General features: G+C 54.2%; 203 protein-coding genes, 1 tRNA gene, 1 other RNA gene and 36 pseudogenes (2 of these 241 only partly in view). 74 read left to right on the top strand and 167 right to left on the bottom strand.

The genetic code is table 11. The features are described from left to right. On the top strand, positions 1 to 428 hold the 3' portion of the coding sequence (locus JCM2850_RS05500; RefSeq protein WP_025870347.1) for an NAD(P)-dependent alcohol dehydrogenase. Its footprint begins 628 nt before the window's first position; only the last 428 of its 1056 coding nucleotides appear in the window; its start codon lies beyond the left edge, outside the window; the stop codon is at positions 426 to 428. Positions 429 to 563: 135 nt separating this feature from the next. Here the strand turns inward: JCM2850_RS05500 and JCM2850_RS05495 are convergent, their stop codons facing one another. After that, the gene (locus tag JCM2850_RS05495; protein ID WP_148301202.1) at positions 564 to 977 is read right to left on the bottom strand and encodes a hypothetical protein; all 414 of its coding nucleotides are present in this window, start codon (positions 975 to 977) and stop codon (positions 564 to 566) included. A 166-nt stretch (positions 978 to 1143) separates the two neighbouring features. On the opposite strand from JCM2850_RS05495, the pseudogene JCM2850_RS17360 reads away from it, so the two are divergent. Further along, positions 1144 to 2057 (top strand): annotated as a pseudogene (locus JCM2850_RS17360) (DUF808 domain-containing protein). Positions 2058 to 2099: 42 nt separating this feature from the next. Here the strand turns inward: JCM2850_RS17360 and lspA are convergent. The 4 genes and pseudogenes from lspA to murJ form a co-directional block, all read right to left on the bottom strand. After that, complete coding sequence (lspA, locus tag JCM2850_RS05485; RefSeq protein WP_088177737.1) at positions 2100 to 2555, bottom strand: signal peptidase II; 456 nt, start codon at positions 2553 to 2555, stop codon at positions 2100 to 2102. Between the two features lie 10 nt (positions 2556 to 2565). Beyond that, positions 2566 to 5369 (bottom strand): annotated as a pseudogene (ileS, locus tag JCM2850_RS17355) (isoleucine--tRNA ligase). Between the two features lie 62 nt (positions 5370 to 5431). After that, positions 5432 to 6363, bottom strand: a pseudogene (locus JCM2850_RS17350) (bifunctional riboflavin kinase/FAD synthetase). 17 nt (positions 6364 to 6380) lie between these two features. Then, on the bottom strand, positions 6381 to 7919 hold the full coding sequence (murJ, locus tag JCM2850_RS05470) for a murein biosynthesis integral membrane protein MurJ (RefSeq protein ID WP_025870341.1): 1539 nt from the start codon (positions 7917 to 7919) through the stop codon (positions 6381 to 6383). Positions 7920 to 8089: 170 nt separating this feature from the next. On the opposite strand from murJ, the pseudogene rpsT reads away from it, so the two are divergent. Next, positions 8090 to 8341: pseudogene (rpsT, locus tag JCM2850_RS23830) on the top strand (30S ribosomal protein S20); the annotation flags it as partial. Between the two features lie 123 nt (positions 8342 to 8464). Here the strand turns inward: rpsT and JCM2850_RS05465 are convergent. The 6 genes and pseudogenes from JCM2850_RS05465 to rplU all read right to left on the bottom strand — a co-directional run bounded on the left by JCM2850_RS05465 (position 8465) and on the right by rplU (position 13184). Next, complete coding sequence (locus JCM2850_RS05465; RefSeq protein ID WP_081774963.1) at positions 8465 to 9682, bottom strand: 5-(carboxyamino)imidazole ribonucleotide synthase; 1218 nt, start codon at positions 9680 to 9682, stop codon at positions 8465 to 8467. Between the two features lie 147 nt (positions 9683 to 9829). Further along, positions 9830 to 10324, bottom strand: coding sequence for a 5-(carboxyamino)imidazole ribonucleotide mutase (gene purE, locus JCM2850_RS05460; RefSeq protein WP_025870337.1), 495 nt, complete (start codon positions 10322 to 10324; stop codon positions 9830 to 9832). Between the two features lie 9 nt (positions 10325 to 10333). Then, on the bottom strand, positions 10334 to 11452 hold the full coding sequence (gene proB, locus JCM2850_RS05455) for a glutamate 5-kinase (RefSeq protein WP_025870335.1): 1119 nt from the start codon (positions 11450 to 11452) through the stop codon (positions 10334 to 10336). Between the two features lie 14 nt (positions 11453 to 11466). Beyond that, the gene (gene cgtA, locus JCM2850_RS05450; RefSeq protein ID WP_025870333.1) at positions 11467 to 12507 is read right to left on the bottom strand and encodes an Obg family GTPase CgtA; all 1041 of its coding nucleotides are present in this window, start codon (positions 12505 to 12507) and stop codon (positions 11467 to 11469) included. 94 nt (positions 12508 to 12601) lie between these two features. Continuing rightward, the gene (gene rpmA / locus JCM2850_RS05445; RefSeq protein WP_025870331.1) at positions 12602 to 12859 is read right to left on the bottom strand and encodes a 50S ribosomal protein L27; all 258 of its coding nucleotides are present in this window, start codon (positions 12857 to 12859) and stop codon (positions 12602 to 12604) included. 11 nt (positions 12860 to 12870) lie between these two features. Then, positions 12871 to 13184: pseudogene (rplU, locus tag JCM2850_RS17345) on the bottom strand (50S ribosomal protein L21). Between the two features lie 250 nt (positions 13185 to 13434). On the opposite strand from rplU, the pseudogene JCM2850_RS17340 reads away from it, so the two are divergent. Next, positions 13435 to 14363: pseudogene (locus JCM2850_RS17340) on the top strand (polyprenyl synthetase family protein). A 31-nt stretch (positions 14364 to 14394) separates the two neighbouring features. Here the strand turns inward: JCM2850_RS17340 and JCM2850_RS05430 are convergent. Further along, positions 14395 to 14715, bottom strand: a complete 321-nt coding sequence (locus tag JCM2850_RS05430; protein WP_025870328.1) for a hypothetical protein — start codon at positions 14713 to 14715, stop codon at positions 14395 to 14397. Positions 14716 to 14912: 197 nt separating this feature from the next. Here JCM2850_RS05430 and JCM2850_RS05425 point away from each other — a divergent pair, with 197 nt between their 5' ends. Genes JCM2850_RS05425 through JCM2850_RS05410 form a run of 4 tightly spaced genes read left to right on the top strand, consistent with a single transcriptional unit; the run spans position 14913 to position 17435 of the window. Then, positions 14913 to 15782: a prepilin peptidase gene (locus JCM2850_RS05425; protein WP_025870325.1), complete on the top strand. Its 870-nt coding sequence runs from the start codon at positions 14913 to 14915 to the stop codon at positions 15780 to 15782. 5 nt (positions 15783 to 15787) lie between these two features. Further along, positions 15788 to 16396, top strand: coding sequence for a dephospho-CoA kinase (coaE, locus tag JCM2850_RS05420; protein WP_025870324.1), 609 nt, complete (start codon positions 15788 to 15790; stop codon positions 16394 to 16396). Between the two features lie 53 nt (positions 16397 to 16449). Beyond that, positions 16450 to 17208: a cell division protein ZapD gene (zapD, locus tag JCM2850_RS05415; protein ID WP_025870321.1), complete on the top strand. Its 759-nt coding sequence runs from the start codon at positions 16450 to 16452 to the stop codon at positions 17206 to 17208. A 26-nt stretch (positions 17209 to 17234) separates the two neighbouring features. Continuing rightward, on the top strand, positions 17235 to 17435 hold the full coding sequence (locus tag JCM2850_RS05410; protein WP_051525285.1) for a DNA gyrase inhibitor YacG: 201 nt from the start codon (positions 17235 to 17237) through the stop codon (positions 17433 to 17435). A gap of 8 nt (positions 17436 to 17443) precedes the next feature. Here the strand turns inward: JCM2850_RS05410 and JCM2850_RS20365 are convergent, their stop codons facing one another. The 8 genes from JCM2850_RS20365 to JCM2850_RS23820 all read right to left on the bottom strand — a co-directional run bounded on the left by JCM2850_RS20365 (position 17444) and on the right by JCM2850_RS23820 (position 25058). Further along, positions 17444 to 17908 (bottom strand): hypothetical protein, encoded by a 465-nt coding sequence (locus JCM2850_RS20365; protein WP_025870317.1) that lies wholly within the window; start codon positions 17906 to 17908, stop codon positions 17444 to 17446. After that, positions 17905 to 18849, bottom strand: coding sequence for a Nudix family hydrolase (locus JCM2850_RS05400; protein WP_025870315.1), 945 nt, complete (start codon positions 18847 to 18849; stop codon positions 17905 to 17907). The genes JCM2850_RS20365 and JCM2850_RS05400 overlap by 4 nt, the downstream gene beginning before the upstream one ends. Then, positions 18846 to 19784 (bottom strand): ATP-binding protein, encoded by a 939-nt coding sequence (locus JCM2850_RS05395; RefSeq protein WP_025870313.1) that lies wholly within the window; start codon positions 19782 to 19784, stop codon positions 18846 to 18848. Before JCM2850_RS05395 ends, JCM2850_RS05400 begins: the two co-directional genes overlap by 4 nt. Before the next feature lie 8 nt (positions 19785 to 19792). Continuing rightward, positions 19793 to 21022 carry a bifunctional glutamate N-acetyltransferase/amino-acid acetyltransferase ArgJ gene (gene argJ, locus JCM2850_RS05390; RefSeq protein WP_025870311.1) on the bottom strand — a complete coding sequence of 410 codons (1230 nt, stop codon included), beginning with the start codon at positions 21020 to 21022 and terminating at the stop codon, positions 19793 to 19795. A gap of 122 nt (positions 21023 to 21144) precedes the next feature. Further along, positions 21145 to 21357, bottom strand: coding sequence for a DUF1289 domain-containing protein (locus JCM2850_RS05385; protein WP_081774962.1), 213 nt, complete (start codon positions 21355 to 21357; stop codon positions 21145 to 21147). Beyond that, entirely contained in the window at positions 21357 to 24080 is a 2724-nt protein-coding gene (secA, locus tag JCM2850_RS05380) for a preprotein translocase subunit SecA (protein ID WP_025870307.1), read from the bottom strand. The genes JCM2850_RS05385 and secA overlap by 1 nt, the downstream gene beginning before the upstream one ends. A 100-nt stretch (positions 24081 to 24180) precedes the next feature. After that, complete coding sequence (locus tag JCM2850_RS23825) at positions 24181 to 24738, bottom strand: M23 family metallopeptidase (RefSeq protein ID WP_369384834.1); 558 nt, start codon at positions 24736 to 24738, stop codon at positions 24181 to 24183. 5 nt (positions 24739 to 24743) lie between these two features. Further along, positions 24744 to 25058 carry a hypothetical protein gene (locus tag JCM2850_RS23820; protein WP_369384833.1) on the bottom strand — a complete coding sequence of 105 codons (315 nt, stop codon included), beginning with the start codon at positions 25056 to 25058 and terminating at the stop codon, positions 24744 to 24746. Between the two features lie 127 nt (positions 25059 to 25185). Here JCM2850_RS23820 and JCM2850_RS17325 point away from each other — a divergent pair, with 127 nt between their 5' ends. The 4 genes from JCM2850_RS17325 to JCM2850_RS05355 all read left to right on the top strand — a co-directional run bounded on the left by JCM2850_RS17325 (position 25186) and on the right by JCM2850_RS05355 (position 27958). Continuing rightward, a complete protein-coding gene (locus JCM2850_RS17325; RefSeq protein WP_234406105.1) occupies positions 25186 to 25512 on the top strand; it encodes a DciA family protein in 327 nt (108 codons plus the stop codon). A 96-nt stretch (positions 25513 to 25608) separates the two neighbouring features. After that, a complete protein-coding gene (locus tag JCM2850_RS05365; RefSeq protein WP_369384832.1) occupies positions 25609 to 26403 on the top strand; it encodes a sulfite exporter TauE/SafE family protein in 795 nt (264 codons plus the stop codon). After that, positions 26400 to 27152, top strand: a complete 753-nt coding sequence (locus tag JCM2850_RS05360; protein WP_088177736.1) for an ABC transporter ATP-binding protein — start codon at positions 26400 to 26402, stop codon at positions 27150 to 27152. Before JCM2850_RS05365 ends, JCM2850_RS05360 begins: the two co-directional genes overlap by 4 nt. Then, positions 27149 to 27958, top strand: a complete 810-nt coding sequence (locus JCM2850_RS05355; protein ID WP_025870301.1) for an ABC transporter permease — start codon at positions 27149 to 27151, stop codon at positions 27956 to 27958. The genes JCM2850_RS05360 and JCM2850_RS05355 overlap by 4 nt, the downstream gene beginning before the upstream one ends. A gap of 92 nt (positions 27959 to 28050) precedes the next feature. Here the strand turns inward: JCM2850_RS05355 and ppa are convergent, their stop codons facing one another. The 10 genes and pseudogenes from ppa to JCM2850_RS17310 all read right to left on the bottom strand — a co-directional run bounded on the left by ppa (position 28051) and on the right by JCM2850_RS17310 (position 38330). Beyond that, complete coding sequence (gene ppa / locus JCM2850_RS05350; protein ID WP_025870299.1) at positions 28051 to 28581, bottom strand: inorganic diphosphatase; 531 nt, start codon at positions 28579 to 28581, stop codon at positions 28051 to 28053. A 121-nt stretch (positions 28582 to 28702) separates the two neighbouring features. Next, positions 28703 to 28999, bottom strand: a complete 297-nt coding sequence (locus JCM2850_RS05345; protein WP_025870297.1) for a YkvA family protein — start codon at positions 28997 to 28999, stop codon at positions 28703 to 28705. 14 nt (positions 29000 to 29013) lie between these two features. Next, positions 29014 to 29910 (bottom strand): phosphoribosylaminoimidazolesuccinocarboxamide synthase, encoded by an 897-nt coding sequence (locus tag JCM2850_RS05340; RefSeq protein WP_025870295.1) that lies wholly within the window; start codon positions 29908 to 29910, stop codon positions 29014 to 29016. A 24-nt stretch (positions 29911 to 29934) separates the two neighbouring features. Further along, positions 29935 to 30372: a phosphate-starvation-inducible protein PsiE gene (locus JCM2850_RS05335; RefSeq protein WP_025870293.1), complete on the bottom strand. Its 438-nt coding sequence runs from the start codon at positions 30370 to 30372 to the stop codon at positions 29935 to 29937. Between the two features lie 79 nt (positions 30373 to 30451). Then, positions 30452 to 31503, bottom strand: a pseudogene (fba, locus tag JCM2850_RS17320) (class II fructose-bisphosphate aldolase). 16 nt (positions 31504 to 31519) lie between these two features. Next, on the bottom strand, positions 31520 to 32962 hold the full coding sequence (gene pyk, locus JCM2850_RS05325; RefSeq protein ID WP_025870291.1) for a pyruvate kinase: 1443 nt from the start codon (positions 32960 to 32962) through the stop codon (positions 31520 to 31522). A gap of 192 nt (positions 32963 to 33154) precedes the next feature. Next, positions 33155 to 34334 (bottom strand): annotated as a pseudogene (locus JCM2850_RS17315) (phosphoglycerate kinase). 15 nt (positions 34335 to 34349) lie between these two features. Continuing rightward, complete coding sequence (gap, locus tag JCM2850_RS05315) at positions 34350 to 35351, bottom strand: type I glyceraldehyde-3-phosphate dehydrogenase (protein WP_025870288.1); 1002 nt, start codon at positions 35349 to 35351, stop codon at positions 34350 to 34352. Positions 35352 to 35420: 69 nt separating this feature from the next. Beyond that, positions 35421 to 37412 (bottom strand): transketolase, encoded by a 1992-nt coding sequence (gene tkt, locus JCM2850_RS05310; RefSeq protein WP_025870286.1) that lies wholly within the window; start codon positions 37410 to 37412, stop codon positions 35421 to 35423. 355 nt (positions 37413 to 37767) lie between these two features. Continuing rightward, a pseudogene (locus JCM2850_RS17310) lies at positions 37768 to 38330 on the bottom strand (thioredoxin family protein). A gap of 56 nt (positions 38331 to 38386) precedes the next feature. Between JCM2850_RS17310 and JCM2850_RS23815 the strand changes: the two are divergent. The 3 genes and pseudogenes from JCM2850_RS23815 (at position 38387) to argA (ending at position 40816) form a co-directional block, all read left to right on the top strand. Beyond that, on the top strand, positions 38387 to 38584 hold the full coding sequence (locus JCM2850_RS23815) for an RNA methyltransferase PUA domain-containing protein (protein ID WP_369384830.1): 198 nt from the start codon (positions 38387 to 38389) through the stop codon (positions 38582 to 38584). Next, positions 38581 to 39123 (top strand): 16S rRNA (uracil(1498)-N(3))-methyltransferase, encoded by a 543-nt coding sequence (locus JCM2850_RS17305; RefSeq protein WP_369384841.1) that lies wholly within the window; start codon positions 38581 to 38583, stop codon positions 39121 to 39123. The genes JCM2850_RS23815 and JCM2850_RS17305 overlap by 4 nt, the downstream gene beginning before the upstream one ends. A gap of 125 nt (positions 39124 to 39248) precedes the next feature. Beyond that, positions 39249 to 40816 (top strand): annotated as a pseudogene (gene argA / locus JCM2850_RS17300) (amino-acid N-acetyltransferase). 38 nt (positions 40817 to 40854) lie between these two features. Here argA and JCM2850_RS05290 read toward each other — a convergent pair. Further along, positions 40855 to 42558, bottom strand: coding sequence for a formate--tetrahydrofolate ligase (locus tag JCM2850_RS05290; RefSeq protein WP_025870284.1), 1704 nt, complete (start codon positions 42556 to 42558; stop codon positions 40855 to 40857). A gap of 151 nt (positions 42559 to 42709) precedes the next feature. Here JCM2850_RS05290 and argB point away from each other — a divergent pair. The 4 genes and pseudogenes from argB (at position 42710) to slmA (ending at position 44943) form a co-directional block, all read left to right on the top strand. Then, a pseudogene (gene argB, locus JCM2850_RS17295) lies at positions 42710 to 43593 on the top strand (acetylglutamate kinase). Between the two features lie 92 nt (positions 43594 to 43685). Next, positions 43686 to 43871 (top strand): HAD family hydrolase, encoded by a 186-nt coding sequence (locus JCM2850_RS23810; RefSeq protein WP_369384829.1) that lies wholly within the window; start codon positions 43686 to 43688, stop codon positions 43869 to 43871. An 86-nt stretch (positions 43872 to 43957) separates the two neighbouring features. After that, complete coding sequence (locus tag JCM2850_RS23805; RefSeq protein ID WP_369384828.1) at positions 43958 to 44320, top strand: HAD-IA family hydrolase; 363 nt, start codon at positions 43958 to 43960, stop codon at positions 44318 to 44320. 44 nt (positions 44321 to 44364) lie between these two features. Continuing rightward, positions 44365 to 44943 (top strand): nucleoid occlusion factor SlmA, encoded by a 579-nt coding sequence (slmA, locus tag JCM2850_RS05275; protein ID WP_025870282.1) that lies wholly within the window; start codon positions 44365 to 44367, stop codon positions 44941 to 44943. An 81-nt stretch (positions 44944 to 45024) separates the two neighbouring features. Here slmA and JCM2850_RS22450 read toward each other — a convergent pair. The 6 genes and pseudogenes from JCM2850_RS22450 to JCM2850_RS05245 form a co-directional block, all read right to left on the bottom strand. Beyond that, positions 45025 to 47290 (bottom strand): annotated as a pseudogene (locus tag JCM2850_RS22450) (TonB-dependent siderophore receptor). 449 nt (positions 47291 to 47739) lie between these two features. After that, the gene (locus JCM2850_RS05265; RefSeq protein WP_148301200.1) at positions 47740 to 48825 is read right to left on the bottom strand and encodes a FecR domain-containing protein; all 1086 of its coding nucleotides are present in this window, start codon (positions 48823 to 48825) and stop codon (positions 47740 to 47742) included. A gap of 14 nt (positions 48826 to 48839) precedes the next feature. Further along, a complete protein-coding gene (locus JCM2850_RS05260; RefSeq protein ID WP_025870278.1) occupies positions 48840 to 49400 on the bottom strand; it encodes a sigma-70 family RNA polymerase sigma factor in 561 nt (186 codons plus the stop codon). 105 nt (positions 49401 to 49505) lie between these two features. Beyond that, on the bottom strand, positions 49506 to 50753 hold the full coding sequence (locus JCM2850_RS05255; RefSeq protein ID WP_025870276.1) for a multifunctional CCA addition/repair protein: 1248 nt from the start codon (positions 50751 to 50753) through the stop codon (positions 49506 to 49508). Positions 50754 to 50769: 16 nt separating this feature from the next. Further along, a pseudogene (locus tag JCM2850_RS17280) lies at positions 50770 to 51737 on the bottom strand (complex I NDUFA9 subunit family protein). A gap of 86 nt (positions 51738 to 51823) precedes the next feature. Then, a complete protein-coding gene (locus JCM2850_RS05245; RefSeq protein ID WP_234406104.1) occupies positions 51824 to 53818 on the bottom strand; it encodes a transglycosylase SLT domain-containing protein in 1995 nt (664 codons plus the stop codon). A gap of 64 nt (positions 53819 to 53882) precedes the next feature. Between JCM2850_RS05245 and JCM2850_RS21580 the strand changes: the two genes are divergently transcribed. Continuing rightward, on the top strand, positions 53883 to 54044 hold the full coding sequence (locus tag JCM2850_RS21580; RefSeq protein ID WP_159105128.1) for a hypothetical protein: 162 nt from the start codon (positions 53883 to 53885) through the stop codon (positions 54042 to 54044). A 42-nt stretch (positions 54045 to 54086) separates the two neighbouring features. Here the strand turns inward: JCM2850_RS21580 and lpxC are convergent, their stop codons facing one another. From lpxC to mraZ, 17 genes and pseudogenes are all read right to left on the bottom strand, one after another. Beyond that, positions 54087 to 55016, bottom strand: coding sequence for a UDP-3-O-acyl-N-acetylglucosamine deacetylase (lpxC, locus tag JCM2850_RS05235; protein WP_025870271.1), 930 nt, complete (start codon positions 55014 to 55016; stop codon positions 54087 to 54089). Positions 55017 to 55195: 179 nt separating this feature from the next. Next, positions 55196 to 56359, bottom strand: a complete 1164-nt coding sequence (gene ftsZ / locus JCM2850_RS05230) for a cell division protein FtsZ (RefSeq protein WP_025870269.1) — start codon at positions 56357 to 56359, stop codon at positions 55196 to 55198. Positions 56360 to 56465: 106 nt separating this feature from the next. Next, positions 56466 to 57703: pseudogene (ftsA, locus tag JCM2850_RS17275) on the bottom strand (cell division protein FtsA). A gap of 25 nt (positions 57704 to 57728) precedes the next feature. After that, positions 57729 to 58460 (bottom strand): cell division protein FtsQ/DivIB, encoded by a 732-nt coding sequence (locus JCM2850_RS05220; protein ID WP_025870267.1) that lies wholly within the window; start codon positions 58458 to 58460, stop codon positions 57729 to 57731. Further along, positions 58450 to 59358 carry a D-alanine--D-alanine ligase gene (locus tag JCM2850_RS05215; RefSeq protein ID WP_025870265.1) on the bottom strand — a complete coding sequence of 303 codons (909 nt, stop codon included), beginning with the start codon at positions 59356 to 59358 and terminating at the stop codon, positions 58450 to 58452. The genes JCM2850_RS05220 and JCM2850_RS05215 overlap by 11 nt, the downstream gene beginning before the upstream one ends. Then, positions 59355 to 60238, bottom strand: a pseudogene (murB, locus tag JCM2850_RS17270) (UDP-N-acetylmuramate dehydrogenase). The gene JCM2850_RS05215 and the pseudogene murB overlap by 4 nt, the downstream one beginning before the upstream one ends. Further along, positions 60238 to 61683, bottom strand: a complete 1446-nt coding sequence (gene murC, locus JCM2850_RS05205; protein ID WP_025870263.1) for a UDP-N-acetylmuramate--L-alanine ligase — start codon at positions 61681 to 61683, stop codon at positions 60238 to 60240. Before murC ends, murB begins: the two are co-directional and overlap by 1 nt. Further along, a pseudogene (murG, locus tag JCM2850_RS17265) lies at positions 61680 to 62746 on the bottom strand (undecaprenyldiphospho-muramoylpentapeptide beta-N-acetylglucosaminyltransferase). Before murG ends, murC begins: the two are co-directional and overlap by 4 nt. Beyond that, a pseudogene (gene ftsW / locus JCM2850_RS17260) lies at positions 62743 to 63905 on the bottom strand (putative lipid II flippase FtsW). The pseudogenes murG and ftsW overlap by 4 nt, the downstream one beginning before the upstream one ends. Beyond that, positions 63905 to 65309 (bottom strand): annotated as a pseudogene (murD, locus tag JCM2850_RS17255) (UDP-N-acetylmuramoyl-L-alanine--D-glutamate ligase). The pseudogenes ftsW and murD overlap by 1 nt, the downstream one beginning before the upstream one ends. Positions 65310 to 65327: 18 nt before the next feature. Beyond that, a complete protein-coding gene (gene mraY / locus JCM2850_RS05185; protein WP_025870261.1) occupies positions 65328 to 66413 on the bottom strand; it encodes a phospho-N-acetylmuramoyl-pentapeptide-transferase in 1086 nt (361 codons plus the stop codon). Further along, a complete protein-coding gene (locus JCM2850_RS05180) occupies positions 66403 to 67770 on the bottom strand; it encodes a UDP-N-acetylmuramoyl-tripeptide--D-alanyl-D-alanine ligase (RefSeq protein WP_025870260.1) in 1368 nt (455 codons plus the stop codon). Before JCM2850_RS05180 ends, mraY begins: the two co-directional genes overlap by 11 nt. Further along, a complete protein-coding gene (locus JCM2850_RS05175) occupies positions 67767 to 69203 on the bottom strand; it encodes a UDP-N-acetylmuramoyl-L-alanyl-D-glutamate--2,6-diaminopimelate ligase (protein WP_051525284.1) in 1437 nt (478 codons plus the stop codon). The genes JCM2850_RS05180 and JCM2850_RS05175 overlap by 4 nt, the downstream gene beginning before the upstream one ends. After that, on the bottom strand, positions 69200 to 70960 hold the full coding sequence (locus tag JCM2850_RS05170) for a peptidoglycan D,D-transpeptidase FtsI family protein (RefSeq protein WP_025870255.1): 1761 nt from the start codon (positions 70958 to 70960) through the stop codon (positions 69200 to 69202). Before JCM2850_RS05170 ends, JCM2850_RS05175 begins: the two co-directional genes overlap by 4 nt. Beyond that, entirely contained in the window at positions 70957 to 71217 is a 261-nt protein-coding gene (gene ftsL, locus JCM2850_RS05165) for a cell division protein FtsL (protein ID WP_025870253.1), read from the bottom strand. Before ftsL ends, JCM2850_RS05170 begins: the two co-directional genes overlap by 4 nt. Then, positions 71217 to 72182, bottom strand: a complete 966-nt coding sequence (gene rsmH, locus JCM2850_RS05160) for a 16S rRNA (cytosine(1402)-N(4))-methyltransferase RsmH (RefSeq protein WP_025870251.1) — start codon at positions 72180 to 72182, stop codon at positions 71217 to 71219. The genes ftsL and rsmH overlap by 1 nt, the downstream gene beginning before the upstream one ends. Continuing rightward, on the bottom strand, positions 72179 to 72625 hold the full coding sequence (gene mraZ, locus JCM2850_RS05155; RefSeq protein WP_025870250.1) for a division/cell wall cluster transcriptional repressor MraZ: 447 nt from the start codon (positions 72623 to 72625) through the stop codon (positions 72179 to 72181). The genes rsmH and mraZ overlap by 4 nt, the downstream gene beginning before the upstream one ends. A 53-nt stretch (positions 72626 to 72678) precedes the next feature. Here mraZ and JCM2850_RS21385 point away from each other — a divergent pair, with 53 nt between their 5' ends. Then, positions 72679 to 72930 (top strand): hypothetical protein, encoded by a 252-nt coding sequence (locus JCM2850_RS21385; protein WP_148301199.1) that lies wholly within the window; start codon positions 72679 to 72681, stop codon positions 72928 to 72930. A gap of 357 nt (positions 72931 to 73287) precedes the next feature. On the opposite strand, the gene rnpB is transcribed toward JCM2850_RS21385, so the two are convergent. After that, an RNA gene (gene rnpB / locus JCM2850_RS20385) (RNase P RNA component class A) lies at positions 73288 to 73594 on the bottom strand. A gap of 185 nt (positions 73595 to 73779) precedes the next feature. Here rnpB and JCM2850_RS05150 point away from each other — a divergent pair. Beyond that, positions 73780 to 74541 (top strand): PEP-CTERM sorting domain-containing protein, encoded by a 762-nt coding sequence (locus tag JCM2850_RS05150; RefSeq protein ID WP_081774961.1) that lies wholly within the window; start codon positions 73780 to 73782, stop codon positions 74539 to 74541. A 73-nt stretch (positions 74542 to 74614) separates the two neighbouring features. Here the strand turns inward: JCM2850_RS05150 and pyrC are convergent, their stop codons facing one another. Beyond that, positions 74615 to 75655: a dihydroorotase gene (gene pyrC / locus JCM2850_RS05145; RefSeq protein WP_025870247.1), complete on the bottom strand. Its 1041-nt coding sequence runs from the start codon at positions 75653 to 75655 to the stop codon at positions 74615 to 74617. A 63-nt stretch (positions 75656 to 75718) separates the two neighbouring features. Then, entirely contained in the window at positions 75719 to 76567 is an 849-nt protein-coding gene (gene rsmI, locus JCM2850_RS05140) for a 16S rRNA (cytidine(1402)-2'-O)-methyltransferase (protein ID WP_025870245.1), read from the bottom strand. On the opposite strand from rsmI, the pseudogene JCM2850_RS20895 reads away from it, so the two are divergent. From JCM2850_RS20895 to JCM2850_RS05105, 7 genes and pseudogenes are all read left to right on the top strand, one after another. After that, a pseudogene (locus JCM2850_RS20895) lies at positions 76559 to 78208 on the top strand (penicillin-binding protein activator); the annotation flags it as partial. The gene rsmI and the pseudogene JCM2850_RS20895 sit on opposite strands and share 9 nt — an antisense overlap. 18 nt (positions 78209 to 78226) lie before the next feature. After that, positions 78227 to 78591 (top strand): annotated as a pseudogene (locus JCM2850_RS17250) (YraN family protein). Between the two features lie 60 nt (positions 78592 to 78651). Continuing rightward, complete coding sequence (locus JCM2850_RS05125) at positions 78652 to 79245, top strand: SIS domain-containing protein (RefSeq protein WP_025870241.1); 594 nt, start codon at positions 78652 to 78654, stop codon at positions 79243 to 79245. 2 nt (positions 79246 to 79247) lie between these two features. Further along, positions 79248 to 79817 carry a BON domain-containing protein gene (locus JCM2850_RS05120; RefSeq protein WP_025870240.1) on the top strand — a complete coding sequence of 190 codons (570 nt, stop codon included), beginning with the start codon at positions 79248 to 79250 and terminating at the stop codon, positions 79815 to 79817. A 95-nt stretch (positions 79818 to 79912) separates the two neighbouring features. After that, a complete protein-coding gene (locus JCM2850_RS05115) occupies positions 79913 to 80227 on the top strand; it encodes a DUF3579 domain-containing protein (protein WP_025870238.1) in 315 nt (104 codons plus the stop codon). A 194-nt stretch (positions 80228 to 80421) separates the two neighbouring features. Next, a pseudogene (locus tag JCM2850_RS05110) lies at positions 80422 to 81014 on the top strand (cyclic-di-GMP receptor FimW-related protein); the annotation flags it as partial. 27 nt (positions 81015 to 81041) lie between these two features. Continuing rightward, positions 81042 to 81914 carry a cyclic-di-GMP receptor FimW-related protein gene (locus JCM2850_RS05105; protein ID WP_500778285.1) on the top strand — a complete coding sequence of 291 codons (873 nt, stop codon included), beginning with the start codon at positions 81042 to 81044 and terminating at the stop codon, positions 81912 to 81914. 104 nt (positions 81915 to 82018) lie between these two features. Here JCM2850_RS05105 and JCM2850_RS05100 read toward each other — a convergent pair whose 3' ends face one another. Then, on the bottom strand, positions 82019 to 83269 hold the full coding sequence (locus tag JCM2850_RS05100; RefSeq protein WP_234406103.1) for a sensor domain-containing phosphodiesterase: 1251 nt from the start codon (positions 83267 to 83269) through the stop codon (positions 82019 to 82021). 248 nt (positions 83270 to 83517) lie between these two features. On the opposite strand from JCM2850_RS05100, the gene trxA reads away from it, so the two are divergent. The 3 genes and pseudogenes from trxA to JCM2850_RS05085 all read left to right on the top strand — a co-directional run bounded on the left by trxA (position 83518) and on the right by JCM2850_RS05085 (position 85592). Beyond that, positions 83518 to 83844, top strand: a complete 327-nt coding sequence (gene trxA, locus JCM2850_RS05095) for a thioredoxin TrxA (protein ID WP_025870230.1) — start codon at positions 83518 to 83520, stop codon at positions 83842 to 83844. 124 nt (positions 83845 to 83968) lie between these two features. After that, positions 83969 to 85227, top strand: a pseudogene (gene rho, locus JCM2850_RS17245) (transcription termination factor Rho). A gap of 122 nt (positions 85228 to 85349) precedes the next feature. Beyond that, entirely contained in the window at positions 85350 to 85592 is a 243-nt protein-coding gene (locus JCM2850_RS05085; protein ID WP_025870228.1) for a type B 50S ribosomal protein L31, read from the top strand. Between the two features lie 21 nt (positions 85593 to 85613). Here the strand turns inward: JCM2850_RS05085 and JCM2850_RS21575 are convergent, their stop codons facing one another. After that, entirely contained in the window at positions 85614 to 85775 is a 162-nt protein-coding gene (locus tag JCM2850_RS21575) for a hypothetical protein (protein WP_159105127.1), read from the bottom strand. Between JCM2850_RS21575 and JCM2850_RS05080 the strand changes: the two genes are divergently transcribed. After that, positions 85755 to 87413 carry an ArnT family glycosyltransferase gene (locus JCM2850_RS05080; RefSeq protein WP_025870226.1) on the top strand — a complete coding sequence of 553 codons (1659 nt, stop codon included), beginning with the start codon at positions 85755 to 85757 and terminating at the stop codon, positions 87411 to 87413. The two genes, JCM2850_RS21575 and JCM2850_RS05080, sit on opposite strands and share 21 nt — an antisense overlap. Before the next feature lie 38 nt (positions 87414 to 87451). On the opposite strand, the gene JCM2850_RS05075 is transcribed toward JCM2850_RS05080, so the two are convergent. Next, a complete protein-coding gene (locus JCM2850_RS05075) occupies positions 87452 to 87799 on the bottom strand; it encodes a winged helix-turn-helix domain-containing protein (RefSeq protein WP_025870224.1) in 348 nt (115 codons plus the stop codon). A 242-nt stretch (positions 87800 to 88041) separates the two neighbouring features. Here JCM2850_RS05075 and moaA point away from each other — a divergent pair. The 8 genes and pseudogenes from moaA (at position 88042) to JCM2850_RS05035 (ending at position 96699) form a co-directional block, all read left to right on the top strand. Next, positions 88042 to 89021 (top strand): annotated as a pseudogene (moaA, locus tag JCM2850_RS17240) (GTP 3',8-cyclase MoaA). 138 nt (positions 89022 to 89159) lie between these two features. Then, a complete protein-coding gene (mobA, locus tag JCM2850_RS05065; protein WP_025870222.1) occupies positions 89160 to 89738 on the top strand; it encodes a molybdenum cofactor guanylyltransferase MobA in 579 nt (192 codons plus the stop codon). Then, the gene (gene mobB, locus JCM2850_RS05060; protein ID WP_025870220.1) at positions 89735 to 90295 is read left to right on the top strand and encodes a molybdopterin-guanine dinucleotide biosynthesis protein B; all 561 of its coding nucleotides are present in this window, start codon (positions 89735 to 89737) and stop codon (positions 90293 to 90295) included. The genes mobA and mobB overlap by 4 nt, the downstream gene beginning before the upstream one ends. Continuing rightward, a pseudogene (moeA, locus tag JCM2850_RS17235) lies at positions 90292 to 91553 on the top strand (molybdopterin molybdotransferase MoeA). The gene mobB and the pseudogene moeA overlap by 4 nt, the downstream one beginning before the upstream one ends. A 193-nt stretch (positions 91554 to 91746) precedes the next feature. After that, on the top strand, positions 91747 to 92532 hold the full coding sequence (locus JCM2850_RS05050) for a GntR family transcriptional regulator (protein ID WP_025870218.1): 786 nt from the start codon (positions 91747 to 91749) through the stop codon (positions 92530 to 92532). A 6-nt stretch (positions 92533 to 92538) separates the two neighbouring features. Continuing rightward, the gene (locus JCM2850_RS05045; protein ID WP_025870216.1) at positions 92539 to 93501 is read left to right on the top strand and encodes a PfkB family carbohydrate kinase; all 963 of its coding nucleotides are present in this window, start codon (positions 92539 to 92541) and stop codon (positions 93499 to 93501) included. A gap of 119 nt (positions 93502 to 93620) precedes the next feature. After that, complete coding sequence (locus JCM2850_RS05040) at positions 93621 to 95741, top strand: TonB-dependent receptor family protein (protein ID WP_025870214.1); 2121 nt, start codon at positions 93621 to 93623, stop codon at positions 95739 to 95741. Between the two features lie 157 nt (positions 95742 to 95898). Further along, entirely contained in the window at positions 95899 to 96699 is an 801-nt protein-coding gene (locus JCM2850_RS05035; protein WP_025870212.1) for a quinoprotein dehydrogenase-associated SoxYZ-like carrier, read from the top strand. 118 nt (positions 96700 to 96817) lie between these two features. Here the strand turns inward: JCM2850_RS05035 and JCM2850_RS05030 are convergent, their stop codons facing one another. Together JCM2850_RS05030 and JCM2850_RS05025 are read right to left on the bottom strand one after the other, a co-directional pair. Beyond that, on the bottom strand, positions 96818 to 97417 hold the full coding sequence (locus JCM2850_RS05030; RefSeq protein WP_025870210.1) for a cytochrome b: 600 nt from the start codon (positions 97415 to 97417) through the stop codon (positions 96818 to 96820). Positions 97418 to 97535: 118 nt separating this feature from the next. After that, a complete protein-coding gene (locus JCM2850_RS05025) occupies positions 97536 to 98483 on the bottom strand; it encodes a beta-propeller fold lactonase family protein (RefSeq protein ID WP_051525283.1) in 948 nt (315 codons plus the stop codon). A gap of 176 nt (positions 98484 to 98659) precedes the next feature. Here JCM2850_RS05025 and JCM2850_RS05020 point away from each other — a divergent pair, with 176 nt between their 5' ends. The 8 genes from JCM2850_RS05020 (at position 98660) to lplT (ending at position 105190) form a co-directional block, all read left to right on the top strand. After that, positions 98660 to 99595 (top strand): quinoprotein relay system zinc metallohydrolase 2, encoded by a 936-nt coding sequence (locus tag JCM2850_RS05020; RefSeq protein WP_025870206.1) that lies wholly within the window; start codon positions 98660 to 98662, stop codon positions 99593 to 99595. A 194-nt stretch (positions 99596 to 99789) separates the two neighbouring features. Continuing rightward, positions 99790 to 99999 (top strand): hypothetical protein, encoded by a 210-nt coding sequence (locus JCM2850_RS21570; protein WP_051525282.1) that lies wholly within the window; start codon positions 99790 to 99792, stop codon positions 99997 to 99999. A gap of 73 nt (positions 100000 to 100072) precedes the next feature. Beyond that, positions 100073 to 100513: an energy transducer TonB gene (locus tag JCM2850_RS17225; RefSeq protein WP_051525281.1), complete on the top strand. Its 441-nt coding sequence runs from the start codon at positions 100073 to 100075 to the stop codon at positions 100511 to 100513. Continuing rightward, complete coding sequence (locus JCM2850_RS23800) at positions 100510 to 101280, top strand: CHASE3 domain-containing protein (RefSeq protein ID WP_369384825.1); 771 nt, start codon at positions 100510 to 100512, stop codon at positions 101278 to 101280. Before JCM2850_RS17225 ends, JCM2850_RS23800 begins: the two co-directional genes overlap by 4 nt. Continuing rightward, the gene (locus JCM2850_RS23795; protein ID WP_369384840.1) at positions 101163 to 101882 is read left to right on the top strand and encodes a histidine kinase dimerization/phospho-acceptor domain-containing protein; all 720 of its coding nucleotides are present in this window, start codon (positions 101163 to 101165) and stop codon (positions 101880 to 101882) included. Before JCM2850_RS23800 ends, JCM2850_RS23795 begins: the two co-directional genes overlap by 118 nt. 182 nt (positions 101883 to 102064) lie before the next feature. Then, a complete protein-coding gene (locus JCM2850_RS05005; RefSeq protein ID WP_025870204.1) occupies positions 102065 to 102520 on the top strand; it encodes a peroxiredoxin in 456 nt (151 codons plus the stop codon). A 16-nt stretch (positions 102521 to 102536) separates the two neighbouring features. Beyond that, positions 102537 to 103934 carry a PhoH family protein gene (locus tag JCM2850_RS05000; protein ID WP_025870203.1) on the top strand — a complete coding sequence of 466 codons (1398 nt, stop codon included), beginning with the start codon at positions 102537 to 102539 and terminating at the stop codon, positions 103932 to 103934. A gap of 89 nt (positions 103935 to 104023) precedes the next feature. Continuing rightward, complete coding sequence (gene lplT / locus JCM2850_RS04995; RefSeq protein WP_025870201.1) at positions 104024 to 105190, top strand: lysophospholipid transporter LplT; 1167 nt, start codon at positions 104024 to 104026, stop codon at positions 105188 to 105190. A 138-nt stretch (positions 105191 to 105328) separates the two neighbouring features. On the opposite strand, the pseudogene JCM2850_RS17215 reads toward lplT, so the two are convergent. The 4 genes and pseudogenes from JCM2850_RS17215 to JCM2850_RS17210 form a co-directional block, all read right to left on the bottom strand. Beyond that, a pseudogene (locus tag JCM2850_RS17215) lies at positions 105329 to 106665 on the bottom strand (NAD(P)/FAD-dependent oxidoreductase). A 261-nt stretch (positions 106666 to 106926) separates the two neighbouring features. Continuing rightward, complete coding sequence (locus JCM2850_RS04985) at positions 106927 to 107388, bottom strand: c-type cytochrome (protein ID WP_234406102.1); 462 nt, start codon at positions 107386 to 107388, stop codon at positions 106927 to 106929. A gap of 183 nt (positions 107389 to 107571) precedes the next feature. Continuing rightward, the gene (locus JCM2850_RS04980) at positions 107572 to 108486 is read right to left on the bottom strand and encodes a substrate-binding domain-containing protein (RefSeq protein ID WP_025870198.1); all 915 of its coding nucleotides are present in this window, start codon (positions 108484 to 108486) and stop codon (positions 107572 to 107574) included. Positions 108487 to 108622: 136 nt separating this feature from the next. Next, a pseudogene (locus JCM2850_RS17210) lies at positions 108623 to 110498 on the bottom strand (methanol/ethanol family PQQ-dependent dehydrogenase). A 270-nt stretch (positions 110499 to 110768) separates the two neighbouring features. Between JCM2850_RS17210 and pip the strand changes: the two are divergent. Next, positions 110769 to 111725: a prolyl aminopeptidase gene (gene pip, locus JCM2850_RS04970; protein WP_025870196.1), complete on the top strand. Its 957-nt coding sequence runs from the start codon at positions 110769 to 110771 to the stop codon at positions 111723 to 111725. A gap of 14 nt (positions 111726 to 111739) precedes the next feature. Continuing rightward, positions 111740 to 113032, top strand: a complete 1293-nt coding sequence (locus tag JCM2850_RS04965; RefSeq protein ID WP_025870194.1) for a YhjD/YihY/BrkB family envelope integrity protein — start codon at positions 111740 to 111742, stop codon at positions 113030 to 113032. 157 nt (positions 113033 to 113189) lie between these two features. On the opposite strand, the gene JCM2850_RS04960 is transcribed toward JCM2850_RS04965, so the two are convergent. The 7 genes from JCM2850_RS04960 to JCM2850_RS04935 all read right to left on the bottom strand — a co-directional run bounded on the left by JCM2850_RS04960 (position 113190) and on the right by JCM2850_RS04935 (position 121765). Next, complete coding sequence (locus tag JCM2850_RS04960) at positions 113190 to 114338, bottom strand: sugar ABC transporter permease (RefSeq protein WP_025870192.1); 1149 nt, start codon at positions 114336 to 114338, stop codon at positions 113190 to 113192. Between the two features lie 16 nt (positions 114339 to 114354). Then, positions 114355 to 114480 carry a hypothetical protein gene (locus tag JCM2850_RS23350; protein ID WP_267879243.1) on the bottom strand — a complete coding sequence of 42 codons (126 nt, stop codon included), beginning with the start codon at positions 114478 to 114480 and terminating at the stop codon, positions 114355 to 114357. Then, positions 114477 to 115901 carry a xylose ABC transporter ATP-binding protein gene (locus tag JCM2850_RS17205; protein WP_199898252.1) on the bottom strand — a complete coding sequence of 475 codons (1425 nt, stop codon included), beginning with the start codon at positions 115899 to 115901 and terminating at the stop codon, positions 114477 to 114479. The genes JCM2850_RS23350 and JCM2850_RS17205 overlap by 4 nt, the downstream gene beginning before the upstream one ends. A gap of 14 nt (positions 115902 to 115915) precedes the next feature. After that, positions 115916 to 116932 carry a D-xylose ABC transporter substrate-binding protein gene (xylF, locus tag JCM2850_RS04950; RefSeq protein ID WP_025870189.1) on the bottom strand — a complete coding sequence of 339 codons (1017 nt, stop codon included), beginning with the start codon at positions 116930 to 116932 and terminating at the stop codon, positions 115916 to 115918. 51 nt (positions 116933 to 116983) lie between these two features. Further along, complete coding sequence (locus JCM2850_RS17200) at positions 116984 to 118219, bottom strand: carbohydrate porin (RefSeq protein WP_199898251.1); 1236 nt, start codon at positions 118217 to 118219, stop codon at positions 116984 to 116986. 569 nt (positions 118220 to 118788) lie between these two features. Next, a complete protein-coding gene (locus JCM2850_RS04940; RefSeq protein ID WP_025870187.1) occupies positions 118789 to 119472 on the bottom strand; it encodes a Fe2+-dependent dioxygenase in 684 nt (227 codons plus the stop codon). Between the two features lie 109 nt (positions 119473 to 119581). After that, positions 119582 to 121765, bottom strand: coding sequence for a TonB-dependent receptor (locus JCM2850_RS04935; RefSeq protein ID WP_025870186.1), 2184 nt, complete (start codon positions 121763 to 121765; stop codon positions 119582 to 119584). 207 nt (positions 121766 to 121972) lie between these two features. Here JCM2850_RS04935 and trhO point away from each other — a divergent pair, with 207 nt between their 5' ends. Continuing rightward, complete coding sequence (trhO, locus tag JCM2850_RS04930) at positions 121973 to 122902, top strand: oxygen-dependent tRNA uridine(34) hydroxylase TrhO (RefSeq protein ID WP_025870184.1); 930 nt, start codon at positions 121973 to 121975, stop codon at positions 122900 to 122902. Between the two features lie 145 nt (positions 122903 to 123047). Here the strand turns inward: trhO and JCM2850_RS04925 are convergent, their stop codons facing one another. After that, positions 123048 to 123392, bottom strand: a complete 345-nt coding sequence (locus JCM2850_RS04925; RefSeq protein ID WP_025870182.1) for a hypothetical protein — start codon at positions 123390 to 123392, stop codon at positions 123048 to 123050. 158 nt (positions 123393 to 123550) lie between these two features. Between JCM2850_RS04925 and nhaR the strand changes: the two genes are divergently transcribed. Continuing rightward, positions 123551 to 124468: a transcriptional activator NhaR gene (gene nhaR / locus JCM2850_RS04920; protein ID WP_025870180.1), complete on the top strand. Its 918-nt coding sequence runs from the start codon at positions 123551 to 123553 to the stop codon at positions 124466 to 124468. A gap of 53 nt (positions 124469 to 124521) precedes the next feature. On the opposite strand, the gene JCM2850_RS04915 is transcribed toward nhaR, so the two are convergent. Next, on the bottom strand, positions 124522 to 124785 hold the full coding sequence (locus JCM2850_RS04915) for a helix-turn-helix domain-containing protein (RefSeq protein ID WP_025870178.1): 264 nt from the start codon (positions 124783 to 124785) through the stop codon (positions 124522 to 124524). A gap of 67 nt (positions 124786 to 124852) precedes the next feature. On the opposite strand from JCM2850_RS04915, the gene JCM2850_RS20885 reads away from it, so the two are divergent. The 3 genes from JCM2850_RS20885 to JCM2850_RS04905 all read left to right on the top strand — a co-directional run bounded on the left by JCM2850_RS20885 (position 124853) and on the right by JCM2850_RS04905 (position 126326). Further along, positions 124853 to 125110 carry a helix-turn-helix domain-containing protein gene (locus tag JCM2850_RS20885; RefSeq protein WP_234406101.1) on the top strand — a complete coding sequence of 86 codons (258 nt, stop codon included), beginning with the start codon at positions 124853 to 124855 and terminating at the stop codon, positions 125108 to 125110. Between the two features lie 632 nt (positions 125111 to 125742). Further along, entirely contained in the window at positions 125743 to 126003 is a 261-nt protein-coding gene (locus JCM2850_RS04910; RefSeq protein WP_025870175.1) for a type II toxin-antitoxin system RelE family toxin, read from the top strand. Beyond that, positions 126000 to 126326: a helix-turn-helix domain-containing protein gene (locus JCM2850_RS04905; RefSeq protein WP_025870173.1), complete on the top strand. Its 327-nt coding sequence runs from the start codon at positions 126000 to 126002 to the stop codon at positions 126324 to 126326. Before JCM2850_RS04910 ends, JCM2850_RS04905 begins: the two co-directional genes overlap by 4 nt. A gap of 319 nt (positions 126327 to 126645) precedes the next feature. Here JCM2850_RS04905 and JCM2850_RS04900 read toward each other — a convergent pair whose 3' ends face one another. The 6 genes and pseudogenes from JCM2850_RS04900 to rpsU all read right to left on the bottom strand — a co-directional run bounded on the left by JCM2850_RS04900 (position 126646) and on the right by rpsU (position 131927). After that, complete coding sequence (locus JCM2850_RS04900) at positions 126646 to 127053, bottom strand: hypothetical protein (RefSeq protein WP_148301198.1); 408 nt, start codon at positions 127051 to 127053, stop codon at positions 126646 to 126648. A 274-nt stretch (positions 127054 to 127327) separates the two neighbouring features. After that, positions 127328 to 127406 (bottom strand) — tRNA-Ile (locus JCM2850_RS04895). Positions 127407 to 127420: 14 nt separating this feature from the next. Continuing rightward, positions 127421 to 129341: pseudogene (gene rpoD, locus JCM2850_RS17195) on the bottom strand (RNA polymerase sigma factor RpoD). Positions 129342 to 129446: 105 nt separating this feature from the next. Next, complete coding sequence (gene dnaG, locus JCM2850_RS04885; protein WP_025870170.1) at positions 129447 to 131177, bottom strand: DNA primase; 1731 nt, start codon at positions 131175 to 131177, stop codon at positions 129447 to 129449. Positions 131178 to 131252: 75 nt separating this feature from the next. Beyond that, complete coding sequence (locus JCM2850_RS04880) at positions 131253 to 131699, bottom strand: GatB/YqeY domain-containing protein (protein ID WP_025870168.1); 447 nt, start codon at positions 131697 to 131699, stop codon at positions 131253 to 131255. 15 nt (positions 131700 to 131714) lie between these two features. Beyond that, positions 131715 to 131927 (bottom strand): 30S ribosomal protein S21, encoded by a 213-nt coding sequence (gene rpsU / locus JCM2850_RS04875; RefSeq protein ID WP_025870166.1) that lies wholly within the window; start codon positions 131925 to 131927, stop codon positions 131715 to 131717. 87 nt (positions 131928 to 132014) lie between these two features. On the opposite strand from rpsU, the gene tsaD reads away from it, so the two are divergent. Beyond that, on the top strand, positions 132015 to 133034 hold the full coding sequence (tsaD, locus tag JCM2850_RS04870) for a tRNA (adenosine(37)-N6)-threonylcarbamoyltransferase complex transferase subunit TsaD (RefSeq protein WP_025870164.1): 1020 nt from the start codon (positions 132015 to 132017) through the stop codon (positions 133032 to 133034). 70 nt (positions 133035 to 133104) lie between these two features. On the opposite strand, the gene plsY is transcribed toward tsaD, so the two are convergent. Continuing rightward, entirely contained in the window at positions 133105 to 133695 is a 591-nt protein-coding gene (plsY, locus tag JCM2850_RS04865; protein WP_025870162.1) for a glycerol-3-phosphate 1-O-acyltransferase PlsY, read from the bottom strand. Positions 133696 to 133765: 70 nt separating this feature from the next. Between plsY and JCM2850_RS04860 the strand changes: the two genes are divergently transcribed. Then, complete coding sequence (locus tag JCM2850_RS04860; RefSeq protein ID WP_025870160.1) at positions 133766 to 134125, top strand: dihydroneopterin aldolase; 360 nt, start codon at positions 133766 to 133768, stop codon at positions 134123 to 134125. 46 nt (positions 134126 to 134171) lie between these two features. Here JCM2850_RS04860 and xerD read toward each other — a convergent pair whose 3' ends face one another. The 25 genes and pseudogenes from xerD to JCM2850_RS04725 all read right to left on the bottom strand — a co-directional run bounded on the left by xerD (position 134172) and on the right by JCM2850_RS04725 (position 150177). Continuing rightward, the gene (gene xerD / locus JCM2850_RS04855; RefSeq protein WP_025870159.1) at positions 134172 to 135071 is read right to left on the bottom strand and encodes a site-specific tyrosine recombinase XerD; all 900 of its coding nucleotides are present in this window, start codon (positions 135069 to 135071) and stop codon (positions 134172 to 134174) included. After that, complete coding sequence (locus JCM2850_RS20880; protein ID WP_369384839.1) at positions 135058 to 135390, bottom strand: methylated-DNA--[protein]-cysteine S-methyltransferase; 333 nt, start codon at positions 135388 to 135390, stop codon at positions 135058 to 135060. Before JCM2850_RS20880 ends, xerD begins: the two co-directional genes overlap by 14 nt. Then, positions 135372 to 135518 carry a hypothetical protein gene (locus JCM2850_RS21565; protein ID WP_159105125.1) on the bottom strand — a complete coding sequence of 49 codons (147 nt, stop codon included), beginning with the start codon at positions 135516 to 135518 and terminating at the stop codon, positions 135372 to 135374. The genes JCM2850_RS20880 and JCM2850_RS21565 overlap by 19 nt, the downstream gene beginning before the upstream one ends. A gap of 130 nt (positions 135519 to 135648) precedes the next feature. Next, positions 135649 to 136038, bottom strand: a complete 390-nt coding sequence (gene rplS / locus JCM2850_RS04845) for a 50S ribosomal protein L19 (protein WP_025870157.1) — start codon at positions 136036 to 136038, stop codon at positions 135649 to 135651. An 11-nt stretch (positions 136039 to 136049) separates the two neighbouring features. Then, positions 136050 to 136804 (bottom strand): annotated as a pseudogene (gene trmD, locus JCM2850_RS17185) (tRNA (guanosine(37)-N1)-methyltransferase TrmD). A 38-nt stretch (positions 136805 to 136842) separates the two neighbouring features. After that, positions 136843 to 137337 carry a ribosome maturation factor RimM gene (rimM, locus tag JCM2850_RS04835; RefSeq protein ID WP_025870156.1) on the bottom strand — a complete coding sequence of 165 codons (495 nt, stop codon included), beginning with the start codon at positions 137335 to 137337 and terminating at the stop codon, positions 136843 to 136845. Positions 137338 to 137388: 51 nt separating this feature from the next. Then, positions 137389 to 137637 (bottom strand): 30S ribosomal protein S16, encoded by a 249-nt coding sequence (rpsP, locus tag JCM2850_RS04830; protein ID WP_025870154.1) that lies wholly within the window; start codon positions 137635 to 137637, stop codon positions 137389 to 137391. 68 nt (positions 137638 to 137705) lie between these two features. Then, the gene (gene queC, locus JCM2850_RS04825) at positions 137706 to 138398 is read right to left on the bottom strand and encodes a 7-cyano-7-deazaguanine synthase QueC (protein ID WP_025870152.1); all 693 of its coding nucleotides are present in this window, start codon (positions 138396 to 138398) and stop codon (positions 137706 to 137708) included. Between the two features lie 48 nt (positions 138399 to 138446). After that, on the bottom strand, positions 138447 to 139085 hold the full coding sequence (gene queE / locus JCM2850_RS04820; RefSeq protein WP_025870150.1) for a 7-carboxy-7-deazaguanine synthase QueE: 639 nt from the start codon (positions 139083 to 139085) through the stop codon (positions 138447 to 138449). A 4-nt stretch (positions 139086 to 139089) separates the two neighbouring features. Beyond that, positions 139090 to 139908: a YbgF trimerization domain-containing protein gene (locus tag JCM2850_RS04815; protein WP_025870148.1), complete on the bottom strand. Its 819-nt coding sequence runs from the start codon at positions 139906 to 139908 to the stop codon at positions 139090 to 139092. Positions 139909 to 139911: 3 nt separating this feature from the next. Continuing rightward, a complete protein-coding gene (gene pal, locus JCM2850_RS04810; protein ID WP_025870146.1) occupies positions 139912 to 140451 on the bottom strand; it encodes a peptidoglycan-associated lipoprotein Pal in 540 nt (179 codons plus the stop codon). A gap of 154 nt (positions 140452 to 140605) precedes the next feature. After that, positions 140606 to 141891 (bottom strand): annotated as a pseudogene (gene tolB, locus JCM2850_RS17180) (Tol-Pal system beta propeller repeat protein TolB). A gap of 133 nt (positions 141892 to 142024) precedes the next feature. Continuing rightward, positions 142025 to 142852, bottom strand: coding sequence for a cell envelope integrity protein TolA (tolA, locus tag JCM2850_RS04800; protein WP_025870144.1), 828 nt, complete (start codon positions 142850 to 142852; stop codon positions 142025 to 142027). A gap of 4 nt (positions 142853 to 142856) precedes the next feature. Beyond that, positions 142857 to 143243, bottom strand: coding sequence for a biopolymer transporter ExbD (locus JCM2850_RS04795; RefSeq protein WP_025870142.1), 387 nt, complete (start codon positions 143241 to 143243; stop codon positions 142857 to 142859). Between the two features lie 9 nt (positions 143244 to 143252). After that, positions 143253 to 143927: a protein TolQ gene (gene tolQ, locus JCM2850_RS04790; protein WP_025870140.1), complete on the bottom strand. Its 675-nt coding sequence runs from the start codon at positions 143925 to 143927 to the stop codon at positions 143253 to 143255. Continuing rightward, positions 143924 to 144343, bottom strand: a complete 420-nt coding sequence (gene ybgC, locus JCM2850_RS04785; protein ID WP_025870138.1) for a tol-pal system-associated acyl-CoA thioesterase — start codon at positions 144341 to 144343, stop codon at positions 143924 to 143926. The genes tolQ and ybgC overlap by 4 nt, the downstream gene beginning before the upstream one ends. Continuing rightward, positions 144340 to 145373, bottom strand: a pseudogene (gene ruvB, locus JCM2850_RS17175) (Holliday junction branch migration DNA helicase RuvB). Before ruvB ends, ybgC begins: the two are co-directional and overlap by 4 nt. 228 nt (positions 145374 to 145601) lie before the next feature. Next, entirely contained in the window at positions 145602 to 146186 is a 585-nt protein-coding gene (gene ruvA / locus JCM2850_RS04755; protein WP_025870131.1) for a Holliday junction branch migration protein RuvA, read from the bottom strand. Continuing rightward, a complete protein-coding gene (ruvC, locus tag JCM2850_RS04750) occupies positions 146183 to 146725 on the bottom strand; it encodes a crossover junction endodeoxyribonuclease RuvC (protein WP_025870130.1) in 543 nt (180 codons plus the stop codon). Before ruvC ends, ruvA begins: the two co-directional genes overlap by 4 nt. 10 nt (positions 146726 to 146735) lie before the next feature. Beyond that, positions 146736 to 147461, bottom strand: coding sequence for a YebC/PmpR family DNA-binding transcriptional regulator (locus JCM2850_RS04745; protein ID WP_025870127.1), 726 nt, complete (start codon positions 147459 to 147461; stop codon positions 146736 to 146738). Between the two features lie 190 nt (positions 147462 to 147651). Then, a pseudogene (locus tag JCM2850_RS17170) lies at positions 147652 to 148577 on the bottom strand (DMT family transporter). A gap of 96 nt (positions 148578 to 148673) precedes the next feature. Continuing rightward, positions 148674 to 149054: a YybH family protein gene (locus JCM2850_RS04735; protein ID WP_025870125.1), complete on the bottom strand. Its 381-nt coding sequence runs from the start codon at positions 149052 to 149054 to the stop codon at positions 148674 to 148676. 47 nt (positions 149055 to 149101) lie between these two features. Next, positions 149102 to 149290, bottom strand: coding sequence for a Cif family virulence factor (locus JCM2850_RS20355; RefSeq protein WP_051525279.1), 189 nt, complete (start codon positions 149288 to 149290; stop codon positions 149102 to 149104). Next, positions 149287 to 149568, bottom strand: a complete 282-nt coding sequence (locus JCM2850_RS20350; RefSeq protein ID WP_051525278.1) for a Cif family virulence factor — start codon at positions 149566 to 149568, stop codon at positions 149287 to 149289. Before JCM2850_RS20350 ends, JCM2850_RS20355 begins: the two co-directional genes overlap by 4 nt. Positions 149569 to 149652: 84 nt before the next feature. Then, a complete protein-coding gene (locus tag JCM2850_RS04725; RefSeq protein WP_025870123.1) occupies positions 149653 to 150177 on the bottom strand; it encodes a MarR family winged helix-turn-helix transcriptional regulator in 525 nt (174 codons plus the stop codon). A 316-nt stretch (positions 150178 to 150493) separates the two neighbouring features. Between JCM2850_RS04725 and JCM2850_RS04720 the strand changes: the two genes are divergently transcribed. Beyond that, positions 150494 to 150922 (top strand): CBS domain-containing protein, encoded by a 429-nt coding sequence (locus tag JCM2850_RS04720; protein ID WP_025870121.1) that lies wholly within the window; start codon positions 150494 to 150496, stop codon positions 150920 to 150922. 87 nt (positions 150923 to 151009) lie between these two features. Here JCM2850_RS04720 and JCM2850_RS04715 read toward each other — a convergent pair whose 3' ends face one another. From JCM2850_RS04715 to JCM2850_RS04705, 3 genes are read right to left on the bottom strand one after another with little or no spacing between them, the layout of a single operon-like run. Next, positions 151010 to 152854, bottom strand: a complete 1845-nt coding sequence (locus tag JCM2850_RS04715) for a monovalent cation:proton antiporter-2 (CPA2) family protein (protein WP_025870119.1) — start codon at positions 152852 to 152854, stop codon at positions 151010 to 151012. 2 nt (positions 152855 to 152856) lie between these two features. Further along, positions 152857 to 153465 carry an NAD(P)H-dependent oxidoreductase gene (locus JCM2850_RS04710; RefSeq protein ID WP_025870117.1) on the bottom strand — a complete coding sequence of 203 codons (609 nt, stop codon included), beginning with the start codon at positions 153463 to 153465 and terminating at the stop codon, positions 152857 to 152859. A gap of 3 nt (positions 153466 to 153468) precedes the next feature. Beyond that, positions 153469 to 153888 carry a secondary thiamine-phosphate synthase enzyme YjbQ gene (locus tag JCM2850_RS04705; protein ID WP_025870116.1) on the bottom strand — a complete coding sequence of 140 codons (420 nt, stop codon included), beginning with the start codon at positions 153886 to 153888 and terminating at the stop codon, positions 153469 to 153471. A gap of 235 nt (positions 153889 to 154123) precedes the next feature. On the opposite strand from JCM2850_RS04705, the pseudogene fae reads away from it, so the two are divergent. The 7 genes and pseudogenes from fae to JCM2850_RS04670 all read left to right on the top strand — a co-directional run bounded on the left by fae (position 154124) and on the right by JCM2850_RS04670 (position 159114). Then, positions 154124 to 154671: pseudogene (gene fae / locus JCM2850_RS17160) on the top strand (formaldehyde-activating enzyme). 102 nt (positions 154672 to 154773) lie between these two features. Then, positions 154774 to 155895 (top strand): ABC transporter permease, encoded by a 1122-nt coding sequence (locus tag JCM2850_RS04695; RefSeq protein WP_025870115.1) that lies wholly within the window; start codon positions 154774 to 154776, stop codon positions 155893 to 155895. A gap of 3 nt (positions 155896 to 155898) precedes the next feature. Then, positions 155899 to 156660 (top strand): ABC transporter ATP-binding protein, encoded by a 762-nt coding sequence (locus tag JCM2850_RS04690; RefSeq protein WP_025870114.1) that lies wholly within the window; start codon positions 155899 to 155901, stop codon positions 156658 to 156660. 3 nt (positions 156661 to 156663) lie between these two features. After that, complete coding sequence (locus tag JCM2850_RS20345; RefSeq protein WP_025870113.1) at positions 156664 to 157140, top strand: MlaD family protein; 477 nt, start codon at positions 156664 to 156666, stop codon at positions 157138 to 157140. 17 nt (positions 157141 to 157157) lie between these two features. Beyond that, positions 157158 to 157613: an MlaD family protein gene (locus JCM2850_RS20340; RefSeq protein ID WP_025870112.1), complete on the top strand. Its 456-nt coding sequence runs from the start codon at positions 157158 to 157160 to the stop codon at positions 157611 to 157613. Between the two features lie 8 nt (positions 157614 to 157621). Further along, a complete protein-coding gene (locus JCM2850_RS04675; protein ID WP_159105124.1) occupies positions 157622 to 158221 on the top strand; it encodes an ABC-type transport auxiliary lipoprotein family protein in 600 nt (199 codons plus the stop codon). 56 nt (positions 158222 to 158277) lie between these two features. Further along, positions 158278 to 159114, top strand: a complete 837-nt coding sequence (locus tag JCM2850_RS04670; RefSeq protein WP_025870102.1) for an AraC family transcriptional regulator — start codon at positions 158278 to 158280, stop codon at positions 159112 to 159114. A 27-nt stretch (positions 159115 to 159141) separates the two neighbouring features. Here JCM2850_RS04670 and JCM2850_RS04665 read toward each other — a convergent pair whose 3' ends face one another. The 4 genes and pseudogenes from JCM2850_RS04665 to JCM2850_RS17145 all read right to left on the bottom strand — a co-directional run bounded on the left by JCM2850_RS04665 (position 159142) and on the right by JCM2850_RS17145 (position 164953). Then, positions 159142 to 160620, bottom strand: a complete 1479-nt coding sequence (locus JCM2850_RS04665; protein ID WP_025870100.1) for an efflux transporter outer membrane subunit — start codon at positions 160618 to 160620, stop codon at positions 159142 to 159144. Then, complete coding sequence (locus JCM2850_RS23345) at positions 160617 to 161102, bottom strand: efflux RND transporter periplasmic adaptor subunit (RefSeq protein WP_267879241.1); 486 nt, start codon at positions 161100 to 161102, stop codon at positions 160617 to 160619. The genes JCM2850_RS04665 and JCM2850_RS23345 overlap by 4 nt, the downstream gene beginning before the upstream one ends. Further along, positions 161036 to 161758, bottom strand: coding sequence for an efflux RND transporter periplasmic adaptor subunit (locus JCM2850_RS23340; RefSeq protein WP_267879240.1), 723 nt, complete (start codon positions 161756 to 161758; stop codon positions 161036 to 161038). The genes JCM2850_RS23345 and JCM2850_RS23340 overlap by 67 nt, the downstream gene beginning before the upstream one ends. Further along, positions 161748 to 164953 (bottom strand): annotated as a pseudogene (locus JCM2850_RS17145) (efflux RND transporter permease subunit). Before JCM2850_RS17145 ends, JCM2850_RS23340 begins: the two are co-directional and overlap by 11 nt. Positions 164954 to 165265: 312 nt before the next feature. Between JCM2850_RS17145 and JCM2850_RS04650 the strand changes: the two are divergent. Beyond that, positions 165266 to 166156, top strand: coding sequence for a LysR family transcriptional regulator (locus JCM2850_RS04650; protein ID WP_159105123.1), 891 nt, complete (start codon positions 165266 to 165268; stop codon positions 166154 to 166156). Positions 166157 to 166216: 60 nt separating this feature from the next. Here the strand turns inward: JCM2850_RS04650 and JCM2850_RS20335 are convergent, their stop codons facing one another. From JCM2850_RS20335 to JCM2850_RS22445, 12 genes and pseudogenes are all read right to left on the bottom strand, one after another. Beyond that, positions 166217 to 166594 (bottom strand): hypothetical protein, encoded by a 378-nt coding sequence (locus JCM2850_RS20335; RefSeq protein ID WP_148301197.1) that lies wholly within the window; start codon positions 166592 to 166594, stop codon positions 166217 to 166219. 224 nt (positions 166595 to 166818) lie between these two features. After that, a complete protein-coding gene (locus JCM2850_RS21780) occupies positions 166819 to 167490 on the bottom strand; it encodes a putative bifunctional diguanylate cyclase/phosphodiesterase (RefSeq protein WP_199898250.1) in 672 nt (223 codons plus the stop codon). A gap of 14 nt (positions 167491 to 167504) precedes the next feature. Next, entirely contained in the window at positions 167505 to 168896 is a 1392-nt protein-coding gene (locus JCM2850_RS17135; RefSeq protein ID WP_199898249.1) for a diguanylate cyclase domain-containing protein, read from the bottom strand. 298 nt (positions 168897 to 169194) lie between these two features. Then, positions 169195 to 170346, bottom strand: coding sequence for a cardiolipin synthase ClsB (gene clsB, locus JCM2850_RS04635; RefSeq protein ID WP_081774972.1), 1152 nt, complete (start codon positions 170344 to 170346; stop codon positions 169195 to 169197). Then, positions 170346 to 171097: pseudogene (locus JCM2850_RS17130) on the bottom strand (endonuclease/exonuclease/phosphatase family protein). Before JCM2850_RS17130 ends, clsB begins: the two are co-directional and overlap by 1 nt. Before the next feature lie 13 nt (positions 171098 to 171110). Then, on the bottom strand, positions 171111 to 172208 hold the full coding sequence (nadA, locus tag JCM2850_RS04625) for a quinolinate synthase NadA (RefSeq protein WP_025870089.1): 1098 nt from the start codon (positions 172206 to 172208) through the stop codon (positions 171111 to 171113). A 50-nt stretch (positions 172209 to 172258) separates the two neighbouring features. Next, a complete protein-coding gene (gene nudB, locus JCM2850_RS04620; RefSeq protein WP_025870086.1) occupies positions 172259 to 172750 on the bottom strand; it encodes a dihydroneopterin triphosphate diphosphatase in 492 nt (163 codons plus the stop codon). Continuing rightward, on the bottom strand, positions 172750 to 173277 hold the full coding sequence (locus tag JCM2850_RS04615) for an adenine phosphoribosyltransferase (RefSeq protein ID WP_025870084.1): 528 nt from the start codon (positions 173275 to 173277) through the stop codon (positions 172750 to 172752). The genes nudB and JCM2850_RS04615 overlap by 1 nt, the downstream gene beginning before the upstream one ends. 149 nt (positions 173278 to 173426) lie before the next feature. Next, positions 173427 to 175211: an aspartate--tRNA ligase gene (gene aspS / locus JCM2850_RS04610; protein WP_025870082.1), complete on the bottom strand. Its 1785-nt coding sequence runs from the start codon at positions 175209 to 175211 to the stop codon at positions 173427 to 173429. A 32-nt stretch (positions 175212 to 175243) separates the two neighbouring features. Next, positions 175244 to 175846, bottom strand: a complete 603-nt coding sequence (locus JCM2850_RS04605) for a DUF502 domain-containing protein (protein ID WP_025870081.1) — start codon at positions 175844 to 175846, stop codon at positions 175244 to 175246. Positions 175847 to 175916: 70 nt separating this feature from the next. Then, the gene (locus JCM2850_RS20870; protein ID WP_025870079.1) at positions 175917 to 176165 is read right to left on the bottom strand and encodes an FmdB family zinc ribbon protein; all 249 of its coding nucleotides are present in this window, start codon (positions 176163 to 176165) and stop codon (positions 175917 to 175919) included. Between the two features lie 930 nt (positions 176166 to 177095). Next, positions 177096 to 177713, bottom strand: coding sequence for a discoidin domain-containing protein (locus JCM2850_RS22445; protein WP_025870077.1), 618 nt, complete (start codon positions 177711 to 177713; stop codon positions 177096 to 177098). 445 nt (positions 177714 to 178158) lie between these two features. Between JCM2850_RS22445 and JCM2850_RS04585 the strand changes: the two genes are divergently transcribed. Next, the gene (locus JCM2850_RS04585) at positions 178159 to 180420 is read left to right on the top strand and encodes a TonB-dependent siderophore receptor (protein WP_234406099.1); all 2262 of its coding nucleotides are present in this window, start codon (positions 178159 to 178161) and stop codon (positions 180418 to 180420) included. A gap of 433 nt (positions 180421 to 180853) precedes the next feature. Here JCM2850_RS04585 and JCM2850_RS20325 read toward each other — a convergent pair whose 3' ends face one another. The 21 genes and pseudogenes from JCM2850_RS20325 to epsA all read right to left on the bottom strand — a co-directional run bounded on the left by JCM2850_RS20325 (position 180854) and on the right by epsA (position 205924). Continuing rightward, positions 180854 to 181354, bottom strand: a complete 501-nt coding sequence (locus tag JCM2850_RS20325; protein WP_025870074.1) for an FxDxF family PEP-CTERM protein — start codon at positions 181352 to 181354, stop codon at positions 180854 to 180856. Positions 181355 to 181543: 189 nt separating this feature from the next. Then, positions 181544 to 182059, bottom strand: a complete 516-nt coding sequence (locus JCM2850_RS04575) for an FxDxF family PEP-CTERM protein (protein WP_081774958.1) — start codon at positions 182057 to 182059, stop codon at positions 181544 to 181546. Between the two features lie 378 nt (positions 182060 to 182437). Continuing rightward, positions 182438 to 183109: a lamin tail domain-containing protein gene (locus JCM2850_RS04570; protein WP_025870070.1), complete on the bottom strand. Its 672-nt coding sequence runs from the start codon at positions 183107 to 183109 to the stop codon at positions 182438 to 182440. Positions 183110 to 183180: 71 nt separating this feature from the next. Then, positions 183181 to 184650, bottom strand: a complete 1470-nt coding sequence (locus JCM2850_RS04565) for a choice-of-anchor I family protein (protein ID WP_025870068.1) — start codon at positions 184648 to 184650, stop codon at positions 183181 to 183183. A 312-nt stretch (positions 184651 to 184962) separates the two neighbouring features. Further along, on the bottom strand, positions 184963 to 185643 hold the full coding sequence (locus JCM2850_RS04560; RefSeq protein WP_025870067.1) for a hypothetical protein: 681 nt from the start codon (positions 185641 to 185643) through the stop codon (positions 184963 to 184965). Between the two features lie 14 nt (positions 185644 to 185657). After that, positions 185658 to 187304 (bottom strand): putative porin, encoded by a 1647-nt coding sequence (locus tag JCM2850_RS04555; protein WP_088177733.1) that lies wholly within the window; start codon positions 187302 to 187304, stop codon positions 185658 to 185660. 51 nt (positions 187305 to 187355) lie between these two features. After that, positions 187356 to 187697 carry a TonB family protein gene (locus JCM2850_RS21280; protein WP_088177732.1) on the bottom strand — a complete coding sequence of 114 codons (342 nt, stop codon included), beginning with the start codon at positions 187695 to 187697 and terminating at the stop codon, positions 187356 to 187358. After that, positions 187694 to 188029, bottom strand: a complete 336-nt coding sequence (locus JCM2850_RS21275; RefSeq protein ID WP_088177731.1) for a hypothetical protein — start codon at positions 188027 to 188029, stop codon at positions 187694 to 187696. Before JCM2850_RS21275 ends, JCM2850_RS21280 begins: the two co-directional genes overlap by 4 nt. Further along, positions 188029 to 188432 (bottom strand): annotated as a pseudogene (locus JCM2850_RS17115) (ExbD/TolR family protein). The gene JCM2850_RS21275 and the pseudogene JCM2850_RS17115 overlap by 1 nt, the downstream one beginning before the upstream one ends. Positions 188433 to 188434: 2 nt before the next feature. Beyond that, positions 188435 to 188842 carry an ExbD/TolR family protein gene (locus JCM2850_RS04540; RefSeq protein WP_025870063.1) on the bottom strand — a complete coding sequence of 136 codons (408 nt, stop codon included), beginning with the start codon at positions 188840 to 188842 and terminating at the stop codon, positions 188435 to 188437. Positions 188843 to 188853: 11 nt separating this feature from the next. Continuing rightward, positions 188854 to 189228, bottom strand: coding sequence for a MotA/TolQ/ExbB proton channel family protein (locus tag JCM2850_RS22440; RefSeq protein ID WP_234406098.1), 375 nt, complete (start codon positions 189226 to 189228; stop codon positions 188854 to 188856). Beyond that, positions 189225 to 190529 (bottom strand): DUF2341 domain-containing protein, encoded by a 1305-nt coding sequence (locus JCM2850_RS17110; RefSeq protein ID WP_234406097.1) that lies wholly within the window; start codon positions 190527 to 190529, stop codon positions 189225 to 189227. Before JCM2850_RS17110 ends, JCM2850_RS22440 begins: the two co-directional genes overlap by 4 nt. A gap of 146 nt (positions 190530 to 190675) precedes the next feature. Further along, positions 190676 to 191662 carry a filamentous hemagglutinin family protein gene (locus JCM2850_RS20320; RefSeq protein ID WP_081774957.1) on the bottom strand — a complete coding sequence of 329 codons (987 nt, stop codon included), beginning with the start codon at positions 191660 to 191662 and terminating at the stop codon, positions 190676 to 190678. Continuing rightward, positions 191587 to 192336, bottom strand: coding sequence for a hypothetical protein (locus tag JCM2850_RS20315; RefSeq protein ID WP_148301196.1), 750 nt, complete (start codon positions 192334 to 192336; stop codon positions 191587 to 191589). The genes JCM2850_RS20320 and JCM2850_RS20315 overlap by 76 nt, the downstream gene beginning before the upstream one ends. Continuing rightward, on the bottom strand, positions 192300 to 199865 hold the full coding sequence (locus JCM2850_RS17105; RefSeq protein ID WP_025870059.1) for a hypothetical protein: 7566 nt from the start codon (positions 199863 to 199865) through the stop codon (positions 192300 to 192302). The genes JCM2850_RS20315 and JCM2850_RS17105 overlap by 37 nt, the downstream gene beginning before the upstream one ends. Beyond that, a complete protein-coding gene (locus JCM2850_RS20310; RefSeq protein ID WP_025870057.1) occupies positions 199862 to 200551 on the bottom strand; it encodes a two-partner secretion domain-containing protein in 690 nt (229 codons plus the stop codon). Before JCM2850_RS20310 ends, JCM2850_RS17105 begins: the two co-directional genes overlap by 4 nt. Before the next feature lie 15 nt (positions 200552 to 200566). Further along, positions 200567 to 200911, bottom strand: coding sequence for a ShlB/FhaC/HecB family protein (locus JCM2850_RS22435; RefSeq protein WP_234406096.1), 345 nt, complete (start codon positions 200909 to 200911; stop codon positions 200567 to 200569). Positions 200912 to 201101: 190 nt separating this feature from the next. Next, the gene (locus JCM2850_RS20300) at positions 201102 to 202196 is read right to left on the bottom strand and encodes a ShlB/FhaC/HecB family hemolysin secretion/activation protein (protein ID WP_234406095.1); all 1095 of its coding nucleotides are present in this window, start codon (positions 202194 to 202196) and stop codon (positions 201102 to 201104) included. Positions 202197 to 202469: 273 nt separating this feature from the next. Beyond that, entirely contained in the window at positions 202470 to 203906 is a 1437-nt protein-coding gene (locus tag JCM2850_RS04505) for a hypothetical protein (RefSeq protein ID WP_025870056.1), read from the bottom strand. Positions 203907 to 203986: 80 nt separating this feature from the next. After that, positions 203987 to 204787 (bottom strand): PEP-CTERM sorting domain-containing protein, encoded by an 801-nt coding sequence (locus tag JCM2850_RS04500; protein ID WP_025870054.1) that lies wholly within the window; start codon positions 204785 to 204787, stop codon positions 203987 to 203989. Between the two features lie 318 nt (positions 204788 to 205105). Beyond that, entirely contained in the window at positions 205106 to 205924 is an 819-nt protein-coding gene (epsA, locus tag JCM2850_RS04495) for an XrtB/PEP-CTERM-associated transcriptional regulator EpsA (protein WP_025870053.1), read from the bottom strand. Positions 205925 to 206107: 183 nt separating this feature from the next. Here epsA and JCM2850_RS04490 point away from each other — a divergent pair, with 183 nt between their 5' ends. After that, a complete protein-coding gene (locus JCM2850_RS04490; protein WP_051525272.1) occupies positions 206108 to 206746 on the top strand; it encodes a lytic transglycosylase domain-containing protein in 639 nt (212 codons plus the stop codon). A 100-nt stretch (positions 206747 to 206846) separates the two neighbouring features. Here the strand turns inward: JCM2850_RS04490 and JCM2850_RS21775 are convergent, their stop codons facing one another. The 12 genes from JCM2850_RS21775 to gspG all read right to left on the bottom strand — a co-directional run bounded on the left by JCM2850_RS21775 (position 206847) and on the right by gspG (position 216553). Next, positions 206847 to 207515, bottom strand: a complete 669-nt coding sequence (locus JCM2850_RS21775; protein ID WP_234406094.1) for a type II secretion system protein — start codon at positions 207513 to 207515, stop codon at positions 206847 to 206849. 259 nt (positions 207516 to 207774) lie between these two features. Beyond that, the gene (locus JCM2850_RS04480; RefSeq protein ID WP_025870047.1) at positions 207775 to 208161 is read right to left on the bottom strand and encodes a type II secretion system protein; all 387 of its coding nucleotides are present in this window, start codon (positions 208159 to 208161) and stop codon (positions 207775 to 207777) included. Beyond that, positions 208161 to 208634 carry a type II secretion system protein gene (locus tag JCM2850_RS04475; protein ID WP_025870046.1) on the bottom strand — a complete coding sequence of 158 codons (474 nt, stop codon included), beginning with the start codon at positions 208632 to 208634 and terminating at the stop codon, positions 208161 to 208163. Before JCM2850_RS04475 ends, JCM2850_RS04480 begins: the two co-directional genes overlap by 1 nt. Next, positions 208631 to 210586 carry a secretin GspD/PilQ domain-containing protein gene (locus JCM2850_RS17090; RefSeq protein WP_051525271.1) on the bottom strand — a complete coding sequence of 652 codons (1956 nt, stop codon included), beginning with the start codon at positions 210584 to 210586 and terminating at the stop codon, positions 208631 to 208633. Before JCM2850_RS17090 ends, JCM2850_RS04475 begins: the two co-directional genes overlap by 4 nt. 21 nt (positions 210587 to 210607) lie before the next feature. After that, entirely contained in the window at positions 210608 to 211276 is a 669-nt protein-coding gene (locus tag JCM2850_RS20295; protein ID WP_051525270.1) for a hypothetical protein, read from the bottom strand. 2 nt (positions 211277 to 211278) lie between these two features. Next, entirely contained in the window at positions 211279 to 211842 is a 564-nt protein-coding gene (locus JCM2850_RS04460) for a hypothetical protein (RefSeq protein ID WP_148301195.1), read from the bottom strand. Then, positions 211839 to 212321, bottom strand: a complete 483-nt coding sequence (locus tag JCM2850_RS20290) for a PilN domain-containing protein (RefSeq protein ID WP_025870040.1) — start codon at positions 212319 to 212321, stop codon at positions 211839 to 211841. The genes JCM2850_RS04460 and JCM2850_RS20290 overlap by 4 nt, the downstream gene beginning before the upstream one ends. A gap of 52 nt (positions 212322 to 212373) precedes the next feature. Further along, complete coding sequence (locus JCM2850_RS04450; protein ID WP_148301194.1) at positions 212374 to 213177, bottom strand: hypothetical protein; 804 nt, start codon at positions 213175 to 213177, stop codon at positions 212374 to 212376. Then, the gene (locus tag JCM2850_RS17075) at positions 213158 to 214603 is read right to left on the bottom strand and encodes a GspE/PulE family protein (protein WP_439645848.1); all 1446 of its coding nucleotides are present in this window, start codon (positions 214601 to 214603) and stop codon (positions 213158 to 213160) included. The genes JCM2850_RS04450 and JCM2850_RS17075 overlap by 20 nt, the downstream gene beginning before the upstream one ends. Beyond that, on the bottom strand, positions 214564 to 214926 hold the full coding sequence (locus JCM2850_RS24240; RefSeq protein ID WP_439645846.1) for a hypothetical protein: 363 nt from the start codon (positions 214924 to 214926) through the stop codon (positions 214564 to 214566). The genes JCM2850_RS17075 and JCM2850_RS24240 overlap by 40 nt, the downstream gene beginning before the upstream one ends. After that, the gene (locus JCM2850_RS04440; protein WP_025870036.1) at positions 214923 to 216104 is read right to left on the bottom strand and encodes a type II secretion system F family protein; all 1182 of its coding nucleotides are present in this window, start codon (positions 216102 to 216104) and stop codon (positions 214923 to 214925) included. Before JCM2850_RS04440 ends, JCM2850_RS24240 begins: the two co-directional genes overlap by 4 nt. Before the next feature lie 2 nt (positions 216105 to 216106). Then, positions 216107 to 216553, bottom strand: a complete 447-nt coding sequence (gspG, locus tag JCM2850_RS04435; RefSeq protein WP_025870035.1) for a type II secretion system major pseudopilin GspG — start codon at positions 216551 to 216553, stop codon at positions 216107 to 216109. A 224-nt stretch (positions 216554 to 216777) separates the two neighbouring features. Here gspG and JCM2850_RS20285 point away from each other — a divergent pair, with 224 nt between their 5' ends. Genes JCM2850_RS20285 through JCM2850_RS23335 form a run of 3 tightly spaced genes read left to right on the top strand, consistent with a single transcriptional unit; the run spans position 216778 to position 218553 of the window. Beyond that, positions 216778 to 217920, top strand: coding sequence for a GGDEF domain-containing protein (locus tag JCM2850_RS20285; protein WP_051525268.1), 1143 nt, complete (start codon positions 216778 to 216780; stop codon positions 217918 to 217920). Continuing rightward, positions 217856 to 218335 carry an EAL domain-containing protein gene (locus tag JCM2850_RS20280; protein ID WP_081774956.1) on the top strand — a complete coding sequence of 160 codons (480 nt, stop codon included), beginning with the start codon at positions 217856 to 217858 and terminating at the stop codon, positions 218333 to 218335. Before JCM2850_RS20285 ends, JCM2850_RS20280 begins: the two co-directional genes overlap by 65 nt. A 35-nt stretch (positions 218336 to 218370) precedes the next feature. Then, positions 218371 to 218553 carry an EAL domain-containing protein gene (locus JCM2850_RS23335; protein WP_051525266.1) on the top strand — a complete coding sequence of 61 codons (183 nt, stop codon included), beginning with the start codon at positions 218371 to 218373 and terminating at the stop codon, positions 218551 to 218553. Positions 218554 to 218592: 39 nt separating this feature from the next. On the opposite strand, the gene JCM2850_RS22430 is transcribed toward JCM2850_RS23335, so the two are convergent. Then, complete coding sequence (locus JCM2850_RS22430) at positions 218593 to 218772, bottom strand: PEP-CTERM sorting domain-containing protein (protein WP_234406093.1); 180 nt, start codon at positions 218770 to 218772, stop codon at positions 218593 to 218595. Between the two features lie 220 nt (positions 218773 to 218992). Further along, complete coding sequence (locus JCM2850_RS22425; protein WP_051525264.1) at positions 218993 to 219508, bottom strand: hypothetical protein; 516 nt, start codon at positions 219506 to 219508, stop codon at positions 218993 to 218995. 248 nt (positions 219509 to 219756) lie between these two features. Here JCM2850_RS22425 and JCM2850_RS04420 point away from each other — a divergent pair, with 248 nt between their 5' ends. Continuing rightward, positions 219757 to 220641 carry a DUF817 domain-containing protein gene (locus tag JCM2850_RS04420; RefSeq protein ID WP_234406092.1) on the top strand — a complete coding sequence of 295 codons (885 nt, stop codon included), beginning with the start codon at positions 219757 to 219759 and terminating at the stop codon, positions 220639 to 220641. Positions 220642 to 220748: 107 nt separating this feature from the next. Here the strand turns inward: JCM2850_RS04420 and JCM2850_RS04415 are convergent, their stop codons facing one another. The 5 genes and pseudogenes from JCM2850_RS04415 to JCM2850_RS17055 all read right to left on the bottom strand — a co-directional run bounded on the left by JCM2850_RS04415 (position 220749) and on the right by JCM2850_RS17055 (position 227282). Further along, positions 220749 to 221900 (bottom strand): response regulator, encoded by a 1152-nt coding sequence (locus tag JCM2850_RS04415; RefSeq protein ID WP_025870031.1) that lies wholly within the window; start codon positions 221898 to 221900, stop codon positions 220749 to 220751. Between the two features lie 102 nt (positions 221901 to 222002). Continuing rightward, complete coding sequence (locus JCM2850_RS20260) at positions 222003 to 222656, bottom strand: Hpt domain-containing protein (protein ID WP_051525263.1); 654 nt, start codon at positions 222654 to 222656, stop codon at positions 222003 to 222005. Then, positions 222605 to 225241, bottom strand: coding sequence for a response regulator (locus JCM2850_RS17060; protein ID WP_051525262.1), 2637 nt, complete (start codon positions 225239 to 225241; stop codon positions 222605 to 222607). The genes JCM2850_RS20260 and JCM2850_RS17060 overlap by 52 nt, the downstream gene beginning before the upstream one ends. Before the next feature lie 150 nt (positions 225242 to 225391). Then, complete coding sequence (locus tag JCM2850_RS04405) at positions 225392 to 225904, bottom strand: single-stranded DNA-binding protein (protein WP_025870030.1); 513 nt, start codon at positions 225902 to 225904, stop codon at positions 225392 to 225394. 2 nt (positions 225905 to 225906) lie between these two features. Next, positions 225907 to 227282: pseudogene (locus JCM2850_RS17055) on the bottom strand (MFS transporter). A 95-nt stretch (positions 227283 to 227377) separates the two neighbouring features. On the opposite strand from JCM2850_RS17055, the gene uvrA reads away from it, so the two are divergent. Beyond that, positions 227378 to 230191, top strand: coding sequence for an excinuclease ABC subunit UvrA (gene uvrA, locus JCM2850_RS04395; protein ID WP_025870028.1), 2814 nt, complete (start codon positions 227378 to 227380; stop codon positions 230189 to 230191). Between the two features lie 90 nt (positions 230192 to 230281). Here uvrA and mtgA read toward each other — a convergent pair whose 3' ends face one another. After that, positions 230282 to 230686: the 3' portion of a monofunctional biosynthetic peptidoglycan transglycosylase gene (gene mtgA, locus JCM2850_RS04390; RefSeq protein WP_025870026.1), read on the bottom strand. Its footprint extends 288 nt past the window's final position; the window shows 405 of its 693 coding nt (coding positions 289-693); its start codon lies beyond the right edge, outside the window — the gene reads right to left on this strand; it ends in the stop codon at positions 230282 to 230284.

The raw sequence follows: 230686 nt of genomic DNA, 5'->3' as shown, positions 1-230686 counted from the left end.
AGGCAGAAGATGCCAAGCGCCTGGGCGCTGACGAAGTGGTGATTTCCAAGGATGCAGCGCAAATGGCGGAGCATCTGCAAAGCTTTGATTTCATCCTCAACACCGTGGCTGCGCCACATGACCTGGATCAGTTCATGTCCCTGCTCAAGCGTGACGGTTCCATGTGTCTGGTAGGCGTGCCTGATAGTCCGCACCCTTCCCCCAGTGTAGGCAATCTGATCTTCAAGCGCCGCACGCTGGCAGGTTCTTTGATTGGTGGTATACAAGAAACCCAGGAAATGCTGGATTTCTGCGCCGAGCACAATATCACTTCAGATATTGAGTTGATCCCTATCCAGGAAATCAACGAGGCATTTGAACGTATGCTCAAGAGCGATATCAAGTACCGCTTTGTGATCGATATTGCCAGCCTCAAGCAAGCAGCTTAAGGAATGCATGAGGGGGAAAGCTGATTCAGCGCAGCCTTTCCCCATAGTGCACACAACATGACAGGCTAATGTTCAACAGCCTGTCATGCAGATTAAAAAGGCGACCTTACAGGTCGCCTTTGTTTTAAAAAATCATTAATAACAATATACGTCTACTGTTGCGCTAGGGTGCGTGTACTTCAGTGTTTCTGTAAACGTACTCACATGCCATGTAAATACGCTACCCTTGGGGCCACCTTGATCACAAGGGATGGAATCCTCAATTTGAGGGTCCACTTTTGCTTGAGTTGAGGTTTGCGTGTTTTTCTTGTTGATAGCGACATTACTTCCTTTCTTCGTGAACCATGAAGTCCAGGCGGCAATAGGTTTACCATCCTCATCAGTGCCACTGGCCTGGCAAACTTGCTTGGCAGTATTACAACTCAAAGTGATAGCTTCCTGGCTACTTGCTTGCGCCGGGGTGCCATAGGCCACCAGCGTGACGCCCAAGGCAGCGCCAGCGATCAAGGCGTTCAACGACTTTGCAGAAAATTTAAACGCGGTCGACATAAGTGTAGGCTCCATAAAATGATCAAGGTAAAAACAATATACATTCACAAATAGCAAATTTAAAGCAAATTATTGTCAATATTAACCCTTGTCATTCTCTAGGCTTTTAAACTGCCTATGTACTTCATGCTATGCTGCTCGCACCTAAATTTCCTTTGAGTTCCGCATGGCCGCCAGCAATCTGCTCACCCTGATAGACGACATCGCCAGCTTGCTGGATGACGTTTCTGCCATGACCAAAGTCGCTGCCAAGAAAACCGCTGGGGTACTGGGCGATGACCTGGCGCTGAATGCGCAGCAAGTCAGCGGCATACGCGCTGACCGCGAATTGTCTGTAGTGTGGGCAGTCGCCAAAGGCTCACTGCTCAACAAAGCCATACTGCTGCCTGCCGCCTTATTGATCAGCAGCTTTATCCCCTGGGCGGTCTTGCCCTTGCTGATGCTGGGGGGAGCTTTTCTTTGCTACGAGGGCTTCGAGAAACTCGCGCATAAATGGTTACCACACGAGGACGGCAAGCCTGAAGCCAGCCCAGCGCTGAGCGAAGCATCCTCCGCCAGTGACATCAGCGCTTACGAACAAGACAAGATCAAGGGCGCAGTACGCACAGACTTCATTCTCTCTGCCGAAATTATCGTTATCACTCTGGGTACAGTTGCCACGGCGACCTTAAGCGAGCAAATCATGGTGCTGGCGGGTATAGCGCTGCTCATGACCGTGGGCGTTTATGGTTTGGTGGCAGGCATAGTGAAACTTGATGATGCGGGCATAGTGCTCAACCGCTCCAGCAACAGCGCGTTGCGCTTGTTGGGCCGTGGCCTGCTGGCAGGCGCGCCTTGCTGATGAAGGGGTTATCGATTGCAGGGACAGCGGCCATGTTTCTGGTGGGGGGTGGCATACTCAGCCATGGCTTACCGCCCTTGCATCACTTGGCTGAACAGTTGAGCTTGGCGCTGGGAGTGACAGGTCAAGGAACAGGCTTGCTGTTGTCCTTGCTGTTTGATGCCTTGGTTGGCATAGTCGCAGGCGCTTTGGTGCTGCTGGGTGTGACGCTGGTCAGCAAGTTGTTCGCCAAAAAATAAAGGGGAGCGCTAGCTCCCCCTTGCGAATCACGTCTATCAACCTCAAGCCTTGCGCTTGAAGCTATCCCACACCAGCAATACCACGCCTACACAAATCGCCGAGTCGGCGACGTTAAACGCTGGCCAGTAGTATTCCTGATAGTGGAAAAACAAAAAATCCACCACATAACCCAGCGTCAAGCGGTCATAAAGATTACCCAGCGCACCACCTAGCACCAGGGACAAGCCCAGGCAGAACTGGGTTTGTCCGGGATGCTTGCGCAGTAGGCGGATGATGACAATAGACGCCCCCAGCGCAATCACGCTGAAGAAGATACGCTGCCAGCCGCCTGCCCCTGCGAGGAAGCTGAAGGCTGCACCTTCATTGTGGTAGCGCACCAGATCAAAGAAGGATGTCAGGCTTAAATGCTCTCCATACTCAAAAGCCTGCACCACCAGATGCTTGCTATAGAGGTCGAGGGCAATCACCACGGCGCTGAGTACCAGCCACGCCCGCATGGTCCAAGGCTTACGCATAATGCCTGGACTCACCCTTGCCAAACAGATTGGAAACGCAACGCGCGCAGATATCGCCATGCTCGGCATGGCTGCCTACATCGGCACGGTAATGCCAGCAGCGTGCGCATTTGACATGGGTACTGGCGTTAACCACCACATCCAACTCACCTTCGCGCTCATGCACGGTTGCGCGTGAGCTCATTAGCACAAAGCGCAAGTCGTCCTGCAAGCGCGTCAGCGCTGCCAGCTCTGCGCCATGGGCGTAGATATCCAGCTCGGATTGCAGGGAGGCGCCTATATGGCCCTGGGCACGCTCATTCTCTATGGCCTTGTTGGAGATATTGCGTACCTCAATCACAGTCTTCCAGGCTTGCAGCGTGGCATCATCCAAGCCATGCTCAGGCAGGGTATACCAGGTTTCTTCAAACACGGTGCTGTTGGCGTCCAGGCCCAGGGTCTGCCAGATTTCATCGGCGGTAAAGCTGAGGATAGGCGTCATCAAACGCATGAGCGCATGGGTGATGTGGTAGAGCGCGCTTTGCGCAGAACGTCTTGCGTGTGACTCGGTGCCCGAGGTGTAGAGCCTGTCTTTGAGGATATCGAGGTAGAAGCCACCCAGTTCTTCAGAGCAAAAGCCCACCAGCTTTTGTACCGCCAGGTGGAATTCATAGCGGTCAAAATCGGCAACAACCTGGGTTTGCAACTGGCTGGTCAGCGCCAGGCCATAGCGATCCAGCTCCAGCCATTCATGCACAGGCAACAAATCCTTGCTCGCATCAAAATCAGCCAGGTTGGCCAGCAGGAAGCGCAAGGTGTTACGGATACGTCTATAGCTATCGGTCACGCGCTTGAGAATTTCTTCAGACAGCGACATTTCACCGGAATAGTCGGTGGAGGCTATCCACAAACGCAGCATGTCAGCTCCCAGGCGGTTGCAGATATCCTGCGGCTCTATGCCGTTGCCACGTGATTTGGACATTTTGTAGCCCTTCTCATCCACGGTGAAACCATGGGTGAGCAAGGCGTGGTAAGGCGCATGACCATCAATCGCACAACCCGTCAGCAGTGAAGACTGGAACCAGCCTCGGTGCTGATCTGAACCCTCTAGATAGAGATCAGCCGGGCTTTGCAGGTCTGGCCTGCGTTTGAGTACGGCAGCATGGGTTGCACCGGAATCAAACCACACATCCAAAGTGTCGCTGATCTTGCGGTATTGCGCGGCATTGCTTGGCGCGTGCTGGGCAAGGAAAGCATCGCCATCAAGTGAGAACCAGGCTTCTATGCCTTGCTGTTCCACTTGCAGCGCCACAATTTCCAGCAGCTTCAAGGTGTCTGGATGCGGCTCACCCGTTTCTTTATGCACAAAGAAAGGCATGGGCACGCCCCAGTTACGCTGGCGTGATACGCACCAGTCCGGGCGATTCTTGATCATGGCTTCCAGACGTGCTCTGCCCCAGGCGGGGAAGAAGGCGGTGTCGTCCACGGCTTTATTCGACAACTCGCGCAAGGTCTTGCCTTGTTCTCCAGCCTGGTTCATGCCGATAAACCATTGGTGTGTCGCTAGCTGCATCAGCGGTGTCTTGTGACGCCAGCAATGCGGGAAGCTATGGTTGAGACGCGCGCTGGCCATCAGCACGCCCTGCTCTTGCAGCACGGTGAGTATGACCTTGTTGGCTTCTTGGCGGTTAAGACCGCGTATCGCTGCCAGCTCCACCAGCTCGCTAGTGAAGAAGCGGCCATCGCCGCCCAGCAGTATGCGTGGCTTTTCGTCTGGATAATTGGCGCGCATGGCCAACCAGTCATCGTTACCGTGCGCGGCAGCGGTGTGTACCAAGCCAGTACCGGCATCGGTGGTGACATGCTCACCGGTGATGATGGGAACTTGTCTTTGATCGAAAGGATGCTGCAACAGCAGACCCTTGAGTTGAGCCCCTGTGGCAGAGCCCAGCAGCTGGGTATCGGTTTCGCCATAGCGCGCCAGTGTGGCTTCAGCCAGGGCATGCGCCAGCACCAGCACCCCACGTGAGGTCTGGATCAAGTCATATTCAAGCTCTGGATGCACACTGACGGCCTGGTTGGCGGGCAACGTCCAGGGTGTGGTGGTCCAGATCACGGCATAAGCGTCAGCAGCCAGCGTGACATTGAAAGCAGCTTGCAGCGCGGCACTGTCAGCAAACTTGAAACCTACATCAATCGCAGGCGAGTTGACATCTTCATACTCAACTTCAGCCTCGGCCAGGGCAGAGCCACAGTCCACGCACCAGTGCACGGGCTTGGAGCTTGATAGAGGTAACCGTTACTATAGATATCCCCCAGGGCACGCATGATGTCGGCCTCGGTGGTGAAATCCATGGTCAGATAGGGATTATCCCAATCACCCAGTACACCTAGGCGTATGAAATCCTGCTTTTGCTTGGCCACTTGCTCAGCGGCATAGGCACGGCACAGCTCGCGGAACTTGGCGGCGGGGATATCCTTGCCATGCTGTTTTTCCACCGCCAGCTCTATAGGCAGGCCATGGCAATCCCAGCCTGGCACATAAGGCGCATCAAAACCCGACAGGGTTTTGGATTTGACGATGATGTCCTTGAGGATTTTATTCACCGCGTGGCCCAGGTGGATAGCACCGTTAGCGTAGGGAGGGCCATCGTGCAAAATGAATTTCTTCGCACCCTTGCGTGCGTTGCGTATGCGCTGATAAACCTGCTGTTCTTGCCAGCGCTTTAGCCAGGCGGGCTCGCGCTTGGCCAGATCGCCACGCATAGGGAAGCTGGTTTCAGGCAAATTCAATTTGTACTTGGTGTTTTCGCTCATCAGTATCGTTTCAAAACAATGTTCAAAAAGTATTTAAATCTAGCATTCAACTCTTGCAGTGCTTAATTCTGCGGGGATAACTGGAAGTATGCCCTGGCCTGCTCTGCATCCTTGGCAATCCAGTACTTGAGGGTTTCCAGACTATCGAACTTCATCTCGTCGCGTATCTTGTGCAGGAATTTCACGCGCACATGCCGCCCATAGAGATTGCCGTTGAAGTCGAACACATGCACTTCCAGTGTGGGTCTGCCATTCTGCTTGACGGTGGGGCGCACGCCCAGGCTGGCAACGCCGGGCAAGTCGCTTGCTGCCCCCTCGCCCAAGCCTGCCAATTTTACCGCATAGATGCCCATCAGCGGTGGGCGCTCATGCAACATATGGATATTGGCGGTGGGGTAACCCAGCTCACGCGCCAGCTTATCACCATGCACCACCTTGCCACTGATGCTATAGGGCCTGCCCAGCAGTCGTGCGGCCTCATCCAGCCTACCCTGTGCCAAAGCCTCGCGCACTACAGTACTGGATACACGCTGGCCATCCAGATCTACCTGAGGCTGGCTCTGCAGGCTAAAACCCGCGTTGACAAAATCTTCCTTGCTGCCCTGGCGGCCTGCGCCAAAACGGAAATCATCGCCGACTAATATCGCGCGCGCGTCCATGGCATTGCGCAGAATATTTTGCATAAAATCCTGCACTGTCATAGCGGCAAAGCGGCGGTTGAAATGGCAGACATAGACATAGTCCACCCCGGCTTCGGCAAACAACTCCAGCTTTTCGCGCAGCGAGGTCAAGCGTGTAGGCGCACGCTCAGGGGTGAAAAATTCGCGCGGGTGCGGCTCAAACGTCATCACGGCGGATTTCAGGCCTTGCGCAGCGGCCACTTCTATCAGGCGTTGCAACAGGCTTGATGCCCCAGGTGCACGCCATCGAAATTGCCTATGGCCACTGCCAGCGGAAAATTGGCTGCCTGATGAAAATGTCTGAATATCTGCATGGTCGTGGTTTCAGCCTTTAAGCAGCACGTTTGATGAAATCGTGGATACGCAAACCCAATACCCACAGACTACCAAAATAGACCAGCACGCCCAACGCCACCAAACCGGACAGCTTCAACAATTTATGCCAGAGATCAGCATGCAACCAGCTGGCGCTAGTGCCTGCGGCAAACCAAAGGGCCAGGCCCATCAATATCAGTGCCAACAGCACGCGCAGCAGGAAAGCCGCCCAGCCCGGCAAAGGTTGGTAAGTGCCTGCACGGCGCAGGTAGTAATACAGCAGGCTGGCATTGATGCAAGCGCCTAAGCCTATCGCCAGCGCCAACCCGGCGTGATGCAGCCAACCAACGAATAGCAGATTCATGAGCTGGGTTGCCAACAAGGTGAACAGCGCAATCTTGACCGGAGTCTTGACGTTTTGCCGCGCATAAAAAGCCGGGGCCAGCACTTTAACCAGAATCAGGCCCAGCAAACCCAGGCTATACGCCATCAAGGCTTGACGTGTCATCCAGACATCATGCTCGGCAAAGGCGCCGTAATGGAATAGCGAAGTCACCAGGGGCACAGACAATACCGCCAAAGCCACGGCCGCTGGCAAGGCCAACATCAATGTCAGACGCAAGCCCCAATCCAAGAGGGAGGAATACTCATGCTCGGCTTTATCTGCCACGCTCTTGGAGAGGCTGGGCAAGAGTATGGTGCCCAGCGCCACACCCAACAGCCCAGTGGGGAATTCCATCAACCTGTCGGCGTAATATAGCCAGGACACGCTGCCACTCTCAAGGAAAGAGGCAAAAATAGTGTTGATGAGCAAAGACAGCTGGGCGATCGACACACCGAATACCGCAGGCCCCATCAAACGCAGAATGCGCCAGACACCTTCATCATGCAGATCCAGACGCAGACGTGGCAACATGCCTATCTTGCAGAGGAAAGGCAGTTGAAACCCCAATTGCAGCAGCCCGCCAGCAAATACCGCCCAGGCCAGCACCATGATGGGGGGATCAAAATAAGGCGCGAAGAACAAGGCGGCGATGATAAACGCCAGATTGAGCCACACCGGGGTGAAGGCTGGCACAGAGAAGCGGCTATAGGTGTTGAGCACACCGCCTGCCAGCGAAACCAGGGAAATCAGCAGGATATAAGGGAAAATCACGCGCAGCATGTCTATGGTCAAGGCCAATGACTCTGGCTCGCTATGGGCCCAGCCTGGCGCGCTGATATAGGCAATCAGCGGGGCGGCCAGCATACCTAGCGCGGTGACCAACATGAGCACCAGTCCGAGCAAGGTGGCAACCTTGCTTACTAAATCCTGGGTGGCTTCATGCCCCCGTCTATTTTTGTATTCAGCCAGCACAGGCACAAAAGCCTGAGAGAATGCGCCTTCAGCAAACAGGCGGCGCAAGAGATTGGGGATTTTGAAGGCAACAAAGAAAGCGTCGGTGTAAACACCAGCGCCAAACACACGGGCAATCAACGTATCCCTGACAAACCCCAGAATGCGGGAAACAAAAGTCATGCTCCCGACAGCAGCCAACGCTTTCAACAGATTCATTGCACACGCATCATGAGATAATTGAGGTCTTTACAGGGACATTGCCAGCGGCGATTTTAACATGTCCGTGCAAGAGCTTACGGAACAAATTGACTTGATTCTTGCATTCATTCCAAATATTAGTTAATATGCTTGGCTTCGTATTTTGTTAACTTATTTAGGGAATATCCATGGCTAATAGCGCACAGGCGAGAAAGCGTGCACGTCAGGCAGTCAAGCAACGCGCCCACAATGCAAGTTTGCGCTCGGCTCTGCGTACCGCGATCAAGAAGATCATCAAAGCGGTTGAAGCCGGCGACAAAGCTGCAGCACAAATCGTGTTCAACGAAAACGTGAGCGTGATCGATCGCATTGCAGACAAGCAAATTATCCACAAGAACAAGGCAGCTCGCCATAAGAGCCGTCTTAGCGCTTCGATCAAGCTCTGGCCTAATCAGTACTGCGTTACTTGTGTAAAAAAGCCGGGTTATCCCGGCTTTTTTATTGCGCTAAATAATCGCGCATCAATATATGCGGCGAATTCATATCCACTGAGCCAGTCCCAATCAGAACCAGTCCCAATCAGGGCCAACCCCAATCAAGAAAAGGGCCAGTGTGTACACCGCCCTTGCCCAGACTTTTCTACTTACCGACGCTAGATCAGCCCGCACCTGCAGCGCAGTCGCCAATACTGCCTCTGCGGACTCGCCAACCACGGTGTAGTGACCCATCTTGCGGCCTGGTCGCGCCTCATGCTTACCGTAGAGATGCATTTTCAGCCCTGACTCAGCATAGGCCTTGTTCCAGGCTGGCTCACCAGCGCCCCAGATATCACCCAGCAGGTTTACCATCACTGCCGGACTGTGCAGCCTAGCATCACCCAAGGGCAAGCCTGCGAGCACCCGCACCTGCTGCTCAAATTGATCGGTCACGCAGGCATCCAAAGTGTAATGACCCGAGTTATGCGGACGTGGCGCCATTTCATTCACCAGCAGACGGCCTTCGCTCACGAAGAACTCCACACCTATCACACCCACATAATTCAGCTTGATGGCAATCTCGGTAGCCACTTGCTCGGCCTGTTGGCGTATGGCGGCATCAGCGCGCGCAGGTACTATGCTGACATCCAGGATACCGTTGAGATGCTGATTTTCCGCCAGCGGGAAAGCTGCCACATTACCCGCCGCATCACGCGCCAGCACCAGTGACACTTCATAATCCAGCTTGAGCATGCGCTCGAGTACGCAAGTCTCCGCCTTGAAAGTGGCAAAAGCTTCACGCGCCTGCGCCGGGGTAGCAACCCTGGCCTGGCCCTTGCCATCGTAGCCAAAGCGTGCCACTTTCAGAATGGCAGGGTAGAGACTGCTGGATTCATCAGGTATGTCATCCGCGCTATTGATTACCGCATAAGGCGCTACAGGCAAGCCTGCATCGCGTATAAAGTTTTTCTCGGCCACACGATTCTGCGCAATGGCTACAGCCGCTGCTGCGGGCCGCACCGTGCGATGCTGCGCAAGGAACTCCAGCGTAGCCGCTGGCACGTTTTCAAATTCAGTAGTAATCGCAGCACACGCTTGCGCCAGCTTGGTCAAAGCTTCTTGGTCATCAAACGCTGCGCAGATATGCAGATCGGCAATTTTGCCCGCCGGGCTGTTTTTGTCCGGGTCCAGCACCACTACCTTGTAGCCCATTTCATGGGCGGCAATGACGAAGAAGCGGCCCAGTTGGCCGCCACCCAGCATACCCAGCGTGGCTGGAGGCAAAATAGCTTGGCTTGAATTCACACTACTCACACTTACTCCTTCAATTCAATATTAAGCGCGGCCTATGCAGGACTGGTAACAACACAGTCACTGGCAGGCTAAGGCTACAACGCTGGCTAAGTCTAATTGGCTAAGGCTGATTTTCTAAGCCAGCCCAGGATTAGTTGCTTAGGGCTGGTCTGGCAAGCTCATCTCCAGCACGCGCCCCGTTTGCGCGGCACGGAAATCAGCCAGCTTTTGTGCCAAAGCAGGCTCAGTGGTAGCCAGAATGGCGATAGCAAATAAACCTGCATTGGCAGCCCCAGCTTCACCGATCGCAAACGTAGCAACGGGTATACCTTTAGGCATTTGCACAATGGATAGCAGCGAATCCTGACCTTGCAGATGGCGCGATGGCACAGGCACACCCAGCACTGGCAAAGTGGTTTTCGCAGCGACCATGCCGGGCAAGTGGGCAGCGCCCCCTGCTCCAGCAATAATGACTTGAATACCGCGATCGGCTGCGGTTTCGGCAAACTCAAACATCAGGTCTGGTGTTCTGTGCGCGGAAACCACGCGTGCTTCATATTCCAGGCCAAAATCCGCCAGCATTTGTGCCGCCAGGCGCATTACTGGCCAATCGCTATCCGAGCCCATGATAATGGCTACTTTTGGTGTGGACATATTTTCCCCTTAAACCAGAATCAGGTTATCTCGATGAATCAGCTCCGCCTCATCGACATATCCAAGTATGTGTTCTATTTCGCTGCTAGGCTTACGCAAAATGCGTGCCGTCTCTAGCGCACTATAATTGACCAGACCACGGGCGATTTCCTTGCCGGAAATATCGACACAGGCCACAACTTCGCCGCGCTCAAAATTACCCTCAACCTTAACCACACCTATAGGCAATAAACTACGCCCGCCCTGCAGCAAGGCATGGGCAGCGCCATCATCCAGCACCACCCGGCCTGCAAGGCGCAGATGATCGGCCAGCCATTGCTTGCGCGCCAGGGTTTTGACCTGGCCTGCGCTAAGATGCGTACCTATCAGCTCGCCCTGAGCCAAGCGCGTCAAGACATCGGTCTCCCGACCTGAGGCAATAATGGTATGCGCGCCACTGCGCGCTGCGCGCTTGGCTGCCAGAATCTTGGTCAGCATGCCACCACTGCCTATCAGCGTGCCTGCACCGCCCGCCATTTTTTCCAGCTCAGGGTTACCTGCTTGCTCTTGCTGAATAAACACGGCATCAGGATTTTTGCGTGGGTCGGCAGAATAAAGCCCGGATTGATCGGTAAGTATCACCAGGGCGTCGGCTTCGATTAGGTTAGCGACCAAAGCCCCCAGGGTGTCGTTATCACCAAAGCGAATTTCATCGGTAACGACGGTATCGTTTTCATTGATGATGGGAATCACGCCCAGATCGAGCAAGGTGCGCAGCGTAGTGCGCGCATTGAGGTAGCGTTTGCGGTCTGCCAAATCAGCATGGGTCAGCAGTATTTGCGCAGTATGCAGGCCATAACCAGCAAAGCAGGATTCATACATCTGCACCAAGCCCATCTGACCTACGGCGGCAGCAGCTTGCAGCTCATTGATTGCCACCGGGCGTTTTTTCCAGCCCAGGCGCTGCATGCCTTCGGCCACTGCACCACTGGAGACCAGCACCACTTGTTTGCCACTTTTGACCAAGCGGGCAATTTGATCAGCCCAGGCGGCTATCGCAGCTTGATCCAGACCTGCCCCATTATTGGTCACCAGGCTGGAACCGACCTTGACCACCAGACACTTCGCATTCAACAGCAAGGATGTCATCACGCCCGCCCTGCTTACACTACTGGGCCAGTATCGGCCAGCGCGGCGGCCTGATTGGCCTCCACATGTTCCATGATGGCATAGGTCAATTCGCGGCAACCTGTACCAGTCAATGCTGAGATGGAGAAACAACGCCCCTCCCAGCCAAATTCCTTGACGAATTTAGCCACCAGTTCAGCGCTGTCAGGCAGCATATCCACCTTGTTCAGCACCAGCCAGCGTGGCTTGTTGTATAGCTCTTCGTCGTATTTTTTCAGCTCTTCAACGATGGCCCGCGCTTCGCGCACAGGGTCTACCGCATCATCAAATGGCGCCAGATCTACCAAGTGCAGCAACAAATGCGTGCGTGCCAGATGGCGCAGGAATTGATGGCCCAGACCTGCACCTTCAGCAGCACCTTCAATCAAACCAGGCACATCGGCAATCACAAAGCTGCGATTGGCATCAACACGCACCACACCCAGATTGGGGTGCAGGGTAGTAAAGGGATAATCTGCCACCTTGGGTTTGGCCGCCGAGACCGAACGTATAAAAGTGGATTTCCCGGCATTGGGCATACCCAGCAAGCCCACATCGGCCAGCACCTTCAACTCTAGGTAAAGCTCAAACTCCTCACCCTCTTCACCTTTGGTACATTGCCGTGGCGCACGATTGGTACTTGACTTGAAGTGAATATTGCCCAAGCCACCCTTGCCACCGCTGGCCACCATGACTTTTTGATCATGCTCGGCCAGATCAACCAGAACCTGACCCGTGGCCTTGTCGCTAATCACCGTGCCCACAGGCACACGCAACACCATGTCGTCACCGCCAGCACCATATTGATCCGAGCCACGACCATTACCGCCACGCTGGGCGCGGAATAAACGCGTGTAGCGGTAATCCACCAGGGTGTTGATATTGCGATCGGCAATCATATAGATGGAGCCACCACGACCACCATCGCCACCATTGGGGCCGCCCATGGCTTCGTACTTTTCACGCCTGAAAGTGGCAACACCGTTGCCGCCATCTCCGGCGTAAACCTTGATCGTGGCTTCGTCAATAAACTTCATGTGTGTGCTATCTGCTAAGGACAGATATCCATAATAACGCTTGAAATAAAAAAGCCCTATCGAACCGATAGGCTTTTCCTGAATCACGCCAGACTTAAGCTGGAATGATGCTGACCAGCTTGCGACGCAGTGCGCCCTTCACAGAGAAGGCCACTTTGCCATCAACCTTGGCGAACAAGGTGTGATCCTTGCCGATGCCCACGTTTTCACCTGGGTGCATCTTGGTACCACGCTGACGCACGATGATGCTGCCAGCTGAAACTACTTGCTCACCGAAAGCCTTAACGCCCAGTCGCTGTGCATTTGAGTCGCGACCGTTACGGGAACTACCGCCTGCTTTTTTATGTGCCATTTATATACTCCTTACTTAGCCGCGATCTTTTCGATCTGGATTTCAGTAAAACTCTGGCGATGGCTTGAGTCTTACGGTAGTGCTTACGACGGCGCATCTTGAAGATCAGCACCTTGTCGGCGCGGCCGTGAGCCACAACCTTAGCTTGTACGCTAGCACCCTTAACCAATGGAGCACCGATAGTTGTGTTTTCACCATCGGATACCAACAATACCTTGTCGATAGTGATTTCACTGCCGACATCACCAACCAACTTCTCTACTTTAAGCTTGTCTCCAGCGGCTACGCGATATTGTTTGCCACCAGTTTTGATCACTGCATACATGGTTATGCCTCGTTTGCTACGCATTCAAATGAATCGGGCATTATACGGAAATAAATCCGGAAAGCAAATGCTATTCACAGACTTGTACCCATAGCTAAATCTTGAGCTCAATTCAGGCTAATATATCGCGCTTGCAAGCAGCCGGGGCTATACATCCTATAGATGTAGCGCCCTATGTTAGAATCGGCAGAATTATTTTTGGCAGCCACACGTGTCCCTAGCTTTTATTCAATCCTGTATCGCCGAAGACATGCAGAAAGTCGATGCTGTCATCCGCCAATCCCTGCATTCTGATGTTGTCCTGATCAACCAGGTTGCCGATTATATCGTCAACAGTGGTGGCAAGCGCCTGAGGCCTGCCCTGGTGTTGCTTTCAGCTGGCACCCTGGGGCAGATAGCCCCGCACCATCACCAGCTTGCAGCCGTGATTGAACTGATACATACCTCCACCCTGCTGCATGATGACGTGGTCGATGAATCCGCCATGCGCAGAGGTAAGGCCACCGCCAATACTTTGTTTGGCAATGCCGCCAGCGTGCTGGTTGGGGATTTTGTTTATTCCCGCACTTTCCAGATGATGGTAGGCGTCAAGAATATGCGCGTGATGGAAGTGCTATCAGATGCCACCAACACCATCGCCGAAGGTGAAGTGCTGCAATTGCTCAATGTCAATGATGCAGACATCACTGACGATGCCTATCTTAAAGTCATCCACTTCAAAACCGCCAAATTGTTTGAAGCTGCTACGCGCCTGGGTGCCATCATCTGCCAGGCCAGCCCTGAGGATGAAGCCGCCATGGCCGAATATGGCATGCGCTAGGCACTGCTTTCCAATTAATTGACGATGTGCTTGACCTCAGCGGCAATAGTGACGAAATCGGCAAAAACCTGGGCGATGACCTTGCAGAAGGCAAACCCACCCTACCCTTGCTATATGCCATGCGCCATGGCTCAGCTACCCAGCATCAGGTCATCAGAAATGCCATTGAAGGTGGTGGCTTGGAAGAGCTTCCTGCGGTGATTGCTGCGGTGAACAGCACAGGGGCGCTGGAACATGTACGTGAGCTGGCGCGAAAAGAATCGCAGCTAGGATGTGACGCAATAGCGCATTTACCAGATTCAAACTACCACCAGGCATTGCTGCAGTTGGCGGAGTTTGCCGTCAACCGCAGCTTCTAGCGCCCATATATGGCGCTAGACCTGGATTAATTTAATTCAGCGTAATCAAATCGCCGCTGTCCGCATGGTAATAGCTCAGGTGAGCACATTCACTGGTGGCAGGGGTTAAAGCCCCGTCAAACAGCGACTCGCCATCAACATCCACCATGGCGTAACCATTGTGATACAGCGTCACCTCTGCCTTCTGACGCCCCTGACGCATGGCAAAGCTCATATAAGTCTCATCCTCAGACTCATCATAGACTTCCCAATTTGAACGCCCGGTCAACTGTTGCAACCACCCCGACAAATCCACCTCAACGCGGCAAACAACTGGGGCATCCCATCCGGCTTGTGCTCCTGTTTCTAACATGTGCGTTCCTTTCAGGTTATATTGCTTGTCAATGATTGCAAGTACTACATTCACATCTACACACTCAACAATAAACTGGCGACGACAACGCTTAATTTCAAGCCCTGCACTCTGGATGACTGCCTTGCCAGCAATAAGTGCGTTGCCATACTTATATAACGGTGAGATGATGCGAAAAGTTTACCTACAAGCCGCTTATGCCTGATTTTATTTTCGCGTTCTTGGCCGAACTGCAAGCAAGCCCGGCCTTGTTTATTAGCACCTCGGTACTGCTGGGCCTGATGACGGGCAGCTTTCTCAACGTGGTTATCCATAGACTGCCGCGCATGATGGAACTGGCCTGGGCACAAGAGCGGCTGGAAGCAGAGGGCCAAGCCCCCGTCGAACAAGCACGCTACAACCTGGTAACCCCACGCTCCGCCTGTCCCAAATGTCAGCACGCCATAGGCGCGCTGGAAAACATTCCCGTAATCAGCTATCTGGTACTTGGTGGCAAATGCAGGCACTGCCGCACCCCCATTAGCCCGCGCTACCCCTTGGTAGAAGCCCTGACCGGACTGCTGTTCGGCCTTGCCAGTTGGCACTTCGGCTATTCCAGCATGGCTATCGCCTCCTGGGTCATCATTCTGGCTTTGGTCGCGCTGACCTTTATAGATCTTGATACCTATTTACTGCCTGACGACATCACCCTGCCATTGCTATGGCTAGGGCTGCTCTACAATCTCAACAACGGCTTTACCGATCTCAATTCCGCCGTGATAGGCGCAGCCTTGGGCTATCTGATTCTGTGGGCAGTGTATTGGCTGTTCAAGCTGGTCACTGGCAAAGAAGGCATGGGCTATGGCGACTTCAAACTATTGGCAGCACTTGGGGCCTGGTTTGGCTGGCAACTGCTTCCCGCCGTCATTTTGCTGTCTTCAATTGCAGGCTCCATCATAGGCATACTGCTTATCGTCTTAAGCAAACATGGGCGCGAAAAACCCATTCCATTCGGGCCGTATCTGGCCTTGGGGGGAATTGCTGCCTTGTTTTTTGGTCAACAACTCTCACAACTCTATCTAGGATAAGCCATATGTACGTGATTGGACTGACAGGGGGTATAGGGGCAGGCAAGAGCGAGGCAGCAAGAATATTCGCCGAGCTAGGTGTGCCTGTGGTGGATGTAGACGTCATCTCACGCCGACTGACGGCAGCAGGCCAGCCCTTGGTCGCACGCATAGGTGAAGCTTTTGGCCGTGAGTATGTCACCGCCGATGGCGCCATGGACAGGGGCAAGATACGCGACCGTATTTTCTCCAGTGATGCAGATCGCAGATTGCTAGAATCTATTCTGCATCCGGCAATTCACACCGAGGCGATCAAGGAGCTGGAGAGCTATAACCAGGCACCTTACCAAATACTTGCCATTCCTTTGTTCTTCGAATCCAATCGCTATGAAGGCATCGTCAATCGTACCTTGCTGATTGATTGTGTTGAAGAAAATCAGATTAGCCGCGTGGTGAACCGGAATGGCTTCACCGAGAAAATGGTACGTTCCATTATTGCCGCCCAGGCCTCACGCAGTTTCCGTCGCGCATTGGCCAATGACATTATTGATAACAATGGCAGCATTGAGGAACTAGAGCAGAAGGTGCAGCAAATACATGAAAAATTCATTCAGGCTTGCGCAGTTAGCGAATAAATCTGATAATCTACAATAACTCACTATAACAACGGATTAGTCTCGAGCAAGCCGTGCCAAGTTACGATTATCCCTTTAACGAACGCATTCGTACCCTGCTGCGTTTGGAAGACTTGTTTCTAAAAGTCTTGCATAACCTCGATGGTGAGCACGAGTTCCTGCATCATTGCACGCTGTTATCGATTTTCCAGATTCTGGACATCATAGACAGAGCCGAACTCAAAGTAGATTTGTTGCAAGAGCTGGACCGTCAGAAGATGGTCATGAACAATCTGCGCGGCAACCCTTCCATAGAAGAACAAGTCCTCAACGATCTGGTCACCGATATCGAAGATGCCGCACGCCCTTTGCGCAACACCACAGGCAAGCTGGGCCAAACCCTGCGCGATAACGAATGGCTGATGAGCATCAAGCAGCGCTCGGTCATTCCTGGCGGCGTCTGTGAATTCGATCTGCCCTCTTATCATTATTGGCTAGGCCTCAGCAGCGAGCGCCGCAAGCATGATTTGCTGACCTGGATGAGCCCCTTGATGCCCTTGTATGATGCAATACGCATCATTCTGCATATCCTGCGCGGCAGCGGCGCTACCACCAGCATGGTGGCAAGCAACGGTGCATTCCAGCAAATGCTGGGCGGTGCCAAGCCAGCGCAAATGCTCAGGGTGGAGATTGCCGATGACATGCCCTGCTTCCCCGAAGTTAGTGCCAACAAGTACGCCATCAATATTCGCTTCAACAGCCTAGACAATGCTCAGCGACCGCGTCCCTGTGATCAGGACATCAGCTTCTCTCTGACCCTGTGTAATCTCTAAGTATTGAGTTTATAAATATTGAATCTATGAGTACGCAGCCTGTAACTAGTAAGAAACGCCTGGTGCCATGTCCACAATGTGGAGAGTTGGCAGAATACGGCAGCAACAACCCCTCACGCCCCTTCTGCTCTGAACGCTGCCGCCTGATAGATTTAGGGCAATGGGCCAGCGAAAACTACCGCATCCCCGATAACAATCCTAAAGCTGACGATCTAGAAGACTACTAGATCAGGCTCTAATGCGCATGATGGTGCTCATGACCAGCACCCGATTGCTCGGCAGGTGCAGCAAACGCCACCTGATATCTTTGCAGCTTGCCTGCTTTTGAAGTGACATCCAGCAGCATCAACCAATCGCTACGCCCGTCCACGCAGACAGGCAAGGTGACATTGGCCAGCCAGCGCCCTGCTCCCTGATCAAGAAAGCGGTACTGGTTCAACCCCATGCTCATATCACGCATTTCAAAACGCGCCGTTATGGTCGCAGCATCTGCGGTGGCTACTTCCACAGCAAACGCCTTCATGGCACTGGGCGTTTGTAGCGCCTGCACCTTGATGCCAGGCAGGCTACAGCCCTGCGTTAACTCAGCGCAGGGTATGACCTGGGCTGCAATCTCACGCTCTGCCTTAGCCGCAAACAGCCAATAAGCCAGGATAACGGCCAACACCAGCCCAGCCAAGACAATAGCAGCCCGCTTCAAGCCTGATCTCCCAGCCACACCGCTCTTTGCATGGCAATGCCATGCGCGCCATGCTGACGCGCGGTGTTCAAGTCTTGCGGCTGCATGCCACCCAAGGCATAGACCGGAAGGCTATTGCCTGCCAGCACTTCAGCAAAACCCTGCCAGCCCAAGGTGCTAGCACCAGGATGACTGAGGGTAGGCAGCACCGGGGAAAGTACGGCGAAATCCAGCGCTAGCTTTTCCGCCTGGCGCAATTGCGCGGCATCATGGCAAGATGCCGCACACAACAAAGCTTCAGGCCGCTGCTGCATCGCCATTAAGGCTTTAGAAGAAAGATGCACGCCATGCAGACCCCAGGCACGGGCAGTTTCTACCTCACCGTTCAGGAGTATGCGCGCAGCATATGGTTGCGCCAGTGTGAGCACCTGCTCAGCCAGCGCTTGCAAGACCGGAGCCGCATACCCAGGCTCGCGTAGCTGTAGCAGTTGCAGGCCATTATCCAGCGCTACTTGCAGCGCGCTGATAAACGCAGCCTCGCCCATCTCCGTGGCATTGCTGATGGCATAGACCGCAGGCAGGCTTAATGCCGCCAATATGGGCTCGTTGGCAGGTAGCATAGGGCCTACGGATAACTTGGAAACCTGCTGCCAGCTCAGACGCTGGCCTTCGCACCCCTGGGGCTCGTTTTGCCAGCCGCGCACCATAAAGAAGTGCAGTTGCACCTGGCGTTCCGGATATTCAAAGTGCCGGGTCAGCCAGGGGGTTGCTTGGGTGACCACTATGCCCAGCTCCTCTTGCAGCTCGCGCACCAGGGCATCCAGCGCCTGCTCCCCGGCTTCTATCTTGCCGCCAGGAAACTCCCACCAGCCAGCCCAGGGCTTGCCTTCTGGACGCTCGGCGAGCAATACCATGCCATCTGCACGTTCCAACACGGCCACTGCGGCGTGGACTACATTCATGCTGTTTTATGCCCCGGCAACGCACCTTGTAAACCCAGTCGCCCGATATAATCACGCGCAAACTGATAGGCGATGCGGCCACTGCGAGCACCACGGGTATGAGAGAACAGCAGGGCCGCAGCACGGATGTCTTCAGCCATATGATCCACACCCGGGTCCATACCCTTATCCGCACCACTGTCAACGCCATAATGCTTGAGCCACTGGACGACTACCGTCAGATACTCATCCTGACTGAAGGAGTAGAAGGATAGCCAAAGACCAAAGCGCTCGGAGAGCGAGACTTTTTCTTCAGTGGTATCGCCAGGGCGGATTTCATCACCATGGCGCTGATACTCCAGATTCTCCGACATATATTCCGGCATCAAATGCCGACGATTAGAGGTGGCATACACCACCACGTTATCTGAGGTAGCAGAGATAGAACCATCCAGCACCACTTTGAGCGCTTTATAGCCTGGATCGCTAGACTCAAAGGAAAGGTCATCGCAAAAAATGATGAAGCGTTCTGGGCGCTCCCGCAGCAAGGCAACGATATCAGGCAAGGCCACCAGGTCTTGCTTGTCCACCTCAACCAGCCGCAAACCTTGCGCTGCATAAGCACCCAGCACAGCCTTGACCAGGGAAGACTTGCCAGTGCCACGAGCACCAGTCAGCAACACATTATTGGCAGGCAGGCCACGCACAAACTGCTCGGTGTTACGCACAATTTCGGCTTTTTGTTCATCCACGTTGCGGATGTCTGCTAGACTAATAAAGTGCGGATGCTCAACCGCGACCAATTGGCCACGGCCATGCTGCACTTGCCAGCGCCAGGCTTTGGCATTCCAGTCCGGGGCCGCTGCTGGCGCAGGCAAAAACTGCTCCAGGCGCGCCAGCACGGCTTCTGCGCGTGCCAGCAGCTTTTCAAAACCTACTGCTTCAAAATCTGCCACAACTCACCTTAGCTGCGATAGTCCGCATTAATGCGTACATAATCATAGGAAAAATCACAAGTCCAGACAGTAGCCTCAGCGCTACCGCGATTCAGCACCACACGCACAGTAATCTCGGCTTGTTGCATCACGGCTGCGCCCTGCTCTTCCTTGTAGCTAACCGCACGGCCACCATGCTCAGCCACCAGCACATCACCCAAATAAAGCGACATGGCATTCACATCTAGGTCGGCTACGCCTGCATAGCCAATGGCTGCCAGAATACGGCCCAGATTAGGGTCTGAGGCAAAGAAAGCGGTTTTGATCAAAGGTGAATGCGCAATGGCATAAGCCACCTTGCGGCACTCTTCCACATCGCGGCCAGCTTCAACATTAATGGTCATGAACTTGGTCGCACCTTCGCCATCGCGCACGATAGCTTGTGCCAACTCAACCGCCACTTCGGTCATAACATCACGCAGCGTCAGGTAATCGGCATGGCTGATATCGCTGATCTCGGCATTGCCTGCCTTGCCAGTGGCAATCAGGATCAAGGAGTCATTGGTAGAAGTATCCCCATCAACCGTAATACAGTTGAAGGATTTGTTGACCGCATGATCTATCAAGGCCTCCAGCGCAGACTGGCTGATGGCGGCATCGGTGGCAATATAGCCCAGCATGGTCGCCATGTTGGGATGGATCATGCCCGAGCCCTTGGAGATACCAGTAATGGTCACGGTTTTGCCCGCCAAGGTGATTTGGCGCGATGTGCCTTTGGAGACAATATCCGTGGTCATGATGGCTTCTGCTGCATCAAACCAGTGATCTTCCGCCAGATTGGCCACACACTGCGGCAAGCCTGCCAGCAAGGGGGCCATGGGCAATTGTTCTAGAATTACACCCGTGGAGAATGGCAAAACCTGATTGCTGGCAACACCCAGCAGCTTAGCCAGAGACTCGCAGGTAGCCAGAGCATTCTGCATACCCTGCTCACCCGTGCCAGCATTGGCATTGCCTGTATTCACCACCAAGGCACGTATGCCTGCAGCATCAGCCAAATGCTTTTTGCTCAGCGTGACGGGCGCTGCACAGAAACGGTTTTTGGTGAAAACACCAGCCACGCTGCTACCTTCAGCCAAGCGCATGACCAACATGTCTTTACGATCAGGTTTACGGATATGGGCTTTGGCAATCCCGAGTTCTACACCCGGAACTGCCTGCAGGGATTGCGCTTCGGGCGCGACTAGATTGACTGGCATGGCTTGCTCGACTGAAATGGCAAAGGTCTGATTCTACCGCATTCAGCAGTGCTATGCCGCTAGTGCGCCTGCACTAGACTTGAAAGCATAGAAACAAAAAACGCCGGGAATACCGGCGTTTTTTATAGTGCGGGCTTGGCCTCAGCGCCAAGTTTTCGCTCAGCAATTGCTTGCAAAACCTCTAACTTCTCATCCTCACTCATGCCGCGCCAGGCCCGAATTTCATTCAGATGGCGCTGACATCCCAAGCAATATTGCCGCTGATCATCCAGCGCGCACAAGCCAACACAGGGCGAGGCAACAGGCTCGTCGCGCTGCATCAGCTCGGTTTGCATTAGCTCAATTTGCCATGGCACTGCTTGTACTTCTTGCCAGAACCGCAAGGGCAAGCGTCATTGCGACCAATCTTGATGCCGTCACGTTCAAATGGCAGTACACCCTGAGGAGCTTCGCTATCTGCGTCGGTATTGGCAAGCGCCTCATCGTAATCAGCATGCTGATATTGAATATTTTCCAGCTCAGCAGGCTTTTCCACGGCTTCAACGTCCGCCTCGCTCTGCACTTTGACCAGCATGGTGACCTGAGTCACTTCACGCTTGACGGTTTCCAGCAGGCTGGAGAACAGGGCAAAAGCTTCACGCTTGTATTCCTGCTTGGGGTTTTTCTGTGCATAAGAACGCAGATGTATGCCCTGACGCAGATGATCCAGCGCAGCCAAGTGTTCACGCCAATGGTTATCCAGGCTTTGCAGCATGACCGCACGCTCAAACTGGCGCATGACGCTGGCTGATGCCTGCGCTTCCTTGGCTTGATAAGCGCTGCTGGCGGCATCCAGAATATGCTCGCGCAGGGTTTCTTCGTGCAGGTTGGGGTTGTCTGCCAGCATTTTCTGCAAAGGAATTTCCAAGCCCACATCGGCCTGCAAGGCTTTTTCCAGACCGGGGATATCCCACTGCTCTTCCAGACTTTCTGGGGGAATATACGTAGCGACCAAGTCATGAATCACATCGCTGCGCATTACGGCGATGGTTTCACCTACATCGGCGGCTTCAAGCAATTCATTACGCTGCTGGTAAATCACCTTGCGCTGGTCATTGGACACATCGTCATATTCAAGCAATTGCTTGCGGATATCGAAGTTGCGGCCTTCCACCTTACGCTGGGCGTTTTCAATCGCGCGTGTGACCCAGGGATGCTCAATGGCTTCGCCCTCAGGCATTTTCAGACGTTCCATGATCGCGGAAACGCGGTCAGAGGCAAAGATGCGCAGCAGCTGATCTTCCAGCGAGAGGTAGAAGCGGCTGGAGCCAGGGTCACCCTGACGGCCGGAACGACCACGTAACTGGTTATCTACACGGCGTGATTCATGGCGCTCGGTACCTATGATGTGCAAGCCACCTGCAGCCAGCACGGCATCATGCTGCACTTGCCACTCCGCCTTGAGCTTGGCGATTTTCTCGGCCTTGTCGCTTTCGGACAAAGCTTCATCTTGTTCCACAGCGGTGATTTCCGGCTCTGGGTTACCACCCAGCACGATGTCGGTACCACGACCCGCCATATTGGTGGCGATGGTGATCACACCAGGACGGCCCGCCTGCACGATAATATGAGCTTCGCGCTCGTGCTGCTTGGCGTTCAACACCTGGTGCTCAAGCTTGGCTTCGCTCAGCAGCTTGGAAATCAATTCAGAGTTTTCAATCGAGGTAGTGCCAACCAGGACGGGTTGACCGCGCTTCTGGCATTCCTTGATATCTTCGATTACCGCATTGTATTTTTCCTTGGAGGTGCGGTAGACCTTGTCCATCTGGTCTTTACGTTGCAACACGCGGTGTGGCGGAATCACTACGGTTTCCAGGCCATAAATCTGGCTGAACTCAAATGCTTCGGTATCGGCAGTTCCGGTCATGCCGGAAAGCTTGCCGTACATGCGGAAGTAGTTCTGGAAGGTGATGGAGGCCAGGGTCTGGTTCTCCTTCTGGATGGCCACGCCTTCCTTGGCTTCCACCGCCTGATGCAGACCATCAGACCAGCGGCGGCCTGCCATCATACGGCCAGTGAATTCATCAACAATGACAATCTCGTCATCGCGCACCACATAGTGCTGATCGCGGTGATACAGGGATTGCGCACGCAGCGAGGCGTACATATGGTGCACCAGGCTAATATTGGCTGCGTCATAAAGGCTGCTGCCTTCGCTCAGCAGACCTGCTTCTGCCAACAGAGCTTCTGCGTGCTCATGGCCTTGCTCGGAAAGCAGTACCTGATGGGATTTTTCATCTACCCAGAAATCGCCTTCGCCATCTTCCGCCTCTTGGCGTACCAGCTTGGCGGCAATGCCATTCATCTGTTTATAGAGATCAACGCTATCATCAGCCTGGCCGGAAATGATCAACGGGGTACGTGCCTCATCGATAAGAATGGAATCCACTTCATCGACCAGGGCGTAGTTCAGGCCGCGTTGCACACGCTCTTCAGAGGTGAAGACCATGTTGTCGCGTAGGTAATCGAAACCGAATTCGTTATTGGTGCCGTAGGTGATATCGGCAGCGTAAGCCTTTTGCTTATCGTCGTGCGGCAGTTGCGAGAGGTTGATACCCACGCTCAAGCCCAGGAAGTTGTACAGGCGCGACATCCATTCCGCATCACGTTTGGCGAGGTAATCATTGACCGTCACCACGTGCACACCCTTGCCAGTCAGCGCATTGAGGTAGGCTGGCAATGTCGCGACCAAGGTTTTACCTTCCCCGGTACGCATTTCAGAAATCTTGCCCGCATTCAGCACCATGCCGCCTATCAGCTGCACATCAAAATGGCGCATGTTCAGCACACGGCGACCACCTTCACGCACAACGGCAAAAGCTTCCGGCAACAACTGCTCCAGTGTTTCACCCTTTTGGTAACGCTGCTTGAACTCCTCAGTCTTGGCTTGCAGCTCGGCATCGCTCAAGGCCTGCATACTGGGTTCCAGCGCATTGATGGCACGGACGTTCTGTGCGTATTGTTTTACCAGCCGGTCATTACGGCTACCGAAGATTTTTTTGAACAACGCGGATAACATGAAGTGACACCAATTTTCCGACTACACGGAACCTCTTAGGTTAGCTTGGACTATAGATTAGGTTCAAGGACATCAATTTCAATACAGCAAATTCAACAACTCATTTCAAACTTAGCAGGTATTTGCGCGGATCAAGCGCCGCGCCATTCAAGCGCACCTCAAAATGCAGATGCGCCCCGGTAGAGCGACCGCTACTGCCTACTCGGGCAATCAGTTGACCACGTTCCACCCTATCCCCGGCTTTCACCAGCAACTCGGAGGCATGGGCATAACGGGTTTCAATCCCCGCCCCATGGTCAATCTTGACGATTCTACCATAGTCGGCAGTCTGCTCTGCAGCCGTTACGATACCGCCGGCAGAAGCATACACAGGCGTGCCAGTCTCTGCCACAAAATCCAGGCCTTCATGAAACGCCATCTGTCCGGAAAAAGGATCAACCCGCCAACCATAGCTGGAGGAGTTATAAGCCACATCGGTAGGCATGGCACTGGGCAGGGTGCTGGCTTGCAACCTATGCTGTAGCATCAGGGCCTCCAGCAGACTGAGCTTGTCACTGCGCACATCGATAGATTGCGTCAGCTCATCCAGTTTTTGTTTCAACTCGCTCTCGGACATCTTGCGCGCGCTGATTTCCGGCCCGCCGCGCCCGGGTGGCAAGGCATCTACTTCACCTTCATTAACGCCAGCGAGGTAGATAATCTGCTGCCCAATGCATCCAGGCGCACCAGCTTGGCCTCAACCTCGCCCAGTTGCTGCGCCAGGGCATCGATATGCGCCTGCTCACTGGCGAACACCAGGTTGAACGTCGTGGGCAGTCGCTTGATTACTCCTTGGTGCTCATGTTGCGCCTGTGGCAAAATAAGTGCGCAGACCAAGGCCACGGGCAACAGACTGGCCAGCCCAAATACCAATAGCACCAGCTTGAGTGACACACTTCTTGTCTTGGCACTGCTGCTGGATACCAAAATTATGTTCATAGCTTCCCTTCTAGCTTACCTTTGGGAGAAATGCCGGCATGTTGCGGATTAGTGCTTTATTTACTGGAAACGCCGAACTAGCCGCACTGTCTGTGCAGGCGGAAAAACTGACGCTTTCACAGCAAAAATGGAATGCTATCGTACCCGCTGCGCTCAAACCCTATACCAGGCCGGGAGCATTACGCACAAGCGCTTGACGGTCTATGCCGACAACGGCGCCGTGGCTGCCAAAATCAAAATAATGCTGCCAAGCTTGATACTTTGGCTGCAAAAACAAGGGCTTGAAGTTACTTCAATTCGGGTGGAAGTGCAAGTCAAATCTACCCACAACAAGCCAGCCAAACCGCCACGCACGCTCAGCCCTGCGGCGGCCGCCAGCCTAGAAAAACTCGCGGCTGAATTGCATGGCTCGGCCTTGGGTGATGCCATTGCCCGGCTATCTTCGCGCCGCTAAAAACTTAGCGCCGCGCAGGCAATTGCCAGGCGGTTTGCTCTCAGCCAGCACATCAACAAACACCCGCACTTAACCAAGAGGATGCTGCATTAAACCATGATGGAATTTGTATTGTATTTTGCCGCAGGGGCGGTTTCTGGCGTTCTCTCCGGCCTGCTGGGCGTAGGAGGCGGCACGGTGATTGTGCCCATCCTGGTGTTTATTTTTTCCAGCCTGAGTTTTCCCCAGCATCACATCATGCACATGGCGCTGGGTACTTCGCTGGCCACCATCATTCTGACGTCCATTTCCTCGGCCCGCGCCCATCACGCCAAACAAAATGTGAATTGGCAGGTGGTACGCCAGATTGCACCTGGCATCATCATAGGCACCTTGCTGGGCGCGGTGCTGGCAGGCCAGATGAATACATTCTTACTCAAGAGCATCTTCGCCGTGTTTGTGTTGCTAATTGCCACGCAGATGATCATGAATTTCACCCCTGCCGCGCATAGACAACTTCCGGGTAAGACAGGTATCGCCTTGATGGGTGGCTTTATCGGTGTGATTTCAAGCTTGGTCGGCATAGGGGGTGGCTCGGTGACTGTGCCTTTCCTCATCTATTGCAACTTCAATGCGCGCTATGCCATAGGCACTTCCGCTGCGGTTGGCCTGCCTATTGCAATCGCGGGCACAGCAGGTTTTATCATCACAGGCCTCGCGGTGGGCAACCTACCCCCTTATAGCGTGGGCTATCTTTACTTGCCAGCCCTGGCGGGCATCGCCATAGCCAGCATGCTCACAGCGCCGCTAGGGGCAAAATTGGCGCATAGCTTGCCAGTGCCCGTATTGAAAAGATTGTTTGCGCTGCTGCTCTACATCGTCGGCTTGAAGATGCTATGGAGCCTGATATGAGCGGGGATTTTGTCATTGAGGTCAGCGGCCTGTATAAATATTTCGATCAGGTGCAAGCGGTCAATAACCTGAGCTTCCGCGCCAGACGCGGCGTCACCACAGCCTTGCTGGGTGGCAATGGCGCGGGCAAAACCACCACTATTGCCATGCTGCTGGGCTTGCTGGTGCCAAGTCAGGGGCAGATACGCATTCTGGGGGAGGACATGCTGCAGCACCGCTATCGATTGCTGCACCGCATGAATTTTTCTTCCCCCTATGTGGATCTGCCACAGCGTCTGACCATACGCCAGAACCTCACTGTCTATGGTCACCTCTACCGTCTGCCCAAACTCAGGCAGCGCATAGAAGAACTGGCTGATGCGCTTAACCTCTCGTCGCTACTGGATCGCAAATATGGGCAATTGTCCGCAGGGCAGAAAACCCGAGTCTCACTCGCCAAGGCCTTGCTTAATGAACCCGAACTATTGCTGATGGATGAACCCACAGCCTCGCTGGACCCGGATACGGCGGACTCTATACGCAGTTATCTGGAGCAGTATCAGGCCAGGACAGGCGCCAGCATACTGCTGGCCTCACACAATATGTCGGAAGTGGAACGCATGGCCAGCGATGTCATCATGATGCGCCAGGGACAAGTGGTGCACACTGGCACACCCGCAGCGCTGATCAGCGCCTATGGCCGCAGCAGCCTGGAAGAAGTGTTTATCGATATCGCCCGCCACAATAGTCATAACCAGGAGCAAGCATGAGCCAGGATGTTGCTTTCTCTTTGCGCCGCATCGGCGGCGTGGCATTGCGTCATCTTTACCTGATGCGCTCCTCCTGGCCTCGCGTGCTGGAAATGGTCTACTGGCCTACGGTGCAGATGGTCCTGTGGGGGTTTATCACCCTGTTTCTGCAAAACAACAGCAGCTATATTGCCCAGGCCAGCGGCATTCTGTTATCCGCAGTATTGCTATGGGATGTGCTGTTCCGCGGCCAGATGGGCATAGCCTTGGTATTCATGGAGGAGATGTGGTCGCGCAATCTGGGCCATCTCTTTGTTAGCCCTTTACGGCCTTATGAAATGGTGGCTTCACTGTTGTTCATGAGCTTGCTGCGCACGCTGATAGGCATAGGTGGTGCCACGCTGATTGCCATTCCGTTGTTCCATTACAACATCTACGATATTGGCCTGCCGCTGATTGCTTTCTTCCTCAACCTCATCATCATGGGCTGGGCCATAGGGCTGATTGTCTCTGGCATTGTGCTGCGCTATGGCATGGGGGCGGAGAGTGTGGCCTGGGTCAGCGTATTTGCCATACAGCCGCTATGTGCAATTTTCTACCCGGTGTCCGTGCTGCCCACTTGGCTACAACCTATCGCCTGGGCCTTGCCTGCCAGCCATGTGTTTGAAGGCATGCGCGCGCTATTGACCGAACATAGATTCATCGCCGAGCACATGCTATGGGCGGCGGGGCTGAATGTGATTTACCTGTCGGGCGGCATTGCCATCTTTTTAGGCTATTTCCATATCGCCAGACGCAAAGGCTTGCTGCTACAGGTTGGCGAATAGCTGCACAACGATAAGAATCCAGCTTTACTAAAAGCAAAAGAGGAGCGACAGCTCCTCTTTTTTATTACTTCAATAGCGCCAGCCTGGAATGATTATTCCTTGCCGTGGCGCTCCACGCCAGCAACGATTTCTTGCTTGGCAGCGTCTGCATCTTTCCACTCACCAACCTTGACCCACTTGCCCTTTTCCAGATCCTTGTAGTGCTCGAAGAAGTGCGCAATGGGTGCCAGCTGAAACTCAGGGATATCCTTGTAGCTCTTGATGTCCTTGTATTGTGGGCAGATTTTGTCCACAGGCACGGCCAATACTTTGGCATCCACACCACCATCATCTTCCATGGTCAGCACGCCAATTGCACGGCAACGAATCACCACACCGGGTTGCAGTGGGATAGGGGTGATGACCAGCACATCAACCGGGTCACCATCTTCAGACAGGGTTTGCGGGATGTAACCATAGTTACATGGGTAATGCATGGAAGTACCCATAAAGCGATCAACAAACACCGCGCCGCTATCCTTGTCCACTTCAAACTTGATGGGTTCGCCGCGCATCGAGATTTCGATGATGACGTTAAAATCGTTAGGGATATCTTTGCCTGCCGGCACATTACAGAGGGACATCGCGTGATCCTTAATCTGGTTCTATAGTTTAAAAAAATATTGCAGCGAAATCGTTAAACACGCGTGGGGACGCATGAAATCGCAGGGATTTTAGCGCAGCCTGACTATCCTGACTATGGCTTCAAGTGCCTGCCGCACTAGCCTGTGCAACTTCTTGGCGGCATTGCTGCACGATATGCTCGGGCACACAGCGCAGTCCCAGATAAAACAGCAGCGGCACAATGACCAGGTCATCTAACTGCCCCAGCACCGGAATAAAATCTGGTATCAGGTCAAACGGCATGAGCAAATAGCCTACCGCCAGGCCCAGAAACACCTTGGCTAGCCAAGGTGTCTGCGGATGGCGCAACACCTGGCGGTACACCGCCAGCTCGCGCTTGAGTTGCTGGGCCAGGGCTTTAAGCCGCTGGCCTAGCACTTTGAGTGTTTGTTTCAGGAGAAAGGCCTGCCAGTGAGGCGCTCAAATGCCTCACGATATTTCTCGCCAGTCTTGGCCGCCACATCGTCTGGCAAGGCCGGGCCGGGCGCTGTTTTGTTCCAGCCTGTGGATTCCAGCCAGTCGCGCACGTATTGTTTGTCAAAGCTGGGCGGGTTGCTGCCCAACTGGTATTGATCCTGCGGCCAGAAGCGTGAGGAGTCCGGGGTCAGCACTTCGTCTATCAGATAAAGCTCGCCCGCCTCGTCCAAACCAAATTCAAACTTGGTGTCGGCAATGATAATGCCACGGCTCAAGGCATAGGCGGCGGCTTCCTTGTACAACTGCACGCTGACCTTGGCTACTTTGTCCGCCAGTTCCTGGCCTAGCAATTGTGCGCACTTTTCCAGCGTGATGTTTTCGTCATGGTCACCCACTTCGGCCTTGCTCGAAGGCGTGAACAGCGGCTCGGGCAATTGTGAGGCCTCTTGCAGGCCAGCAGGCAGCGGAATGCCGCACACGCTTTGGCTGGCCTTGTATTCCTTCCAGCCAGAACCCGCCAGGTAACCACGCACGATAGCTTCAATCGGCAACGGTTTGAGCTTTTTCACTACCAGCGCGCGTGGGCCCAGTTGCGCCTTTTCGGCAGGGTCACTCACTACGGTGTCAGGATCAATGCCAGTCAGGTGGTTACGCACTACATGCTGCAACTTGTCGAACCAGAAATTGGCGATCTGGGTCAGCACCGCGCCCTTGTCCTTGATGGGGGTGGGCAGAATGACATCAAACGCCGACAGGCGGTCACTCGCCACCAGCAACATGTGCTGGTCATCAAGATCATAAATATCACGCACCTTGCCTTGGTTGATGAGCTTGAGGCTCTTGATGCTAGATTGCATTAAAGGTGTAGTCAAAACAGTGTCCTTCTATCACTAAGACTATTTGGAGTGATGGTCAGGGCCATGATTGTGTTCAGGCTCATGACCATCGGAATAGGGGAATTTCACATGCCCATAGCGCACCACCAGGATGGCCACGGCAATCAGCAGTATGGAGGCGGAAACCGCGAATATGCGCCAGGCTTCAAGCTCCTTGATATCCAGCACCAGATAGCGCGCCAGGGCGATGATGCCGATATACAGCGGATAGCGCACTGGCAGATTGCCCGAACCCAGGTAGTGGTTGAGCATGGTGAGGATTTCGAGGTACAGGAACAGCAGCAACAAATCTGCCACCGTCACTGCCCCTGCCACCCAGATATGCGCGACGGCCTGACCTGTGGCAACGATAGTGGCAATGGTGATGAAGATCAGCATGGCCTGCTCGACAAAGCCTATGCCATGTTGACCTATTTTGCTGAATTTATTGGGCTGCATATGGGGCAAACCTCGCTGTAGATGCCCGCATTATACGCTGTAATCACAGCATGTCGTGCAGCAGCTCAGCCTTGCACCCCTAGCTTGATTGGCGATAACGCATGGCCATCTGCGTCAGAGATAAGGGCTTGATTTTGCCCGCATGCCCGGCCGAGCCAAACGCCTCATATCTGGCCTGACATAAATCCTGCATGGCAGCCGTGGCCGCACTCAATATCTTGCGAGGATCAAACTCGGCCTGATGCTGAGGCTGTGCCAGAAAACGCCGCAAGGCACCAGTAAAGGCAATGCGCAGATCGGTATCAATATTGACCTTGCGCACCCCGCTCCGGATGCCCTGCACAATTTCTTCGACCGGCACCCCATAGGTTTCTGGAATCTCACCGCCATACTGGTTAATGACCTGCAACCACTCCTGCGGCACCGAAGATGAACCGTGCATGACTAAATGCGTATTCGGCAGCCGGGCGTGAATTTCACCTATGCGCTGTATGGACAGCGTCTCCCCTGTAGGCGGGCGCGTGAATTTATAGGCACCATGCGAAGTCCCAATCGCAATCGCCAGCGCATCCACCTCGGTGCGTGCAACAAAATCCACGGCCTCGTCGGGGCTGGTGAGCATCTGGGCATGATCCAGCTTGCCTGCGGCACCCACACCATCTTCTTCCCCGGCCAAGCCTGTTTCCAGAGAACCCAGCACGCCCAGTTCCCCTTCCACCGACACACCCACGGCATGTGCAGCCTCCACCACGCTGCGCGTGACGTTGATGTTGTAGTCATAGCTGGAAGGTGTCTTGGCATCCTCCAGCAAGGAGCCATCCATCATCACGCTGCTGAAGCCGCTGTCTATGGCTTGCTGGCAGACCTGGGGCGAGGCGCCATGATCCTGGTGCAACACCACGGGTAAATGGGGATAACTGGCCAGGGCAGCCTCCACCAGCTTGAGCAGAAACGCCTCCCCGGTGTAACGCCTGGCCCCGGCTGAGGCTTGCAGGATGACCGGGCTGTCGCAGGCATGGGCTGCCTGCATGATGGCGTGCAACTGCTCGAGGTTATTGAAATTGAAGCTGGGACGCCGTAATCATGCTCGGCAGCATGGTCCAGCAATTGTCGCAGACTGATCAATGCCATGGTAGTGCCTCCGGCTTCAACGCTGCTCGCGTCGGTGTTCACCCACGCGCACGATCTGCAGGGTGTTGGTGCCACCGGCCTTGCCTATAGGCTCCCCAAACGTCAGCATCATCAAGTCCCCTTTGTTCACCGCCCCCAGCCTCAGCAGGGTTTCCTCAGCATCATAAAGAATCTTACCCAGATCCTTGCTCGGCTGTTCAATATGATAGGGATAAACACCACGATACAGCGATAGTTTGCGCCGCGTGTTACGTTCGGTAGTGAGCGCGTAGATGGGTACATTGGTGTTGGAGCGTGAGAGCCAGGTGACAGAGGAGCCTGATTTGGTCAGCGCCGCAATCGCCTTGACGTTGAGATGCTCCGCCACATACACCGAGGCCATGGAGATGGCTTCATCGATGAATTCAAACTCGTCATTGATCGGGGCTTGCAGGTGATGGCTGTCGTATTCGCGCTCGGCCTCCATGCAGACTCTATGCATGGCTTGAATTGCCTCTAGCGGATATTGCCCGGCGGCGGTTTCCGCCGAGAGCATGACGGCATCAGTACCATCGATGACGGCATTGGCCACATCAGACACCTCGGCACGAGTGGGAATCGGGCTGGAAATCATGGATTCCATCATCTGGGTGGCCGTGATTACGAGTTTATTCTTCAGTCTGGCGCTGCGTATCATGCGCTTTTGCAGCCCAGGCACGGCAGCATCACCCACCTCAACACCGAGATCACCGCGCGCCACCATGATCACATCCGAGGCCTCAATAATTTCATCCAGCGCTTCTATTGCCTCTGCGCGCTCAATCTTGGCGACGATGGCGGCATGACCGCCTGCCTCTTCCACAAGTTGCCGTGCCAGCTCGATATCCTCGCCGCTGCGCGGGAATGAGACGGCGATATAGTCAGCCTCCAGCGCCACCGCGGTCACAATGTCGTCTCGGTCTTTTTGCGTCAGGGCTTCGGCTGACAGGCCGCCACCCTGGCGGTTGATGCCTTTGTTGTTTGATAGCACCCCACCAGCAGTCACGGTGCAGATGACCTGCCTACCCTCCACGGCCTCCACGTGCAGCACGATGCGACCATCATCCAGCAACAGCACGGCCCCTGGCTCCACTTCATCGGGCAGGGTTTTGTAATCCAGGCCCACGCGCTCCTGATTGCCCAAGGGGCAACTGGCATCCAGAATAAACCGCTCGCCAACCTTGAGCAGAATACGATTATTCTCAAATTTGCCGATGCGGATTTTAGGGCCTTGCAGATCGCACAAGATACCGACAGGGCGGCCGCTGCGACGGCAGATATCGCGTATCAGCTCAGCGCGCGCAATGTGATCGGCAGCAGTGCCATGGGAAAAATTCAGCCTGACTACATCCACTCCGGCGTCCACCATACTTTCGAGTATGGCTTCATCACTGGAAGCTGGCCCTAGCGTGGCCACGATCTTGGTTTTGCGCAATGTCATCTGCAACTCCTGTTGTCCGCAATCAATGGAATGACACATCAATGCTCAAATGGTGCTGATTGTCTGCTTTTTATGTGACACAAAATCCAGTTGGGCAATTCAAGATCAAGTATAGACAAATCAATAGCAAAAAAACTAAATAGCAAAAAAAAGGAGCCACTAGGGCTCTTTTTTTAACTTACAGGGCTGTGATTAGCCTTGTGCGCGTTGCTCCAGAATGTCCACCGCAGGCAATTTCTTGCCTTCGAGGAACTCCAGGAAAGCGCCACCCGCGGTCGAGATATACGAAACCTGATCATAGATATCGTATTTCTGAATCGCAGCGATGGTGTCACCACCACCCGCCAGGGTGAACGCCTTGGTCTTGGCAATTGCCTCGGCAATTGTCTTGGTGCCCGCACCAAACTGGTCAAACTCGAATACACCTACCGGGCCATTCCACACCACAGTGCCAGCCTTGAGAATGATGTCAGCCAGTTGCTGTGCCGAATCCGGGCCTATATCGAAAATCATGTCATCGGCGGCCACGTCTTCTGCTGCCTTCAATACGGCAGGCTCATTGGCATCAAACTGTTTGCCGCACACCACATCGGTAGCGATAGGTACGCTGCGCCACGCTGAGCCATGGTCTTGGTCAGGCTTTGTGCCGTCGGCACCAGATCATCCTCGCACAACGATTTGCCCACGGGCTTGCCCGCTGCCTTGAGGAAGGTGTTGGCAATACCACCGCCAACCACCATCTGGTCTACCTTTTCTGCCAGGCTTTCCAGCACGGTCAGTTTAGTGGAAACCTTGGAACCACCCACAATGGCCACCAGCGGACGTGCAGGCTCCAGCAGGGCTTTGCCCAGGGCATCCAGCTCGTTCACCAGCAAGATGCCAGCTGCGGCTACAGGCGCATATTGCGCCACACCATAGGTAGAGGCTTCGGCCGGTGTGCAGTACCAAACGCATCCATGACAAACACATCGCATAGCGCGGCATACTTGCGAGCGGTGGCTTCGAGATTTTTCTTCTCGCCAGTGTTGAAGCGGCAATTTTCCAGCAGTACTACTTCGCCTTCTGCCACATCAAAACCACCTTCCACCCAATCCTTGATCAGGCGTACAGGCTTACCCAGTTTGGCAGATAGCACGTCAGCCACTGGCTTGAGCGAGTTTTCCTTGGAATACACACCTTCTTCAGGACGGCCCAGATGCGAGGTCACCATCACTCGTGCCCCAGCATTGACGGCATGCTGTATGGTCGCCAGTGAGGCTGTGATGCGCGCATCAGAGGTAACCTTGCCATCACTCACTGGCACGTTAAGGTCAGCACGAATAAATACGCGCTTACCCTTAAGGTCTAGGTCTGTCATTTTGATTACGGACATGGCAGCTCCTTGCAATTAAGCCGCGACATGGCGCACCAGGCGCATCATGTTGCAGGTGTAGCCATATTCGTTGTCATACCAGGCGACAATTTTGACGAAGGTAGGATCAAGCTGTATGCCCGCATCTGCATCGAAGATGGAGGGATAGGCATTGCCACGGAAATCGGTGGACACCACTTTTTCATCGGTAAAGCCCAGCACGCCCTTGAGTGGGCCGTTCTCGGAAGCCGCCTTCATCGCCGCGATGATTTCATCGTAAGTCGCTGGCTTTTCCAGTTCACAGGTCAGATCAACCACGGATACGTCAGAAGTTGGAATACGGAACGCCATGCCAGTGAGCTTTTTGTTGAGCGCTGGAATTACCTTGCCCACGGCCTTGGCAGCCCCAGTGGAGGAAGGAATGATGTTTTCCAGAATGCCACGACCGCCACGCCAATCCTTGTTGGAAGGGCCGTCTACAGTCTTCTGGGTAGCAGTCGCCGCGTGCACGGTAGTCATCAGGCCACGCTTGATACCAAACTTGTCGTTCAGTACTTTAGCCACGGGGGCGAGACCATTGGTGGTGCAAGACGCTGCCGAGACGATGGCTTGGCCCTGATAGGTGTCGTGATTGACGCCATAAACAAACATAGGCGTGTCATCCTTGGAAGGTGCAGATTGCACCACCTTCTTGGCACCTGCTTCAATGTGCTTTTGGCAGGTTTCTTCGGTGAGGAAGAAGCCTGTGCATTCCACCACCACATCCACGCCGACTTCATCCCACTTGAGGTTGGCAGGGTCACGCTCTGCCGTCAGGCGTATGGGCTTGCCATTGACGATCAGTTGATTGCCCTTGACCTCGACTTCGCCATTGAAACGGCCATGCACTGAGTCATGCTTGAGCATGTAGGCCAGATAGTCAGGCTCCAACAAATCGTTGATCGCCACAATTTCAATATCAGTAAAATCCTTGATCGCCGCACGGAATGCCATGCGTCCGATACGGCCAAAGCCGTTGATGCCAACCTTGATAGTCATGGGGGTTTTCCTCTTTTTAAAAACAAAAAGGGAGCCAACAGGGCCCCCTTTTTTAGTTACGTCATTGCATTACAGCACGGACTTGACGGTCTTCACAACATTTTCAACTGTGAAGCCGAAGTGCTTGAACAATACGCCGCCTGGAGCAGATTCGCCGAAGGTATCGATACCAACGACTGCACCTTCCAGACCAACGTACTTGCGCCAGAAGTCGGTCACGCCAGCTTCAACAGCTACGCGCTTCACGCCTGGAGTCAATACGCTGTCCTTGTATGCTTGATCTTGACGATCGAACACATTGGTAGATGGCATGGAAACCACACGCACCTTGGTGCCAGCAGCATTCAGTTCGGCCGCAGCCTTGATCGCCAGATCAAGTTCGGAACCGTTACTGATGATGATGACATCAGCCTTGCCTTCAACGTCGGAGAATACATAACCACCCTTGCGGATCAGGTCGAAGTGCTTCTCGTCATGCTTGATGCCAGGAACGTTCTGACGGCTCAGCACCAGGCTGCTTGGGCCATTCTTGCGCTCAACAGCAGCTACCCAGGAGATAGCAGTTTCAACGGAATCAGCAGGACGCCATACATCCATGTTAGGAATGTAACGCAGACCAGCGGTGTTCTCGATAGGCTGGTGAGTAGGACCATCTTCACCCTGACCGATGGAATCGTGTGTCAGAACAGCGATAGTGCGCTGCTTCATCAACGCTGCCATACGCAGAGCGCTCTTGGCGTAGTCGGAGAACATGTGGAAAGTACCGCCGAATGGCAATACGCCACCGTGCAGTGCCATACCGTTCATGATCGCGAACATACCGAATTCACGCACACCGTAGGAGATGTAGTTGCCTGGCTTCTTGCCATCAACGTGCTTGAAGCCGGAGTAGCTGGTCAGGTTGGAACCTGTCAAGTCAGCAGAACCGCCGATGAATTCTGGCAGTACTGGAGCCAGCGCAGCAATCGCGTTTTGCGAAGCCTTACGAGTAGCAACAGCTTCAGCCTTTTCATTGGTTGCCTTGATGAAAGCGTCAGTCGCTTCCTTCCAGTTAGCTGGCAGTTCACCCGCAGTGCGGCGCTTGAATTCTGCAGCTTCAGCTGGGTAGATCTTGGCATAAGCTTCGAACTTGGCGTTCCATTCGCTTTCCAGCTTGGCACCCTTGGCCTTGCCGTCCCAACCTGCATAAACTTCTTCAGGAATAACGAATGGCTCGTGTGTCCAGCCGATAGCTTCGCGAGTTGCGGCAACTTCTTCCAGACCCAGAGCAGAGCCGTGGCAATCGTGGGAACCGGACTTGTTAGGGGAACCCTTACCGATGATGGTCTTGGCAGCAATGAAGGTAGGCTTGTCAGTTACCTTCTTGGCTTCTTGGATAGCCGCTTCAACAGCAGCAGCATCGTGACCGTCAACGTTAGGAATCACGTGCCAGCCGTAAGCTTCAAAGCGCTTAGCGGTGTCATCTGTGTACCAACCTTCGATGTGACCATCGATGGAGATGCCGTTGTCATCCCAGATAGCGATCAGCTTGCCCAGGCCCCAAGTACCGGCCAAAGCAGCAGCTTCGTGGGAAACACCTTCCATCAGGCAACCATCGCCGAGGAAGCAGTATGTGTAGTGGTCAACGATTTCGTGACCTGGCTTGTTGAACTGGTCAGCCAGCAACTTTTCAGCCATCGCAAAACCAACAGCATTGGTGATACCTTGACCCAGAGGACCAGTGGTAGTTTCAACGCCAGGGGCATAGCCGTACTCAGGGTGGCCAGCACACTTGGAGTGCAGTTGACGGAAAGTCTTGAGTTCATCAATAGGCAGTGCGTAGCCAGTAAGATGCAACAAGGAGTAAATCAACATGGAGCCGTGGCCGTTGGACAGAATGAAACGGTCGCGGTCAGCCCATTCAGGGTTGCTTGGGTTGTGACGCAGATGGTGGTTCCAGAGAACCTCTGCGATGTCTGCCATGCCCATCGGTGCGCCTGGGTGTCCAGAATTTGCCTTCTGAACTGCGTCCATGGATAGCGCACGGATGGCGTTTGCTAAATCTTGACGAGTTGCTGCCATACTTATCTCCCTACGGTTGAAGAGAAAAAGGCCCCGCCAGCGCAACATGGCTGGAGGAAGCCTAGCCTCAAATTCTTGAAAACCCCTTGAAATATCCCCGAATGGGGAAGCGATGCTGAAACTGCCGCAAACAACAGACTAGCTACAGTTTCGCAGAGGTATTTAGCCCGTAATTATTCCTGAGATGGAAGGATTCAGCAATACCAGTATTAAGATTAATGTTACTGAAGTGGCCTAGGCAAAGCGCTAGTTCGGACTGATAACTTGACATATAAAGTTAACATTCCGGTCTAAGCGCTTAATCTAGCCTGCGTCATGCCTGGGTAGCTTAACTGGGGCATGCCTGAGTGATAGTTCAAAGATCAGCGCGCCACTTGATGGAGCAACCGATGGAGGCAATCTGCTCCAGCGGGCCACGCCCGGTCTCAGCCACGTGCTTCATCGCCAGATATAAATCCCGTGTAGGGTTTTCCAGCGGCGTCATATTGCGGCCTGATCATCAAAGCGTCCGCGGTACTGCAACTCAAGATGCGCATTAAAGCCAAAGAAATCTGGTGTGCACACCGCACCGTAGGCCTTTGCCACCTCCTGGCTTTCATCCAGCAGGTAGGGGAAAGCAAAATGATATTCCCGCGCTACTTCTGCCATGCGCTCAAAATTATCATCCGGGTAATTGATCACATCATTGGAGGAAATGGCGATGGTATTGATGCCCAGTTCACGCAAGGCCCGCACATCCTGCACCAGCCGCTCACGTATTGCCTGCACATAGGGGCAGTGATTGCAGATAAACATCACCAGCGTGCCATTGACACCTTTTGCCTCCGCCAGCGACCAATCCCGCCCATCAACACCGGGCAATTTGAAATCGGGTGCCTTCCAGCCAAAATCGCACACCGGCGGGTTAAGACTTGCCATAATGCCTGCTCCTTACATTAGAATTTCCTGATTCCTCAATAGTATCACTCCAAGCCATGAGCACCCCACGCTTTTACTGCCCCAATCCCCTGCCAGCAGGCCACACCATTCAGTTGCCAGAGAATGCCGCCGTGCATGCCACGCGCGCCTTGCGCTTGCAGGTGGGCGACCAGGTTATTCTATTCAATGGTGATGGCTACGATTACACCGGCATATTGACTAGCGTGCGCAAGCAGGAAGTCAGCGCCGCATAGAGCAGCAGATACCCAAGGAGAATGAATCGCCGCTGCGCATCACGCTGGCGCAAGCGATCTCCTCGGGAGACCGCATGGATTTCACCATACAGAAAGCGGTAGAAATGGGCGTGCACAGCATTCAGCCTATTTCCAGCCAGCGCAGCATTGTCAAACTCAGTGGTGAGCGCGCCGATAAACGCCGCGAACACTGGCAAAACGTGGCCATTTCCGCCTGCGAGCAGTCTGGCCGCGCCTATGTACCATCAGTGGCCGCGCCCTTGAGCCTGCCGCAATGGCTAGCCTCGGCAGATGAATTTGCGCTCAAGCTGACCCTGGACCCAATGGCGCAACCCAGTCTGGCCCAGCTCACAGCCCCCACAGGCAACATCTGCCTGCTGATAGGGCCAGAAGGTGGGCTGAGCGAAGCTGAGATTCGCCTGGCGCATGACCATGGCTACCAAGGCGTCAGGCTGGGGCCACGCATCCTGCGTACCGAAACCGCAGCCCTGGCCACCATCGCCGCCATGCAAGCGCTATGGGGTGATCTCGCCAGCTAGCAGCCCGGCTGCGGCTAGCTTCACCCAATAAAAGCCTGCGCCTGAAAACTGCGCGCAACATAGATTTGCCTGCAAATATGCTTTTAAAGCAAAATAGCAGCTCACCCGATCTGGAGTAGCTGCCCATGTCCATAGGCAACGCGATTAGAAAGCGCCGCAAATCCCTCAATATGACGCTGCAAGAGCTGGCGCGCCGCGTCAATGCCAATAGCGGGAATCTTTCGCGCATTGAACGTGGCACCCAGGGCGTTTCCGAAGGCATGCTGCGCAAGCTCTGCACCGCACTCGACTGCACGGCGGCGCATCTTTATGCGCAAAGTGAATCTGAAAGCGGCAACAGCACCAACACCTCGCGCCTGACCCTGCATCAACCGCAGGAGTTTGTACGCTGGTTCCGTTCTGCTGCGCCTTATATTCATGCCTTTGGTGGCCGCACCTTTGTGATTGCCTTTGGTGGCGAGGTGGTGGATGACGGGCAGTTTGTCGCGCTCTCGCACGACCTCAACCTGCTGGCCAGCCTGGAAGTGCGGCTGGTGCTGGTGCACGGCTCACGCCCGCAGATTGATAGCCGCCTCAAGCGCGCAAGAATACAGACGCGGCTGGTGAACGGCCTGCGCGTCACTGACGATGAAACCATGGAGCTGTGAAAGAAGCCAATGGCGCAGTGCGCGTGGAAATTGAATCGCTGCTATCCATGGGCTTGATCAACTCCCCCATGGCCGGGGCTGATATTCGTGTGGCGAGTGGCAATTTTGTCACCGCCAAACCGCTAGGCGTACGCGAAGGTGTGGATTTGCAGCACACAGGCGAGGTACGCAAGGTAGACGCGGTTGGCATACAAAAACGTCTGGATGATGGTGAGCTGGTGTTGCTGTCGCCACTGGGCTATTCCCCCACGGGCGAGGTGTTCAACCTGACACTGGAAGATGTCGCATCCAGCGCCGCCATTGCGCTGGATGCGGACAAGCTCATCTTCCTCATGGACTCGTCCGGCGTGCACAACGTCCGTGGCGAACTGCTGCGCGAGATGACCACGGACAAGGCCAACAATCTGCTGCGCCATATAGACCAGAAAGGCGCGCAGCAGATTACCGAGGATGAGCTGTATTACCTGCCTGCCGCGGTACGCGCCTGCGGCCAGGGCGTGGCACGCACGCACCTGATCAGCCGCCATGTAGACGGTGCTATTTTGCAGGAATTGTTCACCCATGACGGTATAGGCACCATGGTGACCGAAGACCCGCTGGAATCACTACGCCCGGCTGACATCAGCGATGTGGGCGGCATTCTGCAATTGATAGAACCACTGGAAAACGAAGGCATACTGGTGAGGCGCGGTCGTGAGCGTCTGGAAATGGAAATCCATCATTTCTACGTCATGGAACATGACGGCAAGATCATAGGCTGCGCGGCACTCTACCCCTTCAAGCAGGAGCGCACTGCCGAGCTGGCTTGCATGGCAATTCACGCTTCATTCCGCCGTGGCGGCCGGGGTGACCGCCTGCTCGCCTACTGTGAACAACAGGCCAAGGAACTGGGCATGCGCTCGGTGTTCGTGCTGACTACCCGTACCGAACACTGGTTCCTGGAGCGTGGCTTCCTGGAAACGGATGTCGCCACCCTGCCCGGTGAAAAGCAGCAGCTTTACAACCTGCAACGCCGCTCTAAGGTATTTAGCAAGCTATTGGCCTAGTATCCCGCCGCCGTATCACCGGGCTTTATCAGAACGTACTAATAAAGCCCGGTGATACGACCATCATCGTCTATATCAATCTGCGTGGCACAAGGGGTTTTCGGCAAGCCTGGCATGGTCATGATGTCATCGCAAATCATGACCACAAACTCCGCCCCTGCGCACAGCCGCACTGCGCGCACCGTCAACACATGCTCATGCGGGATGCCACGTCTGGAAGCGTCGGTAGAAAATGAATATTGGGTTTTGGCAATGCAGATAGGGTAATGGCCGTAACCCTCCTCTTGCAGCTTATCTATAATCGCGCGCACCCGTCTGGGGGCATGGATATCCGTGGCACCATAAATATCCCGCGCCACCTTGCCCAGCTTATCCCACAGACTATCCTGGTCTTCATAAACAAAGCGCATTGAAGAAGCACCTGCGCTGCCAGCTTCAGCCAGCCGTATCACCTCATGCGCCAGCGCTTCTGCCCCTGCCCCACCGTGTGCCCAATGTTCGGCCAGCACGACTTTCACCCCCAGCTTATCCATATACTGTTGCAGCAAGGCCAGTTCTGCCGCCGTATCATGGTTAAAGCGATTCAGCGCCACTACACAGGGCAAGCCATAGCGCTGGGTCACATTGGCAACATGGCGCTCCAGATTGCTTAGGCCACGCTCCAGCGCAAGCAGGTCTTCCTGCTGCAAGGCTTGCAGTTCGGCGCCGCCGTGGTATTTCAGCGCCCGCACTGTTGCCACCACCACGCAGGCATCTGGCCGCAAGCCAGATTTGCGGCACTTGATATCAATAAACTTTTCCGCGCCCAGGTCAGCCCCAAACCCGGCCTCGGTGACTACGTATTCCCCCAGCTGCATCGCAAGCCGTGTCGCAATCACGGAATTGCAGCCATGGGCAATATTGGCGAAAGGCCCGCCATGCAGCAGCGCCGGGGTATGCTCCAGCGTCTGTACCAGATTGGGCTTGATCGCATCTTTCAGCAAAGCCGTCATGGCGCCATGCGCCTGCAAGTCACGCGCCGTGACCGCAGCGCCATTAAAGCTATAGCCTATGACGATATTACCCAGCCGCTCGCGCAAATCCTTGAGCGATTCTGCCAGGCAGAACACGGCCATGACTTCGGAAGCGACCACGATATCAAAGCCATCCTCACGCGGCTGGCCATTCACCTTGCCACCCAGGCCTATCACCATCTGGCGCAAAGCTCTGTCGTTCATGTCAATCACGCGCTTCCAGCTGATCTGGCGTGGATCGATCTGCAACTGGTTACCGTGGTGTATATGGTTGTCTATCATGGCCGCCAGCAGGTTATGCGCCAGCGCTATCGCAGCAAAATCCCCGGTGAAATGCAGATTGATATCTTCCATGGGCACCACCTGGGCATGACCGCCCCCAGCCGCACCACCCTTCATACCGAAGACAGGCCCCATCGAAGGCTCACGCAAGCAAATCACCGCGCGCTTGCCCAGACGTTGCAGTGCATCACCCAAACCCACTGTGGTGGTGGTCTTACCCTCGCCAGCAGGGCTGGGGCTGATGGCAGTCACTAGTATTAGCTTGGCAGGCGCAGGCTTGAGCAAGGCGGCATTTTGCCGGGCGGCAGTTGCCATGGCGGGCCAGTTGATCTTGGCTTTGTAGTGTCCATAGAGCGCAATATCGTCTTCTTGCAGCCCCAGCCCTCTGGCCACTTCGCTGATTTTTCTGAGTTTGGCTTGCTGTGCAATCTCAATATCACTGGACATGCGGATTCCTCAATAGGTTGGGGGCGGCCTGGCTTGCGACATCACGCATTAAGTCTACCGTTTTACGCTTGAGTTTGCGCCTGCCACATGATTTTCACAGGTTTGCGGTTAAAATAGTCCCATATCCAACTTGTTATCCAGAATCCGCCTTATGCTCAACGAAACCACTGCTGCCCAGAAAGCCCAGACCCTTGCCGAAGCCTTGCCCTATATCAAGCGCTTTTTCGACAAGACCATCGTCATCAAATACGGCGGCAACGCCATGACCGACCCCCACCTCAAGGAATGTTTTGCCAGCGATGTTGTGCTGCTCAAACTGGTCGGCATGAACCCTGTGGTCGTGCACGGCGGCGGCCCACAGATCAATGAGCTGCTGGACAAGCTGGGCAAGAAAGGTGAATTTATCCAGGGCATGCGCGTCACCGACGAAGAAACCATGGATATTGTTGAAATGGTGCTGGGCGGCCAAGTCAACAAGGAAATCGTGCACCTGATCAACCGCAATGGCGGCAAGGCCGTGGGCCTGACTGGTCAGGATGGCAACTTTATCCATGCGCGCAAACTGCTGGTGCAGGATAAAGAACATCCAGAAAACTATATCGACATCGGTCAGGTCGGTGATATCAGTGGCATAGACCCCAGCCTGATCCAGTTCCTCGACAGCGGTGATTTCATTCCTGTGATCGCGCCCATAGGCGTAGGTGCCGACGGCCAAACCTACAACATCAATGCCGATGTGGTAGCAGGCAAGCTGGCTGAAGTGCTGGGCGCAGAAAAACTGATTCTGCTGACCAACACGCCTGGCGTACTCGACAAGGCAGGCAATCTGCTGACCGGACTTACTCCCAAGCAGATTGACGACCTAGTGGCCGATGGTACCTGTCGGGCGGTATGCTGCCCAAGATTAGTTCTGCCTTGGATGCCGCACGTAGTGGTGTTAAATCCGTGCACATCATTGATGGTCGCGTTGAACATGCCCTGCTGCTGGAAGTGTTGACTGATGCAGGGGTGGGTACGCTGATTACTGCCAAGTAATCACGACAGATACACAGGCTTTGCAAAGTCCCACAGAGTGGCATCAAGTAAGCCCCTACTCTCAGGCTTTGCCTGTGCCGCAAGATTTTGGCATGAATAACAAGATTTGGCTTTTTGACCTCGACAATACGCTGCATGATGCGGATGCCGAGGTCTTTCCACGTCTGCATGTGGAGATGACGCGCTACATCATGTCTGAACTGGACATGGCGGAAGAAGCCGCCACACTGCTCAGGCAGCATTACTGGCGCATCTATGGCGCCACGCTCAAGGGCTGATACGGCATCATAGGGTGCACCCGCATCATTTTCTGCAAACCACACACCAACTCGACGATTTACATCTCCTGGTACGCAAGGTAAAAATGCTCAGACACACCTTGCAGCAACTCCCTGGGCGTAAGGTAGTATTCACTAACGCGCCGATGACATATGCCAAAAGAGTGTTAAAATTGCTCGCGATTGATGATGTGTTTGATCAGGTATTCAGCGTGGAATCCTCAGGTTTCCACCCCAAACCTGCCCTGCGTGGTTTCCAGCATTTGCTGCAGACCCTGAATGTGAGGCCGGGGCGCTGCATACTGGTAGAAGATACTTTGTCTGCACTGATGACTGCCAAGCGCCTGGGCATGAAAACCATCTGGGTATCGCCCAAGCCCAAGCGCCCCAGCTATGTAGATATCCGCATTTCCAGCGTACTGGAATTACGGCAGCAAGGGCTGGCATAAGCATCAAGTAGAACCATAAATAATTAGCATGAATGAGGTGAGAAATGGCTTTGAAACCTGGAGAACGCAAACAGCAAATCCTGGAAACCCTGGCAAAAATGCTGGAATCCCCCAAGCGCGAAAAGATCACCACGGCCTCGCTGGCGGCCAGGCTGGAAGTCAGTGAAGCGGCACTTTACCGCCACTTCCCAAGCAAGGCCCGCATGTTTGATGGGCTGATTGAATTCATAGAGCAAACCCTGTTTGGCCTGATCAACAAGATCACCACCGAAGAAACCGAAGGCCTGCGCCAGGCACGCCGTATTGTCACCATCCTGTTGTTGTTCGCGGAGAAAAACCACGGCATGACGCGCGTGCTGATTGGCGATGCATTGGTGAACGAAGATGCCAGCCTACAAAACCGTATCAACCAGTTGTTTGACCGCATAGAGTCCACCCTCAAGCAAAGCCTGCGCATCGCCGAGACGCAGACTGGCCGCAAGTTTGACCCGGAATCCCAGGCCAATCTGCTGATCTGTTTTGTGATTGGTCGCTGGCACCAGTTTGGCAAGAGCGGCTTCAAGCGCAAACCTATGGAATATGTGCAGCAGCAATTGACCTTGCTGTACGGGCTGGAAGAGTAATCTGCTCTTGTACTGCACCTAGCCAGTGTTTGAATAAAAAGCCCCGCACTGCGGGGCTTTTTGCTGCTTGCGTCCTGGTGCTTACTTCAAGCGCGGACTATAACGCAGCGTCAGCATCACACTGCTGGGCTCGCCGTAATAGTTGTTACTGCCTGTACTATTGTAGGAAGGCACAAAATAGCGTTTATCGAACAGGTTATTGGCATTGAGTGACAACAACAGCTCCGGGTTAAGCTGGTAAGCCACCCTGGCATTCCATACCGCAAAGCCGGGAATCTCAAAAACATTGTCATAGCTTACGACATGGCTCTGCATATTGACGCCAGCTGCCAGCGTCAGCTTGTTGAATTGCCCAGGTAGTTGATAGCTGGCCCAGACCTTCAATAGATGTTTAGGCGTCCAGGTGCTGAAAATGCTGCCCTGATTGACCGGATCACTGAGGAACTTGGTGGTGTTATAGGTATAGCCAGTGAACACTTGCAATCTAGCAACAACTCGCCATTGATTTCAGCCTCTACCCCCTGGCTACGCACCTCACCTGCCGCCTTGGAGCAATAGCCCGTGCCGCAGACCATGCCTGCGGCATAATCCAGCACGGCACGGTTTTCATGATCGTAGCGGAACACCGCCAGCGAGCTGGTCAGCCTGCCATCGGCAAACTCACCCTTGATCCCTGCCTCGTAATTGCTGCCTATCACTGGCTCCAGCACAGAGCCGCTAACAGTACGTGCACTTTGGGTTTCAAAAACATCGGTATAACTGCCATACACCGACCAGGCATCATTGAGGCATATACCAGACCCAGATAAGGCGTAAAGCGGCCGTTGCCTTGTTCCACGCTTGGCGTGGAGCCAGGTTGAGCATAACTTTGTTTGTACCAGCTATTGCGTCCGCCTATGGTGGAGGTCAGATTGTCGCTCCACTTGGTACGCAGCGTGGTATAGACCCCGGTTTGGCGCGTGTTGTATTCACTCTCTACGCGCACGCCACCCGCGGCGATGCTGTCAAAGTTTTCCCAAGCTCGGTGATTGTTCAGATTGAAGATATTGGCCCCTGATGTCCATCGGCGCGCATAGGCATCCTCAGTTTGATAGTTGGCATAATTGGCACCCAATACCAGCTCATGCTGCAAGCCAGCCGCGGCAAAATTGCCTTGCACAAACATATCCAGGCCACGACTGCGGCCGTGGAAATCCACTGCAAAATCGCCATAGCGCACACCAGAACCATCATTGGCGACTGCCCCGGCAGCGCGCTGATGCACATTTTCATTATCTTCGGTCATGCTGGTCGCACTCAGCTTATAACGCCACTGCGCATTAAACTGATGCGTCAGGTCGGCATAAAGCGTGGTTTGCGTATTGCTGGCGCGGTTCCAGGTGGCGCCCGTAAAAGTCGAGCGCGACAAACCAATATCATTGCCATTGGCATAACGCGGGAAACCCACAAAACTGGGGCGCGACTGATTATCCAGATGGCTGATGCCTACACCCAGCACCGTATTGGCACCCAGATCAAAATCCAGGGCGGCATAGGCAGTCTGGTTTCTATGCCAGACATAATTGATATAAGAGCCAGCCCTGTCCTCATCCAGCACCAGACGGCCGCGTACCGAGCCATCGGCATTCAGCGGGCCGCCTACATCCAGCTGCACACCGTACTGATCCCAGGAACCTGCCTTGGCCTGCAGGCTGAGCGTATGTTCGGCCTGACCGCGCTTGCGCACGAAATTGATCGCACCACCCGGGCTGCCTGTGCCTTGCAACAGACCCGCAGCCCCACGCAACACTTCAACGCGGTCATACATGGCCAGGGTGTCCTGGCTCCAGTTGCCCAGTGAATACATATTGCGCACCAGCGGCACACCGTCATATTGCATGGTGTTGATCTGGAAGCCGCGTGAACTGATGACAGTACCAGCACCCACACCACGCGTCGCTACCAGCCCGGTGATATTGTCGACGGCGTCAGTGAGATCCACCAGGCCTTGGTCATTCATGCGCTGGCGTGTCAGCACGCTGACCGACTGCGGAATATCCTTGAGCGCCTGCTCGCCCTTGCCTATGGTGACTACTGGCGAGGCATAAGAAGCCGTACCATCGGTAGTGGCACTGCGACGTTCGCTCTTGGCCACCACCGCCACCTCGGGCAAGCTACCTTGCTGTGGCGCATGGTTGGCGGCAGGCGTGTTACCCGCCTGTTCCACCCGCTTCAAGCCATAGCTGCCTGGCTCGTTTTCTACCAGGCTCAAGCCTGTGCCCAGCAGCGCCTGTTCCAGCGCCTGACGTGGCGTGTAGTTGCCACTGACCGGGCTGGAAGTTTTGCCTGCTACCAGGCTGGCCTCCACACTCAAGGTGATCTTGGCCGCATGGGAAATCTGATTCAGAGTGCTGGACAGTGACGCTGCTGGCAGCGCATAAGGCTGCACCGCAGATGTGGCAACAGTACTTGCTGCATAGGCATTAAAGCTTGGGCTGGCGGCAGTTGCCAGCAACAAGGCGGCAACGATAGGCCTCAGCCTGGCAATGCCAGGCTGAGAGTTTGCTGGTGCAATGGATGGTAATACAGTATTTCGCAATGGATTCCCCTTGGTTCAATCTGAGCATCTAGAAGCAGCGCTCTTTTCTGCTTGCCGAACCAGATAAAAAAAGTGAGAGGGGGTGCAAATAATATTTATTGCGATCTACTGTGGTGAGAACACCAGCCAGCGAAGACTCAATTGGCTAATGAGCTAAGCCATGAGACTAATGCATGAGGCTAAGGCATGAACTTAAGACTGCGCGCTGAGACATGAGGCTAAGGCTTGATATTGGTAGCCGCTGGCTCGCGCTTTTGCGCAAAGCCTATGTCTTTAAGCGGGGCAAAGCTGATCCAGAACTGACCTAGTTTCTGTACACGCACAGGCAGGGCCGCACCCAGTGCATGCACGGCAAAATCAATATCATCCACAGGGAAAGTGCCGCTGATGCGCAGGTCTGCCACTTCCGGGCTGACCTTGAGGTAGCCCAGGTGATAGCGTCCCAGTTCTGCCACTACATCGCCCAGGGTAGCGTTTTCTACCACCAGCATGCCATCCTTCCAGGCGTCTATGAATGGCGGGCTGGGCAATGCCGGGGTCAGACTGCGCGCCCCCATGATCATGGATTGACCTTCCTCCAGCAATTGCTGCCCTTCGCAGGGATCTGCGGGCACCGCCGTGCAATAGGCAGGCCTGACCAGCACGGCTGACTCGGTAACACTGACCAGGCTGGACTCGCCCGCCAGCGTTCGCACCACAAAGCGCGTACCCAGCGCCTGCATGCTGCCCGCAGGCGTTACAACCACCAAGGGTCGGCTTTCCTGCGCACTGTGTCCGGTTTCAACTTCTATTTCACCCTCGCGCAAGATAATGGTGCGCTGCTGCTCATCGTAGGCCAGGTCAACCGCACTGCGGGTATTGAGACGGATGACAGTATTGTCTTCCAGCACCACCAGCTTGCGCTCACCCTGCACCGTCTGGAAATCCGCCAATATATGCGCCAGAGGGAGGTATTGATCGAGCAGGGCCAAGCCCGCGCACAACATGGCCAGCATACCTAGCGAGCCTGCCATGCGCTTCAGCCGCTGCGATTTGATTGGGCGCGTCAATATGCTGCGCACAGCACCAGCCTCGGCAGGCAACAGCGCCGCATCCAGGCTGGCCAATTGCTGCCAGGCGCGCACATGATCAGGATGGGCAGACAGCCAGAACTCCAGCGCCAACGTATCGCGCTCCGTGGCCTCACCTGAACTCATGCGTACCTGCCAATCAATGGCTTGATCCAGTACGCGTCTAGAGACTGGCTGGTTGGAAACTGCCTGGCTGGAAACAGAAGAGTCAGGCTGATTGGAAACGGTGGTCACTGGCAACAATAGCTTTAAAGGGATTCACTAGGCACCGCAGGCAGCGCCTGACTGACCTCACCAGGCTCAGCTGTGCCGAAACGTAGAATATAAGCCTGGCGTGCGGCACGGGCGAGATATTGCCGCACCCGGGGTACAGACACGTCCATCAACTCGGCAATGTCGGCATGCTTGAGACCATCCAGTCGGCTATAAAGCCAGGCTTGCCTGACTCTGGGGCTTAGGCCATCCAGCATCTGGTCCATTTCCTGCAACAATTGCAAGGCTTGCAGTCTTTGCTCGGGAGAAGGTTGCAAGGCTTCGGGCAGCGCGGCCAACTCCGCCAGATAGGCACGCTCTAGATCGGCACGGCGGAAGAAATCCACCATCAGACGCTTGGCGATAGTGGTGAGATAGGCTCTGGGTTCCAGAATCTGTTGCAGAGGGCGCTCATTTTCAGCGGCCAGCACCCGGACGAAAGTGTCCTGGGCAATATCAGCGGCCTGCTCCGGGCAGCCCAGCTTTTTGCGCAACCAGCTTTGCAACCAATGATGGTGCCCACGATACAGGGTTTGAAAATGGCCAGGCTGAGTCATGGAGCGCAGTTTGATATGGGCAAGGGCATGCCTCAAGGCACGCACAAAATTGAGAATGGTTCTCATTTTATCACCTCCCTTTATTCCTGACCAGCCTGTAGACCATCAGCCGCTTCCACCAGTCACACTCTGGCTCAGCGGAAACTGATAGTGTTGTTCCATGGTGTGCACCCTGGCGGCAAACACGGCGTCCTTGATGCGACTGGGGTCAGTTTGCGCCTGGGCAATCGCCCCGGCATCCACAGATTGCACTAGCTTGAGTATATCCAACAACAACTGAAAATAGGGCAGTTCCTGTTGCTCAAAGCCCGTGCGCCCGCGCGCATCGGCCTCACAGGCACTGAGAAAATCCTTGAAACGCTGCGGCTGGCGCAAGGCATCGGTTTCCTGTAAAAACGTCAGCACAGTGGCGGCGCGCATTTCACACACCTGATGCACTTTGCCATGAAAACGCGCCACCACCAGGCCCAAATCCTTGCAATCATTGGGCACGCGCATGCGTTTGACTACTTGCTGCAACAGCTTGACGCTGCGCTCCTCATGGCCGATATGGCGTGGCAATACATCTTTGGGGGTGGTGCCCTTGCCCAGATCATGCGTCAATGCGGCAAAACGGATAGGCAGGCTGAAGCCTTGTGCCGCAGCATAATCAATCACCAGCATGATATGCAGACCAGTATCGACTTCAGGGTGATATTTGGCGGTTTGCGGTACGCCAAACAGCTGATCCAGTTCTGGCAGTATGCGCTGCAAGGCACCGCAGGCACGCAGCACCTCAAACATGCGGCTGGGCTTGGCTTCCATCAGCCCACGGGCCAACTCCTGCCAGACACGCTCAGGCACTAGGGCATCTACCTCGCCCTCCTCCACCATCTGCCGCATCAACGTCAAGGTTTCATCGGCCAGGGTAAAGTCGGTAAATCGGGCGGCAAAACGTGCTACGCGCAGTATACGTACCGGGTCTTCGCTGAAGGCGGGGCTGACATGGCGGAATACTCTGGCCTCGATATCCGCCAGGCCATGATAAGGGTCTATCAGTTGGCCATTCTCAGCTTCAGCAATGGCATTGATGGTGAGATCGCGGCGCGCAAGATCCTGCTCCAGCGTCACCTCCGGGTCAGCGTGGATAACAAAGCCTTTGTAGCCCTTGGCGGTTTTGCGCTCGGTACGGGCCAGCGCATATTCCTCATGGCTTTCGGGGTGCAAAAATACCGGAAAGTCCTTGCCCACAGGCCGATAGCCCAGCGCCACCATGGCTTCAGGCGTGCTGCCCACCACCACATGGTCTCTGTCCTTGACGGACAGGCCCAATAATCTATCCCTGACTGCGCCGCCTACCGTGTAGATCTGCATGCCGTATGGCTTTGCATTATGAGCGCCGCGTGAAACCGCGTCCGGCCAGGCTACGGAATCGGTCATAAGCACTGCGCGGGGTATCGCCAGCGAGGTACTCTGGTGCCTCGGCTTCCAGTGCAGTCAGGCTGTGACCATACAATTCGGTCATAGGCGCATTGCAGACGCTGTCGACTTCCATGCTGAGCAGGTTATCGCGCGTCATCAGCTTCAAGGGTAGCAGCTCCAGCGCATATGCCTGATAGTAGGAAAGCTTGTCGTTAAGGCCTATGATGCGGCGCTTTTTGCCCAGCAGGAAAGCCACAAAGGTAATCAGTTCACGCAGTGTATACACCTTGGGGCCACCCAGATCTATGCTGCGGCCATAGGTGCTGGTGTTTTCCAGCACACTCACCAGTGCCTGCGCCACATCCTCCACCCAGATAGGCTGGAACTTGGCATCAGGCTTGGCTACCGCAACCACGGGCAAGAGTTTGACCACATTGGCAAACAGGCTGAGGAAGTGATCGCCACGGCCAAAAATGACGGAAGGACGGAACACGGTAACATCCAGTTCATCACGTCTGGCCAGTACTTCTGCTTCACCTGCGGCCTTGGAGCGCAGATAGGCGCTGCTGGAATTCAGCTCGGCCTTGAGCGCGCCCAAATGTAGCAGGCGACGCACGCCCTGCTTGCAGCAGATATCCGCTACGCGGCGTGGCAGCTCTACATGCAGGCGCTCAAAACTGGCTTCTGCTGAATCATGCAGAATACCTACCAGATTAATCACGCGTCCTGGCCATGAATCTGGCCAGACAAGGCCGTATCACTAAAGATATCGCACTCTACAACCTGTACATTGGGCAGCAGGATCAAGTGCTTGCTGCTCTCGCGCCTGCGCGTCAGCACCTTGACGTCATAGCCAGCATTGCTGAGCCTGTGCACCACCGCACTGCCGACAAAACCGGAGCCACCCAGTACACATATTTGTCTGATACGTTGCATCGCTTTCCCTTCTCCTGCCAGTTTGTACCGGCTTCATCTTATTGACTCTGGCAACAAGTGCTGACTGACCATGCCTTGTTCCGAGTTTAGTCTTCTTCTGCACTCACCGCACTGCCTATGCCAGGCACAGTGCCCAAACGTTCTTTCAGACTCTGTTTCTTGGTGCCCAATTGCTGGGAATAATAGTAAGAATTCCCCAGCACCTTCTTCACATAATCCCGCGTCTCGCTGAACGGAATGGTCTCGGCATAAATTGCGCCTTCCAGTGGTTTGTCAGAAGCCCAGCGTCTGGGGCGTCCTGGCCCGGCGTTATAGGCCGCAGTGGCCATCAGCGCCTGGTTGTTCATCTGGTCCATGGTATAGCGCAGATAATGCGTACCAAAACGCAGATTGGTATCCAGCTGGTTAATCATGGCAGGTTTGTAATCGCCCATGCCTAGGCGCTTGGCTATCCACTGCGCCGTGGCAGGCATCACCTGCATCAGGCCGGAAGCCCCTGCCACCGATTTAGCCCAACTGACAAAACGGCTTTCCTGGCGTATCAGGCCATAGACCCAGGCTTCATCCAGGCTATTCTCAGCCGCATAACCCTGCATGATGTCGCGATAGGGCGTGGGGTAGCGCAGGCCAAAATCATGCAGCAACTTGGTGCGGTCTGAAGTACTGATGGCAACATCGTACCAACCTTCCTTGAAGGCCAGCTCGGCAACAGCAATCAACTGCTTGTCATCAAAATTACTGGTGGCTAGCTGCCATTCTGCGCGTGACTCGGTACGCATTTCAAGCCTGCGCAAGGCCAGTGCTCGCTGTATACCTGGCACTTCCAGCGCCAGGCGCAAGTCCTCGGCGCTGGCTTTATACACCGCCACCGGGGCTTCAAGCACATCGCCCATTTCCTCTTCGGCCAACAGACCGTAATAACTGTTTTCGCGCGCCAGTTTCACCAGGATTAAATTGGCCGCCACCAGCTGTTTCTGTTCCTTGAGCGCGCGCGCTTTCCAGTATTGCCACACCAGCTCATCACGCTGGCTTTCCGGCATTTGCGCTATCGCAGTTTGCAGAGCCTTCCAGTCTGTGGCACGCATGGCGGCACGTGCGCGCCATTCGAGTTGTTCCTTGTCCAGACTGGCATTGCCCGCACGCTCAAAATAGCTCAGCGCCATGGGGTCATGCTTGCGCGCCGCATGCAGCGCAAAGCGGCCCCAGAAGTAATCGCGATCTGCAACTTCAAAACTTTTGTGCAGCTTTTCCCAATGATCCAGCGCTAGCGCTGGCTGGGTGCGGCTCAAGCGCTCCAGTGCAAACAGGTTAAGCTCTTTGCCTAATTTGCTATTGAGGCTGATCTGGCGCTTTTCCAGCACCTGTTGTGGGTTCTGGTAAACCTTGTCCAGGAGTTTCTGGTTGGCCTTGTCAAAACCAGGCAGGCGTTGCAGCACGGTTTTGGCCACGGTGATCTTGGCCCCCTGCAGCAAAAGCCGAGTACGCGCCCAGATATCTTCCTCACGCAACACACCGCCCTTTTGCAAGCGATCAAATACCGCCTCACAGTTGGCGGGTAATTCATTGGCACTCAGCCACAAGGCTTTGCCATCCAGCACCGCGGATTCCAGCCCTTGCTGTATGCCACCATCGGCGGCATAGCAGCTTACGGCTAGGTCTTCGCGCTTGAACTTGGGATACTCTTCAAAGAAAGTCTCCCAATCCCCGCGTCTGGCCAGCGATTTCAGCCATTCGCCACGCACGCGGTCGGCAAAAGGCAGATCCTGATAGCGGTTGAGGAAATCACGCACGCTGGTTTTGTCAGCCTGGCTCAGATTGAGCAGCATCAACCAATAATCGGCATAGGGGGCAAGGATGTATTGCTGCGACTGCAGGCTTTGCAGTGCCGAGGCCAGCGCCGCCTGGTTACGCGTGTTATAGGCAGTGCGGGCATTGAGGAATTGATCGTCGGGGCTGGCAGCCAAGGCCAGGCTGGCACTGAAGGTAGAACCTACTAGCACAGACACCACGCCAGCCTGCACGCGCGCACGTATTGACGCAGCCTTCAACTGTTGTGGCATTGATTCGAGTACGGATGCCAAGACGCGATTGCCAAGCTTAGTTAACCACATTGCAAAATACCCACACAAAACCCTTGGAGCCAGCATGCAGCAGAACCGCTTGCTAGAAGAGAATGATACGCCCCATGGCGATCACGAGAGCGACTACCAACAACAAGACAAGACTAAACTTGGTAAGTTGCCAGGTGAATTTAAGATAACGCTTGTCACCAGAGATTACATAAACCCCAAACGAGACGGCCACTGAGATTAAACCCAGCACCAGGAGTATGCGCAGAACTAGCATGGGCTAGACGTATTGCAGTGCAGGCGGCAGGCCTATCGGGTTCTGGAAGGCATGGGGAGCTTCTTCGAACTTGTCGAAGGTGGCGTATTCCCAGGCCTCAGCATCTGCCAGCAAGGTCCGCAGCAATTGATTGTTCATGTAGTGACCCGCCTTGAAGGCGCTGAAGGCAGCAATCAAGGGGTGTCCAAGTACGTAGAGGTCGCCTATGGCGTCCAGCATCTTGTGTTTGACGAATTCATCGTCATAGCGCAAGCCATCGCTATTCAGTACACGGTATTCATCAAGCACGATGGCGTTATCCAGGCTACCACCACGGGCCAGCCCCATGGAGCGCAAGGCCTCAACTTCATGCATAAAGCCAAAGGTACGCGCACGACTGATCTCTTTGATATAGGAGTTGTCGGCAAAATCTATGCTCACACGCTGCCCGGTGTGTTCCACGGCAGGGTGATCGAATTCTATGGTGAAATCCAGTTTGAAGCCGAAATAGGGGTCGAAACGCACCCATTTATCGCCTTCGCGGTATTCCACGGGTTTTTTGATGCGGATGAATTTCTTCATCGCAGATTGTTCGACAATGCCAGCCTGTTGCAGAAGGAAAACAAAAGGCCCGGCACTGCCGTCCATGATAGGCACCTCGCCCGCATTGAGCTCGATGACTATATTATCTATGCCCAGCCCAGCCAGGGCAGACATCAGGTGTTCTATCGTGGCAACCCGCGCACCATTGCACTCCAGCGCAGAGCACAGCTTGGTGTCGGTGACGAGGTGAGGTTGCACCCGGAATTCCGCAGTCTCGGGCAGATCGACCCTGCGGAAGACGATGCCAGTGTCAGGCTGCGCCGGGCGCAAGGTCAGGGTAACCTTGTCGCCGGAATGCAAGCCCACACCAGTGGCGCTAATTGTCGTTTTCAGTGTTCTTTGCTTAAGCACTGTCGCCTCTCTTGCGAGAGCCCTCACTCATCAATAATTGCCAGATTATAACACGCGACGTCTGCACAGCCTGGCTTAAGCCAGCCCGCATAGAGGCCAGCATCAAGCCCGGTAAACTGGGCTGTGCCTGGGTCTTACTTGGGGTCAGATACAAGCCCGCACAAGACCCTACGCCACATTTAGTCTGCCTGCTTGCGCAGGAATGCAGGAATATCGTATTCCTCCACGCCAGACATCTTCATTGCTTCAACCTGTGCACGACGACCGTTGGAGCTGAAAACCGCAGGGCTTTCATCTTCCATGCCGCCTACATAGATAGGCTGGTTGGTCGTACCGTCACGCACCTGAGTCATCACACGCAGCTCTGGTTTTTGCTGACGGCGCGCTACCGCACCATTAAGGCCAGTGGCCACCATGGTCACACGCAAGCCATCACCAATCGACTCGTCAAAGACGTTACCGACGATCACAGTCGCATCTTCAGCGGTGAACTCCTTGATGGTGTTCATCACGTCGTAGTATTCCTTCATCTTGAAGGAAGTGCTGGCGGTAATGTTCACCAGTACGCCACGTGCATTCGCCAGATTCACATCTTCCAGCAATGGGCTGGCAACAGCCTGTTCAGCCGCGATACGGGCACGCTCACTGCCAGTGGCAGTCGCAGAACCCATCATGGCCATGCCCATTTCCGACATCACAGTGCGTACGTCGGCAAAGTCGACGTTGACCATGCCTGGGCAATTGATGATTTCGGCAATGCCGGACACTGCGTTATGCAACACATCATTGGCCGCGCGGAAGGCTTCGAGGAAGGGAACATCTTCACCCAGCACCTGCATCAATTTCTCATTAGGAATAATGATCAGAGAATCAACGTGCTTGGAAAGTTCTTCCAGACCTTCTTGCGCTACCTTGGTACGCTTGCCTTCAAACGAGAAAGGCTTGGTGACCACAGCCACGGTGAGGATACCCATTTCCTTGGCTACTTCGGCAATGATAGGTGCAGCGCCTGTACCAGTACCACCACCCATACCTGCAGTGATGAACAGCATGTCAGCGCCATCGATAATCTCAGCGATACGATCGCGATCTTCCAGTGCGGCTTCCCGGCCAATTTCTGGCTTGGCTCCTGCACCCAGACCCTTGGTGATATCTGTACCGATTTGCAGCACAGTTTTGGCGTTGCTCTTCTTCAGTGCTTGCATATCAGTATTGGCGCAAATGAATTCCACGCCGCCAACTTCCTTGGCAATCATGTGAGCCACGGCGTTACCACCGCAACCACCCACACCGATCACCTTGATCACAGCCTCTTGAGAGTCCCTGTCCATAATCTCAAACATTTTGAATCCTCCTAAAGTTACGTCTGCCTAAACTCGAAAAAACTTGCTCTATAACTACCTGTTCACGCTGTTACTACTTGTTCACGCTGGTTACTGCTAGATACCACTAAAAATTCCCCTGGAACCAGCTCTTCATCCGGCTAAATACCTGACTCAAAGAGTTGGATTCCATCTGGCCCTGGAACTGACGTTCCACCTGCTGCTTGCCCATCAGGACCAGACCCACTCCGGTGGCGTATCTTGGATTTCCCACCACCTCGGACAAACCTCCCACATTGCGCGGCATGCTAGGCGCACCGGCATATGGAATATTTCTTCACCCAGCTCCACCATGCCTTTCATCATGGAGGAACCGCCTGTAATGACGATGCCGGAAGCAATCATTTCTTCCATGCCGCTGCGACGCAGCTCGCCCAGGACAAATTCGTATAACTCAACCACGCGCGGCTCTATCACCTCGGCCAGGGTCTGCACCGAAAGCTGGCGTGGGTCGCGGCCATCTACACCAGGCACTTCTACCACTTCACGCGCATCTGCCAGCTGACGCAGCGCGCAGCCATGCTTGATCTTGATTTCTTCAGCCGATTGCGTAGGCGTGCGGAATGCCACCGCCACATCATTGGTGATCTGGTCACCCGCAATTGGCACCACAGCGGTATGGCGTATCGCGCCTTGTTTGAACACGGCGATATCGGTAGTACCACCACCTATATCCACCAGGCACACGCCCAATTCTTTTTCATCTTCAGTCAACACCGCCAGGCTGGAAGCCAGCGGTTGCAGAATCAGGTCACTGACTTCCAGGCCGCAGCGCTTGATGCACTTGACGATGTTCTGGGCCGCAGACACCGCGCCAGTGACGATATGCACCTTCACCTCCAGCTTCATGCCGCTCATACCCAGGGGTTCGCGCACATCTTCCTGGCCGTCGATAATGAATTCCTGGGTCAGGATATGCAGAATCTGCTGATCGGAAGGCAGGGCGATGGCTCTGGCAGTCTCAATCACGCGATCCACATCCATCTGCGTGACTTCGGCGTCCTTGATCTTGACCATGCCGTGCGAGTTCAGGCTCTTGATATGGCTGCCCGCGATGCCTGTGAACACCGTGCTGATCTTGCAATCAGCCATCAGCTCGGCTTCTTCCAGCGCACGCTGTATGGCCTGCACCGTGGAATCGATATTCACCACCACGCCTTTTTTCAAGCCGCGCGAGGTGTTCTGGCCCAGGCCTATGACCTTGAGGCTGCCCTCGGGCTGCAATTCGGCGACGATGGCCACTATCTTGGATGTACCAATATCCAGCCCGACAATGAGATTTTTATCTTCCCTGACCCTGCTCATTTATCTCTCCAATTTTCCATATTACTCAGGCTGCTCCTGTCTTGCGTTTGGGCGCTACCAGCTCAGGCTTGCGTACGGCAAAACCATTGGGGTAACGTAAATCTGCGTAACTAATCCCTACTCTCAGCCCACCCAGGGTGTGCTGATAAACGCTGGCAAATTTCTGCAGGCGTTGTTCCATCTGTTCCCTACCCAGTTCTATCACCAGGCCTTTATCTGTGGTGATCTGCCAGGCTCGGCGTGGTGTCAGTGCCAGTTGCGAAATCTTCATGCCCGCACCACCCGCCAGAATCTGGCTGAACTTGCCATAAAACTGCGCTACCTCTGCCACCCCATCACCCGGGCCGTAAAACACGGGTAAATCACTATCCGAAGCCGCATGGAACAATTCGCCATAGGTATTCACCAGCGCGATATTGCCCCAGCGTGCCAACTCATGTTGTTCCTCTATCACCACTTCCAGCTGGTCTGGCCAGCGCTTGCGCACACTGACTTTGCGGGCCCAGGGTAGCTTCTGGAAGGCATCGCGCGCCTGCACCACATCCACCGTGAAGAAATTGCCACGCAAGTGTCTGTCCACTATCCACTTGATCTGCTCGCGCGTAACGTGGCCTAGCTGCCCTTCCACGCGCACTTCCTTCAGCGGAAAAATAGGCAGATGCACCACCAGATACACCAGGCCGTACAAAAACATCACCGCTGCCAGCGCATTAAGAAAATTCGCGATCCAGTTAAGGACGCGCGGCTTATCCCACATGCGCCAACTCCAGCACTTGCAATACCAGTTGCTCAAAACTCAGGCCACGCGCTCTCGCCCCCATGGGCACCAGGCTGTGATCTGTCATGCCAGGCGAGGTATTCACCTCCAGGAAATAATGCTGCCCGGCTTCATCCATCAAAAAGTCCACCCGGCCCCAGCCCTGCGCGCCCAGCACACGGAAGGCCTGCAAGGCTTCTGCCTGTATCTTGGCTTCCTGCTCTGCATTCAAACCGCAAGGGCAGAGATATTGCGTGTCATCACGCAGATACTTGGCCTCATAGTCGTAAAACTCGTTGGCAGGCACTATGCGTATGATGGGCAAGGCCTCATCACCGAGTATGCCCACGGTATATTCGCCACCACCGACAAACTGCTCGGCGATGACTAAGGGGTCAGACTTGGCCGCCAACTCGTAAGCCGCCTTGAGTCCACCCGCGGTCTTGACCTTGCTGATGCCTATGCTGGAGCCTTCGTTGGCAGGCTTGACGAACAAGGGCAGACCCAGCCTGAGCTCTATGGCGTCAAAATCACTCTCTGCCGTGACCAGCTCGAACTCCGGCGTTGCCACGCCAGCCGCACGCCACAACAACTTGGTACGCCATTTATCCATACCCACGCTGGAGGCCATAACACCGCTACCGGTGTAAGGGATTCCCATCAGTTCCAGCGCACCTTGCAGTGTGCCGTCTTCACCGTAGCGGCCATGCAGGGCAATGAAAACGCGATCAAAGGCTTGCAGTTCATGCAAGGGGCGGTCGGCAGGGTCGAAGGCATGGGCGTCTACACCGCCTTTTTGCAGTGCAGCCAGTACGGCAGCGCCACTCTTCAGCGATACTTCGCGCTCGGCGGATTTGCCGCCCAACAACACCGCTACCTTGCCAAACCCACTACTCATGCTGCCTCTCCAATAATCCTGACTTCTTGTTGCAATCTAATACCGTGTTGCGCTTCTACCGTGTCACGCACATGCGCAATCAGGGCTTCTATCTCTGCTGCCTTGGCTTCACCCGTATTGACGATGAAGTTGGCATGTTTTTCCGACACTTGCGCACCGCCTATGCGGTAACCCTTGAGGCCGCTGGCCTCGATCAGGCGCGCCGCATGATCACCCTCAGGGTTACGGAACACCGAACCTGCATTGGGCAGGTTCAGGGGCTGGGTTGCCAGGCGCTTGGCCAGCAACTGCTTAATCTTGAATTCCGCCTCACTGGCCTCGCCTGTCACCAGGCTGAACCACGCGCCTACAAACCATTCATCCGCCACTGGCATGCCTACATGACGGTAAGCAGTTTCAAACTCCGCACGCTCACGCACATGCACTCGCCCTGCCTGTCCAAAGTCAGCACCTGCTGCACCACATCCCAGGTCTCGCCGCCATGGCAGCCTGCATTCATGGCTAGCGCCCCGCCCACTGTGCCAGGAATCCCGGCCATAAATTCTGCGCCATGCAGGTGCTGGCGCGCTGCAAACTTGGCGAGCTTGGCGCAGGTCACACCAGCTTCGGCAAACACTTGCTTATCGTCCATGCGCAAGCCTGTCAGCGCTGCATGCATCAGCACTACCGTGCCACGCACCCCAGCATCCCGCACCAGCAGGTTGGAGCCCAAGCCTATGAACACCAGCGGCTCCTGCTTATCCAGGCTGGAGAGAAAGCCACGCAGGTCTTCCAACCCGGCCGGAATATACAGACGCTCTGCCGGGCCACCGACACGCCAACTGGTGTAGCGTGCCAGCGGTTCATTCAGCAGCAGGCTGCCTGTGCTGGTCTGAACCATCACAGCTTTACCTCCTTAAGCGCAAACTGCGGTGCCTGGCTTGATGCCAATTCTTTGGCAAGTTCTTTGGTATGCGCCGCCACCTGGCCTATGGAACCCGCGCCCATGACGATGACCACATCACCATCCAGCGCCATATCGTGTATCGCCTGTGGCAATTCCTGCGGTGTTTCTACAAACAGAGGCTCCACCTTCCCCGCCACGCGTATCGCGCGCACCAGCGAGCGGCCATCGGCGGCCACTATGGGGGATTCACCTGCGGAATAGACTTCGGTCAGCAATACCACATCGGCACCCGATAGCACTTTGACGAAATCTTCAAAGCAATCACGCGTGCGGGTGTAGCGATGCGGTTGGAAGGCCAGCACTAATCGGCGTGCAGGGAAGGCATCGCGCGCAGCGGCGATCACTGCCTGCATTTCCACCGGATGGTGACCATAGTCATCTATCAGCGTGAAATGACCGCCAGTACGTGCAGGTACTTCGCCATAGCGCTCGAAGCGGCGACCCACCCCCTTGAACTCAGCCAGTGCCTTGATAATGGCCTGATCCGGCACGTTCAACTCACTTGCCACCGCAATCGCCGCCAGGGCATTGAGCACATAGTGGCGGCCAGGCAGATTGAGCGTGACATCAAAGGTAGTGGTCACGCCGTTGATGCGGCTCACGGTGAAGTGCATACGGCCAGCTTCGGCGCGCACATTGCTCGCGCGTATGCGCGCTTCCTCAGAGAAGCCGTAGGGCATCACCTGCTTGGATATCTGCGGCAGAATCGCACGTATATTGGGGTCATCGATACACACCACTGCCATGCCATAGAAAGGCAGGCGCTGCAGAAACTCGACAAACGCGCCTTTGAGGCGCTCGAAGTCATGACCATAGGTATCCATATGGTCAGCATCGATATTGGTGACCACGGAGATAATCGGCGTCAGGTGCAGGAAGGAAGCATCAGACTCATCCGCCTCGGCGACGATGTATTCACCACCGCCCAGGCGCGCATTGCTATTGGAAGCTTCTAAGCGGCCACCAATCACAAAGGTTGGGTCCATGCCTGCTTCTGCCAGTATGCTGGCGATCAGGCTGGTAGTCGTGGTCTTGCCGTGCGTCCCGGCCACGGCGATGCCCTGGCGGAAGCGCATCAGCTCGGCCAGCATCAGCGCACGCGGCACGATGGGGATGTTGCGCTCACGTGCAGCCACCACTTCAGGGTTATCTTCCTTGACCGCGCTGGATACCACCACCACATCGGCATCACCCAGATGTTCTGCGGCATGACCTTGCGACAATCTCGCGCCAAAGCCCGCCAGCCTGCGCGTGGTGGCATTATCGGCGAGATCAGAGCCGCTGACGCTAAAGCCCAGATTGAGCAGCACCTCGGCAATGCCGCTCATGCCTGAGCCGCCTATACCGACGAAGTGCACCTGTTTGACCTTATGCTTCATCGCGCTACCTCCTCGCAGATGTTGGCTACGGTTGCTGTCGCCTTAGGCAGGCCCAGCGCTCTTGCCTTGATCGCCATGTCTAGCAGGCGCTCACGTGTCATGTCTTGCACTATGTTCACTACCACTTCTGTTGTGAGGTCACGCTGCTGCACCAGGAGGGCGGCACCGCCCTGCACCAGATAAGCAGCGTTATGGGTTTGATGATCGTCCACCGCGTGTGGGAATGGCACCAGCACGCTGCTACGCCAACGGCAGACAATTCGGCGATGGTCAGGGCACCCGCACGGCAGATCACCAGATCGGCCCAGGTGTACATCTCGGCCATATCATTGATAAAGGCGCGGGTATCAGCCACTACGCCAGCTTGGGCGTAATGCTGTTGCAGGGCTTCAATATGCTTAACCCCGGCTTGGTGAATAATCTGCGGGCGTGCGGCCTCTGGCAGACGCGCTATCGCTAGCGGCACCACTTCATTGAGTGCCTGTGCACCCAGGCTGCCGCCCAGCACCAACAGGCGCAACGGGCCTGAGCGTCCCGCAAGCCTGATCTCAGGCGCTGGCACACTGGCAATATCTTCACGCACAGGGTTACCTACCAGTGCGGCCTTGTTACCAAACGCACTGGGGAAAGCTGCCAGCACACGGCGGGCAAAATTAGCCAGGCTGCGATTGGTCAAACCAGCCACGGAATTCTGTTCATGTATTACTAGCGGCCTGCGCAGCAGCCAGGCCACCACACCACCAGGGAAAGCGGCAAAGCCGCCCATGCCCAGCACCACGGCAGGCTTGTATTCACGCATGGCGCCATAGCTTTGCGAAATCGCCACTGCCAGTTGCACAGGCAGCATCAGCCAGCGCTTGATGCCATTGCCGCGCACGCCACGCATGCGAATCACGGAAACCTCGTAAGGCTTGTCGGCGATCAAGCGGTTTTCCATGCCGCCTTCGGTTGCCAACCACACTACGCGCCAGCCCTTGGCGCGCAGATAATCTGCCACCGCCATCGCCGGGTAGACATGACCGCCAGTGCCGCCTGCCATCACCATCAGGGTTTTGTCGCTCATGCTGGCAACCCTTTCTGCACGCGGCGGTTTTCCCAATCTATGCGCAGCAAGATAGCCAGGGCGATGCAGTTGGCGAGAATGCCGCTACCACCAAAGGACAGCAGCGGCAGGGTCAGGCCCTTGGTGGGCAGCACACCCATGTTCACGCCCATATTGATAATACTTTGCACGCCTATCCACACACCTATGCCCTGCGCCAGCAGTGCCTGAAAGTAGCGTTCGTTATTGACGGCTTCCTTGCCTATGCGGAAGGCACGAATAATCAGCCAGGCAAACAGGCCTATCACCACTGCCACACCAAGGAAGCCCAGTTCTTCAGCAATCACCGCCATCAGAAAGTCGGTATGCGCTTCTGGCAGATAAAGCAGTTTTTCCACGCTGGCACCCAGCCCCACACCCAGCCATTCGCCACGGCCAAAGGCAATCAAGGCATGCGAAAGCTGGTAGCCCTTGCCGAAGGGGTCAGCCCAAGGGTCCATAAAGCCGATCACGCGCTGCATACGGTAAGGCGAGCTCCAGATCAGGCCAACGATGGCGACAGGCAGCAGCGCCAGCAAGCCGCCGAAGATGCGCCCATTGATGCCGCCCAGCCAGAGTATGGCCATGGAGATAGAGGCAATCACGCTGAATGCGCCAAAGTCAGGCTCGCGCAGCAACAGCCAGCCCACGACCACCATGACCATCACCATGGGCAGGAAGCCGCGCTTGATGCTATCCATCACCTCGGCCTTGCGTATGGTGTAATCGGCCACATAAATGGCGGCGAATAACTTCATGAATTCCGAAGGCTGCAAATTGATCACAAACAGCGACAGCCAGCGCTGACTGCCGTTAACGTTGCGGCCCACACCAGGTATCAACACCAGCACCAGCAGCAATAGCCCGGTAATAAACAGATAAGGCGCCATCTTCTGCCAGACCCGTGTGGGTATCTGGAAGGTAACAAAAGCCGCCGCCAGACTGATCACCAGGAAAATCGCATGGCGGAACAGGAAGTAGGTAGCTGATGCCCGGTCATTTTGTCGGCTTCTGCCAGCGCGATGGAGGCGGAATACACCATCACCAGACCTATGCCCAGCAGGATCAGCGTGACCCAGACCAAAGCCTGATCATAGGTGGAGGAAGACACCAGGCGTTCACGACCACTCAGCATATACATTATGCGTGGCCCTCCGCTGGTGACTGAGTCTTAGCCAAGGCCAGACTCGCCTGCACAAACACCTCGGCCCTGTGCACATAGTTGCGGAACATATCCAGGCTGGCGCAGGCAGGCGAGAGCAATACCGCATCACCAGTCTCAGCCAATTCATACGCCTGTTGCACAGCCTGCTCCAGACTCTCGGCATGCAGTGTGGGCACCTTGCTGCTTGCCAGCGCTTCTGCAATCAGCTTGGCATCGCGGCCTATCAGCACCAACGCACGCGCGTGAGCAATCACAGGCCCCAGCATGGGCGAGAAATCCTGGCCCTTGCCATCGCCACCTGCAATCAATACCAGCTTGCGCGCAAGACCACTAATGGCAGCGCAGGTTGCACCTACATTGGTGCCCTTGGAATCATCATAGAAATCCACACCTGCTACTTTGGTGACCCACTGCACACGGTGCGGCAGGCCCGTGAAATCGCGCAGCACTTGCAGCACGGCGGCCTCAGAGGCTGGCTCCTGCAACAAGCCCAGCACGCTGCATAGCGCCAAAGCTGCCAGTGCGTTGGCAGCATTGTGCAGCCCGGCAATTTTCAATTCAGCTACGGGCAACAATTTGCGCGAGCCTTGAGCGAGCCAAGTCTGGCCTGCATCTGTAAGCAGACCGAAATCCTGGGCATGCTCGCCCACTTGTGCGCCATCATTTGGCTCAGTGCCAAAAGTAATCGGGGTATGACCAGGCCGCGCCATGGCCAGGCTCCAGTCATCCTGCGATTCAGCACCTGCACCTCGGCCTGGCTGAAAATCCTGGCCTTGGCTGCGGCATAGGCTTTCATGCCAGGATATCTATCCATATGGTCTTCGCTGATATTCAGCACAGTGGCGGCATCCGCATGCAGGCTGGAAGTGGTTTCCAGCTGGAAGCTGGAGAGTTCCAGCACATAGACTTCAGCGCTGCCATCCAAAGCCTCAAGTACAGGCAGGCCGATATTGCCTGCCACCACGGTGCGCTTGCCTGCGGCCTTGCACATCTCACCCACCAGGGTAGTCACCGTGCTCTTGCCATTGGCACCTGTGATCGCAATCAGCTTGGCCGTGGGCGACCTATGCTGGGCAAACAATTCCACATCCCCCACCACGGGCACACCGCGCGCGATGGCAGCCTGGATTTGCGGCTCAGCCAGCGCTACACCTGGGCTAGCCACGATAATCTCGGCATCCGCGAAGCTCTCCTGCTGAATGCGCCCAGGTAAATGGCAACGCCGGGGAACTCGCGCTGCACGGCTTCCAGACCTGGCGGCAGTTGGCGGCTATCGGCAACGGACAGCAGGGCACCCTGGCGCTTGAGCCAGCGCAATGCCGAAAGCCCGGTATCACCGAGCCCCAGCACCAACACCTTTTTGTCCTTGAGTTGCAGCATAGTGTCTTCTGTTGTCTCTTATCTCAGTTTCAATGTGGAGAGGCCCACCAGCACCAGCATCATGGTGATGATCCAGAACCTGACCACAACTTGTGTTTCTTTCCAGCCCTTGAGTTCGTAGTGATGGTGCAGCGGCGCCATACGGAAGATACGTTTGCCAGTGAGCTTGAAGGAGCCGACTTGCAGCATCACGGAAATGGTTTCCATCACAAACACACCCCCCATAATGAAGAGCACGATTTCCTGACGCACGATCACGGCCACGGTACCCAGTGCGGCACCCAGAGCCAGTGCCCCTACATCGCCCATAAATACTTCAGCCGGGTAAGCGTTGAACCAGAGGAAGCCCAGCCCAGCGCCCCCTATGGCGGCACAGAACACGGTCAACTCACCCGCGCCCGGCACATAGGGCACGCCCAGATATTTGGAGAAATACAGATGGCCTGCGACATAGGCAAACACCGCCAGGGCACTCGCCACCATGACTGTCGGCATAATGGCCAGACCATCCAGGCCATCGGTCAGATTGACGGCATTGCTGGTGCCTACAATCACAAAATAGGTCAGCACGATAAAACTCACAGCCCCCAGCGGGAACGCTACTGTCTTGAAGAAAGGCAGGATTAGCGTGGTTTCTGCTGGCACGGTGGCGGTGAAAAACAGGTATACAGCCACGCTGATGCCTATCAGCGACTGCCAGAAATACTTGGCCTTGGCCGACAAACCCTTGGGGTTGCGGTAAACCACCTTGCGCCAGTCATCCACCCAGCCTATGACGCCAAAGCCCAGCGTGGTCAGCAAGACTACCCAAACAAAGCGGTTGGTAAGATCAGCCCAGAGCAATGTAGAAACCGCAATCGCCACCAGAATCAGCGAGCCGCCCATGGTGGGCGTACCCGCCTTCACCAGATGTGTCTGTGGGCCATCATCACGCACGGATTGGCCGACCTTGTATTCGGTCAGCTTGCGGATCAGCGAAGGGCCGATCAGGAAGGAGATGGCCAGCGATGTCAGCACCGCCAACACCGCACGTAGCGTCAGGTAATTGAAAACGTTGAAACCGCGAATGTCCTGGGCCAGCCAGCGAGCGAGTTCAAGTAGCATGTTGTTTCTCCTTTTCTTGCTGCAGCAGGGCTACAACGCTTTCCATACGCATAAAACGTGAGCCTTTGACCAACACGGTAACGCCGGGCTGCAACTGCGGTAGCAAGGCTGCCGCCAATTGCTCGGCACTTTCTGCGTGCTGCGCACCCGCGCCAAAGGCAGCCACGGTGTGCTGACTCAATTTACCCAGTGCATACAAACCATCTATGCCTGCGGACTTTGCATAAGCCCCCAGTTCCGCATGCAGGCTTTGTTCGTCTGCACCCAGCTCGCCCATGTCCCCTACCACCAGCAGGCGCTTGCCGGGCTGGCTGGCCAGCACATCAACAGCGGCGCGCATGGAGGCGGGGTTGGCGTTATAGGTGTCATCTATCAGGCCAGCGCCTGCGTGGCCAGGCTTGCGCTGCAAGCGGCCTTGCACGCCTGAGAATGTGGCTAGCCCTTGCACGATATCGCTCAGCGTCACACCCATGGATAAGGCTACGGCGGTGGCAGCGAGTGCATTGCTGACATTGTGCAAACCCGCTACTGGCAGTTGCAGGCTGGCTGCACCAGCCGGGGTATTCAATTCAACCTGGCTGCCGTCGGCGGCCAGGGTGTAGCGCGCGCTGACTTCGGCCTCGTTTTCCAGACCGAAGCGCACGATGCGATGCTGGGCCGCGAGGGATAACCAAAGCGACGCATGGGCATCATCGGCATTGATAATGGCGACACCCGTATTGACCAAACCTTCAAAAATCTCACCCTTGGCTTGGGCTACTCCGGCCACGGAGCCCAGGCCGCCAAGGTGGGCGGAAGTGGCGTTGTTGACCAGGGCCACATCTGGGCGGCCTATGTGTGTGAGGTAGCTGATTTCGCCAAAGTGGTTCATGCCCATTTCGACCACGGCATACTGGTGCTCGGCACGCAGACGCAGCAGCGTCAGCGGCAGGCCTATGTCGTTATTGAGGTTGCCCCGTGTAGCCAACACCGCCTGCTCATCGCCAGCCGCCACCGCCAATATGCTGGCGAGCATTTCCTTGACTGTGGTTTTGCCATTGCTACCTGTGACCGCAGCCACAGGAATAGTGAACTGGCTGCGCCAGTAAGCGGCAAGTTGGCCCAGCGCCAGCCTGGTATCACTGACCAGCACAGCAGGGCTGGCCTGGCAGGCAGCATCCGAGATCAGCACGGCGCTGGCGCCTTGCTGCAATACCTGGGCGGCATAATCGTGCCCATCAAACTTGTCACCACGCAGCGCAACAAATAGCTGCCCGGCTTCAAGCTTGCGGCTGTCGGTGCCTACGCTGCTCACCAGCACGTCTTCACCTATTAGTTGGCCATTGGTGGCGCGGGCGATGTCAGATAAGCGCATCATGCTGCGTGCTCCAAGGCCAGAGTGGCCACTGCCAGATCGCTGAACGCATGGCGTACACCCGCAATCTCTTGATAATCTTCATGGCCTTTGCCAGCGATCAGCACCACATCGCCAGCCTGGGCATTCTGTACTGCGGTTTGAATTGCCACGGCTCTATCCAGCTCAATTTGGCTAGGGCGCTGCAAGCCTGCGCTAATCTCTGCCACTATGCTGGCGGGCTCTTCACTACGTGGGTTATCCGAAGTCACCACCACCTTATCTGCCAGGCGTGAAGCCACCTCACCCATTAGCGGGCGCTTACCTTTATCTCTATCGCCACCGCAACCGAATACACATACCAAGCGACCGTTAGTTTGTTCACGCAGCGTCAGCAAGACTTTTTCCAGTGCATCGGGGGTATGGGCGTAATCAATCACCACCAGCGGCTGTGTGCCACCGCCGATCTGCTGCATGCGACCGGGTGCAGCGCGCAAGCCGGACAAGGCTTTGACAGCATCTGCCAACGCCACGCCAGACACCAGCAACACGCTAAGCACGGCCAGCAAATTGCTGGCATTGAAGCGGCCCAACAGCGCGGCACGCACTTCCGCCTCGCCTTGCGGGGTGCTGACTTGCATTTTCAGTCCCTGCTCATCAAAACTCAGGCTGGTGCCGTAAACATCACCGCCAGATAAACCGTAACTCAGCACAGCCTTGCCTTCAGCCCGCAATTCATTCGCCAGCACACGGCCATACGCATCATCGTGGTTAATGATGGCGTGAGCCAGACCGGGGAAGCTGAACAGGCGACGCTTGGCAGCCGCGTAGTGCGCCATATCACCGTGATAATCCAGATGATCGCGCGTGAGATTGGTCAGCACCGCCACATCAAAGGCAATGCCATCCACCCTATGTTGATCCAGGCCATGCGATGAGACTTCCATGGCGGCAACCTCCGCATGCTGCGCCACATAGTCGGCCAGCATGGCTTGCAACAATATGGGGTCTGGCGTGGTATTCACAGCAGGGCTGAGAGACTCGGCAAAACCATTGCCCAAGGTGCCTATCACCACACTGCGCTTACCCAGCGCGGTATAAGCCTGCACCAGCCAGTGGCTGCATGAGGTTTTTCCATTGGTGCCAGTCACGCCTATCATCCACAGCTTGTGCGAAGGCTGGCCGTAATAGCTGCCAGCGATGGCGCTGGCTTGTTCGCGCAGTTTGGCAACGGGCTGATTATCCAACTGCCAGTTGGCGTTCCAGGTAAAACCTTCGCTCTCCCAAACCACGGCACTGGCGCCTTTGTCTATGGCCTGGGTAATGTATTGGCGGCCATCGGCATGCTCACCGGGATAAGCCAGGAACACATTGCCTGCGAGCACTTTGCGGCTATCTGCGGTGATGCCTGTGTAATGCTGCTGCGTCAGTTTCAAGGTGGTTATGGTTATGCTCATACCACCTCCTTGATTTCCGGCAGTTCATCCACGGGGATCACGACATTGTTATTAGGTGCGTCCTGCGGAATCGCCAGCATGCGCAATGCACCCGCCATGACTTTGCTAAACACCGGAGCCGCCACAGTACCGCCGTAGTATTTGCCCGCACTGGGGTCATCTATCATCACGGCGATGATGAACTTGGGATTGGAGACGGGCGCAAATCCGACGAAGGAAGATACGTAGTGATTGGCTTGATAGCCACCGACACCAGGCTTGTGCGCAGTGCCAGTCTTGCCAGCCACGCGATAGCCCAGCACCTGCGCACGCGGTGCGGTGCCGCCAGGCTGGATCACGGTTTCCATCATGTCCTTGAGGTGGTTGGCGGTGGCGGGCTTGTAGACCTGATGTCCCACTGGGGCTTCCTTGAGCTTGAGCAGTGAGACTGGCAGCAAGGCACCGTCATTGGTAAAGACGGTATAAGCGCGCGCCAATTGCAGCAATGTCAGGCTGATGCCGTGACCATAGGACATAGTGGCCTGTTCAATAGGCCGCCAGGACTTGTAATTACGCAGCTTGCCTGAGGCTTCACCGGGGAAGCCTATGCGCGTGATGCTGCCAAAGCCAACCTGATTGAACACACTCCACAGATATTGCGGCTCCAGGCTCAAGGCCATTTTGGCTGAGCCTACGTTGGAGGATTTCTGGATCACCTGAGCAACCGTCAACAAGCCCTGTGGGTGCGCATCACGTATGGTGGCCGTGCCTATGCGCATGGCACCGGGCGAAGTTTCAATCAGGGTTTCCGGCTTGTAGCGGCCGCTATCCAGCGCTGCCGCTGCGGTAAATGGCTTGAGGGTGGAGCCTGGCTCAAAGATATCAACAATGGCGCGATTACGTGAACGTCCAGCCATGTTGACGGGGTTATTCGGGTTGTAAGTTGGCATATTGGCCATGGCCAGCACTTCGCCAGTCTTGGCATCCAGCACCACAACCGAACCTGCCTTGGCCTTATGTTCTTCAACCGCGGCAGCAAGCTCACGATACGCCAGATATTGAATCTTGCGATCTATGGACAGAGTGAGGTCGTGCCCATCCTGTGGCACTTTGACGGCTTCCAAATCCTCGACAATATGGCCCTGCCTATCCTTGATGACGCGCCTGCTACCCGCCTTGCCGGACAGCCAGGATTGGGAATGCAGTTCAAAGCCTTCCTGGCCATTGTCATCAATGCCAGTAAAGCCTACAAGGTGGGCAGTTACTTCGCCTGCAGGATAGTAACGGCGATATTCGCGCTGCATAAATACACCGGGGATACCAATGCGCATGACCTGTGCTGCCAATTCAGGCGGCAGTCTGCGCTTGATATAGACGAATTCGCGCTGGGTATTGAGTAGCTTGCTCTTGACCACCTCAGGCTTGAGCTTGAGCACTGTCGCCAGCTTGGCTAATTGTTCTGGACCCGCCTTGACATCAGGAGGGCTGGCCCAGATGGATTCAACCGGGGTACTAATGGCCAGCGGCTCGCCGTAGCGGTCGGTGATCTTGCCTCTATGCGCAGGCAAGGTCATCACACGGCTGTAGCGTGCATCGCCTTTTTGCTGCAAAAAGGCCTTGTGCACGCTCTGCAGGTAGACACCACGCCCCAGCAGCACGACAAAACCACCCAGCACCATGGCCAGCAGAATACGTCTGCGCCAGGTAGGGATCTTGACCACTACCTTATGCTTGGAGCCTATGCCTGCCCCCATGCCTACACGTGCGGAGCGCATCATGGTGACACCACCTGTATGCGCGCACCGTCCGGCACCTGCATGTTAAGGCGCTTCTCGGCAATTTGTTCTATGCGGGAATGCATGGCCCAGGTGCTTTGCTCAAGCTGCAACTGCCCCCATTCAATCTCGTATTGCTTGGCCGCGTCTTCTTGCTGCTGCAACTCAATATAGAGTTTGCGCGCTTTGTGCTGGGCCGTAATCACGCCCAGCGCTGCCAGAATCAGCAAAACAAAGAGAATAAGATTGAGCTTGGTCATCACGCGACCGCAGTCCTTTCCGCCACCCGCAGCACCGCACTGCGTGAGCGTGGATTACGCTTCACTTCAGCCGCTGAGGGGCGAATCGCACGGCCAACGGCCAGCATGCGTGGCTGCGGCAAATCCTTGGCACGCACCGGGAAATTGGCAGGCAGATCATCCCTGTCCTGCTCGGCACGCACAAAGCGTTTTACTTGCCTGTCTTCCAGAGAGTGGAAGCTGATCACCGCCAGACGCCCTTGCGGCGCAAGCGCTGCCAGGCATTGCGGTAAAACTAGCGACAACTCCTCAAGCTCCTGATTGATGAAAATCCGTAGAGCTTGAAAGGTGCGCGTCGCCGGGTCTTGCCCAGGCTCGATTTTGGGGACCGCGCTTGCCACGATCTTGGCAAGTTGTCCGGTAGTGGTGATGCCCACCCCTCCTGTGCGCTGCGCAATAATCGCCCTTGCAATCTGTTTAGCAAACCGTTCTTCACCATATTCTTTTATTACCCCCGTAAGTTCTTGTTCTGTCGCAGCTGCAATAAAATCGGCCGCGGTCTGGCCACGGCTCTGATCCATACGCATATCGAGCGGACCATTGAAACGGAAACTAAAGCCACGCTCGCCTTCATCTATTTGTGGCGATGAAATACCCAAATCCAGCAGCACGCCATGGACTTGATGAATCTGCAAATCGGCCAATACCTGACCCAATGCAGCAAAGTGATGATGCACGATGGAAAAACGGGCATCCTGAATGGCAGAAGCCGCGGATACCGCGGCCAGGTCTCTATCCAGTGCTATCAGGCGCCCATTGGGCCCTAGCTGCTGTAGAATCCGCCGACTGTGGCCACCTCGACCAAAGGTGCCATCGATATAGATTCCGTCTGGCTTTATGTTCAAGGCCTCTACCGCCTCGTCCAGCAGCACGGTGACATGCTGGAATTCTGTGGCAGCAGGTGGCTGGCTCAGGCCTGCACTCATAGTGAGAAGCCCTCAAGCTCGGCGGGCAAGCTCATGGCATCGGCATCCATCACCTGTTGCAACTGCGCGCGCCAGGCATCCATGCTCCAAAGCTCGAAGTGGCTGCCTTGACCGACCAGCATGACTTGCTTTTCCAGTTGGGCAAACTCGCGCAGCACAGGTGAGACCAGCAGACGACCAGCGCTATCAAGCTCTATGTCTTCGGCAAAACCCACCAGCAGGCGCTGCAAGGCACTGGATTGTTTATCAAAACTGGAAAGACCCATCATCTTGGCCTGGATAGGCTCCCAAGCGGGCTGTGGGTACAGCAACAGACAGCGATGAGGATGGGCGGTCAGGACGAGGTTACCCTCACTTTGCGCGTGCAGGGCGTCACGGTGCTTGGCTGGCACAGCCAGCCTACCTTTGGCATCCATATTCAAAGATGTCGCACCGCGAAACATGAGGCCCCTTTATCGGACAACGACTGCGCACAAGGTGTGCAGGTATTACATAGATGAAACAAGTGCTGCTTGATTTATTACTGGATCAGCCGCCAGTGGACCAACTGCCAGATCCGATTTTGAGTGGAGGGAGAATCACCAGCCTGCAGGAGATGAGCGATCAACTTTCTGACTGGCGATGTCTCGAGAAATTTTACAAAACTCCCACAAAACTCCACTTTTCTCCACTGGCACCCACTATAGATAAAAAAAAAGCGCCATGCAAGCGCTTTTTGAGGTTTTTCCTTTACGGGACAATCACTTAGCGGATTTTGCTAGAAAATCTTTATCCTTAAAAAATAAAGAGATATCAAATGTAGTGAAAGTAACTTGTGAGAAGACGTCGCAAACACGCCTATGGCTTGTCATACTGAAGCTCAACCATGGACAAACTTGTTCTATAGCCGTCTTTATTCAGCATTGAAGTCATACATCACCCACTCAGGTCTTGAAGTGAAGCGCAACGGCAAAAAATTGGCACCCAAAACTACTGTGTCAGACAGACGTTTTAAATTCCGTCAGCCATCAATCCGTAAATCAGACAAGCGCACCTTGCCGCAGGGCAAAAACATCATGCGGCCGGGTCATTGCAGATATCGTGGGATTTGTTTTGAGTGTAAAAATGAAGAAGCTGGCCGATAAGCCGGGTTTTGTCTCCCCGCAAGCGGGGCGGCAGTCATTCATCTAGGCCCAGCGTTACCACTGGGCTCAAGCAACCTACCCGGTAGCAGCGCGAGCCACGCCATTGCTACCCTATTTGGTCTTGCTCCGGATGGAGGTTACCGCGTTTCACGTCCGCCTTACGGCATACTCGTCTCTGTGGCCCTATTCCTCGCCTCACGGCGTACGGCTGTTAGCCGTCATCCTGCTCTGCGGAGCCCGGACTTTCCTCCCCCCACCAAGGTGGGCGGCGACTGCCTGGCCAGCTTCCCGCGCAGTTTAACACAGGGAATCTGGAACCAAGGCAGCAGCGGCGCAGGCCACAGCAAACCCAGCTCCGCAACACCTTTCAAACCCTCAGCATTAGTCCTAATGGACTAATGTCCAAAATGCAGTTTTGGATATATTGTTAAACGGCTTTTAGGATATATTTTTTATCAATTGGGGAGTTAACAATGAAGAACATGCTTTACATGTCGCTGCTAGCCTTGGCCGCGATTTATCCGGCCAGCAGCCAGGCAGCTATCAAGGGCACCGTCAGCTTTGTCGAACAACATGCTACCGTGTCTGCCACAGACAGCATCACCGTCAACCTCAGGCTGACACTGGATGCAGATTCAGATGCGCTGGTGTTTGATCAATCCCAACCACAGGCATGGTTGAATTTTGCCAATGAAGCTGCCACACAAAATGGCAATTTCCCAGAGGGCGAGCTAGCTCAAGTGGTCAGCCTCAATATCAATACCTGGTTTCTATGCTCAGGCAGCTTCACCAGCGGATGTAGTGACGGCCCCCCTTACAACTTCACCTTCAGCAATAAGCTGACAGACGGCAGAGGCTTCTTTGACGTAGACACCTTGTCTCTCGGCGCTGGTGAAAGCCTGGATTATGAATTTGGTGTGTTCACTCCCAGCGCTGGCCCGGTAGCTGCTGGCACTTATGTGTTTTACAACACTGGATTCACCGTGAACTTCAAAGGCTACCTGCTCACAGACTACGATGACCAAGGCAACCTCAAGCTGGACGATGAAGGTAACCCTATAGAGCCTAGGTGGTTTGACTACGATATAGGCAGCACCTGCAGCTCCCAGGAACTCTCCTGCGCCTTCACCCGCACTGTGGTCGCCGTGCCTGAGCCAGAAAGTTATGCTTTGCTGGGTTTAGGTCTGGGCCTTATAGGCTGGCAGCGTCGCAGAATGCTGATAGCACGCGTTTAAGTCTGACTTATCAGCAATAAAAGAGCCCGCATCAGCGGGCTCTTTTATGATGTGTATCACTACTTATGAATACTCAGTCCAGCAAGCGCCAGGCAATCTGGCCACCAGCGCGTAGCGGCACCAAAACATCGCCATCGGCAAACGGCAGGCTCTCGGGCACATCCCAGCTTTGCTTCTCTAGCGTGATTTGCTCTTGATTGCGCGGTAGACGGTAGAAATCTGGGCCATGATGACTGGCAAAGCCTTCCAGCTTATCCAAAGCACCAGCTTCATCAAAAGCCTCAGCGTACAGCTCTATACCGGCATGCGCGGTATACATGCCCGCACAACCACAGCTTGCCTCCTTGGCCGACTTGGCATGCGGGGCGCTATCGGTCCCCAGGAAAAACTTGGCACTGCCTGAAGTCGCCGCTGCCACCAGCGCCAGCCTGTGTTCTTCACGCTTGAGTACAGGCAGGCAGTAGTGATGCGGGCGTATGCCACCACTGAACATGGCATTGCGGTTCATGAGTAAATGATGCGCGGTGACGGTGGCTGCTACATGATCAGGTGCCGCAGCCACAAACTCTGCCGCTTCACGCGTGGTGATGTGCTCGAACACCACACGCAAGCCCTGGAAGCGTTGCAGCAGCGGCACCATATTGCGCTCTATAAACACTTTCTCGCGATCAAACACATCAATATGTGCATCTGTCACTTCAGCATGCACCAGCAAAGGAATACCGTGCTTTTCCATGGCTTCCAGCGCGGCAACACAGTGACCCAGATTGGTGACGCCGGAATCGGAGTTGGTAGTGGCCCCTGCCGGATAGAGCTTAACCCCATGCACCACCCCACTTTGCTTGGCGGCTTCAATATCCGCAGCCGTGGTCTTGTCTGTCAGATATAAAGTCATCAAGGGCTCAAACTTCTGCTCTTGAGGTAATGCCTGCAGAATGCGCTCACGGTAAGCCTGCGCCAATGCCGTGGTGGTGACTGGCGGGCGCAAATTGGGCATGACAATGGCGCGTGCGAAGCGCTGGGCACTATCGGGCAGCACAGCTGCCAGAGCTGCGCCATCGCGCAGATGCAGATGCCAATCGTCTGGTTTGGTAATGGTGATTTTGGTGCTCATTGCATGTCTGCCTATTCAATGACTGAAAGTACTTAATAAAAACTTGTGCTGGCGTATTGAAACTTAATCCGTGTTTTTCAGGGTCAGCGCCAATTCATAGAGTGCGTTTTTCTTGGCGTCGGTAATATCGGCTGCCAGCTTGACCGCCTGCTTCAAGGGCAAAGCCTCTAGCAGTAAGCGCAGCACACGCTCAGCCTCGGCGCTCACGGCCTGCTCCTCAACCGGAGGGGCTGCCTCCACCAGCAAGACAAATTCGCCACGCTGCTGATTGCTATCCGCCTCTAGCCAGGCCACCGCCTCGCCTAGCGTTAATTGGTGAATAGTCTCAAAGGTCTTGGTTAACTCGCGGGCGATGGTGAGCTTGCGGTCATGGCCGAGTATGGCCGCCATATCGGTGACGCTATCCACCACTCTATGCGGTGCTTCATAAAACACCAGGGTGCTTTCCAGGCTAGCCAGCGCCTGCAGCGTAGAGCGGCGCTGCCCACCGCTGGCAGGCAAAAAGCCATGAAAATAAAAACCAGAGGCAGCAATACCCGCCACTGACATGGCCGCAATCACCGCAGCGGGGCCGGGCACTGGCACCACCTTAATGCCAGCAGCACGCACTGCTGCTACCACCACAGCACCCGGGTCACTAATGCCCGGCGTACCAGCATCGCTCACCAGCGCTACCGATTCGCCAGCTTGCAGTCTTTGCAGCAATTGTTCTGCCGCCTTGCGTTCATTGTGCTCGTGCACAGGCAACAGCTTTTTCTGGATAGCAAAATGCGCCAGCAAACCTGATGTATGTCGGGTATCTTCCGCAGCAATCACATCTACGTGCTTCAATACCTCCAATGCCCGTAGTGTAATGTCCTGCAGGTTTCCAATTGGCGTGGCTACCACATATAATGAGCCGCTATGATTCAAGCCATGTCCCAATCCGTGATTCAACGTGCGCTAGTCCTTCTAACTCTGGTGTGGCTGTTGGCCCCTGCTGCCGCCCATGCCGCCACAGGCCAGGACGCTGCGCAGAACCAACAGCAGCAATTCCGCAATGGTCTGCATTGCCTGCAAAGCGGCGATACCGATTGTGCCAATCTGGCACTCAACAAGATTCCCAGCCAGTCTGTCTACGCCAAGATACTGTCCGGCCAGATTGCCGCCAGCACTGGCGATGTAGACAGCGCATTCCGCCTGTTGCTGCCACTGAAATCCAACAGCAGTCTGGATGACGAAACAGCCGCAAGTTTACACGCAAGCCTGGCGCTCGCCTACGACAAGCAGGGCGACCCCCTGCGTGCCTTGGAGGAACGCACTACCGTGGACAGGCTGTTGGCGCAAGGCAGCACCAGCGCGCAGCAACGCGAGCAATTGCACGCCAGCCTTTGGCAAAGCCTTAGTGCGCAGGATAGAGCCACGCTGGTGACCATGCGTGGTGAAAGCCGCGATACCGATATTCAAGGCTGGATAGACTTAGCCTTGGCCAAGCTGGATCAAGACCGCAATGCGCTCAAGCAATGGCCCAGCTACTACCCTGGCCACCCAGCGGCGGCAGGTTTTAGTGCTGCACTGCTGGCAGAGCTACCCGACACTGCACCAGCAGCTAGCGAAGCCAACACGGTGACAACGGCAGAGACGCAACAATCAGGCAGTCTGGCATTGATACTGCCATTATCGGTGCAAGCCTATTACCCGGCTGCTGATGCGATTGCCCAGGGCATAGCGGCAGCGCAAGCCCAGGCCAAAGATACCCGTGAGTTGCGCCTGTATGCTACTGACGGCAGCGCGGAGAATATCGCGGCCGTGTATCAACGTGCCGTAGAAGATGGCGTAGAGGCCGTGATCGGGCCATTAACACGTGATGAAATCAGCGTACTTGTCCAACAACAAGCTGCCTTACCTGTACCCACCCTGACCCTGAACGTCGTACAAGCCGGCACGACAGACGCAAAACTCTTGCAGTTTGGCTTGCCACTAGATGCCGAGGTCGATCAAATCGTCAGCACTGCGCAGCGCCTGGGGATGCAGACCGCCAATATTATAGGCAGCGGCAGCCCGCTGGCCGGACGTTTGGCCCAGGCTTTCCGCGCTGCCTGGGAAGCAGGTGGTGGCCGTATCAATCTTGAATTGCAGCTTACCGAAGCAGCGTTACCGCCAGATGTACAAGCGCGCATTGAAGCCAGGCCTGCCGATATGGTATTCCTGGCTGCCAATAGCGACGAAGCGCGCAGCATACGCCCGGCACTAAGCAAGGCCACACCGACTTTTGCAACTTCTCACGCTTTCTCCGGCATTTTGCAGGACCCCAGTGATGACAGCCTCAATGCCGTACGCTTTTTCGACCTGCCTTGGTTACTCAAACCCGAGCGCGAAGATTTTGCCAGCCTCAAGCCTGCGGCGTCTGACCTGCCGCCAGGTGAGATGCAACGCTGGTTTGCGCTGGGGGTAGACGCCTATCGCTTGCTGGGTCTGTGGCAATCAAGCAAAAGCGGACATGAAGTCACTTTATCTGGCCTAACTGGCAAGATACAGGTCACGACACAAGGCGAGGTAGAACGTGCACTGGCCAGCGCGCATTTCAGCCTGATGGCGTTGTACTGGAAGCGATGCTTGAAGGCTGAGGGTGACCTGGCCGAGCAAATTGCCACCGAGTATTTGCTGGCGCAGGGCCTGCACTTGATTGCCCGCAATTATCATTGCCGCTTTGGCGAGATAGACCTGATCATGCGCGATGAGAAAACCCTGGTGCTTGTTGAGGTCAGGCTACGTAGCATGGAGCATTTGGCGGTGCCGCTTACAGCATCACCAGCGCCAAGCAACAAAAGCTGATCTTGACCGCCCAGCATTTTTTGCAGCAATACGGCAACTACCCATGCAGGTTTGACGCCCTGCTGCTGGATCAACTATCCCAGACCGATATGCACTGGCTCAAGGATGCCTTCAGTGCATAAGCGCACATGCATACCCTGTTTCGAACATCCAAGCACTAGATATACCTATGAGACACACCCATGACTGATTTACATACGCGCATCAGCGCGCAATTCGAAGAAAGCGGCAGACTGAAAATTGAACTGGCCGAACTGCTGGCCGGGCCTATTGCCCGCTCTGCCGAAATGATAGTTCAAGCCTTGCTCAGCGAAAAAAAGGTGTTGGCCTGTGGCAACGGTGGCTCAGCCTCCAGCGCACAATATTTTGCCTCACGCATGCTCAACCGCTATTACCTGGAAAGGCCAGGTTTAGCTGCAATTGCGCTACCTGCGGATATTTCCACGCTGACTTCGATTGCCAATGACAACCACTTTGAGCAAGTGTTTGCACGACAAGTCACGGCACTGGGTCATCATGGCGATATTCTGCTGGCCATGAGCACTAGTGGCAATTCTGGCAATATTCTGCAGGCCATTACTGCCGCCCGCGAAAACGGCATGCATGTGATTGCCTTCAGCGGTGGCGATGGCGGCGGCCTGGTGGAACTTCTCGGTGAAGATGATATTCATATCGGGGTACCACACGAACACCCGGCCAGAATCCAGGAAGTGTATATTCTCACCCTGCATTGCATCTGCGATGCCATAGACTGTCTTTTGTTAGGAGTAAATTAAACATGCGCATCATAAGCCCCTTGATACTGGCCCTGATTCTGAGTAGTCAGCTGACAGCCTGTTTCCCCGTTGTTGTTGGCGGTGCCGCTGCTGGCGGTGCAATGGCTGCTGACCGCAGAACATCCGGCAACTATATTGAAGACCAGAATATTGAGCTTAAGGCCAGCAAGGCCATCTCCCAGGAGTTGGGCGAAAAGAACCATATCAATGTCACCAGCTACAACCGCAACCTGCTGCTGACAGGCGAGGCCGTAGATCAGGCCAGCAAGGATATTGCCGAGAAAGCCGCTCGTAATGTTGAAAGCGTGCGCAACGTCACCAACGAGATTGTCATTGATACCAAGAGCACGCTGAGCGAGCGCAACAATGACACTTACATCACCTCCAAGGTGAAGGCGCGCATGATCAAGGAAAATCGCTTCCCCTCCAACTATGTCAAGGTCGTGACTGAAGCTACCACCGTGTTCCTGCTGGGCGTTGTTACCCACCAGGAAGCCGAAGACGCGGTAGATCTAGCCCGTAGCACCAGCGGCGTGGGCAAGGTTGTCAAAGTGTTTGAATATATAGACTAAAACTAGCTCCCGGGCCTGCGGCAATTTCAACACAGGCCCGGACATGCTGGAGATGCTACAATTCCAGCCTTAATCAGCGCTTATATGGTTATCCCATGAGTACGACAGACAAATCCGGCATCAACGAAATCATCATCCAGGGCATTACCCGCGCGGGTAAGCCATTTCGCCCCAGTGATTGGGTAGATCGTATGTGCAGCACCTACGCCAGCTTTGGTGCCGATCGCAAGCTGCGCTATTCGCCTTACCTGAAACCGCGGGTGATTGAGGGTGTGCGCTGCCTGGCGGTAGATCTTAAGCTCAGGGACACCAACCCCGAATTTAATCAGCTCATGCACTTTGCCGACGAAAACCAGTTGAGTGTACTTGATGCTGAAGGCAACAGCATCCCGGTTCCCGATCACCACTAAGCACATTGCCGCCCTCGCCCCAGCGGCCAATCGCGCTCTATCCCAATACTGGAGCCAGTTTCAATCCTATCGTCAATTACTGCGCAAAACGGTGACAAATCACTAAAGAGTAATTACCATCCTCTTATTAACTAGGGGATAAGGGGAAGATCTTGAATCTGAATGTACCGGTACTTTCGGAGCAGCCGCTGATTGTGGCCGAGACCAGACCCGCCAAGATTACCAAGTTTCTCAGCGCCCTTCCGGTCACCAATGCCCTGGAAACATCTCTAGCCCTGCAAGATGAGCTGGAGATTCTCAACCGCCAGAAAGTAGCCCCCGATACGCGGATCAAGGCACTTGAGACTTACAGACCCGCAGTCATCTCCGCCACCGAGTCCCTGGCTTCACACTACTGCACCACCGCCCTGCCTTTACCCGAGCAAGAAAAACAATACGCGGTGATCGCCAACACGCTGTGGGCAGAAATTGCTTTTGGCTATAAATTGGCCGTGATTGATCTTGAAGCCAAGCTATTCAAGTTTGGCAGCAACAAGTTATTGGCGTTAAGCTGCAGCGTGCGCTGGATGCGCTACGCATGCAAATCGTGATCTATTACGAAACCTATCGCGCCCTGCCAAGATCCTTATGGGCAGAGCTGCACCAGATTTTCAGCCTGGCACGCGCGCGCGACCTGGCAGATCAGGAAATCGATAGCGGCAGCCAAGAGCGCGAAGTTTCTATCAGCCATGTCTACAAACAAGCCCTGTTATTGAGCCTGACCGATCCGCAGCATCTTTCGCCACGCGAAATCAAACTGGTATGTGATTACATCATGCGCTTTGCGCACCTGGCGCAATTGCAGCCAGCCAACAATCTCGAAAACACTGCGGCCATTTTCCTGGTGTCTACTGGCCGCGATAAGCCACCTGTGCCCTTGAGCAAGCGCTTGCGCAATATTGATGGCGAGAATGACTTGCTGTTATTGACCATGGATGTGGCACGCCAGGTGCATCTGCATATCAAGCAGGGCCAAAGCGGACCATTCCCGCCAGGCGCAGGATTACCCGACAGTGCCAACCAGCCCAGATACCTGGACTTGCTCAATTACCTGCTCAGACATTGGGGGGCCGCACCCAAGCGAATTTACAGCCGCACGCCAAAAAATGACGGCATTGAACTGGTGATTGGCCTGCCCGCAATACATCGGGTGTTGAGCAACCAACCCGCAACGCCTAACGAGGACAATATTCCCGTCATTTCCCGCCCCTTGAGCTCGCGCTGGCAAGTGCTCAACATCAGTGCAGGGGGCATGGCCTTACGCAAATTGCCTGCGGCAGAAGTGCAAGTCCATGTTGGTGATCTGGTGTGCATCAAGATCAACCCAACTTCGCATTGGGCCCTGGGAGTACTACGCTGGGCCAACCATACCGAAAATCGTCATTTGGATATTGGCTTGCAGATGCTGGCACCCGATGCAAGCGCGATCAATGTGCACTCTGCGACGCTGACATCCGGGATTCCCATGCTCTTGCTACCAGAAATCCCCGTGATCAAGCAGACTGCTTCCCTGATTGGCAACCCTGGCAGTTATGGGCCAGCCAAGATACTGGATATTGAGCAGGAAGAGGGCATGCAGCGGATTATGATTACCCGGCTGATAGAACGCACCAACCACTTCGACCACTTCCAATTCAGCCCACTTTAAACTCAGCCACTTTAAATACTGCAAAAAATTAAACGCTAAGCAGCGAGCGCTCGAAAAAACTCATGCATGTGCACCATTAAAGTGCGCATGCATGAAGTCACGCCCTATTTTGCAACAAATCGATCTTCCACCCAGTGGATGTCAAAACACAGCACATTGACCTGGCCATTCAGCACTATGGCCATGGATAAAGTCACGCACAAAGTGCCTGTCGCAATGGAAAGATAAGGTCGCGTCATTTGTAGCGAGCCGGGGTTTTGCAGTGCTCTACGCAAATAAGGCCTTCTGGACCAGATGGCCCCTTCTGCCTCAGCCAGTGGCTGGTAGCGTAGATCTGCCACCTGCCCCTGCCTATCCACAACCGCCATGCAACTGGCACCCACCTGCACCCCTTGCTGATCCAGCATATAGCAACGGTCTGCGCCATGCAGTGTGAGTAATTTGTTATAGGCAATCTCCGGTACCACCCCAGCCTGTAGCTTGTGTACCGCATCCATAAAGGCGCCGCGATAATAAGCCTGGCATTTCTGGCTGGCATCAAGCGAGGAGGCCATTTGATATTGCTGGAACAGATTGGTGATTCTGGCGGCACCATGCTCTTCTCCCAGCAGGTTGGAAGGCATGCCAAAATAATGCCCTTGCACCAGATCAACATCAGTCTCCATCGCCACCAGCGCTTCGTCTATGGTTTCCACGCCTTCGATCAGCACCAGGCTGCCAGCCTCGTGAATCAGGGAAACAATACCGGGCAGCAGCCTTCTTGCCATGGGCTTTTGCATGGCCTGCACTATCATGGAGCGATCGAGCTTGACGATATCTGGGGCTAGCCGCCAGATGCGTTCAAAATTGGATTGCCCCGCACCAAAGTCATCAATCGCCACCAGACAGCCCAGATCCTTGTAGAAGCCCACGGATTCAGACAACTGCATTTCATCATCAATGGCACCCTCCATGATTTCCACCACCACACGCTCTGGCGGCATCTGGTTGTGTTCCAGTAATTGCTGGAAGAAAGAACCATAGTGCTTGCCCTGCACGATCACGCGCGGATCTACATTGAGAAACAGCCAACCCGCATCTTCAGTGCTCATGCTGCAATAGTTTTTCAGATGCAGCGCACGTGAAAGTCTATCCAGATGCACAATGCTGGCTTCGTCTCTCGCCAGTGAAAATATCTGGTAGGGAGAAAGTTGCCTGCGGCCTTCTGAAGCGCGCAGCAAGCCCTCGTAGCCGACAATGCGGCAGTGCGACAAGCTGTAAATAGGCTGAAAGGCGCTATGTAATTTGAAACCCTCATAATGGGAAAACACCTTGCCATTAGCACCGGGTTCAGCCTTGAACTGGAATGCGTCCAAAATTTTCTCCATCATCCTGCATTCGCATAGAACTGGTCATCACGCATCATATCCAGCCATCGTTTCATCAAAAATCAATGCTGCTCTGCAATATCCATGCCTGCATACAAGACTTCACTTGAGAGATTTTTTTCGCTAGGATAACGGAATTGCCTGTCTGCCGCCCTGGCTAACCCAGGCTCTTTGCTGGCAATGCCACAGCAGCACGGCGTAAATATCCATTTTCTAGCCATTTTCTAGAGGTTCACATGAGCGAACATATTACCCATATCAGCGACGACAATTTCGACCAGGAAGTCCTGCAATCACAGGTTCCCGTACTGGTAGATTACTGGGCGGAGTGGTGTGGCCCTTGCAAAATGATCGCTCCCATTCTGGACGAGATTTCCAAAGAGTACGCTGGTCGCCTCAAGATTGCGAAGCTCAACATTGACGACAACCAGAACACACCACCCAAGTATGGCATTCGCGGTATTCCTACCCTGATGCTGTTCAAGAACGGTAATGTCGAAGCCACCAAGGTAGGCGCACTGTCCAAATCGCAACTGACCGCTTTCATTGACAGCAATATTTAATAACGCTACCCTGACGCCAGGTTCCTTCCCGGATCATTCCTGATTCCAGTTCCGGGGCCCTGGCGCCCACACCTTCAAATCAATCCCCGTTTTCCGCTTTGCTTCGACCCAACGAGCCCTCCCTATGCACTTATCCGACCTAAAGCACCTTCCTGTCACTGAACTAGTCGAGATGGCCATTGCCAACGAGATTGAGGGTGCCAGCCGCATACGCAAGCAAGACCTGATCTTTGCCATTCTCAAGAACAAGGCCAAGAAGGGTGACAGCATCTACGGTGACGGTACTCTGGAAGTGCTGCAGGATGGTTTTGGTTTCCTGCGTTCACCAGATACTTCCTATCTGGCCGGGCCGGATGACATTTATGTCTCCCCTTCCCAGATTCGCCGCTTCAATCTGCATACTGGCGACACCATACAAGGCGAGATTCGCACACCCAAGGATGGCGAGCGTTATTTCGCACTGGTCAAGGTAGATAGCGTCAACGGCGAAGCCCCGGAAAACAGCAAGCACAAGATACTGTTTGAAAACCTCACCCCATTGTTCCCGACCAAGCCACTAGTGCTTGAACGTGACATCCGTGGTGAAGAAAACATCACAGGCCGCGTCATCGACATGATTGCGCCTATAGCAAGGGCCAGCGCGCACTGCTGGTAGCCCCGCCCAAATCCGGTAAAACCGTGATGATGCAGCATATCGCCCATGCGATTACCGCCAACCATCCCGATGTTGTACTCATCGTTTTGATGATAGACGAGCGCCCGGAAGAAGTAACAGAAATGACGCGCTCTGTGCGTGGCGAAGTAGTGGCATCGACTTTCGATGAACCTGCCACCCGTCACGTACAAGTCGCAGAAATGGTGCTGGAAAAAGCCAAGCGTCTGGTTGAGCACAAAAAAGACGTGGTTATCCTGCTGGACTCCATTACCCGACTGGCCCGCGCCTACAACACCGTAGTTCCTGCTTCTGGCAAGGTGCTGACGGGTGGTGTGGATGCCAATGCCCTGCAACGCCCCAAGCGCTTCTTTGGCGCGGCGCGTAATATTGAAGAAGGTGGCTCACTCACCATCATAGGTACGGCCCTGGTCGATACTGGCTCACGCATGGATGATGTGATCTACGAAGAATTCAAGGGTACTGGTAATTCCGAGCTACATCTGGATAGACGCATGACTGAAAAGCGCATCTACCCTGCCATCAACGTCAACAAGTCTGGCACCCGCCGTGAAGAACTGCTGATAGAAAAAGACGTGCTGCAAAAAATCTGGGTGCTGCGTAAACTGCTGTACCCCATGGACGACCTTGAGGCGATGGAATTCCTGCTCGACAAGCTCAAGGCCACCAAGAACAACGCCGACTTCTTCGACTCCATGCGCAGAGGCTAAGCCATTCAACAGTCTTGCAATTTATTGACAGGCTTACTATAATCCCGGTCTTTCCGCAATTGGCGGAACCCGTACACATCTATACACCCGCCGCACAAACCGGCAAAACTGAGGCAAACACTATGAAACCCGGCATTCATCCAGAATATCGTGAAGTTGTATTCCAAGACATCGGTGCTGATTTCAGCTTCGTAACCCGCTCCACTATTGCAGCTAAAGAAACCATCAAGTGGACAGACGGTAAGGAATACCCACTGATCAAGATCGAAGTTTCTTCCCAGTCCCATCCTTTCTACACTGGTAAGCAGAAGATTCTTGATACTGCTGGTCGTGTTGAGAAGTTCCGTCAAAAATACGGCATGTAAGCTATCAACGCTTATTTTTGATCAAAAGGCAGCCTGGGCTGCCTTTTTTGTTTTTTCTGGGATTTGTTTTATACAATATCCCCAGGCTGCACCAGCCACCCTGATATTGCCAGTAATAAACGGGATTGGCGTTTGAACAAAACCGAATAAAAAAGGATTTCCATGGCATTTGAGCTTGAGCATGATTGGCAGGCACACCTGGCCACCCCGCGTGCGCGCGTTGGTGAAAGGGCCAAGACACACCTGCTGCTGCTGCTCTGCATTGCCTGGATTTTCGTTGGCCTGATTGGCCATGAACCCTGGAAACCAGACGAGGCGCAAACCATCAGCATCGTCAAGCATATGACCCAGGGTGAGCACCTATTGACGCCAATTGCCGCTGGTCAACATGGCATAGAGTATCCACCACTGTACTACTGGAGTGCGGCCGCCAGTGCCAAGCTATTCTCCGCCATTCTGCCCATGCACGATGGCGCTAGGCTGATCAATAGCCTATGGATGGCTATCACCCTGCTGATGGTGGGTATGCTGGGGCGTGAGCTTTGGGGCGTGGGCATAGGCAGGCAGATTACCTTTATTTTCATTGCCTCCATTGGCCTGGTAGCTTCTGCGCACTTATTGATGCCCCAGGTCGCTGGCCTGGCCGGGCTGGCCATGGCGCTGTATGCCCTGGCACTCGCCAAGCGCCGCCCCTTCCGTGCCGCGGCTTTGCTTGGCAGTGGCATAGGTCTGAGTTTTCTCGCAACCGGGCCTGCTAGTGCTTTAATCGTCATCCTGACCATGGCTTTATTGCCTGCACTATTCAGCCAATGGCGCAGCAAGAGCTTTGCCATCGTGAGTGGCCTGAGCCTGTTAGTGGCCAGCCCCTGGCTAGTGATCTGGCCCTTGCTGATGTCTTATTACGAGCCTGCGCAGCTAAGCCTGTGGTGGCAAACGCTGCTGGCCGGGCCTGCCACCATTAATCACCTCTATATCAGCCGCACCTTGCTATGGTTCTCCTGGCCTGCCTTGCCCATAGCAGCCTGGGGTGCCTGGCGCTACCGCGCTGTGCTGCTGCAAAAACCCAAGCTGCAACTGCTGTTGGTGTTCTTTTTTGTCAGCCTGTTGCTCATAGGCTTTGCCTTCGAGCGCCGTGAAATTCAAATCCTGCCCTTGTTATTGCCACTTGCGGCCCTGGCTGGCGGCAGCGTAGAAACGCTCAAGCGCGGAGCAGCGGGTGCACTGGACTGGTTTGGCATGTTGCTGTTTGGCCTCATGGGCTCCTTGATTTGGTTGGGATGGTTTGCCATGTTGACTGGCAAGCCAGCCAAAATTGCAGAGCGTATGCAGTTCCTCGCCGCCACGCAGGAAGCTCATCTGAACTTCCCGGCTCTGGCTGCCGGGCTGACGGTCACCATTATCTGGTTATTTGTCATTGCCAACAGCAAACGCTCCAACCGTGGTGCCATTACCAACTGGGCCGTGGGCATGACCATGGCATGGGGTTTGTTGATGAGTCTGTGGTTACCCTGGATAGACAATGCACGTGGCTACAAACATGTGATGAAGCCGCTGCAGCAAGCCATGCCAGCCGGGCAGCACTGCATCAACAGCTATGGCGTGGGTCTGGCGCAGACGGCACTGCTAGACTATTACACTGGCTTACGTCTACAGCCGCAGGCCAGCCTCAACGCCGCCAAACCGCAGTGTAAGTTGTATTTGATTCAGGAAGACCGCAGCCACCCCAGCATGACGCCGGGGCCAGAATGGCAGTTACTATGGTCTGGCAGTCGGGCGATGGATAGACGAGAAAGCTTCCGCCTATTTATCAGGCAAGAATAAGCTTTAGGGTGATGGATGGCTGCGCACGCAGCTAGGCACTAAACAGGCTGAAGCAATGCTGAGAGCGCCTGAGCCTCAGACGCTATGCTTTGACTGGCGATCTGCTCCAGCTGCCGATAGCGTTCAAGCACTTCCTGGCCAAATTCAGTTACCTTGGCACCCCCGCCATGGCTACCTCCCGTTGCGGTAGACACCAGGGGCTGACGGAAGCTTTTGTTCATGGCATCTACCAGATCCCAGGCGCGCTTATATGACATGCCCATTTCACGCGCACCTGCGGAGATTGATCCGCTACGGCCTATCGCTTCCAGCAGATCGGCCTTGCCTGGGCCTATGGCCACAAGATGTTGATGCGGCAAACGAATTTTGATGCTGATAGTACTCATAGTGGAATTTCCAGATAGCAAGTCAGTCAGAACAGGTATGGCAGTTCAAAAGCATGGTTCAGGCATTGTTTATACTAGAAGCTAGACTTACAATCCAGTTTCTTTGAGCAATCCAGCCTCTTTGCAATCCAGCTTCTTTAAAGCATTGCGGCTTGTATCATAGGCAATCACCCCCATATTTACCTAACACCCTGAGGCGTTATTTCTAACCATACCATGCTTACACCGAGCAAGCTCATCAACTGATAGACCAGTTTGGTCGACGGGTTGATTACATCCGGCTTTCCATTACGGATCGCTGCGATTTCCGCTGCGTGTATTGCATGAGTGAAGACATGAGCTTTTTGCCCAGGGAAGAAGTATTAACGCTGGAAGAATGTGCGCGCCTGGTCAAAGTATTTGTGGCACTGGGCGTCAGCAAGGTACGTATTACCGGGGGTGAGCCCTTGGTGCGTAAGAATGCTTTGTCCCTGTTTGAAGAGATTGGGCATTTACCGGGTTTGAAAGAACTGGTGATGACCACCAACGGCTCGCAACTTGAGCATTTTGCCCAGCCACTGAAACAGGCCGGACTCAGCCGCATCAATATCAGCGTCGATAGTCTGGACCCAGAACGCTTTCGCAAGATTACCCGCGTCGGTGACTTGAGCAAGGTCTTGCGCGGCATAGAGGCGGCTCAGGCCGCAGGCTTTGCCAATATCAAGCTGAATACGGTATTGATGCGTGGCATCAATGATGATGAAGCGATTCCGCTGGTTGACTTTGCCATCGCCCAGGGGCTGGATATCGCCTTTATTGAGGAAATGCCGCTGGGTGCAGTCGATCATCAGCGTGATTCGACCTATGTCAGCAACCAGGCCACACTCAAGCTGTTGCAAGGCCATTTCCCCTTGATCAGCAGTGCTGAGAGCACAGGCGGCCCGGCCAAGTACTGGCGGGTAGCGCATGCCAACACCCGCATAGGTTTATTTCTCCGCATAGCCATAATTTCTGTGAGGCCTGCAACCGCGTGCGTATCACCTGCAAAGGTGAGCTTTATCTATGCCTGGGACAGGAAGATCGCGTAGACCTCATGCCTTTGCTGCGCGCTTATCCTAACGACGATACGCCTTTGATAGAGGCCATTTTGGCTTCCATGCGAGTCAAGCCCAAGGGTCACGATTTTGATTTGCAGCGCCAGGCCCCAGCGGTGATACGCTTTATGTCGCAAACTGGTGGCTAGCTATTTGCGCACAATGCGCACCACCCGACAATTACCATTGTCCCGCTATAGCCCCTCACTGAATTCAAGTAAAATTTAGCTTTTCAATTTCTGGTGGCAAGCGCTAGCTGACATTCCACCGATAAAGTGACCAAATTTATGAGCATCACTGGCATCGTCCTGGCAGGTGGCCAGGGCAAACGCATGGGCGGACAAGATAAAGGCTGGGTGAATTTCCAGGGCCAAGCCATGATTTCCCACGTGCTGCAACGCCTGAGCCCGCAAGTGGATGAAATCCTCATCAGCGCCAATCGTGAGCTGGCGCAATATCAGCAACTAGGTTACCCGGTGATAGAAGATGCCATCAGCGGCTTTGCCGGGCCACTGGCTGGCCTGCATGCAGGCTTGCAGCAGGCTAGCCACCCTTATGTATTGACCGTGCCCTGTGATTCCCCGCTGTTGCCGCCGCAATTGGCCAAGAGGCTGATGAATGGCTTGATTGAGCGGGATGCCGATCTGGCGTTTGCCAAAACCGGGCAGCAAAATCACCCGGTATTCTGTCTGTGCCGCCGTTCATTGCTGCCCGGGCTTGAACAATACCTGCAAGCAGGTGGGCGCAAAGTGGGTGACTGGATGGCAACGCTGGATACGGTGGCCGTCTCATTCACCGACCAGGCCCTGGCTTTTGCCAACATCAACACCCCGGAAGAACTGCAGTGGCTGGAACAGGCCGCGTGACCTCGGCATCCGCAACCCTGCCGTATCCCCGCCCAGTGCTGGGCATATGCGCTTATGGCAGCGGCTCAGGCAAGACCACTTTATTGACCCAACTGATTCCAGCGCTACAGCAGCGTGGCATCAGGCTTTCCATGATCAAGCATGCCCATCACCAGTTTGATGTGGACAAGCCGGGCAAGGATAGTTATCGCCTGCGTGAAGCAGGCGCAGTGCAAACCCTGGTAGGCTCGGATATACGCTGGGCCTTGATGACAGAACGCCAGCGCCTGCCCAACCCTGCCGCCGAGGTCAGCCTGGCTGAGCTGCTGCCACAGCTGGATGCTTCGGCAATAGACCTGGTGCTGGTAGAAGGTTTCAAGCAGGCAGATATTGCCAAGATCGAGGTGCACCGCCCTAGCTTGGGCTATCCGCTACTGGCCAGCACCGACAGCAGCATCATGGCCATCGCCAGCGACGTAGCGCTCGCTGAAACCAGCGCCATACCCCGGCTAGACCTCAACGACCCAGCGGCAATCGCTGACTATATTTTGCAATGGATGCAAGGCCAAACATCATGACACGCGCCACATTAAACCAGCTTATTAGCTGCCAGGACGATTACGACCCTAACTCTTTGCCTGTGCTACAGGCCAGAAAGTTGATCCGCGATTACCTGCAGCCCATACAACGCACGGAAAAACTGGCTCTGAAGAGCGCGCTAGGCCGTGTGCTTGCCAGCGATATTCTTTCGCCGCACAACGTGCCCAGCCACGACAACTCGGCCATGGATGGTTTTGCCCTGCACAGCCGCGATATAGGCAACGCCAGCCTGACTATTGTCGGCACTGCTTATGCTGGCCGACCTTACACAGGCACCCTGCAAGCCGGGCAATGCATCCGCATCATGACGGGGGCGGTAATTCCCGAGGGGGCAGACACCGTCATCATGCAGGAGCGTACCGAAGTGACAGGCGACACGCTCAGCATCGTTGAGCAGCCCAAACCCCAAGCCAATGTGCGCTACGCAGGTGAAGACATAGGCGCAGGACAAGCGGTGTTTGCACCTGGCCGCATGCTGCGCGCCGCTGATCTGGGGTTGATAGCCTCGCTAGGTATAGGCGAGGTGGAGGTATACCGCAAACTGCGTGTGGCATTCTTTTCCACGGGCGATGAGCTGGTCAGCATAGGGCAAACCCTGCAACAGGGTCAGATTTACGACAGCAATCGCTACACCCTGCATGGCATGCTGGAACGCCTGGGTGTGGACGTGATAGACCTGGGCGTGGTCGGTGACGACCCCGCGCAGTTGGAAGCTACCTTGCTGCATGCCTCTACCGTGGCGGATGTGGTGCTGACCAGTGGTGGCGTATCGGTAGGTGAAGCCGATTTCATGAAACAGATTCTGGAAAAACTAGGCCAGGTGGTGTTCTGGAAAATCGCCATGAAGCCAGGTCGACCACTGGCTACGGCAAAGTGGGTAATGCGCATTACTTTGGCTTGCCTGGCAACCCGGTGGCGGTGATGGTGACTTTCTATCAGTTTGTGCGCGAGGCATTGCTGCATCTTATGGGCCAAACACCCCTGCCCAGCCAGCCATTGTTCAAGGCCATCTGTGTAGAACCGATACGCAAGCTGGCTGGCCGTACAGAGTTTCAGCGCGGCATCTTGTTTGCCGATGAAGACGGTCACTGGCAAGTACGCCCCACTGGCAATCAAGGCTCAGGCATTCTGCGCTCAATGTCTGAGGCCAATTGCTTTATTGTGCTGGAAGATGCAGTAGGCAATTTACCTGCTGGCACTGAAGTCCAGGTGCAAGTGCTGGAAGGGATTATTTAAACCGCATTCAGGCCAGGCGCTATGCAGATTTTTAATCCCACCTGCATAGCCACTCTTGATCGCCGCCAATACAGGGCTTGGTCTGGTTGCGCAGTGCTGCAAGACAAAAAATAAGTACGCTCATGTCACTAGTGCCTCCACATTCCTGTTGGACACATGGGAGTCAGGACGTTACTATGCATTGGAATTTTAGTTGCCACGTCTGTCACCATTGAAAAACGCCAAAGCTCACGCCAGCACCATCCCCAGCCTGATCACCCTGAACAAAGACGCTCCTGAGCCTCTGTACGCGCAGCTGTTCCAGCAACTTGAAACCCTGATTCTTCAGGGCGATATCAAACCGGGCACACAGCTACCGACAGAAACCGTATTCTCTGAAACCCTAGGTGTCAGCAAGATCACCATCAAGCGCGGCTATATGGAGCTACGCAACCGCAAGCTGATTACCAGCAATCGCAAGGGCGGCACCACGGTACTGACGCCAGGGCGGCTAGACACCCATATGTTCAAGCTGCGGGGCTTTACCCAGGAAATGCAGGAGCTGGGAATGAAGCCTTCCACCCGCATTCTTGACCAAGCCATTATCAATGACAGAGGCATGGCCTCCATGTTTGGCCTTAACTCCAACTCATCGCTGCTAAAGCTGGAGCGTATACGCTGTGGTGACGATAAGCCCTTATCGCACGAGGTTGCCTGGTACAACCTGCATCACCTGCCAGAGCTGGCCACGGCTGATTTACAAGGCTCGGTGTATCAGGTCATCAATCAAAAGTGTCAGCACCCGTTGGACTGGTGTGAACAAACCGTAGAGGCCGTGCTTTCCAATGATATTGAAAACCAGGCCTTTGGCTTCACCAGCCCTCAGCCCTGCCTGCTGATCAAGCGCCGTAGCTATTCGCCAGATGGCATATTGCTGGAATATGTCGAAGGTACTTTCCGTGGTGACGCCTACGCCTATCGCGTCAAAATGAAGGGATAACACCCAATGCTATCAAGCTTCAAGCCCAACCCTGCCCCGGCATTTGTGCTTGCCAGCTTGATGATGGCGCAAATTTACTTTGTCAGGCGCTTCCCCCAGCCCGGCGAATCGTTACAGGCCCTGGACTTGTACTGCGAAACTGGCGGCAAAGGTTTAAATGTGTTGCTGGGCCTGCACAAGCTGGGCATACCGCTCCATGGCTTGATCCCTTGTGGCACTACCCCACTCTCGCAACATCAGTGCCAGGATATTCTCAGCCTGCATCAATTGACGCATATCAACCGTGTGACCGTGGGGGAATATAACGGCCACGGCGTAGCACTCATCGATGAGGCAGGCCAAAACCAGATTACCGTGCATGCAGGCGCCAATGCCCTGCTGACGGCTGAGCATATTCAACCCCAGACTAGCGCCATACAACAGGCCAGCCTGGTGTATGCCAGCTTTGAATCATCAGAGACAGCGATTTGCGCGGCCTTTACCCTGGCACAAGCCGCAGGCCGCCTGACCGTACTCAACCCTTCCCCATTCAAACCCCTCACACCCAGCATGCTTGCGCTCAGCGATGTGCTGATCATGAACCAGAGCGAAGCCGCAGCCTGGCTGCAAGTCGATCAATCTGCCTTGGCTACGCGCCAAGCTGCCCAACATGTGCTGCATGAACTGCAATTCACCCAGCGCTACCCAGGCAAATCTCTGATTCTGACCCTGGGTGACCAGGGTGCCATCGCCTTGCTGGATGACGGCAGCTGGCATGAGCATGCGGCTTATAGCACCACAGTGGTAGACAGCCTGGGCGCAGGTGACGCCTTTGCCAGCGCCCTGCTGGCCAGCCTGCTGCAATCTTCTGACCTCACACGCGCCCTAGAGCATGGCTGTGCCAGCGCCAGCCTGTTGATACGCCAGCGCGGCGTGATAGACAACCTGCCCACGCCCACCTCGCTGCAAACCTTTATCTCAGCGCAGTAGCGCTTTAGTGACAAGCTAACAGCGCAAATTAATGATTATCCTGATGGTCAGCCGCCGCTGATTCGCTTATGCTCGGCGCCTTTACCAATAAGTGTCTAAGAAAGTAGCGGGGAGCCAGCATGAACACATTCCACCTCAAACTCATTCCACTGGCTGTGCTCAGTGTCTGGCCTTATGCCAGCGCCATGGCAGAAGAAGGCGCTGCAGATAATAAAGAATCCCTGCAAGTTGTCTCCCCGGTGGTGGTCACCGCCACGCGCGCAGCGCAAAAAAGCTTTGATCTGCCTGTGGCAATTGATGTGGTGACCAAGGAAAACATTCAGGATGGCCAGGCACAAATGACGCTTTCAGAAAGCCTGATTCGTGTGCCCGGCATTACGGCGCAAAACCGTACCCAGATGTCACAAGACCCACAAATTTCTACACGCGGCTTTGGTGCACGTTCATCATTTGGCGTGCGGGGTATCAGGCTGTATGTTGATGGGATTCCCCTCACCTATCCTGATGGTAGTGGTCAGCCAGGAAGTGTAGATCTCGGTTCCATGCAAAGCATTGAAGTCATGCGTGGTCCTTTCTCCGCACTCTATGGCAACTCATCTGGCGGCGTGGTGCAGCTATTTACAGAAAATGCTCCACAAGGCCATGAACTGTCGGCAGGAGTTCTGTTCGGCAGCTATGACACAAGACGTGAAAACGTGCGTGCTGCTGGTAATGCCGATGGTCTGGAATACTTGATCAACTACTCCAACTATTCCTCCGATGGCTATCGTGATCACAGCAGTAACAAAAAAGAGCAAGGTACAGCCAAGTTCCGCTTCAATCTCAATGAAGATACCAAACTTACTACCTTAATCAATTGGTTCGACCAAGAAGCCGATGATCCCTTGGGACTACAACTAGCTGAAGTACGTGCTGATCGCAAACAGGCTGCAGCAAGTGCACTGCGCGCCAATACGCGTGTATCGCGCAGTCAAACTCAGGTTGGATTTAACCTTGAGCATAAAATCAACGAGAACAATTCGATCAACCTGATTTCCTATGTAGGTAATCGCAAGAATGAGCAATACCTTTCCATCAGCCAAACCACAGGCGCAGGCCGTGCCAGCTCGATTGATAGAGAATTCTGGGGTACAGATTTGCGCTGGAATAATCAAGGCCAGCTACTCAATCGTCCATATACACTGAGCTTGGGTTTGACCTATGCCAAGATGACTGATGACCGCATGGACATTGGTGCTAGCAATGGCATTAAGACAACTGCGCTGAATCGCGACGAAGAAAACATCGCCACCAATTCCGATAAATATGTGCAAGGACAATGGTCGGTATTGGATAACCTTGATTTGCACCTGGGTGCACGGAGAACCAAGGTCAAACTGGAAGTGAATGATAACTTTGTTACTGGCACTGGCTCAAACGGAGACAATGGCGGCAGCGTGACATATGAGAAAACCACTCCAGTAGTGGGTGCGGTGTGGAAGGTAACGCCTACCTGGAATATTTATGCCAACTACGGCAAAGGCTTTGAAACACCGACCTTCATTGAAGCAGCTTATGCTACCGTATCACCGATTACCGGCCCCAATTTGCGCCTCAAGCCAAGTGAAAGCCGTAATCTTGAAGTCGGCACCAAGGTCTTCCTGGGGAGCAATAGCATTGCCAACCTAACCCTGTTCCATGTGCGCACCGATGATGAAATTGTGGTTCAGCAGAATCTGAACAACAACGTCACTTATATGAACGCCAGCAAGACCAGACGTAATGGTGCCGAATTCTCGATTGAGTCCAAATTCGAGAACAACATTTCCTTATTTGGCTCCTACACATTGTTGGATGCCAAGTTTGATGACAGTTACAGCTATACAGTCAATGGCGCTTCTCGCACAGTGGCTTCTGGCAACTATATCCCGGGCACATATCGTTCACAGATTTATGGTGAAGTTGCTTGGAGGCACCAAGCCAGTGGCTTTAACACAGCTTTCGAAGGCCGTCGCAATAGTCAGGTGTATACCGACGATCTGAACTCAGCGTCTGCCAATTCCTATACCATCTTCAATATTCGCGCTGGCTTCCAGCAGAAACTAGAGCACTGGCGCTTTAGCGAATATGTGCGTGTAGAGAATATCTTCGACAAGGAATACATAGGTTCAGTACGAGTTAATGATAACAATGGCCGCTACTATGAACCTTCTGCTGGTCGTAACTGGCTGATGGGTCTGAACGCGACTTATATGTTCTAAACTGCAGCGTTTTTAGGCGTTCAAATTCAGGGGTCGACTGTCTGTGCAGTCGGCCCCTGCTGTTGTATGCTAGTCGACAAGACAGCATCATTATTCGACTTGTCATCAACAGCCATCACCCGAACGGGCTGCTTGAATAAAGCGTGAGGAGAGCATCATGAAATGTATCCAGGCCGTTGTTGTAACCACTTTACTCAGCGTGACCATGCTGACCACAGCCAGCCACGCCCATGCCGAAGCTTCTGCCGAAATCTGGCCCGTGATCAAGGAAGGTTTCTTCCCCAAGCGCCAGATTGAAGAGGTGGATTTCATCAAGCTTTCAGCACCCAAGCGCGCGGAGAGTGGCGCCCAGGTGCCAATTACGCTCACCATAGACAAGCCGCAGAATGCGCCTGATGCCATCAAGTCTGTTTATATCATTGTTGATGCCAACCCCATACAGCTGGCGGCCACTTACCATTTGTCTGAATTACTAGGGCAGTTGCAGCTTTCTACACGTATCCGTCTGGAAACCGATTCCTTTGTACATGCCATAGGCGAAACCGCTGACGGCAAGCTCTATATGACCGCCATACAAATTCGCGCCTCTGGTGGCTGTGGCGGCACGCTGGGGGCGGAGGAAAAAGAACTGCTGGCCCATGCTGGCAAAATCAAGCTCAATGTCGAAACGCCAGTGCAGTTTAATCAGGCAACAGTGACCACCTTCAATATCAAGCACCCCATGTTTACTGGTTTGCAGCGCGATTTGGTTTCGCAGGGCTTCCGCCCCGCGCTTTATATCAACAAAGCCAGTTTCAGCTATGACGGCAAACCAGTGTTAGAGGCTGATTTTGGCGTGGGCACCAGTGAAGACCCCTACCTGCGTTTCAGCTTTATCCCGCCCAAGCCCGGCAAACTGGAAATTCAGGCCACGGATAATGAAGGTGCTCACTTTGAACATGCTCTTGCCGTAAATTGAATAGCTGTAAATTAAAAGACTGTGAATTGATAGGCAGGGCATTGCGCTAATCGCCCAGACTACAGGCAATAAAAAAGGACGCGGATGCGTCCTTTTGCTTGAGCGGCGGCAGCGATGTTTAGCGGAATATAGACATACGCTTCATGGTGTCATCGCGGTCTATCAGGCTGTGCTTCAGGGCAGCCGCGATATGCAAGCCTATCAGAATCACCAGCAGCGTTGCCGTAAGCTCATGCGCTGCCACAAAGAAATCCCGCAAAGCAGGGTCATCCAGCCCCGGCAGCACCGGGATGGAAAACCAGTTTAGGCCATATTTGCTATAAAGCGTGGTGAGCATACCTGTCACTGGCATCAGCACCATCAGCACATACAGCAGGTGATGCGTGCCATGGGCCACAACCTGCTCCCAACGTTTGAGGCTGGCTGCCAAGGCAGGCGGCTGATGCATCAAGCGCCAATACACGCGCAGACCTATGATGAAGAACACGGTCAGGCCTATGGATTTATGCAGGTTGAAGTAGAAGGTACGAGGTGAGGCAGCTTCCGACAGCTGCACGGTGTACAAGCCCAGATCAAACAGATCAAAACTGCTGACCTTGGGGCCGCCCTTGGGCAGCTCATTCATATACCACCCTAGCCCCAGCAGGGCGATGATGCCAAGGGCAACGAGCCAATGCAGCAGGATAGCTACTTTGGTATAGCGGGTGGTTTGATTCATTTGGGTTCCAACATGCAAACGGCTCAGGTCTTGCGTCCATCAAGACCTGAGGCCAGGGTCATACAAAACAACGCATAAAACTCATGCCAGCGCCTCAAGCGCTGGCTATGCCAACATATTACCGAACAAACACACCCCAAGGTGTATCACCTACGGTAATTTCCTTGAGCGCCTTGTCATGCTCAGTATCAATCACCGAAACCGAGTTGGACTTGCCGTTGGCAACATAGAGCTTTTTGCCATCAGGCGTTACATCCATATTCCAGGGGCGCTTGCCTACTGGAATAGTCGCGGTCACCTTGTTGCTGGCAGTATCAATCACAGACAGAGTGCCGTCACCGCCATTGGAGATATACACCTTTTTGCCATTAGGCAGGACTTTCACGCCGTTGGAGCGCTTGCCTACAGGGATAGTGGCAATCACTTCGTGCTTGCTGGTATCAAACACCGACACCGTGCCTGCAGCCTCATTGGCCACATAAGCGCGTGAACTATCAGGCAGGAAGCCTATGCCACGGGGCCTGTCGCCCACTTCCACCAGCTTGATGGAGGTGCGCTTGGCAATATCCACCACATCGACATACTTGGCTTCTTCTGCGCTGACATACAACCATTTGCCATCAGGGCTGAACTCGGCATGCTCAGGGTTTTTGCCCTGCATTTTTACCTTGTAGCTCACTTTGTGCGTAGCGGTGTCAATAATAGAAACGGTGTTGTCTTCTTCATTGGCAGCAGAAATCCACTTGCCGTCATGGGAAATGCCTACACCTTCAGGGGATTCTTCCAGCTTGATTTTGTCACTGATGGACTTCTTGGCAAGGTCTATCACCAGCAAAGAGTTCTGCTTTTGGTCACTGACAAAAATATATTTGCCGTCATTGGTAATTGCAGCGCCACGAGGCTTTTTACCCGCCTCAAAGCTGCCTACCACTTCATCGGTTTGCGTGTCGATGATGGACACAGTGCCAGACTTTTCATTGGTGGAATAAGCGAAAGGGGCAGCAAAAGCAGCACTGGAAAACACCAGCGCAGAAGCGATGGCCGCGAGCTTGAGTTCAAATTGCATATACATTCTCCAATAGTATTTTTACGACTTGTAGTTATAGACTTCTTATAGAAACCCTCTTTTAATGCATTGTTTCAGACGCTGCAATACTTCTCAAGTTCAATCTCAGGTTTACAGATTTGTATATGGGCATTTAACATGCAGGCTTGCGTCTTCCGCCACTTAAAGATTGCCACATGCATTTCAAGCCCGCTTATTATTACAAGCTATTAGTCAGCCTGGTTTTTCTGCTGGCTGCAGCCTCCGTTGTTGCGGCTGATTTCAGCTTGGAGCAGGTGGCCAATGGTGTCTATGTACACTATGGCGTGCACGAGGATTTGGATGATGGCTACCATGGCGATATCAGCAATATTGGCTTCATCATCGGCAGCAAGGGCGTGGCCGTCATTGACTCCGGTGGCAGCCTCAAGACAGGTCAGCGTTTACGTGCAGCCCTGCGTGAAATTACTGCGCTGCCCATACTGTATGTCATCAACACCCATATTCACCCTGACCATATTTTTGGCAACGCCGCTTTTCTTGCAGACCAGCCGCAATTCATCGGCCATGAAAAGCTGGCCAATGCCATGGAGTTACGCAAGCCCGCCTATCTGAAACAAGGCCAGCAGTTGCTGCATGATGACTTTGTGGGCAGCGATATCATCAAGCCCACCGTCAGCGTAGCGCAGTCTTTGGTGCTGGACCTGGGCCAGCGCAAATTGCTGCTACAGGCTTACCCCAATGCCCATACCAATACCGACCTGACCGTCTTCGATGAAACCTCCGCCACCTTATGGACGGGCGATTTGCTGTTTATAGAACGCACGCCCTCGCTGGATGGGGATATCAAAGGCTGGCTGAAGGCGCTAGATCAACTACAGCAACTCAAGAACATCAAGCAGGCAGTGCCTGGGCATGGGCCAGTGACCCGTGATTTTTCCAGCGCCCTGAATCATGAAGCGCGCTATTTGAACCTGTTGCTGGAAGATATACGTGCCGCCATCAAGCAAGGCAAAACCATGGAACAAACCATGGACAGTGCAGCCCAGGCCGAATCCGGCAATTGGCAACTGTTTAACGCGGTGAATCGACGTAATATCAATCTGCTTTATCCTGCGCTTGAGTGGGAATAATTCCCGACATTTCCCGGATTGCGCAAAATAGCATTAATGAAACATTCCCATCCCGCATAATAAGTATTCAAAAGCCACTAAGCCCTCAATAACTTTAAAAGAATGATCGTGCTTGCCCTGCCTGCTTCCACTGCCTTGCCAAATCACGACCGCACATTGCTGTGGGCAGTGCTTGCCTCGCTTGCACTTCATGCTTGATAGGCCTGTTGCTGCCCATATTGAAGATGGAACTGCCTGAGCCTACACCACAGACCTTGCAGGTAGAGCTGGCCCCGCCGCCCAAGGCTGCGCCTGTCACGGCCGCCCATGAGCCTGAGGCCATCCCCGAGCCAGTCAAACCACCAGAGCCACCGCCTCCGCCGCTGCCCAAGCCTACCCCCGATTCCGCTGCCAGCCAAGCCTGAACCACCCAGGCCGGAGCCGCCAAAACCTGCACCCAAGGTTGCCGAACCCGTAGCCAAACCTCAAGAACAAGCAGTGGCTACGCCCAGCCCTGAAGTCATCAGCGTGGCACCCAAGGAAAGTGTAGCGCCGCCCGTGCCTGCACCAGCCCCTGTAGCACCGCCAGCGCCCGCTCCCACGCCAGCACCCCCGCCTGGCCCCAGCCAGCAGGATATAGATGCCGCACGTAGCCAATACAGCAGCCTATTGGCCAGAACCATAGGCAAATACAAGCAATACCCCAAAATCGCGCAGATGCGCGGCTGGCAAGGTGAAGTGCTGCTGGAAGTGCACTGTGATGCTCAGGGCAATGTGGTGCAAACGCTGGTAAAGCAATCCAGTGGTCACAATGTGCTGGATGAGCAGGCAATGACCATGGTGAAAAAGGCCTCGCCCCTGCCACCCGCGCCAGAAGTACTCAAGAACAGAACCCTGATCTTGCTGGTACCAGTACCGTTTACGCTGGAAGAATCTTGAGCTCCACCATCAAAGCCAAATCGCTCAAGGATGTACTGCTCATCCATGAACTGACCTTTATCCTGCTAGTTATCTTGGCAGGTACGGCGGGCGTGATTGGCATGCGCATCTGGGATCAATCCTCGCAAGAGTCCCAGCGCATCAACCTTATGGTGCAGGAAATCCAGCAGACCCGTGGCGATCTCTATCGCCAGATGAAAGAATTGTTCGATATGTACTTCCTCAAGGACCCGCAAGCCCAGGAGGAATACAACGTCTATACCCACTCCATAGACGCGCACTTCCAGAAACTCTTGGAATTGACCGTGGATGAGGAAGAGAAAACCGCGATTACCGAGTTGCATGCCAGTTACCAGGCCTTTGTGGTGGAAACGCAGGATATCTTCAGCCGCCCACAGGATTTCAATAATGAAAGCTTGGAAAAAGCCCTGAACACGCATCTGGAGTCAGGCATTTTCCATAGATACGAAATCATTTCCGCGCGGGCTGAGCGCCTGTTGCTGCTCAAGCAAAATGAATTGTCTTCCAGGCTGGAGGACGTCAAGCATACCTCCATCACCCTGCTGATGATCCGATTGGCCTGGCCATTCTGCTGTTGCTGTTTTCGCGGATTTTCCTTAAACGCGCCATCGTCCGCCCTATCCATAACGTGCTGCACGCCACGCGTGAAATCAGTGCGGGCAATCTGGGACATAAGGCTCCGGAAGAAGGTGTGGCTGAACTGGCTGCACTGTCCCTGGCCATTAATGCCATGGCAGAGGAGTTGAACCACAGCCAGGAAGCCCTAGTGCGCTCAGAGAAACAAGCAGCGCTGGGCTTGCTGGTGCCCATGCTGGCCCACAACATACGCAACCCCCTGGCCAGCATCCGTGCGACGGCCCAGGTGGCAGACAGTGATGCCCTGGATCAAGAAACGCGTGACTCTCTGGTGGCAATTATCAGCACTGTGGACAGGCTGGATCGCTGGACACGGGCCTTGCTCGCCTATTTGCATCCGCTCAAACCCCAGCCTACCCCTACCAGCTTGAGTCACATTCTCAAGGGTGCCTTGATCCCGCTGGAACCAAAAATACGTGAGAAGCAACTGACTATAGAACTGCCGGAATGGCTGGAGCTGGACGACAGTATGTTTACCGACGAAAACCTGCTTGAACAGGCACTCTACAACGTCTTGCTCAATGCAGCAGAGGCATCGCCTGCTGGTAGCGCGCTGGTCATCCGTTGCCACGCATTCACCGACAGCCTGGAGCTTGCCATTCTGGATGAAGGCCCAGGCATGCCTTTCACCCCAGATCCGCATGCCATCAGCCAGGGCCTACGACCAAACGCTTTGGTACTGGCCTGGGCATTCCCTTTGCATTCAAGGTGATGGAAGCCCTATCCGGCAATATCCGCTTCAACCCCAGGCTCAAGGGTGGCACTTCCACTGAAATCCAGCTGCCACGCCACCATTTGCAGGACTAAGGACGAATTACTGCAAGTCGCCAGAAGCTGCTTGCCTTCTCCCGGGTTTTTAACAACAATGGGAGTGTCTAAAGTCCACTAGCCATTATGTTGAACCAAGTTATTGCTGATTTTGAACTCCCTTCCACAAGCGGAAAAACTTTCAAGCTTTCCGATTACATTGGCAAAACTTTGGTGATTTACTTCTATCCCAAAGACAACACTCCCGGCTGTACCAATCAAGGCAAGGATTTGCGCGATTTATATGCGCAGTTCCAGGCTGCCAATGCCGAGATCGTTGGCATCTCGCGCGATGGCCTCAAGTCTCATGAAAACTTCAAAGCCAAGTTCACCTTCCCCTTTGAATTACTGGCCGATACCGAGGAAAAAGCCTGTACGTTATTCGACGTAATCAAGCAGAAGAAAATGTATGGTAAAGATGTACGTGGCATAGAGCGCAGCACCTTTGTCATCAACAAGGACGGCGTTCTAGTACAAGAGTGGCGTAAAGTGAAAGTGGATGGCCACGCCCAGCAAGTGCTCGATTTCATTCAATCTCTTTAGACAAGAAGGCTGCCAGATGATCAGAAAGAGTACCGCAAACACCAAACTGTTCGTTCTTGATACCAATGTGCTGATGCACGACCCTTCCAGTCTGTTCCGTTTTGAAGAGCATGATATCTACCTTCCCATGGTGACCCTGGAAGAGTTGGATAACAACAAGAAAGGCATGACCGAAGTCGCGCGCAATGCGCGCCAGGCCAGCCGTAATCTTGAAGAAATTGTCGGCACCAATCTCAGCCATCTGGAACAAGGCTGTCCCCTCTCCATCAATGGCAACAAGCATGTGAGCGGCAAATTGTTCCTGCAAACGGCTGCTGTCACTGCCGAGCTGCCCATGCTGGCAGGCAGCAAAGCTGATAATCAAATCCTCAGCGTGGTACTGGAGCTGCACAAATCCCAGCCCGAGCGCCAGGTTGTACTGGTCAGCAAGGACATCAACATCCGCATCAAGGCCAGAGCCATAGGCGTTGCGGCAGAAGATTACTTCAACGACAAAGTACTGGAAGACACCGACCTGCTCTACAGCGGCATGAAAGAATTGCCTGCCGATTTCTGGGAAAAGCATAGCAAGGCCATGGAGTCCTGGCAGGATGCCGGGCGCATGTTCTACCGCATCAACGGGCCGCTGTGCAAAAGCTTCCTGGTCAATGAGTTTGTCTACTACGAATTTGAAAAGCCCTTCCATGCCATCGTCCGCTCTATTGAGGGCAATAGCGCAGTGCTGGAAGTGGTGAAAGATTACACCCAGCCCAAGCATAATATCTGGGGCATTACCGCGCGTAACCGTGAGCAAAACTTTGCGCTTAACCTGCTGATGGACCCTGAGGTCGACTTTGTTTCACTCCTGGGCCAGGCTGGCACCGGCAAGACCTTGCTCACCCTGGCTTCTGCCCTGACCCAGACTCTGGACAAGAAAATCTACAGCGAAATTATCATGACCCGTGTCACGGTGCCTGTGGGTGAGGATATTGGTTTCCTCCCCGGCACTGAAGAAGAAAAGATGGCGCCGTGGATGGGGGCGCTAGAAGATAATCTCGATGTGCTGAACAAGTCTGACGAAGAGGCCGGGGACTGGGGCCGTGCTGCAACGCAGGACCTGATACGTACCCGCATCAAGATCAAGTCATTGAACTTCATGCGTGGCCGGACTTTCCTACACAAGTTCCTCATCATCGACGAAGCTCAGAACCTGACGCCCAAGCAGATGAAAACATTGATCACACGTGCAGGACCCGGGACTAAAGTCGTTTGTTTAGGTAATATTGCGCAAATTGATACGCCCTACCTCACTGAAGGTAGCTCCGGCCTGACGTATGTGGTGGATAGATTCAAGGGTTGGGGCCATAACGGCCATGTCACACTAGTGAGGGGCGAACGTTCCAGGCTAGCAGACTTTGCTGCGGACATTTTGTAATAAACCATCAATACAATGACGCAATCTGGCGCGGCCAGTAATTATGACAGGATCAAGGCACCCGCTCTATAAGGTGCGATAATACAGCGATGAATCCGGGTTTTTATATCATTTTGCTAGCGCAGTTCCTTTCTGCGCTAGCGGATAACGCATTGCTATTTACCGCGATTGCCTTATTACGGGACATGGAAGCACCCAGCTGGCATGACCCGCTGCTGCAGTGGTTCTTTGTTATCTCCTACATCATTCTGGCCCCCTTTGTCGGCTCGTTTGCCGACGCCTTCCCCAAGGGCAGGGTCATGTTTGTTTCCAATGCCATCAAGTTCATTGGCAGCACCTCCATGATCTTTGGCATGCCACCTTTATTTGCTTACGGCATTGTCGGTATTGGCGCTGCCGCTTATTCCCCAGCCAAATATGGCATCCTGACTGAATATCTACCGCCCGAAATGCTGGTGAAAGCCAATGGCTGGATGGAAGGCTCCACCGTCATGGCCATCGTCTTGGGCACGGTCATAGGCGCGATTCTGCCTGGCAAAGATATACAGCTGGCCATGATAGTCATCACAGTGCTTTATCTTTCTGCGGCGATATTCAACATTTATATCCCCAAAGTGCCTATAGACCACAAGCTATCTAAGAAGAACCCGATATTCCTCATCAAAGACTTCTGGCTTGCCACCAAAGCTTTGTGGAAGGACACCCAAGGGCAGGTATCGCTGGCAGTGACAACCTTGTTCTGGGGGGTAGCTGCTACGCTGCGGTTTGTCGTGCTGGCCTGGGCGGCTTTTGCCTTGAATTTCACCCCGGAGCAATCCACTTATATGATGGTGGTAGTGGCCATAGGCATCGCCATAGGCTCCATCGTCGCCGCCAAGATGATCAAGCTGGAAAACTCGGTGAAGGTATTACCTGTAGGCATAGTGGTCGGCATCTTGGTGATCAGCATGATCTTTATCACCAATTGGATAGTGGCTTGCATACTGCTGCTGTTCATAGGTGCGCTGAGTGGCTATTTGGTTGTGCCTCTCAATGCTTTGCTACAGCACCGAGGCCATCATTTAATTGGCGCTGGCCATTCGATTGCGGTACAAAACTTCAATGAGAACCTGGGCATTGCTGCACTGATTAGCCTGTATACCTTGATGCTCAAGGCTGAGATTCATATTGACCTCATCATCATCGCCTTTGGCCTGTTTGTCAGCCTGAGCATGGCGGGCATTTATAAGCTGTATCAAGCGCAGATCAAGGCCTGATTATCATCAGCGCACTGCAAGCTCAGCGCCACTAACTACGCACTCATTTGCCAGGCCTGTGCTTTACGGCAGGCTTATACAATAAAAAACCCGGGATATCCCGGGTTTTTTCTTAGTGTGCCATAAGCCGCTGGGTATTTAGTGCAACTTAACCCTGGCTTCTGTTCTACGCGTGATCATGCGTGCCAATATCTGCAGCATCACCGCAAAGAAGCCATGTAGCGCCATCAAATGCATCTGATATAGCGATTGATACATCAGGCGTGCAAACAAGCCTCAATGTACATGCTACCGCCTGCAAGTGAGCCCATCAGGCTGCCTACCGTGGAGTAGCGGCCCAGATTCACCAGAGAGCCGTAATCGCGGTACACATATTCTGGCAGCTTATCCTTGCCTGCCACGCGCGCTTTGACCGTCTTCACCAGCATGGATGCCTGTTGGTGCGCAGACTGTGCACGCGGCGGCACGTTTTCATCATGACCAGGCCATGGGCAAGCAGCACAATCACCAAAGGCGAAGACATTTTCGTCCAGGCTGGTTTGCAAAGTACGCTTCACCACCAGCTGATTGATGCGATTCACTTCCAGCCCATCAAGGCCACGCAGGAAATCAGGCGCCTTGATACCAGCCGCCCACACCACCAACGCAGAAGGAATAAAGCGGCCGCTATGCGTATACACACCCTTGCCCGTAACCTCAGTTACACGCTCACCAGCATAGACGTGCACGCGCAGCTTGCGCAGCTCTACATCGACAGCCATCGATAGCTTGGCAGGCAAAGCTGGCAGCACGCGATCACTGGCTTCAATCAACGAGATCTTGATGTCTTTGTCAGGGTCAATCTTGTCCAGACCATAGGCGGCAACTTCACGAGTGGTGTTGTGTAACTCAGCAGCCAATTCAACACCCGTAGCGCCAGCACCCACAATCACCACTTCCAGCTGCCCAGCCTGGATAGGCTCAGCCTGGGTCTGGGCACGAATCAAGGCGTTATGCAGGCGCTTGTGGAAGCGCTCAGCCTGGCCTTGGGTATCCAGCGCAATTGAATGTTCACGCGCACCAGCAATACCGAAATCATTGGTGGTACTACCCACGGCAATAATCAAGGTATCGTATTTGAATGTACGCCTGGGGATAACCTCCACACCATCTTCATCATGGTAGGGAGCGACATAAACTTCCTTCTTGCCCCTGTCCAGGCCATCCATACTGCCCAGGCGGAAATGGAAGTGATGCCAATGAGCCTGGGCAATATACTCCAGCTCATGCTTGTCAGGATTCATGCTGCCTGCCGCAATTTCATGCAGCAAAGGCTTCCAGACGTGGGTTCTGGTACGGTCAATTAAGGTGATATGTGCTTTTTTCTGACGCCCCAGACTATCGCCGAGCCGGGTAGCCAGTTCCAGACCACCTGCACCGCCCCCGACAATCACCACATGATGCAAATCTGAATTGTTTTGCGTTTCCAATTGCATAACTTCACTTTCCAGGACTAAACAAAATAAATCAGTACAGCCATCAAACTCTATGTCTCGCCAAGACCTTAGTCTTTGTAGATTGGCGTGAATAGACGATTTGCGCTAAAACCACTTGCCTGATTTTACCCCTAAAGCCACGCTGACGCGCATAAAAAAACGGCCATTGAAAAACAATGGCCGTCTTTGCAACAAGGGATTAACAGTGATGCAGGCAACTAGTGCTGCAAACTCCTGCCATAAGCTCCCAGAGCTGCTAACTTATTGTGGCTTTTCATCCAACCATGGCTTGTCACCGCCGCCCTTGTATTGGCTACGCAGGAAGCCAATGATCTTCAGGATTTCGTCGGTGGAAACCAGATCTGGGTTACCAGATACTTGCTTGTGCCAAGTAGCCATACCGCCGTTGGAACCACCAGCGATGGTTTCGAACATACCCTTGTCGGTGATGTGCTTAGCATATTGCCAACGGTCATCGGTAATAGGCACAGCAACTTGACCATCACCGTTAGGGCCGTGGCAGGTGGTGCAGGAATACAGACCGAACTTGGCCTTACCTTGCTTAGCCTTGGCTGGGTCAGTGGCGTACAGCTTTGTGTAAGGGTTTACACAAGTAGCCAGGAATTGCTTGGCTTCTGGGGTGTCATCATCAGCAACCGTGATCTTCAAAGGACTGTTGTCCTTAGTCGATACCAGATTGCAGGCTGCGTTGGCTTGAGACATTGCCAAACCAGCCAGGGCCAGAACTGAGGCCGCCAAGGTTGCTTTTATCACTCCATGATTCAACATACTTTCTCCTTGCTTTTATAAACATTTAACTTCGACTGATTCAATTGCAAATGCACCAGCCTGCATTTCAATTAACGGTTAAGACACCGGGCCGTTGACCCGGTTCATGAAAAATTCCTATTCAAACTTAGGAATCACATCGCCCTTTTTCTCTCTCTTTTTCTCTACGCTATCACCTTCAACCACAGGTACATGCGGGATACCGTATTCATCGAGAATCTTGAGGATGTCATCTTTCCTACGGTCCAGCACTTCTTGCAGCATGGCGAGACGTTCTTTATCACGCTTGCGTACACCCAAGGAAATATTCCAGTATTCCTTGCCGTGAATATTTTCCTTTTCATACTCTGGCGCAGGCACCACTACCAGAGGGATGCTGGCATGCTTGGCATAGTAACCTGCAATTGGGCCCCAAAGGATAGCTACATCAATATCACCCTTGACCAGATCATCAATCACAAAGCTAGGTGGCAGGTTGAGATCGCGCTGAATGCGATACGGGCGCGAATTGCCCAGCAGGCCCTTGTCATTCAAGGGGCGTGAAGGCGGGGTTTGACCGACTACACCGATGATACCCTTGCGCAGGTCAGGGGAATCCCAATCAGTGATGTTATAACCGCTATCCTTGCGGTAAACGAATACATAACCAGAGCGGTAATAGGGCTTGGAGGTCGCCATCATGTCGTTGCCTGCCACAGTCCCAATAATGACGTCACATCGACGTGCATTCAAAGTGTTCCTGATGAAACCCATACGGTCGTACCAGAACTGGTAGGACAGGGTCTTGCCGAGATCTTTGGCGATCAATTCGGCGATTTTATTTTCAAAACCTTCTTGCTTGCCATTCGAATAGGGCAAGTTATCGTAATCTGCACAGACTTTAAGTTCATCCGGGTTATCTTCCCGAACAGGTAAACCACCACGTCCAACATCACCATCTACATCCAGCGTATTTGCGGCACCAGCCATGGCCAAATGACTTACACCAGCTAGGGCTACTACGAGTGAAATCTTTTTCAGTGTCTTAAGCATTACCATTCCTTCCTCATTGATAAACAATCGCATTACTGTTTGCCTACCAAAGATAAAAGCACCCCGCCTTACGGCGGGGTGCTTGAGAGCAACTAACCTATGGTCAGTTCTGAATCTTCTGCATTAAATCAGTCGATTACAGGCTGAACACGTTCAGTGCACCGCCGCCAGGAGCAGCGTTGTACTTGGTCAGTTCTTTGTAACCACCAGCAGCGCCAAGCGCGTCAGTGGAGTTTTCCAGACCCAGGTTCATCGCAACGCCAGCCCAACCGCCGATACCGGACAGTACGCCAACGTATTGCTTACCCTTGTGGCTGTATGTGAATGCATTACCAATCACACCGGAACCAACTTGGAACTTCCAGAGTTCCTTACCGGATTGAGCGTCAACAGCCTTGAACCAACGGTCCAGAGTGCCGTAGAACACCAGATCAGAAGCAGTAGTCAGAACACCCCCCCAAGCGGAGAACTTCTCCTTGTTGTACCACTTGCTCTTGTTGGTCATTGGGTCATAAGCAGCGAAGCCACCCATTACACCGTCAGGACCAGCAAACATGGTCAGAGTAGCGCCAACCCATGGTTGACCAGCAATGTACTTGGACTCAACTGGCTCGTATGTCATGCACACGTGGTTCAGTGGGGAGTAGATCAGACCAGTACGTGGGGAGTAAGCAGCAGGCTGCTGATCCTTGGTACCCAGCGCTGCAGGGCAGATACCCTTGGCGTTGTAGTCTTGGTGAGTCGAGTACTTGCCATCCTTCTGAGGAACGCCGCTCTTCAAGTCAATACCAGTTGCCCAGTTGACGAAGGGGTGTACCTTTTGTGCAGCAATGATGGAACCGTTAGCTGCGTCGAAGGTGTAAGCGAAACCGTTACGGTCATGGTGCCAAGCGTATGTCTTGCCACCCTTGTCGAACAGAATCACTTCGTTAATGCCGTCATAATCCCACTCATCGTGAGGAGTCATTTGATAACCCCACTTGGCGATACCAGTGTCCAGGTCACGGGCGAAGATGGTCATGGACACTTGTTGTCGCCAGGACGTACATCTGGGTTCCAAACGGATGGGTTACCAGTGCCGTAGTAGACCAGGTTGCTCTTCTGGTCATATGGCCACCAACCCCAGGTGGAGCCACCGCCGTGTTGCCAGCCGTCTTTAACAGCTTGTGGCTTCAGCCATGTCTTAACACCCAGATCCTTTTCAGGGAACTTCAGCTTTTCCTTAGGCAGAGCTTGAAGGAACCGCCTTCTTTGTTACCGCCGTTTACGTCTTCGTAAACAGACAGGGAGCTGTAGTGTGGGTTTTCTTTGTTGAAATCAGCGCCGATCAGAACTTCGGAGTCAGGACCTGTGCTGTATGCCTTCCATGCCAGGGAGCCGTCCTTCAGGTTGAACGCAGCCAGGAAGCAGCGAACACCGAATTCAGCACCGGAGCAACCAGTCAGAACCTTGTCCTTGATTACGTGAGGAGCGTTGGTGTTGGTAGCGCCAACCTTAGGATCGTTAACCTTAACGTCCCAAACCTTAGCACCAGTCTTCGCATCAAGAGCGACCAAAACGCCGTCGTTCTGTTGCAGGAAGATCTTGCCATCGCCATAACCCAGACCGCGGCTTACGTTATCGCAGCAGAGAACAGCTTGTACGGATGGATCTTGCTTAGGGAAGTAAGCCCAAACAATCTTTTGATTGTCGTTCAGGTCCAGAGCGTAAACGTTGTTAGGGAAAGCAGTGTGAACGTACAGAATGTTACCAACTACAACTGGGGAACCTTCGTGACCGCGGTTAACACCAGTTGCGAACTGCCAAGCAGCCTTAACGTTCTTAACATTGCCCTTGTTGATCTGGTTCAGCGCGCTGTAGCCTTGGTTGTTATGCTGGCCGCGTGGGTGTACCCAGTTGTTGGAATCCTTCAATGCAGCTTCTTGGTCAGCAGCAGCAGAAGCAACCATAGGCAGTGCCATGGTCATGCCGAATGCGACGCCAAGAGCCAACTTGACTTTGCTCATCTCCATTTTTATAAATCTCCATAGTGATACTACTAAGGGTTTAACAAGACCAAGCCCCTCATTTACCGCCACCCATTTATAATTACAGGCTCTTGCAGTTATCCGGAACTTTGCCTCTTACTCACTGTGGAAGCGAGTAGACTGCATCTTAGTTCACAACAAAACGTTTTGCAATACTCTAGTTACATTTCACTTACAATTAAATAACTCCCTTTTTTGGTGAGATAAATTCCCAGTCACCCTACAAGAACTTCCCGAAACCAGGATCGAATTCTCATGACCGCTACCTTATTCCCTGATATCAAGCCTTATATGGATGATCTGCTGCCGGTCTCTGCACTGCACAGCATCTATTTTGAGCAATCCGGCAATCCTGATGGTGAGCCTGTTGTTTTCCTGCATGGCGGCCCTGGTAGCGGCTGTAATCCCGGTCAGCGTCGCTTTTTTGATCCCGCGCATTACCGCATCATTCTTCTAGATCAACGCGGCTGCGGTAGAAGCCAGCCGCAAGGCGAAATCCGTGAAAACACAACACAAGACTTGGTGGCAGACCTGGAAAAACTGCGCCATCACCTCGGCATTGAGCGTTGGCTGGTATTTGGCGGCTCCTGGGGTAGCACTCTGGCACTGAGCTACGCACTGGCTCACCCGCAAGTGGTGACCGGGCTTATCCTGCGCGGCATCTTCTTAAGCCGTAAATTGGAATTGAACTGGTTCCTGAGTGACATTGAACTGTTCTTCCCCGAGCAATGGGCAACCCTGGTCAACTACCTTCCCGCTGAAGAGCAGAGCGAACCTTTGCTGGCGTTTGCCAGACGCGTGTTTTCCAGCGATAGCAGCATCAATGAAGCTGCCGCCATTCATTGGAACGCCTTTGAATCCAGCATTATGACTTTGCTGCCTGGCGCCCCTGGCACCCAGCCAGCCAATGGCCCACTGGAATTATCTAGAGCACGCGTACAAATTCACTATATTCAAAATCAGTGTTTTGTTGCTGATCTCGATTTTCTGCAAAAAGCCAAAACCCTGGCCCATATCCCCACTGTCATTGTTCAGGGCCGTTACGATATGGTGTGCCCACCGATTACCGCCTACCAACTGGCAGCCGCCATGCCTCATGCTGAGTTACATATGATTGCGGATGCTGGGCACTCAGGCATGGAAGCGGGCACTGTTGCGGCCTTGGTTGCTGCAACTGAGAAATTTAAGCGACAATCGCCCATCACAGCATAAAGCCGCAGGAGGGCTTGAATTTGGGTTTCAATCTATTCAGGGGCAAGCCCCTTGCTGATCACCCTGCCATCAGCAAGCCCAGGCGGGTGTATGCAAGGCAGCGCTACAGCACGCCCTTCTTTGTGCTGCGTGAAACCTTAAATAGCTTCCAGCTGCACAATGGCTTCGGTTTATCAGCCTCGCTGTCGTTCTATGCGATGTTTGCGCTGATTCCTCTTATCCTGCTGATGTTCTTTGTGCTGAGCCACCTGGTGGTCTCATCCAACTATGCCATCGTCAAGCTGGCGATTCTGGTCAGCAATCTGGTGCCCAAGCTCAGCAATCGCATCATGGTGGAGGTTTACAATGCCTCGCAGCACAAAGCCGCCTGGGGCTTGTTTGGTACCATTGCCATGTTCTGGATTGCGATTCCCCTCGCAGGTGCATTGCGTTCGGCCTTCTACACCATTGCCAGCGTAATGGAAGCGCCGTCTTTCATGCGCCGCCAGGTGAAGGACATCCTCGGGGTAGTGGGTATCCTGTTACTGTTTTGCCTGTTCACCATCTTGGGCCTGGGGATTGAGAAGGTAATAAATGTCCTGGAGCCTCATGCCGCGCACTCAAAATACATTAACTCTGTCACCTCTGTTGGATTGACCACTTTATTGATTGCGCTGTTCTTCCGGGTGTCGTTCCCCGTCAAGGTCAGGCTCACACATATATTGATAGGTTCCTTAATCACCGCGCTGTTATGGCTGGCCATGCGTCCCGCTTTCAGCCTGGTGCTGTCTGCCAACCCGGCTTATGGCGCGGTGTTTGGCGGCATGAAGAATCTGTTTATTTCCATTGCCTGGCTGTATTACACCTTTGTTGTATTTATGTTTGGCACGGTGCTGATCTCAACTATGCGCAAAAAAGATGTACTGCTGCTGCGCGGCTTGTTTGATCAGATGCCTGCAGATAAGGAGACCTATCTGGCCGAACTGATGGAACGCTATGGCAAAGTGTATCAACGTGGCGAACATATCTTCAGGGTGAATGACGCCAGCCATGACCTGTACTTTTTAGTGTCAGGCCGCATACGCCTCATGCTGGGCAGCCATTTACTGCGTGAACTCAACCCCGGGGATTATTTTGGTGAAATGGCTTTCCTGACCCAGACGCCACGGGTTGCAGACGCTATTGTGCTTTCCAACGAGGCCAAGGTGGTGGTGGTAAGCGCAGCTAACATTGAAACCTTGCTGCTGGGTGAGCCACGCATTGCCATGAATTTCTTACGGCAGATGGCAGAGCGCCTGCAGCAAAACCATTTGCAGGGTAGCGCTTAGACAGTCCTGCTCCGCTGGCTGGTGCTGTTCGCTGGCTTGGCTGGCCTGGCTACTTGCTTAGCCTGACCATCTGCTGCCCTTCATCCACCGAAAGTGGTGACACACCCTGCAGGCGCTTAACAGGCTGCGCAATAACAGGCTTGGAAAAACGGCAGCATCAAGTGCGTTCGGATCTCGTTGCCACGTCAATCCACACTGCCAGCACCAGCACGGCACCCTTGACTATCATCTGCCAGGAAGTGTCTACATTCATCTGCTGCATGCCGTTGTCTAGGCTAGCCATAACCAATGCGCCAATCAGCGCACCATATACCGTACCTGATCCGCCGCGCATGGAAGTGCCACCGATAAAACAAGCGGCAATAGCATCCAGCTCGCCGCCTATGCCTGCGGAGGGCGACCCTGCAGCCGCACGCGCTGTAGTCACAATCCCGGCAAAAGCGCACATCAGCCCCATCAGCATGAACACCAGCAGTTTGACGCGCATGACGTTAACGCCAGACAATCGACTGGCTTCTACGTTACCACCCACCGCATAGATGTGCCGACCAAACACCGTCTGATTGGTGATCCAAGAAAACACACCCAGCAGAGCCAATAGTATCAACACGGGTAGCGGCACACCGTAAGCCTGGTTCAGCACCATCACAAAGCCGATGGCCGTCGCACCGATGGCACCAACCTTCAATGCATCCATCCAGCGCGGTGGTACTTTCAGACCCAGCCTATGATGGCGACGGCGGCGTGCCAGTGTCAAACAGCAAGTCAGTACAATGATCAGTACGGCGATGCCCCAAGATAGGCCAGGCGGCACAAATGCCTGGGCAATGGCACCCAAATCGTCTGGCACCGGGGCAATGGTCACGCTATCGGTACTCAATTGCAAAAGACCTCGATAGGCCAGCATGCCACCCAAGCCGACAATAAACGACGGCACGCGCAGCCGTGTTGTCAGTGCACCATTGATCAAGCCCAGTGCGGCACCTGCGGCCAGCACTACCGCCACTGACAGCCATGTATTCCAGCCCAGATTCACGGTGAGGATGGCCACCAGCCCGCCTAGCAAGCCGAGTAGCGACCCTACTGATAAATCTATCTCGCCTGCGATGATGATCAGCACCATGCCGCAAGCCAGCATGCCGGTTACGGACATTTGTAGTAACAAATTGGAAATACTATTGGGGCGCAAGAAACCGCCATTGGTCTGATGCCAGAAAAACAGCCAGATCAAAGCCAGGGCCAGCAACATCGCCAACAGCTTGTGCCGCGCAAACAATAGGCGCAGTTCGGAGGAGGAAATCTTCATATTAGTCATATAGCACTCAGGAGAAATGTTGCATTGGTTCAGAGTGAAGGGCAGCGGCAAGCACACGTTCCTGTGTCAGGCCCTGAATAGGGAAATCGCCCGTGATACGGCCAGCATTCATCACCAGCACACGATCGCTCATACCGAGAATCTCAGGCAGTTCTGAAGACACCATGATGATGCTACGCCACGATCAGCCAGGTCGAAGATCATTTTGTAGATGTCGTATTTGGCACCAATGTCCACGCCACGCGTTGGCTCATCAAGAATCAATACCTTGGGGGTTTTCAATGCCATCTTAGAAAGCACCACTTTCTGCTGATTGCCGCCAGATAAGCTGGCGACGGGCAAGCCAGGGCTGGCTGTCTTGATGCGCAGACGCGCAATCTCGCGCTCTACCGTTGCCAGTTCTGAATCGCTATCCACGCGCACGATGCGTGCGTAGTCAGACAGACTGGCCAGCGTGATGTTTTCGGCCACGCTCATCTGCGGCACAATGCCATGGCGCTTGCGATCCTCAGGCACCAGACACAAGCCATGTGCAATGGCATCGGCAGGAAAAGCAATGTGCACCACCTGCCCCGCCACCCACACTTCGCCAACGCTGCGGCCAGCATAAGCCCCATAGATGGCTGACATAAACTCGGTGCGTCCGGCGCCGACCAAACCTGCTATGCCAAGAATCTCCCCCGCCCGCACCTGCAAGGAAGCATTGTCCACACGTTTACGCTGTGGGTTAGTGACATCCCAGCAGCTGACATCCCGCGCTTCCAGCACCACGGCACCGACTTGGCGCTCGGTGCGGGGGAAACGCGCTTCCAGCGCGCGCCCCACCATCAAGCCTATGATTCCATTTTCATCCAAGGTCGCTACCGGGTGGGTGGCGATATGCTTGCCATCGCGGATTACGGTAATGGTGTCGCAGACACGCATCACCTCGTCAAGCTTGTGCGAGATGTAGATACAGGCGACGCCAGCACGTTTGAGGTCATCGATAATGGACAGCAAGACCTCGATTTCCTTGGCGCTGAGCGATGAAGTCGGCTCATCAAAAATCAGCAGCCGTGCTTCCTTCGCCAAGGCCCTGGCGATTTCGAACAGCTGCTGATGGCCGTTGCCGTAGTTCATCACTGGCGCTGCCACATTAACGTCGGTGAGTTTCAGCCGTGCCAGCAATTCGGCTGCACGCTGGTGCATGGCCGGATAATTCATGCGGCCACAGGAGAGCCGCATTTCATTACCGAGAAAAATATTCTCGGTAACGCTCAACTGCTGCACCAGCATAAGCTCCTGATGCAGGATGACAATGCCAGCGCGCTCGCTGTCACTGGTCGAGCGCGACCTGAGCTCCTCACCTTCCCAAAGAATCTGTCCACAGTAACTGTCATAGGGATAAACCCCTGACAGCACTTTCATCAAGGTCGACTTTCCGGCACCGTTCTCGCCGCATAGCCCCAGGCATTCGCCAGGGCGCACACTGAGGTTAATACCCGAAAGTGCAGGCACGCCGGAGAATTCCTTGACGATATCGCGCATCTCAAACAAAGGCTGCTGCGAGAACATGGTGTGCCTTCCGCTTATTTACCAGCGATCTGATCGGCCGTATAAAAACCGTCCTTGACCAGGATATCCAGATTATCGCGGGTCACCATCACGGGCTTCAGCAACAGCGTGTTGACCTGACCTTTGCCGTTATCGAGTTTGGTATTGAAGGCGGGTGTCTTGCCTTGCACCAGCGCAACGGCCATTTCAGCAGCAGACTTGGCGATCACCTTGATGGGTTTGTATACGGTCATTGTCTGCGTGCCAGCAGCAACGCGGCGTACACCAGCCAAATCTGCGTCTTGCCCTGATACGGCAACCTTGCCAGCCAGCTTCTGGCTGGTCAGCGCCTGAATGGCACCGCCCGCCGTGCTGTCGTTAGAGGCAACAATGGCCTGGATATTATTGTTGTTGGCGTTAAGGGCATTTTCAATAATGGTCTGAGCCTTGGACTGATCCCACTCTGGTGTCCACTGATCGCCGACAATGGTGATATCCCCCTTGGCAGCCAAGGGTTTGAGCACATTCAATTGCCCTTCACGCAGAATGCGTGAATTGTTATCGGTGGCGGCTCCTCCCAGCAGGTAATAGCGGCCCTTGGGCACGGCGTTGACCACGCCCTGAGCCTGCATCTCGCCCACTTTATAATTATCGAAGGACACATAGCCATCAAGTGCCGTCCCCAGAATCAGACGGTCATAGGAAATGACCTTGATACCGTTGCGGCGGGCCTTGGCAATGGCATTGCCCAACACCTTGGAATTGAACGGCACAATCACCAGCGCGTCCACGCCGTCGGCGATCAGGTTCTCGATTTGCGCTATCTGGCGCGACTCATTGGCATTGGCGGATTGCACGTTGACCTTGGCCCCCAGCGCTGTGGCCGCCTGGACAAAATAATCACGGTCACGGGTCCAGCGCTCAACGCGCAAATCGTCAATAGAAAAACCAATCACGGGGGCATCCTTGCTGGCATGGGCGGTTGAGGCCGTGATCAGCACAGCAGATAAGGTCAGCACGCAGAGCAGCAAGCGGCGGAATAATGGAATCATGTCAATCTCCTATAGTGGTAGCGCAGTGCGCTCAAAAGGTGATGCCGGATTTTAAGCCAAGGACAAAGGCATTGTCGTTGCACGCGCGCCGCCCGGATTTTTAATGTATTGCAGGTTGGGCCGCAGATAAATTGAGGGGATAGGTGCCCAGCTGTAATAGGTTTCCACCACGTATTCATAGCCATCCCCGACGATGCTAGCGGGGTTACCCAAGCGCTCGTCCTGCTGGCGCATAAAGGCGGCGTAACGCCCATTGTTGTGAGTGGCACCTACAGCGACACCAATGACATCAAGCTCGCGTCCAAATGGCCCTTTGTTTTGCAAGCCCAGCGCCAATTGATGGTCTTGTGCAGCAGTCGCGCGATCCGCCTGAGATATGTTCAGGAACACCGAGGTGCCACTACCGCCTGCCGTACCACTGATCTGCTGTTGAAAGTTAATATACAGCCCATACTGACCATTACGCTCGCGCGGTGCCTGCCCAGTCAAACCGCGCGGCTCACGGTCTTTGTCCTGATACAAGTCCTTGCCGTCAGAGGTGTTGTACCAGCCTCCGAACTTGTAGGACCCAGCCAGGCCGTTCCAGGTCGGCAGCCAGCCATACTCCACCGGGATCAAGACACCCGTGGTGCCGTTGGGATTATCCAAGGATAAGCCGTGGTGCCGCGCATAACGGTCATCCACATATATAGGGTTAACCTGATACACACCCACTTGCACATAGCTTTCCTCAGCGGCATTGACTTTCAGGCGGGTGGCCCATTGGCTAGTCGGCCAGTTGACCCAGTAGCTACCCACCAGATTGCCAGGCTGTGCGCCGCAGAAGGTCAGGTTCTGAAAGTCACAGGAGAAACTGGCAAAGTCCTCGCCCACCGTCATACGACCAATTTTCCACTGCACCTGGTTATTCAAGAAGGCCTGATTCAGCCAGAATTGCGTCATGTGCGTAGTCTGGCCGCGTCCATAGACTTCCTGAATCAGCATATTATTGCCAATTCCGGCATCCGCACCCAGGTTGCTGCCATTACGGTCAGTAATGGTCATTTGAAATGTGGCACCGCTCCACCCTAGCAACTTGTCCATATCGACAGTGGTACCAAGCGCCCATTGATCGGTATAACTGGTCAGCTCTTTTTTGCCGCCGCTGTAATTGTGCGCTGCCTCACTCACATAGCTCAGACTGAGCGCAACACCGTGTTCACCGAGACTAGTGCGTAGCCCGCCCATGTTTCCCAAAAGTGTTGGGCTGGTTTGCAGATCGTAGGCCTGTGCTGCGCTTGTGGCCAAGAGCATGCCTGTCGTTAATATGGGAATCAGAAAACTGCGAGATGTTGCGTACTTATTCACTACTGCCGCTGCCGTAAGGCAAGGGGATAGTGTCATCACTCTCCTTATCATCACCATTCTCCTCAATGTATCGCCCGCATCTAGAACCTAGTGGGGCGTATTTTTTTCATGTTGATTTTGCGACGTGTCAATTTTCGACAAAATTAGTTTCCTCAAAATTGACTATATTGTCAATTTATGTTGTCAATTAAATTGATTTAATTTGACATATCAGGATTGATGGGGCGTTACCGCAAATCAAATGAGGCTGATCAATGAGGGTTAATGAGATTGTGCTTAGGCGTTCAAGACCGCTTGGCGCGGCGCTAACTGGCTGAGAGGCCTTGCTTGTGAGATGTTGACAATTACAGACGCGCAACTGTCTCGAGCGCGGATTACAGCGGGCAGAGGGATAGTCAGGGATGAAACAGGGCGCCAGAACGGCTTAAGGAAAGTCAGTGACAGATGACGAACATCATCTGTCACGAAAGCATGGTAAGGGCAAGCCTGCAACAGGCGTGCAGGGTGGCCTAGCTATCAGCCCACATGCGCAGCAGGTTGTGATACACCCCGGTCAGGCGTATCACTTCGGCATCCTTGCCACCACGCTCTGCGGTCAAGGCCTGGATGCTGTTATCCAGCTGAAACAACAGGGTTCGCTGCCCATCATCCCTGATCATGCTTTGCAACCAGAAGAATGAAGATACGCGCGCGCCACGGGTCACCGGGGTGACGTGATGCAAACTGCTGGAGGGGTATAACACCATATGACCTGCTGGTAATTTGACTTCCTGCTTGCCAAAGGTGTCTTCTATGGTCAGCACACCACCGTCATAATCTTCCGGCTCAGAGAAAAACAGCGTAGCCGATAAGTCACTACGAATGCGGAAACTGGTACCGCGCAGTTGGCGAATGGCGTTATCGACATGGGTGCCAAAGGCCTGCCCGCCCTCATAACGATTGAACAAAGGTGGAAACACTTTGTAAGGCAAGGCTGCAGATATAAAGAGAGGCAAAGCTCCTAGCGCATCCTGAATCAAATCCCCGACCTGGCGTGCCACAGGCGAGCCTTCAGGCAGCTGCATATTGTTTTTGGCCAATGCCGATTGCGCACCGGAAGTAACGTTGCCGTCCACCCATTCCGCCTGATCCATGGCGGCACGGCACTGCTGCACTTGTGCCTTGCTCAATACATTAGGTATTTCAATTAACATTTTATTTCTCCTGCCATCCAGCAAAAAAACCCTATAGAGGGTAAACCTCTATAGGGTCAATACGCGAGATATATTGCACTAAAACTGTAGCAGTTGCGCTTTTAGATCATTAGAACTTGAAGTTCAGCGACACAAATGCCAAGCGGCCTGGGGCTACTGTTGCAAAGTGACGCGTGTAAGTCTGATTGAAGTAGCGCTTGTCGGTCAGGTTTTGCAGATTAAGCTGAATGCTGACGCGCTCATCAATCTTATAGGAAGCCATACCGTCCCAACGTACATAGGATGGTACGTACAAGGAGTTACCTGGATCGGCATACACCTTGTCTACATAGAACGCCCCACCACCCACAGTCAGCTTAGGCAGCACATTATAGGTAGTCCAGACACTGGCGCTGTTCTTGGCAATCCCTGGCAAATCGTTACCCTTGTTGGCTGCACTACCCAAGTCGGTCATTCCACCTGCGAACTGGCCAGTCTTGGATTGCTCGGTATCCAGATAGGTATAACCTGCAAACACATTCCACTGGCTGGTGATCTTACCCGCAGCGCCCAACTCAATACCCTTGACCTTGACTTCACCCGCATTGGCGTAGACGTTATTAGCCACCAGCACACGTGCGTCGTACTTCTCGGTGTAGAAGGCAGCAGCCGTCAGCGATAAGCCATCAAGCACGTCCCACTTGGTACCCACTTCAAAGCTCTTGGTACGTTCTGGGCGCAAATCTGCGGTTGTGCTTGTGATGAGGTAGCCATTTTCTTGGTTGCCGTCACCATTGTTCAAGCCCACAGGTGTGCTGGAAGTGCCATAGGAGACGTAAACATTGCCACGCTCGTTAACCTTATATACCGCACCCAACTGGTAGTTCCAGATAGTGTGGTCTGCCGAGGCATTGTCAGCCGCGGTAGTAGAGTCACGACCAATCTTGAACTTGTCGTAACGTACGCCCGCATTGACCAGCCACTTCTCATTCAGCTCTATCGTATCAAATGCATACAGCGAGTGATTTCTGCTGGTTGTTGTATTGGATGGTGTACCAGCAAAGCTCACATCCAGATTGGATGGCCTGCTGGGGTCTGGATCAAACATATTGACCGGGGAAGACAATGTTCCGCTGGTCAGCGCAGTGAATTGATCGGTTTCTACCTTGGACCACTCAAAACCAACGTTCACTGTGTGCTTGATGCTACCAGTGGCAAAGGCAACGGAAAGATCTGTCAGGTTAGCCAAAGACTCAGTCTTGGTATAACGCGCCTGGTTGTTGAGGTTAAGCAAGCCAGAAGCACCACCAGCCGCCTGTACCAGCGCACGGGTAGTAACGTACTTGTTCTTGCTGATGCCGTACCTGGATGTATTGCGCAGCACCACATCATCATTGAAGGCATGCTTGAGTTCCAAAGTGCCGATATCAGTATCAGTCTTCTGGTAATCCTTATCCTTGAAGCCGTAGAAGTTATCCTTGCTCACACTCAGAGGACGGTGGTGCAGCACACCACTGTTGTCAGCATAAGGCAGGCCGCGATCAGCCATGTCATCGGTCTCAAAGTGGTACCAATTGACGCTGGCAGAAGTGGGGCCATTCAAACCCAAGGTAATGGAAGGCATAAAGCCCCAGCGCTTGACATCCACCGAGTCACGGCCCGGGGTATCGGCATCATGCACCATACCTACCAAACGGATAGCCGCATCATCACCCAACATATAGTTGCCATCGAAAGTCGCACGGCGATAGCTATCTGTGCCTACCCCAATAGAACCGGAGGTGAAATTATCAGCCTTGGCACGCTTGGTCACGATATTGATGCTGCCACCAGCAGAGCCACGGCCATCAAATGCGCCACTGGGGCCCTTAAGCACTTCCATCTGCTCAATGGCAAACACTTCACGCGTTTGCGCACCTAGATCCCGCAGCCCATCTACAAAAATCGCGCTCTGGGAATCGAAACCGCGAATGAAAGGACGATCCGTCATGGCCGAACCACCGCCTTCACCAGAACCAAAAGTGATGCCAGGTACAGTACGCAATGCGTCCTGGAAGGTATTGGAACCTGTATCACGGATCACATCTTCCGTTACCACGGTGATGGATTTGGGGGTGTCTTTCAGTGTGGCTGTGAATTTCTGGTTGGCAGACTTTTCAACCTTATATGGATTTTCCTTTTTGGACTGTACCTGGGTTTCAGGCAAGGTCACAATATCTTCGGCGGCCACGCTGGCACCAGAAAACACCAAGGCCATGGCGGTTACCACGGGCTTGAATGCCAGCCCTGGCTTATTTTGCAGAATTTTTTTCACGATTTCTCCTTTACACAACTTTAAAAATTCTTAAAAGCCGCGAATATAAATAAGAATTCTTCTTGTTACAAGTAATATTTAGCCTTTGTTGCACATAAACAACACAAATATCCCTCTGTTAATTATGGGAATTTGGATTAAAATATTGTGCTTTCTGGCTGGTGAAACATCCTTTCCAGCCTTGATTACCATTGCGAGAAAAACACCGTGACCCAGATTGTCGTTGCCGCTTTATACAAATTTGCCAGCCTCCCTGATTACGCCCAGCTTCAACCGGGTTTATTGGCGCTGTGTAATGCTCAAGGCATTAAAGGCACTTTGCTGCTGGCGGAAGAAGGCATCAATGGCACGGTGGCTGGCACCCGCACAGGCATAGACACCCTGCTGGAATACTTAAGGCGTGACCCACGCCTGGCTGACCTGGAACATAAAGAGTCTTACACCGACGAATTGCCCTTCTACCGCATGAAAGTGCGCCTGAAAAAGGAAATCGTGACCTTGGGCGTGCCTGGCATAGACCCCAATAAAACCGTGGGCACCTACGTCAAGCCTGAAGACTGGAATGCGGTAATTTCAGACCCGGATGTCGTGGTGATTGATACCCGCAATGACTACGAATTTGAAATCGGCACATTCAAAGGTGCCATAGACCCCAAGACCACTACCTTCCGTGAGTTTCCTGAATATGTACGCAACAACCTCAACCCTGCGCGCAATAAAAAAGTGGCCATGTTCTGCACTGGCGGCATACGCTGCGAAAAAGCCAGCGCCTATATGCTGGAGCAAGGCTTTGAAGAGGTATATCACCTGCAGGGTGGCATACTGAAATATCTGGAAACCGTGCCTCAGGAAGAAAGCCTGTGGGAGGGTGAGTGCTTTGTGTTTGATCAACGTGTGGCAGTCAAACATGGCCTGGAAGTGGGTGACTATGATCAATGCTATGCATGCCGCCACCCTGTGTCAGTAGAAGATATGGCCTCGGACAAATATGTTAAAGGCATCTCCTGCCCGCGTTGCTATGACTCTTTATCTGCAGAAAAGCGCGCCAGCATTACTGAGCGGCAGAAACAAATCAATTTGGCCCGCCAGCGTGGTGAAACACACATTGGTGACAATGCGCACAAGCATCACTCCTGAAGCCGCTCCAACCCCGGCATCACCCTAGCTAAATCTTCACGGCAATAAAAAAACCCCAAACATATATTTATGTTTGGGGTTTGCAGTTTTGTAGCCAGCTGCAACCGGCCACAAACCTTGTTTGTAATGTTAGGCTGACGTCAGCTTAGTTAACACCAACGTAGCGCTTTACCTTGAAGTGGTGCTTAGGGTGCGTTACGTATACAAACTTCTTGCCTGCGTTACGGTCAGCACTCACACCGCTGGTATCAATACGGTTAGTATTGAAGTGGTGCTTGAAGTGAGGACGGTTGTTACGGGACTTCACCACATCTTCGTGAGATGCTACCGCCTCAACTTCTGACACACGGCCTTCAGCAGTAGTGTTAGGGTTGATGTTGGCAGCCGCCAGGACTTGGTTGTTCAACAAGGCTTCATTTTCGTCAGCGTGTGTCAGAGGTGCCCAAGCTGCAATCAGAGCCAGAGCTGCAATAGATAGTGTCTTTTTCATGATTATCTCCAGGTAGTTATATTTGTTAGCGAAACCTTACAATTCCGCAATAGTTGACATGTTACTAAACTAAGACCTAGAGAAAAACATAACATTCCCTGATAAACACTTCGATAAATCCGAAGTATCATGGCATAACGCGGCACTAGGGTACTCATATGAACTATAAACAGCTAAGTTATTTCTGGGCGGTGGCAAAGGCTGGCAGCCTGGTCAAGGCCAGCGAGCAACTGGGCGTCACCCCGCAAACCTTGAGTGGGCAGATATCTCTGCTGGAGGCAGAACTCAACGTTACCTTATTTAAGCGCGTTGGCAGAGGCCTGGAGCTTACCGATTCAGGCCGCATTGCCCTGCCCTATGCCGAAAGTATTTTTGAGACTGGCAGCATGCTGGAGGAAACCCTGCGTCACCAGCCCAAGAAGCGGCCACGGGTATTTAATGTAGGCATTGCAGAGTTTGTACCCAAATCGATTGCCTATCATTTACTCTCCGCAGCCATGTCGCTGGAAAACCCCATACGTATTGTTTGCCGCGAAGATAATTTTGAAACCTTGCTGGCCCAGCTTGCCATTCATAAGCTAGATATCGTGCTGGCTGATAGACCCATGCCTAGCGAAGTGAACATCACAGGCATTAGCTATAAGCTAGGTGAAAGCGGCACCAGCTTTTTTGCCAAGGCAGAGCTGGCATTGAAATATCCGGGGCAGTTTCCTGAACGTTTGCACAGAGCACCCATGCTAGTAATGGGAGAAGACAGCCTGATTCAGCGGCAGCTCATGCGCTGGCTTAATGAGCAGCACATCACACCTAATATTGTCGGGGAGTTTGATGACAGCGCACTGATGAAAGCATTTGGTATGGCAGGCATAGGCTTTTTCACGGCCTCATCCGTTATCGCGCACGAAATTGAACAAGAATACGGTGTGATCAAGATTGCGGAGACCGACGAATTTACCCAACAATTTTATGCAATCTCAGTGCCAAAACGCGCCAACCACCCTGCGGTAGTTGCGGTTAATGAATCTGCAGACAAACTATTTCTATTTAATAAAACACCCGCTTCAACTTCGCTATAACAAAAGTATCGTTACGGGTGTTATTACCGCACAGCGTATCACTAACTTAAAGCTCAGCTTTCAGCATCAGGTACATCATCTTTATAAGGAGGTATCTCTTGCTGCACTACTACCCCTTCGTCCATCAACAAAAATGCAGCGTACTGTGGCCACTGCTTAGCAATAGCAATGAGGATTCCAGCCCTGGGTTCTCTTCTACCTAATTCCGTCCCGATCAGAGTGTCTTTAGGTATCCCTGTACGGCGACTGAATTCAGTGCGACCGAAACCAAGACTTTCACGGATTTTTCTAACTTTCTCACCAATGGGCATTGACATATGTATATGGATAAATTATTGTCTCGTTGACTATTGTTCACACAACCAATAGTCAATAGAATATGTTATGATTCCCAATGATATTCAATTGAGGCCTTCCGCGATTATGGACAACGCACTTGATACTCGTCAATTACCTTCAATACCTGTTATCTCCAGAAAACGCTTCGCAGATCTGGTTGGCGTGAGTGAAGAAACCGTAAGCGGTTGGATTAACAGAGGTTATCTCCCAGCCTTCAAAATGGGAAAATATCGACTAGTTAATTTGGCCGTGCTCAATAAACTTGCCCTTGAACGCCCCTATTATGGTTCCAGCGTCAGATAGGGGGCAAAGCGCTTTAAAGCAAGGGATTACTATTGACCAACACTCATTGTCATATTGAACAAGAAATATCAGTTGTGTCACATAACATTAGCGCAACACCATTTACCCCGCCATGTCATTTCTCTTAAGCCAGCTTTATTTTAGAAAAATAATGCTAGTGATTTTTAGGCTTTTGCATCATTTACACATAAAGGTTAAGAGCTCCTGCGCTGCAAAATTTATCCATTTTTGCAGCAGCATTTCAACTATGACAGCAGCCCAATCTTTCAGGTTAATGCGAATGAACTTCAGTCAAAAATTCTAGTTGGTATCAAATGGCACACTGGCTAATCGCGATTAACCCACGTACTACTCGCCGTTGTGTAAAAGGCCGTTAATCGAGTCAAATCTCCTGAGCGCACAAACTGCAACTGCATACATGAATAACTGCTTATACACCCATTTACAGCCTGGTGCAGATAAGAAACGCTCGGCAGCTATATATAGTATGTTGAAGCAAAGGCGGGATAACGGTTTAACCAACCCGCTAGGTGTATTGGTACTGCACATGAATGATTTCTTACCTAAGCAAACAGATATAACTCAGATATGTGAAATATAATCAAATATAACCTATAATGAGTGGTCAGCCCATGAGCTATACCCTATTCATCAAACGCCAGGCGGCAAAAAAGCTTAATAGCCTGCAACGGCCTGACAGATTCAGGATTATTGAAAAAATTGAGCTGCTGGCCATCAACCCAGACAATCCAGACCTAGATATAAAAAAATTAGCGGGGGAACCCTATTACAGACTTAGGGTTGGAGACTGGCGCATCATTTACGAGCGCCGGGATGACGTCAGAATTATTGCGATAGAGAAAATCAAGCCGCGTGGAGATGCTTACAAATGACCCTGCAAACCATAAAGTCACTGGATGGCAAAGACGAATATGTTTTGCTGCCCATCGCTATATATGAAGCCCTTAAGGACAAAATCCAAGATCAGCTCGCGGCAAAGCATGCGCCAGCAAATGACGATGATGAGTTTATTCCCTTTGTGCTAGAAGATTATATTGATAATCCTCTGGCCCTGGCTCGCATCAAAGCAGGCTTCACCCAACAAGAACTCGCCGCCAAGCTCAACGTAACTCAAGCTTATATCAGCAAAGTCGAACGGCAAGACAAGGTAACAGCGAAACTACTTGAACGTGTTCATGCTGCATTAGCAAAATGAAGCTCATTGTTCTTTTGAAAGACCGTGATTACGAAAACATCTGAGCTGTTATTCAGAAGTAAGTGGATAATCCCTGCAGAAACCGCCAGAAGGGATAATTACCTAGGCATTTGAAGCTGTAGTAACTACGACAGCAACCCCTTAAGAAAGTGTGCCGCTCTTAAACGGCGCGGATGTGCGATATTTCGCGCACCATACCAAGTTCAGCGGGCGTCTATACCCTGTCCCTTCAACAAACTTTGGCCATAGCTTTATCACCACACCATGAGCCTGAAACATGCCTACATTGCGCTAGAGCATTTGCAGGAAGCAAAAAATTTTAACCTGCTAATGTCTTCTGCTCCTTCATCAAATCTCTACTAGCACGAATAGAAGCGACATCAAAAAGCTGTTCTACCCCAACTGCTCCAGCCACGAAACCGGATATAAGTATCTGAATTAATGTTGTTGAACCATAATGATCGATTATCAGCGGTGCATACACTATTGGAAGTACTGCAATCATTATCAAAATGAAATATGCCACACACTTAACAATGAAGAGTTTCTGTAAAGTTGACTCACTCTTTGTTGTTGCAATCCACCCATTTTCTATATGGACAAATTCTCCAGCCAAGTTAAAAAGCCTAAATGCTTTCGTTGGATTCGGAAATCGAATCAATAGCTCAATAGCTTCAAAACTGTATCTCTTACGGAAAAATACATAAAAGGCTTGTTCGACAATCAAAGGCTGTCTGGCCCTAATGTCTATACTCAGAAATGATGATATGAATTTGTAATCCTCTTGTAGTTTTAAATGACTCCTTGAGCTTTGTCTGATCAGATTGATTAGAAACTTGAGAGCCAGTGGGGTCAGAACGGTTATTAATACCTTTGCTATCTCCAGGAGCATATTTTTGTTCTTACGGATGAAGAAGATTTGATTATGTATGAAAAATCACAACGTGTTGACAGCAGAAATGACAAAGGGGTTACGTTTTCACGTAACCCCTTTGTTTATATGGTGGGCCCCCCCGGAGTCGAACCGGGCACCAACGGATTATGAGTCCGCTGCTCTAACCAAGCATGAGCTAGAGGCCCAAAAGCTTTACCGCTTAATCGTTGCCAGTCTCGAGGAAACTGCGCAGGCGCTCAGAGCGGGTTGGGTGACGCAGCTTGCGCAGCGCCTTGGCCTCAATTTGACGAATACGCTCACGCGTTACATCGAATTGCTTACCGACTTCTTCCAGTGTGTGATCGGTATTCATTTCAATACCGAAGCGCATACGCAACACCTTGGCTTCTCGTGCGGTCAGCGATTCTAACACTTCTTTGGTCGCTTCGCGCAAGCTTGCGTATACAGCCGCATCAACAGGTGCCAATGTTGCCATATCTTCGATGAAATCACCCAGGTGAGAGTCGTCGTCGTCACCGATAGGCGTTTCCATGGAGATAGGCTCCTTGGATATCTTCAGGATTTTGCGGATTTTGTCTTCCGGCATTTCCATTTTTTCCGCCAGGGTGGCTGGATCTGGCTCTAAACCAGTCTCTTGCAGTATCTGGCGACTAATACGGTTCATCTTGTTGATGGTTTCTATCATATGCACCGGAATACGGATGGTACGCGCCTGATCCGCGATAGATCGCGTAATGGCCTGACGTATCCACCAGGTGGCATAGGTAGAGAATTTGTAGCCGCGACGGTATTCAAACTTATCTACCGCCTTCATCAAGCCGATGTTGCCTCCTGGATCAAATCCAGGAACTGCAGGCCACGGTTGGTGTATTTCTTGGCGATAGAGATCACCAGACGCAGGTTGGCCTCAATCATTTCACGCTTGGCACGACGTGCACGGGCTTCGCCTGTGGACATCTGCTTGTTGATTTCCTTGAGTTCCTTGATAGGAATACCCACACGGTCCTGGATATCCAGCAATTGTTGCTGCTGGTCATCAATAGAGTGCTTGAAGCGCTCAAGACGTTCAACGTAAGGCTTGTTCACAGCCAACTCAGGGCCTAACCATTCCAGGTTGCCTTCATTGCCAGGGAAGCTCTTGATGAAGTGCGGGCGTGGCATGCCAGCCTTCTCAACACAGAAGTCCATGATCTTGCGTTCATGCGAGCGAATTTCGTCCACCATGCTGCGCACGCGCTCACAGAGGGCTTCAACTTGCTTGGCAGAGAAGCGGAAGGCCATCAGTTCTTCAATGATGACGCCTTGCAGCTTGAGGTATTCTTTATCTTGCGAGCCTTTGCTTACCAGAATGGCGCTCATTTTCTGATGCGCGTCACGGATAACAGCAAAGCGTACTAGTACTTCTTCGCGCAGTTTGGCGAGGGCTTCGGCGGAGATGGCAGCTGCCTTGGCGCCGTCATCATCTTCATCGTCCTCATCCTCGTCACTTTCTTCATCTTCATTGGCTTCAGCCGCTTCTTCGGCTGCCATTTCAGAGCCCAGGCCGTCATCGGCATCAATCAAGCCATCCACCAGGTCATCAACGCTGATTTCATTGCTTTCAACCTGATCCACCATGGCCAGCAATTCGATAATGGTGCTGGGGCAAGCGGCAATCGCTTGCACCATGTGCTTGAGGCCATCTTCAATGCGTTTGGCAATTTCAATTTCGCCTTCACGGGTCAACAGGTCAACCGTGCCCATTTCGCGCATATACATACGCACAGGGTCTGTAGTACGGCCAAACTCGGAATCCACAGTCGAGAGGCTTGCTCTGCCTCTTCAACCGCGTCTTCATCCGCTACCGGGGCTGGTGCATCTGACATCAGCAGGGCTTCGGCATCCGGGGCTTCTTCATACACCTGAATGCCCATGTCATTGATCATGCCGATGATGCCGTCGATCTGTTCTGAATCCTGAACGTCGTCTGGCAGGTGATCGTTGATTTCAGCGTAGGTAAGGTAGCCACGCTCCTTGCCAAGCACGATGAGCGATTTCAAGCGCGTGCGACGGATATCCGCGTCATTCAGCGAGCTGTCATTTTTCTCATTTACATTGTCGTTTTGTTGCTCTTTAGCCATGCTTGACCTCAATCTGACATACCGCAAAGTTGATTTACGGAAAACCCTAGATTATATCTCAAAAACACCTACAATTTTTAGCAGTTTTTCTGCCCTGCAATAAACTTAGCGCTGACTGATAGACTTTAAAAGCTCGCGCTCTTCAGGTGTTAACTGGCTCAATGGCTTCTCTTTCAGCCTATCAACCACTGAGCTTTGCTGCCTTTGCACCACCAGTTCACGCAGCTGTTTGCGCAAACCTTCCAGCTCCAATGCAAAATCCAGGCTTTCATCCAGCAAATGCAGCTCGCGCTGCAATTCGCGCAACACTACACCATCCACACTGGCTTCAAGCTGATGCAACATCACCACAGGCTTGGCGGCCGGATTGGCCAGCGCCAGTTGCAACACCTGGGTTAACAACACCTCATCCGGATTGATCTGCGATAACCCTTGCAGATCACTCGGCTGCACCAACTGCGGCTGCATAATGGCCATCAAGGCATAACGCCGCTGCAAGCTCATGGTGGTGCGCGTTTGCCTGGGAGCAGACCGGGCCGGGCTGCGTTTAGTTTCCGGCAATTTGATCATGCTGCGCATTTCATCCGCGGAAATATCCGCCAATTCCGCCACGCGTTTACGTAACAGCAAACCCAATCTTGGCGCTTGAATCTGCTTGAGTATGGGTTCAGCCTCATTGAGAAAACGCACCCTGTCCTCTTGCGATTGCAAGCCATTGCTGGCGCTTAGCTCCTGCACCAGGTACTGCGACAAAGGCACGGCCTGGCCGATAAAACTCTCAAACGCTTCTTTGCCGAATTCGCGCACATAGCTATCCGGGTCATGCTCGGTCGGCAAAAACAAAAAGCTCAGGCGCAAACTATCCGTCAACGCAGGCAAGGCATTCATCGCCGCACGCCAGGCGGCTGCCCGGCCCGCATTATCACCATCAAAGCAAAATACAATTTCGTCGGTCTGGCGCATCAGCTTGGTGATATGCGTAGGCGTAGTTGCAGTCCCCAACGCGGCCACGGCATATTCAATACCGTATTGCGCCAGCGCCACTACATCCATATAGCCTTCCACCACCAGCACCCGACCCGCATCACGAATCGCCCGCCGCGCTAGAAACAAGCCGTAAAGCTCTTGGCCTTTCTGAAATAGGGGCGTTTCAGGCGAATTCAAGTACTTGGCACCCGCATCAGCCGCTTCCAGCACACGGCCACCAAAGCCTATCACCTGACCCTTCTGGTCATGAATAGGGAACATGATGCGATCACGGAAGCGATCATAGCGCCGCCCCTGCTCGTTTTCTATCACCAGCCCAGCGGTTTTCAGCGTTTCCTGGCGGTAATCGGCAAAAATCTGTTCCAGGTTTTGCCAGCCCGCTGGGGCATAGCCCATTTGAAAGCGCGCTGCCACCTGACCACTCAAGCCACGGCCCTTTAGATACTCAATCGCCCGCTCAGATTGCTTGAGCTGCGCCTTGTAGTAGTTGGCCGCTTGCTGCATGACCTCATGCAAACCAGGCAGTGCCTTAACACGCATTTCATCCTCGGGCCGCGTTTCTTGCGGCACTATCATGCCTACGGTCTTGGCCAGCTCGTGCACAGCCTCAACAAAGCTGATGCCCTGATATTCCATAATAAAACCCAGCGCCGAGCCATGTGCACCACAACCAAAGCAGTGGTAAAACTGCTTGGTGGGGCTGACAGTAAACGACGGGGATTTTTCGTTATGGAAAGGGCAGCAGGCAGAGTAATTGGCCCCGGCCTTTTTTAAAGGCACGCTGCGGTCTATCACATCGACAATATCGACGCGATTGAGCAAATCCTGAATAAAGGAATCGGGAATCATGCGGCCAACTCAGCGCGGAAAAAAACAAAAAAGGAGCCCGAAGCTCCTTTTTCAAATGCTGCGTTGTGCACGATATCAGGCAGCAAGTCTGGCCTTTATTAATCCAGAGATTTTACCCATGTCAGCACGTCCCACCACTTGTGGCTTGACCGCCGCCATGACCTTGCTCATATCCTTGATGCTGGTAGCGCCAACTTCGGCTACTACAGCTTCGAGTATTGCCTTGACTTCATCTTCGGTCAGCGGAGTAGGCAAGTAATCTTGCAGTACAGTCACCTCAAACTCTTCAACCTCAACCAGATCCTGGCGATTAGCCGCCTGATATTGCGAGATTGAATCGCGGCGCTGCTTGAGCATTTTTTCTATCGCCTCGATGACTTGTGTGTCATCCAATTCGATACGCTCATCCACTTCGCGTTGCTTGATCGCTGCCTGCAACAAACGAATAGCGCCAAGACGTGCACTATCCTTGGCACGCATGGCAGCTTTCATATCTTCAGTAATGCGGGCCTTGATCGACACGACAACCACCCAGGCTTAGTAGAGCTTGGTAGGCAGAGTCTGGCTGCGAATACGGCGATAGTGACGCTTAACAGCAGCAGCAGCCTTACGCTTGCGCTCCCATGTAGGCTTCTCGTAGAACTCACGCGCGCGCAAGTCGGTCAACAGACCAGTCTTTTCAATCATGCGCTTGAAGCGGCGCAGAGCCACGTCAAACGGCTCGTTTTCTTTTACACGTACGCTAGACATTTAAATCACTTTACCTTTGAGAAAGGGTGAAAAAGTTTGCTATTCTAGCGGCTCATTATTGTTTTATCAATCATTATCCGCATTCTTATGTTAATTCTTGGCATCGAATCCTCCTGCGACGAAACCGGGCTTGCCCTTTACGACACCGAGCACGGCCTGCTCAGCCACGCCCTACACTCACAAGTTGAGATGCATGCGGAATATGGTGGCGTGGTGCCAGAACTTGCCTCGCGTGATCATATTCGCCGCGCACTGCCACTCACGCGTCATGTGCTGGAACAGGCCAACAAAACACTCGCAGATATTGATGGCATTGCCTACACCCAAGGTCCTGGCCTTTCTGGCGCATTGCTGGTTGGCACCAGCGTGGCCGAGGCATTGGCTTTCAGCCTGAGCCTGCCCACCATAGGCGTGCACCATCTGGAAGGCCACTTGCTGGCACCACTGCTGGAAGCCAACCCGCCTGATTTTCCTTTTGTTGCCCTGCTGGTCTCGGGCGGGCATACCCAGCTTATGCGCGTGAGCGCCATAGGCGATTACGAATTACTGGGTGATACCCTGGATGATGCAGCAGGTGAAGCCTTCGACAAAACCGCCAAGCTGCTGGGGCTGAGCTATCCCGGTGGCCCGGCCATTTCACGCCTGGCTAGCCAAGGGCAAGATGGCGTTCACAAGCTACCACGCCCGATGTTGAATAGCGGCGACCTTAACTTCAGTTTTAGCGGCCTGAAAACCGCAGTGCTGACTTTGGTGAATCAATATGGCGATGCACTGGATGATGTGGCGCGTGCCAATATTGCCTATGAATTTCAGGAAGCGGTGACAGAAGTATTAACCAAGAAGTGCATGGCCGCCCTCAAGCAAACCGGGCTGAAGCAATTGATAGTGTCAGGTGGCGTAGGGGCCAATACGCGCTTGCGCGAGCGCCTCACTACCGCCGCCCAGCGCAGGCATTATCAAGTGCATTACCCCAGGCTGGAATTCTGCACCGACAACGGCGCCATGATTGCCTTTGCCGGCGCCATGCGCATGCGCCATGCAGAAGAAAGCAATCACAGCTTTACCGTCAGGCCGCGTTGGGATTTGGCTGAATTAAGCCAGCCCTGATAAGCCAGCCTTAACAGACCCAGGCTAATCCTGCTTTTGCAGCCTGCTGCAAAAGCCAGCGACTTAAACCTCAGGGTTTTTTGCCAAAGCCTGCTTCAGTACCATCCAGCAGCTTGCGGATATTGCTGCGGTGACGCCAGATCAGCAGCAGCGACAACACAAACACCACAATGATGTAACCCACTTGCGGCAATAATAGCCAGGCAAAACCTGGCGCCAGCGCTGCTGCAGTTAACGCGGCCAGTGAGGAAAAGCGAGTCAGCGCAAACACTGCCAGCCAGCTCAGCAAGGCCAAACCTGCCAATGCGGGTGAAAACGCCAGCAAAATACCCACCGCAGTGGCCACACCCTTACCCCCCTTGAAGCGGTAAAACACCGGATATAGGTGGCCCAGGAATACTGCCAGCGCAATCCAGCACACCACTTCAGGGGCCAGGCCATACACTTGCGCCAGCCAGACTGGCAACCAGCCCTTGGCCGCATCACCCAGCAGGGTCAGCACAGCTGCCAGTTTTTTGCCACTACGTAGCACATTGGTAGCCCCAGGGTTGCCAGAGCCTACGGTGCGGGGATCAGGCAAGCCGAAAGCGCGGCTGACGATGATGCCAAAAGCGATAGAACCGAGAAGATAAGCAAGAAGAATGAAAACTGCGGTATTCATGAATGTCGTTTGAATTTAAAATGTGGCCGTATTCTAACAGCCTCAAGCACCTACGCAGAACTCGCACACCATGGATATTATTTTTCTTAATGAGGTCAAGGTGCAAACCAAGCTGGGTGTGCCCGACTGGGAGCGCCTGACGGCTCAGACCATAGTGCTAGATATCGAAATTGCGATGCCGCACAGCCACTCCTGCCAGACCGATGAAATAGACGACACCATAGATTATGGCCTGGTGGTCAATCGCATCCGTGAGACGCTGAGCCAGCGCAGTTTCAAGCTTGTGGAAGCGCTGGCCGAGCATATTTGCCAATTGATATTGCAGGAATTTGGCGCACCCTGGGTCAAGCTACGCGTTGCCAAGCCCGGCATTCTGCCTGGCCTCAAAGCGCTGGGTGTACAGATTGAACGCGGCCAGCGCCCGGCTTAATTCCACTCATTCCCCAACACTACGTCTTACCCCACTCTAGGTTAGCTTAGCCACGCGGGTGATGATGGGCATGCAGGGTTTTTAGCCGCTCACGCGCCACATAGGTATAAATCTGTGTGGTGGAGATATCGGCGTGCCCCAACAGCATCTGTACCACGCGCAAATCCGCGCCATGATTCAACAAATGCGTGGCAAAGGCATGGCGCAGCACATGGGGCGACATGGTGGTTTTGATGCCTGCCAGCAAGGCATAGCGCTTGATCAAATGCCAAAACGCTTGCCGCGTCATGCCTTGCCCACGCTGGGTCACAAACAAGGCATCGCTGAGCCGCTGCTGCATGATGGCTGGCCGCGCCTCTTGCAGATAGCGCCCCAACCAATCCAGCGCCACTTCACCCAAGGGCACCAGCCGCGTCTTGCTGCCTTTGCCCGTCACACGCAGCACCCCATCACTGAGGCTCACTTCTGTGGTCTGCAAGCCCACCAGCTCAGAAACGCGCAGCCCGGTGGCGTATAGCGTTTCCAGCATGGCTTTATCGCGCAGGCCCAGCTCAGTGCCTATATCAGGCGCGTCCACCAGCCGCTCAACATCTTCTTCACTCAGGCTTTTGGGTAGTGAGCGTGGCAACTTTGGCGATTCCAGATGTAGGCTGGGGTCATGCGTAATCATGGATTCGCGCAAGAAATAGCGGTAACAGCGGCGCAAGCTCGCAATCAAGCGGCCAATACTGCGCGGCTTGCTCTGGGGAAATTTGAAAGCGATATAGGCTTGCAGATCTTCTGCCTCGGCCTGCAACAGGTTCTTGGCTTTCACCGCTTGCAACCAGTCGGCCCACGCCTGCAAATCCGTGCGGTAGCTTGTCAGCGTGTTGCGAGCCAGGCCATCTTCCAGCCAGAGATGATCAATAAAGCCATCGAGGATGGCATTGCCCTCAGCGCTGCTCATGCTGCAATAACCAGCGCTTGATATCCAAGCCTTGCTCTACGCCTTTCATAAAGCCACCCAGGCCCTGTTTGGCAACAATACGGTGGCAAGGGATCAGCAAGGGCAGCAGATTGGCACCACAGACATTGGCCACCGCACGCGGGCCGGAGTGCACACGCTCAGCCAAGGCGCCATAAGACCAAACCTCACCCAATGGAATTTGCTGCATCATGCGCCAGACACGTTGCTGGAATGGCGTGCCCTGCAAGATAAAAGGGATATCCAGCGGCACACTAGCATCTGCCAGATAACGCTTTATGGTCAGCGCCGCATGCTGCACCAAGGCTGATCGGCACAATACTCGGCCTGCGCCTGCGGCATGAGCCGCAATCCGCTGAGGTAATCATGCTCAACCTTGATGCCAACCGCGCCAAATGGGGCTGCCACCACTGCATCAAAATCATTCAATTCAAGCTTCTCATGCCAGCATTCTAGACCAAAGCACAGCAAAAGCGCCAAGCGTATACAGCCAGCGCCAGGCAATAAAAAACCCCGCATCGCGGGGTTTTCTCTGCTACGGGATAAACCAGTACCTGGTTTATTCTGCTGCGCTGTTGGTATCCTTGGTGCGCAGTTGCAGCTTTTCCTTGATACGTGCGGACTTACCGGAACGCTCACGCAGGTAGTACAGCTTGCTGCGACGTACGTCACCGCGACGCTTCACTTCTATGCTGGCGATCAGCGGGGAGTAAGTTTGGAAAGTACGTTCCACACCTTCACCGGAAGAGATCTTGCGCACGATGAAAGAAGAGTTCAGGCCACGGTTACGGATGGCAATCACCACACCTTCGTATGCCTGTACACGCTTACGTGTACCTTCAACCACGTTTACACCAACCACTACGGTGTCACCTGGGGCGAAATCAGGGATAGTCTTGCCAAGACGGGCAATTTCTTCCTGTTCTAGTTGCTTGATAATATCAGCCATGTTGCTTCCTTTTAGTTATGAGAATCTTGTTCCTGCTCTATTTCCATGAGCAGCCGAGATTCCTCTTTCGTCAATGACCTCGCGGCCAACAAGTCCGGGCGTCTTGCCCGGGTCCGCGCCAGAGACTGTTTCAGTCGCCAGCGCTTGATCTTGGCATGGTTACCGGAAAGCAATACTTCCGGCACCTTTTGCCCCGCATACTCCTCGGGACGAGTGTAATGCGGACAATCCAGTAATCCATTAACAAAGGAATCTTCCTCTGCCGATCCGGCATCGCCAAGAGCACCTGGCAATTGCCTGATGATGCGTCCATAAGCACCATGCGGGAATTTCACCGCCTGATAGCACATAGTCGCCTATCGAAATTTCTTCATCTACCACCGTGGCGAGCAATCGCTCATCCACACCTTCATAGCGGCTTGCCAGCAATATCAGCCCTGGCTCCTCACACAAGCGCATCACATGCGCATGGGTCAAGGGTTTACCTTGTGGCGAAAGGTGTATCACCTTGCTGCCTACCACCAGCCGCCTGCTGTCTCAGCTTGGCCGCCTGTATGGCGCTGGCTAGCGGCTCTGCCAACATCACCATGCCTGGGCCGCCACCATAAGGCCTGTCATCCACTGTCCTGTAGTTATCTACAGTGAAATCACGCGGATTCCATAACCCCAGCTGGTAGATGCCACGCTCCAAGGCTCTGGAGCTAATGCCAAAACCACTGAGTGCAGCAAACATATCCGGAAACAGGCTGATGACATCAAACTGCATGACACGCTTTTGGCTGTCAGCTGCGGTTTCTTGCTCGCTCAAAATTCGGCGTCCCAATCCACCAGCATGGTCTTGCCCGCGATATCTACCTCGATAATCACCTGGGCAATAAAGGGTAGCAATCGTTCACGCTCACCCTTCACCACAATGACGTCATTGGCACCTGTGGCGAATACATCATTGACCACACCCAATGCCACACCCTGCTGATTGCTGACATTGAGGCCAATCAAATCTGACCAGTAGTACTCGTCTTCTTCAGGCGCTGGCAAGGCATCTCGCGGCACTGCAATGCGCATGCCTTTGCAGGCAAAAGCAGCATCTCGGTCATTCACACCATCCAGCTTGACCACTAAGAGATCATTGTGGATTTTGGCATGTTCGACTTCATATGAGCGCCATTGCTCGGGTTGCAGCGGATCGCCGCGCCCCAGCCACCAGTGATCATAATCAAACAAGCCGTCCAGCGTTTCGGTTTCAGGCTGCACTTTCAGCCAACCATAAACGCCATAAGGGGCGACTACGCGCCCCATAATGACTAATTCACTCACGACTTTTACCAGCCGTTTCGCAACGGCTTAGAATTAAGCAGACTTTTGAGCCAGCTTAACCAGGCGTGCAACGCTGTCAGACAGCTGCGCGCCATTGCTGCGCCAGTGAGCAATACGCTCGCTATCAAGACGCAGGCCTTCTTGGCCTTCTTTAGCCAACGGGTTGTAGAAACCTACGCGCTCAATAAAACGGCCGTCACGGCGACTACGGGAATCAGCCACGACTACACTGTAAAAAGGAGCTTTCTTCGCGCCACCACGGGCGAGACGAATGATCACCATAATCTTGTTCTCTTTAGACTAGACAGAAAGGCGCGGATTTTACGTTATTTTTTATGGTCTTGGCAAGACTATTCTGCAAGACTTGTCCCGGGGACATAGCGCGTGGCATCGGCAATTCCGGCCACAATGAAGCCCTGCCTGCGCAAACGGCAGGAATCACAAACGCCACAGGCCTCGCCATGAGCATTGGCCTGATAGCAAGACACGGTCAGGCCGTAATCCACACCCAGCTCAGTACCGCGGGTAATGATCTCGGCCTTGGTCATATCAATCAGTGGCGCATGTATGCTGATAGTGCGGCCTTCTATGGCGCTCTTGGTGGCAAGATTGGCCATGTTCTGGAAGGCGCTGATATATTCGCCACGGCAATCCGGGTAACCGGAGTAATCCAGTGCATTGACCCCGATAAAGATATCCCGCGCATCGAGTATCTCGGCCCAGGCCAGAGCGAGTGACAGCATGATGGTGTTGCGTGCAGGCACATAGGTAACGGGGATGCCCTCACTTGGCGTTTCGGGCACCGCAATACTGCTATCGGTAAGTGCTGAACCGCCGAACATGGCAAGGTCCAGTTGCGCGGTCTTGTGCAATGCCGCACCCAATGCCTGGGAGACCTCATCGGCAGCATGCAGCTCGGCCCTGTGGCGTTGCTGATAGTCCAGGCTCAGGCAATAGCATTCATAGCCTTGAGCGCGCGCAATTGCCAATACCGTGGCGGAGTCTAATCCACCCGATAACAACACCACCGCTTTCTTACTCATGAGTTGACTTCCTAGATTCGGTCTAGCTTGATATGGCTAGCCATTGAATTACTTGCCTGGGGTTTCACCCCAGAGGATCTTATGCAGTTGTACCTGCATGCGCACAGGCAGTTTGTCTGCCAGCACCCAGTCGGCTAGGTCGGTAGGCGAGACTTGGCTGAATACCGGTGAGAAGATCACTTGGCATTTATCGTTGAGCGCATGCTCGGCCAGCAGTTGTTTGGCCCAGTCGTAATCTTCACGACTGCACAAGACAAACTTGATTTCATCCTTGGACTTGAGGCGGCTAAGGTTTTCCCAGTGATTATTGGCCAACTCACCTGAGCCTGGCGTCTTGATATCAAGAATCACCGCCACACGCTCATCAACGCCATCCGTGGCGACTGCACCACCTGTTTCCAGCGAGACTTCATAGCCTGCATCGCACAGGCGCTGCAAGAGATTGAGGCATTCTTTTTTCTGCGCCAGCGGCTCACCGCCAGTCACGCAGACATAGCGCGCGCCATAGCTCTCCACCTGCGCCATGATCTCGTCCAGCGACATATTGCTGCCACCCTTGAAGGCATAGGCAGTGTCGCAATAAACGCAGCGCATGGGGCAGCCTGTGAGGCGCACAAATACGGTAGGCAGGCCTACACGCGATGACTCCCCTTGCAGGGAGTGGAATATTTCGTGGATACGTAACACGGGATTATTTGGACTTGATAGAGTCCAGCACACCTAGGCGGCGCTTGGCACTGGGTGCCAATTCATGGCTGGGATATTTATCCAGCAGGCTGCGCAAGGTTTTCTTGGCACCATCGACATCAGACAGCTGTATCTGGCTATTGGCGATGCTGAACATGGCATCTGGCACTTTGTCGCTATCTGGATGCAAGGTGATCAGCTTTTGCTGTGTACTGATGGAAGCCTTGTAGTTTTTCAGAGAAAACTGCGCACTACCCAAGCCGATTAAAGCCTCAGGTGCCTGACGTGAGCCAGGATGGGCTTGCAGGAACTTGCTATAGGCGTCAAACGCCTCTTTGAACTTGCTTGAAGCCAGCAATGCCTTGGCGGCATCCAGCTCTGCGGCTTCCGGGCTGGCGGCCTGGCCAGCTTCTGTAGCACCCTGGCCTTCTTGACCAGGCTGGCTAGCAGCAGCCACACCGCTTGCTTCCAGCTTGCGCAGACGGCCATCAGTATCAGCGTACAAGTCACGCTGACGTTGCTGCACATTATCTACATTGTGATTGACGACCTCGAGATCGCCCTTCAAACGGCTAATTTCTTGATTGAGGCGATCAATCTGCCCCAATAAATCCAGCATGCCCTGGCTTTTGAGTTCCAGAGCTTGCTGGCTTTTCTTCAGTTCAGCCAATGTTGCCTGCGTTTCCTGTTGCTGGCTTTGCACCTGTTGCTGCAGATCGGCAATCTTCTTTCTCGCTTCATCATCACCGAACAATGCGGCTTGGGCAATATAAGGCAGCGAGAGAACGGCTGCAGTAGCCAGTACCAGTAAACGCGGCATCATTGATTACTCGCCTTGGTAAACGATGTCTACGCGACGATCTTGCTTGTAGCAAGAGTCATCAGCGCAAGTGGCGTTAGCCTTTTCCTTACCGAAGCTCACGGTTTCGATTTGGCTGTCTTGCACGCCCAATACGTTCAATACCTTCTTCACAGCTACGGCACGACGCTGACCCAGGGACAGGTTGTACTCGCGAGTGCCGCGATCATCGGTGTTACCCAGCAGGGAAACCTTGGCATCGCTGTGTGCGGTCAGGTACTTAGCATGCGCTTCGATCAGTGGGCGGAACTCAGCCTTGACTGCATCGCTATCGTAGTCGAAGTAGATGTTACGCTTGGACAGGATGTTGTTAGGGTCCTTCAACGGGTTGCTAGCCAGTGAGGAGTCAGAAACACCACTGGTTGCAGAATCGTTGCTGCTGGAAGACTGAGTCGTTGCCGGGCTCTTGTCTACAACTGCAGCTTGAGGGGTATCCTTAACAGCCTTGCTCGAGCAAGCTGCCAACATGGCAGCAAGCAGTACGCTCATCAATAGACGCTTGTTCACTTTGTTCTCTCCTTTAATTATTAAGACCAACACAATCAACTGTTACATCACTACAAACTTGCCTGTTCACATAAACCCGCGCCAGTAGCAGACGCCAGCCCTTACAAGAACTTGCTTGTTATTCATTTATTACTGTCCTGCATTAAACCTAGCACTACTGATTAACGAACGGGCCCCAGGCTGGCTCACGCACATCACCACCAGCTTCACTAAGACGTTGCTTAACCTTGCCATCAGCAGATACCGCAGCCAGCGCACCACGTCCGCCTATCTTGGTAGCATGCAATATCATGCGGCCATTAGGCGCAAAGCTAGGCGCTTCATCCTTAGCACCATCACTAAGTATCTGCACCTGACCACTGAGGATATCTTGTATCGCTACACGGAACTTGCCTTCATCACGACGGATATAAGCCAGTGACTTGCCATCGGCGAAATGCGCGGGCTGACGATATAACCACCTTCAAATGTCACACGGCTGGCATCACCGCCACTGGTAGACATACGGTAGATCTGCGGGCTGCCGCCACGGTCAGAGGTGAAGTAGATGTAGCGACCATCCGGCGACCAGGTTGGCTCGGTATCAATCGCAGTGGTGCGGGTCAGCTGCTGCAGGCCAGTGCCATCAGCATTGATGCTGTAAATCTGCGAGTTGGCAGCGTAGGTCAACACCAGTGCCAGACGTTTGCCATCAGGCGACCAGGAAGGTGCGCTGTTGTTACCCTTGAAGTTTGCCAACACCGTGCGTTGACCAGACACCAGGGACTGCACATACACAATAGGCTTCTTCTTCTCGAAGGACACATACGCCAGTCTGGTGCCATCAGGTGACCACACTGGGGAAATGATAGGCTCTACAGAAGAAACTACGGTTTGCGGATTGAAGCCATCGGAATCTGCCACTTGCAGCGAGTAACGGCCGTTGGCCTTGCTGACGTAGGAAATACGTGTGGCAAACACGCCCTGCTCACCCGTCAATTTCTGGTAAATCACATCGGCTATCTTGTGCGCCGTCATGCGCAGCTGGGCTGGCGTAATGTTGTATTCCATACCCACCAGCTGGTTTTGCTTGTAGACATCCAGCAAGCGGAAAGAAACTTTGAGCCTATTGCCAGGCAGGTTTTCTATGGTGCCTATGGTCAAGGCCTGCGCCTGTATCGCTGACCAGTCGCTATAGTTCACCTCATTCAACTCATGCGGTTGACTCGCCACTCCACGCGTTTCCAGCACGCGGAACATGCCACTGCGACGCAAATCGGCACTGATGACGTTGGCGATGGTATCTTGCTGCCCGGCGATGGCGCCTTGCTGGGCGAAGGGCACCACGGCGATAGGAATCTGCTGGGCCGCACCACCCACAATCTCAATGGTGAGTGCCGCCTGGGCGCCAAATGGCAGGAAGAAAACTAAGAGACTGAGTAATAAGCGTAATTTATTCATTTGTGTTTAGGGCTTTAAAAAATTACAAAGTTCCCCGATGGTTTAGGCGCCATTCTATCAAATTCGCCCTTGACCGCACTATGCGGCTGGGTCTGAGCCAGGCTTTATTTTGTTAATAGAACGTAATTTTTGCTTAAAAATCCTCATTTGGACGGAATTTAAGCTGTAAATCACGAAAACGCGCGATCAGTTCAGGCTGCGAGGGTAGCGGCAAAGGTTGAGATTGCAGTACCGCACGCTCGACTGCCTCATCGCACGCAGGGATGCCGCTGCTCTTGAGCAACCTCGGTGTTCCTATGACCTCACCAGTAGGCATCAAGGTGATGCCCAGCTCCAGCTCTGGCTTGCCAGAACCACACAGCTGACGATTCACATTGCGCTGAATCTTGGCGCGGATCAGCCCCACATATTTATCCATCTCGCTCTGATTGGCGACATTGGCACCCGCCTGCGTTGGCCCTTGTTTTTGCGCAGGGGCTGGGCGTGCGTCCTCATTGAGCAATTCCTGCTGTAGCTTCTTCAGCTCTTCCAGGCGCTTGCTGTCGTCCTTTTTCGGCTCGGGCTTTTTTTCTGGCTTGGGCTCAGGTTTTTTAGGCTCTGGCTTCTTTTCAGGTTTAGGCTCAACCTTTTTTTCCGGCTTGGGCTTTTCCGGCTCTTTTTTCTTCACCTGAATTTCCGCTTGCGGCTCGGGTTCAGGCGCAGGGTCTGGCTTGGGCTCAGGCTTGGGTTCCGGTTTCGGCTCGGGCTTTACAGGCTCTGGTTCTGGCGGCTTGGGTGCAGGCGGCTTGGCGATTGGTTTATCCGCAGGCAGGTTTTCCCATAGCTCAACCTGTGCCACCACCACCGGGTGGCTGGTGTTCCAGTTAAAGGACACCAGCAACACCACCAGCAGCACAATGTGCACCAGCAGCGAAAGCGCGCCTGCCTTGACCAGATAGGGATTGGGTTTACGTGGCTTCATCAAATCAATTAGCTGGCTTGAGCAAGAGTCCGACTTTGTATTGCTTAAGGCTATCCATCAAGGTGATGACCTTGTCGTATTGCACGTTTTTATCGGCGGCGATGACGATGGCGCGATCTGGGGTTTTTTCCAGCTGGGTTTTAACTTCAAACAGCAGTTGGTCACGCTCCATGACCTTGCTTTCGATTTCCGCCTTGCCATCACTCTTGACGGTAATGACAATGGGCGCAGCCGTTTGCTTCAGGGTCTGGCCGACCTGGGGCAATTCAACCACCCCAGGGTTGGTCATGGGGGCGGTCACCATAAAGATCACCAGCAATACCAGGGTCACGTCGATATACGGCACGACGTTAATCTGGTTCATCAGGCGACGGGATTTGCGACGACTCATCAAATCTCCTTAGGCTTTGCGCTGCAGGATGTTGGTAAATTCTTCGATAAAGCTTTCATAGCGCACGGCCAGACGGTCTACCGAGGCAGTGAAGCGGTTGTAGGCAATCACGGCCGGAATCGCGGCAAACAAACCGATGGCAGTAGCCACCAGCGCTTCGGCAATACCAGGGGCCACATGGGCCAGGGTAGCCTGGGCCATATTGGCCAGACCACGGAAGGCATTCATGATGCCCCATACCGTGCCAAACAAACCGATATACGGACTGACCGAACCAACAGACGCAAGGAATGGCAGATGTGAATCCAGCTCATCCATTTCGCGGTTGTATGAAGCCCGCATGGCGCGACGCGCACCTTCGGTGACATCACTGACTTCCAGGCCGGATTGGCGCTTCAGCCTGGCGTATTCCTTGAAACCAGCTTCAAAGATGCTGGCCATGCCCTGCACATTGCGGCGGCCCGAGGTTACGCTCTCATAGAGCTGATTGAGATCGCCGCCCTTCCAGAATACGCGTTCAAATTCCTCGGCCTCTTTATCCGCGCTGCGGATGGAAAATACCTTGAGGAAGATATACCACCAGGATATCAGCGAGGTCAGCAGCAACAGCGCCATCACAATCTGCACTGGCACACTGGCGCCAGTGATCAGCGTTAAAAATGACATATCTTCGGTAAGGTTCATTCAAGCTCCGTTGGTTTGATCAGATTGCGCAGGACTGCCGGGAGCTGCGCTGGCCGGAATTTTTCAGCCTCTACACAGACAACTTCTACCGTGGCCTGAACCAAAAGTTCATCGCCACGCACTATTTTCTGTTTGAATTTGATGAGGCTATGCCCCATTTTTTCTACTTCGGTCACCACTTCCAGCGCATCATCAATGCTGGCTGGGCGGCGGTATTGTAGCGCAAGGGCACGCACCACGAACAAGACCCCGAGATCGCGCCTTAGTTCAGACTGGTCTATGCCCAGGCTGCGCACCCACTCGGTACGGCCACGCTCCATAAACTTGACGTAATTGGCGTGATACACCACACCACCACTATCGGTATCTTCGTAATACACCCTCACTGGCCAGCGAAACTCTTGCACACCACTCATTGCTGCCATAGCTCCCCTGTGCCCAGCTTGCCAGGCACGGCTAGGCCAAAATGCTGGTAAGCCTGCTGCGTGGCGATACGCCCTCTGGGCGTACGCATCAGGTAGCCTTGCTGTATCAAATACGGCTCCAACACATCTTCTATGGTGTCGCGCTCTTCGCCTATGGCGGCGGCCAGATTATCGAGCCTACCGGGCCACCATCAAACTTCTCCAGCACGGCCAGTAGTAATTTTCTATCCATGACATCAAAGCCCAGTTTGTCTACATCCAACATCTGCAAGGCCGCATCGGCAATCTCTGAGCTCACCACGCCATTGAATTTCACTTGCGCATAGTCGCGCACTCTACGTAGCAAGCGGTTGGCAATCCGCGGTGTGCCGCGAGAGCGACGCGCAATTTCCAGTGCGCCATCGGCTTCCATGCTGACTTCCAGCAGGCCAGCCGAGCGGTGCACAATGCGCGCCAGTTCTTCGGCGGTATAAAACTCCAATCTGGAGACAATGCCAAAACGGTCACGCAAAGGTTGGTCAGCATGCCTGCGCGCGTAGTGGCACCAACCAGGGTAAATGGCGGCAAATCCAGCGCACAGAACGTGCCGCCGGGCCTTCACCTATCATGATATCCAGACGGTAATCTTCCATCGCCGGGTAAAGAATTTCTTCCACCACAGGTGACAATCTGTGGATTTCATCAATAAACAGCACATCGTTAGGCTCAAGATTGGTCAGCAGCGCAGCAAGGTCGCCTGCGCGTTCCAATACCGGGCCTGAGGTTTGGCGCATATTGACGCCCATTTCCTTGGCGATAATGTGCGCAAGGTGGTTTTACCCAGACCAGGCGGGCCAAACAACAACACATGATCCAGCGCCTCGGAACGACCACGCGCCGCATTGATAAAAATCTCCAGCTGCGCGCGCGCCTTTTCCTGCCCGACATATTCGTCAAGCACCTTGGGGCGTAGTGCGCGTTCCAGCGCTTCTTCTTGCGTGCCTTGAGGAGAGGGAGCGATTAAACGGTCAGTTTCTATCATGGGCTGGCTTGTCAGTTGCGGCTTGCGCCAGGGATACACTCAGGAGCTGGATTTTACTAAGGCTTAATATTTTTTTGGCTCAAGCCTGAATGCTCTATGTGCATGATACAGAAAAGTTTGCGCCAGTTCTGCACATCTCACAGCAAAATCTGCGCACTAGCGCAGCTTATGTCAGGTGATGCGCTTGGGGTGCATGCCATTCCCCCCGTGCAAACGCTGAACCAAACACTAAGTCTTGGAAAGTGCTTTCAGCGCCAGCTTGATGCCATCGGTGACGGAGACATCAGCAGGCAATTGCTTCACTGCCGCCAGGGTTTCGCGCTCGTTGTAACCCAAGGCCAGCAAGGCATTGAGTACATCACTGCTAGCCGATTTGGCATGCGCTGCACCGCCCGCTGTGGTCAACCCTTCGATGGAGAATTTATCCTTAAGCTCCAGCAGCAAACGCTCAGCGGTTTTCTTGCCTACGCCTGGCACTTTGGTCAGCAAGCCTGGCTCCTGCAAGGCCACTGCCTGCGCAAGATCATCCACCGACAAGCCACTCAAAATCGATAAAGCCGACTTGGCACCAATGCCATTGACCTTGAGTAATTGCCTGAAGGTGGCACGCTCTTGCTCACTGCCAAAGCCATAGAGCAATTGCGCGTCTTCACGCACGATAAACTGGGTGAGCAACACCACTTTTTCACCCGTGGCGGGCAGGTTGTAAAAGGTGCTCATGGGCACTTCGCACTCATAGCCCACACCGTGGCAATCGATCACCACCTGTGGTGGAGTTTTGTCTATGAGGATACCGCTCAATCTTGCAATCATATCAATCTGCCGCCTTTCACCCTGAAACCTGCTGTTGCCAGCTTACCCAACCCTTGCCCACCATGTGCATGACAGATGGCGCAAGCCAATGCATCCGCCGAATCTGGCCTGGGCAGGCCGGGCAGGTTTAGCAGGCGCTTGACCATTTCCTGCACCTGATCCTTGGCGGCATGGCCATTACCCACCACCGCCTGCTTGACCTGCAGCGCGGTATATTCCGCCACGGGCAAATCACGCAAGACCAGGGCGCTGATGGCGGCACCGCGTGCCTGACCCAGCAACAGGGTAGATTGGGGATTGACGTTGACGAAGACTTTTTCTATCGCCGCTTGTTGTGGCTGGTAAGTGCTGATGACTTCCGCCAGACTGTCGAGAATGATCTTGAGACGGGTGGGCAGATCTTCTATTTCACTGCCCTTGCCCGTGGTGGTCTTGATGGTACCGCTGGCGATATAGCTGAGTTTTTCGCCGATTTTCTCAATCACGCCAAAACCAGTGAGCCGCAAGCCAGGGTCAATACCAAGAATTCGTAAGGTCATTCCTCGGTGTTTACTCTTCTATCACAGCCGTGGTGTAAACATCCTGCACATCATCAAGATCTTCCAGCGCATCCAGCAGCTTTTGCATCTTGGCACCGTCTTCACCACTGAATATGGTTTCATTGTCTGGCTTCATGGTCACTTCAGCTAACACAGGCTTAAGGCCAGCGGCCTCTAGTGCTTCCTTGACCACGGTGAAATCATTGGGCGCAGTAATCACTTCTATGCTGCCGTCTTCATCGGTCACCACATCTTCAGCCCCGGCTTCGAGTGCGGCTTCCATCACCTGGTCTTCACTGGTGCCAGGCTCAAACAGCAACACACCACAGTGCTTGAACATAAACGATACCGAACCATCGGTGCCCAGATTGCCGCCATTCTTGCTCAGCGCATGGCGCACATCGGCCACCGCGCGTTGCTTGTTATCGGTCAGGCAGTCGATGATGATGGCCGCACCACCTATGCCATAACCTTCATAGCGAATTTCTTCGTAGCTCACGCCTTCAAGTTCGCCCGTACCACGCTTGATCGCGCGCGTAATGTTGTCTGCGGGCATGTTCTGCTCTTTGGCTTCTGCCACAGCCGCACGCAAACGCGGGTTAAAGTTGAGATCGCCGCCCGAGAGACGTGCGGAAACGGTGATTTCCTTGATCAGCTTGGTGAATATCTTGCCGCGCTTAGCATCCTGACGCCCTTTACGGTGCTGGATGTTAGCCCATTTGGAATGCCCTGCCATGAGTAGAATCCTTTGATTGCGATTGAAGCAAAAAACTTGGCGGATTTTACCATACAGGCTTACAAGAAATATCAGCGCTAAAAGTGAAAAATGCAGCCACCGCTAACTTGCCAGTTAGCAGGTGCTGCATGATTTCAGATACGTGAATGGCGATAGCCGGGTTAAATCGGGATTACGTTGAAGCTCGCCATCAATCCTGCCCCATGGCTGGGTCTACCACCTCTTTGGCGCGCATGCTGTGCAGGGAAATGATCAGCAGCGCCAGGCCTATCAGCAACATGCCTAGGATTTCCCCAGGAGTGGGTGTCTCACCCAATTGCAGCCAGGCCGCCAGCACCCCTATCACCGGAGCCAGCAAGGAAGTCATGCTGGCAATCCCCGCAGGCAGATGCTGCAAGGCATATAACCAGAGCAGCCAGGCCAGCGCATTGCACAGCACAGCATTGAACAGCACCGCGCCTATGAAGTTGGGCGTCCAGTTGATCGGCCCAGCAGGCACCATAAAGGCCACCACCACCAGCGGCAATGAGCCAAATAGCATTTGCCAGGCAGTCAGTGACATCAGGTCCATATCCGGCACACGCTGATGCAGCTTCTTGGCAACAATCACCGAAATGGCCCAGAACACACCACCCAGAATCGCCAGCAGCATGCTGAACCAGCCTGTGCCCAGATGCAGCGGGTCCAGAATAATCACCAAACCCATCACTGAGCTCAGCACCGCAAACCACTGTGCACCGCGGATTTTTTCACCAAGCAAAGGCCAGGCCAGCACCATCACCCAGAACGGCATGGTGTAGGTCAGCACGGCGGTCTTACCCGCACCCCCTTCCACCAGCGCCCAGATAATCATGCCGGTAAAGCCACAGGTTTGCAGCACGCCCAGCAATATCAGGTAGGCAGCTCGCGCGGCTTCAGCGGCTTGCGCATAATCAACAGCAGCGCAAACAAACACAGCGCACCATAGAAAGTACGCATGGCGGCAAACTGGAAAGCCCCGGCAAACTCCAGCGCGTGCTTCATCACCACCCAGTTATAGCCCCAGAGCAAGGCCAGCACAATCAGCGCGGCGAAGGCACGTAAGGTGTTTTGCCCGTGTGGGCTTGCTGCGTTCATGGTGAGTCCTGACTTTCCTGCCACATTCATACCGCCATCATGCCATTTTCTGGCCTGGCAGCTTTCTTGTATTGCTGTTATTGCTATGTTTAACGCTTAGTTCCAGATATGGCTCAGCACTTTCCAGCTGCCATCGGCTTGCTTGCGGTAGAGCAAGTGCACATTGCCACTGAAGTTCTGACGTTCACCCTGCGCATCTACCACCGCAGCGCTCCAATGACCACGTTGATGCGCAAGATTGCCATCAACACCTGCCTCCAGCAGCTCCAGCTTATGGTCGATAATGCCTTGACCTATGGAGGTTTTCCAGAAGGAAACCAGCGCGGCCTTGCCAGTGATCTGGGCAGCACCTGCGGGCAATACAGTGCCTGCGTCGTCATAGTAGGAAGCCACCAGTTCGTGATCCTTGGCATTGAAGGCATTGTCCCAGGCTTGGTTCAGGCTGAGGGCGGTGGCTTTGAAGTCTGCTGCGGTCATATTGCTTCCTTTGAGGGTTTATATAGAGGGGATGCTAAAAACTAAAATCAATTCCAGGTATGGGTAAGAATCTTCCAGCTACCATCCTGCTGCTGCTTGTAGAGCAAATGCAGATTGCCGCTGAATTCCTTAGGCTCTGCGTCCGGGGCCTTGAGTACTGCACTCCACTTGGCGCGCTGATAGATAGTGCCGCCGACAATGCCGGTTTCCACAGTGGTGATCTTGTGCTCGCTCAAACCCTTGGCAAACAGGCCAGACCAGAAATCGGCAATGCCTGGCTGCCCACTACTTGCTCGCCACCTGCGGGTAACAAGCTGCCATGTTCATCATAGTAAGAGGCGATAGTGCCTGCGGAGGCCTGGGCAAAGGCTTCGTCCCAGGCTGCATTCAGCTTGCCCACCAGGGCACGCGCTTCTTCTTCGTCAGGCTTGCTATGGCATTGATACCAAAGCGCCCCGCCTATACCGAGCACGACCAACAGGATAATGACGATAATGCTTTTGCTGTTATTCATGGTGTATCCCTTTATCTTAAGTTTTAGATCTTGGTTTTAGATTCTGAGCTTGCTGCAAACCATTTTGAAACGACTGCAAGTCGCCTAAAGGCCAGCACCATCCGGCGCGTCAAAGGCCACTATGCCTGCATCCAGCTTGTGTAGGATGCCATTCAGCAGACTACGTTCATCTTCACTCACCGCGGCCATGCACAAACGCAGCCTGGAGTAATAATCTGGCATCACCTGATCGAGCTTGGCCTGGCCTTGTTCGGTGAGTTTGATAGACACTTTGCGCCTGTCATCCTTATCGAATACGCGTTCTACCAGCTGCTCACGCTCCAGGCCATCTATCAGGCCCGTCATGGTGGGGCGGCTAACCCCGGCTTTCTCTGCCAATACCGAAGGCAATGACATATGATTGTCTTCGCGCATCAGCAGTATCAACACCCACCAGCGCCCTTGCAGCAAGCCATGCTGACTGAGGCAGGCATCCAGCGCCATGGAGAGATCGCTTGCCACGCGCAAAAGCTGCAGGAAAGAAGTGATGGCACTGGTATCTGCCTCGGGATAGCGGGCGGAGAATTTTTCCAGTACTACCTGGCTGGGGAGGTCACGGAGTTGTAACATAATTAGTTAAATTATAGTTAGCCGACTAATCATGTCAAGTAGCACTGTTAAGATTTTTATCCTTCAGTTGTGCAAATCTGGCTAAGTGGTGTGCAAGGACAGGGGTGATACATTTGTGCTTGGCGCATCTTTGATAGTGGGAGTGCTAATTGCCTTGTCCCTTGCTGCCGCGAGCGAGAGCAGGGGTCAAGACCACCAAACCTCCAGACATAACCACCCTCACCCCAAGCTTTTCCCCTATCCCCTCAAATATTTAACCCTCCTCCATTAAGGTGTATATTGGAATCACCCCCAATAAAAACAGCAGGAGGAGACCATGAAAACTGTAAGCCAGATTCTGGAAACCAAGGGCAGCACCATCTATTCCGTCGCACCGGAAAGCCTGGTTTATGATGCCTTGCTCATAATGGCGGAACACCATATCGGCGCCCTGGTGGTCATGCACAGGGACAAGATGGTGGGTATTTTCTCAGAGCGGGATTACGCGCGTGAGGTGGTGATCAAGGGCAAGACTTCCAAGACCACAACTGTGGGAGACGTTATGTCGGTGCAACTGATTACCGTCACCCCGGATGACAGCATAGATCACTGTATGAACTTGATGTCAGGCAAGCGCATACGCCACTTGCCAGTGCTAGATGGCGAAAAGCTGGTAGGCCTGCTTTCCATAGGTGATCTGGTCAAGGAAACGATTGCCTATCAGGAGTTTCTGATCAAGCAGCTGGAAAGTTATATCCAGAGCTAGGTTTTATCCCCACAACCAGCCAGCACAAAGGCAAAAGAGCTAGCAAGCGCTAGCTCTTTTGTTATTTGCCAAGCTCAATTTTAAGCGTTAAGCCTTGGTTTCAGCGCTGCCACCTTCCCAGGCATTATGGTTAAAGCTCGCCACAGCCTCATCCATTTCCTGACGCAAGGTATTCTGCAAATCCTGACGTGAGCGCACGCTATGCGAAACGATTTTCTGCATGTCGGTATGAATAGGATGAATATCGCGCATCATTTTTTCATCATGCTGACGGAAGCGCCAAGCGGTTCTATGTGCCTGGAACGGGGTGTAACCCGTTTCACGCAAAGCCAGCTCGCCCAGGTTCACCGCATCAAGGAAGGTTTCGCGCACGCTGTCTATCCCTAAGTCCATATAGTCGAAGACATAGGTACGGTTGCGCGCCCGCGCGAGTATTTTCACTTCTGGATAATGCTGACGCACATAGCGTGCGGTTTCCAGCGCTTCCTCGGCGTTATCGATGGCCAGGATCAGAATCTTGGCCTGGGCAATACCCGCCGCTCTCAGCACATCCGGGCGGGTGATATCGCCGTAATAGGCGCGATAGCCGAAATTACGCATCAGCTCTATCTGGTTGGGGTCATGCTCAATCACTGTGGGCGCTATGCCTGCACTGGTCAGCAAGCGCGTGATGATCTGACCTACGCGGCCAAAGCCTGCAACGATAATAGGCCTGGCCTCTTCAAACTCGTCATGGCCTTTATCACGCCCGCGCTGATTAAGCCTGCGCCTATACAGCATGTTGTAACCCAGCAACAGCAAGGGCGTGGTGACCATGGAAAGCGCGACCACGGAGTTGAGCAAGGCACTTTGTTCAAAACCTATGACCTTGGCATCCAGCGCCGCACCAAAAATCACAAAGGCAAATTCACCCACCTGCGACAAGGTGACGGCAAACATCAGGCCGCCTGCATTGCCCAACTTGAATATCTTGGCCAGGCCAAATAGCAGGGCCAGCTTGATGGCGACAAAGCCCAAGGCCAGCCCAACGATCAGCCAGGGCTGTTGCATGACGATATCCAGGTTGACCGACATGCCTACCGAGATAAAGAACAGCCCCAGCAGCAAGCCCTTGAATGGTTCTATATCCAGCTCCAGCTCCTGCCTGTATTCAGAATCGGCCAGCATTACCCCGGCGATAAATGCACCCAGCGCCATGGACAGGCCCACCAGTGTCATAAGGATGGAAACCCCTATGATCAGCAGCAAAGCAAAGGCAATAAAGATCTCGCGCAAGCCAGTATTGGCGATATAGCGCAATACCGGGCGCAGCAGATATTTGCCGCTCAGCACCAGCAACACCACCAGGGATACCGCCTTGAGTATGGCCAGCCAATCCATATGCACGCCTTGCGAGGTTTGCTCGCCGGGCGCAATCACCAGCAACAGGATCATCAAGGGAATCACCGCCAAGTCCTGGAACAGCAATACCGAGAAGGCCGAGCGACCATCAGGGCGGTTCAGCGCGCCCTGCTCTCCCAGTATCTGCATGGCAATTGCCGTGGATGACATTGCCACACCCATGCCTGCCACCAGTGCCAGACGCCAATCCAGCCCCAGCCCCGCACCCAGACCAAACACCACCCCGCCAGTGAGCAGCACTTGCAGGCCGCCCATGCCGAAGATAGGCAGTTTTAGTTCCATCAGCTTATCCGGCTCTATCTCCAGACCGATGAGGAACAGCATCATCACCACACCAAATTCCGAGAAGTGCATTACGGTCTCGGTATCGGCCACCAGCCCCAGAACCCAGGGACCTATGATAATGCCCGCGAATAGATAACCCAGCACCGAGCCCAGGCCTATGCGCCGGAACACAGGTACTGCCAGCACGGCTGCGCCCAGATAGATGGCGCTCTCTAGTAGCAAGGAAGGGATATGCGCTTCAGCCATGCTCAGCCCTCCTCGGCCAAAGGTGCAAGATATTGTGCAGATTCCGCCTGCAGGCTATCTACTACTGGCGGCAGCTCGCCCGCCACAAGACGGCTTAGCCAGACGGCATAGGTTTCTGCCTGTTGCTGTAGGTATTCATCGCTCAGTGTATCTGCGGCTTGCGTCAGAAACGGTTGCAGATAGGGCATCTGGCACAAGCGGGCCGCCTGCTCGAAAGGCCGTAGCAATTCCGCCAGCGTGAACTGGTTGTAGCCACGGCGCTGATAAACACTATCGGAACCGCCAGTGGAAATGGCATGCACCCAGGGTTTACCCGTGAGCACATTCTCGCCTTCGCCATAGGCCCAGCCATAGCTCAGCACGGTATCCAGCCAGTTCTTCAGCAAGGGCGGGCAGGAGTACCAATAGAGCGGATGCTGAAACACCACTAGTTCATGCTGCTCCACCAGTGCTTGTTCGGCTCGCATATCTATCATCTGCTCTGGATATCGCGCATAGAGATCATGCACGGTCACACCTGCACAGCCTTGTGCGGCTTGCAGCAGTTTTTTATTGACGCGGGAAGTCTCCAGGGTGGGATGTGCCAGCAGCAGTAATACCTGATTGGTCATGAATTACTCGCCGATGATCTTGACCAGCACACGCTTGTTGCGGCGGCCATCAAACTCGCCGTAGAAAATCTGTTCCCAGGGGCCGAAATCAAGCTGGCCATTGGTTACCGCCACCACCACCTCGCGGCCCATGACCTGACGCTTCATATGCGCATCGGCATTATCTTCCCCGGTATCGTTGTGCCTGTAATTGCGTATGGGTTCATGCGGTGCCAGGCGCTCCAGCCAGTCTTTGTAATCGTGATGCAGACCGGATTCGTCATCGTTGATAAAGACGCTAGCGGTGATATGCATGGCATTCACCAGCACCAGGCCCTCACGTATGCCACTCTCGCGCAAACAGGCCTGGATTTCCTGGGTGATATTGGTGAAATGCATGCGGGCAGGCGCGTTGAACCACAATTCTTTACGAAAACTTTTCATGCTGGAAACCCCTAAAAATGACTATGCAGGAAATTATAGCGTGCGACTGTTGTCATTGAGTCTAGCGCGTAGGCAAATTTGCAGATGCTGGAAGTTTTAGTGACTAGCTTTGATATTGCGCTGTGCTACTCTGCTTAAGCACTCAGCCTAGTCACCCGGCTTTGCAATTAGCAGTTAATTAGGTTACAAAGAATCTCATCCGTATCTACATTTCCACCAATCTAAGGAGAAACAAGTGAGTGACAAGATTTTCATGCGCGTCGGTGAAGCCTGGTAGCAGGCGGCCCTCCGGGTACGGCTGCAGAGCCAGAAGTCATCATCGGCGAAATGGATGGGCCTATGGGCACTGCCTTTGGCACCCTGCTGGGCGACCAGGTCAAAGGCCATTCACGCGTGCTGGCAATTCTCAACACCGACATCATGGTACGTCCGGCCACCATTATGGTGAGCAAGGTAACGGTCAAGAATGAGCGTTACACCAACATCCTCATGGGCACGGTGCAAGCCGCGATTGCCAATGGCGTACTGGATGCGGTGCGTAATGGTGATATTCCCAAGGAAAAAGCCAATGACCTCGGCATTATCGTTTCCGTCTGGCTCAACCCTATTGTCGTTGAGCAAGACAATCTTGATCACAAGATACTGTTCGACATCCACCGTAAAGCCACAGCCAATGCCATTCACAAGGCCATGAGCAACAAGCCCGATATCGACTGGCTGCTGGAAAACCAGGAAAAGATTGTGCACAAATACTTCCAGATGGGCCTGGATGGCAAGATCTAAGCTTGGAAAGATCTAAAGCACGCAAGATTCAAACTCTGCTATAAAGCAATCAGGCGCTAGGCTGATGTTTCAGCTTAGCGCCTCTCAACAATAAGGACACGCATGGCGATAGCGAGTTTTCAGTTAGCACAGGACAGTGAGGGAAAGAAGCGCATCTCTCTGCACGGCCAATGGTCGTTGCGGGAGATGGATAACGACTTTGCCCAGCTGCGCCAGGCACTGAAACCGCATTTTGCCAATCAAGACCTGCACTGGGACTTAAGCGAAGTTGAACAGCTAGACACCGCAGGGGCCGCCGTACTGTGGAATGGCTGGCAAGGCAAGCTGGATAATAAGACTGGCCTTAGCGAAGAGCAGAACCACTTATTCCAGACACTGGGCGAAATCAATGCCCAGGCCACGGAAAAACCTAAATCTGGTTTTGACCCGCTGACCCTGATCGCGGCCTGGGGCAAGCTCACCATCTTCCTCAGCAGCCATATCACCGATTTTGTGCGCCTGACTGGTTTGCTGGTGATAGAGCTGGCGTATTTAATCCGCAGGCCACAAGATTTCCCCTGGCGCGAATTCAGCGCCAATATCTATAAGAGTGGCGTCACCGCCCTGCCTGTCACCGCCCTGCTCGGCATGATGATAGGCATAGCCATGAGTTATCTGATGGCAACCCAATTACGTACTTTTGGTGCCGATATCTTTATCGTCAACATTCTGGGGCTGGCCGTGATACGCGAATTAGGCCCTATTCTTATGGCAGTGCTGGTTGCCGGGCGCTCGGGCTCTGCCATGACCGCACAGATAGGTGTGATGCGCGTGACTGAAGAAATTGATGCGCTGGCCGTCATGGGTATCTCGCGCATACTGCGCGTGGTGTTGCCCAAGGTGCTGGGCCTGACCTTTATTGCCCCCATGCTGGTGATCTGGACCTCAGTATGGGCGCTGCTGGGCGGCGCATTCTCCGCCAATATGGAGCTGGGCCTGGGCTTCCGCTTCTTCTTTGATTACCTTGCCACCGTGGTACAGCCTGTCAACCTGACCTTAAGCCTGATCAAAGGCGTTATGTTTGGTTTTGTGGTGGCCGTGGTGGCCTGTCATTTCGGTCTGCGCATCAAGCCCAATACCGAGAGCCTGAGCCGCAGCACCACCAGCTCTGTGGTCACTGCCATCACCTGCGTCATCTTGATTGATGCCGTGTTTGCCATCCTCACCAGCGGCATAGGGGTATAGCCCATGAGCCGAGCCATTTGCGATATCCGCAAGGTCTGGACTGTGTTTGGCAGCAATGTCGTGCATGAGAATCTGGACCTCACCATCAATGCCGGGGAAGTGGTTTCGCTGGTTGGTGGCTCGGGCAGCGGCAAGACCACGCTGCTGCGGCATATTGTCGGCCTGACCCGGCCCAGCAAGGGCGAGGTGCTGCTGTTTGGCAAGAATCTGCACGAGATGCCGCGCATCCCGCAACAACGCCTGATGAATCGGCTGGGCATGTTGTTCCAGCAGGGGGCTTTGTTTTCTGCGCTCAGTGTGTTTGACAATATTGCCTTCCCGCTGCGCGAGCTACGCCAATTCGATGAAGCCACCATACGCCAGCTGGTGCTGCACAAACTCTCACTGGTTGAGATGGAGCCAGACACTGGCTCGCGCCTGCCTTCACAGCTTTCCGGCGGCATGATCAAACGCGTGGCGCTGGCGCGCGCCCTGGCGCTGGAACCAGAACTGCTGTTGCTGGATGAACCTACCGCCGGGCTGGACCCAGAGCGTAGCGAGAAATTTGTGGAGCTGATCAAAGACATCAAGCAGGCGCTGGGGCTGACCGTGATTTTCGTCACCCACGATCTGGATACCCTGGTTTCTCTTTCAGACCGCGTGGCCGTGCTCGCCGATAAACGCATCGTTGCCAATTGCACGCTGCAGGAACTTGAGCATATAGACCACCCCTTTGTGCAAAACTTTTTCCAGGGCATCCGTGTCCGATTGGAAAGAACAGGATAATTTATGGAAAATCGCGCGCATGCCATCGCCGTTGGCATCATCACCCTGATCCTGATCACCATCCTGGTATTTGCCTTCTGGTGGCTCAGTGGCAGTCGGCAGGCACTCACCGAGTACAAGATTATCTCCAAGCAACCCGTGACTGGCCTCAGTGCCGAGGCCTCGGTCAAGTTCCGAGGCGTCAATGTCGGCAAGGTTAACAACATTGCATTGGACCCAGACTCGCAATCTTCCATCGAAATCAGCATACGCGTGGATGACAAGCTGCATCTGACCAAGGAAACCTACGCCGAACTGCGCGCCCAAGGCGTGACTGGCCTTGCTTATATAGACCTCAACGACCCTGATGGTAGCGGGCCACAACTGCCTGCGGGTTCGCTCATCACCATGCGCCCCTCCCTGATAGACCGCATTTCCGAGCGCGTGCCGCGCATGGTGGACAAAATAGAATCCTTTATCAACCACGCACCGCCACCATAGAACATGCCAACAGCGTCATGCACACCATAGACGTTGAATCACTGAACAAGACCCTGGGCAACCTGGAACAGGCCTCGGCAAGGCTGGGCCCCACCCTGGACTCTGCCAACAAGGCATTCAGCAAGGCCAGCCAACTCATGTCTGAGGAAAACCAGCAGCAATTCACCCAGACCTTGAGCAATCTGCAACAGGCCACGCAATCCGCCACGCCGCTATTGAATGAATTATCTGCGGCGGTGCAGGATGTACGCGGCATGACCGGAGAAATCCGCAACAGCACCAGTTTGATAGGCGAAACGCTGAATAACGAGACGCTGCCGCGCCTGAATGAATTGACTGCCACTGCCAGCGATGATGCACGCCGTTTCAGCCGCATTCTCAATCTGCTGGAAGAAAACCCGCAAAGCCTGATCTTCGGCAAGCCTGAACAACGTCCAGGCCCCGGTGAACCAGGTTTCAAACCCGCTCAATGAGGCCACCCATGCGATCCTTGACTGTCCAAATGCCAAACTTCATTGCCCTGCTTGTGTTGGCAAGCAGCCTGACTGCCTGCGTCAGCTCCATTAAGCCGGAAACCAAGCAATCCGACTTTTACGATTTTGGCCTGCAAAAGCCAGAGCAACAGGTGGATTTTGGCTTGCCGCTAGAGAGCCTGAGCGCGGTGGAAGCCGTACAGCATGGCAATATCCGTTATCGCCTGGCTTATAAAAACCCAACCCAGGTGTTTACCTATGCTGGTAGCCGCTGGTCCAGCCTGCCTGTGGAGTTATTGCGTCAGCAGATAGGCAACAACCCCAAGCCAGAAGCACGTTGCAGCCTCAAACTGCAACTGGTGGCTTTTGATCAGGTATTTGACAGCGCAAGCAGCAGCCATGGCGTAGTGCAGTTGCAAGCCAGCATTGTGGAACGTCGCACGCGCACTATCGTGGGCCAGACCTTGCTCTCAGCCCAGGCCCCGGCCAGCAGTGCAGATGCCAAAGGTGGCGTGGCTGCGCTGAACCAGGCCTCAGCCAGCGTACTGAATCAGGCGGCAGACTGGGTCAAGGCGACGGCGGCGACTCAGTCATGCCAGGCTCAGTAGTTTGACCTGCCCAGCAGCCTGACTTGTCTAGCACTCACACTCATCAGTAAGCCATCATGACGCAAGCCCGCCCGGTATTCACCGACCTCAATGGCACCATGCCTGACCCGGATAACTCCCTGCTGCCCGTGGCACCGCGGGTGGCAACCTACTCCAAAGGCTGGCAGGTGGAGCCGCACGCCCACAAGCGCGGCCAACTGATGTTTGTGACCTCGGGCAGCATGCGGGTGGAAACCGAGGATGGCTCCTGGATCACACCGCCCGGCCGTGCCTGCTGGATACCGGGCTCGGCAAGGCACAGCGTTTACTATATTCAGGCGGCGGAAATGAAGACGGTGCTGATCAGCCCGGATTTACTCGCCACCCTGCCCAAGCGCTGCTGCGTGATCAAGTTAAGCCCACTATTGCGGGAACTGGTATTGGAGGTGGTGCAGATCAGCCATGATGCCAGCTTGCAGGATCATCAATGGCGTTTGATGCAGGTGTTGATAGATCAAATCAGTCTGGCGCAGGAAGCACCGCTGTTTTTGCCTGAAGGCCGCGATCAGCGCTTGCGTCGTGTCACCGCCAGCCTGCACAGCAATCCTGGTGATGACCGCAATATCGATGATTGGTCGCATATTGCCGGGGCCAGCTCACGCACCCTGGCGCGCTTGTTCCAGAAAGAAACTGGGATGAGTTTCTCTGCCTGGCGTCAGCAACTATGCTTGATACGCGCGGTGGAAATGCTGATTGAAGGCCATAGCGTCACCAATATCGCCCTGGCGCTGGGCTATGGCAGCACAGGCAGTTTCACCAGCATGTTCTCACGGGTAATGGGGGAATCCCCCAGCAATTACCTCACGCGCTGGTCGCAAGATAAAGTTACCACTCCGCAGCAAGCCTACAACTGAGGCTGCTGGCAGCCTCAGGCAAACTCATTAGCCAGGAGTTTGCGCACTCTCTTGCTTACCCAACTGCGGGTTGCTTGTGGCATGGCCTGCTTCAGGCTGCTGCCAGCCACCACCCAGTGCACGTACCAAATCCACACTGGCACGTAGCTGGCTCACGGTGAGCGTTAACAAGGCACGCTGGGTATCTAGCGCCTGCGCCTGCGCGGTGGTGACTTCCAGATAATTGGCTGCCCCTTCGCGGTAACGGTTCATGGCAAAGTCCATGGTCTTCTGCGCGGCTTCCGCAGCGGCACGCTCGGACCTGGCCGCGGTCTGGTAGTAATTCAAACGCGCGAGATTATCTTCCACCTGCTGGAAAGCCTCCAGCACCACGCCTCTATACTTGGCACCATTTTCGTTCAGTACGGCTTCAGCCTGCTTCACCTGCGCCTTGCGCCTGCCGCCGTCAAACAGCTGGAACACCATGCTAGGCCCTATGGACCAGAAATTGCTCGGCGCGGTAAACCAGTTGCCTGTGGAGACACTCTGGTAACCAAAGGCCGCACCCAGACTCAAGGCTGGGAAGTATGCGGTCTTGGCTACCCCTATGCTGGCATTGGCCGAAGCAACACGACGCTGGGCAGCGGCAATATCCGGCCTGCGTTGCAACAGAGTAGACGGCACGCCCAAAGGAATCTCAGGCAAGGCAATCACATCCTGACGGCTGGCAATGCTGAAGCTGGAGGGTGACTCTCCCACCAGGGCCGCAATTGCATGCTCGCTTACCGCACGTTGCGCCTTGACCTGTTCCAGTTGCGAGCGTGTGGTCTCAAGCTGGGTTTCAGCCCGCGTGACATCCAGACCGGGGGCAATGCCTGCATCATGACGTGTGCGTATCAATGACAATGCTCTATCGTTGGCTTTGACGGTTTCAGCGAGGATATGCAGTTGCTGATCCAGCCCGCGCAGCACAATAAATTGATCCGCCAGCTGCGCTTGCAGGCTCAAGCGTGCGGATTCCAGATCTGCCTCGGCCGCCGCAGCCTCGGCTTCACCCGCCTTGACGGTATTGCGCACGCGGCCCCACAAATCCAGTTCATAACTGGCCTGTAAACCCAGGCTATAGGCTGAGTAAGTTGGCGCTATATTGGCATTGGGCGGCACCAAGGGACGGTGTTCAGAGACACGGTTGCGGCCCGCCTGACCATTGCTGGAAAGGCTGGGGAACAGCGCAGCCCTGGCTTGATCGGTATAGGCCTGGGCTTGCTGGTAATGCGCCAGCGCTGCCGCGAGGTTGGGATTATTCTCTATCAACCTGGTTTGCAGTTGATTCAGCTCATCATCACCAAACAAGGCCCACCAATCGCCGCGCGACAATTGGTCTGCAGGTTGCGCCTGCACCCAAGGCGCGGTTTCCTTGTAGCTGGCAGCCACTGGCACCTCGGGGATTTTCAGTTCAGGCGCAAAAGAGCAAGCGCTTACCATAGCCAGCAGGCTCAGGCCTGCCACCTGCTTGAGTGCACTCATGGCTGTGCCACCTTAACCTGCAAGCCGTTGCTGATGTCATCGGGCGGGCTGTCCACCAGCTTATCTTCCGCGCTGATGCCTGAGCTTAGCTCTATGGTGCGGCCCAAATCACGGGCGATGGTGACATCCTTGAGCACAATCTTGTTATCCGCACCCAAGGTGGCCACGCGCAAACCATCCTGACGCACAATCAGGGCGCTGGCAGGAATACTCAGGCTATTGCCTTGCACTGGCAGCTCCAGAGATACGCGGGCAAAGCCGCCTGGCATCAAATCGCCTTCAGCATTGGGCACCATAAACTGGAACAAGGTAGTGCCAGAAGCGGCATCGACAGACTGCGCCGAAGCAACCAAAGTGCCTTGATAGGTTTTGCCGGGCTGGCCAGGAATACTTACCTTGGCAATCGTGCCCTTGCCTATGGCCGGGGCGTAGTTTTGTGGCACGTTAACGTAGAGGCGTAGCTTGCGGGTATCGGACACCACAAACAGCGGCAATCCGGCTGAGCTGCAACGTTGATCAGGGCACCGACATCGGTGGAACGCGCGGTGACCACGCCATCAAATGGCGCCACCAGCTTGGTGAAGCCCTTGTTGGCCTGAATCCGATCCAGATTGGCTTGCGCTGCCTGCAGAATGGCCTGCTTGGCGGCATAGTCACCTGTGCGCTCGTCGACTTCCTGCCGGGAGACAGAATCACTGCCCAGCATGGACTGCCAGCGCTTGGCCGTCGTGCCTGCCAGTTCGGCATTGACCCGCGCACTGGCGACATCGGCCTTGGCTTGCAGGATTTGTTGATCCAGATCCGGTGTCTCGATTTCACCCAGCACCTGACCCGCCTTAACCTGACTGCCGATATCTGCACTCCAGCTTTTCAGATAACCACTGGCACGTGCATACAAAGGCGCACGCGCAAAGGCTTCCAGCCGCGCGGGCAATTCCAGATTGCGGGCATTGCTGTCGCTGCTTGGGCTGATCAGGGTCACCGAAGGAATGGCCTGTTCATCGGTCCACTGTTCCAGCTCCCTATGCTCCTTGGCACGGCTGGTAATTCCATACACCAGAATGGCACCGGCCAGCAGGACCAATACCAGGCCTCCCTTGCGCACCAGGCGGCGCGATGCTGAACGATCAGATGACATTGACTTCTCCATGACTAGCACTCTCTAAAGAACTTTTACGATATTTTGCATGCACCATGCTGAACACCACGGGCACAAACACCAGCGTGGTAATCGTGGCAAACAACAGCCCGCCAATCACGGCACGACCCAGCGGCGCATTCTGCTCACCACCCTCGCCCAGGCCCAAAGCCATGGGGGCCATGCCTATCATCATAGCGAGCGCGGTCATTAACACCGGACGGAAGCGCACAAAGCCAGCTTCAATCGCAGCCTCTGTCGCATTGCCGAGCTCGGCCAGACGCTCCCGCGCAAAGCTGATCACCAGCACGCTATTCGCGGTGGCCACGCCCATACACATGATGGCCCCGGTCAAGGCTGGCACCGAAAGCGGCGTGAAGCTGGCAAACAACATCCAGATAATGCCGGCAATTGCCGCTGGCAAGGCGCTGATAATGACGAAGGAGTCACTCCAGGACTGGAAGTTCACCACAATCAACAGGTAAATCAAGACGATAGCGCCTACCAGACCAAACAGCAGGCCGGAGAACGCACTTTCCATGGTCTGCACCTGACCCAGCAAGGCAATGCTGGAACCCTTGGGCACGCTATCGGCATGCTCGGCCAGTATGCTGCGTATTTCCTTGGCCACGGCCCCCAGATCACGGCTTGAGTCGTGGCGTTGATCTGTATCATGGGCTGAATGTCATATTGGCTCACCAGCGCATTGGCATTGCTGCGCGAGAAGGTCGCCAGGCCGCCCAGTATCTGTGGTGCAGCCCCAGCCACCGTGCCATTGAGTGGCAGGTTTTCCAATGCGGACATGCTATCCATGCGGTATTGCGGTGTCTGCATCACAATCGGGTAAGACACGCCGTTATCCGGGTTAAGCCAGAAGGTCGGCGCCACCTGGCTGCTACCTGCCAGCGTCACCACCATATTATTGGTGATATCGCGGGTATTCAGCCCGACTTCCTGCGCACGTGATCTATCGATATCGACGTTCAATACCGGGTTTTTGCGTGATTGCTGTATGCGTACATCGGCAATACCGGGCACTTTGCGTATCTGCGCCACCAGCATATTGGCGTAATCAAAATTGGCGGCGGTATTGGCCCCGCGTATCTGCAAATCAATAGGCGCAGGTGAGCCAAAATTAAGAATCTGGCTGACGATATCCGCAGGCGGGAAGGAGAAGGTGGTATCCGGGAACTGGCGTGGCAATTGCTCACGCAACAGCTTGATATATTCCGCTGTCGGCCTGTGCTCCTCGGTCAGCGCAATCTGAATATCGCCATCCTGCACGCCCATCACCCCGGTGTTGTTATAGGTGAGGTTGATGGAGCTGATAGGCAGGCCAATATTGTCCACCAGCGTGGCAATTTCATGCTCGGGGATAATCTTGCGTATGGCCGACTGGATATTGGCAAAGCGCGCTGCGGTATCCTCAAGACGTGTTCCCACAGGCACACGCACATGCATGAGTATCTGCCCGCCATCGACGGCCGGGAAGAAATTGCGGCCGAGGAAAGGCACCAGCGCAAAGCTCAACAGCACAAAGGCCATAAAGCCCACAACAAACTTCTTGCGGTTTTCCAGCGCCAGTTCCAGCACGCCCTTGTAACCGCTGCGGAAGCGCTCAAACCTGGCTTCAAAACCACGCTGGAAATTGACCAAAGGGTTACGACTTGGTGGCAGAGCGTCATTATGCCCGTGCAAATCGGTATGCGGCGCATGCGGCTTGAGCAAATACTTGGACATGGTGGGCACCAGGGTGCGCGAGAGGATGAAGGAGCTCACCATCGCAAACATCACCGATTCCGCCATGGGCACAAACAGGAAGCGTGACACGCCCTCAAGGAAGAACATGGGCACAAACACAATACAGATACACAGCAGCGAAACAAACGCAGGGGTCACAATCTGACGTGCACCATCAAGAATCGCAGGCTCCACTTCCTTGCCTTGTTCCAGATGCCAGTTGATGTTCTCTATGGTGACAGTCGCGTCATCCACCAGAATACCCACCGCCAGCGCCAGACCACCCAAGGTCATGATATTGAGCGTTTCGCCAGCCAGGGCCAAACCAGCCACCGCCCCCATGATGGAGAGTGGAATGGAGACGGCAATAATCACCGTAGAGCGCCAGCTCCCGAGGAACAGCAGAATCATGACGCTGGTCAGGGCCGCCGCAATACAACCTTCCAGCACCACGCCCTTGATGGCGGCACTAACAAAGATGGATTGGTCATTGATGGGCCTGACTTCCAGCTCATCCGGCAAGGTTGGTTTGATTTCTTCCAGTTTATCCTTGATGCCCGCCACAATTGCCAGCGTTGAAGTAGCGCCGTTCTTGAGCACAGACATCAGCACCGAACGTGCGCCATCCACGTGCACCAGATTGGTCTGCGGCGGACTACCGTCACGCACCTGGGCCACATCGCGGATATAGACCGTGGCGCCATTCACCACCTTGACTGGCAGATTGCCCAGCTCTTCCAGCGCTGAAGGCGCGTTATTGAGCTGCACTGTATATTCAAAATTGCCTATCTTCTGCGTACCCACGGGCAAGATAAGATTCTGCGCCGCCAGTGCATTGGCGACATCCTGGCCGGAAAGCCCGCGCGCCTGCATGGCATCGGGGTCCAGATCAATCTGCACCTGACGGGTTTTGCCACCAAAGGGGTAAGGAATAGCCGCACCCGGCACCGAGACCAGGCGGGTACGCACTGCGTTCATGCCCAAATCGGCGAGGTTTTGTTCAGTCAGGCCTTTGCCTGCCAGCGCCAATTGCAAAATAGGCACGGTAGAGGCGTTGTAGTTGAGGATCAGCGGTGGCTGGGTGCCAGGCGGCAACTGGCGCAGCAGCGTTTGCGATACGGCCGTCACCTGAGCATTGGCGGTGGCGATATTGACGCCGGGCTGGAAGAAAATCTTGACGATGCCAAACCCGGTATAGGAATTGGATTCGATATGCTCAATGTCATTCACCGTGGTGGTCAGCGTACGCTGGAACGGTGTCAGCATGCGGCCCGTAACCTGATCTGGCGACATGCCTGTGTACTGCCAGGCCACCGCAATCACAGGAATGCGGATTTCCGGGAAGATGTCGGTGGGCATGCGCAGGGCCGAAAGTATGCCTGCAATCATGATGATGATCGCCATGACGACGAATGTATAAGGACGCCTGAGCGCTACTTGGACTATGCCTAACATACCTAGCCTACCGTGGTGAATTTGATAAACATACTAATTTACTCAACCATTATCGTTGAGAGAGGGGGCTTGTGCTTGAGCAAACCTGCCACATTGTTACTAGAACTTGCCAAGTTTTGCCTGGCAGAATGTTGGTTTGCCAGCCTGCTTTTATTCAGTGCTGGCAAGGCTTGTGCGTTGGTTTAGGTGCTAACCAATAACGCAAGCTCTAGTTTACAAGTCCACACTTTACCTGCGATAAGGGTCATTGATTAGTGGGTATAATGCGCATGGTCTTATGAGTTAAATTCATTAATCCTGAAAGCCCTATTGATGCGCGATAATTTCAACGATCTGCATGCCTTTCTGGTGGTGGCACGCGAGCAAAGTTTTACCCGCGCCGCCGCGCAATTGGGTGTTTCCCAATCGGCGCTGAGCCATAGCGTGCGTGGCCTGGAAACCCGGCTGGGCATGCGCTTGCTGACGCGCACCACGCGCAGCGTTTCACCTACCGCCGCCGGGCAGCGCCTGATGCTGACCTTGACGCCGCGCTTTGAGGAAATTGCCGCTGAGCTGACCTCGCTGTCTGAATTGCAGCAAAAACCCGCTGGCAATATTCGTATTACCGCCGCAGAACATACGGCGCGACATGTGTTATGGCCCAAGCTCTCCAAGGTATTGGCGCACTACCCCGATATCAAGCTGGAAATCATTGTGGATTATGGTCTGGTAGATATCGTCGCTGAACGCTACGACATGGGCGTACGCCTGGGCAGCAAGGTCGCCAAGGATATGGTGGCGGTCAGAATTGCCGCAGACATGCGCATGGCCTGTGTGGCGGCCCCTGATTATCTTGAGCGATTTGGCACACCTACCCACCCGGAGCAGCTGGATCAGCACAAAGGCATTAACCTCAGGTTGCCCACCCATGGCGGGCTGTTTACCTGGGAATTTCAGCGCAACGGCCAGACCATCACCGTACGTACGGATGGCCAGCTGGTTTTCAGCAGCAGCACGCCTATACGGCAAGCCGCGCAAGAAGGTTTTGGCCTGGCTTACTTGCCTGAGGATATGGTGCTGGAATCTATCAATACAGGGCGCTTGCGCCCGGTGCTGGAGGACTGGTGGCCTTCATTCACGGGTTATCACTTGTATTACCCGAGTAGCCGCCAGCCCACCGCGGCATTTAGCATTATTGTTGATGCCTTGCGCTACAAAACCTGAGCCAGAACTACGGCCTTATGGCTTGAACCTCTGGCCTCAGGTCATGCCGCCTGGCCTTGCTTACTTCTTGGCAGGCAGATTGGCCTTGCAGTTGTTGAAGTCGTGCTTGTAGCCATCGTCCAGCGTTGCGTTTTCGCCCTCAATACTCAGCTTGGTAATGCCATTGCTGAACTGCCCTTCTGCTGACTTGCTGAGCTGCAACTCCCTATCTGGCAGCACCAGCCACACCCCGCCATCCTGCGGTTTAACGTAAAAGCGCTTACTTTTATCGCATTGGTATTCGGTAGAACCCGCCGGGCCGCGCGAGGTAGCCGTGGCATCATCATCGCCAAACGGCCAGACCTTGAAGCCGCCGCAGGCGGTCAGCCCCAGGCTGAGCAATGCAATGGCAAGCACGGCTGAAATACGTGTAAACACTGGAGTAACGCGATTGAACATGAACATACCCTGGAAAATGTACTGTAGAAATAAACGGTGAAAAGTGTAAATTGCCGCGCCTGTGCTGCACAGCGTTAATCACTAAAAAACTGAGCGCAAGATAATTTACCAAGCGCTCAACGCCAGCAGCATGCTGGCATCAAGTCGCTAGTATAAACAATCACTCAGGATGACGCCTAGTCTGCCAGATGCCCAGTCTGCCAGATGCCCAGTCTGCCAGATGCCTAGCCTGCCAGACGCATGTTGCCGAAGCGGGCGGTGAGTTGCTCTGGCGACATGGGCTTACCTAAGCCAAAGCCCTGCAACTGATCACAACCCAAACCTTGCAGGAAGGATTTTTGCGCCTCGGTTTCTACCCCCTCGGCCACAATCTGGAAATTGAGCGTATGCCCCAGCGCGATGATGGCGGAGACGATAGCGCCATCATCAAAGCCCTTGTCTTCGCCCAGGCTGCTGATGAAGCCACGGTCTATCTTCAACTCATTGGCAGGCAGGCGCTTGAGGTAAAGCAGGCTGGAGTAGCCTGTGCCAAAGTCATCGATGGATATCTTCACACCCAAGCGCGACAGCTGATGCAGGATTTCCAGCGTGGTCTTCACATTATGCATGGCGGTGGATTCAGTGATTTCCAGCGTCAGGCAGTGCGCAGGCAAGCGCCAGCGCACCAGCGTGGCCTTGACCACATCTACCAGTTTTTCATGGCAGAACTGTAGCGATGAAAGGTTGACCGCCACATGCCAGTCCTTATGACCCAGGTCATACCAGTTGCGCATCTGCTGGCAGGCCTGATCCAGCACCCACTCGCCAATTGGGATAATCAAACCAGATTTCTCTGCCAAGCTGATAAATTGATCTGGTGGTATCAGCCCCAGCTTGGGGTGTTGCCAGCGCAGCAAGGCCTCGGCACCAACTATGCTCTCGTGATTGGCCGTGAACTTGGCTGGTATTGCAGCACAAATTGTTTTTTATCCAGCGCAGAGCCCAGATCCAGCATCATATCCAGACGGCTTTGGGTATTGATATGCATGGAGGCTTCAAAGAAGTGGAAGCCATTCCGTCCCGAACGCTTGGTGTGATACATGGCGGTGTCAGCATTAATCGCCAACTCACGGTAGGTCTGACCGTTATCGGGGTAGATGGCAATGCCCAAACTGGCAGAGATGCGCAGCTCCCTGTCATTGATATTGAAAGGTTGGCTGCAGGCGAAGACGATTTTTTCTGCCACGGTGGCCGCATCTTCTGGCGCTGCCCCTTCCAGCAGCACCACAAATTCATCGCCGCCCACGCGCGCGACGGTATCTTGCGCACGCAGCAGCTTGCGCAGGCGCGCTGCGGCTTCAACCAGCAGCAAATCGCCCACATGATGCCCCAGTGAGTCGTTGATGGTCTTGAAACCATCAACGTCTATAAACATCAGGGCAAAGCTGCCTTGCTCACGGCGGGATTTATACAGTGCCTGATTCACCCTATCCTCAAGCAGTGTGCGATTAGGCAAACGCGTCAGGTGGTCATGCAGGGTTTGTTGCAGCAGTTCCTCGTTGGCTTTTTCCAGCGATTGGGCCAATTGCGCAGTACGTGCCTCCAGCCTGGCATCAAGAATAGAGACCAGCAAGGCGATTACCAGAATGCTGCTGGCGCCCATCACCACCAGTATAGTGAGATGATCCAGATTGCCGTCAGTCGCAGCACCGCACACACTGCCTATAGGAAACTGTGCCGCCGCCATGCCGGTGTAATGCATGCCACAAATCGCCACCCCCATGACCAGGGCCGCGCCCGCACGCGCAATCATCACGTGCGGCACACGTTGACGTAGCTTGAAAGCAATCCACAAAGCCGCACCCGATGCGCCTATGGCAATCAGGATGGAGAGACTGAACAGGGTGGTGTCGTAATTTGGCGCAGGCTCCATACGCATCGCTGCCATGCCGATGTAGTGCATGGCGGCAACGCCGAGGCCCATAAGTACTGCGCTGATCAACAGGCGGCTGAGTGAGAAGGAAGCCTGCACCACCTGGCGCAAGGCAAAGCCCGAAACCACAATCACCAGCAGCAAGGAAAGCAGCGTGATGGCCATGTCGTAGCCCAGCGGTATAGGCAGGCGGAAGGCCAGCATGCCGATAAAGTGCATGGACCAGATACCCACGCCCAAGGTCACCGCGCCGCCAAGCAACCACCATTGCGCACTGTTACCCCTTGCCGTGTTGATTCTTTCCACCATGTTGAGGGCGGTATAGGAAGCAAACATCGCCACCAAGAGGGAGATGATCACGAGATTGGTATCGTAAAACTCTGTCAACATGGTGTGGTCTTTAGCGTCCCAGGTTAGTCTCTAACGGTTGTCATAGCGGCTATCTTGAGCTTATCCGCTGCGAATGTTTGGAAACAAACATTCTACCGAATGGCTAGTCATTAGGGTGACTAAATCATGACTTGATTTATGAACAAACCCTGCGGAAGATATCCATGACTGATAGACAATAGCGCGGGCTGTAAGATGCAGGGAATTACTCCTGCTTTATACCTATCACCTTGCGAGCTAAGCCTGCAGCTCAAGATATGCCTGCGCCAGAAATGCCAGCACCATACAAGCCAGCGACTCAGTGTTTTTCGTGATGCCCAACCAAACCTATCATCACGCGCACCACTACATAGACCAGCAGTGAGAACATGCGCTTGAAGATATGCCGTCGTGACCAATCCTCTGGTCGTACCCGCGTGGCCTTCTCTGCAATGGCGCGCTCTAGATCAGCCTTTAACTCGGCATTGAAGCGCTTGTCCTGCACCACGATATTGGCTTCACGTGCGAGCAATAAACTAAAAGGGTCTAGATTGGAAGAACCCACAGTGGCCCAGCGTTTATCCATGACCGCCACCTTGCTGTGCATGAAGCTGGCGCGGTATTCATAGATTTCAATGCCGTGCCTGAGAAACAGCGCATAGACTTCGTGCGTGGCAAACATCAGCCAGTATTCCATGCGCCCCTGCAGCAGCAGGCGCACCCTGACACCGCGTTGGCTGGCTGCAATCAGCGCCTGACGGAATTTCTTGCCCGGCACGAAATAGGCACTGGCAATAATGATTTCTTCCCTGGCCTTGCCTATGGCCTTGAGATAGGCCCGTTCTATATCGCGTCTGTGCAGCACGTTGTCACGCATCACAAACGCTGCACGCATGCCATCGGTGATAAAACTGGGCGCGGGCAATACCGGATGCGGCACGGCTTCACGCAGATGCAGCCAGGCCAGCCGCCGCCAGAGATTGCGTGTACTCAGATGCAGCGCGAAGACCAAAGGGCCTTCCACCTTCACGGCATAATCCACACGCGGGGCGGCACGTTTACCCGGCACATTCATGTCATCAATGATGTTGATGCCACCGACATAACCATGCTGGCCATCAAATACCGACACTTTGCGATGCAAGCGCCGCAAGCGGCTACGCTTGAGCGACCAGGGGGATATCTTAGGCCTGTAGACCATGACCTTGACGCCAGCGGCTTCCAGCTGCTGCACATAATCTGGCGCCAGTTTGCGGCTGCCATAGCCATCCAGCAAAAGCATGACCTGCACACCGCGCTGGGCTGCTGCCATGAGCTTGTCGCCTATCATGCGTCCGGTGTCGTCCAGTTCGTAGATATAGGTCTGGATATAAATCTCGCGCTGGGCGCTCTCAATGGATGCAGCCAATGAGGGGAAAAACTCAGTGCCGTTCTTGAGCAGAGTAATACGGTTACCAGACTCCCAGCGCATCATGTTCTCGACAGCACGGCGGTGAGGGCTGCGTGATCGGACACCTTGAGGAAGCTAGGCCCGGCATGGACTTCCACATGGCGCACATGAAAACCGCGTACATAAATTCTATCCAGGCGGAACATGGGCAGGAAAGAAGGGAAACTACGCGCAGGCTTGCCGCCATGATGCTCAAAGACTTCGTGCAAATGCAAACCATGCACCAGTTCACGCCCGGCGCTCATGCTCCAGTCATTGAAATCACCGGCAATAATCAGCGGTGCATCTTCAGGCACCATCTCGGCAATGCGGTCACGCAGTATGGCTATCTGCTTGCGACGCCAGCCTGCAAACAAACCCAAGTGTACACAGATGCAGTGCAAGGGTTGCGGCCAGCCTTCTATGGCGATTTCGCAATGCAGCAAGCCGCGTTGCTCGCTGCTATGCGCGGAGATATCGGCGTTTTCATATTTGATGATGGGGTATTTGGACAACAGGGCGTTGCATGATGACCTGCCGGATAGACCGAATTTTTGCCGTAGGCATAAGCGCTCCAAACGCTATCGGCAAGAAACTCAACCTGACCGTCCAGCGGCCAGGCACTGAAACGGCGGCTATGCTTGATGTGCTGATCGCGCACTTCCTGCAGAAAAACAATATCGGCTTGCAGCTTGCGGATTAGCTCTCTCTGCTCATGCAGGGCAAACCTGGCATTAAAGCTGGTGACACCCTTGTGAATGTTGAACGTGGCAATCCGTATGATGCTCTGCAAGCTTAGCCTTTCATCAAGATGCGTCCAGCATGCGTTGCAGGGAAAGACGCGCCAGTTCTGCCTCGTGCTCGGGCACATGGATGCGGTTCACCACATTGCCTTCGACTAGGTTTTCCAGGGTCCAGGCCAAGTGCTGCGGGTCTATACGTGCCATGGTCGAGCATTCGCAAATCACGTGTGACATGAATTGCACTATCTTGCCCTCAGGCTTGAAGCGCTCTGCCAGGCGGTTAACCAGGTTAAGCTCAGTACCTACCAGCCAGCGCGTGCCACTGGGGGCTTCAGAAATAGTCTTGACGATATATTCGGTAGAACCGACATAATCGGATTGCTGGCAGACCTCAAACGGGGCTTCAGGATGCGAGATGACGATGCCATCGGGATGCTCGTTGCGGAACTTGATAATGCTGGCCGGGCGGAACATCTGGTGTACCGCACAATGGCCCTTCCACAGCAGAATCTTGGCATTGCGGATTTGTTCTTCAGTCAGGCCGCCCATGGGCTGATCAGGATCCCACACTGGCATTTGTTCCAGCGGAATGCCCATCTTGTAACCGCTCCAGCGGCCCAGGTTTTGATCTGGGAAGAACAGTACCTTTTCGCGGCGGGCAAAGGCCCAATCCAGCATTTTGGTGGCGTTACTGGAGGTGCAGACAATGCCACCATGATCACCGCAGAAAGCCTTAAGGTCTGCTGCAGAATTGATATAGGTCAGCGGTGTGATCACTTCGTCAAAATCAAACAGCTTAGACAACTCACGGCGGCTGCGCTCTACCTTGGCCAGGTTGGCCATATCGGCCATGGAGCACCCCGCTGCAAGATCGGGCAAGATGGCAATCTGGTCAGGGCGCGAGAGTATATCTGCCACCTCGGCCATGAAATGCACACCGAGGAAAACGATATATTCGGCATCCACCTCAGCCGCATTACGCGATAATTTGAGTGAATCGCCAGTGTAGTCAGCGTGCTTGTAAACGCCATCGTGCTGATAGTGGTGACCGAGAATCACCAGGCGCTTGCCGAGCTTTTCGCGCGCGGCAATGATGCGCTGCTGACACTCTTCGTCTGCGCTGTGTTGGAACCGCTCGAATTTGATGGCTGCTGTTTGCATAGATTCAACCTGCTAAATACTGACGCTAAAACTGAGAATAATATTGCCTGCTAAAGTTGCAGGCCGTGACGTTCGCCCAAGGCACGTATTGCCTCTACATTAGTCCAGGAAAACACCTTTTGCGCCGCTTCACGCCAATTCACCCATTCCTGCGCCGTATGCTCACGCGGAGCGAGTTGGACAGTGACAGGCGCTGGTAATTCCAGACCAAAGACATGTTCTGTATTTTCCGTCACCCCGGGCGCATAGCGATGACGCCATTGCGGATAAATTTCATAGACATGCTGCATCTGCCAGTCACTAAGCTGATAGTCCAGGGCATTAAGTCCGGTTTCCTCTGCCACTTCGCGGATTGCCGCCTGCATGGGTAATTCCAGCGTACCTTCGGGCAAATACTCAAGACTACCTGTCACCGACTGCCAGTAACCCGCATGATCAGCACGCTCGATCAACAGCACCTGCAAATCCACCGTGTGGATCAGCACCAGAGCTGAAACCGGGACTTTATGCGGGGGAGTATGTGTGGCTGTATCCTGGCTCATTATTCACCTTCAAAGCTGCATAGTGAATATGTGGTGTATCCCAGCTTTTGCAAGCGTGCATCGCCACCAAGATCAATCAGATTAATAATAAAAGCACAGGCCACAATCTCGCCGCCCAACTTGTTGATCAACACCGTGGCAGCCTCTGCCGTACCCCCGGTGGCAATCAAATCATCCAGCAACAGAATGCGCTCACCCGGCTCTATGGCATCACTATGAATCTCCACACGGTCACTGCCGTACTCCAGCTCATAGTCATGTCCCAAGACCGTGCCCGGCAACTTGCCCTGCTTGCGCACAGGCACAAACCCCAGCCCCAGCTCATAGGCAACAGCCGCAGCGATGATAAAGCCACGTGACTCTATGCCCACCACTTTATCCACCCCAGCATCGCCATAGCGCTCTGCCAGCGCTTTAACAACCTGCCTTAAACCCTCTGCATCCTTGAGCAAGGTGGTGATATCGCGAAATTGAATACCGGGCTTGGGGTAGTCAGGGATGGTGCGTATGAGCGACTTGAGGTTCATCTTAGAATCTTTTCAGCTTATCGCCAGCGATCGTTGCCACAGTCGCTCCAAAAAATGCAATCGCGCCGGGCGGGCAAGGCGCACTTGCGCAGACAGTACGCCAAGTACGGCAAGCAAGTGCAACGCCGCCCGCACAAGCGAGTGCATTTTTACGCTACGGGGTTCTGTTGGCGGACGCGTATGTGTAACTCGCGTAGTTGCTTCTCGTCGACTTCGTTCGGAGCCTTGGTCATCAAGCACTGCGCACGTTGTGTCTTAGGGAAAGCAATCACATCACGGATAGACTCGGCACCTGCCATCAAGGTCACCAGACGGTCCAGACCAAAGGCCAGACCACCATGCGGAGGCGCGCCGTATTGCAGGGCATCCAGCAGGAAGCCAAACTTCTCTTGTGCTTCTTCCTTGCTGATCTTGAGTGCATCAAACACCTTGGACTGCACTTCCTGCTTGTGGATACGTACCGAACCGCCGCCGACTTCCCAGCCGTTCAGCACCATGTCATAAGCCTTGGACAAAGCAGCGCCAGGGTTGCTGACCAAGAGGTCTTCATGACCTTCCTTAGGTGCAGTGAAGGGGTGATGCAAAGCCACCCAGCGGTCGTTTTCTGCATCGTGCTCAAACATGGGGAAATCAACCACCCACAATGGAGCCCAGCCACGGCCATCAACATGGCCTTTCTCGTGGCCTACCTTGCTGCGCAATGCGCCCAGGGCTTCGTTCACAATCTTGGTCTTGTCGGCACCGAAGAAGACGATGTCGCCGTTCTGCGCACCAGTGCGTTCAATAATGGCCTTGAGCGCGGTTTCATGGATGTTCTTGACGATAGGGCTTTGCAGGCCTTCTTCGTTGAGCTTGCTGGTGTCATTGATCTTGATATACGCCAGACCCTTGGCACCGTAAATCTTGGCAAACTCGGTATAAGCATCAATCTCGGAACGCGAGATAGTCGCACCACCTGGCACGCGCAGTGCAGCCACACGACCATCAGCAGCATTGGCCGCACCGGAGAACACCTTGAAGTCCACATCCTTCATGACATCGGTGAGTTCGGTGATTTCCAACGTCACGCGCATATCCGGCTTGTCAGAACCGTAACGGCTCATGGCTTCAGAGAATGGCATGCGTGGGAATGGGTTGGGCAGGTCTATATCCTGCACATCCTTGAACATCTTGCGGATCATGTCTTCTACCAACTGCATGATCTCTTCTTCGCCGAGGAAGGAAGTCTCGATATCCACCTGGGTGAATTCAGGCTGACGGTCAGCACGCAAGTCTTCGTCACGGAAGCACTTGGTGATCTGGAAGTAACGATCAAAGCCAGACACCATGAGCAATTGCTTGAACAGCTGTGGTGATTGCGGCAACGCAAAGAACTGGCCGTGATGCACACGCGAAGGCACTAGGTAATCACGTGCACCTTCCGGGGTGGAGCGTGTCAGCATAGGGGTTTCAATTTCCATGAAACCATTGCTGTCCAGATGATCACGCAGGGTCTTGGCCACGCGGTAGCGCAGTTTGAGATTTTTCTGCATGGTCGGGCGACGCAGGTCGATATAGCGATGCTCCAGGCGCACCATCTCGGACAGGTTGTCGTCGTCCAGCATGAAAGGTGGCGTCAGCGATGGATTGAGGATTTCAATCTCGGTCGCCAGCATTTCCACTTCACCTGTTGGGATATTGAGGTTAACCGTGCCTTCAGGGCGGGCGCGCACCTTGCACACTACCTTGAGCACAAACTCGTTACGCACGCTCTCGGCCAGCTTGAAGGCTTCTGGTGTATCAGGGTCAATGACGATCTGCGCCATGCCCTCACGGTCACGCAAATCGATAAAGATGACGCCACCGTGGTCACGGCGCCTGTGCGCCCAACCACACAGGGTGACGGTCTGGCCTATAAGTTCACGGTTGAGTTGGCCGCAATAATGAGTACGCATAACTGTTATCTGCTATCGAAAAAGGTTAAAAATCAGGGTTTGAGCTTGCTGGCTGGCGCCACCACACCCATGGATATAATGTATTTCAAAGCTTCATCCACACTCATGTCCAGCTCCACCACATCGGCGGCGGGCATCATCAGGAAGAAACCCGAGGTTGGATTGGGCGTAGTCGGGATATAAACGCTGACATATTCACCCGGTAAATGGTTGGCCACATCCCCGCCCGGCTGCCCGGTGAGAAAACCTATGGTCCAGCTACCTTGGCGCGGATACTGCACCAGCAAGGCCTTGCGGAAGGCCTGGCCAGAATCGGAGAACAAGGTATCGGAAACCTGCTTGACGCTGTAGTAAATGGACTTGACCACAGGCACGCGCGCCAACAGCGCTTCCCAGAACTCAATCAAACGCTTGCCGAAGAAATTGGTGGCAATCACCCCAGTGCCAAACACAATCAACAAGGTCAATATGGCACCTATGCCAGGCACGGCATGACCAAACTGCGCCTCTGGACGCCAGGCCACTGGCAGCAGCAGCAAACTTTGATCCATAAAACCAATCAAGGTGCTCAGCACCCAGATGGTGATACAGAGCGGCACCAGCACCAGCAAGCCGGTTATAAAGTAACTTTTCATTGCAGGGCTTTCATTACAGAACGCTCAATTGCAGAGACATGGGCATGAGTGGCTTTTATCGGCCCCAACATCAGTGGCAGGCACAACCAGTGCCACAGGAAGCAGGCGCTGCTTCCTCTGTTTTCTTGGCCGGGCTGCTACCCTTGAAATCGCTGGCATACCAGCCTGTACCGTTCAGCTGGAAATTAGGGGCGGAAACCTGCTTTTCGAAACTGGCTTGGCCACATTGCGGACAAGTCGTGGAAACAGCCTCACTGACCTTGCGCATCAGCTCGGCCTTGTGGCCACAGCTGGAACATTGATAATCGTAAATAGGCATGGCAACAACCCCATCAACCGCGGAAAAACGAAATTATACCCGATTGCGAGTTGGCAACGATACCAGGGGAAAGATAGCCAGAGAAGATAAGGGCAGGGACTGGCGTACTGAACTGTGTGCTGGGGATGACACTGTGTAGGCTGGTAGGTGAGTAACAGGTGTGCGAGAACATGGGTGACGCATTTTTGCTTGATCCATCTTTGGTAGTGGGAGGATAGGTGGTATTAACCCCTGCTCCCGCTGGCGAGAGATCTTGTTTCGCCTTGCCGGGCGACTTACTTTCTTTTGCTTCGCCGAAAAGAAATGTAAGCAAAGAAAAGGCGACCCGATTCCTGCGTCCCGGCTAAAGCCGGGCAACCTGCGTTGCTCCCAGTTTCTGGGGTCTTGCTCAAACTCGCTACGCTCAGACAGTCGCAAGCCCTTAATCCAGAAACTGCTGCGCTACTCGGCGCACTCAACGGGAAGAAGGTCAAAAGCCAGGGGTTAAGTAGCAGGAATGGAAATTGAAACCCCAAATATCTCGGCAATAGTGCATAGCGTCAGACTCAGACTGACTGTCTCATCGTCATCAATGTAGCCTGATCCGGAGCCTTTGACTTTCCCTCCCGTATAGACCCGCCGAGTAGCACAGTGTTTATCGGGAATAGGCTCGCGATTGTCTGAGCGCAGCGAGTTTGAGCGAGACCCCGAGAAACGCGAGCAACGCAGGTTACCCGGCTGCAAGCCGGGGGGGGGGATATCCGGGTCGCCTTTTTCTCTGGGTTACTCTCTTTTGGCGAAGCAAAAGAGAGTGACTCGCCATCCAGGCGAAACAAGGCTTCTCGCAACCTGAGCTATGGGTCAAGTCCAGCTAACCTCCCCCAACAGCGGATGCAGCAGACACAAAAAAGGGCAAGCCCAAGCTTGCCCTTACCGTGCCAAAATCCCTACTTAAGCAGACTTACGGCGACGTGCAACCACGCCCAATGCCGCCAAGCCCAGACCCAGCATAGCGTAGCTGCTAGGCTCAGGAACCGCAGCCACAAACTTCACTTCACTCAGGCCAACCCATGGCCATTGCTGGTCATAGTTAGTGAGAATATCGAAACGCACATAACGTGCACTGGCGGAGAAATCCACCACTTGCGCAGCAATATCACCACCATTGGAGCGTGTCAGGGTGCGCAAATCACCCACGGTTGTGAAATTCACACCGTCATTGGAAACCTGGATGTAGAAATCCTTGAGGCCGCGGTTGTAATCGATATCAGAGTTGTATTGCCATACCAGCGCACTGCCGAGGTTGTATTGCTGACCGAGATCAAAAGTCAGTTGCGCGGTGGTATCAACGGGATAAGTACCTTCCTTAATCCACATATCGGACCAGTTACCGCCGTGCAGATCACCATTCAGACCGGAGTTGTTGATCAGGTTATCAGCAGACACTGTGAAATGTGAGCTGGAAGCAACAGCGCTTACTGGCGTTACAGTGTTGGCTGGCAGTGCAGCTTGGGCTTGCAATGCAGTCATGGTCAAACCAGCCAGTGCAATTTTGGAGATGAAGTTCATGATAATCCTTTGTGATTCTTTCAAATTAATGCACGCATAAGTGCCAGATGCGGTGGCGCAAGACGACCACCCAACATATTCCCGGCATCGATGCTGCAGTTGCCAGGGCGACGCCAGCTTAAGTCAGTGAAATGTAAGTTTGATGCCAGCGCCCTAGTCTCATAGGCTCATGCTCATGCATTTATTGCCTGCCAAGCCTTACCCCATATGGCTCAAGCCCAGCAGTGAGGATATGCCCCTTAAAGAAATCAGCATAAAAGCGCCATAATTTCGCAACATTGTTGCGCAATCGTGTTGCATTTCCTTATAATCCAGCTATCCATTTCTGTGACCTGACGTTTTGCTCCCTGCCCTCGCTGTCTTCTTTACCTCTGCAACTTAAGCAGAGCAAAGCATGACACGGCGTGCTTTTTGCTAATTCAATATTCCATCAACCTGGCTCGCTATGAGCATCACCCTCGCCATGACCAACACGCCTTCCCTTACGCAAGCACCACGCAACCCTGATTTGTCGTCGCCACGTTATGCATCGCGCCTGAGCAGTGGGCTGGCTTTGCTGTTTATGGCTTATGTAGCACCAGGATGGGCTGATGACCTGCAAGGCAGCGTGGATGAAATCACGGTCAAGGCCAAAAGCACACATAGCAAGGCGGATGCGTATTATCAAAAAGACGCAGGGGCCGCGACCCGCACCAACACGCCGGCCATGGAAACCTCGCAGGCGGTGAATATTCTCTCGCGCCAGGTGCTGGATGACATACACGCCACCCGCCTAGATGACACCATGGAGCTAGTGAGTGGTGTCAGCCGACAAAATAACTTTGGTGGGCTGTGGGACAACTTTGCCATCCGGGGCTTTGCTGGCCATGACAACACTGGGCCTGCCATGTTGCGCAATGGTTTTTCCGGCAATCGCGGCTTCAACCCACCCAGAGACACCGCCAATACCGAGCGCGTGGAATTTCTCAAAGGCCCCGCCGCCGCACTGTATGGCAATAGCGAGCCTGGTGGCACGCTGAATGTAGTCACCAAAAAGCCGCAATTCAAAACCAGCAATAGCACGGAAGTCTATGTAGGCAGTTATGACACTTACCGTGGTGTGATTGATTCTACTGGCCCGCTTTCTGAGAATCTGGCTTATCGCTTGATAGTCGCGGCGGAAGACAAAGGCAGCTTTAGGGACTATGTGGACAGTGAGCGCCTGCTCTTGGCACCTTCCCTGACCTGGCTGATTTCTCCCTCCACGACATTGAATTACGAGCTGGAATATCTCAAGCACCGCACCCCGCTGGATAGAGGCATTGCCCTACGCGATAGCAATGGCAGGCGCTTGCACAATATTCACCGCAACCGTTTTCTTGGCGACCCTGACGCGGGCGACACCACAATGGAAGCCTTTACTCACCAGCTCAGCCTGGAGCATGAGTTTTCCGAGCGCTGGCGTGGCCGCGTGGGAGTGGCGTACAAGCTCAACCGCACCGATGGTGATGCACTTGAAACGCGGCCTGGCTTCAGCTTTATCAGCCCCGCTGGTGACGTCAGGCGACGCTTACGGCAGCGTGATTTAGACTCCAACGATCTTAATCTGCTGGCCGAACTCAATGGCCAGTTTGACACCGCAGGTTTGCAGCATGACTTGCTGATAGGCATGGAGGCATACCGCTTTGAAAATCAGCAATGGCTGGGTAACAACAATGGCGTGGGCAATGCACTCAGCATTAACCAATACTTTCCGCGCTATCATATTGCCTTGCCTAGCAGCTTCACCGTTGCCAGCAACTTCCGCGAGCAACAGACTAATATTGCCCTGTTTTTGCAGGATCAACTCAGCCTGGATGAGCACTGGAAACTCATGACAGGTGTGCGCCTGGAATCCTACCGCCAGGAACTGCATAACCGCCTGAACAACAGCATCACCCGCCAGGATCACAGCGTACTGTCGCCACGTCTGGGCCTGACTTATGTAGTCAACCCCACCCTCTCGCTCTACACATCGTTCAGCCGCTCATTCAGGCCGAATGCGGGGACTGCAGGAGGCAACCAGTTTGGGCTTGATGCCAGCGGCGATGCCTTTGACCCTGAACGTGGCCGCGCCTGGGAAAGTGGCATTAAATACCAGGCCCCAGACCAGCGGCTGGGTGCCACGCTGGCAGTGTTTGATATCACCAAAACCAATGTGCTGACCAACAACCCCAGCCAGCCGGATTTTAGTATTGCCGCAGGTGAAGTGCGCAGTCGTGGTATTGAGTTTGACCTCAGCGGTCAACTGAGTGAGCGCATACGGCTGATTGGCAGTTATACCTTTACTGATGCTTACCTGGGCAAGGATCTCCAACTCAGCCCGATTCCTGGTTTATTGCCGAATGGCATTGTCAGCGCAGGCTCGCGCCTATCCAATATTCCTCGTCACTCTGCCAACGCCATGCTCATGCATGAGCAGCCTTTAGCCAGTGGCGGCAAGCTAGGTGTGGGTGGCGGTTTCAGCTATGTAGGCAAACGCGCCGATAGCAGCGAGGATTTGTTTGAATTGCCCTCTTACGTCACGGTGCGCCTGATGTCGTATTGGCAGATGAACCCCAAGCTGAGGCTCTCACTGGATGTCAGCAATCTGTTTGATCGTGAGTATTACGCCAGTTCTTATAATAGTAGCTGGGTCATGCCCGGCACCCCACGCATGATTACGCTGGGCTTGCAGGCCAAGTTCTAATGGCATCCAACGCTGCGGCCTCAGACCGAATAGCAGCCACTTAAGCCCAGGCTCTTGACCCTCATCCCGTTGAGTGCGGCGAGTAACGCAGAAGTTTCTCTGGATTAAGGGCTTGCGACTGTCTGAGCGTAGCGAGTTTGAGCAAGATTCCAGAAACTGCGAGCAACGCAGGTTGCCCGGCTTTAGCCTGGACGCAAGAATCGGGTCGCCTTTTCTCTGGTGACGCTTTTTTGGCGAAGCAAAAGAGAGTCACTCGCCCGACAAGGTGAAACAAAAACTCCCACCAGCGGCAACAAGGGGCAAGACCACCAGCACCCCTATGTAGATCATCATAGATACAAACTCAGGACATAAACGCACTCAGTCCATCTGGGACAGGCATAAAAAAACGGCACCCTAGGGTGCCGTTTTCATTGCCAAAGGCAAATGTTTCTTACAGCTTGGTCTTGCGGCGACGGGCAACAGCACCCAGAGCAGCGAAACCAATCATCAGCATAGCAACACTGCTAGGCTCAGGTACTGCAGCAATGCTGATCGCACCGCTGTAGATACCGCCAGCCACACCGTTTGCTGTACCAGCAACAGTCAGGTAGTAGTTACCAGATGCCAGGTTTGCGAAGGAGAATTCGCCACCAGCAACAGAACCAGCCAACCATGTATCGTTAGCACTGTACAGGTTGAAAGTCAGGTTGGTGATATCGAACACCTTAACGCCAGCGTTGGTCAGTGGCAGTTGGTTCAAGGAGAACACACCACTAGTAGCATCAGCCAGGCTGAAAGTGAAATTAGTGGAGAAAGAACCAGCAGCTACAGTCTCAGTGTAAGTATTGAGACCAGCATTCAGTTCACCCAGATCCACCACATCAGTTGCGTAAGCACTAGAAGCAGCAACTAAGAGCGTTGCGGAAACCAGCGAAGTTTTGAGAATATTCATAATAGATCCTTTATTCTGATTAATGACTATGAAAATTCCCCCCAAGGCAATTATACATAGAACAAGTCGCCAGTAAAGAATTAATAATTATTCTTATATAATCAATATAACTATTCTGATTTATATCATAAAAAAACGGCGCCCTCAGGCGCCGTTTTTACACTTGGGAATTGAATTCCCTAGCGAGTATTACAGGCTCTTGCGACGACGTGCAACAGCACCCAGAGCAGCAAAACCTACCAGCAGCATAGCAACGCTGCTTGGTTCTGGAACTGGAGTGATGGAGAAGGAGTAAGTACCACCGGAAGCACCGCTAGTCTTACCAGCAACTTGAACGTAGTAGCTACCAGCAACCAGATTGGTCAAGGAGAACTCAACTTGCTCCAGGCCAGGAATGGAAGTTGTGTAAAGCTGTGTATCAGCAACTGCATCACCGAAAATACCGGAGAAAACAGTGAAAGTCAGGCTGGAGAAGTTGAAACGGTCAACGCCGTTTGCAGTCAGAACCAGCTTGCTAACAGCGAAATCAGCAGCGTTACCATCAAGAACGAAGTTGTAAGAATCAGTAAAAGTGGTGTTCTTTTTTACAGTCTTGATAACGTCAGTAGTTTCAGTCAGGTTGCCCAGATCAACTACATCAGCGTGTGCGCTGGAAGCTGCAGCTATGAACGCTACGGAAGCCAGCAATGTTTTCAGGAAGTTCATTTAAATCCCCTAACAATGGTTAATAAATAGTGTGTTACTTATTGGTTTTGGTACTGCGCAAATTATTACTGAATCGATTGCATTTGTCTTGGGCCCGAATGGACTAATGCGGCTAGTCTATTGGGACTAGGCCACTATCTCCAATTTGAAATAAAAGCAAAAATGCACTGATTTCATGCATTTTTTGCCGATTTTCAAGCTTACGCACCAGGATGGTTAGATCAGAAGATCTATCAATTACAGGCTTCAGCTTTATGGGTTTGGACACGCTGCAATCAAGCGTTAAAAACAGGCGAAATTATAGCCGCCCCACAAAGCAAAATCACCGCAAATTGCGGTGATTTTGCTATTTCATTCATGACTGCGAGTAAACAGCCATTACAGCTTGAATTTATCCTGACGACGATAGCCGATAAAACCCATCAATATCAGGCCAGCCATTAACAAGGCGTAGCTGGAAGGTTCTGGTACCGCAGCAATAAAGGCTGCACTACCTGGGCTACCCAGTTCACCGACCTTGTTGGCAAAGCCGCCATGCTCATCACCCGCTTGTGTAAATACCCAGCCGGATGCCTGGTTGGCACCAACCGCGCTCCAGCTGCCAGGCACTGCACTGTTGCCAGTGGTGCGTGGGCCCAGGCCTTGACGGTCATCGTAGCTCAAGCGGTCTATCAGCACGTTGCCATTGAAGATGTTGATTTCGTCTTCACGACCAAGATTGACCGTGAGGTTGCCCAACACCTTGACGTCAGCTGCCAGGTTCCACAGGTTGCGGAAGGCAGTCGCGGTCAACTCGGTCACAATCACGGACTCACCAGCAGCCACGATACCAAAGCTAGCCAGGCTGACAGTACCAGCAACACGGCTGTCATCGTCATAGCTCCAGCCAGTGAAATCCACGGCGGTATTGCCGAAGTTGGTGAGCTCGAAGAACTCGCCACTGGCAGCACTATTGGTGTTGTACATCCACTCGGTGATGCGAACGTCAGCGTGGGCCAAAGTATTCATGGACAACAGGGACATCAGCAGCAGGGTTTTTACTGTTTTCATGCTTTTGTTTCCTTGATTGATTAAGTTTTACGAAGCTTCTTCCAGAATTGCTTTTGTTTTAACACCAAACTTTAGCCACGTTGACGGCGGCGGGCGGCGAAACCGAGCACACCCAAACCAGCCAGCAACATGCCATAGGTTTCAGGCTCAGGCACTGCAGCAATGGCTAAGCGATACAAGGTAGTGGTGTGGGTGCCTTCGTTGGCGATGGACAGGTAGTAGTGACCATCGTGGAAGAAACCCTTCATGCCTTCGGGTGCGAGGTCACTATCGGTAACCAGCATGTCGATGAAACTAACCTTGGTAGGATCAGTGATGTCATAGACCGCCACAGCAGACTTGAGCGTGCGTTCCAGACCAATAAAGGCAATGGTGCGGCCATTGATTTCCAGCAGCTCCACACCTTCAGGCTCTACACCCTTGTCATCACTGCGGCCATCGTCGTAGAGACCAAGTGCAATCGCCCTGGCATCTAGGTCATTGCCGCTGTCGAAGATGAGATTGCCGTTCTGATCACGGATGGAGAAGGAGCGAGCACCAAAAGTGACAACATCACCCGGTGTAGTGTCTGGCTTGGCAATATTGAGGCGGCTTGCATCACTGCTACCACCCAGACGCCCTTTATCGGCTTCATCTTCACGGGTATCGCCCTCATTGGCGAGAACGATATATGTCTGGCCATTGGCTTCATAAGCAGCAATACCGTCTGGCTGGTACAAGCCGCGTGCGGCTACTGGACGCAGTTCAATACGTCCATCACGGTCAGAAGGGTCTATTTCATTACCTGGGGCGCTAAAATCCTTGCTGCCCAAACCGATCACCTTCTCAGCTTCGTTGGTGGTCAGGTTGATCACACCCAAGCCATTAGCTTCCTGCAGGGAAACAAAAGCCTTGGTGCCATCTTTGCTGATAGCGATGTATTCTGGTTCAAAGTCCATGCCAGCGATGGACTTGGGACGCAAATCGCTACCGAACGTTGGCGCACTGTTGAAGTTAACAGTGGCAGATACCGAACGGCTCCCCATATCAATGATGCTGACGCTGCCTACAGGGTCATAACCCTTGTAATTGGTTGGCGTACCTTCATTTGCCACCAGCAACTTGCTGCCGTCGTGCGAGAAAGTCAGCATGTCAGGCAAAGCACCGACGCTGATGGAGTTAACGCCGCTGGCCAGGCTACGAGTGCTGGTGTCGAACAGCTTGACCACACCAGGCTGGGTGCGGTCTGTGGTGTTCTCAATGGCAAAAGCGGCCAGACCATTGTGGATGGAGACGCTATTGATGCTGCCATAGATGCTGGTGTTGATATGCTGAATCAGGCTACCGTTGCTGGCATTGAGTACATCCACGCCTGCCACCCCAGCCACCCACAAGGAGTTGGTCACTTTATCAAAAGCGACAATCTCTGACGATTGACCGAGCACACCAGTATTGGAGTGATCATACGTCCAGAGCTTTTGCAGCGCGTTAAGCGGAGCGGCGCTGGCAATCGCAGGTACAAATGCCAGAGCGATGGCCGCGGAGATAATGGTTTTTTTCATGTAGAGACTCCCTTATGTTTCAGTGCTTTATTGCCAAGCACCAAAACTTTTAATTTGAATATTCCTGTCAGCGACATGCCAGACACCAAGCAAAATGTCAGGCTGGCATGACTGATCTGCAGGCGATTCTAGGGGGTCAATATGACAGGCTCATGTGAGGAACTAGTCCTATCGGACAGGGAATAAATACAGCTGCATGCTGCTTGCATGACTAGGAGCAAAATCGCCAAAGATAGCGGCTAGCTGAAAGCACAAACCCAGCACAGGCCGGGTTTGTGTGTCATGACGAGCGCACGCTAATCTCTGGTGTATCTATTGCTTGATTTCACCAGGCACAGCCTTGGCTTCGTCGAGTTTATCGCGATAGTCCTGTAGGATATTCTCCAGCTCTACGCGCTTCAATTGCGTAAATTTCTCGTCGCGCATTACTTGCTCATAGGTACTGGGCTTGTCATAAATCTTGACCAGTTGCAGGCCAAAGTCATGCAATCTGTCGTTCTTTTCCTGGCTGGCATTCACCTGTTGCTGCTTCTTGACGATGGTCGCCTGCATGGCAGTGCGCTCGGCTTCACCCTTGCGTATCACATCGCGGGCTTCCGCAAGTTGTTGCTCTGCGCTGGCAAGCTTGTCCTGCACGGCCTGCTTCTCTTCTGCAAGCTTAGCCTTTTCTTGCTGTAGCTTTTCCAGGTCTGCATTCAAGGCCGCATTCTTGCGATTGGCGCTGCTGATACTGCCTTGCAGGGCATTGGCCTTGGCCTGCTCCGCCTCTACTTCCTGCTTGAGCTTGGCGCTCTCCTGATCAAACTTGGCTTGCAGCTCCTGCTTTTCTGCCTGCGCTTGCTGCACCATCTGACGCATGCGCTTTTCCTGCTGCTTGGCGGCCTTGTCCTTATCTGCAGCGTGCGCCGGAATTACCTGAGAGACACTCAATATACTGACCGCTAATAGCAGGCTGCTGCCAACATTGCACCAGACACCACGGGATTTCTTCATCAACATGCTCATGATCAGAATCGCGTTGTCAGGTCAAACTGCAGGACATCAATGGACAAGGGCAAGGTGCCACTGATCTCTTTGGTGCTCAACCAGCGTGCTGTCAGCCAAGTGTTCTTGTCTACGCCATAGTAACCGCCGAGTATGAAGCCCTTGGCATTGGTGCCACCAAGGTGGAAGTCGGAATCAGTAAAGGAATCCATTACCGAATCGGCTTCCAGCTTTTTATAGGCCCCAAACACCTGCCAGTCATGACGCTGCTTTATTTCAGGCATACCCACTGCCAGACGCACCTGATAGGCAACATTTTCCTTTTCGTAATCCACCCCGGTGCGACGCAAGATTTCATTCTGGTCAAAACCGATATTAACCGCGTAATCACCTTGCAGAATCACATGTACCGGGTCAAACGCTGCCAGATCGATCTGGCCTGTGAGGTTGACCACGCGGAATTTGGAGGCCAGACCGCAACCTGCACTGGTATAACCCGCCACGCCGCCAGAGTTGACGAAGCCGCAAGACTGCGTGGCGCCGTTTCTATGAATATCGAAGGTATTGTTACCCTTTTGCCTATAGGGCATGACCGTGCCGTTATAGCGCATATCCAGCACGCCTACGCCATTGTTGGCGATACCTTCCACATTCTTGAAATCATAGTAAGCCAGGCCGACCTTGGCCTTGGACTGGTTGGGACTGGTCCACTCGAAACCACCTTGCGCGCCCAGGAACCACTTATCCTTGGCACGATTGACATCGCCCTTCTGTACCTGGTCAATAGGGAAGGCACCGACGGTACCAAAACCTGACCACTGATTATTGAACTTGGGCATAAAGCTGGCCGCTGCACCGTCAAAAGCCAGCGATCTATCCCACACCATATCGGTTGAAAAGAAAGGATTGGCAAAGCGCCCGGCACTAACGCTGGCCCAGGAATAGGGCTTGGCGGTGATGAACACGCGATCCAGACCCCAATCCAGCTTGCCCGCACGGATATCGATAGACTGATTGGGCGAGAGCGGGTTATCCATATGGCCGCTGGTCATGCGTATGCCCGCAGTCAACCAGTCGCTGATTTTGGCATTGATACCAAAGCGCGCACGCACGCGGTATCTGTCCTGGTCTTCAGTGGTATTGGGCATGATGAACTGGCGATTGGTATCACTGGCGAAGACAAATTCCGGCGCATTACGCTCAGAGAAACGCACTGGTTCATAACGCAGGCGTATATCACCCTCGAAGGAGATTCTATCGAGCCAGTCCGGCAGTTTGAGGCGCTCTTCCTCTACATGATAGTTAAGCTTGGCCATGACATCTTTCTCGATATCCGCACGCAACTGCTGCTTAACAAAGTCCGGCACATATTGCACACGCACCACCTGATTATCAGCAGCAGCAACCGCCCCGGCTACTGCCGCAGTTTCGGCATCAGCTTTGGCTTCCGTGGCGGATGCCTGCTTTGCTTGCTCGGCCTTTTGCAGCAAGGCTTCAGCCTTGTCGCGTGACAATATGCCTTCCTGCACCAGGGCCTCGATCAGGCCTACGGTAGTATTACGCAACTGCTCCAGCGATTCCCGCTCGCCTGCGACTGCATTGGATGCCATCAACGTCCAGGCTAGCGCCAGTGCAATCGGCTTCATCTTGAGTACTTCTGTCTTCATCATGTCTTAAGCCTTAATCTGGGCCTTGCGGCCTGTTTGATTCTTGGTACTGCTTCAACCCACACTCTTGGCCGATATCCGCAACTTCACTGGTTGCGGCATATCGTCCGGTGGCGCATCGCTGATGCGCTGTATGGATTGCAATGCCTTGCGCAGCAATTCATCTTTTTTCTCGTCACCCGTAGAGGACTGCAATTCCAGCTTCTCTACATTGCCTGCCTTATCCAGCCAGATAGATACCACCAGTTTGTATTGCTCGCGCGCCAGTTCGGGCTGCTTGGCAATCGCTTCTTCTATCTGCGACTTGATCTTGCCGGTGTACCAGGCATAGGCGGCCAGCCCTTTGTTGCCACCTATCTTCACGCCAACATCGCCACCGTTGTAATCACTGCTCACCTTGCCAGCACCAAAGGCACTAGGTGCATCCCCGGCATCGCTTCCATCTTCAGGTTCTGCGGCTCAGGCGGTGCGTCTATGGGCTTGGGCTGCTCCACCTTGATTTCCTTAGGTTCTTCCTTGGGCTGCTCTTTAGGCGGCTCCTTGGGTGGCGGCGGAGGTGGCGGTGGCGTATCCGGCAATAACTTCACCGTGGTCACTGGCGGCTTCTTGGGGCCAGGCTTGCTGGAAAGCAGGCTGTACACGCCATAAGCCAGCGCCAGGAACACCAACCCACCTACTACCAGCCATACCGCATTGGCCTTACTTGGCTTTTGATTCTCTGCTGCCATCAGGTGCCTATCCTTGAAGTCACCAGACCGACGTTCTGGATTTCCATGCGCGTCACCAAATCCACCACCGAGACAATCCCGGCATAAGGCGCACGTGCATCGCCCTTGATCATTACCGAGAACTTGGGGTCACGCGCGCGCGCGGCATTGAGCTGGCTTTCCAGCTCAGTGAGGTTGACGCCCATGCCATTGAGCAACAGGCCGCCACCTTCCTGCACCTGCACAATCTTCACTTCATGCTGCTCGGTGCTGGGCTTGTTGGAGGGCTTGGTAGATTCATGGTCAGGCCCTGCACCGAAGCCGTGGTCATCAGAATAAAGATCACCAGCAGCACATAGGCCAAATCCAGCATGGGCGTGATATTGATGGAGTCGTAGGGTTTGCTGTCGTCCTGAACCTGCATGGCTAACCCTCGGCTTTCTTGGTCACCAGGCCCACTTCCGTGATGCCCAGCTTCTTGCATATTTCCAGCACGGCGGAAACCTTCTCGTAATGTGCGGCAGCATCGCCCTTGAGTACCACGGGCAACTCGGGATTGTTGGCCTTGTATTCACCCAGGCGCTGCTCCAGCGTGGCGAGATCTACCGGATAGGCATCCAGATAGACATCGCCCTCGCCAGTGATGGTGATGCCGCGTATATCAGGCTTGGCCAGGTTGCCAGTGGCGCTGGTCTGCGGAATTTCCACTTTTACGCCCTGTACCGAAGCCGTGGTCATGATGATGAAGATGACCAGCAGCACATAGGCGAGATCAAGCATGGGCGTGATGTTGATCTCGTCATAGGGCTGGTTGTCTTCCTTGATATCGGCCATGTGCGCTCCGCTTACTTGCCGTAGAGCTCAGCCACGCGGGTGATGTACTCATCCACGAAAATCTGCATATCGGTGTTGATATTCTTGATGCGGCTGGACAGATAGTTGTAGCCAAACAAGGCTGGAATCGCCACCGCCAGACCTGCTACCGTTGCCATCAGCGCCGCGGCAATACCCGGCGCAATCGCGTTTACGTTGACATCACCCGCCGCCGCAATTTCGGCAAAGGTAATCATCACACCGATCACGGTACCGAGCAGGCCGAGGAAAGGACCGCCGGAAATCGCAATGGTGAGCAGCACGACATTGCTATTGAGCTTTTTGTTTTCACGGATCAGGTCGGCATCTACTGCAGCCTTGATCGCATCCAGCGAAGCTCCACTCAACGCCAGTGACCTGCCTCGTCATAACGTTTGCGAATCTCGCGCAGACCAGCCAAATACAGGCGTACCACGGTGGAGTTCTGGATATCAGCACCCTGATCCAGCTGCAGCAACTCGGCATGCCCCGCGTCATTGAAACGATTGATAAAGATGCGGTTGGCCTTGTCATTGCGTGCCACCTGGCGCGCCTTGGCCACCATCACCGCAGCACTGATCGCAAACATCACGGCCAGAATAATAATGACCACCCAGGCATCCACGGTCAGGCTGTGGAACAGCACCATAAAGTGCGAGCTACCGCCCTCTTCTTCATCTTCACCTTCGGCGGCGCTCACCTTAATCAACTGACCATCCATGCTTTGGCCGCTGGCTGCTGCCTTGATCCAGGCAGCGCTGCGGGCAGCCGAAGCCAGCACCAGCTCGTCCAGCTCACCCTGATAGCCATTGCCAACTTGTACGGCATCCTGCAGTGCAGGCAGCGCGGCCGCACCGTTGGCAACTTCAGCGCCATCGATATACAGCACAGCCTTGCCGCCAGCCACTGTCACGGCAACATGTTGCCAGGCCGCAGGCTTGAGCTCGCCACCTGCGACCACAGCGCTGCCGTTGTTGAATTGCAGCTTGCCAGCCGCCAGGCTGATGGTCACAGCGCCTTGTTGATACAGCGTGCCTTCAGCAGCACCAGGCTTGAGCCAGGCTGTGAAGCTAAAGCCCTGTGCATCGTTAAGCGCCAGCGCCGGATTAGCGGCCAGCACTAGCGGCTCACCATTCAATACCGCCGCTTCACCTATCAAGGCAGCTTTTTGCACGGTGACATTGCCTGAGGCGGTCAGGCCACGCTTGCTGTCCTGCAGCAAGGTGCTTTCGGCAAAGTGGAATACCGCAGCGGTAGCAGCATCAAAACTCCCTGCTGCGTCTGCTGTTGAGGTCGCGGTTTCGTTACCGGAGTACAGCCAGATATGTGCGTCCTTGGCCGCAGGGTCGAGCTTGGGCAGCAGAACCCAGATCACCGCCAACTCATTGATGGAATCGAATTTCTCGATATGGAATTTAAGTTCGGTCTTGTCGTCACCCGCCACTACACGCAGGTCGGAACCATCGAGATTGGCACTGGAAAAGTCGAAGTTGCCGGAGTGCAGGCGCAAGACTACAGGCACTTCGGGTTCAGCCGCAGTAATCCCTGCCGCATTAATGGTGATTTTGGCGCGGCTACCCCATGCTTCTTTGCTGGCCTCATTCCATTCGGCGTGTACCAGGCTTGACCCCAGCAGCAACATCAGCAGAACTACATACTTTCTCAACATCGAACCGCGCTCCAGAACAAAGCGCGTAATATAAATTTCATGTGTGACTCAACAGTGACTTGTATGTGAAATTGCTGTGTCACCAATATGTAAAAAGGACTAGGCTCGGCCTAGTCCTTTTTGCTGAGTCCACCTGCTGTTGCGGCTTAGCGCAGGATATTACCCAAGCTGAGAATTTCCACAGACACAAACGATGGCATCAGATTCTTGGGGCTAAAGTCCTGCGCCGGCGCCAGACGGCTCAGATCTGTGGCCGCATTCATCGCGGAAGCACCCGCCGTGCTGCTGGATACATTGGCACCCGCCACTGTACTGGTGGGTACTGCCGCCACCCCTTGCGAGGTACCCAGCACCGTGAGGCCACCCGGCCCGGTGATGGGGCCGACAACCAGGAAGTTACCCGCCACCACCCCGGCCTCGTTCAGGTTAAGCAAGCCGCGTGGCGCCAGCAATGACACCGTGCCACGTGCAGGTTGCTGCAATGGGCCCAGCCAGCCATCCGGGTCGTAAGTCTGTGCCTGAATACCGCTACCGGCCGCCGCACCCTTGACCCGGCGCACAGTATTGCCATAGATATCGGTACTGATTTCTACCTCAGGCATGGACAAAGCCGTCTTGGAGCCACGTCCGGCATCAATATCGCCATTGTTGACCCAGACCGTGATGTCACTGCCAAACTGGGTGATCACACGCGACTGGTTAACTTGGAAGCCAGTGTCGGCAAAGGCGCGGATATCGCCGCCCTGCTCGGTGACAATACCGATATTGCCGCCCCCCTCACCGCCTGCCACGCCCACATTGATCATGCCGCCTGGTGCCAGCAAATCTATGCTGCCATCACGCACCGTGCGTATGCGGCTTTCAAACAGATTGAGATCACCCTGGTAGTTGTCACCCTGCCACAGGGTGGCAATGGCGCTGTCGCCACGCTGATGATGACCCACATCCGCAAAGGCCTTGCCCGACTCCAGCAATTCGGAAGAGAAATGACGGTAGACAAATACCGCTTGCCTATCACTATCCAGCGCCAGGAAACGCGTCATGGCATCGGCTTCGCTCAGACTCTGATCGCCAACAATCTCGCGCATGTATTTGGCCAATGCCAGCGAAGTATTGCCGCGATAAGCAGCCATACCATCCGCATTGCCCTGCAGCACACTGGGGCCGCTGCCATCCGGTTGATATAGAGATTGATATAGTCTTGCAGGCTGGCGTTTCTGCCTGTGCCTGCCAGCACCATGACCGAGGCCCCGGTTTCCGGCAGTGCAGGATTGGTGGTATTCGCCAGGCTATTGATACCGTTGCTGCGACCCAGATCCAGGGTACGCCCGGCCTCCACCAGCAAATTGCCGGGGCCACTGATATTGATGCCACCGGCCTGATTAACATTGACATAGGTCAAATCACGTCCGGCTTTCACTACACTCAGATCACCAGGACTCAGATGCTGCAGATTGGCTTCCAGATTGCGGATATCCTGCTTGGCAATAATCACGGCGGCCTTGGGCAGATTCAGCACGGTGGTCGTGCCTATCCACGGCGAGATCGAACCTTCTCGCGCCACGATGCTGATAGGCGTGGTGCTATTGCGATGCAATGGAATCAAGGAGTGGTTACTGGTGAGAATACCACTGAGGTTGATCGCCGAGGTGATGGGCGATGCCACGGTGGGGATCACGCTGGCATCGGCATCGGACATGGTGATCTGGTCGGCAATGATATTGCCCGCTGCCAGCAGGCTGAGATTGCCTGCACTGCTTGGCATCAGCTTCATCTGCCCGACGTTGATATCGCCATTGAAGGCCACGGCTTTAACCGAGCAGGATAGAAGGTCAGGCTATTTTCGGAGGTATTGACCGTTGAAAGCCCGTTCATCTTGCTGGAGATATTCGTTACCCGGTCCAGACCAAAGGTAATGGCCCCGGTCAGTGAGGAAATCTCTACCGCGGCAAGATCGGAATAAGTATTGAAGAACGCGCTACGACCATTAGGATTGATGGAGCCAGTGGGCGAGTTCAGGGTGGCCTGGGCAAACAGCGTAGGATTGAACACTGTCTCTATATAAGCCCCGTTGACAGCACTGACATTGGCCTTGGCATCCTGCAACGCCAGCGTGGTGCCGAAGGTCAGAGGGTTACCCTGAAGATTGACATCAGGACTGCGGTTAATCTGGCCACCCGCCTGCAGATCAAGCTGCCCCTTGCCGACAAAGTACACGCCGCTGAGGATATCGCCCTCCGCCACCACGCTGAGGTTACCACCGCCCAGTATGCTGCTGTCGCCAGTGCCTATGCCTGCATAGCGCGCAGTGGTGGGGGTTGAGGCAGAGAAATACTTGATATTGCCGCCGGATTTGATGTCCACATCGCCACCACCAAAGGCAGCAACCCCTTGCTGGAACAGGTCGGTACGCAGCCACCAGCTGGTGTGGCGGTTATTGGTACCGCCTGCCTGGCGGAACAGCCAGTTGTTGACCAGTTGCTGGGTACCGCTGCTAGGTGCCAGCAGCGAGCCAGTGATATTGCCCTGAGCATTGATGGTCAGATCGCCACCATTGATGAGGAACTGCGCACCGTTAGTACCAAAACCGTCTGCCGTGCTGGCAGAGACAAAGCCCGGCAAGCTATCTGCGGCCTGTCCTGCGGTGTAGATGACAGAAGCGGCATTGGTCAGCGTCAGATTGCCGCCAGTGGCAATATTGATATCGCCTGTGCCTGTGCGCACCAGCTTGTTGGCGGCCAGTGTCATATTACCGCCACTGCTGTCCTTGATAGTGGCCATGGGGCTGACTGCTGACAGATCAGCACCGGACACCAGATTGATGTCCCAGGAATTGCCAGTCGCCAGCGCACTCCCCGCCACCGCACCATTGTAGCCATCACTGAGGCTGCCATTCAGCTGCAGATTGCCACTGCTGCGTATGGTCAGCACACCATTACGCCCCTGGGACAGGTCACGCAGGTTCCAGTCATTCTGCAAAGTGCCATCACCGCTGATACGCAATTCGGTATGCGGCGCCACGATGGCATTGACGCCATCACTGCTAGCGGCATAGCGCACGGCAGTGTTGTTTGCATCCAGATAGAAGTCATTGATTTCACTACGCAGATTGTTCAGCGTTGTGCTGTTCAGGGTATTGACAGTATTGGTGACCTTGAGCGACTCGAGCACTATCCTGTCTGCGCCTGCAATCGCCGCTGGTGCATCCTCATGCACCATCAGCCCGGAAGTGCCCACGCGTGAGGCACGCATGATCACCTCGCCACGCGTATCACCGCCCACATCAATTAGCGCAGCATCGGCACGGCGAGTCACGCCATCCGCCTCAAACACCGTCGCCTGAATCTGGCCGCTATCACTGGACAGCAACACCTTGCCGCCACTGCCAGAGGCAGCATCGCCTTTGGCCAGCAACTGCGAGCCAGCCGTCAGCTGGATATCCTGCTTGGCATAAACCTGAATAGTGCCGCCATCCTTGCCGCTGGCGTCTACCTTGCCAGCAATCTCCACCTTGCCGCCATCGGCACTGAGGATAAAGTCCCCTGCTTGCACCACATCCCCGGCCGCAATCTGCACATCGCCATTGCGTACGCGCATTTCACGCGCATGGGTAAAACCACCCTGATTCAAGGCCTGGTTCAGGCTGGAGAAATCTGCCAATGAGCCAACATCCACCTGCACCACTCCGGCATTTTTACCTGCACTGGCCTGGCCATGCAGCGTGCCATCGGCAATCTGCACCTCACCCTGGCTGGCAGTGAGTTTGAGCGTACCGGCATTGCCACCCTCGCCGCCGCTGACATCCAAGCTAGCGCCGCTGGCCACCACGATATTGCTCTGGTCCGCTTGCAGGCTGATCACGCCGCCTGGGGTATGCGCACTGAACTGCTCAAACGCAATCTTGCGTGAAGCGGTGTTGATGCGTGCATCACTGGCCACATTGAGATTGCCCTGGGTGCTGCGCGCCGTGAACTGACCGGAGGCCAGATCTACATTGCCGCCCAGACTGAGGTTGCTTGCCACCATATTGAGCTTGGCACCCAGTCCGGCTATCGTCGTCTGCGCCGCATTGCCGTTAGCAATGGTCTGCAGGCTGCCTGTGGCGTTGGTGGTGTAATTGGTGCCAGTGGCGGCAGTGATGCGGCTACTGCTGATGCTGCTGTTTGCAGCGTGCAGATTAAGCTGGCCTGTGCCACGGTAAATAAAGTCACCTGCACTGTTGAGCTCTACGGCCTCAAAGCCCGCTATCGTGAATTGCCCGGCCTGGGCAGGCTGATTGCTCGCTGCCGCGTTACGGCCTTCAACGCTGAACTGATTAGCATTGATAGCCAGCTTGCCGCTGGCAGGCGCTGCACTAGGGTCCAATGCCGCCCCGGCAGAATTCTTCAGCACCAGCTGGTTGGCCGTAAGCCTGGATTCAGCCGCGTTGGCCAGTTCATGCCCCACCACCCCTGCGGCATTGATGGTGAGATTGAGATTTTCACTGCCGAAATCGACAGCGCCATATAGATTAAGGTTGCTATGGCTGTTGAGCGTCACCTGACGCAGATTGCCCAGGCTGGCCAGCAGTGCATTGTCTACGCGCATGCCGCTCACGTTGGCCAGGGGATTACCCAGGATAATGCTGTTGGCACCCAGAGTGACCGAGCCACCATCACCGACACCCACCTGCCCGGCAAGAGTGGAAGAATATGCGGCATCGAGTACCAGCGAGCGTGCTGCCGTGACTTTGCTATCCTGTTGCACATCCAGCACACCACCCTGGTTGCTGGCGCCGCTGCGGTCAAATACCAGATCGCTATTGCCCGAGACAGCCAGCAAAGCGCCATCACCCGTGACTCGGAGATTGGTGGTGCCCTGGTCAGCACCCGCTACCGCTTCAATCACAGCGCCGCTTTCCACCGTCACACTGTCTGTGGCGCTGGCAATCAACTGATTCACCTTGAGCGCATGCGCATCATCATTGCGGAAGCTGACTTCACGCGCAGTGGTGCTGATGACAACGGCCTCCTCGCCCTGGGTACGCGCACCACCCAGCAGTATGCTTTCCGCATTCAGCGCAGAAAGCGAACCACTGCTGATTTGCAGGGTGCCATCATCCGCACCAACTTGGGAGACCACGCTGATCTTGTCAGAGACGATATCCACCATCGCCCCACGCGCACCCGCTGCCTTGCTGGTGTTCAGCGTGGCATTGAGGGTGAGCGATTCACTGGCATTCAACACCAGTTGCCCGGCATCCGCCGCGTTGCGCGGAGCAGCCAGCCCTGCCGTGGCGGCTTTTTCAGCAAAATAGCTGTTACCGCTGGTAATCATGTATTCCGCAGGTGCAAAGGAACTGGCGGTGGCTGGCGCACGGAAGACATTACCGTTGGTAACGCGGAAAGTCTGCCAGTGCGGATCACGGCTGCTTTGATTGACGTTGGTGTAAAAGCCGGATGCAATGCTGGAACCATCATGCAGTACGCCGCCATTGCCAGGCAGCACATTGAGGGTAGAGGTTTGCAACATGAAAGCACCTTCCAGCAGCGCATAGTGCGCAGGCAGCAAGGTGTAGTAGCCATCGGCCAGACCCGCCACATTGCTCAGATAGACTGCTTTGCCTATCTCTGGGGCATTGCTCTTGGTGTAGTCATAATCAAACGGTGCATATTCGCCCTGCATGCCAGGCATGATGGCGTACACCCCGGCTTGTGATAGCAGGTCGGCAGAACCGCCAATACCAGGTATCCATTCATAGGCAAAAGTATTGCCGCTGCCGGAGATATCCACCACGGCACCACTGTTCATCTCTACCTGCTTGCCGCTATAGCTAACGCGCTTGTCTATGGGAGTATTGCCCAGGCCATTGGGCAGCACCCAGGTTGTGCCTCCCTGTTGTGTGGTGCCATAGGGAATACTCAGGCCCGCAGCCGATACCGAGGTCAGGCTGCCAGCCGCCAGGCTGACCTTGTCTGTGGCCTGCAGGGCAATCTGCCCCAGAGGTGCCAGCAGCACCCCTTCCTGACGAATATTAGTGGCCTTGAGTCCGAGTTTGCCACCAGCACTAAATACTGGCTTATAGGCTTCACCACTGGATTTGACGACAATTTCGCTATTGCTGCCCAGCGCTTCAAAATCAAAGCTGCTGTTGCTGACTGGATAAATCTGTCGTGCAGTCAAGTTCATGACGCCATTGCTGCGCAGTGAGCCAGCGTTGCCAAAGGCAATGCCGCGACCACGGATATCCAGGCGGCTATTGAGCGTGGTTTCCTTGACGCCGGAAATATTGATCTGGCCATTAAGGTCTATCCAGTCGGCATTGATCTGCAGCGTGGCGTCCCCTGTGGTCACCGTCTGATTGGCATCTTGGGTAATCAGGCTGACATGGGAGGCATTGATTTCGGCATGTCCATTGCCACTGACTTCAAATGCCGCGGCGTGCAGTGCCAGGGTTTCTGCTGCGTTCAGCTTGACGCCACTTTCCAGCACAATCCGGTCACGCTCTATGGCTGTCGGCAAACGGTCAGCTGTAGTGCTTTCCAGGCTGACATGGTCAAACTGCCCACGGTCTATCTGCGCGGTGGAAATCTGCGCCTTGCCTTCTATACCAGCCAGGCTATCTCTGGGGTTGAGATTGTTTCCCAGCACTTGCTTATTGCTGGTGACGGTAAGTACCCGCTCGCCCGTGGGTGGGCTGGGTGTTTGTGATGAAGGCGTCAGATCGCCAGCCAATGCCAGCTTGAGCGTACCGCCTGCGCCTGTACCATTGGCACTGGCGAGGAATTCGCCATCCAGTATCATGCCTTCACGCGCCGTGATGGTGATGCTGCCAGCGGCACCATCCAGTTGCTGGCGCACTACGCCATTACCTGTGTCTATATCCACACTGCCTGAGGTGCCGGATACATCCATCAGGCTGCCTTCCTTGGCCACAACAAAGCCTTTTTCGGCGTCGATGATGATGTCACCACCATCGAGAATCCTGGCATCTCGCAGTTCCAGACTAGTGCTCACCGAAGGCGCATATTGGCCCTTGGTGCTGATGACCGAGTTTTCACCCAGCCAAATACTCTGCTGGTTGTCATAAGGTAATTGATCCACTGCCCCCTTGAGCGCCAGGCTGATGGTGCCAGCTGACGAGAACAGGCTGCCGAGGATATTCATCTGGCGGCTAGCTTCCAGCGTGATGGCCCCTACGCGTCCGGCGATATTGGCCATGTCGGTGCGGATGATGGTATTGGGCAATACGGTGAGGTCAGCCTGCGACAAGGCATCAGTGCCTACCGCAGAGAAAGTCAGCGTGGCTGGAGTCCGCAGCCCCTCGGGCAGGTATTCCCGGGTGGCGATCTGGCTCATGCTGGTACCACTCTGCCTGACGTTATAGCCCGCCGTCATGCGCAAGGTTTCCATCTTCGGGTGTATCACGGTTTCTGCACCCGCCTCACTACCGACCACAATCTTGCCGCCATTGCGCGCAGTGCTGATGCGGTAACCCGAGAAGCCACCTTGCTCGAAGAAGGATTCACTCAACCAGAAATCGCCCGGATTAACTGGCTGCCCGCCTACGCGCACATCTTGCGAAGTGGCGATGGTGAGGTTGCCGCCAGTGTCAAAGCCATGAGAACTCAGGCTGCCACCCATGGCCACATTGGCTGCTCGCAAGCTGATATCGCCGCCATTGCCAGTCTGCAACTGCCCGGTACTATCCAGCCAGGCACCCGCACTGGCATCCAGCACTGAGCCTTGCCCCAGCGTCACATTCTGGCTGGCACCCAGGTCGATATTACCGCCATCGAGTACCACTTCGCCCTGGAATGCACCGGGGACACGCGGCATATCATTGCTCCAGGTACCCGCGGTACTCAGGCGTACATTGTCTGAAACCACCACGGACTGGTTACTTAGTTGCGTAGCCACCGTGATGTCACCGCCTGGCGTGGTGATGTCGTGCTTGATATTGACATTGCCGCCAGTGAGCTTAACCGAACCATGCCCGGTGGTGCTGATCGCCGTGTCCACCTCTATGCTGCCCATATTATTGACAGAAAGATGGTTGAAACCGTTATTGAGTAACTGCGTGGAAAGCTGGGTATTGCTCGCCGGATTGCTGTCGTTGATAGCTATATCGCCTGACTGTGCAGGCGCATTGGCGACAATATGCAGACTGCTGCCGCCGGACACGGTCAGGTTGAATTTACCCCCGTCGGGTGGAGTGAAACGCTGAGTGACATCATGGCGGGTATTGGCCTGCAAACTGCCATCCAGTATTACCGGGCTGATGCTGGAGATATTGATCTTACCAGCATCCTGCCCCTCCAGATAGCCTTGCTGCCAGACGCCCTTGTCATTCGGGTTCAACAGCTTCCTGTCGGTCCAGCCCCATTTTGCATCCGTGTGTTTCCACACATCACTCAAGCCTTCATAGGCGGTCTGGCGGTTAGCCCTGGAGATTGCCGTGGTGGTGCCCTGGTACAGCAACTGGCTTTCACGGATATAGCCTGCCGCATAGTCGATGAGGCCACCAGAAACATCAATAACAGAGCCCTGCCTGCTGATGACATCCCCGGTGGAGGTGATATTGACTGTACCGCCCACACTCATACGCTCGGCAATGGTCTGGCTGCGTAATCCCAGTAAGGGCGAGATATCAAATAAATCCGTGCCCTTGCGTGCATCAAGATAAACGGTTTCACCAAACAAGGCCCCACCACGCAACATGGGGGTGTCCTTGAGCTGGTCGGAGAATAGACGCACTTCCAGCTGGTTCTTTTCCATGGCGGACTTGGTATCGACGCCAGAAACATCGATATGCGCAGTTTCACCCAGCAGCACACGTATAGGTGTGGTCACACCCTGGCCGCCTTCCTGCCCATTCTTGGCGGCGATATTGACCTGACCACCCTTGGCGCGCAACAGTCCGTTCACTTCTATCGAACGGCCTTCAATATCAATGCGCGACGGTGCCAGGGTCTGGCTGGCGAGTACTTGCTCCGGGTCATTGGTTTCCACCTTGACCTCGGTGACACTGTTTTTGCCTATGGTCACAGTGCCATAACGCATAGGCACATAGTTGTAACCGCCAGTGCTGTCCTGCTGTGCGGAAATGGTGTCGCGTGCCAGCAGGCGTACGGAGCCATTGGCCCGCACCGAAGTGCTGGCAGAGATGCGGCCTTGCTGGTTGACGGCAAGCCCTACCAGCGTGACATTGCCGCGGTCTGCAACGATAGTGCCCAGATTGGCCGCTGAACCTCCGGCGTTAACCTCGACGATCAGACCTGCGGGGTCGGTGCTGGATTTCAGGTAAATCTGCTCGCCCGCCGCGAGGATAGTCTGGCCATCCGGCGTGTTGATCACGCATGATTCTCTACATCCTTGGCCAGCAGCATGACACGGCCACCCGTAGCCGCATTGATGTTGGCGCCCGCTTCCACCTTGATAAAGCCGCCGGTATTGCTGAATACCGGCAATTGACCGAGATTGGACAGCAGGCCACGGGTAAACATGGCGTCATCCATGCTATTGGACGTGACCGCCATCAAGGAGCCAACATTGATCTGCGCGCCATTGGCAAAGATGATGCCATTGGTATTGACGAAATAATTGGTACCCGCCGCATTGATGGTGCCAGCAATCACGCTGGGGTTGAGATCGGAAATCCGGTGCAGCATCTGCCAGTTGGCTTGCTGGTTGATGTTGAGGGTATGTTCACGCGCCAGATTGAACTGGGCCCAGTTGGCAATCGCCTGCGGTGCCGTCTGCTGTATGGTGGTGATGGTAGGCGTAACACCGGTGATGGAAGCGTTGGACCAAGGGGAGCTGCCGGGAATCAGACCAGAACTGGCGAATGGCACCAGGCCAGGGTCTGCCAGCACCATTCCGGGAGCAACTGCTGGCACCATGGCCGCCAGCATCGCTGCCAGCAGGCGCTTGCGTGCACGCTGGCTACGCCCGGCACTTGAGGTAGCATGCGCCAACTCATGGGCTGGGACATAAGCGCCCAAGCGCTTGTTGAACACCAGTCGGAATACGCCTTTATTCATCTTAAATCTCCCAAACTACCAATCGTAGGCCAGCCTGAAGTGCAACAGGTCATCGCCTTTTTCCACAAATCCTGCCGTACGCAAGGCACGGGCGTAATCAAACACGGCGGTCAGGCCATGCCAGTTTTTCAGTTGCAAGCCTATGCCCACAGATGCCAGGCGGAACTCGCTGGTCTGCTCGGGCAAAGGTTTGAAGATGCGGGTTTCACCTGCGCTATAGAACACCGAGCCCACCAGCTCGCCATCCATGCCAACATACTTGGCCAGCGACGGTGTACGCAGTTCTGCAGTGCCGAACAAGCCCTTATCACCGAGTGCCGAGGCTTCGTAATAACCACGTACCGTATCGGCACCACCCACCACAAACTGCTCGTTGGCAATGATGGGCGCATAGGCAGCTGGGCAGAGACACGACCGAACAACTCCCAGCTCTTGGGTAGCTTGTAGGTATGCTTGAGGTCACCGCGCAGGTAGGCAAAGCTACCTTCGGCGCGTGAGCGCTTCTCGAAGAATTCCTGCTCATCCGAACCCAGGTTGCGGATGGCAAAGGTCAGGCCCAGATTGAACTGGGTGCTGCTCTTTTCCGCTTGTACGGTGCCGTCATAGCCCGCATAGAAGGCATATAGCTGATGGGTGTATTGAAGCCAGTGCCTATCAGACGTGTGGATTCCTTGAAGTCCTTGTAATCCACACCCAGCGTCAGGTTGTGGAAATAACCGGAAAGGGCAGGCGCTGGCAGCGGATGGATATAGCGCAGCCCGAGAATGCTACCGTTACCGATAACGCTGACGTCACCCACAGCCGCCACATCACTGCGTGACAACACCCCGTAAAGCGCCCAGTAATCACCACCCGGTGTCGGGATCATATAAGTGGCCGAAAGCACCCGCGTTTCATCGGTGTTTTCCGGGGTGAGCTGAAAGCTCAGGCTCAGGCTATGGTCTTGCTGCCAGAGATTGTCATAGCGCAATGAACCATTGAGGCGGGTATGCGTGGTGTTGGCGATATAGCGGTTGTTGAGCTCCAGACTGGCATGCAGCGGCAGCTTGTCCTCGACCTTGAGATCCACTTCCACCTTGCCAGGCGTTTTGCCAGGTCGTAATACGGGGGCCACCTGACGATCCGGCTGGCCGTTGAGGCTGGCCAACTGCCGTTGCACATTGGGGAAATACGGCACCTTGCCTTCAGCCAGCTCACCCGCTCTGTTCTTGATGGCTCCCAGCGAATAATACTTGGCCCCCACCACGCGCAATTTTTCCACCTTGCCTTCGGTCACTTCCAGGCGCACCACCTTCTCATTGACCTCTTGCTCTGGCGTACTGACAAACACGGTCAGATAACCCGCATCATGGAAGGATTTTTCCAGCGCCGCGCGTGCAGCCTCCACATCCTCTATGCTTTTGGACTCACCCAGGAATGGGTACACCGCCTGCTCTATCTTGCTGACTGGCAATACACTATTGCCAGTGACCTGAAACTCCATGATGTCGAAATACTCAACCGCCTCTGCTTCGACCTCAGCAGCAGGTTGAGTGTCTTCTGCAGCAGGCTGGCTAGCTTTATGCTCGCTTGCCGCATCGGAGGCAGCCATTGCCGTCGAGATGCTGACCAGACAAGTGCTGAGAACAATTAAGAATAAACGCACGCGTGACTTTCCTGAAAGCGAAAATGCTCATTAAAAAATGGCAAATAAAACCAGCGGTCAATTCCATGCATGATCAGGACGATCATCGCGAAATCTGCCACATGCTTTATTGGACACTCTTCGACAAATTGAATAACTAAGCATGTCGAAGTTGGCGACATGTTAGTAGTTGATCATGACAAATCGATGACTTTTTAGCGTAAAAAGCACTTTCCCGCCTATGCGGGAAAGTGCGAGGGTCATACCGGGTTTACACCCTTATTTTTGCTGTGCTTAGAAGAACAACTGTTGTGGTGCGCAGTTGTTACCGAAGCGTGTACCCTTGGCTACAACAGCCAGTTCGCCATCAGCACCTGTGGAGCAGCTGGAGCCGCCCAGTGGGTTCAGTGTCAGACCGCGTGGCACGTCGGAGCAATTCGCTGGATTGCCCAGAGCAGCAGTGATTTCTGGAATCAGAGCAGCGCCGAAGGCATCAGCAGTGTTGGCAACGAAGGAGCGCAATTCCATGTGGAATGGATAAGCACCGTTGATGGCTGTTTCACGAGCGAAATCAACGCCATCTGCAACACCGTTGGCGTTAACGTCAACAGTGCCAGCCTCTGGGTGTACGTTATCCAGCTTCACATAACGGTACTTGGAGTTGGTGTTGTTAGCCACCAGCTCATCAGTACGCCAGTTGTTTTCCAGGGACAGAACAGCAATCGCGAAGGCGTTAGCATCACCACGGGTAGTCAAGGCAGTCTTCACGTTACCGGAACCACTGTGCTCAGTCACAACGAAGCTGGCGGAAGAGTCACCACGACCAGCTGGTGTCAGGTTAGCAACCGCACCAGTGGAACAAGGGTTCTTCAGGAAGTGAGCGTTGGAGCTGGCTTGTGTACCAGAGCTGGCAACACGACGCTCGAGGTAGATAGCCTTACCAACACCAGCGTTACCCAGAATTGGGCTCCAGTCGGTTTGATAACCAGAACCTTGAGCAATGATGGAAGTGTATTGTGCGGAAGTGATGTTAGGCGCAACAGCTGGACGGAATGCAGCGTCAGCAGAGTTAGCAGCAGCTACAGTAGCGTAGATGCCTTGAGCCACTTGCAGGGCACGGTACAGAGGAATGCTCACAGCAATACCGAAAGTCTGACCAACATAGGCTTCGCTCTCAGTACCAGCAGCGGAAACATCCAGATCGAACAAGGAAGCTTCTACGTCAGAGAAACCACCAGCAGGCTTGGCAACAGCGCCGTCAGGAGTAGCACCTGGGGTCACAGTACCGCAGTTCTTGTAGTTGGCATGACCAGCGAATACACCACCGGACACTGCACAGTTAGCGTTTTCCAGACGACGCAGACGTTGCAGCTGAGTGCCGCTCACGTGAGGAGCGTAGGCATTCAGGGAACCATCAGTCACAGTGTGGTAAACCACGGAAACACGGCCACCGCGTGTGCAAGCATAAGCCGCAGTGTTACCCAGGGAACCTGGACGCACAGCGCTGTCGGAGTTGGTGCTGGTGAAGATGGAAACAGAGTTGGCATCGCAACCCAGTTCAAAACCACGGAAGATATTGAATGTTGGAGCAGAAGCACCAGAGATCCAGGTCTCTTGCAGGTTGTTGGTAGAACGGGCTTGGCCGATTTGTGCTGGAGTAACAGGGGCAGCCAGTACGGAACCAGCAGCCATGGTGGCCGCTACGGCCAGAATCAGTTGTTTTACTTGCATTTGAAGCTCCCAGTGATCAATCTTTATTGGATATTTCTAAGGAATGGTTCCCACCCTCGTGGGGTGGGAACCGACTGCAATTAAGCAGACTTGCGACGACGGGCGGCAGCACCAACCAGTGCCAGACCAGCAAACAACAGGCCATAAGTTTCTGGCTCAGGTACAGCAGCTACGGTGTAACGCAGGATGCCATCAGCACCCAGGCTGAAAGTTGCGTCATAAGTCAGGGCAGTGCCACGATCACGAACGCTACCAGCGCTCAGGTACTGCACAACACCTTGCTCTGTACCCAGCTTGTCCAGGGCAACAGGGCCCAGGCCCCATACCTTGTTACCGTTATAAACATAACCGGCATAAGCCTTGCCAGAAGTGGCAACGCTGCCACCGTTTTCAACTTGACCGTGGTTGCCCAGGTTGTTGTTGGCATTGATGTAGTCATTCAGACCAGCCAGTGGAGAGGAGTGCTGTGCGAATACAAAACCAGTGCCATCAGGCGCATTGTTGTTCAGCGTGGTGTTGAAGGTTGTGATGAAACCCTTGGAAGCCAGCTGAGCTGCGCTACCAGTGTTGTCACCAGCTACAACGCCCCAAGTGATGTTGTCCAGGCTGGCTACGGACAGGAAGCTATTCCATGCATCAGCGTAGTCACCGCTAGCCAGGTTCCAGCTGGAGCTGGAAGCAGACTGGGAACCGCCAAATGCGAATGTCTCGTAATGGAAGCCGAGATCAAACACTGCAGACACGTTATTAGCACGGTCAAATACAGTCAGGATTACGCTGCTGTTACCTGCAGCGGCATTATCAATAGCAGCGTTAGCTGCACCGGAAACGCTCATTACTGCAACAGCAGCAGCAACCAAAGCCTTCATCTTGAAATTCATGGTTATAACTCCCGAAAAAAATTAAAAGCAAAACACCTACGAAAAGTTTTTGAGCCGCTACATTCGTCACGCCGCACCCTACCGAACGTACTTAACTGCGCCTTCTCAAAATTCGCGACTGGGAGCATCTTAGAAAAGCTATGTGAAGTGGCGATGGTCTGCTTCTAGTTCTTTAGGACTAGCTCAGCACTGGTTTAAAGGGAATTAACCAGCACCAAAAGCAAAAAGGACTAGTGTCATCTAGTCCTTTTTCATGGCTGTGTGAATGCTGTGTTTTTCGCTTTACCCGGCCAGGCCAGGCCCACACTGATTTTGCGCTTAGTTACGAATCAGTCCCAGCCTGAAGGCCTTGGAGGCCGCATGACTGCGATTTTGCACATCCAGCTTGCGCAAAATATTCTGCATATGGTTTTTTACCGTCAAAGGGCTGATCTGCAGGATGGTGGCAATTTCCCAGTTACTCTTGCCCGTGTGTACCCAATGCAGGATTTCCTTTTCGCGCATGGTGATCAGCCCCGCCACCGAGCTATCGCCCAACATATCGGCAGAAGCCGTAGCACTGTCGCTAACGCGCATCAGCACCGAGTGCAGATAAGGCACCAGCAATTCCAGCAGATAGGCATGGTTGCCATTCAACTCCCCGGCCACGCGTGAAAAACAGAAGAAAGAGGAAATGCTGCCATCGGCAGAAGACAGACCATAAGCTGCCAGATTGCGTAGCTCGCTGGCCTGTAGATTGGCCTGATCTATCTCCGGCACCGTGAAATTACCGAAACTGCCGGGACGTAGATAAGGATCAACCAACACAGGCAGGCTGGTTTCCTGCCAGGACTGAATCGCACGCAACACCACACCATCAGTTTCCTGCATGCTCACGGCCGTATGGGTATCGGTGACATAGCGCGTGCTGCTGAAGGTTTCCAGCGTGAAGGGACGTCCTGCGCCTATGGACAGACCACAGAGTAGTACTTCATGCGGTAGCAGGAATTGAAAATAACCTTGTAGCCAGGAAAAGAACTGGGCCTTTTTCTTGATACGCAATGATGCGTCAACCACCTCCAGGAAAGCGCCAGCCTGGTCTGGAGTGAGCTCCTTGTGATGGTGCTCTCTAACCCCGATAGAAAATTGTTGTAGCAAAACAGCCCCCTTAGCGGCACGCGCTGATCGCGGTTGGCGATACCTGGCGGTGCGGCATTTTTTTTACATCAACGGCAACCATCTTGTCGTGGCTTCCGGCGAGGCTCATTTATAACAAGGCTATATGACAGTAATAATTACTTGTCTTAGTTAAATTGAACTAAGTCCAATGCGCAGGCTTTCATGCATACGTCATATGCTTGCGCCAAACTGCTGCGCATGACCAAGACCCTCACCACCGCTTTTGTACTCTCGCTCTGGGCCTGGCTTAGCCTGACACCAGAATCGCGTGCTGCGGATATTTGTGTGCAGGATGATGATCAGGAAGCTTTTTCGATTTCCAACACCAGTGATAGCGACCACTGCCAGTGGCGTGTGAGCGAACATGGCATGGCAGCATCTTCTGCTGGCAAATTCAGTCAGAAATCGCTGCCTTATGCCACCATGATCAAAACTGCTGCCGATGCCACCCTCACCGATGCCGCCTTGCTGCATGCCGTGATCAAGACTGAATCTGACTACCAGCCGCAAGCGCGCTCCCCTCGTGGTGCTCAGGGTCTGATGCAATTAATGCCTGCCACTGCACGGCAATTAGGTGTCAGCAATCCGCGCGATCCGGCGCAGAATATCTTGGCGGGTGCGCGTTATCTGCAGCAATTGCGCCAGCAGTTCAACGACAACCTACCCTTGGCGCTAGCTGCCTATAATGCAGGCCCGGCTGCAGTGCTGCGTCACGGCAATACCATTCCGCCTTATGCCGAAACCCAGGCCTATGTGCCGCGCGTCATGCAGGAATATCAGCGCTTGCTGAGCCAGTACTGAGCCGCGCCGCTATCACAGACAGCGGGCTCATCGCTGGTCATTTCTGTGGTGAAATATATGGCTAGGTGTGTGGCTGTAGATAATAAGAATAACCAGACACTTAACGTAGACACTGCCTATAGCCATCAAATGCGGCTTGCAAGCAGCTACGACATGCAGGCGAAGTTGCCAAGCCACAGCCGCTATGGCAATTGAGCTGGGCCGCATCCAGGCTGGCGCCACAACTAGCATACTTTTCCGCGTTAGCCGCCCCACCAGCCCCCGCTGGCACAGGATTGGGCTGGGGGAGTGGATTTGGCTCTGGCAGCGCAGGCTCATTCAGTGGCTGCCGCGGATTACTTGGCGTCAGTTCACTGCCCTTGTCATTGGCAACAAACCGCCAGTCCTGATAACTCCCAGCCCCAGCAAAACCCTGCAAATCGTCAGCAAAACTCTCCTGCTTAAAAGGCTTGAGCTTGGAGCGGCTGTAAACGCCAGTGATGCCATTACCCTCCTTGATCAAGCCCCAGTCACGGCTAGCCGTCATCGGGTCTACAAATATCTTGCGCAAATGCCGCGCAGGCTTGGGGCCGCGCCTGTCATCAAGCAAGGCCGCCAGAGTGGGTGGATATTGTTTGATCGGGCTGGGGGTGGATTCATGATAACGGCTGATGGCCTGACTGAACTGCAGGCCGACAAACAGTAACTCCTGCTCTTTATCGCGCTGCGAAGCGGTATGCCAAGCCTGCCCCAGCGCCGCCAACCCTATGCCACTAATCGCAATCATCATCAGCAGGCCGATATAGGTGAAGCCAGCGGCGTAAGCTAATCGAGAGGTGAAGCCGAAGGCGGAACCGTGCTTAGAAGCGAAGCCGAAGGCGGAACCGTGTCTAGAAGCGAAGCCGAAGGCGGAACCGTGCTTAAAGGTGAAGCCAGGGGCGGAACCGGATTTAGGAGCGAAGCCAGCGGCGGAACGCCTTTGAACGAGGAAGCCAGCACCACCAGTGAACGCTCGCCGCCTCTCGCATAACGTGGCCTGTGGCAACGCCTTACCACTCGGCATAAAGCGAGCCATCCTTGGCCTGACCTTCCGCACCGCTATGCAGGTCATAGAGGTCACCGGGAATATCTTCATCGGGCTTGACCACAATCCAGGTCTCACCACTCTCGGTCAAAGGGTCCACAGGCACCTGGCGGATATAGTGTCTCTCGGCGAGCTCCCGCAATGACTCCGGGTAGCGCGCATTGTCTGCATGGAATTTATCAATGGCGTCGCGCACCACCTGCAAGGTCTGCTTAAGCGCGGCTTCCTTGGCTCTATCTATGCCACTGAAATAGCGTGGTGCAGCTACGGTGAGCAATAGCATCAAGATCGCCATCACCACCAACAACTCAACCAAGGTAAACCCTTGCTGCTTAGTGAGCTTGAGCTTCATTACCACTCCCGGTAGGCAATGCCATTGAGGCCGCTTGCGCTACTCAATGAATACACATCAAACACATCGGCACCCGCTTGTGGGGCTTCTGGCGGGCTGGCATAGCTGCGCTTGCCCCAGGTGTCCTGCGGCGGAATATCTTTGTCTTCATGCATGGGGTCACGTGGCAAACGGCGCAAAAAGCGCAAAGTGCGTTTTTTCTCACTGGTGATATCAGGCACACCCTTGGCCAATATCTCCAGGTTGGGCGGATAGCCCGTAGCCTCGGCGCTGACTTTGACCTTGCCTTCCTCTACCGCCTTTTTATAGGCATCTATGCCAGCGCGTATCTCACGCAATGCCTGACGCAAATCAGCCTCCTGCTGGCGCTTGACGCTCCATTGGCCGAGAGGAATCAGTGCGGTGGCCAGTATGCTGACGATGGTGAGGGTCACCACCAGCTCAATCAGCGTAAAGCCTCTGAGCTTGCTCATGGACTGTCGGCCCTGGGGGCTGGTGTGACTTGCGGGGTCGCTGGCGCGGTCCCCTGCGGCACCACAACTTGTGGCGTCACCAAGGGCACCACGGGCTTGGGCTGGCTGGACATAAAGTTATCCTGCCTCGCAGGCTGCGTTTCTGCAGGTTCAGCTACAGGCTGCTCAGCTTCCACTCTAGGCTCAGGCAATTGCAGGCGCTGCATGATGACATCGCGGGTATTCACGCTAGCGCTGCCCGTGCCCGGCGTCACAATCTGCGCATGGTCGCTGATGCCGTTTTCAGTGCCAGACCAAAACTCCAGCATCTCAGACGCCGGACGGCTGATGTTATTGACCACCCTGGGGGTAATCGCCAGCACTATCTCGGTCTTTTTGCGGTTATCAATCTGGTTGGAGAACAAACGTCCAAGCAGGGGGATATCACCCAGCCCTGGCAGACGGCTGGTGTTCTTGCGTTCTTCATCGTTGATCAAGCCCGCCAGTATCTGCGTTTCACCATTTTTCAGACGCAGCAGAGTGCTGGCGTTACGGGTGCCTATCTGGTACACCACGCCGCCACCAGTCAGCGGGGTGGACGTGCCCAGCGAAGAGACTTCCAACGCAATCTTGATATTGACGAAATCATCCAAGGTGATGCGAGGCTCGGCCTCGAGCTTGAGGCCCACATCCAGATATTGCACAGTCTGCGAGGAACCTACGCCTGCGGTGGCAACAGTCGTGATGACCGGGATTTTGTCCCCCACCAGCACCTGGGCCTTGTCATTGTTGCGCACGCGTATGCGCGGATTGGCCAGGATGTTGACGTCGGCGGTGGTTTTCTTGAAATTCACTGAGGGATTGCTATCAAAGTTGAAGGTGCTGGAGTTATTGCTCTTCAGTGCCTCTATCGATAAACCCGCTGCGGCCGTCAGCGAGGTTGGGTATTCCACACCCAGCTCTTGCAGGCGTTCACGCGTGACTTCCATGACTTCAATTTCCAGCATCACTTCCGGGTCGGCCAGGTCATTGGCGTGCACCAGCTTCTCGGCAATGCGCACCACTTCCGGGGTATCGCGGATCACGATCATATTCAGGCGCTCGTCGGTGTGCACATCCTTGGTCTTGAGCATGGTTTTCACCAGCGCCGCCACATCCTTGGCCTTGGCATTGGTCAGGTAGAAATTGCGTATCACCAGGTCCTGATAATCCTTGAGCTTGGCTGCAGTGTTGGGGAACACCAGCGCGGTGGTCTCGGACAGCACTTTCTTTTGCAAGCCATTGGTGGCCAGCACCATCTCAATGGCATCTTCCACCGGGGCTTTCTTGATAAATACCGTGGCCTTGGTATCGGGCTTGATATCCTTATCCAGAATGAAGTTGATGCCAGTGGCGCGTGACATGGCCTCAAACACCATCTTGATATTGGCGTCACGCAGCTCCAGATTAACCGGCTTGGTGAATGCAGGTTTCAAGCGCGGTGGCTCCATGCGCGCCAGATTGCGCTGCTCGCGCAAATCACGCTGCATGCGCAGCGCCTGTTCATGCTGTGGTGCTTCCAGCAAAATCTGGTGCAACATGGCACGCGCGCCATCCTTGTCACCTTTTTCCAGCAACTGCGTTGCCTGCTCCAGTTGCTCGGCATGACGGCGCGTGCTTTCTATCAGCAACTGGCCAGAAAGCGCGCGCACATTGTCCGGCTCTATATTGAGCACACGCTGATACAAGGCACCCGCATCTGCCATGCGGCCATCGCGCAGCGCTGCCTCGGCTTCGCGTATCAGCTGATTGACCCCTTGCTCGGTGGCCAACCTGACATTTTGGCGCTCTGGCAGGCGCTCGGGTTTTTTGGCTTGCTCGGCTTTGGTGTTGGCGATTTTTTCTTCAGGCGTGTTACCGGGGAAACTGGCTTGGGCCAGGGCGCAATCGCACAGGACGATAAGCTGGTCACAATCAGTAAGGCAGGCAGGCAATGCCTGGCAGTGGACAACATGTTATAGATTCCCTTGTAAATCATCTGGATCGCCCTGCAGATGGCTGGCCGGATTGACGGGCGCAGACAACTTGCTTTTCTTCAGCAGGGTTTTGGGCAGGTTAAGTGGCAGATAGGTCAGGCCCAGGCTTTGCTCGTCTTCATGATCCAGCCGCCAGTTGGGGTCTACGCGCTCACCCACGCTGACCGAATACAGGCGGTTGGCACTCGCCAACAGGATCACCGTGCCTTGTGGCCCTTCCTCCAGTTTGCCCATATAGGCAAAGCCTGGCTCGGGTGCCACAGGGGGTGCTGGTGCCAACTCGGCAGCAGTCTTGGGCGGTGGTATATACCATTGCTGGCTGCGGAATAGATCGCTAGTCTCAGCATGCGCTCCTGCTGCTGGCGCTGCGCGGCCTTCCAGCAAGCCCCAAGCCAGATAGGAGGTTGGCTTGCTGCTAGTGGCAGCAGCGCTTGAATCTTGAGTGTTGGCGTTGGCCAGGCTAGTGCTGGCAGCGCCAGTATTGGCAGATGCTGCTTGGGCAGCACTTTTAGATAGTGCCTGGGAAGCATGCCCAGCACGTTTGGCTGGCATAGGCTCTAGCATAGCGTCGTCCTCATCTTCCAGGCTGAACACCAGCACCAGGGTCGCCGCCAGCGAGCAAAGCATTATCCAGTGACGCGGCTGCATGCTTATGCCCCCTTGCGGATAAAGAACACCAAGCGCAAGCGCGTCTTGATCTCGGCCTCGGCAGCTTCACCGCGTTCAAAACTCAGCTCGGCCAGGGCCACATTGGGCATGGCTTGCAGCATATCCAGAATCAAGCCTTTGACTGCCTTGTAATTGCCCTGCACAGGCACAGTGGCTTCAAAGCGGCGCACATGGCCCTGACGTTTTTCAGTCAGCGAATACTCACCTTGCACCACTTGCAAGCCATAACCTTCGGCCAGGCGGAACATCACGCCCAGTAAATCTGGCAGTTTTTCCACGCCGGGGAAGCGCTGGCTGAAAGTGCTCAACTCCTGCGCCAGGGTATCTTCAGGCGTCAGCACCACCTGCACCTTGGCGGGTCGCTGTAACTCTGCGGTTTGTAACTCTTGTTCCAGCTCGCCCACCTCAGCCTGCAATTGCCACATGCTTTTGGCCATTAGCAAAGCCACAGTGGTGGCAGCAATCGCTGCCATGCCAGGCCAGCCCAGGCGAAAACGCAGACGATTTGCGGCATACGTCCACCACTGCCATTGCAAAGCACTCATGGCTGCCCCCAACGTGCGCTAACGCCAAAGTGTATAAAGCGGGCCATGCCTTCGCCTTCGGGTTTTTCCATCAGTTCATGCTCATCCAGCACCACATCATGCATTTCGGGTACGGCTTCCAGGCGTTGCAGATAGGCCAACAAAGCGGCTACATCACGGGCTTCACCCTTGAGCCGCAAGCGGCCCTTGGCCGCATCAGGACGTATCGCCATCAGCGCCACATCCGGGCTGGCGGATTGCTCCAGGCGCAGAAGCAATGCAGGCCAAGGCCTGCCCAGTTCATCCAGTACCTGATTGGCTTCCTTGATCTCGCTTTTTTGCGTGCTGGACAAGGATTGCGGCTGTATGGCCTGCGCCTGCGCTGGCTGTAATTTCCCCTGCAGGCGGTTTAATTGTTGTTGGATATCGGCGCGCTCGCTACGCAAGCTGGTCCATTGCCAGGCACATATCAGCAACACCACCGTCGCCAACACCAGCATGGGAAAGTAGCGTGTGCTTACTTTGGCTACCGGGCCATGATTCAGGCTATCCTCATGCCGCCACCTGTGATGCCAAGCCAATATTTCTAGGCGCAGGCAGCGCCAAGGCTTCCAACTCATTGGCCGCCAGGCTGGCTATCTGCAGCGGCGTATCTTCCGCCAAGCCTAGTTGCAGCTTTAGCCTAGCCAGGCTGTCCTGCACCTGGGCTTGCCAGTCTGTGCTTAAAGGCTGTAACTGCACCGCCACCCAGCCGCACTGCTGCCAGGCCAGCAAAGCCAGACGGCCAGCTTCTTTAAGGGCGAATATGCCGTGTGGGCCAGAGGGTGCCAGACGGTTGAAGGCTTGCATCAGCGTGGGCTCTACCTTGCCCAGTTGATAACCTGCAGACTCTAACGTTGATTTCAGCTTCTCGAGCAAGGCCTGGTCTACCGCGCTGGCGAGGCCGGACTGACCGATAGCGCCATAACTCAAGCGTATATCCCAGGTGGCGACTATCTCGCCATGCACACGCTCAAAAGCGTGGCGGCTTATCAGCGCCAACTCTTCCTGACTGCGCGCGCCATCGGGATTACCGACGATGGCAAAACGCATGAAATGGCTGGATAAGCGCACATCAACTCGGCAAGCGCTGGCATCCGTTTGCTTGAGCGCATTGATCAAAGCTTGCTGCATCGCCTGTGGGCTAGTGATAGCCTGCACGCCCTGCTTCACGACTTTGCTGCCATGCTTGAGCTGCCAGCTCAGCTCATCGGGAAACACCACCAACACGATGCTGGCGCGGCTGGCCTTGGCGCCGAGTGCCGCCATGCCATGTTTGAGCGCTGTCATGCCAGCCTTAAGCGACAAAGGTGACACGATTGATTTCCTCCAGGGTGGTTTCCCCACGCGCCACGGCTTCGAGTGCGGCTTCGCGCAGGCTTTTCATGCCACGTGCACGCCCGGCTTCCTTGAGCTTGCGCAAGGGTTCGCGCGCAATAATCATTTCGCGCAATTCGTCATCCAGTGCCAGCAGCTCCGCCACTGCCTTACGGCCTTTATAGCCGCTGCCACGGCAATGGCCACAGCCCTTGCCCTGACGGAAGCGGTAATGCTGCACCTCATCGCGGCTCAGCTTGGATTGCTCCAGCATTTCATCGCTGACTGCAATATCCTCGGCGCAATGGCTGCACACCAATCGCACCAGACGCTGCGCCATCACGCCATTCAGTGCTGCCACTAGACTGTAGGCTTCAACATTCATATGCAAAAAGCGGCTGATCACATCAAAGACGTTGTTGGCGTGCAGCGTGGTGAATACCAGGTGGCCTGTGAGTGCGGACTGCACGGCAATCTGTGCGGTTTCAGGATCGCGGATTTCACCGACCATAATCTTGTCTGGGTCGTGACGCAGAATGGAGCGCAGGCCACGGGCAAATGTCAGGCCTTTTTTCTCGTTGACCGGGATTTGCAGCACGCCAGGCAGTTGATACTCCACCGGGTCTTCTATGGTGATGATTTTGTCGTGGCCGTGATTGACCTCGCAGATAGCGGCATACAGTGAAGTGGTCTTGCCGGAACCCGTAGGCCCGGTCACCAGCACCATGCCATAGGGTTCGCTCACCAGACGACGGAAATCGCTGATGATGTAATCATCAAAACCCAATTGCTTCAGCGACAGGCCCTTGGCCTGATCAGAAAGGGATTTGCGGTCCAGCACGCGCAACACGGCATCTTCACCATAAATGCTAGGCATGATGGAAACGCGGAAATCCACATCGCGGCCCTGCATCATGACCTTGAAGCGGCCATCCTGCGGAACTCTGCGTTCAGCAATATCTAATTCAGCCAGAATCTTGACGCGCGAAATGGCTTGCTCCGCCATATCCGCGCCCTGCATGCTGCCCACATGCGCCAGCACGCCATCTATACGGTATTTGACCACCAGGCCAGCGGCGACGCTTTCCATATGAATATCGCTGACCCCTGCCTTGAGCGCGTCATACAGCGTGGAATTGACCATGCGAATCACCGGGCTGCTATCAGCATGTATGCTTTGCAGCGTCAGGTGCTCCACATCGCTGTTGAGGCCATCCCCTACTTCGCTGCCCGCCAGCATATTGCCATCCATGGCGCGCAAATCTTCTTCATGACGGCTCAGATAGGCTTGCAGATCGGTGATATGAGCGAGACCTAGCAGGTAAGCGCCAGGCACTTGCTCGGCGGCCCAATCCTGAACGGTCTGGTCAAAGGGGTTGGCGACGATCAGCCAAAGCTGCAACTCAGCATCACTCTCCTCAACCACCTCACGCAAGGTAGGCAGTGCAAGCGGCTGGCCATGGCAAAGCTCATGACATCAAACGCTGGCTGCATGGCATGCAGCTCGTCCATGCTGACCGGGCGCAAGCGCGTGGCAAGCGCCAGCGCCTGGGTATAAGCCTCATCTTCGAGACCAGTGAGGCCTTGCAGCGTCTGCATCATATCCTGGCCGCTGCTGAGCGCCAGGCTGCGGGCTTCACGCAGGCGCTCCTGATTGAACAGCAGATGTGGGGCTAGCTGCTGGGAGTTTATATCTGCATTAATATCTGCGGTTATCTCCGCCTGGTACAAAGTCTCGGGCGCGTTCATTGCAGGCTCCCGGCCAACTCAAAGATAGGCATATACAACATCACCACCACGGCACCTATGATCAGGCCGATAAAAATCATCAACAAAGGCTCGAACAAACGCGTAAACCACTCCAGCCAGCGCGAGATCTCCTCGTCGTGCAGCGTGGCAATATGTTCCATCATGCGGCCCATCTCTCCGCTTTTTTCACCAACGCGCAGCATGCGCAGTGAGACTGGCGTCACCAGGCCTGCGGCTTCCATGGCTTCAGAAATCGCGCGGCCCTCCTTGATCATGCTGGCGGCTTGCCCCAGGCTTTGATGCATAGAGGCCGCGAGCAATCCACGCGCCATGGCCAGCGCCTGGGTGACGGTGATGCCGCCTTCGAGCAACATGCCCAGGGTGCGATAAAAGCGCGCCAGCTGAAACACGCGCATTTGCTCACCCACGGTGGGAATACGCCACAGCAGGCTCATCAACTTGCCGCGTACACTGGGACGGCTCAAGGCCACGCCCAGCGCCACCAGCAAGGCCACACCACCCATCAATAGCACATGGCCATGGGTTTCCATGATGCGGGCCCAACCCAGCACCAGCTTGAGCATCCAGGCCTGGTTTTCCCCGGTATCGGCATAAATCTGCGAAAAGCGCGGCACCACATAACCGAGCAGAAACAGCACCACCAAGCCACCCACTGTCATTAACAACACGGGATATATAGAGGAGGCAATCAGCTTTTTGCGCAGCACTTCCACCTGCTGCTCATAGCCTATGTAGCGCAGCAAGGCTTCGGGCAAATCGCCAGTACGCTCGCTGGCCTTGACCATGGAGGTGTAAAGACCAGTGAAAGCATGAGGAAAGCTTGCCAGTGCTGCGGAGAAGGTCTGCCCTCGATATAAAGCCTCCAGCACGCCGCGCAGCACCTGCGCCACTTCCGGCCGCTGTTCTTTCTCGGCTATGCCTTCCAGCGACTCCACCAGCCCCAGGCCAGCTTTAAGCAGCGATAGCAACTCCTGACTAAACATCAACAGCGGAAAACGGCTGCGCTTGCGTTGCAGCAAGCCTTCACGTTCCGCTTTGGTGGCCAGCACTTCATAACCCTGGCTGCGCGCCTTGCCTGCCGCCTCATCGGCATGCTGGGCTTCGTATTCCAGCGTGACCAACTGGCCAGCACTGAGCGCACGTACCTGAAAACGCATGATTACCAGTTCACGATATCAACATTGTCGTCGCTACCGCCGGGCTGACCGTCTTTACCCAGGGAATACAGATCGAAATCACCATGTTCGCCAGGTGATTTGAAGATATAAGGACGACCCCAAGGGTCATTGGGTACGGCTTTCTGCAAGTAAGGGCCCGCCCACCTGCTTTCGCCACCAGGTGCGGTATTGAGCGAGGCCAGACCTTGCTCAGACGTGGGATAGTGGCCTACATCCAGGCGATATTGATCCAGCGCTTTTTCCAGCGCACCAAGCTGCGCGCGCGCGGTCTTGACCTCAGACTTGCCGAGCTGGGCAAAGTACTTGGGAGCCACATAACCAACCAGCAAACCGAGAATAACCAGTACCACCAGCAGTTCGAGTAAAGTAAATCCAGCCTGCAAAATGGAGCTGGATTGTTGAGTACGATGGAGATCAGGAATATTCATTGCGACTGCCAGCTCCGGCTGGCCTTTTAACTAATGATTTGTCGCCAAGAATAACCAGCCTTTGTGACGGTTTCATTAAACTCTAACGCCAGCATAAGTCACAACAATCAAGCATTTAAATAAGGCATGTCATTAAACCGAATTTCACAATTCTGCAATACTGGCATGCATAATTTGCCCAACCCTTGCCATGTTGCAGCGCTTTTCAGACATTACTCAGGCCAATGACCACAGCTAGCCATCTCCGCTATATCAAGAATGAAGACAACCCCACCGTCAAACGCCTTCTGCGTGCTGTGGAGCCTGTACTCGACACCATGCCCTGCCTGGCCGTGCTGGCGATTTTTCAAGAAAATTTGCAGCTGTTTGCTTTACCAGTGGTGAATGCCGAGCATAAACCTGTGGGCATTGTCGAACGTCACGCTTTTGTCGAGACCTTTATCAAGCCTTACACCCATGAGATTTATGGCAAAAAACCCATCGCTGAATTCATGAACCAGTCACCCTTGCTGGTGACCAGCCAGACCTCCATCGATGACATCTCGCGCATCATTATCGATGCCGGCATGCAGCATATGGTCAGTGGCTTTATCGTCACTGAAGATGAAAAGTATGTGGGTATCGCCAACGGTCATGACTTGCTCGATGAAATCACCCAGCGCAAACAGGCCAATCTGTTTTATCTGGCGCATTTTGACCAGCTGACCAAGCTGCCCAACCGCGTACTGTTTATGGACAGGCTGGCCATGGGCCTCGCTGAAGCCAGCCGTCAAGGCTCCAAAGTCGGCCTGCTATTCATAGACCTGGATAAATTCAAGCATTTCAATGACTCCATGGGCCACGCCTTTGGTGACCAGTTGCTGGTGACCGTGGCAGGCATACTGACCCGCTGCTCGCGCGAAATGGATACGGTGGCACGTTTGTCCGGTGATGAATTCACCATCATTGTCGACAATATCACTGGTCAGAAAGACCTGGATAGTTTGTGCTGGCGTATCCTCGATACGCTGAAACTGCCGCAGCAGATCATGGGGCGCGAAGTGTTCATTTCCGCCAGCATAGGCACGGCCACCTTCCCGCAGGATGACGTAGACCCCAACAATCTGTTGGTCAAGGCTGATGCGGCGATGTATGAAGCCAAGCGTGGTGGGCGCAATACCTACAGGCATTACACCACTGGCATGCGTTTGTATTCGCTAGATCGCATGTCGCTAGAGACCGACCTGCGCCTGGCGATTGAGCGCAATGAATTTGAACTGTATTACCAACCAAGTGGCGCTAGACAGTGGCCGTGTGGTCGGCATGGAAGCCTTGATACGCTGGCATCATCCACAACGCGGTTTATTGACGCCTATACACTTTATTGAAATTGCCGAGGAAACCGGGCTGATTGTTTCCATCGGTCAATGGGTCATTCACGAGGCTTGCCGCCAGCATGAAGCCTGGGTAAAAAATGGGCTGCAACCCATGCGTATCTCGGTGAATATCTCCGCCATGCAGTTTTACCAGAGCGATTTCTGCGGCATGGTGGAAGGCATTATTCAGGAAACTGGCATCACGCCTTCTTTCCTGGAGCTGGAGCTGACCGAAAGTATGTTTATGCAGGATGCCGATGCTGTGGTGCGCACCTTGCGCCGCCTGCATGCACTCGGCATCAAGCTGGCGATAGATGATTTTGGCACTGGTTATTCCAATCTCAGCTATCTGCGTAAATTCCCCATAGACAGGCTCAAGGTCGATCAGTCCTTTATCAAGGGTATAGAGCATGAGCCAGTAACGTAGAGATTGTTAAAACCATCGCAGCCCTCGCCAAGAGCATGTCATTGGAACTGGTGGCAGAAGGCGTGGAAACCGATATTGAGCTGCACTGGGCAGAATCCAGCGGCTGTAATTTCGTGCAGGGTTACCGCTTCTCACAACCTTTGCCTGCAGAGCAATTCACCCACTGGGTGGCGCAGTATGAGTGCCTGACCAAATCTGACTACTTAACTACGCTGTAACTCAGCAAAAATAGCGAGCAAGCGCTCGCCACGCCATTCTCAGAAACGTTGTGACTGCTTACGACGCCAGCGCGCAAATACGCCCACCAGGCCTAACAACAACATGCTGAGCGTGGAAGGTTCAGGGACGGCGCTGACCTGCCAGCCTATATCGCGCAGCGCAGCATAATCCAGCGCGCTGAGATATTCGCGCTTACCGGGCACTGTACCCGGATCCATGAGATTGTCCGCTTCCACGCCATAAGCCAGTGCGCAGCCACCCCATCCACAGGTACGGCAGAACCGTAGACAGCACTGGCATATTCCCCAGTGAACACGCCGTTCTGCACCAAGGCATCCCAGGCGGCTGAGGCACCAAAGCCCAGCAGATGCGCAATTTCATGAGTGGCAGTGGTCAGGAGATCAGGCTGCCCTGCTGCCAAGCCACTGTCATCCAGGCCTATATACCAGGCTGATAGCTGTTGAACCAGATGGAGCCACCCCAAGGGGCCACATCGGTAGGGACAGCCGCCAAAGCGCCTGCCTGGCCACGGCCAGCCACGGTGTCCAAAAACGCCTGACTACCCTGGGCACTTACATTACCGCCACCCGCCGCGCCCAACACGCTGCCACTGAAAGATGAAGCACCGACAAATACCACCAGGCTGTTTTCCGGCACAAGCAGGTTGCTGACCGTAACCTGCTCCAGCCAGTTACTCCAGCTCGGGTGCTGGAAACTGACGCTCCAGCTATTGCCCGCGCTCGCGTCTATCGCCAGCAGATTATCTGTAAAGCCACTGAACACCGAAGCTGCTTGTTGTAGCACTTCACGCCGCATCAAGCCAGCGGAGCTATCTTCACTGAACCAGCCACTGCGGTCAAAGCGATAATCAAAGACTATATCCAGCGCTTGGGCGGAATTCGCCAGCAGCAAACCGGGGATAAGCATCAGGGCAGATAAGCGGGACACAGACATTTGGGTAATTCCAATAAACGTTATTGAGAATCATTATAATCCTCATTATCACAAATGCTCAAGCCATGACATGATGAGGTCTCCGTGTGCTTTGGGGTTTGATTGCTGAATACTGCCCTCCTACGGTCTCGGTCTTCTGCACTGACCTCATTTTTTAGCCCCCTGCTGCTGCCTCCTTCCTGCTCATGCCCGATAAAAGTATGATGCTGCTACTGCATTTTTTAACCATTTTTAACCCTGGCTTGTGCATGATTGAGCTGCTGAAATTACTGCTGACCCGGCCCTGGGCGTTTCGCTTGCGTATGTTGGATGAGCATCTGAGCAGCATCCAGGCCCAGCCCGCGTTACAGGGCTGGCGGCGCTTTATAGTGGAGTTTCTTTATTTCGGCATCAAGGAAGCCCGCGCCTGCCTATTCGTAGGCTTGTTCTTTGCCGCGGTATTTGTAGTGCCGCGTAGTGGGCTGCTGGGGGTGCCACGTTACGATGTGTTGTTGCTGGCAGCCCTGGGCATACAAGCCTGGATGCTGATGGCAAAGCTGGAGACCTGGGACGAACTGAAGGCGATTTCCTTATTCCATGTAGTAGGATTTGCGCTGGAAGCATTCAAGACGTCAAGTGGCATAGGCTCATGGTCTTACCCGGATTTTGCCTATAGCAAGCTGTTTGGCGTGCCCTTGTTCTCGGGTTTTATGTATGCCGCCGTCGGCAGCTATATCATTCAGGCCTGGCGATTACTGGAATTGCGCGTGGAGCATCATCCGCCGCACTGGATGGCGGCGCTGATGGCGCTGATTATCTATGCCAACTTTTTCACGCATCACTTTATAGGCGATTACCGCTGGTATGTGGCAGCTTGCGCGCTGGGGCTATACGCACGCACCACCGTCATTTTCAAGCCCTATGACAGGGAACGCCGTATGCCCTTGCTACTGGCATTCATACTGATAGGTTTGTTCATCTGGCTGGCAGAAAACATCAGTACCTTTTTCACCATCTGGCAGTACCCCAATCAAGTTGGCGCATGGTCGGCCGTGCATGTCAGCAAATGGAGCTCATGGTCTTTGCTGATCATCATGACCTTTACCATTGTCGCCAATCTCAAGCATGTGAAGCAGCGCATTCACGTGGCTTGAAGGTGAACGCCTAGCTCCGGGCTTATACAGCCGCCGCCGCTAGGCACCATGTGGCTGAAGCATCATGCCTCATGACTTAATTGACCAGGCTCAACCATTGGCCAGCTTCATCCATTGACCAGGTTGTTGAAGTGCTCTTTCTGCGCCAATACCTGGTCGGTATCAACAAAGCGCGCCGCAATGGCCTGGAAGGCATCCTGAAGTTCAATAAAGGCATCCACCATATCTGGGTCAAAATGCTGAGCTCTACCCTCAATGATGATGGCCGCTGCTTTTTCATGTGACATGCCTTCTTTGTAAACCCGACGGCTGATTAGGGCGTCATACACATCCGCCACCGCCATCAGCCTGGCTGACACTGGAATATCTTCGCCAGCCAGCCCCTGCGGATAACCGCTACCATTCCATTTCTCGTGGTGGCAATAGGCAATTTCCTTGGCCAAGGTGAGAAATTCGACCTCACGACCCAACTGTCGCTCAGCAAACTCAATCACCTGCTTGCCCAGTAGGGCGTGGGTTTTCATGATTTCAAACTCATGTGGCTCGAATTTTCCGGGCTTGAGCAAAATGCGATCCGGAATGCCTACCTTGCCTATGTCATGCAAAGGCGCAGATTTAAATAACATCTGGATAAATGCAGGCGTCAACAAGGCCTTGAACTTGGGGTGGGTGCTGAGCTTTTCGGCCAGTTCCTTGACATAAAACTGGGTGCGGCGGATATGGTTACCCGTTTCCGAATCACGCGTTTCCGCCAAGGAGGCCATGGTCAGGATGGTGACATCCTGCAGGGCGACCAGCTCGGTGGTGCGCTTTGCCACCTCTTGTTCCAGATAGGCTGCCTTGTCCTTGAGGAAATCAGCACTAGCCTTGAGTGTCAGATGATTGGCAACACGTGCCAGCGTAATCGCTGGGTTGATGGGCTTGGTAATGTAATCGACGGCACCCAGCTCCAGCCCCAGTTCTTCATCTGCGGCCTCTGAGCGCGAGGTGAGGAAAATCACCGGGATGTCATGGGTCTTCTCATCGCTTTTCAGGCGCTTACATACCTCGTAACCATCGATGCCCGGCATCATGATATCCAGCAGGATCAAATCCAGATGGCGCTCCTCCGTGGCGATGGCCAATGCCTTCTCTCCACTATTGGCCACCTTGACCCGGTAATGCGGCTTCAATAGCTCGGTCATCAGCGTGAGGTTGTCTGGCGTATCATCAACCACCAGTAAAGTTGGCTTTGTCAGCAATTCATGTGGCGCATTCAAGATAATCCCCTTCCAAGGTTCAATATGTTCATGAAATCTCTGCCTTGAGCACTGGTTTGGATGTAGTCAGGCTCTGTCTTGTAAAAGTAAATCGTCACAACTTTATTGTTTGAATGGTGTTTGCATGATTTGATCCAGCTTGGTGAGCGCTAGATCAAAGTCATATTGCTCTATCGCCTTAATCATAGGTTTCAGGGTCTGCAATAGCGCAATATCCGTCACGCGCTCACTTAAGCCTGATACCAGGCTTAAGGCCTCTGCATCACTGGCACGTAACATGTCCTGCAGTTTCAGCAGCAGCGCTTGCAGTTCGCTAGCAGAAAGCGATGGCTGCGCCTCATGCGCTGGTGCTTGCAATGAGGCCAGACTTTCCAGCACTTGATTCAGCTGTAGTACTGTTTCCGCCAATGTTGCAGCCATGCTGTCAGCAAGGCTATCCGCTTGAGGATCACTAGCGGCTGCGGCCTCCGTGGTCATGCATGCTGCTTCCAGTTTGGCAGCAGAGGTCTGCAATGCAGTGGCCCCGATATTGCCAGCCACCCCACGCAAGGTGTGCGCCTCTCGGGCCGGAGCGTTGTCATCATCCCCTGCTATTGCCGCCTGGAAACGCTGCTCGAAATCCTGCTGCCCCTCACGGAATTTGATCAATACCCGACGGTAAAGCTCAACATCGTGCATACAAACCTGCAAGCCCTTATCTACATCTATGCCGACCAGATCGGTAAACTCGCTGGCCTCCAGGTAGCTGACGTCCATGCTGCTGGATTGTGGCCTGATCCACTTGGCATGATCTCAAACATGGAGGCAATATTGAGCGGCTTGGCAATATGATCCAGCATGCCCGCATCTATGACTTTCTGCCTGTCGCCTGCCATGGCGTTGGCTGTCATGGCAATGATGGGCAAATGCCGCAGTGAGGGATTGGCACGGATGGCCTGAGTTGCAGTATAGCCATCCATCACGGGCATCTGGCAATCCATCAGAATGCCATCAAAGGCAGCGTCTTTTTCCAGCAGTTTCAAGGCTTCTGCCCCATTGACGGCAATCACCACCTGCATGCCAGCACGTTCTAGCAGTTCCTGCGCCAGCTCCTGGTTGAGATCATTGTCTTCCACCACCAGTATGCGCGCGCCATACAATGCCGCAATGGCTTGATCATCTGCGGAGGTTTTTACTGCGGAATATTCCACGATATTGCCTTTGCCAAGCGCCTCCCCCACGGCCTCCAGCAGATGCGAAGGGGTAACAGGCTTGGTCAAGGCCAAACGGATAGGTATCTCTCGCTGTCTGGCAGACTCCAGTGCCTCCTTGCGGCCAAACGCTGTGACCATAATCACCGCAGGTGTTTGCGTCAGGCCAGCCTGCAGCATGCGCTGCACAGTCTCTATGCCATCCAGCTTGGGCATTTTCCAGTCCATCAGCACCAAATCATATGGCAGGCCATGAGCATCAGCCTTGGCCAACATGTCCAAGGCCTGAGCGCCATCCCAGGCGGCATCGACTTCTAGGCCAAAGGTACGTGCCATGGTGGAGAGAATTTCGCGGGCAGACATATTGTCATCCACCACCAGCACCCGCACGCCTAACAGCTCCCCCGCATGGAACATGCGACGCGAAAAAATATCCTCGCTAGTGCCAAAGCTGACCTGGAAGTGGAAGGTGGAACCCTTGCCCAATTGGCTTTCAACCCAGATTTTGCCGCCCATCAACTCGACCAGGTTTTTTGAAATCGCCAAGCCCAGGCCAGTGCCGCCATATTTGCGGGTAGTCGAAGTATCCGCCTGACTGAAGGATTGGAACAATTTGCCACATTGTTCTTCGCTCATGCCTATGCCGGTATCACTGACCCAGAAATGTAGCTCATGTTTATTTTCCGAGACAGCAACGGTTTCAATACCGACCACAATCTCGCCCTGCTCGGTAAACTTGCTCGCATTGCTACCCAGATTGATCAGTATCTGCCCCAGCCGCAAGGCATCTCCCACCAGTGTGCCCGGTACATCCTGCTTGATATCAAAAAGTAGCTCCAAGCCTTTGTCTTCAGCACGTATGCCCACTACATTGGCCAGATGATCCATGACATCTTCCAGGCGGAAAGCTACGGCTTCCATCTCCATGCGCCCGGCTTCTATCTTGGAGAAATCCAGAATGTCATTGATGATGCCCAGCAGGCTTTCCGCAGCGAGATTGACCTTGCCAATATAGTTGCGCTGGGCATTATTGAGATCGGTCTGCAAGGCCAGGTGTGACATGCCTATGATGGCGTTCATGGGGGTGCGTATCTCATGACTCATATTGGCGAGAAAATCGCTTTTAGCGCGGGTTGCATCTTCCGCCACTTGTTTGGCGCGTATTACTTCTTGTACCGCCTGATTACGCTCTGTGACATCAGTGGAAACCCCGCACACCCCCAGCAAGCTGCCATCGTAGGAGTAAAGCGGGAATTTGTTGGAAAGACAGGTACGCTCGCCAAGATTGGCCGTGGGCACCAACTCCTCGATTTCCAGGGCCTGGCCCTGCTCCGCCACATAGCGGTCATTGTTCATGATGACCTCGGCCTCTTCCGGCGGGAATAGCTCGCTATCATCGCTGCCTATGGCTCGCTGCCTGGAAATGCCTGTAATTTCCTCCCAGCGCCGATTTACGATCTTGTAACGGCCTTGGATATCCTTGAAATAAACCGCCGCAGGGCTGTTTTCAATCACGCCTTCTATCAAGGTGCGGCTATCGTGCAAATCTCGCTCAGCCGCCTTGCGTGCAGTAACATCGCGAATAGAAGCGCAGACACACAAGCCACGCCCCCCTATATCAGGCAGTTTGGCCAGGCTGACATCCACGGGAAACTCGCTGCCATCCATCCTCGCGCCGCGCAATTCCATGGATACACGTTCCCGCTCGGGCGTTTGAATAAAGTGATTACGCCACTCCACATGCTGTTGCCGGATTTTGCTAGGCACCAGGACTTCAATCGGCTTGCCTATCAGTTCTTCTATCGGGAATCTGAACATATGCGCCAATGGTGGGTTGACCAGCATGATGGTGCCGGAACGGTCTATGACCAGCATGCCATCTGGTGCAGATTCCACAATGCCGCGGAACCAGGCTTCAGTTGCCACCACTTCCTTCTGCCTGGCTTCCAGCTCCCCGGTTTGGGCTTCCAGTCTGCTGGCCTGGCTGGTGGTTTCCATCAGGAGCTCCTGGGTTCTGATGCTGCGCTCCAATATCTCTAGATTGACTGCCAGGGCCGGGGTCAATGCATCCAGCAGGGCTTGCTCACGCAAACCGAAGGTATGCAAGGTGGCAAACTCCAGCACGCCCAGCAAGCGCCCGTTACGCAGCACTGGAATCACCGCAATGGTCTGTGGCGGCGCTTCCCCCAGACTGGAGGCTAGGCATCCAATATCATCATGGCAAGGCGCATAAAAAAGCCCAAGATGCTTAACACCTTGGGCTGTCTTATCTAGCGTGTATATTCACATCCGGCTTGTGGATTAGAACGGAATATCGTCCTCGAAATCATCAAAGTTGTTACCACCTGCTGGCTTGGCCGCAGGAGCTTGACGCTGTTGAGAGGGCGCAGGCGCTGATGATTGTCTGGGCGCGGACTGGCTATAGTCCTGGTTGAAGTCTTCGCCGCCATCATAGCTAGCACCACCTCCACCGCCACCACCATCACGGCCACCCAGCATTTGCATTTGGTCGGCAATGATTTCAGTGGTGTATCTGTCCTGGCCTTCTTTGGTTTGCCACTTGCGGGTCTGCAGGCGGCCCTCTACATAGACTGGCCTGCCCTTCTTCAGGTATTCGCCAGCAATTTCAGCCAATTTGCGGTACATGACAATGTTGTGCCACTCCGTGCGCTCCTGGCGCTGACCGTTTTTGTCTTTCCAGTTATCAGTGGTGGCAATGCTGAAGTTACAGACCGCTTCGCCATTGGGCATGTAGCGCACTTCGGGATCACGCCCCAGATTGCCGACCAGAATTACCTTGTTAACCGATGCCATTTTTATCCCTTAATCAATTGCAGCGCTGCAGAATCATCCCAGCTTGCCTGCATGTCTACTTTTAATATCACCATGCCCTCAGCGGGCAGGACGACGGATTCTCGCACCCCTGGCAACGCAGCCAGTTGCCTGGAGAGCAGCGCTGTATCTAAACCATGCCCAGCAGGCAGGTGGAACATGCGGCTGCGGACCGCGGCAGGTGGCTGCATGGTCATGACGCTGACCAGCCACAGGATCATCAGTATGCCACAGAAGACAAACACGGCAGCATAGCCATATTCGCTCGACAGCCAGCCACCAGAAACGCCGCCAACGAAGATACCTAGAGACTGCGCGGTATTGAATACCCCTATCGCCGTGCCCTTGGCCGAGGCGGGTGCTTGCTTGGAAATGGTCGAGGGCATGATGGCTTCAAGAACGTTGAAGGCGATGAAGAACACGGTCAATGCGGTGACTACCCCCCAGAAACTGTTGATCCATAAACCAAAGGCAATTTCTGCCAGCAGCATGACAGACACGCTGGCGATAAACACTTGCTTGAGCTTGGCTTTCTTTTCGCCATAGATGATGGCAGGCACCATCAAGCCCAGGGAAATCAGCATGATGGGCAGATAAATCATCCAGTGATCGTTTTCGCTCATGCCACTGCCTTGCTTGAGCGCAAACGGCACCACCACAAACATGGCCATATGCGAGGCATGCAGCGCAAAGATGCCGAAATTCAAACGCAGCAACTGGGTGTCGCGCAGCACTGGGCCTAGTTTGCCCGGAGCGGCCTGGGTGTCGGAGTGGAAACGGCTGATCTGCGGATCAGGCACCAGATACTTGATATCCAGTATCGCTAGCAAGGCCAGCACACCTGTCAGCATAAAGATGCCGGAGACGCCTATCCACTGGTTCAGGGTGGGGCCGAGTATCAGCGACAAGGCAAAGGTCACACCTATGCTGCCGCCTATCATGGCCATGGCTTGGTTCTGTGCTCTTCACGCGTGAGGTCGGCCACCAGCGCGGTAACGGCCGCCGATACCGCCCCTGCGCCCTGAATAGCGCGACCGACGATGATCATGTGGATGTCATCGGCAAGGGCTGCCACCAGGCTGCCTATGGCAAAGATGACCAGGCCGACATAAATCATGTTCTTGCGGCCTATGCGATCCGAGGCCATACCGAAAGGTAATTGGAACAAAGCCTGGGTCAGACCATAAGCGCCCAGCGCCAGGCCAATATAAAAGTGATCATGTCCGCTGGGCAGAGTCTCGGCGTAGATGGCAAAGATAGGCAGGATCAGGAACATGCCCAACATGCGCAAGCCATAGATAGAGGCCAGGCTCAAGGTAGCCCGCAGTTCGACAGCGGACATGCGATTAGGCGTTGACATTAAAAATCGTTGAAGTAAACAGGCGAAGTTGCGTATATTAACAGGTTGCCCCACCTTAAGTTAACTAAACCCAACAGGCGATAAGTCTCTATTCAATGGATTACATACGCATACGTGGTGCCCGCACCCACAATCTGAAGAATGTCTCACTGGACCTGCCACGCAACAAGCTGATTGTGATTACGGGCCTGTCGGGCTCAGGTAAGTCCTCACTGGCATTTGACACTCTGTATGCCGAAGGGCAACGCCGCTATGTCGAGTCGTTATCGGCCTATGCCCGCCAGTTCCTCGCGCGCATGGACAAGCCAGATGTCGATCTGATCGAGGGCTTGTCACCTGCAATCTCGATAGAACAGAAATCCACCTCGCACAATCCACGCTCTACCGTGGGCACGGTCACCGAGATTCACGATTATCTGCGTCTGCTCTACGCGCGCGGCGACCCTGAGTGCCCGGACCATGGCATCAAGCTTGAAGCCCAGACTGTGTCTCAGATGGTGGACAGTGTGCTGAATCTGCCTGAAGACACCAGACTCATGATACTGGCGCCAGTGGTCAGCAATCGCAAGGGTGAGCAACTGGATCTGTTTGAAGAGCTGAAGGCTCAGGGTTTTGTCCGCGTGCGCGTGGATGGTGAAACCTATGAGCTGGACGCCGTGCCCAAGCTGGCCAAGACCATCAAGCATAATGTCGATGTGGTGGTGGACAGACTGAAGATACGCGCTGATATGAAGCAGCGCCTGGCAGAGTCTTTCGAAACTGCCTTACGTCTGGCCGATGGCAAAGCCGTAGCACTGGAAATGGATAGCAATAAGGAACACCTGTTCTCAGCCAAGTTCTCCTGCCCGGTGTGCGATTACTCACTGGCCGAGCTTGAGCCACGCTTGTTCTCCTTCAACAACCCCATGGGCGCTTGCCCTAAATGTGATGGCCTGGGGCAGATCAGCTTCTTCGACCCTAAGCGTGTGGTCGCCTTCCCACATTTGTCTTTAGCCAGTGGTGCCATCAAGGGCTGGGACAAGCGCAACCAGTTCTACTTCCAGATGTTGCAGAGCCTGGCCCAGCATTATGGCTTTGATCTGGAACTGGCATTTGAAGCCTTGCCTGCCGAAGTCCAGGATGTGCTGCTGAACGGCAGTGGCAAGGAAAGCATAGCCTTCCAGTATATGAACGAGCGCGGCAAGCTCTATGAAAAGAGCCATAGCTTTGAGGGCATACTCAACAATCTGCAGCGCCGTTACCATGAAACCGACTCCATCACCGTGCGTGAAGAGCTGGCCAAGTATCTTAACTCTCAGGCCTGCCCCGAATGCAGCGGCACACGTCTGCGACGTGAGGCACGCCACGTCAAGGTCGGCAGCCGCAATATCCACGAAGTCTGCGAAGCGCCGCTGAAGGAGGCCCAGCATTTCTTCGATACGCTGCAACTCAGCGGCCAGAAGCTGGCGATTGCCGACAAGATCGTGCAGGAAATCAGCAGCCGCCTGAAATTCCTCACCAATGTTGGCCTGGAATATCTCTCGCTGTCACGCTCTGCCGAGACTTTATCCGGCGGCGAGGCGCAGCGTATCCGCCTGGCTTCGCAGATAGGTTCCGGCCTCACAGGCGTAATGTATGTGCTGGACGAACCCTCTATAGGCTTGCACCAGCGTGATAACGACAGACTGTTGCAAACCCTGGTGCGCCTGCGCGACATCGGCAACAGCGTTATTGTGGTGGAACATGACCAAGATGCCATCCTGGCAGCAGATTATGTGGTGGATATCGGCCCAGGCGCAGGCGAACATGGTGGCAATATTGTCGCCGCAGGCACGCCTGCCGAAATTCAGGCCAACGCTGATTCCTTGACCGGGAAATACCTCAGCGGGGTCAAGGAAATTGCCGTACCCAAGAAACGTCATGCACCTGACCCCAAGCGCTGGCTCAAGCTCTCCCACGCCACAGGCAACAACCTCAAGGATGTCAGTGTGGATTTACCCGTGGGTCTCTTGACCTGCGTGACCGGGGTCTCAGGCTCTGGCAAATCCACGCTCATCAACGACACGCTATACCGCGTGGTGGCCAAGCACCTCTATGGCAGCTCGGCAGAGCCCGCCGCGTTTAAGGAAATTGAGGGCCTGGAGTTCTTCGATAAAGTCGTGGATGTGGATCAAAGCCCGATAGGCCGTACGCCACGCTCCAACCCTGCCACCTACACTGGCTTGTTCACACCCATACGCGATCTGTTTGCTGGCGTGCCGGAAAGCCGTGCGCGTGGTTATGGCCCTGGTCGTTATTCATTTAACGTCAAGGGTGGCCGCTGCGAAGCCTGCCAGGGCGATGGTGTGATTCGCGTGGAAATGCATTTCCTGCCCGATGTGTATGTGCCATGCGATGTGTGTAAAGGCCATCGCTATAACCGTGAAACCCTGGAAATTCATTACAAGGGCAAGAATATCCACGAGATTCTGGCGATGACGGTGGAGCAGGCACGTGAGTTCTTTGATGCCGTGCCCGTGGTGGCGCGCAAACTGCAAACACTGCTGGATGTGGGCCTGGGTTATATCACCCTGGGTCAGTCTGCCACCACACTATCTGGCGGCGAGGCACAACGCGTGAAACTGGCACTGGAGTTATCCAAGCGTGATACGGGGCGCACGCTGTACATCCTGGATGAGCCAACCACAGGGCTACATTTTGCCGATATTCAACTGTTGCTGGATGTGCTGCACCGCTTGCGCGACCATGGCAATACCATTGTCATCATTGAGCACAACCTGGATGTGATCAAGACTGCCGACTGGATCATAGACATGGGCCCAGAAGGCGGCGACGGCGGCGGCACCATGATTGCCAATGGCACCCCGGAACAAGTGGCGGCCACCAAGGGTAGTTACACAGGCAAATACCTCAAGCCACTGCTGAAATAAGCGCTGCAGCCTGCCCAGGCCTGCAAACAAACAAGCCGCACCCTGTGCGGCTTGTTTGTTTGGGCGATAGCTAGAGCTTGCTGGCAATGCCTAGCGCGGAATCGCGGCAAAACGCATGCGTGATTCTATGATACCCGTTTTGCGGGCCAGGCCGCGCGCGTCGCGATGCTGATCGTAATAACGCGGATTGGGGATCATGGCCGCCAGTTTAGCCGCCTGATGGCTGCTGAGATTGGCGGCGCTGGTCTTGTAATAATGCCGCGCCGCAGCCTCGGCACCGAACACACCATTGCCCCATTCAATGACATTAAGATAAATCTCAAAAATGCGGCGCTTGCTCATCATGCGCTCCAGCATCCAGGTGATGGCAGCCTCTTCCAGCTTGCGCCAGGGGGTGCGTTTGGTGGACAAAAACAGATTCTTCGCCAATTGTTGTGAAATGGTCGAGCCTCCGGCCACAATGCGGCCTTTTTGCCAGTTCTTCTCGTAGGCTTT

This window comes from Methylobacillus glycogenes JCM 2850 (assembly GCF_000617925.1).
GTDB classification, from domain to species: domain Bacteria; phylum Pseudomonadota; class Gammaproteobacteria; order Burkholderiales; family Methylophilaceae; genus Methylobacillus; species Methylobacillus glycogenes.
Note: the sequence above shows the minus strand (reverse complement) of the source record. Positions and strands in the feature narration are given on the sequence as shown.

What these genes read in the sequence shown, in the direction of transcription:
- JCM2850_RS05495 (WP_148301202.1), bottom strand. Translation starts at nt 977, where the DNA reads ATGTCGACCGCGTTTAAATTTTCTGCAAAGTCGTTGAACGCCTTGATC.
- lspA (WP_088177737.1), bottom strand. Translation starts at nt 2,555, where the DNA reads ATGCGGGCGTGGCTGGTACTCAGCGCCGTGGTGATTGCCCTCGACCTC.
- murJ (WP_025870341.1), bottom strand. Translation starts at nt 7,919, where the DNA reads ATGAATCTGTTGAAAGCGTTGGCTGCTGTCGGGAGCATGACTTTTGTT.
- purE (WP_025870337.1), bottom strand. Translation starts at nt 10,324, where the DNA reads ATGTCCACACCAAAAGTAGCCATTATCATGGGCTCGGATAGCGATTGG.
- proB (WP_025870335.1), bottom strand. Translation starts at nt 11,452, where the DNA reads ATGACATCCTTGCTGTTGAATGCGAAGTGTCTGGTGGTCAAGGTCGGT.
- cgtA (WP_025870333.1), bottom strand. Translation starts at nt 12,507, where the DNA reads ATGAAGTTTATTGACGAAGCCACGATCAAGGTTTACGCCGGAGATGGC.
- rpmA (WP_025870331.1), bottom strand. Translation starts at nt 12,859, where the DNA reads ATGGCACATAAAAAAGCAGGCGGTAGTTCCCGTAACGGTCGCGACTCA.
- JCM2850_RS05430 (WP_025870328.1), bottom strand. Translation starts at nt 14,715, where the DNA reads ATGTTAGAAACAGGAGCACAAGCCGGATGGGATGCCCCAGTTGTTTGC.
- JCM2850_RS05425 (WP_025870325.1), top strand. Translation starts at nt 14,913, where the DNA reads ATGCCTGATTTTATTTTCGCGTTCTTGGCCGAACTGCAAGCAAGCCCG.
- coaE (WP_025870324.1), top strand. Translation starts at nt 15,788, where the DNA reads ATGTACGTGATTGGACTGACAGGGGGTATAGGGGCAGGCAAGAGCGAG.
- JCM2850_RS05410 (WP_051525285.1), top strand. Translation starts at nt 17,235, where the DNA reads ATGAGTACGCAGCCTGTAACTAGTAAGAAACGCCTGGTGCCATGTCCA.
- JCM2850_RS05400 (WP_025870315.1), bottom strand. Translation starts at nt 18,849, where the DNA reads ATGAATGTAGTCCACGCCGCAGTGGCCGTGTTGGAACGTGCAGATGGC.
- argJ (WP_025870311.1), bottom strand. Translation starts at nt 21,022, where the DNA reads ATGCCAGTCAATCTAGTCGCGCCCGAAGCGCAATCCCTGCAGGCAGTT.
- JCM2850_RS05385 (WP_081774962.1), bottom strand. Translation starts at nt 21,357, where the DNA reads ATGCAAACCGAGCTGATGCAGCGCGACGAGCCTGTTGCCTCGCCCTGT.
- secA (WP_025870307.1), bottom strand. Translation starts at nt 24,080, where the DNA reads ATGTTATCCGCGTTGTTCAAAAAAATCTTCGGTAGCCGTAATGACCGG.
- JCM2850_RS23820 (WP_369384833.1), bottom strand. Translation starts at nt 25,058, where the DNA reads ATGAACATAATTTTGGTATCCAGCAGCAGTGCCAAGACAAGAAGTGTG.
- JCM2850_RS17325 (WP_234406105.1), top strand. Translation starts at nt 25,186, where the DNA reads ATGGAATGCTATCGTACCCGCTGCGCTCAAACCCTATACCAGGCCGGG.
- JCM2850_RS05365 (WP_369384832.1), top strand. Translation starts at nt 25,609, where the DNA reads ATGATGGAATTTGTATTGTATTTTGCCGCAGGGGCGGTTTCTGGCGTT.
- JCM2850_RS05360 (WP_088177736.1), top strand. Translation starts at nt 26,400, where the DNA reads ATGAGCGGGGATTTTGTCATTGAGGTCAGCGGCCTGTATAAATATTTC.
- JCM2850_RS05355 (WP_025870301.1), top strand. Translation starts at nt 27,149, where the DNA reads ATGAGCCAGGATGTTGCTTTCTCTTTGCGCCGCATCGGCGGCGTGGCA.
- ppa (WP_025870299.1), bottom strand. Translation starts at nt 28,581, where the DNA reads ATGTCCCTCTGTAATGTGCCGGCAGGCAAAGATATCCCTAACGATTTT.
- JCM2850_RS05335 (WP_025870293.1), bottom strand. Translation starts at nt 30,372, where the DNA reads ATGCAGCCCAATAAATTCAGCAAAATAGGTCAACATGGCATAGGCTTT.
- pyk (WP_025870291.1), bottom strand. Translation starts at nt 32,962, where the DNA reads ATGACATTGCGCAAAACCAAGATCGTGGCCACGCTAGGGCCAGCTTCC.
- gap (WP_025870288.1), bottom strand. Translation starts at nt 35,351, where the DNA reads ATGACTATCAAGGTTGGCATCAACGGCTTTGGCCGTATCGGACGCATG.
- tkt (WP_025870286.1), bottom strand. Translation starts at nt 37,412, where the DNA reads ATGGCAGCAACTCGTCAAGATTTAGCAAACGCCATCCGTGCGCTATCC.
- JCM2850_RS23815 (WP_369384830.1), top strand. Translation starts at nt 38,387, where the DNA reads ATGAGCACCCCACGCTTTTACTGCCCCAATCCCCTGCCAGCAGGCCAC.
- JCM2850_RS05290 (WP_025870284.1), bottom strand. Translation starts at nt 42,558, where the DNA reads ATGTCCAGTGATATTGAGATTGCACAGCAAGCCAAACTCAGAAAAATC.
- JCM2850_RS23810 (WP_369384829.1), top strand. Translation starts at nt 43,686, where the DNA reads ATGAATAACAAGATTTGGCTTTTTGACCTCGACAATACGCTGCATGAT.
- JCM2850_RS23805 (WP_369384828.1), top strand. Translation starts at nt 43,958, where the DNA reads ATGCTCAGACACACCTTGCAGCAACTCCCTGGGCGTAAGGTAGTATTC.
- slmA (WP_025870282.1), top strand. Translation starts at nt 44,365, where the DNA reads ATGGCTTTGAAACCTGGAGAACGCAAACAGCAAATCCTGGAAACCCTG.
- JCM2850_RS05260 (WP_025870278.1), bottom strand. Translation starts at nt 49,400, where the DNA reads ATGACTCAGCCTGGCCATTTTCAAACCCTGTATCGTGGGCACCATCAT.
- JCM2850_RS05255 (WP_025870276.1), bottom strand. Translation starts at nt 50,753, where the DNA reads ATGCAGATCTACACGGTAGGCGGCGCAGTCAGGGATAGATTATTGGGC.
- JCM2850_RS21580 (WP_159105128.1), top strand. Translation starts at nt 53,883, where the DNA reads ATGCAGCAGAACCGCTTGCTAGAAGAGAATGATACGCCCCATGGCGAT.
- ftsZ (WP_025870269.1), bottom strand. Translation starts at nt 56,359, where the DNA reads ATGTTTGAGATTATGGACAGGGACTCTCAAGAGGCTGTGATCAAGGTG.
- JCM2850_RS05220 (WP_025870267.1), bottom strand. Translation starts at nt 58,460, where the DNA reads ATGTGGGATAAGCCGCGCGTCCTTAACTGGATCGCGAATTTTCTTAAT.
- JCM2850_RS05215 (WP_025870265.1), bottom strand. Translation starts at nt 59,358, where the DNA reads ATGAGTAGTGGGTTTGGCAAGGTAGCGGTGTTGTTGGGCGGCAAATCC.
- murC (WP_025870263.1), bottom strand. Translation starts at nt 61,683, where the DNA reads ATGAAGCATAAGGTCAAACAGGTGCACTTCGTCGGTATAGGCGGCTCA.
- mraY (WP_025870261.1), bottom strand. Translation starts at nt 66,413, where the DNA reads ATGCTACTTGAACTCGCTCGCTGGCTGGCCCAGGACATTCGCGGTTTC.
- JCM2850_RS05180 (WP_025870260.1), bottom strand. Translation starts at nt 67,770, where the DNA reads ATGATGCGCTTATCTGACATCGCCCGCGCCACCAATGGCCAACTAATA.
- JCM2850_RS05175 (WP_051525284.1), bottom strand. Translation starts at nt 69,203, where the DNA reads ATGAGCATAACCATAACCACCTTGAAACTGACGCAGCAGCATTACACA.
- JCM2850_RS05170 (WP_025870255.1), bottom strand. Translation starts at nt 70,960, where the DNA reads ATGATGCGCTCCGCACGTGTAGGCATGGGGGCAGGCATAGGCTCCAAG.
- ftsL (WP_025870253.1), bottom strand. Translation starts at nt 71,217, where the DNA reads ATGACCAAGCTCAATCTTATTCTCTTTGTTTTGCTGATTCTGGCAGCG.
- rsmH (WP_025870251.1), bottom strand. Translation starts at nt 72,182, where the DNA reads ATGAGTGCAGGCCTGAGCCAGCCACCTGCTGCCACAGAATTCCAGCAT.
- mraZ (WP_025870250.1), bottom strand. Translation starts at nt 72,625, where the DNA reads ATGTTTCGCGGTGCGACATCTTTGAATATGGATGCCAAAGGTAGGCTG.
- JCM2850_RS21385 (WP_148301199.1), top strand. Translation starts at nt 72,679, where the DNA reads ATGAAACAAGTGCTGCTTGATTTATTACTGGATCAGCCGCCAGTGGAC.
- JCM2850_RS05150 (WP_081774961.1), top strand. Translation starts at nt 73,780, where the DNA reads ATGAAGAACATGCTTTACATGTCGCTGCTAGCCTTGGCCGCGATTTAT.
- pyrC (WP_025870247.1), bottom strand. Translation starts at nt 75,655, where the DNA reads ATGAGCACCAAAATCACCATTACCAAACCAGACGATTGGCATCTGCAT.
- JCM2850_RS05125 (WP_025870241.1), top strand. Translation starts at nt 78,652, where the DNA reads ATGACTGATTTACATACGCGCATCAGCGCGCAATTCGAAGAAAGCGGC.
- JCM2850_RS05120 (WP_025870240.1), top strand. Translation starts at nt 79,248, where the DNA reads ATGCGCATCATAAGCCCCTTGATACTGGCCCTGATTCTGAGTAGTCAG.
- JCM2850_RS05115 (WP_025870238.1), top strand. Translation starts at nt 79,913, where the DNA reads ATGAGTACGACAGACAAATCCGGCATCAACGAAATCATCATCCAGGGC.
- JCM2850_RS05105 (WP_500778285.1), top strand. Translation starts at nt 81,042, where the DNA reads ATGCGCTTTGCGCACCTGGCGCAATTGCAGCCAGCCAACAATCTCGAA.
- trxA (WP_025870230.1), top strand. Translation starts at nt 83,518, where the DNA reads ATGAGCGAACATATTACCCATATCAGCGACGACAATTTCGACCAGGAA.
- JCM2850_RS05085 (WP_025870228.1), top strand. Translation starts at nt 85,350, where the DNA reads ATGAAACCCGGCATTCATCCAGAATATCGTGAAGTTGTATTCCAAGAC.
- JCM2850_RS05080 (WP_025870226.1), top strand. Translation starts at nt 85,755, where the DNA reads ATGGCATTTGAGCTTGAGCATGATTGGCAGGCACACCTGGCCACCCCG.
- JCM2850_RS21575 (WP_159105127.1), bottom strand. Translation starts at nt 85,775, where the DNA reads ATGCTCAAGCTCAAATGCCATGGAAATCCTTTTTTATTCGGTTTTGTT.
- JCM2850_RS05075 (WP_025870224.1), bottom strand. Translation starts at nt 87,799, where the DNA reads ATGAGTACTATCAGCATCAAAATTCGTTTGCCGCATCAACATCTTGTG.
- mobA (WP_025870222.1), top strand. Translation starts at nt 89,160, where the DNA reads ATGAGCATCACTGGCATCGTCCTGGCAGGTGGCCAGGGCAAACGCATG.
- JCM2850_RS05045 (WP_025870216.1), top strand. Translation starts at nt 92,539, where the DNA reads ATGCTATCAAGCTTCAAGCCCAACCCTGCCCCGGCATTTGTGCTTGCC.
- JCM2850_RS05040 (WP_025870214.1), top strand. Translation starts at nt 93,621, where the DNA reads ATGAACACATTCCACCTCAAACTCATTCCACTGGCTGTGCTCAGTGTC.
- JCM2850_RS05035 (WP_025870212.1), top strand. Translation starts at nt 95,899, where the DNA reads ATGAAATGTATCCAGGCCGTTGTTGTAACCACTTTACTCAGCGTGACC.
- JCM2850_RS05030 (WP_025870210.1), bottom strand. Translation starts at nt 97,417, where the DNA reads ATGAATCAAACCACCCGCTATACCAAAGTAGCTATCCTGCTGCATTGG.
- JCM2850_RS05025 (WP_051525283.1), bottom strand. Translation starts at nt 98,483, where the DNA reads ATGCAATTTGAACTCAAGCTCGCGGCCATCGCTTCTGCGCTGGTGTTT.
- JCM2850_RS05020 (WP_025870206.1), top strand. Translation starts at nt 98,660, where the DNA reads ATGCATTTCAAGCCCGCTTATTATTACAAGCTATTAGTCAGCCTGGTT.
- JCM2850_RS05005 (WP_025870204.1), top strand. Translation starts at nt 102,065, where the DNA reads ATGTTGAACCAAGTTATTGCTGATTTTGAACTCCCTTCCACAAGCGGA.
- JCM2850_RS05000 (WP_025870203.1), top strand. Translation starts at nt 102,537, where the DNA reads ATGATCAGAAAGAGTACCGCAAACACCAAACTGTTCGTTCTTGATACC.
- lplT (WP_025870201.1), top strand. Translation starts at nt 104,024, where the DNA reads ATGAATCCGGGTTTTTATATCATTTTGCTAGCGCAGTTCCTTTCTGCG.
- JCM2850_RS04985 (WP_234406102.1), bottom strand. Translation starts at nt 107,388, where the DNA reads ATGTCTCAAGCCAACGCAGCCTGCAATCTGGTATCGACTAAGGACAAC.
- JCM2850_RS04980 (WP_025870198.1), bottom strand. Translation starts at nt 108,486, where the DNA reads ATGCTTAAGACACTGAAAAAGATTTCACTCGTAGTAGCCCTAGCTGGT.
- pip (WP_025870196.1), top strand. Translation starts at nt 110,769, where the DNA reads ATGACCGCTACCTTATTCCCTGATATCAAGCCTTATATGGATGATCTG.
- JCM2850_RS04960 (WP_025870192.1), bottom strand. Translation starts at nt 114,338, where the DNA reads ATGAAGATTTCCTCCTCCGAACTGCGCCTATTGTTTGCGCGGCACAAG.
- JCM2850_RS23350 (WP_267879243.1), bottom strand. Translation starts at nt 114,480, where the DNA reads ATGAGCGATCGTGTGCTGGTGATGAATGCTGGCCGTATCACGGGCGAT.
- JCM2850_RS17205 (WP_199898252.1), bottom strand. Translation starts at nt 115,901, where the DNA reads ATGTTCTCGCAGCAGCCTTTGTTTGAGATGCGCGATATCGTCAAGGAA.
- xylF (WP_025870189.1), bottom strand. Translation starts at nt 116,932, where the DNA reads ATGATTCCATTATTCCGCCGCTTGCTGCTCTGCGTGCTGACCTTATCT.
- JCM2850_RS04940 (WP_025870187.1), bottom strand. Translation starts at nt 119,472, where the DNA reads ATGTTAATTGAAATACCTAATGTATTGAGCAAGGCACAAGTGCAGCAG.
- JCM2850_RS04925 (WP_025870182.1), bottom strand. Translation starts at nt 123,392, where the DNA reads ATGAAAAAGACACTATCTATTGCAGCTCTGGCTCTGATTGCAGCTTGG.
- nhaR (WP_025870180.1), top strand. Translation starts at nt 123,551, where the DNA reads ATGAACTATAAACAGCTAAGTTATTTCTGGGCGGTGGCAAAGGCTGGC.
- JCM2850_RS04915 (WP_025870178.1), bottom strand. Translation starts at nt 124,785, where the DNA reads ATGTCAATGCCCATTGGTGAGAAAGTTAGAAAAATCCGTGAAAGTCTT.
- JCM2850_RS20885 (WP_234406101.1), top strand. Translation starts at nt 124,853, where the DNA reads ATGATTCCCAATGATATTCAATTGAGGCCTTCCGCGATTATGGACAAC.
- JCM2850_RS04910 (WP_025870175.1), top strand. Translation starts at nt 125,743, where the DNA reads ATGAGCTATACCCTATTCATCAAACGCCAGGCGGCAAAAAAGCTTAAT.
- JCM2850_RS04905 (WP_025870173.1), top strand. Translation starts at nt 126,000, where the DNA reads ATGACCCTGCAAACCATAAAGTCACTGGATGGCAAAGACGAATATGTT.
- dnaG (WP_025870170.1), bottom strand. Translation starts at nt 131,177, where the DNA reads ATGATTCCCGATTCCTTTATTCAGGATTTGCTCAATCGCGTCGATATT.
- rpsU (WP_025870166.1), bottom strand. Translation starts at nt 131,927, where the DNA reads ATGTCTAGCGTACGTGTAAAAGAAAACGAGCCGTTTGACGTGGCTCTG.
- tsaD (WP_025870164.1), top strand. Translation starts at nt 132,015, where the DNA reads ATGTTAATTCTTGGCATCGAATCCTCCTGCGACGAAACCGGGCTTGCC.
- plsY (WP_025870162.1), bottom strand. Translation starts at nt 133,695, where the DNA reads ATGAATACCGCAGTTTTCATTCTTCTTGCTTATCTTCTCGGTTCTATC.
- JCM2850_RS04860 (WP_025870160.1), top strand. Translation starts at nt 133,766, where the DNA reads ATGGATATTATTTTTCTTAATGAGGTCAAGGTGCAAACCAAGCTGGGT.
- xerD (WP_025870159.1), bottom strand. Translation starts at nt 135,071, where the DNA reads ATGAGCAGCGCTGAGGGCAATGCCATCCTCGATGGCTTTATTGATCAT.
- rplS (WP_025870157.1), bottom strand. Translation starts at nt 136,038, where the DNA reads ATGGCTGATATTATCAAGCAACTAGAACAGGAAGAAATTGCCCGTCTT.
- rimM (WP_025870156.1), bottom strand. Translation starts at nt 137,337, where the DNA reads ATGGGGCGCGTAGTCGCCCCTTATGGCGTTTATGGTTGGCTGAAAGTG.
- rpsP (WP_025870154.1), bottom strand. Translation starts at nt 137,637, where the DNA reads ATGGTGATCATTCGTCTCGCCCGTGGTGGCGCGAAGAAAGCTCCTTTT.
- queC (WP_025870152.1), bottom strand. Translation starts at nt 138,398, where the DNA reads ATGAGTAAGAAAGCGGTGGTGTTGTTATCGGGTGGATTAGACTCCGCC.
- JCM2850_RS04815 (WP_025870148.1), bottom strand. Translation starts at nt 139,908, where the DNA reads ATGATGCCGCGTTTACTGGTACTGGCTACTGCAGCCGTTCTCTCGCTG.
- tolA (WP_025870144.1), bottom strand. Translation starts at nt 142,852, where the DNA reads ATGAAGCCACGTAAACCCAATCCCTATCTGGTCAAGGCAGGCGCGCTT.
- JCM2850_RS04795 (WP_025870142.1), bottom strand. Translation starts at nt 143,243, where the DNA reads ATGAGTCGTCGCAAATCCCGTCGCCTGATGAACCAGATTAACGTCGTG.
- tolQ (WP_025870140.1), bottom strand. Translation starts at nt 143,927, where the DNA reads ATGAACCTTACCGAAGATATGTCATTTTTAACGCTGATCACTGGCGCC.
- ybgC (WP_025870138.1), bottom strand. Translation starts at nt 144,343, where the DNA reads ATGAGTGGTGTGCAAGAGTTTCGCTGGCCAGTGAGGGTGTATTACGAA.
- ruvA (WP_025870131.1), bottom strand. Translation starts at nt 146,186, where the DNA reads ATGATTGCAAGATTGAGCGGTATCCTCATAGACAAAACTCCACCACAG.
- ruvC (WP_025870130.1), bottom strand. Translation starts at nt 146,725, where the DNA reads ATGACCTTACGAATTCTTGGTATTGACCCTGGCTTGCGGCTCACTGGT.
- JCM2850_RS04745 (WP_025870127.1), bottom strand. Translation starts at nt 147,461, where the DNA reads ATGGCAGGGCATTCCAAATGGGCTAACATCCAGCACCGTAAAGGGCGT.
- JCM2850_RS04735 (WP_025870125.1), bottom strand. Translation starts at nt 149,054, where the DNA reads ATGACCGCAGCAGACTTCAAAGCCACCGCCCTCAGCCTGAACCAAGCC.
- JCM2850_RS20350 (WP_051525278.1), bottom strand. Translation starts at nt 149,568, where the DNA reads ATGAATAACAGCAAAAGCATTATCGTCATTATCCTGTTGGTCGTGCTC.
- JCM2850_RS04725 (WP_025870123.1), bottom strand. Translation starts at nt 150,177, where the DNA reads ATGTTACAACTCCGTGACCTCCCCAGCCAGGTAGTACTGGAAAAATTC.
- JCM2850_RS04720 (WP_025870121.1), top strand. Translation starts at nt 150,494, where the DNA reads ATGAAAACTGTAAGCCAGATTCTGGAAACCAAGGGCAGCACCATCTAT.
- JCM2850_RS04715 (WP_025870119.1), bottom strand. Translation starts at nt 152,854, where the DNA reads ATGGCTGAAGCGCATATCCCTTCCTTGCTACTAGAGAGCGCCATCTAT.
- JCM2850_RS04710 (WP_025870117.1), bottom strand. Translation starts at nt 153,465, where the DNA reads ATGACCAATCAGGTATTACTGCTGCTGGCACATCCCACCCTGGAGACT.
- JCM2850_RS04705 (WP_025870116.1), bottom strand. Translation starts at nt 153,888, where the DNA reads ATGAAAAGTTTTCGTAAAGAATTGTGGTTCAACGCGCCTGCCCGCATG.
- JCM2850_RS04695 (WP_025870115.1), top strand. Translation starts at nt 154,774, where the DNA reads ATGGCGATAGCGAGTTTTCAGTTAGCACAGGACAGTGAGGGAAAGAAG.
- JCM2850_RS04690 (WP_025870114.1), top strand. Translation starts at nt 155,899, where the DNA reads ATGAGCCGAGCCATTTGCGATATCCGCAAGGTCTGGACTGTGTTTGGC.
- JCM2850_RS20345 (WP_025870113.1), top strand. Translation starts at nt 156,664, where the DNA reads ATGGAAAATCGCGCGCATGCCATCGCCGTTGGCATCATCACCCTGATC.
- JCM2850_RS20340 (WP_025870112.1), top strand. Translation starts at nt 157,158, where the DNA reads ATGCACACCATAGACGTTGAATCACTGAACAAGACCCTGGGCAACCTG.
- JCM2850_RS04675 (WP_159105124.1), top strand. Translation starts at nt 157,622, where the DNA reads ATGCGATCCTTGACTGTCCAAATGCCAAACTTCATTGCCCTGCTTGTG.
- JCM2850_RS04670 (WP_025870102.1), top strand. Translation starts at nt 158,278, where the DNA reads ATGACGCAAGCCCGCCCGGTATTCACCGACCTCAATGGCACCATGCCT.
- JCM2850_RS04665 (WP_025870100.1), bottom strand. Translation starts at nt 160,620, where the DNA reads ATGAGTGCACTCAAGCAGGTGGCAGGCCTGAGCCTGCTGGCTATGGTA.
- JCM2850_RS23340 (WP_267879240.1), bottom strand. Translation starts at nt 161,758, where the DNA reads ATGTCATCTGATCGTTCAGCATCGCGCCGCCTGGTGCGCAAGGGAGGC.
- JCM2850_RS04650 (WP_159105123.1), top strand. Translation starts at nt 165,266, where the DNA reads ATGCGCGATAATTTCAACGATCTGCATGCCTTTCTGGTGGTGGCACGC.
- JCM2850_RS20335 (WP_148301197.1), bottom strand. Translation starts at nt 166,594, where the DNA reads ATGTTCAATCGCGTTACTCCAGTGTTTACACGTATTTCAGCCGTGCTT.
- JCM2850_RS17135 (WP_199898249.1), bottom strand. Translation starts at nt 168,896, where the DNA reads ATGTTGACAGAGTTTTACGATACCAATCTCGTGATCATCTCCCTCTTG.
- clsB (WP_081774972.1), bottom strand. Translation starts at nt 170,346, where the DNA reads ATGCGCTGGGAGTCTGGTAACCGTATTACTCTGCTCAAGAACGGCACT.
- nadA (WP_025870089.1), bottom strand. Translation starts at nt 172,208, where the DNA reads ATGCAAACAGCAGCCATCAAATTCGAGCGGTTCCAACACAGCGCAGAC.
- nudB (WP_025870086.1), bottom strand. Translation starts at nt 172,750, where the DNA reads ATGAGCCAGGATACAGCCACACATACTCCCCCGCATAAAGTCCCGGTT.
- JCM2850_RS04615 (WP_025870084.1), bottom strand. Translation starts at nt 173,277, where the DNA reads ATGAACCTCAAGTCGCTCATACGCACCATCCCTGACTACCCCAAGCCC.
- aspS (WP_025870082.1), bottom strand. Translation starts at nt 175,211, where the DNA reads ATGCGTACTCATTATTGCGGCCAACTCAACCGTGAACTTATAGGCCAG.
- JCM2850_RS04605 (WP_025870081.1), bottom strand. Translation starts at nt 175,846, where the DNA reads ATGAAAAGTTACTTTATAACCGGCTTGCTGGTGCTGGTGCCGCTCTGT.
- JCM2850_RS20870 (WP_025870079.1), bottom strand. Translation starts at nt 176,165, where the DNA reads ATGCCTATTTACGATTATCAATGTTCCAGCTGTGGCCACAAGGCCGAG.
- JCM2850_RS22445 (WP_025870077.1), bottom strand. Translation starts at nt 177,713, where the DNA reads ATGAACTTCATCTCCAAAATTGCACTGGCTGGTTTGACCATGACTGCA.
- JCM2850_RS04585 (WP_234406099.1), top strand. Translation starts at nt 178,159, where the DNA reads ATGAGCATCACCCTCGCCATGACCAACACGCCTTCCCTTACGCAAGCA.
- JCM2850_RS20325 (WP_025870074.1), bottom strand. Translation starts at nt 181,354, where the DNA reads ATGAATATTCTCAAAACTTCGCTGGTTTCCGCAACGCTCTTAGTTGCT.
- JCM2850_RS04575 (WP_081774958.1), bottom strand. Translation starts at nt 182,059, where the DNA reads ATGAACTTCCTGAAAACATTGCTGGCTTCCGTAGCGTTCATAGCTGCA.
- JCM2850_RS04570 (WP_025870070.1), bottom strand. Translation starts at nt 183,109, where the DNA reads ATGAAAACAGTAAAAACCCTGCTGCTGATGTCCCTGTTGTCCATGAAT.
- JCM2850_RS04565 (WP_025870068.1), bottom strand. Translation starts at nt 184,650, where the DNA reads ATGAAAAAAACCATTATCTCCGCGGCCATCGCTCTGGCATTTGTACCT.
- JCM2850_RS04560 (WP_025870067.1), bottom strand. Translation starts at nt 185,643, where the DNA reads ATGAAGAAATCCCGTGGTGTCTGGTGCAATGTTGGCAGCAGCCTGCTA.
- JCM2850_RS04555 (WP_088177733.1), bottom strand. Translation starts at nt 187,304, where the DNA reads ATGATGAAGACAGAAGTACTCAAGATGAAGCCGATTGCACTGGCGCTA.
- JCM2850_RS21275 (WP_088177731.1), bottom strand. Translation starts at nt 188,029, where the DNA reads ATGGCAGCAGAGAATCAAAAGCCAAGTAAGGCCAATGCGGTATGGCTG.
- JCM2850_RS04540 (WP_025870063.1), bottom strand. Translation starts at nt 188,842, where the DNA reads ATGGCCGATATCAAGGAAGACAACCAGCCCTATGACGAGATCAACATC.
- JCM2850_RS17110 (WP_234406097.1), bottom strand. Translation starts at nt 190,529, where the DNA reads ATGTTGAGAAAGTATGTAGTTCTGCTGATGTTGCTGCTGGGGTCAAGC.
- JCM2850_RS20320 (WP_081774957.1), bottom strand. Translation starts at nt 191,662, where the DNA reads ATGGCTGCTTATCGCGGCAATACTTCGCTGGCATTGGCCAAATACATG.
- JCM2850_RS20310 (WP_025870057.1), bottom strand. Translation starts at nt 200,551, where the DNA reads ATGAATAAAGGCGTATTCCGACTGGTGTTCAACAAGCGCTTGGGCGCT.
- JCM2850_RS04505 (WP_025870056.1), bottom strand. Translation starts at nt 203,906, where the DNA reads ATGCAAGTAAAACAACTGATTCTGGCCGTAGCGGCCACCATGGCTGCT.
- JCM2850_RS04500 (WP_025870054.1), bottom strand. Translation starts at nt 204,787, where the DNA reads ATGAATTTCAAGATGAAGGCTTTGGTTGCTGCTGCTGTTGCAGTAATG.
- JCM2850_RS04490 (WP_051525272.1), top strand. Translation starts at nt 206,108, where the DNA reads ATGCATACGTCATATGCTTGCGCCAAACTGCTGCGCATGACCAAGACC.
- JCM2850_RS21775 (WP_234406094.1), bottom strand. Translation starts at nt 207,515, where the DNA reads ATGATGATTGCGATTAGTGGCATAGGGTTGGCGGCGCTGGGGCAGGCT.
- JCM2850_RS04480 (WP_025870047.1), bottom strand. Translation starts at nt 208,161, where the DNA reads ATGAAGCTCAAGCTCACTAAGCAGCAAGGGTTTACCTTGGTTGAGTTG.
- JCM2850_RS04475 (WP_025870046.1), bottom strand. Translation starts at nt 208,634, where the DNA reads ATGAGCAAGCTCAGAGGCTTTACGCTGATTGAGCTGGTGGTGACCCTC.
- JCM2850_RS20295 (WP_051525270.1), bottom strand. Translation starts at nt 211,276, where the DNA reads ATGCAGCCGCGTCACTGGATAATGCTTTGCTCGCTGGCGGCGACCCTG.
- JCM2850_RS04460 (WP_148301195.1), bottom strand. Translation starts at nt 211,842, where the DNA reads ATGAGTGCTTTGCAATGGCAGTGGTGGACGTATGCCGCAAATCGTCTG.
- JCM2850_RS20290 (WP_025870040.1), bottom strand. Translation starts at nt 212,321, where the DNA reads ATGCTGGTGTTGGCGACGGTGGTGTTGCTGATATGTGCCTGGCAATGG.
- JCM2850_RS24240 (WP_439645846.1), bottom strand. Translation starts at nt 214,926, where the DNA reads ATGAACGCGCCCGAGACTTTGTACCAGGCGGAGATAACCGCAGATATT.
- JCM2850_RS04440 (WP_025870036.1), bottom strand. Translation starts at nt 216,104, where the DNA reads ATGCGTTTTCAGGTACGTGCGCTCAGTGCTGGCCAGTTGGTCACGCTG.
- gspG (WP_025870035.1), bottom strand. Translation starts at nt 216,553, where the DNA reads ATGAATATTCCTGATCTCCATCGTACTCAACAATCCAGCTCCATTTTG.
- JCM2850_RS20285 (WP_051525268.1), top strand. Translation starts at nt 216,778, where the DNA reads ATGACCACAGCTAGCCATCTCCGCTATATCAAGAATGAAGACAACCCC.
- JCM2850_RS20280 (WP_081774956.1), top strand. Translation starts at nt 217,856, where the DNA reads ATGGAAGCCTTGATACGCTGGCATCATCCACAACGCGGTTTATTGACG.
- JCM2850_RS23335 (WP_051525266.1), top strand. Translation starts at nt 218,371, where the DNA reads ATGTCATTGGAACTGGTGGCAGAAGGCGTGGAAACCGATATTGAGCTG.
- JCM2850_RS22430 (WP_234406093.1), bottom strand. Translation starts at nt 218,772, where the DNA reads ATGGATCCGGGTACAGTGCCCGGTAAGCGCGAATATCTCAGCGCGCTG.
- JCM2850_RS22425 (WP_051525264.1), bottom strand. Translation starts at nt 219,508, where the DNA reads ATGTCTGTGTCCCGCTTATCTGCCCTGATGCTTATCCCCGGTTTGCTG.
- JCM2850_RS04420 (WP_234406092.1), top strand. Translation starts at nt 219,757, where the DNA reads ATGATTGAGCTGCTGAAATTACTGCTGACCCGGCCCTGGGCGTTTCGC.
- JCM2850_RS20260 (WP_051525263.1), bottom strand. Translation starts at nt 222,656, where the DNA reads ATGGACGTCAGCTACCTGGAGGCCAGCGAGTTTACCGATCTGGTCGGC.
- JCM2850_RS04405 (WP_025870030.1), bottom strand. Translation starts at nt 225,904, where the DNA reads ATGGCATCGGTTAACAAGGTAATTCTGGTCGGCAATCTGGGGCGTGAT.
- uvrA (WP_025870028.1), top strand. Translation starts at nt 227,378, where the DNA reads ATGGATTACATACGCATACGTGGTGCCCGCACCCACAATCTGAAGAAT.